Below are 230,686 nucleotides of genomic sequence, written 5' to 3'. Positions count from 1 at the left end.
TGAAAAGAACGTGCAAGTGCTTCAACAGAGCTGCGGAAATCGGGTCTGCCGTCAGCCGTCCACAAAAGCGCTGTCACAAATGTATGGCGATTCGGATCGTACAGCGGATCTCCTATAATGTTCTTGTACGTTCTTGCGTGAAACACAAATAGCGTCTCTTCGTCGTCCTCTGACACCGTGAAGGAATTATGACCGGGACCATACATTGAGATGCTCTCATCTGTCGAGAGAACCGCTGTTTGCGACTTGCGCCATGAGGTGGCATCGAGCAAATCAGCATCCGCATCGGCTTCAAGTAGGCCCATGCAATAATTGAAATCGGTGGCGCTAGCCGAGTAAGAGAGGAATACCCGATTACCCTTGCGAAGAAAAGCCGCGCCTTCGTTCACTTTATAACCAATGATTTCCCAGTCATATTCCGGCATCGAAATCATCGTTTGCGACCCAGTCAGCGTCCACGGATTGCTCATTTTAGATATATACAGATTAGAGTTACCTCCGATGTTCGGATCCTTTTGTGCCCATACATAATAACGGCTGCCATTATGCTCAAAGGTAGTGGCATCGAGGGCGAAGCTTTCCCATTCGGTACGAACCGGCCCTCTTTCCATCCAACTGCCTTCGAGCGGGTTGTCATTTTCATTCTCTAGCACGTACATCCGATGGTCGAACAAGCCTTCATTCGTTTCTGTCGTGTGTGCGGCAGCGAAATACACGTACCATTTGTCATCAATAAAATGCAGTTCGGGTGCCCAAATATTGGCACTAAGGATACCAGTCTCGCGCTTTCTCCAGATCACTAGAGGAGTTGATGTAACAAGCTCCTCAAGGTTCTGGGCTCTACGGATTTCAATCCGATCATACTCCGGAACGGATGCTACGAAGTAATAATAACCATCCGAATGTCTGTAAATAAAAGGATCAGCTCTCTGTTCAATTAATGGTTGAATGTCGTGTGACGCTCGTTGTTGGATTTCCATCGTATCACCTGTTTCATCATAATATAGATTACCCTTTAACAGCGCCTGCAGTCATACCGTCTATGAAATATTTCTGAAAAGCAATGAACAGTATGAAAATTGGAATGATGGAGAAGAAGGAGCCCACGATCAATAGGTCATAGTTATTGCCATAAGGAGTTAACAACGTTTTCAAACCGATTGGAAGTGTATATTTACTCTGATCTCCCAACACCATGAATGGCCACAATAGATTATTCCAGCTATTCATACCATTCAATATGGCCATTGCTGCAAACGATGGCTTCATAATCGGCATAATTAGTCTGAAATAAATCGCATACTCGTTTGCGCCATCAACCCGCCCAGATTGAATAATCTCTTTGGGTATGCTTCGTAGATATTGCCTGAAGAAAAATATTGTCGCGGCATTGGCTATACCGGGCAGAATGATTGCCGAATAGCTATTCACCATTCCCAAATCATTAATTAGGCTGTACAAAGGAACCAGCAGTATTTCGAAAGGCACCATCATAATGAGCAAAACACATATAAAGAGGAAGTTCTTACCTTTAAAAGGATATGTTGCAAAACCATATGCAACAAATGCGCTTACAAAAAGTGTTAAAACCACTTGAACGATTGTTAAAATCATACTGTTCCAAAACCACACAAAATAATCATGTTCTCCAGTAAACAGAAAGATGAAATTATCAAAACTCATGATTTCAAAATCCAAACTTAGGTTAAGACCATATCTAACTAATGATTCACCTGGTTTAAAGGATGATAGGGCCACTGCGTAGAATGGGATCATAATTATAACGAATAGTATAATGAATAAACAAATAATTACTATTCTAGAGCTGAAATCACTCCTCGTCTGACTTCTGCCCACTTTAATCCTCCTCCTTTTTGAACATTCCACTAAATTTCAACTGCGTTAAATTGATAACCATAGCAATGACTAACAGAACGATACCAACTGCAGCTGCGTAACCCAGCTTATTCTGCTCAATCCCTTGTCTATACAAATATCCAACAATGGTTAAGCCAATATTTTGGGGTGATTTGTTACCGTTGAACATCATCAGGCTCTCGGTAAACATTGCTAAACCTGCATAAACACTTATTGTCGTAACATATACCGTGGTCGGCTTCAATAATGGCATTGTGATCGTTCTAAACTTCTGCCAAGCAGATGCACCGTCAATTGAAGCAGCCTCATAATATTCATTGTCAATGCTTTTCAAACCCGATAGATAGTAAAGCATATTAACACCTGTCCATCTCCAACATGCGAGGATTAACAGTGCTGCCATACTCCAATTTCCGTCTTTCAAAAATTTAATAGGCTCTACACCAAATAGACCTAGGAAACTGTTCATTAATGAACCTTCCATCTCACCGAATGTAAGGCGGAAAATGGTACCCGCAACTGCGACAGATGTCAATGCAGGGAGAAAGAACGAAGATTTAAAAAACTCTCTTCCCATCATTAACTTACTGTTGATCATAACGGCGAATAACATGGGAAAAGGAATCAACAGCACTAAGGTTCCTAACATGTACACAATGCTATTTTTAATAGATGTCAAAAACACTTTATCAGTAAGTAATTTCGAATAATTTGCTTCACCAATCCATTTAGGATCTTGTCCCAACATCCTATCTTGAAAGCTCATTACGAATGAATTTACAAGCGGGAAAAACCAGAATATCAAAAATATGAGTATAAATGGCAATACAAAAACATAAGGTGCAACTTTTTGAGAGTATACAAATTTCTTTATCATATTCTCAATCTCCCTTGACTATGGTTAAACCTGCCGACCACTATACCTGCCGACAGGTTTAATCAAATCATTTACTTGTTATATTTATTTCAATTCTTGTTCAATTGCTGCTTGTGCTTCATTCAACGCTTCCTTCACGTCTTGGCCATCTTCAAAGATAGCATTCAAAGTAACCGTATTGAATATATTGCCGATGGTTGGTGAAGCTTTAACGGACTTAATCGCTCTAATTTCGTCCTTGATTTCATTCAAAGTATCAAATGCATTTGTTTTAAAGTATTGGACGTATTCATTTTCAGGGTTTTTCGTAACTGCATCATCTTTCCATACTTCCATGTTGATTGGGTCAAATCCAAGTGTATTCCAGATTTCAGTAGTAGCTTCTTTCGAAAGCTTAGCAAAGGCTACAAATTCTTTTGCCAACTGAACGTCTTTACCATTCTTAGTAACAACTGTGCCAGTACCGCCTAAGCCAACGGAACGAGGATTACCTTCTTCAAATACAGGCAATGGAGCTATTGCATACTTACCTTTAAGGTCCTTCATTTCGTTTACAAAGCGGGACATGTACCACTCAGGCATCAATGCACTTGCGTAGTTGCCTTTGTTATATTCGCCTTTTGCTTCTTCTGTGTCGGGTTGTCCGCCAGGGATCGTATGAATAACATTGTTCTTCTGCAGATCGACTAACATTTCATACGCTTTAATCATTTCAGGCGAGTTCACTTTTGGATTACCATTTTCATCTGTAAAATCAGCATTTTGCTGAGCTAGTAGCAGCGATGCTTGCCACGAAGCTGATGTATCAGCCGTACCTAAGTACTTGCCAGTCTTTTCGTAAACCTTGATACCTGCTTGTTTGTAATCTTCCCACGTTTTGATTGTCTTGTAGTCAACACCTGCTTGTTCGAGAATTTCAGTGTTGTAGAAAGCAAGCGTAGCACCTACGTGATAATCAAAGCCATAAACCTGATCCGCTTTGGAGTAAATCTCGACACGTGAAGGAACAACAACGTCTTTGTATGGTGCAAATACATCATTCAAAGATTCCAGGGGAACGTTGTCACCTTCCAAGAATTTAGGGAATTGACCAAGCTCAATATCCGCGATATCAGGAGCACCTTTTCCGCTTGTAACTGCCAATAAGAGCTTGTTGTGCATATCATCGTAAGGCATAACCGTTACATTCAACTTAATCTGTTTGTCTGGGTTCTGTTGGTTCCATAACCCCAGCATTTTATCCAAATGCTTGCCGTGCAAATCTGCGAATGTCCAAAATGATAATTCTGTTGCATTCTCACCGGCATTAGCGCCTAATTGCTGTGTTTCCGTTTTTGAACCAGAAGGATTACCACATGCAGTAAAAACAAGTGACATAATAAGGAGTGTAACGATGGAGATTAAAGCACTGCGTTTTTTCATTTGTTCGTCATCCTCTCTTTTTTGTTATGCATTTGAAAAGTCGGCTGACTAGTTAGTTCTGTTAATTTAAGCGGTTACAATCCATCTTGGTACCACCATCCTTAACATAATTCTAACCTTTCAAAGAAAAGACCCCTTCGCAACAATTTCTCAGATTCCATATTGTAAGCGCTTTACATGCCGTATTATAATATATATGAAATAAGCTTTATATAACCAATTGATTATAAAATCATAAAGTTTATGGGGAGATGCTACTCTTTGAAAAAGCTGGCGCTCTACAAACAAATTCGAGAAAATATTATACAGAAAATTAAATCAGGGCAGCTTCGGCCAACGGACCGCATTTCTTCTGAACAAGAACTAATGGACGAATTCAGAGTAAGTAAAATAACCGTCAGGAACGCCCTAACCCTACTAGCTGACGAAGGATTAATTATACGCGTACAAGGCAAAGGCTCATTCGTCTCTTCTAGTCTTGTTGTTTCTAGCATCAATTTCTCGCCATCCCCACGCAGCGCGTCCTTCATGCCGCTCATCGGCTTCATCATTCCGACGATGAGAACCCGTGTCATTCAGAAGCTCGTTGACTACACGGAACACTTCCTACAAGAAGCCGGCCTCAGCATGGTACTAAGCATCACGCGCGAGTCCTCCTCTATCGAATCAAACGTCATTCGTACACTAACGGAGCTCGGTGTGAAGGGGCTGATCGTTTTTCCAACAGAAGATGAGAAGTATAACGAATCATTACTGCGTTTGTCACTCGATAAATTCCCGTGTGTGTTCATCGACCGCTATCTGCGCAACATTGAGACGTATACCATTACATCCGACAATTACGGCGGTGCGTATAAAGCTGTATCCCATTTGTTATCCAAGAGTCATCAGCAGATTGCGCTCATCTCACCTGAAAATGCCAATACAGCCGTCGAGGATCGCACGCTCGGCTTCGAGCAGGCGTACACAGATCAAGGCATCTCGATTGACAAGAGCTTGTGGTGTCACATCCCTCTCGACATTCTACGCAGCGAGCAAGCATTGGACTATGTAAGCAACTTCTTGCAGAACCACAGTGGAATTTCGGCAGCCTTCTCCTTGACTGAAGAAACAGCACGCCTTACATCCGCCGCTATCAGTCTTCTGAACGTTCACTCAAATATCGATTTGCTATCTTTTGATAATCCACATCTTTCAGGCGTAGCTTATGTGCAGCAGGATGAACAGGAAATGGCACGAACAGCCGTAAAGCTGTTACGTGAACAAATGGATGATATCTATTCTCCTAAGAACGCCGTCATTCCCGTGCAACTCATCTTCCCTTGACACGACAAACGTTGCAGCCAGGCGATAGATGAACTGGGCTATTGTTTGGTTTTACCGGCGATGTTGTTCATACTAGTTGTTATATTTCAAAATCATTATTTAGTGGCTGAACGTTATCATAAACAAAAAAAGGCACCTCTGTGGAGAGGTACCTTTAGCTATATTATCCGCAAGACATGTTTCTGGCTGAGCAACGGATAAACATTGAATCATGCTGCAGATTTCAAACACCATAAATAAATTTAGTTGTCATTGTATACAGCCTCCCTTTTTCGCAGTACCACTACGATATCTGTCTGAGGTACAAATAAATTATAATTCGTTACATGCACTTGTCTCGTTTCGGTTACTGATTCAATCTTTAATTCAGGAGGAAGACAGCGCTCTATGTGAGTAACTAATGTTTCTTTGGTAAATCTCCAAATTACACCATCAATCGAAGAGTTCGCCATATAACCACCGTCCGTTACAGAACCTGAAAGAGACTTGAGAACAACCGGGTCCGCAATAATGATAGATCCACCGTCACGTAGCAGTCTGCAGCTCTCTATGAAGGCTTTTTTGTGATAGCGAATGTGATGAAAGCTTCTTGCAAACAAAATCATATCGCAGCTATGATCAGGTAAAGAAGTCGGCTTATCAATGAAAGCATGGATATAAGAATTAAATCTTCCCCACTTCTTTCCAAGTTTTAGAGCATTTATATTCGGATCCATGTTGAGAAAACGAACATCCTTCTGCTTGCGAAGATACTTGTTCAATAAACCTGTACCACAGCCCACCTGAAGAACATCGCCCTTTAAAGGGGGTAAAACTTTGTAGACATTACGAGGAATAGGGAAATTTTGAACGTACATGGCCAATTCGTAGAAAATCGGATAACGCTCTTGCAATCGAACCAATTTACTGGTGTAGAAAGGATTCCGCTTTTTGTGACGTTTAAAGTCCCATTTGTTCAAATAGTAGACAGGGGTTAACAGCAAGAACAGAATAATAAAGACACTTTGGACGCTATAAATTCCAAGTTTACTAAAACGATCATTGGAATTATGAGACATCATTTGTTTAGAAGTATTCAAAATGATCACTCCCCTCTCACAACGCTATAAATGGTGTAGAACCTGTTCTATCATAATAAACGAATCCAATATATGGTTGAATGCGCCGAAAAATACAGACATACTGTCCATAAGCAATGCTTCCTTCCAAATGACTTACGGAGCGGAGGGAATCTGATCATGCATCACCATGATTTTGTTGAAATCGCTTATGTATATGAAGGAGAAGGGCTTCATCAGATTGGGGACCAATGTATTTTGGTTTCCAAAGGCGACTTGTTTGTCATCCCCCCTGGTGTATCACATGTGTTTCAACCACTGAATTTGAAAGAACAGGCTCCGTTATATATTATGAACTGTCTGTATAAGCCGTTTTTGGAGAAAGCATTTTCGTGGAGGCCTCAATTGGACAATGTATGTCGAGCGGCGTAACGAATTTCGCAACGTATTCGAACAAATGTTACATCAACAGGAGGCTGATGCTACGCCTTATTTAGCTGCTGCTCAATGCCAGTTACTGAGTAAATTATTCTACATTCTCTACAATAGTAAACAGCAGAAGTTGTACAGAAAGACCGAGATCAAGGAATTTTCAATACACCAAGCCATTCAATATATGGGGACCCATTATAGGAATACACTTACATTGCAAAAAATAAGCCAGCTTGTTGCGATGAGTACAAGAAATTTTCAACGAATGTTTAAAAAAGAAACGGGTATCAGTTAAATTCAGATGTTACAACACATTCGTATTTTATACAGTTGTAAACTGCTCGAGTATTCAAACTGGAGTGTTCAAAATAGTCTCGTAGCCGGTATCATATCAATCATAGTCGTCTTGGTTTTGAATGGTACAATGTTTTTGTCCCGCTTCAGTCCTCCAATACTATGTCATTGAAGTTAACTTTATTGCATAAGAAAACATCTTCGTTAGACTCACTTCTACACTTAGATATTTATCTAATTGGAAATTGGAACATGTTCTTATCCCTCATCTGAGCATCGAAAAAGCCGCCCACAGGCGACCTTTTGAGCAAGAATACGATTTTCAACTTGAGGACGCTGGATCATATAGGTCTGCATCATGTTCGGAGATCCAATCAATTTGCCTGTATCCATGGCCAGCCATCGTTTGCTGCTGCACATCCAGAACCTCTAATACCGGTGCCTGCCAAGGCGCTTTTTTCGTTTCCATCGGTCGTCCCCTCCTTTCTACAAAAACTGGAACCAAGATGCGAGCCCCTTACATTACTTGCGCGATACAAACTTTTTAAGATACGGTATGTATCTTTATGAAAATTATAAGACACAATACGTATCTGAGTAAACAACTATTTCATCCCTTTCTCTGGGTTAAGTATTTCCCCGTAGCGCTACTGACCCAAGTTAAAGCCCGCTCGCCTCTATATAGCTTTTTTATTTAGACACATATCTAATCGGTAATCGGACTATGTTCTTGTCCATTCCGGCAATCGGTGCAAGTTCTTGTCATTGGCTCGGGACACGAACTTGTACCGATAAAATAAAAAAGCCGCTAATATAGCGACTTTAATGGGACCATGTTCTTGTCCCTCGACAATAATTCTCGCATGATTCGCCATACTTTCTTGTGATTGACATTCAGACCCGCCTCCCACAATGCCGTTGTCATGCGAGGATAAGCAGACTCCGGGTTTGTAAAACGAATAGCCATCATGTGTTCTTTGATCTCACAATCCTGGTCTTGTCTTGCGTCTCGCTATAGCTGCGTAGCTCGCCATTTGTAGTAACTCGATCGAGGTATTCTTGCAATGGTTAATAGGCGTGTAATGCCATGCAAGCAGCGCAGTTCATCTACGATTTCGTAGTTCTCGCGTTGGCTCAGCGCTTCTCCTTTACCAGATTGGGATACCGCTTTTTTAAATAATCCACCTGTGCTTTAAGATAGTCTCGCTCTTCCTCCAAGCTGCCAAAGGCTTTACGTGGGCGTCCCTTCACTGTTTCTTTTACTGATTGCTCAATTCTTCGGAATAATTCATTGAGGTCTTTTTCGTTTTTCAATAATTCTACACCCACCCCAACAAATGTTAAAGGGATTATGCAAGCATCTGCTCTGGATTGTCAACGTTAAATCAGACAACTTTTTTTAAGGGCTACTTGACGATACTAAACAGGTGTTATGTACCCCAGTGATCCGTGAATTCGATGCTTGTTAAACCAGTTGACGTAGTCGTATAATTCCAATTCCAGATGATGAAGGCTTTGGAATTCCATCTGGTAGATAAACTCCGTTTTCATTACCTCTTGTAGGTGGCTTCAGCCATGGTGTTATCGTAGGGACATCCTTTTTTGCTGAGAGATCAGCCAATATCAAAGGTTTTGAGGAGTTCGTCCATCGTTTGGTTGTTAAACTCACTGCCGCGATCCGTATGAAACCACTGGATCTGGCTGAGATCGCCCTCTACCGTAGCAAAGGCACGGGAAATCAGTGCAGCGTCCTTCGCTCGACCTGCACTATGGCCAATAATCTCTCGATTGAACAGATCAATGAGGACACAAACGTAGTGCCACCGGTGTTGAACCTTCACATATGTCAGATCGCTGACGACAAATCATTTGCTTTCCGTCTGTTTAAACTCACGATCCAATACATTCGCCATCGTCGACTCATTACAGGCCGTTTTGTGGGGCTTAAACTGGGCAATGGTATCCCCTGCCTTTCGGTTCTTGTGAAAGATCTCCACGATGACTTTCGTTAATTTATCTTTCTTTTGGTTGTTCCTTTGCTTCATAGTAGAACGTGCTTTTGGCGATTTCCAGGACGTCACACATTTCTGAACCCGAGCATTTATCACGGTTATTCTGGATGATAGCTACTTTCTTCCGATGATCAGCGCGGCTTGCTCTAAAATGTCGTTCTCCATCTGGAGACGCTGGTTCTCTTTTAGTAAAGCATTGTTCATGATAAGTATCGCAACTTTTTGTGGTGAATACGATATCATTGATTGAATTTCTCCTTTAGCACTTTCATGTTGATAAGGACATTCGCATTTAAGTATCGATTCATTTTTACTATGGGAGCTCGCTTGTTGTTGTCATTTGTACAATCTCCTTTTTATACCGGTCTCATTGAGTGCTCATTATATATATTTAAGACTGATATACCTAATGAAATGAAGCATCGGTTGTCAGTTTAAACTCTGTACTGTATAAAATGTAAATGTTAAGGGGATTTTAAGCTCGGGCGTGTATGAGTCTGTTTAATCACATCACAGGAGGTATATTATGAATGAATTGCGTTTAGTTCCACCTTCCCCTGCAGTACAATTTTACATTTTGAATGAGTACCGTACGAAATGGAAGAATCGTGGGTTTAGTTTTGAACAATTTTTATTTGCCCGAGGGTACCAAAATCCAGCCCATGATTTGCACGGAATGGACGACAATGTAACGAATATCATGCGGGATGGACGCAATGAATTTATTTCGATCCCCCACACCCCTGTAACAGGTACTCTGAGAGTTTTAGTCCTTTTGGTAGACTTCCCAGACGAACAAGGAATTTTACCAAAAAGTCACTATGATGAATTGCTGTTCTCTAAAAAAAATTCTCTTACTGGAAGTTTGTCAGACTATTACGAAGAGGTTAGTTCAGAGAAAGTCCATATTGAGGGAGAAGTTCACGGGTGGCTCAGAATGCCTCAAAACTATAGTTATTATACCAATGGGAGTTCGGGTATGTCTGAATCCTATCCTAATGCACAGGTACTTGCTGAAGATGCTGTGAAGACAGCTCTTTCAAAGGGGATCACCTTTGATCCTACGCTTGATAAATTAGGTAATCATGAGATAACTGCATTGTTCATCGTACATGCAGGTTTGGGTGCTGAAAAACTGAACCCCTCCTTACGAGGAAAGCATATATGGTCCCACAAGTGGGTAACGAGGAATCCGATTGAAGTTTCACCGAATCTGTATGCAAGCACATATTTAATGGTCCCGCAAGATGCAAAATTAGGTGTGTGTGCTCATGAACTGGGTCACCTTGCTTTTCAATGGCAGGATTTTTACGATCCTAACTATGATGAGGATGGTGATCACTGGGATGGAAGTGGCATGTGGGATCTAATGGCAAGTGGATCCTACGCTGGGAATGAAGTACGCCCTATCCATCCAGCGGGGCTCCATAAATCTCAACATGGTTGGGTTGAAGTGACGAAAATTTCACAATCAACGAATGAGGTTGTCTTACCTCCAGTTACAGGACCAAATGGAAAAGTACTTAAAATAAGTGGGCCTGGCTATACAGAAAAGCAATATTTGCTCTTAGAAAATAGAATAAAGAATAAATTTGACGGTGCTTTACCTGGAGAAGGACTATTAGTATGGAGGGTGGATGAAGACGCTAAACAGGAAGGAAGCCATCGACCAGGAATGTTATTAATTCAAGCTGACGGTAGAAATGATCTTAACGATCCCAACGATTTGAATGCTGGAGATGCTGGAGATCCTTTCCCAGGGTCGAAAAAAGTGAGCGAGCTTAACGACTCTGGTATAATATCCACATCCTTCTCAGACATCGCTTCCGGAGTCAGTCTTAGAAACATCTCATTTAACGAGGCAACCAAACAGATTCAACTTGACATCATAATGGAGGGTTAGAAGATTTTTGGAAAAGACGTTATTCCGATAGGGCAATTTCCAGTTTAATGACATAGAAAAATTAACATGAAGAACTTAGGCCGATATTCTATCGGCCTAAGTTCTTCATGTTTCAATTTACGCTGTTAACGGCTCAATCTTGAGGTTCGGGATCAGATTGAGGTCGAAATAAGAAACCGCATGTTTTTGGTAATGACTTGCGGCTAGAGTCCGAATAATGTGCTAATACAATGTAAAATCCGATTGTGGCGACAACAATGATCAATAAAAACTTCAAGACGCTGCCGATGTAGCCAACAATGTGAATGACTTCCATTATGCAATGCTCTAAATATTCCCCTCATAGGACAGGAGTAACGATAAAGGTGTCCGTCATCCAATGCACAGAAATACCGATTCGGTCAGCTACAGTTTTCTTATTAATTTCTACCGGCTTCTCAACTTCGATATTCTTCCCTTTGAAAGGTGTGCTCTTATCATTGTACTCGTCCTCTAACTTTACAAGGTCATCCGTAAACGGTTCGGCTTCTACGTCAGCTTCGATTAAAGAGTGATCCTTTGGCTATAGGAACTGATTCCCGTACATGCAAAACAGGATCACATCGTAAGCGTATTTCTACGGTATCCATTGCTTTACGAGTCTCATCGAAAAGCTTGGCGCTCTTTTCTAAAATATTATTTTCGGGTTCTGAGTTTATCAACTCATCTGAATCAATAATTAGTCCGGACGAGTGTTCCCTCTCCGGCTCTGCCGCGAGAGTGTCAGGTTCATCGGTTTGATGTTCGGGAGTATCGCTTTCTAATGTCGGTACAGCCTCACGGTCTTGGGCAGCTTCTACAGCTGTTTCGGCAAACTCAAATTCCTGGTTTGACGATGCAGGATCAGGTATCGACTGGTCAAAATTATGATTTGGATCGATACTTACCCCGATGCCAGCATTGATCTCGCTTTCGTCAGTGGAGAAGAACGAGCAGTGCAGGTCGTCATAGGTATCAGATTCTTGCCCAATGTCAGTGGAACATGAAATATATTCTTGAAAAAAAGAAAAATCAGCCTTAACAATCGAACTACCCGTTAGCTTAAATGAAAAAGACAGCCAATTAATTTCGCTGGCTGTCTAAATTAAAGGAGACTCCACTAGCTATACATAGAGGCTACATTTCTCAATCCTTATCAAAGGAACTGGGAGACACCGAATTTCATTTCTTGGTAAGCCGGCGAGCTATTTGTCAATAATAGATATCCAGTGAATTTACATCAAAATAAATATCAACCCCACCGAAACCTTGATCCCATTCCTTGTATACCTCAGCTCTAACCTTTCCTTTATTCGTACCCACAGATTCAATGGAGTCAGCTATGACTTTACTACCTTTAGGAAGATCAACCCACGTTCCCTGCCTATCAGCAGGTTTTGTACCTTTGCCATTATACACAGCTAATAAAGGACCTTCCTTGACTGCACCTTCGATATTATCTTCCCAGTAAGGATAGATTACAAAGTTATATACATTAATATAGTATTCATTCTTCGTTGAAATTTCTTGAACAAGTAAAGCACCCTCATAAGTGCCAAAACCTTTATGGGTCCCCTACTCACATAAAGAAAATGCAATTTCATTTTGGTCATGCCTTCTTTACCAGTAACAGCCAAACACTGCTGATATTCAATTCGTTATTGATATAAACGTTTACTGGATCAAAATATCACACAATAAATTAGTAGCATCACTTTATTCATTAGATTTGTGTATGTTTCTTAACAGCAGGCATAATGATTGTTGCTAGTAGTTCAATGTTCTTTTTAATCTGATCCATACTGACGCCACCTGCATCGATCTCGGCTAAGAATCGTTGTTGACCATACATCTCGTATTGATACAACATTTTTTCAATAATTTGCTGAGGAGAGCCCACCATGAGTGCATCTCGATAATCGGTAGCAGCCAAGAATTGTTGCTCAGGGTAACCACTGCCTCTTAATTGAACCGAAGCGTTATTAATATGTGGGTAGTATTCGCGTAAGGCTGTTTGGCTATCTTCAGCTACGTACATGAGACTCGTTGTGGAGATGGGTAATCCTGCAGGATCAAAGCCTGCACTTCGTGCAGCATCGCGGTAACGATCTACAGCAGTTTTAAATGCTGTGGACGGTCCACCAAGTGTCGTTAGCATCATGGGTACCCCTGCTAAACCTGCTTTAATCGCACTTGCTGGTGGTCCTCCTACTGCACGCCATATCGGCATTTTCCCATGTAATGGTTGGGGGATGATTTCGGCATGATGTAGTGGTGCCCGGAATTCCCCTTGCCATGTAACACGTTCTTCTTCGTTAATCTTCAGCAGTAAAGCCAATTTCTCTTCAAACAATTCTTCATAGTTACTCACATCAAAACCTAATAACTCATATGAACCTAGACGTGAACCACGTCCTGCAACAATCTCCGCACGTCCATTTGAAATCAGATCCAACGTTGCAAAATCTTCATATACCCGAACCGGATCGGATGTACTCAGGACTGTTGCTGAACTGGCGATTTTTATAGTTTTGGTTGCTTGAGCAACTGCTCCAAGGATCACGGTATGTGCCTGGGTTGCAAATAACGGCTGATGACTCTCCCCTACTGCGAATACATCAAGTCCTGCTTCTTCAGCCAGTTTGGCAGTTTCAATTAATTCATTAATCCGTTGCTGTGCAGAGATGCGGTGGCCTGTTAGTGGATTGCTTAAATGATCTCCAATGGAATAGAGACCGATCTCCATACCTTTTTCTTGGTGAATACGATATTGTTCCATCTTTGTCTGTCCTTCCATATGAGTTCCATGGAGGCCTAGAAACCAAAAGTTGATTTCATCTCAATTCATTCGTTGATCTTACTGGCACCTAGTCCGAGCTTCTTGAGAAGATCGGTTAACTGTATTTTTTCTTCATTGGTAATCGAAGACAGATTTTTGGATATCACCTCAACGTGTTGAGGAAAGATCTCTTTAAATACATTTTGGCCTTGATCCGTAATAACTACAATTGAAGATCGACGGTCTGTTGGACTTGGTTCTCGCTTTACTAATTCTTTCTTTTCAAGCTTATCAACTACATATGTGATGCTCCCGCTAGGGATAGAAAATTTCTCACTTATACTTTGGACCGTATGTGGTCCTTTATTGTAGAGGAGTTCCAGAACCATAAAATTCTCATTACTAATGCCGTATCGTTCTATATCTTTTACAACTTCATCAAAAACAGCTTTACTAGCCTTTACCCACACACGGAAAAGCCGTAAATCTATCTGACTTTGTTCATCTCCTTGAAACATGTACAGGACCTCCTATTAGATACCTTCAATTCGTAACAGTTATCTTGGTTTTCTGTATAAAGGATAATCAACTTCAGTCGGAACTTCAATAACCAAGATTCTAAGGTCTTGATCAACAGCTTGTAGGGCTACTCTCTCCTCTTGCTCTGATTGAACGATAATAAAATCCTTATGTGAGAAATGAGTTGCTTTAATGGTGTCTGACAAAAGAGTTCCATCTCCTCTAATGGCTAAACTAGCCAATGTACGACCCAAGGAAAGGCTATGAGTATATACTGTTCCCTTAGGAATAAGTACATCCCACATTTTAGCATCAGTCACGGTTTGCATAGGAGAATTGTTTCCTAAGAGTGTTTTAATTTTGACGTCATTTATATCTACTAACGAAAACTGATTAGAATCAAATTGCGAATAAGTAGGTGTACGTTTAACGGCTTGGCTTAGATGTGGTTCAAACCAAATTTGAAAGCCTTCAGTCGGCTCCATTAATGCCTCAGCATGTTGCACACCAGAGCCTGTTTGCATGAGCTGGGCTCCTCCTTCTTGTACAACACTTTCCGTACCCAGTGTATCCCGATGATATCCCTTACCATGGATCACATAAGTGATGATTTCGAAGCCTTGATGTGGATGGAATCCGATTTCTGCTGGTTCCTGAGAATGAGCCCAAGCCCAGTAAAACAGGGGTCCTAGTCGAGTAATGATGGAGCCTTCTCCGGAAAAACCGATTGGTTTTTGTTCTTTGATTTTACCACCATCGAACTGACCACTCGCTTGATCTTTGGGTTTAATAATTTGGATTCCCATTATACTCACTCCTTAGTTTAACGGACCATTCACACAAACAAAGATCCGTAATTGATTAGAAATACGACCAACCCCAGAATTAATAAAATGATCGGCATGAGCATTTGTTTCAATTGATCCTTTATTTTAATGTGGGTCAAGATCGCACCGATCATCGTTACCACGATGAGTAAACCTCCCCATGCAGCCAAACCATCAATCCATATACCTGCAATAACTAAACCTGCTGCAATGACTTCGATCAATCCTGTAAATACTCGGAATGCTCCAGGATATCCATAGTTCTTAAATCCTTCCACCATCTGCTTGGACCCAAACTTCATCAACCCAAACATAAGAAAACCTAACCCTAAAATCACTTGCAAAACAATGGATAGAACACTCATAATTTCAATCCCCTCTTTACCCTAGTATTATTCATCCTAATGTTAGGATTAATGTATCCTAACATTAGGCTATAAATGTGTCAACAAAATTCTTTCGAAACTAAAAACCTTCTCTCCGAAGGAAAGAAGGCTTTATGTTTAATTAAGATAAATTTATTAATTCAATCAGTATACTGTTGAAATATTCTTTGTTCAGCAGAGATTTTCTCCAAGTTTGAGTGAAACCACTGATCTCCTATCAAAAAAGCAGCCCCGTCAGGAGCTGCCTCATGCTATGCCTTATCTTGTAATCTTATCTGTTTCCGCTAACCCGCTAGCTTACTCGGCACCCGGATAAGGATTGATCTTCTGGATCGTTCCGTCTTCGTTGTATTTCAGCTCGGAATATTTAACGCAGCGCTTGTGGTTGACGCCTTCCGACAGGGAGCTGTCGTGATAGAACAGATACCACTTGTCTTCAACTTGCACAATGGAGTGGTGGGTTGTCCAGCCGATAACCGGAGAAAGAATCTCGCCCTTGAACGTGAATGGTCCCATCGGGTTCTTGCCGATCGCATATACGAGCTTATGCGTGGTTCCTGTAGAATAGGACAGGTAGTAATAGCCGTTATATTTATGCACCCATGGGCCTTCAAAATATCTCCGTTCCTCATCCCCGGCCAGAATCGGATTCCCGTCTTCATCGACAATCGATATCTCGGCAGGCTTGCCTTGGAAGGACAGCATGTCGTCGCTAAGCAGTGCAACTTGCGGTCCAAGCGCCGGCTGGTCAGGAGCCGGTCCTTCTGCATCTGGCACGAAGCTGCCGGTCTGCCATTTCTCTAGCTGGCCACCCCAGAGTCCTCCGAAATAGATGTATGACTGATTGTCGTCATCCAACAGTACGGCCGGATCGATACTGAAGCTGCCTTCCATATAATTCGGCTGCGGCATGAACGGGCCTGCCGGAGACTCTGATGTTGCCACACCCAGACGGAAGATCCCGTCATGGTCCCGTGCCGGGAAGAACAGGTAATAGGTATTGTTCTTATAAGCGGCATCCGGTGCCCAGAGCTGCTTGGAGGCCCACGGAATATCTCTCAGATGCAACGCTTCGCCGTGATCAACCACCGGGGAATCGAAGTTGTTCATCGAGAGGACATGATAGTCTTCCATTTTATACTGGTCGCCGTTATCGTTGCTCGGCTCGTCATGATCGAGGTCATGGGAAGGATAGATGTAGATTTTGCCCTCGTAGACATGGACGGACGGGTCCGCAGTGAAGATGTGGGTTACGAGCGGCTGGTGGGGCTTAGGTAGTTGTTGTTGATTCATAAGGCATCTCCTTTGGTATTGGAATAATAAAATCCTTCATAATAAGCAGGGCTGGCGTTCTCTGTACCGTTGCCCGAGGCGCGCAGCCCCAGGCAGACGCTGGTGAAGCCGCTGGCTGAGGCACGCGAACACGGGAGGCGCCTCATCGTCCAGCATGTAGGCATTCCCGTGCTCGGTCCAGGAATAGCGCTCAAATATCCGGCGATTACGGGATTACGGTAATTCATTGATTGCATCCTCTAAATTCAAAGCAAGCGTTTACAATCTCTATTGTATAAGCCCCGCTTGTTCTTTCCTATACACATACTAAAGATCTTCCCCCGAAAAAATGTATAATTCCCGCCCACCTCATTATACTGGAAATATAAACCGATTGTTCGCATTTTGTTTACCCGGGTGGACATTTTTTGGTTAGTTCTATTACAGGCCGCAAACTTTGTAACAGATCTTCCCCCTATACAAGCTGAAACGATAACGTCCTTTATAAGGACATTATCGTTTCAGCGAGAAATACAAGGATAAGTTATGATGTGAAACATATACATTCTTATATTTTAAATAAGACTACTTCAATGAAGTGATCTTTTTTGCGTTGTCTTGTCACACATGATTACTTCTTCTCCTCTGGATCGAAACCATTTTATGTCTTCACAAGTTTTTGAGCTGGTAAGCTTTTTTCTCGAAGTTCCACCGTCACACTTAAAATTTACCCGCAGAAGCAGTTCTGCTCTTTTCGGCATGTTTCTTTGCCGCCTCTATATTATGCAGATATTAGTGTGAATCTCTTCTATAACGGAGATTCGATAGAGTGCTTAAAAGTATAAAAGCTCTTGCCTGCATCATGCCAGGGAGCACGAATTGGGTAAAGTTAAAGTAGATCTGCGCATTCTTAAAACACGGAAAGCCATTAAAGAGGCTTTTCTCAGGTTAGTACAAACCAAAGGCTATGAACGAATTACTGTGCAGGACATTGCGAACGAAGCGATGATCAATCGCAACACATTTTATTTGCACTATGTAGATAAACCTGAATTCATGAGATGGATAAAGATAAGTTTGCTACCATGTTAAAAACGATTTTCGACGATATTGAAGCCAATATGATATTTTTTAAGACAATGCTCACTCAAAATATTTATCCAAACTTCTCGGTATACTTGAAAGAGGCTTTTAAAATGATCATTTTTTCGGGGATCGGTGATCATCGCCACAATGAGAAGATAAAAATTGGCATCGAATACATGATATCTGGATTGGTAGGAGTAATTTGTCTCTGGATTGTTGAACGGGAGAACTACAGGGTGGATAACTTTATCGAGCAACTGAGTGAAATTCACTATTCTAACATGGTTGACTTGCTGAAGGATACTTGATAATAAACCAAATTAAATTGTAAACGTATGTAAATCATATCTGTATATGATCTGAACAGAAAGGTAACTCCCCCGAATCTGATCTGGCTCGACTCCCTGCTTAGATCTCTCTGAACCAAGCAGGCATAGGATAATGTTTGCAGTCGAGAGACTGTCAATTCGACGCAAACTGTGCACTACCAAACCCTGTCGTCATTTCCAATTGGTTTCGAAATATGAATGATGCTGCTGACGCTTATCTTCTGGGCGAGTTTTACAGGATTTTTAGGAGCACTCGCAAAAGAGATTCTATATATAGAAGAACAAAAAAAGATCGGTTCATTAATAACCGATCTTTTGCTTTTTGACTCATGCTTAGCTAATTCCTGAAATGATGGCAATGCTAAAAATAATCATAATATCCATATTATAGTCCCCTATTAGATATTAGATACCTACCTGGGATGTTAACCTACACTTTATTGATCAACTCAGTCATTCGTTCAGAAATTCTTTCTTTCATATCAGCGTCTATGTTCCCCACGTTAAATAGTTCAGAGTACCACAACCCATCAAATCCTTCCTTCAGAAACAACTCGGGCATAACAATAACGACCCTGATCAAGTCTTATTGCGAAGACATCTCCTATCTTCACCTTACCCCTTTTCTCACTAATCTGATTTCGTTTATTTTGTAATGTTCCATCGTTTTTTTGCAAACCACCATATTGGTTGATTTTTTTCTGCTCAAGCACTTGAAGAGAATTATGTTCGTCTCAACTTCAGTTGGCTTGTGCCGAAGACTCCAGCATCAAACGTGACGACTTCCAGCTCCTGATCATTTGTAAACTCAGATTGGTGAAGTTCAAGCTTTAGAATTGATTCAACTGCACTTTTCGCTCCGACTCTAGCACGAGTGCCCGGAAGCTTACGGCAGCTTTCAACACGATAATCACCGGTCGTAGTCGATACACCGATCAGTGCGGTCATACTCAAGTAACTCCCTTGTTTTTCCATATGATCCAGAATGAATGAGTCAGCAATGACGCAAAGAGCATGATTTTTTGTACCACTACTGAACATCCAGTCTAATATTGTTATTGCATTAGCGAGAGAAAGGCTACCCGACTGCCCAACGGAAATGGGCATAACCTCACTTAGTCCTAGTTCTTGTCTCAATTTAGCACAGCCATGAACACCCGTTTCAAAGTCCGTCTGATGACAGTAACAGAGCAAGTCAATTCCTTCGGTCCAATGCCTATTCTTTTCGATTAAATCGGTTATCCGAACCCATGGCATTTCTACGCCTACAGCAGCCTCTGCGTGATGAATTGTCAAATACATAGCTCGTTTACCTCCTTGACATACCGATGAATAGCACAACCGTAATAGCCACCGAAGCCAACGGAAATCGTCATATAAAAGTAGTCAGGCTTTAATAAGCCTGTACGGATTGCGTGGTCAATATTATTTAGGATATCGGTGTTGTGAATATGACCGTCTTGGGCAAGGGTTAGATTGTAGAAGCGTTCCAAGGGTACCTTCAGCACTGTAGCCAACATACTCCATACGTGTGTCCCTAAATTAGTGCAAAAGACCAAGGCGATCTGAGCAATGTGCATACCTGACTCGTTTAATGTTGCCCTTACTGCCTGTCTAACCCCTAAATAAAACGTAGAGTAATATAATTGGATACGATTTGGAGCCAGATCGTATACGAGGCCGTCGACTCTCATCACCGAAGCAAGTGTCTGCTGTCCTTCGCGTTGCCCTCTCATATATAAAGCAGCACTCGCACCATCACCAAACAACATGAATGTATCGCTTCGTTCATAAGAATTCTTAGCTCTGTCGGCAGTGATGAACAATATCCCTTCACCTTGCTGACATGGGAGCATGAAGTAGTTCGAAGCCAGGCATAACGATAAATGCATGGTGGAACAAGCATATTCCTCCAAAGGGATAAATGGAACTGCCTCAAGGGCGAATTCATCTGCTAGGTTATCAAAAAGATTCCGTTCCTCGTTTTCATTATTCGTTACACTAGCAAATATAACCGCCGCGATCTGCACATTCATTTGCAACGCCCGGCGTAGAATTGGTCTACACACAGTGGCAATCATCTGTTCCAAATCAAGTTCCTCTTCTATGGGAACCAGCTCAAAGCCTTTGTTTAAGTATTCCGAATCGCTAGTTTGGAAATCTACGCCGTCAGCCTTCACCTGCTGAATCGCTTCCTTTACATGGATACGTGACTCTGGTAGATAGACGGAATAATCGACGATCGTTACGTTACACATTGTGATGAGCCTGCTTTCGGAAATGCATGATCTTGTACTGACGTTCCCCGCTTTTCATTTCATCGTACAGGGGCGTGCCTGGCACACCCATTGTGTGCCAAATCGCAGTGTTCATCTGATCTTCAGATCCAAAAGCGGCTATGCGATTCTTTTGAACCTGATCACTTGAAAGCAAAACTTCACCCGTGATATCGCGTGACATAAGCAGCTCGAAGCCCAGTTCATGCAAATATCGTTCACCGTCGTCAAACTTCCAGGTTGGTAAATCGTCGGCATAAACGAAAATTCCACCAGGCTTCAGCACCCGGAAAACCTCGTCATAGAATGACTTAATCGAGGGATATAGATCAGATGCTTCCATGTTCAGGACAATATCACAACACAACGAACCGATAGGAAGCCTCTCAGCGTCCCCAATACAAAAATAAGCATTGGGGAAACGGTTATTTAATTGGCAAAATGCGATATTGGCTTCGGTTAGATCTAAGCCAACGACGCTTTTCAGACCGTAGCTTCGACAAAGCTCTCTTACGCTTCCGCCCCTGCCACAGGCTACCTCCAAGACGTTCGCATCCTCGAGATTTAGACCATCCAAACATTCCTGCAGTAGCCGGATAGAGTTTCGATTGACACTAGCTGAAGTCTGACTGCTATTCGTAGCGAACCCCCAATTAATGAATGTCGAGAAACGGGACAAACCACTCTCGTCCAGAGATTGATTGTAGGCAGTAAACATATTTATGACATTCTTCTTTAAGGCAGCAGTATCCCTGCTGTCATGTCCCTGCAGTTCACCCAGCATGAATGGAACACCGCCATCCTCTATGGAGTAACTGACCGTACAGTCCAGGCACAGCAACTTCTGATCCGCTTCTTCCAGTTCTGACTTGCAAGAGGGACATACTAAAACGATGCCGGTTACCGGCCAACGAACCATATGCATGTCATTCCTCCTTAACTTAATTGAAGTTGTCAGCCTTTATCCGCTTGCACTGTTATAACTACGTATTGCCCGACTCCAAACGAAGCGAACGATTACAAGGAGCACGATTGGTACGATAGCGCCCCATACCGCCAAAGCAGGGGTCAACTGATTCATCACCATCATAGGGGCAAAATTTGTAATGACGAGAAAAGGCAATACATACACGCCGATTCGTTGGATAAAACGTGAATAGATCGGCATTGGCATATTGTTGGCATCCCAGATGGAATAGAATATCCCGGCCAGCCCTCCCGTATTAACAAGCCAGAAGGATAATAAGGCTGGGATAAACATGAGGCAGTAAGTAATGATCAACGCTGTCCCCAAGTAAAATGAAAATGAGAACAAATTCCATGCGGTTACCGGGATATTTAATGCATTCCAACTAATCACAACCATCGTTCCACCCGCGATGAAATTCGGAATGGGCATCCCAAGATCGATATAGCGCAGCGAAACCAAAAACTGTAGTGAAATTGGCTTAACCATAAGCAGATCCAACGTCCCGCTGCGTATATACTCGGATACCCGGACGAAATTAGGAAAAAACAAACCGGAATAGAGCCCTGTCATAATTGTGTATGTGCCAACAAACATCAAGATACCATCAGGCGTGATTGAACCGATATGTAAGTCCGTCTCATAGACTACGACGACGTAAAGCAGCTTCGAAAATAAGTAAGCAATCTCCACGGCAATCCCGAGTATGAAGTTCGTCCGGTATTCCATTTGAGCAATAAAGCAGTTCTTAATGAACAAAGAGTAAATCATCAGATAATTTCGAAACGTCCCCAGCCATCTTGTCACTGGTCAGCCCCCAATCCGAGATACTTCTTCATTCCAGCGCGCCATACGAGCCGTGAAAAGGCCACCAGCGCGATCATCCAGAAGAACTGCATCCCAATGCCTTGTACTGCCTCGTCCATGGACAATCTGCCGTTTATAACATTAGCAGGAAAATGGATCGTATATTTGAATGGCAAGTAATCTAGAATCGTATTTATGGTCTTACCAAACACCTCGATCGGAAAAACGCCTCCACTTAAAATGATGACAAATAAGCCGGTCATTTCAAAAAAATATGAGATTTCCGACAGCATAAAGGCAACAGCGGCGAGCGTATAGGAGATGAGAAAGTTTAACAACAAAGACATAACCATCGACACCATAAATAGTAGAATGTGTATCAATGGAATCTGTATATCATAAGTTCCGGTCAAGTAAAAAAGTGTAAACAGCAAGATACATAGCATGACTGAAAAAAAGAAAATCTTTTGCCCCAGCATCGTGAACAGCTTCAGAGCGAAAAAACTGACAGGTTGAACCAAATATTTATTCAATCCACCATCCTTGATCTCGGTGGCCACGTTTTGTCCTATATCCGTTGTCACAATTTTCGTTACGATGGCTGCTGTTATGGTGTATAAAATCATTTGGCCGTAGGTGTATCCGAAAAATTCCGACGAATCCGATCTTCCATAGACCGCCGACCAAATATAATATTGAATCAGAATTGGAAAGAATGCACTGATTAAGGAAAAGAGAAAGTCAAGTCGATATTCGAGCGAAGACTGAACGCCCAACTGGAACACACGCACGTATTTGGGAAAGGCACTCATCCGGATACCCTATGATCCCGCTGATACAAGGATACAACGACTTCCTCAATGGGAATATCTTCGATCGTAATATCTTCAACCGGGTAGTGTGCAAGCAAATCCCTGGAAGCCATGCTAATACGTTCTTTACTTATCTCTAGCGTGGCCTGAAATCCGTCCGCTTGGCGCACCTTCCCGTATACCTCAAGCTGTCCAGTCGATACGTGTTGCTTAAATTTCAAATGTATGATTTTCGTGTCGTTTAAGACATCGTCGATTCGCTTCAGATCCCCGTCAAAGACGAGCCTGCCATCATTGATGATAATTGTCCGCTTGCACAGATCCTCGATATCCTTCATGTAATGACTTGTCAAAATAATCGTTGTCCTATGCTGTTCATTGTAAAACTTCAAGAACTCCCGCACCTTTCTCTGAGTAACAATATCGAGCCCGATCGTCGGCTCATCCAGGAAAAGCAGCTTCGGTTTATGAATAAGCGCCGCAAGGAGCTCCATCTTCATCCGCTCTCCAAGCGATAAACGCCTTACTTGGACATTCATAATGTGCTTGACATCCAACAGTTCAATCAGTTCATTTAGTGTTTGTTTGTAGTGCTGATCGTCAACCTGATAGATATATTTGTTTAACAAAATGGATTCTGCTGCGGGCAAGTCAACCCATAGTTGACTCTTCTGCCCCATTACAATAGCGAACTGCTTCTTAAATTCCTTATTTCGCTCATAAGGCTTGTAGCCCAATACGGTAAGCTCGCCACTAGTTGGATGCAAAATGCCAGAGAGCATTTTCAGTGTCGTCGTTTTGCCTGCCCCGTTAGGTCCAAGGAAAGCAACCATCTCCCCCTCTTCAATCGAAAAGGAGATGTTCTTCACCGCTTCTTTAGTCAAACTTTTTCGATAAAAAAGGTTTTTAATGGAATGAAGCATTCCTACCTCTTTTGTGTAATAGGTGAAGTTTTTAGCTAACTGCACCACCTGGATCGCTGTCAATTGCGCTCCCCCTCAACATATAAAATGGACTTAGAAGGTGGCCGATTACGTTTAACGGCCATAATGATAAAGTAACCCGCATCGGGAACAAACCGGCATCAGTCCGCAGGCTAATACCTCTCGGTGTTTGGCGAAATTTTCTCCATGCCAAACCTCCTTCACATCCACATCACGGATGTTGCCGACTGCCATCTCGGGAAAGAACTTGCACGGAGTGACGCTTCCGCTTGGCAAAACATCCATTCGTGTAGAGATCGCCAAGCATTCCTTCCGCTTCATCCCGGTTCTCTGCACGCCAGTGACAAAATCTTCTATCTCGTCTTGCTCCAATGCGGGCATAAACCGAACTCTGCTTCCCCATGTGTGCTCAGAGACACGACGAACCTCCTCCTTAAGTGCACCCACCTTGTCGCCAGAAAGGCGATAAGTGAATGAATGCCAACTGCAGCTGCCCTGACGGATTGGATCCAACCAATCAAACTCTTTGATGAAGAAATTGTCCATCTCCTGAGCAGACTCGGGTGCGATATACCACGGATATACAAAGTAAACCGAATCCACGCCCATCTCCTCGAAAAACTTCATAAAATCAAACATTTTTGGAATCATCAGATCATTCATCGTCAAGCTGACGGACACTCTGCCCTTAAAAATGCCCTGCCGTTGCAACTCCAGGAGACGTTCTATGGCACGAACTACCTTTTTGTAGGTTCCTCTGCCCCGAATTGCGTCGTTCTCAGTCTCGAATCCCTCCAGACTTGCTAAAACGACGAGCCCATCGCCGATCTTGAGTAATGAATCTAACTTTTCCTCCAGAAGAATTGCGTTTGTACAAATCGTCGTCGTCCGCTGATCGTGTTCTAGCAGACTCGCAATTTGATCGAACTTGCTATGGTACAATGGCTCTCCGCCCCAAAGATAGACTTTCGACTTCTTCTCATGTGTAAAGGCAAGGAGCTTATCGACTAACGCGACATCGATTTCTTTACCTTGCTCCTCTTTAGACATGTCCCAGTGAAAACCATCCGTGTTCCACTCATAGCAATGCTTGCAGCGCAAGTTGCACCCGTTGTTTAGCTTGATCCCGATATCTTCTGGGATATCCATTGCATAGCGACTATCGGTAGCTCGAAGCCGACTGACCCTGGACATATTCATAATTGTACGCTTCAAATCGTTAAACACACGTTCATCGAATTTTCGAGTCGTTTTTGGCTGCATTATTTACACCTCCATAAGTTTTGCAATGCTCGCGGGCGTTTAGTAGATTACAATGAGCCCGTTCTAATATCTCGATGTCGAATCCCTGCGTCTTCCAATCCAGAAAGGACACGCCAAATCCTTGTTTAATCCAATAATCAGCATTGTCAGCTTCATGCCTTCCAAAGGGCTCAAGAAAAACCATAGGTGTTGCAGCAGCGAATGATTCCATTAAGGAATAGCCCCCCGGCTTACTAACAATGGCTTTGCATCGGCGAATTCGTTCGAATAGTGGGTGAACCATTTCGCTGTCTAAATAAATGGGCCTCTCTCCATCTTGAATCTGGGCAATTGGAGGAAAACCGAATCTCCCTCGTTCATTCCTCAGCCATGGACTCCACAAGGGGTCGTTTCGATAATAGCAAATGCGTGCATTAGGCTGGATATCTTCATCGAAATAAGCCAGAACATCCAACTTCATACCGTCTTCAAGCAGGTCTCGAACAGCCTGCGGGTAAGTCCCAATTCCCCAGCCGCCACCATGGGCCAGCACCCTCTCTTCTCGCTGGTGAAAAGGGATCGGTGCCTCGTCCGTTATCGGAATTTGTAACTCGAAGCTCTTCTTGGCCGGATCGTAAAACCAAATGTGGTTATACCGCTTGCTTCGAGATCCATAGACCAAATAAGATGGCGAAAGCGCAGTATCGAGATGGAGCATGTCGACCTCTAGCGGAGTTCCAACAAACCGCTCATATTGTTCCAAAATCGGAATCCAGAACCCAGTCAACGAAATGAACGACGTCCGGCGCTCACGGAACCAATCTTCCAGCAGTAGCTGTACCTTGATGGGATCCAGGCAATCCGTAATATCGCGAGCCAATTCCACACTCTTCCGGGCGATGGCGAAATTATCATGAAAGGCCTTACGATAAGTCGGCACCTTGTTCTTTACCTCGTCGATATATACATTTTCGAGCACACAGACTTCGTTCAAAATGCCAGAACGGTCCAAGTGAATGCCTAGCTGTACGGCAGGTATGTACACGCCTAGTGAGTTACCTGATCCGAGTATAGTGACACAAGGCTTCAAATGATTATCCATACCACTTTCCTCCATGGGCTTCAAAACGCTCCCTTAGCATGCTGATCAACCTTTCATGCTCCTGCACATCTCGCGCGATTACAAATAAATAAAGCCTACCCTTGATGAAACTCCCTTCGCTTAACGCCTTTGGGTAATCCGATTCTCCATAGCCAGCAAACAAGCAAGCCGGGGAAAGTGGGACGATGCCCTCGCCTGCATTATTAGGGTATAGAATGCCGTCATCATTCAGTTGACGCAACCACTGCCCGTAATCAAAGCGATGGCGACTGCCTACCGCTCGGAACGTAAATGTTCCGTATTTCCCATTTTCCAACCGTTGCCCGAGCCGATGACTGATCAGTCCCATAGATTGACGAGCGTTGATTTCTACAATCGGTACAAGAGTGCCGTCCCTAAGTATCATGGAGTCAACACAAACATGGCCGAAATACCCATCCTTGTTTAGGGACGAAGCAAGCTTCTCTATGACATCAAAATAACCTTTCAATATAAGCGTCTGGCTATTCGTTTCCTGCATCACTTGCGATCCCACATAAGCAAACTGCCGGTTGATGATTTGTTGCAAGCCGATGATCTGGTACGATCCGCTCTCATCAATCGAAAATTGGCAGGAAAAATCATATTCCACGTCAAGGAACGGCTCGACAAGAAATGCCGTTGAGGAACCGACTTGCTCTTGTTTGCGCAAGTAGCTGACTATACGCTCCAAGGATGTATTGGTTTTAAGCAGCATGTTGCCTTTACCAGCAACACCAAAGGGGTCTTTTATCAATATCCCATTCGATAACTCCATAAGCTCCCGCCCTACTGTAGCCAATTCATCTGCGCTCAACACAGGATGGCTGTAGGAACTACCGAGCAGTCTCTTGGCAAGATCGGCGGAATACAACTTAGAATTTACTCGTTTAACGTCTGAAAGCATAGGCAGCCTGCTCGTATAGTTGTACTTGTTGAGAAGTTCGTGAACGTAAGGTAGAACCGAAAAGGGAGTCATTTCGTTAAACAGCTTCAGCCGCCCGTCGGTCTCCGGAATTTCGCTCAGAGCCCGAAATAGATTTGGTTCATGTATCGGGACATTCGCGCTAAGTTGTGTAAAATGTAAGCCGATGTGCGACAAATATGCCTTGTGCGCCTCATCCATCTCAAAGCGGGTCAACAATGTATCTTCCGGACCGCATAAGGCAACCAACAATTCATCCATAGCCATTACTGTGCGAGACCTTGACGGATCAGGAATAAATGGCAACCTGCTACTTCCTTCTTCACGCCAATAGGTTTCCGAATCAAAGGTGCTAGCAAACAACATACTATACGACCTCTTGATTCATGCGATTCAAGAAAGCCATGAAGGCTTCGATTGAGCGCAGGTACTCCAAATCCAGGTCCTCATATACGATCTCTACCCCGAAAGCATCTTCAACGCCGAGAATAAATGTTATCATCTGAAGGGAATCTAATTCGACCTCGTTGATCAAGTCGCTTTCCAGTGTGAGAGTTTCACGAAGCGAGTCATCCTCAAGCACAGTTGCAATAATTTTTTTCAATGTTTCAAACATAAACGTCACCCTTTCAAATAGTAGTTTTATTATTTATTTTATATATATTTATTACATTAATTCAAATAAATAGTATAATAGTTAAATGTTTAATTTTATAAGGAGGGCTTAAAGCCTTGAATAACCATTATCTATTTATTTCTGCCCATCTGGACGATGCTATTATTTCTTGTGGAGATTATATCGATTCGCTTGTTCGTGCTGGTCAGAGGGTGACCGTAGCAACTGTCTTCACTGGTACTGGTACTGGTACAGATCTATCTCTACTTGCCCGCATCCTGCACAAAAAATTCGGGCTTAGCTCCAACGTAATGAAAGTGCGCCGGGAAGAGGACATTAATGCATGCGGCCTTCTGGGTGTGGACACGATTCATCTGGACCTGCAGGAATCTATTTATCGTAAAGACCACAGCGGTGCTCCCTCATATACAAAGCTGGATGACCTGTTCCGTGGAAACTACGAGACTGAGTTGGACGTCATTTCTGAGGTAGCAGAGGTGCTGTCGACACGCCTCAGTCTTACTGATTACGAGCGGATCTATATTCCTCTTGCAATCGGAAGACATGTGGATCATGGTATTGTGCGAATTGCATCCGAGCAGGCTATACGAAGTAATATTGAATTGGAAGTCACTGCCCGCTTGATCTACTACGAAGATCTGCCCTATTTAAACTATGGTCAGGATACGCAATGGGAAATCGAGCTAGCATGCCACCTTCACCCAGTCTATAATTCACTTCCAAGATGTTGTTTAAAGCAGAAGACTGCCGCCATTCTAGCGTACCGCTCCCAGATTGGTCTTCTATGGAATTCTCGGTGGGAGATGCTTAGACAAGTGATTCGGCATGCCCATTCGTGCCATCCGCCGGAACTTCAGCTCGATCCAAACACATATTGCTTCAGACTGCATGCGATGAGCGTACCGGAGCAAATACCGTTTGCTAGACTTGTTCCTGAGAATTTTTAATAAGATCAGCCAGGTCTCCGATTGTTAAATGACTGGCAGTCATGTTTCCCACCAGTTCGTCCGGAAGCTCGAGTCGGAATTCGGTTTCGAGCTCCACGACGAATGTAATCATCTGCATAGAATCCATTTGAATCCATACCTCTGCAAGTAATGTATTCGCGTTTGTTCGTTGTTTATCGTAGTCAGGTATCTTCTGATGGATAAGGTTTTGGATGCGTTCCAGACATGATTGTTTTTCCAACATCAGACATCACCTCCCGTTGGGGCCATATTTGACGCATGGCTCAAGTTGTGGATCATAAGTTCCATCGCCTCTTGTTCACAAGCCTGAATACGCCTAATTAGGGCTTCCACTTTATCGAGCGTATCTTTGTTTTTGGTTAGGGAATATTTAACGATCAAATTTCGCGCCATCAGGGCATCATCGGCAATGGACTGATAACGTACTTTAAGCTCCTTTCCTTGTTCTAGAAGACCAGCTTGATCCATGAAGTCAATTCGCTCCAGCATCAAGATTTTATGGTCATAGATCACTTGAAAAGGACGTCCATCTTCCGCATTTTGTCCAATTCGAATGCGCGTCATCTCCAAAATGAGCTGCTTATAAACACTAATCCCCCATACACATGGATTCGTTATATAGCCCAATTCCCTGTATTTGTCGGAGGGACTTTCTCCATTCAAAAAGTCCTCAAGTTGCTCGATAACATAGTTTAGATTAAAGTCATACGCTGCTCGGTCGTTGAGCTGTAACAGAGAAAGGCCTCCCTTCCCCGCATACAGCCAATCACCTTCGTCATCGATTCCTTCATAGGCGCGTCTCATTTGCTCAAATGGGATTTCCTCAAACGAGTATTTACCCTTGAATGTAAAGTCGGCAATATGAAATATGCCCCGCTCCTCGTCATACCCAAAAATAAATGAGTCATGCGAGAAAGAAAGTTCAATATCCAAAAACTGCGCTTGATCAAGTAGCAAATAAATATAATTATTCATGTCTATACATTCCATCAGAAAAGTACATATATCCTTGTTGAAGTGCCGAACCAACTGACGATTTAAATGTTGGCGAAGTAACCAAGGACAAAATTCAAAGGTAGGAGTACGATAGAAGTCCACGTAGGAACTTCCCTTATTCAATGTGAGCTGGAGCGGAATGAAATGTGTCATGATCCACGGCTTGGCTTGCGGGTAATTGGCTAGGATGGCAAACGTATTTGCCTGCCATTGCCACGAGGTGATGGCCGGATATTTCATTGGTAATATCTTGGCTCGCAATTAGGAACCCCCTTAGGTAGAGAATTTGACTTTAGTGTCAAACAGCGTTTCATCGAATCAAGCCATTGCTAAAATCTAAATACTCTCATTTCCCCAAATGCTTATGAGATCATTGATTTGAAGTGATATGACCTTTAGTTCTCCGCCAAGAGTATAGAGCTCTAGTCCGCTACTTTCCAAATGCGGGAAAATCATGTCTGAAATAATTGTTGTTCCATTGTTACCAAAGACCTCTACACTAGACCAATCAACATAGATACTCAACTGTATCCTTTCATGCTCTGGCTTCATAAGGGCCTTATGTTTTGCAGCAAAATCGGGATGGAAATCAACGGTGTTCGACTTCGTCCGGTCGACAAACAACTCCTCATTCAAGACAGTATATCCGATGACTGTCTCCTGATCGAAAGAGGAAGATTTTCGCACCTTGAACCCGAATTCTGTTGCAGTACCGATTTCAAATTCCGCAATAATTTCAATCTTTGCAGCAGAAACAGCAGACAAAACGTTCATATCTGGTTTAATCGTAATGTCTTGCAGAGACAGAATCGGTCTTCTAAGTTGATTTAACTCTGTTACGGGTGCTTGAGTTAAGCGAAGACCTTCCGAATACGTCCTAAGCTGAATCTCGCGTGGGATTGACATGTGGCCACGCCATTCCTTGGAAGGAAGAGTGGAAGCATAACGCCAATTGTTCATCCAGCCGACCCAAATTTTTCGCCCGTCCTCATTCGGGATATTATCCCAGGTCACGGCTGCGTAAAAGTCAGATCCGTAATCTATCCATCTGATTGTATCAATAGAGTCCAAGGTTTCATCTAGTTTAAAAAAATTCCCATCAAAGTCACCAATAAAATACATCATGCCAGAACCGCCTGCGGGTGGTTCTGAATCGTTTGGATTTACGCCATTTCTATCTCCGACACTTAGTATCAGAATCCACTTTGTGGTATTAGGGTCCTCATCCACTTGGATTTCAAATACCTCAGGACATTCGAATATTCCACGATGGATACCTGGAATATCGGAACCGAAATCACTTGCAAAGGACCAATCTTTAAGATTCGAAGATGTGTAAAATTCTACACGGTCTCTTACAGCAAGAACCATTACCCAGTTTGAAGATTCTTCATGCCAGAATACCTTTGGATCCCGAAAGTCTAGCGTTTCTTTGGGGAATAAAACAGGGTTACCTTCGTATTTTGACCAGGTTCGACCTTTATCTTTGCTGTATGCGATGCTTTGAACCTGTGGTTTACCGGGCTGAGCGCTGTTGCCATCATTCGTATAAATTGCAACCAATCCTGATCCCGCTTCCTTGAAGAATCCGCTTGTATTGTTCTTATCGACTACTGCACTTCCCGAAAAGATCGCTCCATCTTCCCCAGGCGGGATAGCTGGTGGAAGTTCGGCCCAATGTACTAAATCATTACTTACCGCATGACCCCAATGCATTCTGCCGAAGTCAGGCTGCGTATCATGAGGTGTATGTTGGTAGAAAAGGTGATATTCTCCTTCGTAATAAACCATTCCGTTAGGATCGTTCATCCAATTTTCCTTAGGTGAATAATGTATTTGCGGTCTGTATTCATTTTTATAAATATTGTTTTCTGGCCCTTTGCTGATACTATTTTCACCGGATAAATGTACTTTTTTAATTTTGTTCACTCTCCCTTGAGGCAATTTATAATCTGAAAAAAAGTAATATTTAAACATTTTTTCTTACGAATAGGATCACATGCCTTAATGTGTTTAAAATACATTCCTCACTAACAAAATAATCCATTTGTTTTCATTTGTCAAAGTATTTTTGATACATTGCACACATTTCAACATAGTAAACTCTACAAATTGTTTACATTTGCACATTTAATGGCGTTTTAATCGATAAAAACAACTTTTTTTAAGTTAATCTGAATGTCCTTCTTTATTTTTAAACCGCGTAATTTACAAATGTAAACTAAGATGGTTGTTGAAAAGTGTTAATTTAATCTATCCTGCCATTCCGGCGAGCCTGCATTAGCCACCATTCACAGTAATGAGAGGAGTATCAAGGATATTCCAAATAAAGAAAACCGTATTCTTGATGAGTATGACTCGTCAAAAATACGGTTTTCTTCATTTGGACGTTCTTTACCATTTCGTTTGTACTATTTTACATTGTACTGATAGTGCTGTATCACACTGATTCCCAAGTCACTCATAAAATAACAATTTAGACTACTTATGCCTTTGGAATTGCCCCTATTTGTTGGAGCAAGCCAAGCATATCGGGTTGACCATACTCTTCAATAATTTGTCCATTAGAGATCCGATAAAAATTCATTGCCTTTACTTCAATTTTTTTCCCCGTTGGTGGAAACCCGAGAAACACTCCGTCTTGTGTGCCCTTCATGACAAAATGAGCTGCTGTTAGATCCCCTTCTGCTACCAGCTCCTTAACAGTCCATTGTATATCGGAAAAACCAGATCTCATCATATGAATTATGGAGAGATAACCACTTGGACCAAGCATTGGTTCTTTTTGCATAGGTACATAAAAAACAGCATCTGGAGCAATCAATTCTTCAGCAAGTTCTTTACTTGCCGTATTAATGAAGTTCGTGAAACGATACATCAATTGTTTGTTTTCTGTAATCGTCATATTTAAACCCCTTTCTATTTTCGTGAGCATATACCCTCACTTAAATTTTATCTCTACTTTAGATAATTGGTAAGTAGGCACCTTAATGTTGCATAGGAACCTTTTTGTAACTATTATTTTATCATTAGGTTGCAGAGAAATTATCATTCGTCTCTAAAATGTCATTGGATATAACGATCTTACCGTTTGCAGTGTTGCTTTCCATTAAAAGATGTGCCTTTCCAATCTCCCCGAGTGTAAAGACTCGGGCAATAGGTGGGACTATACCGTGTTTTTGGATATGCTCAAATAAAGAGATCAGTGTACTTTCTTTGATAACTTCACTAATGAACGCTGTGAAATATACACCTGTGGGTATATCCACTAAAGGTTCAAAGGCATCAAGAGTCCATTCATTTCCTAATATTCCTGACATGCAACAAATCCCTCGTTCTGAGATGAATTGCAAGGACTCCTTTACAGTCGTTGTACCAACCAACTCTAGAACCTTGTTTACCCCATTTGGAGCAATAGCGTACACCTGTTCTCTCAAATGCTCATTATCGAGCAGTGCATAGTCTGCTCCAGCTTGTTGGAGAAGTACAAATTTCTCTTTGTCCCGAGTCGTTGATATAACTGTTGCTCCTACACTCTTAGCTAGTTGAAGTGCTGCTAAGCCTACGGAACTTGTCCCACCACGAATAAGTAGCATCTCTCCTGAAGTCAATTGAAGACATTCAAATAAGGATGCATACGCGGTATAATACATTTCCGGTATCGCTGCAAGTTCAGTCCATTTCATATCGCTAGGAATAGAATACACTTGGTCCGAAGGTATAAGTGCATATTCAGCATAACTTCCATCAAATGCACGGCCTAACCCTCCCATTAATGAAGCGACGGTCGTTCCCTTTATAAATGTGCTATCTGAAGGGTCTTCAATCTCCCCTACGCATTCGATCCCAATAATACGCGGGAATTGAACGGACGGTGAATGCCCCTGTCTAGTGAACATTTCGGAGCGATTTATTCCAAACGCCCTGATTTTTACAAGTACCCACCCAGGTTTGACTATAGGAATAGGTACATCTGTTATTTGTAGTTCTTGTGGGGTACAGACCCTTTCCAATATAACTGCCTTCATTATTTATCTCCCCGATCTCAAATGTATTTGTTTCTCAAACAGCATGAATATTGCGTTCGTCACAATGGCAAGTCCTGCTGACAATAAGCCCCCCCACAAAATTTTATCGATATTCATGGTCCGTAATCCATCGTTCAATATCGTACCTAGCCCTCCTGCATTAATGAAGGCAGCGATGGTTGCCATGCTAATGGTTGTTACCGAAGCAAGTCGAAGGCCTGTAAATAGAGGCTTGATTGCTAAGGGTACCTGGACTTGAAGTAAGATCTGAAATCGGCTCATACCGACCCCTGTAGCAGCTTCAATAACAGATGGTTCAACATGATTCAAAGCTGCAATGAACTGACGTAGAAGAATATATTGGTTATAGGCAATGAGCACGGTAATGGCTGTCGTTTTCCCCAATCCGGTCACAGGGATCATGATTGCAAACAATGCCAAGCTCGGAATGGAATACAAGATTGAAAACATGTAAATGAGTGTTCTAGATACCTTATCAGAGGCCAGAGCTAAGATGGTTAAAACGATTGCAATGATCACAGAGAGCAGCATGGTCAGAATGAGGATCTCCACATGCTCCAATAATGCTTGTACCAACTTATCCGGATGTTTAATGGCATAGTCGATCATGTTAAGTTCCCCCAGAAGCGTCCTTGCTCCTTCGAAGACTGAATAAGTGAGTACACAAAATCATCTGCAGGATGAGTTACAATTTCTCTCGGGGTATCGAACTGGCAAACCTTACCCTGATTCATAATCATAACCCTGGTTCCCATCTTGAATGCTTCATTAATATCATGAGTCACAAACAAAAAGGTTTTTTTCATTCCCCCATGAATCTTCAAGAGTTCATCCTGGAGATTTAAGCGCGTAATAGCGTCCAAGGCCCCAAAGGGTTCATCCAGCAGCATAATATTGGGATCGGTTGCTAATGCTCGTGCAAGACCGATTCTCTGTTGCTGGCCTCCGGACAATTGTGAAGGATAACGTCGTTTGAAGTTCTCTGAATCTAACCCAACCAAAGCTAACAATTCTTGTACCCGTTCTTCGATTTTCTTTTTGTCCCATTTCAAAAGACGAGGAACAGTAGCTATATTTTGTTCAATATTGATGTGGGGGAACAAGCCTACTTGCTGAATAACATAGCCAATTTTTCTTCTAAGTTTTACAGGATCAACTCCAGCGATATCCTCCCCAAATATTTTAATAATCCCGTGGGAAGGATCGTTAAGCCGATTCACCATCTTCAATAAAGTTGTTTTTCCTGATCCAGAGGAGCCGAGGATTGTAATAAACTCCCCTTCACTTATCGACAAGTTCACATGATCAACTGCAAATTCATTGGAATCTGAATATGTTTTGCTCACATCATGGAATTCGATTGCTGTTGGATTCATGTTAACGCCATCCTTATTTAATGGAATCATAAAATTCTTTTGCTACATCTTCATATTCTTCTTTGTCTACGTCCACTTTTGCGTTTAGTGCGGTTATGGTGTCTGTATCCAATACCGAACTAACCTTGTTGATCACTTCAGCGATGCCGGGATCCGTTGAGAGCACATTATCACGGATAACAGGCGCCAAGTTATAAGGTGGCCATACTTGTTTGTCATCTTCCAATAGGGTGAACTCGTCTTTGTTTACCAACTGACCTTCAGTGGTATATGCGGGCGCAACATCAGCCTCGTTGTTTCTAAGCACTGCATATTTCAAACTGTTATCATATACTTTGGATGATTTCCAATGGAGCTTGCCATACACTTTCTCTAATGCTGGAATACCGTCAGCGCGCTGGTCAACCTCTCCTTGGGAAGCAAATCGAATCTCACCGGCATGTTTTTGCAAGTCAGTAATGGTCTTGATCCCTAATTTTTGTGATACTTCCGTTCGAATAACGAGACCCGCTCCATCATTTGCTTTTGAATAATCGAGCCATGTGATATTGAATTGCTTTTTGTACTCTTCTTTGACTGTTGTATACACTTCATCCGGATCTGTTATCAAACCCATTTTTAAAACGGCCAACAAACCCGTACCTGTGTACTCTGGATACATATCGATATCGTTATTAACAATCGATGAATGAATGATGGAACCCGCAATATTAGGAACTCGCTCTACTTGGTACCCCGCGTTCTCCAAAGCCAAAGCATATAGCTCTCCAACAATTAAATTCTCAGTGAAGTCTTTTGAACCAATTCGTATTGTCGCTCCATTATTATTCGTTTTATTACCGCATGCGCTCAAAATGATGGACAAAACAAGTGTGATTGAAATGGTTAAAAGTATTTTTTTCTTTATGTTCTTTTTCATTTGTGTGGACCCTACCTTTGCAAGAATTTATATCTAAACAATACACGTTCAGACAGATCTAAAATGAAGCCTATCCCAATAGCCAGAATCGCTACTGAGATACCACCAATTAAAAGTAAATCCGTTCGATTGAGTCCTAAACCGGTAAAAATGATCTCTCCTAATCCACCAGCTCCAATTTTGGCAGCCAAAGTAGCGCTGGCGATAATTTCAATCGCAGCGGTTTTAATCCCTGTCAAAATTAATGGTCCAGCCACTGGAAATTGGATTTTCCATCTAATTTGTCGTTCAGACATTCCTACACCTTGTGCAGATTCAAGTAAAGACATGGACACACTTTGTAACCCGGATACTGTATTCATTAAGATAGGAGGGATTCCTAAAATAATGAGAGCGACAAGGGCCGGCCTAATTCCAGTACCCATGATAGGAAGCAACAGAAGTAAGATCGCTAGGCTGGGAACGATTCGTAATGTTTGAAATAACGAAAGGATCCATTTTTCGGAACGACCGTATTTAGTTGATAAGGTACCTAATGTAACTCCGATAAGTGTAGAACCCATCAATGCCAATAAACTGATCTCTAAATGCTCTTTCCAAGAATTCAAGAACGTTAACATATGATTCGAAAAATAGTCACTCAGTTGCATCCATAAACTTTCTTGCAAACTCCCTCCTCCTCTCATTCATTTTCATTTGATTTTTCATCGACAGAATTATAATATAAGCAATGTATTGGTTTTGAAAGTAGGCACCTTTTTGTTATATAGGAACCTAATAGTAACTATTGGAGGCGATAATGTAGTGATTTCAAAAAAAGAGTTGCCGTTGTGTCCCGTCGCAACGACTGTTGGCTTGATAGGTAACAAGTGGAAGTTATTGGTTATGAGGGATCTTTTGAAGGGAACTCAACGATTCGGAGAACTTCGTAAAAGTATCCCGGAGATCAGTCAAAAGGTTCTCACTGAAAATTTACGTTCAATGGAAGAGGATGGAATAGTCATTCGTACTGTTTTTGCAGAAGTCCCTCCGAGAGTCGAATACAGTTTAAGTGATTTAGGAAATTCACTGAAGCCAATTATATTCTCTATGGAAACATGGGGACTCGGGTACCAGAAACTCAATGAGTAACTTCCAAACGATATTCATCAAAGTGAATGATGTCAAATTGTTACTCCACGGTTATTTCAAAATAAAATAAGCTCCTCTATTATTTCCATGGAATCTTAAAGCAAGTATTTTCATCTTCAAGTTAAGTCAATGGAGGGCTCATGCGTCCTCCATTGATTCGTAAGAGAAAGTTGATCTTCTAACACCAGTTTCTGCAATATTTCTATTGCATGAAGAAAAACCGGGCAAGATCCTCATAAAATGAATGGCTATATAAAATCAAAATGGATATGCGTTGTTTTTGGATACATGAATGATTTCAGATGGAAACCTTGCCTTAAAATATTTTTCCACTTTCAGATGAATTCTTTTCTCATACCATTTGTCCCAGCCGTTCGCATCAAATAATTTTGGCATCCCTAAACGCTCGGATCTCATCCCCATTTGACCATCACCAATCAGTAACGTATCAATCCAAATTCGATCAGCTATGCCTTGTATCATGTTAGCGAAATTAGGTGAAAAAGGTAGCGCAGGGGAAATAGATACTTGTGTATGTATCCCTGCATCATGTATCTTTTTCAAGGCTTTAAATCTTAAATTTATTCCAGGAGCATAGGGTGAAAAAATTCGTTTCACGTCTTCGCGATCTGTCTCGATTGTCATGGAAACCAGAATTTGACATTTTTCCTTTAATTTCAGTAGTACATCAAGGTCTCTGGCAACCAGAGGGCTTCTAGTTTGAATTTGAAGTGAATCTGGTGGGTTTTTATCCATTTCTTCCAATAGGCTTCTTGTAATGTTTGCCCTCTGCTCTACAGGTTGATAAGGATCTGTGGCTGATGACATAAATATACTTATGGGTTTATTTTTGCGTCTTAGAAGAGAGACTTCCCTTAGATAGTTTTCTGCTGCATTTTTTTTGATATCTACCCACATTCCCCAAGGAATATCCTTAAACTTTTGAATAGGCATTTCTCTGACGTAACAGTATTCGCAAGCAAACGCACAACCCGTATAGGGATTTAGTGAATGAGTAAAACCAATATCTAGATAACCCTTTACTTCACTCAATATTTTCTTAGACACAATGTCTTTGATTTCAATCGGCATGATGTTACCATCCCCTCAATTACTTTCGTTTAATCTCCAACTTAATCGGTTTAACCACCTTTCTTTTTATCTTAAAATTTCTCATGCTACTTGAAAAGTAGGCACCTTTTTATTAGATAGGAACCAAAATGTAACTATTGGGTGTTAACAACTGAAAAAGGTTCCTTCCTATTTTTCAGAATTAGGTATTCTAATTAGTTGGTTTAACGGATTGGGCTCAATACTAGGCGTTAGCTTATCCACCCGGGTGTATCTCTTCTCGAGTCATTTGGTTCAAGAAATGTGAAACAGTCCTTTCAATGCTTCCTATTCAAGTTTTAACTCCATGTTCTTTTTTTGGATATACATATGGGCGGGAATAGGAACATGTACTTGTACCGATAACATAAAAAAGCCGCTATAATAGCGACTTCAATGGGACCATGTTCTTGTCCCTCGATTTTCCGGCTCGGCTGTGTATCATACGTCCGTCGACAAGAAACACAGCCCATTATTACACAAAAAAACCCCCGTTAATTTTCAAATAATGAAACTAACGAGGGTTAAAAAATTAATCTTTACAAATCGTATTCTTCATCAATGTTTACTTGTTTATTCCATCAAATCGGTTACTGCACCTTTTGAAGCAGAAGAAACTAATTTGGCATATTTAGCAAGTACACCGGATTTTACTTTCAGTGGCGGTTGTACCCACGCTTGTGCTCGAGCAGCTAACTCTTCTTCTGAAACCTCAACCTTCATCTCCTGAATGTCGCTATCAATGGTAATAATGTCCCCATTTCTAAGCAACGAGATCGGTCCGCCTACTTGTGCTTCAGGTGATACATGGCCGACTACAAATCCATGTGAACCACCCGAGAATCTACCATCTGTGATGAGAGCCACTTTCCCGCCGAGTCCTTTTCCTACAATGAGTGCTGTAACGGAAAGCATCTCAGGCATACCAGGTCCACCCTTCGGACCACAATAGCGTATGACCACGACGTCTCCTTCTTTAATTTCATCATTCATAATCGCTACTGTCGCTTCATCTTCGCTATCGTACACCTTTGTTGGACCGGAAAACTTCTGTATCTTCATGCCTGACATTTTGGCAACAGCGCCTTCAGGAGCCAGATTTCCTCGAAGTACAACTAAAGGTCCATTTGGCTTAAGTGGATTATTGAGTGGTCGTATAATCTCTTGATCATTTTCAAGTGGGGCAGATTCCGCTAAATTCTCTGCTAACGTTTTACCCGTTACCGTGAGGCAATCCCCATGAAGTAATCCCTCAGCAAGCAATAGCTTCATTACCCCGGAAACACCGCCAATATCATTCAAATCCTGCATCACATATTGACCACTTGGCTTCAGATCCGCCAAATGTGGAACACGCAAGCGAATTCGTTCAAAATCATCCAATGTTAGATCTACTTCAACCGAGTGCGCAATAGCTAGCAGATGGAGAAACGCGTTGGTTGAACCACCTAGAGCCATGACAACGGTGATCGCATTCTCAAATGCTTTTTTCGTCATAATGTCTCTTGGGTAGATTTCCTGTTCAAGAAGTGAGATGACCTGTTTACCGGCTGCTTCACATTCCAATGCTTTATCTGCTGAAATGGCTGATGTCGAAGAAGAACCAGGTAAACACATGCCCATTGCTTCTGCAGCTGCGGCCATCGTATTAGCGGTATACATCCCGCCACAAGCCCCTGGACCTGGACAAACACTGCACTCGACCTTATGCAACTGTTCATCTGTTATTTTTCCATCTTGATATTGACCAACTGCTTCAAAAGCTGAAACGATATCCACTTTTTTACCATCGAGATTACCCGGTTGAATGGTTCCTCCATATACATATACGGAAGGAATGTTCATCCGTCCAATAGCCATCAAACATGCAGGCGTATTCTTGTCACACCCACCGATTGCAACAACGCCGTCAAAACGCTCGGCTCCGGTCACAATTTCAATCGAATCAGCTATAGCTTCCCTACTCGGTAGAGAGAACAACATCCCTCCATGCCCCATCGAAATCCCATCTGAAACGGTAATCGTATTAAAAATTAGTGGAGCACCGCCGTTATTACGTGCGCCCTGCTTAGCTTGCACCGCTAAATCATTGATGTGCATATTACACGGTGTTACTTCACTCCACGTACTCGCTATTCCGATCATTGGCTTTTTAAAATCCTCATCTTGAAATCCAACTGCACGCAACATCGCTCTGTTCGGTACCCGGTTAGCACCTTCACTGATTACCTTGCTTCGAATACGAAGATCTTTTTTATTTTCCATGTTCTTATACCCCTCACTTCAAAGTATTTCGTTCAGCTCCTGCATCGGACGAATAAAATTTTGTTTCATTAGTACTTGAGCATCGTCACTATTCTTGCCTTCAAAAGCTTTAATGATCAAATCATGTTCTTCGACTGAAGCAAGTGTAGCCGTAATAGGTTGTTTTAAAAACACATATTTAAATCGCCTAATGTGAATCTGAAGAGATGTATTAAATGTGGCCACATAAGGATTATCTGAGAGCTCCACAATATAATTATGAAATAGCTCATCCACCTCCATGGCCTGATAAACTTGGCCATTCTTAATGGAACTTGCAAATTCCAAATTTATGGATCTTAGTTTCTCGATCTGTTCTGGAACAATAATCTTGGCGGTGATTTCAGCAGCCAAAGCCTGAAGAGCAGCCATGGTTGAATACATCTTAAAAATATCGTTTTTCTCAATATTCGTTACTTTTGTTTCTTTTCCTGGATGCATAGACACGAGGCCTTGAACTTCGAGTAACTGAAATGCCTCCCGAATCGGTGTCCGGCTGACTCCAAGCGATTCAGCCATTTCCGCATCAATAAGCTTTTCACCTGGTTGCAGTGTTCCATCAATAATCCATCGCTGAATCTGAGAAAATGCTCTTTCTTTGGCCGACATACGGACTGGTAAGGAAAAGTCTTTAGGAATTGGCATTGTATTCATCCTCATTACAATTATTATATGCAATATATCGCATACACGATTGAGAAGCAAATATTATTTCATTTTTTACTCGCTCAATTAAGTTTATCCAGATAACTACCTGTTTTTATTGAGAGTTTGAGACAAAAAAGAAAGACAATAATTTAAGAGTCTTTCTTTGAGAAATGTTACATAAGTAATATATTTTAATGTAATTCTGTTCTTATATATAATTATTTGGTACTAATGAGGGCTTATGTACTTTTTACTTACGTACACATCCTAATCGGCAATCGGACGATGTTCTTGTCCATTCCGGTAATCGGTATAAGTTCTTGTCCCTCGACAATATTCGACCGTCCCCGGTCGGTCGATATTCTGGGAACGGCCATTATCAATCCTGTTAGTATTTTTCAAGTTCTGTCTTTAAATCCTCAATTATTATATCGACTTCTAATACAGCTGAATCAGCATTATTTAAAAATATTGAAGGTTTAAAACCCTCTTTTTTAAAATTGGGCAGAAACACGTCTATGAACTCGTACATATCCATACTTTTACTTGAATAAATTTTCCAACCATCAGTTGCACAGTATTCAACCATTCTCATAAAAGCCCCACACTTCTTCTGAATCTACTACTTTTTTGATGAAGTATTCATAACGAATATTTGCAGGGAGATTGATGACAGATTCAAATTCTTTCTGATTCATATTTCCTCCTTATGATGTTTTATCTAATTTTTCCATTATTATCGTATCTATGTTGCGTCTTATGGTTTTTTGTAATATTTAAAACACTCATGATGATCCACTTAAACCAGACTAGTATTCCTCAGAAAGTATGTCATTACTTCGATAATAATATCATATGTGAGGTCCCACAATGGATCACAGAGTGTTGATCTTAAATATCCGATGATATGTGTAGAGTACATAATCCACCAATTTATGAATTAGCATTCACACATTTGGGCTGCTGACCATAACCTAACGAAGAATTGGAAGCAACTGTTGAAGAGAAGAATTTTATTGAGTTATTCCTATTTTTGCTATGAGATGATTGTGGGATTTTGGTGTTACTTTTAGAGGAATGTTTGGTTAATCGGTGGAGGCATTGCTGTACTCCCTGGCGGAGGTATGTCTAGTGATTCATTTTGTTTTAAAACGGATACCAGTGAAACAATCTGCGCTGCATAAGGATCCGGATTGGGGGGCCGAGGCGTACTTGGTGGATGAATCCCCTTGGTAATGATTCAGTTCAATGTTGATTTTAAACTAAAACATCTGAAATGAGGTATTAATATGCATTATTCTGCTTATTGTTATAACTGCTACTTAAATAGTTTAGCTTTGCATAATATGCACAGACAGCTTCCTATTCCAGGATTGTTTCCCACCGGTCAGCCACCGATGGTTCCGGGTCAGTTTCCCGGTTATTACCCGACGCCTGTGACACCAATGATCCCTGGTTCTCCTCCGGGACAAATGCCTGAGCAATCGGCTGGTCAAGGAGCTGCACCAACGATACAACCTCCATCATACATTCCTGTAAAGCCACCGCAAGCTTATGCAATTGATGCACCGAGTATGTTTGGTTGTATCTACAAGTGGACATATGTTTGGCTGAGTAATGGGAATCAAATGTGGTTCTATCCTACCTTTATTGGACCAACATCCGTTGCAGGATACGTTTGGCCATCAGGATCACCTTTTCCATCTTATTTTGGAATAGATGCAAAACAAATTGATGCGTTTCATTGTTAATGGTAATCTAATGTTTCATATAGATACCTAATCACACCATAATGGATGCCAAGGCCAAAAAAGACTTGAATGTACACGCTAATTTATCATATCGAGTCGCCAAACGACGAAAATTCTTTACTTTATTAAAGAAGCATTCCACCAAATGGCGCTCTTTGTAGGCATCTTGATCATATTTCGGGATCACTTGGCGGTTTTTTTCCAGGAATCACAGGGATCGCCTGTTGTTCCTTCAAAAAGGTCCGAATGGCATTCGTATCATACGTTCGGTCGGCTAGATCTTGCTTCCGGGTCAATTTCATGCTTTTAAGGACGTTGAAACCTTGGACGGAGTCAATCGTGGCGTCAACCACTCACGCTTTTCTCGTCAGGAGCTAGGGAAACATGCTTTAACACTTCATCCCCAATGCCCGCTTGCTGCCAGCGTCGAAAGCGGGTGTAGACGGAATTTCAATTGGGGAAGTGGTCTGGCAGATCACGCCAGGGGCGCCTGAACGAGTTACCCAAAGCATGGCGTTTAACATAATTCGATTGTCCACTGCGACGTCCTCCTTGTGGTTTTCGTTCAGTTGGAAACAAATCCTGGATTAGCCGCCATTGTCTCTCGTGAATTTCGTATCATGTATTCAAATTAATATATTTAACCCATGTTCTTGTTTGCTCACTCGTTCTCAGGTTTTCATTCATTGACCGATAGTCGAATAAAGCCGCCGATCCTGTTGATCGGCGGCCTCCTTTGGTTTTATGGAACTATTGTTACCCATTAACTTAATCACTGTTTCAGTATGTGATACACTTCTCCGCACTACAAGTAACGGCAATTTTAAAGTTATCTTTTTGCATGATGACCGTTTCTGTATACGTTATTATGGACAACTGAATAGCTTTATAAATTTGACGTAAATCGGATTGACCATGAGACCTGTCGGGCTTACGGAGTATCTTTTTTCCGTGTCCAAGTGGCGAATTTGTTCCATTTCCTCTGGGTTCAGCTCAAAGTCGAATAGATCACTGTTCTCTTTTATTCTTTGGGGATTTGACGATTTAGGGATCACAATAATACCGCGCTCCAGATGCCAGCGCAAAATGATTTGTGCAACCGACTTGCGATGACGAAGAGCAATTGCAACCAGCTCTGGATGCTCCAGCAGTGCTTTGTTCCCCTGTCCTAGCGGGCCCCAAGCCTCATGCAGAATCTGATTCTGAACCATATAATCATGCAATTCGCGTTGTTGAAATTCCGGGTGTGTTTCGATCTGATTCACCATCGGCAAAATCCGAGCATGTTTCTTGAGGTGCTCCAAATGCTCGATCTCGAAATTAGCTACACCTATGACTTTGATCCGGCCTTCGTCGTACAACTCTTCCATCGCTTTCCAAGCATCCACATAATGAGCACCGGCAAAATGAATCAAATACATATCGAGATACGTTACGTTCAGTCTTTGGCAAGTTTGCTCAAATGAGTTTCTCGTCGCATGATACCCGAGATCCGTCGTCCATGCTTTCGAGGTGATGAAGAACTTCTCTCGAGGAATGTCACTTTTTTGAATGACTCGGCCTAGCGCTGTCTCATTACCGTAAATTTTTGCTGTATCGAAATGGCGGTATCCGATTCGAATCGCCTCTTCAACCGTTTTTTCGAAAGATTCCCCTTTCTTAATCTTGTATAGGCCGAATCCGAGTTGCGGAATATCGACTCCGTTTGAAGCTTGGATTGTGTGTTTCATCAAAGATCGTCCCTTTCATTGGTTCCGGATTGTGGCTTCCGTTGCATGCTCCTCACAATGTTCAAAAAGCTTATCGATTTCGTTCACCAAGTTTTTCAACGACATCAGCTTACTCCCGGCGTCCAGACGATAAAAGTTACGGGTTCCTTCTTTGCGAACGCTGATAATCTGCGCGTCTTTCAATATTTTCAGATGATGCGATACAGCAGGCCGTGAGAGGTGCGTTTGCACTCTGATCTCACCCACACGCATGCCCGATTTCTGCGGCCCTTGAATCAAGGCCATCAAGATAGCCTGCCGTGTCTCGTCTCCGATTGCATTCAGCACCTTCAGGTTGTTATTAAATTCGATCGCGATCGTATTCGAAAATTCCTGTTCTACGGAAATCTCCCCTTTTCGTTGAACCGTTTAATTCTTTTGACGAATATAAGATACCACGAATTCAAACATAGTAGTACTTAGGGAAAGATAATCCAGAACCTATTTTTCCCAATTTCACGGAACTTCCCGAAAACTTGCCGTTACTTGTGGTGGTAGAGTTCAGCGTGATTGATTTTTAACTAACAGTATTTCGGGAAAAATTCGGTATGACGCCGCAGGATTAGCGGGTGCAATATCGTGTACCAGCTTCGATAATAAATGGTTAATATTTCTGAATGATTTAACATCCAGATAAGTGGATTATATTCCTTTTGGTTAGCGCTTACATATAAGAAATATCTAATAATGATAACAAAATGTTAATACGAAGAACCGTCGATCATTTTAGATCAACGGTTCTTCGTATTAACGAATAAGATTATCACACATGAAGTTTAAAGGTTAATATTTGGACAAAATATTCAGGAGAACATCCCCATCAATGTTGCCACCGCTTAACACAAGTGCGATATTCTGACCTCCAATTCGTTCTCTGTGTTCCTTAATTGCCGCAACCGCAGTAGCACCTCCTGCTTCAATAATGTATTTTTCCTCTTTGGCTAGAAAACTTACGGCTTGCCCAATTGAATGCTCTGATACCGCGATAAAATCATCAACATAATGCTTAGCCATCTCGTAACTCAGTTTTCCAACCCCACCAATAAGAGCGTCACAGAGCGAATCTTCGCTAGGATACTGTTCATACAAGGTATGATCTTCGTAAGATTTGATCATGGCTGGGCAGGCCTCGGTTTGCACTCCAATAATTCGGATAGACGGCTTGATCGATTTGGCAGCAACCGCAATACCTGTAATCAGACCCCCACCACCGACTGGAACGACGATCGTATCAATATCGTGGTTTTGTTCCAGAATTTCAATGGCTATCGTCCCTTGTCCACCATAAATTTCGGGATCACTGTAGTAAGCATCAATATAAGTCAGATCATGTTTATGAATGTACTTCATGCCGAGCATATGAGCCTCGTCAAAATCTTTACCTAGTTTCATGACCTCTGCCCCAAAATAGTTTATTTTATCGATCTTGCTTTGTGGCGTCGTTTCGGGCACGATAACTTTGACGTGATCTATTCCGAGAATGGATGCAGCATAGCTCACAGCACTTCCGTGGTTACCCGAAGAGATGGCGGCAACACCCCGGCTCTTTTCTTCATCGGTTAGCGTCATCATTTTGTTTAAAGCGCCTCGGATTTTAAAACTCTTTGCTCGTTGGAAGGACTCCAGTTTGAAAAAGTATTTTCTGTTCAGATCGCCTAGATAAAAGGACTCTTCAAGTGGTGTTTTCTGCAAATGATTCTTGATTCGATCATATGCTTGTAACACATGTTCATAGCTAAAAGTCATTTCATTTTCTCCCTTAGATGTCAATTTTAACGCCGAAATTTCTTTCCGCTGCAGTCTGTAACGCCATTTTCGCTGCATATATATCCAGAATCGCCATACCTGTAGCATCAAATATGGTGATTTGTTCGTTTGAGGTTCTTCCCTCAATTTTCCCTAAAATTAAATCGCCGATCTCACCGCATATATGGCTTTCTGTAATCTTGCCTTCTTTGAGCGGTATTTCAATCTCGCCCACTTGTATGCAGTGCTCTCGATCATCTACATATAGGCGGGCTTGTGACATCAAGTTGGAATCAATCTCCTGTTTCCCCGCCATATCTGCACCTATGCAAGAAAGGTGTGTTCCTTGTTTCACCCATTCTCTCCTAATGATTGGCGTTCTTGATGATGTTACGGTGATAATAATATCACTACTTTTCACGGCTTCTTCTAGCGATTTCACTGCTTCAAACTTGACGTTCTCTACGTTCATACCAAATTCAGATTGAAGTCTCTGTGGTATTGAGTTAACCAAAGATCTCAGCTTTTCTTGGTCCCTGGCGGCAACACAAACCGTTTTCAAGTTCGAAAGCGCAGATAAGGCACAGGCAATCTGGAAGATCGCCTGGTTTCCAGATCCTACGACAAGGAGAGTTTCAGAATCCTGTCTTGCTAGATATTTTGCTCCGATCGCTCCCGAAGCGCCTGTACGTATGCCTGTAATATAGGACGCCTCGGTGATTCCCATAGGTCTCCCTGTTTCAGCATCGAATACGGTTATGAGCCCCGTTAAAGTGGGTATTTGCTTCGCTTCATTCTCCGCAAACCACGTGATTGTTTTATGCCCAAATACCTTATCACGTTTCAGATACCCTGATTTAATGTCCATATCTGCCTTGCCTGGAACAAAATCATAAAAGATTGTTGGCCAAGTCTCTGCGTTATTCTCACTTTTTGCTTTATACACCGTTTCAACGAGATGTATTACTTTTGGAACATTCAACCCTTGTCTAACGTCGTTATCACTTAAAAATCGCATCGAATATACCTCCTCCATCATCAAAAAAAGCATTGAATCTCATCCCTCCTATATACATAGGCCCTAATGGGGATTGAGACTCAATGCTTTAATCGTTTTTACCCGGGGATAAAAACAAGCATGATATAAAATTTGTACTTTATTTTAGCTGAATTTGGTTGAAAATACAACGATAACTCTCCCTATTGGTCCATTGCACTCGCATGGTATACTTCATTGTGCAAGTCTTCAGGCGAGATTGTTTTGAAAAAGCGTAATGACGAACGATTGTTCATGATCGATACATGCGTTTATTCATTGCAAAGATTGTTTAGTTTGCTTTCTTTTAGATAGAGAGTTATCAAGCAATGTTGATACAATGCCAATCACAAGGGCAAGCGCACCGATCCACGGAATGTAGTTCAACAAGTTGTGGTTGACAGCAATACCCCCGATACCAGCTCCGGCAGCCATTCCAACTTGTCCAATCGCGCTATGCAAACTAAGTACAATGCCTGAAGCAGCGGGAGCGAGACTTATAAGCTGAAATTGGATCGGCGTACCTGAGGACCAGGCTGCTATTGCCCAAGAAATAAGTAATATATATAGAAGAAATATAGATTGACCTATAAACGGGAACAACATTAATGCAACCGCATGGAGTATCATTCCACCAGCTAGTGTACGGAATGTGCCCCATCTATCTGTACTGAGTCCGCCTATTTTGGAACCAATAGCACTAGCGATACCAAATATAAACAGGGCTACGGTTACACCTTGATTACTCATGCTAAATATATCAAGGAGATAAGGCGAAATGTACGTAAATAAAATGGAATATGAGCCTAACCACACGAACGTAATCAGTAACGCTGCTGCGATACGGGGTTGCATGATGAATTTAAACTGATCACGCAAAGGAACTGCTTCTTCAGCAACTACTTTGGGTATGATCAGCAGCGCTAGGAATAAGAGAATAAGTCCGGCTACTCCAAGACCAATAAAGATGATGTTCCAATCATAATGCGAAGCTACAACCCTGCCTATGGGTACACCAATAACTAATGCCGTACTATTTCCCATAATAACAGTAGCAATTGAACTGCCTTGTTTGCCTGGAGCAGCCAAAACCGCAGCAAGAGTAAGGAGCGTAACCTGAATAACACCGGCACTAAGTGCTGAAATAATTCTAGCTACGATAAGCATCTCATATCCTGTTATCGTTGCAATTAAAATGTTAATAACAGAGAATACAGTTAATGCATAAACCAAGAGTTTTTTTCGATCTAATTTAGATGTGAAAGCAATTAAAAAAGGAGTACCTACACCAAAAGCTATAGAGAACACGGTAATTAGCTGTCCAGCAGAAGAAACTGAAATGTTGCTAGATTCAGCAATTTTGTCCAAGATCCCGGCAATAACATATTCTGATGAGCCATTAAGAAAACTAATTACAGCTAATAAATATATTTTCCACATATTTTTCAACAATTGCACCTTCTCATTTCTGTATTTCTAGAAAAATAGATAAATTAAATATTCACCAGATCTATTCTACATTCAGTCATCTGGGACAAAACCAATTTCTATATATACCTTACTATTGAATCAGTAGCTAGAGACTTTCCCACAGAAAAACAGCCCCTAATCGAATGGTTAGACTCATTCGTGTTCCACCTTTCAGTGTTAAATCCATAAGAGATTCTCATTTGCACAACTTATGTTACTTTTATTATTCAAATAAATATATACCTTTCGGCCTTTTAGTTTGAATTAACATGAGATCACATTTGTTACTCAAATGTAACGCAGTGTTTTTTTATCTGCTTAATATTATGTAGAAGGAACAAGTTTTTTGGTTTTACTATGCAGCATCAAGACAAAAACGACAGCGTTTCCAAAGATGCTTTGGAACCACTGCCGCTATGGGTAATCACCAGATTAAACTTTGACTGTGTACATCCATTCTTTTTCATGAATTTTGGTACGACCAGCCGATTGCACATCGGTATATTGATCCATGTTCGTAATAATGACCGGCGTAATCATGTTGTAACCCGCTTTTTCGATCTCTTCACGGTCAAATTCCATCAATAGGTCGCCTACGGATACTTTTGCTCCAGCCTGTACCTTTGGCGAGAAAAATTGGCCTTTCAGCTTTACCGTATCAATTCCGATGTGAATCAGCATCTCTGCGCCAAGATCACTTACGAGACCAATAGCGTGACCACTCTTAGAAACAGAGAATACGGTGCCGTTAACTGGGGAAACTGCACGTCCTTCTGCAGGTTGAATGGCAAATCCTTTACCCATCATTTCTTCTGAAAAAGCAGGATCTGGAACCAGGCTAAGTGGCTTAACTTCCCCACTCATAGGGCTGAATATTTGTTCATCCTGTAATTTAGTGTCCTCAGCTACTACAGGTATAGTTGCAGACAATGCTGATGGTGCAGGTACCTCTTCCTGGAAGCCCAGAATATAAGTAATTACGCTAGCTACAACGAATGCAATTAAAGCAGCAATCAGTGCATAGAGCAGGTTGCTAATGTCTGGACCGACATATGAGGCAGCTCCCGGAAGACCTACAGTGCTGATGAAATAGGCTTTAACAGAAAAGGCTCCCAGAAACGCCCCAGCGACTGCGCCCCCAATGAGCGCTGCAATAAATGGTTTTTTGAATTTCATGTTAATTCCGTACATGGCAGGCTCCGTAATTCCCATAAGAGCGGTCAGTCCTGTAGAATATGAAAGTGATTTGGTTTGGGTGTTTTTAGACTTGAAGCCCACACCAAATGCAGCACCACCCTGGGCCATATTAGCTGCGAACATTAACGGAATGATAAAATCGTAACCAAGTGTTGCAATCGAACCAACTGCAAGCGGCAACAGTGCATAATGCATGCCTGTAATAATCAGTACAGACATTGTGCCACCAATTAAAATACTTGCAAAAATGGATGCGTTATCAAATAACCATCTGATACCCCCAGATAAACCGTTTCCAATAATGCCACCCAGTGGCCCGATCGCGATCAAGGTTAGTGGTACCATGATAAGTAACGTAACCGTTGGTACAACAATCAGTTTCAGTGAAGAATGAGTGATGCGGTCAATCGCTCTCTCCACGTAAGAAGCGATCCAGATTGCAATGACGATGGGAATAACCGATGATGCATAGGATGTGGCAATAACCGTAATGCCTGCAAACGAAGTATTCCCCTCTTGAAGCAACGCTGTAATGGTTGGATGCATGAGGCCGGCCGCTAGTGCAGCACCTACATAAACATTGCTCCCCATTTTCTTCGCAGCACTAATGGCCAGAATAATGGGCAGGAAGTAGAATGCGCCATCGCCAACGGCGGACAAAATGATATAGGTTGAACTTGTATTCGTCATCCAACCAAGAGCCACCAGAATGGACACGATCCCTTTGATCATACCTGCGCCAGCAATTGCTGGCAGGATTGGCGTGAACATGCCCGAGATGAAATCAAATAATGCGCTGATCGGATTCCTTTGTTTCTTTCCGCCTTCTGCGTTAGGCTTCATGCTCATGCTCATATTGTTCACTAGTGCTTTGTACACTTCGGAAACTTCATTGCCAATAATCACCTGAAACTGTCCACCGTTTTCCGTTACCCCCATAACGCCAGGTGTGTTTTTTAACGTTGTTCTGTCTGCTTTATTGTTATCGTTTAGATTGAATCTAAGTCGAGTCATACAGTGCGTAACTTGATCGATATTCTCTTCCCCACCAACCAGTTTGAGGATATCTTTGGACAATTGTTGTTTATCCATGTTGTAAGGCTCCTTCGACGTATATTAAGGTAGTAAAGCTAAAGAAAGCTCAACAAGCTTGAAACTGGAACTGGAACTGGTTAAGGGTAGTTTGGTCTATTCATTGCCACCTTCGTTCTCTGACCATGGACGCGTTAGCCAGTTATAATGGAAGTGCGAAACATATGTTATAACGTCATGTTACTCAGAACAGAGAAGAAAATATATATTGTTTAAGTGTTTAGTTTCCTTTGACACGAGATGATTTTTGTTACAAAAATGTAACACGTTGTTTTTTGAGTATAGGTAATGTATACTGCCTAAGCAGGTTATCTATTATTTTTATTATGGTCTAAGGGAGTGCATATCCATGTTCACCAGTGAGCAAATCTCATCCTATAACGAATTGGAACTATCTTTATATAACTATATTTCTCAGAACATGGAAAAAGTGGCGTACATGCGTATCAGAGAACTGGCCGATGAAACTCATGTATCTACAGCCAGCATTCTGCGATTTTGCAGAAAGAATCAATGTGAGGGATTTTCCGAATTTAAAGTAAAAATTAAGATGCTCGTTTCCCAACAAGATAAACTAACGAAGCAGGAGTTGAAAAGTCCACATCATGCAGTGTATGAGTTTTTTGAACGTTCTCAAGCTCCTGAATTGGAGGAGAAAATTCGGACGGCAGCAAAGTTAATTGCCAATGCCAGTAACGTTATTTTTATTGGTATCGGGAGCTCCGGAATAATGGGCGAGTATGGAGCCCGATTTTTTTCAAATCTAGGGATCTGTTCCGTGTACATAAAAGACCCTCATTATCCTGTTCATATCAAAATGCAAAAAGACAGCGTTACGATTGCATTATCTACGCGAGGTGAAAACCCGTATGTACTACCTTATCTCCAACGGATCAAGCAGGAGAAGAATAAAATTGTGGCGATAACGAACAATCGCCAATCCACCATGGCTAAAATATCAGATGTAAATATCCCTTATTATGTAAAAGAAGAGTATTACGAATCCACGAACATCACCACTCAGGTTCCTGTTACTTTCCTGTTGGAATGGCTGGGACGAGAGGTTTTCAAAGAAATGACGAATAGAGAATGAGAGTACAAGAGAGAACGGGTTCTTTTTAAAAATACGCACCATAAAGAGAGCCATCTGGACTCTCTTTTAAGTCGTTATGGCTCTCAACTGGATGACTACGTTAGACGCTTTCCGTTACTTTCTTTCCTCGTGTTGCTGCAATTTGCGTCATAATCATTAGGATGATGATCACAATCATTCCAATCATAGCAGGTGTGAAACTATTGGAAGCATCATGAATCCAGCCAAGCAATATTGGACCCAGCGCTCCAATAACATACCCAGCAGATTGCTGCATCGCTGACCAGGAAGTTGCATCGTTCACATTGGTTGTAGAATCAATCGGTAACATCAGGTTTAAAGTGAACAAGCCCCCTGCTCCAACTCCAAAGAGTACAACGGAAACCATCGGTATGAAATTCATCATCAATAAAATCAACCCAACCATCATGAACAGAGATTCACCAACCATCCATACTCTTCTTGAAGGAAAGTTCTTCAATAATACAGGGAGTACAAAGCTAATCGGGATCTGGATGACAACAAATATGGTCAGACAAAGCGTTGCATAGGATTTGCTATACCCCATTTCCTGAATCATTAACGGGAGCCACGCTGTAAAAGAATAAAACAACATAGCCATTAATCCAAATGAAAGCGTAAGCGTCCATGCACTTCTATTTCCCCAGGGAAGTTTAATTTGCGGGCGTTCTTTTCGTTCACTCACATGAGCAGATTCAGATCGCGGCTTCACCATGGTCCACCACACGATCGCTGCTACAAAGGCAATTACTGCCCACCCTCCTACCGCTGTCTGCCAAGAATTGAAGTATGCCTCTAAGGGAATGGATACCATTGAACTAACTGCAGCACCTACAGTGATCGCAATACTATAGAGTGCAATCATAGATGGAACATGATCGGGAAAATACTTTTTAATAAAACCTGAAGTTAACGGGCCAATCGAAGCGATCCCGATACCTACGATCAATGCAGATAAAAGTAAAACGAACGTAGACTGTGTAAATAGTCGAGTGGATATTCCGATCCCAACCACAATCAGGGAATATCCAATGATTCGTTCTATTCCCCATTTCCCACTTGCTTTGACGGCAAAAGGTGAAAATACCCCCATACATAGTACAGGTATTGAAGTTAGCAAACTGGCTAGTGCGGCGCTCATCCCCAGATCTTCCCGAATCGTATCTAGCAGCGGAGATATGGAATTAATAGCTGGGCGCAAATTCAATGTAGCAACAAATAATGCAATAATTAAAAACATTTTTTTTCTCATCTTCTGCTCCCTACTCTTTCTATCCATCATTAGAATAAGAAAGAGCCGCTAACTGGCGGCCCTTTCTTATTTTTATTCTGTAGGCCTGTACGCTGATCTGTAATAAAACGTTTTTCCAACATTAGCGCCTGTCGCTATTCACGAAACAAGCTGCTCCCGTTGCTCTGAATAACATCTTTATACCAGTGGAAGGACTTCTTACGATAGCGTTCCAATGTTCCTGAACCATCATCATGACGATCCACATAGATGAATCCGTATCGTTTTTTTAATTCTGAAGTTGTTGCACTAACCAAGTCAATACAACCCCATGTTGCATACCCCATCAATTCAACACCATCTTGAATGGCTTCAGCAACTTGAAGCAAGTGCTCTTTCAAATATTTGATGCGATAATCATCGATAACGGTTTTGTTGCCATGTTCGTCCGTGATGAGTTCATCTACGGCTCCTAATCCATTTTCAACGATGAATAATGGTTTCTGATAACGATCATAGATCGCATTCATGATGTACCTTAATCCTTGAGGGTCGATCTGCCAACCCCACTCACTCGCGACCAAGTGCGGATTTGGAATACCCCCAATCAAGTTTCCTTCTCCTTTAATTTGCTTGGCAGGATCAGCCGTTTCACAACAACTTTGATAATAGCTAAAGGAAATAAAGTCAACGGTGTTTTTCAATATTTCTTCGTCGCCAGGTTCAAAATGAATGGTAATCCCGTTATCTTTCAAATAACGTTTCATATAACCTGGGTAATAACCACGCGCGTGAACATCCATGAAACCTGTGTTCTTATGATCCGCTTCCATCACTTTGATCATATCATTTGGGTCAGGAGTCAGTGGGTAAATTGGCATAGCAATGACCATACAACCAATTTTGAAGTCTGGGTTAATTTCATGCCCGATTTTAACCGCCAGTGCACTTGCAACAAACTCGTGGTGAATCGCTTGGTACAGATCCTGTTTACTCAGTTGATCCTTATGTGTGTTGATCCCGCCACTTACAAACGGATGTTCCAGAATAGAATTAATCTCGTTAAATGTGAGCCAATACTTCACTTTGTCTTTATATCTGTCAAAAATGGTTCGCACATACCGTTCATAGAAACCGATCATTTTTCGATTCGCCCAGCCATCGTATTCCCTAACGAGATGTAGAGGAGTCTCATAATGAGAGATCGTAACTAGAGGTTCAATCCCGTATTTCCGGCACTCGTCAAAGAGGTTGTCGTAAAATTGGAGGCCTTTTTCGTTTGGCTCAAGTTCATCCCCTTTCGGGAAGATTCTGGACCAAGCTATAGACGTGCGAAAAACTTTGAAACCCATTTCGGCAAGGAGTTTAATATCTTCTTTGTATCGATGATAGAAGTCAATTGCGATTAACTTCATATTATCCTCTGTTGGTTCAATCGTCGGAGGTGTCTGAATGCCGTTTGGCATGATATCCTGAATGGAAAGTCCTTTTCCATCCTCTAGATATGCACCCTCAATTTGGTTTGCAGAGACGGAGCCTCCCCACAAAAAACCATTAGGAAATTGAAATGTTTGACTCATTTGGTAAGCCCACCTTTCTTTTAAACCTTCAGCGGATCTGGATATAAAACGAATCTCGCTTTATCGGTTTTTTATCATGTATTTGTTTTCACAACTTATGTTACATAGATTAATTCATAAAATACATGTTATTTCGTATTTAGTACAAGGTATCACAGATTCACATTTGTAACATAAAAGTAACACAGTGTTTCAAAATATTACTGTATGTAATTTTAGGGTAACTTTACTTCTACTACGCCATCATAATGGTCAACAAAATAAAAAAAGCCGCCAAAATGACGACTTCATGCTCTGTTAGCTCATCGCAGGCTGAAGTGTTTCCAGCAGTTTCTTGATCTCTTCATCATATTCCAGTTGAAATAATGGAATGATCTCATCTAATCTTTGCTGGAACAAATCAGGATCTTGGACACCAAGCGCAGCTCTTAATTCCATTTCCTCTTCTGAACCTTTGTCGTTCAGAATCATGTTCAGCACATCACCTTTAAAATATTCACTTGGAGGTAGGATCAAAGCATTCATCAGGAATTGCATAAAAAAGAGATGGTTTTCTTTTTCCTGATCCGCTTTTTTCATCGCTTGCTTCGTAAATAAGTTGATATATTTCTGAGCAAAATCCACTCCTTTTAGTTCATATGGCCCACCATGTGCTACCCCACTCCAACGCATGTCAGCCACGGAACTAAGCCACCAAGCCGGATCGATGGCCTGCTGCATTCGAAGCAATACGTTCCGTTCAAACTGCGGATCGGGATGCAAGCGCTGTGCTTCCAAACATTTTCCTATCGTTTCCGCTTCGATCGCAGCAACGGTGATACCTTGTCCATGAATGGGATCAAAGCTGCAAAATGCATCGCCAAGAACGAGTAATCCAGGGGGCCAATCTTCCATGAGTTCAAAATGCTGGCGAACAGACTCGGAAATACGGTACCCCCTAGGCCCTTGCAATGGCTCTAACTGCTCCATTAACTTTACAATTTTATCTGAAGCAAATAGAAGCTTGATTTGTTCTTGAAACTCTTCCGGCTGAGTGGACGGATACTCATCTCCTCCAGCATTGAAAAGAATGAGTCCAGCGATATTATCCTCAATGCGCGTAAATAGGCCTGCACGAATACCTTGCTCAGGATCTGAATCAGACATCACCAATTCCTTGGGAATGGAGGATTTTATGTTGTAATAGCGGGTGCTGTAACCAAGAGATACCTTCAGCACTTCCGGTTCAGGCACAGACAATCCAATCTTATTAAGCCATCTGATCAATTTGGAGGAACGACCTGAGGCATCAATAACCATATTCGCTGGAAGTTGTTCTTCCCTTTTTTCACCGCTTCTTTCTTTGGTGTAAATGCCTGTAATGGAGCGTTGATCTTCAGAGACCATTAGCCCGGTAACTTCCATGCTGGTTAAGAAGCTTATATGAGAAATGTCCTGAATTCGTTTGCGCAGCACCCATTCCAGCAAAGCTCTGCTGCACGATGCAATTTTAAATGAAGAAGGATCCTCCTTGTTAACTAATGTACCGTATCGATTAGTAACTACAAGCTTTTCATGGTGTGAAGAGATCGCCCCTAATTCTATCAATTCTTCATTGTATCCTGGGAAATAATGTTCCAAAATCAGCGCGCCGCGCGGTTGTACACGGTGTGGATGAAAAGATTGAGGTACACCCTGCCGGTTATTTGGCTCCGTAGGGAATTCATCTCTTTCGATAATACATACTTCTTCATAATAATCAGATAACATTCTGGCAGTAATCAACCCTGCTATCCCTGCCCCAATGACTACCGCTTTTTTCATGTCAGACATCGAAACTTCATCCTTTCTTCCAAATTATATTTATTCTAAACTTGTAGATCTATCAAAATATTACTTATAATACCAATATATAGTCAAAATATCTCTTCTGGTAAGAACCAATATAAAGACACTGTATAGTTAAACTACGATACGGAAGAGGTGTAGAAAAAATTATAGAGAAAAAGGTTGATTTGAGAGTTGCCCGGACTCATAAATTGTTAACTATGGCCTTTAAAGATCTGTTATCTGAGCAAGGCAAACTATTCAGCAATATCACGATTAATGAAATATGTGACAAAGCGATGGTTCACCGTACAACGTTTTACAAACATTTTGAGGATAAATTTGCGCTGTTATCCGCTACCCTCACGTGGGTTCTTCAGGATTATTTACAAATGAGTATAGAAGATCGGCTTCGGCAGCCTTTGCAAAGCCTATCTAGATTCATGTTGGAGAATTTACTGGAGCCGATTGTTCAAAACCAGAAGAATGACAAGGGATTTACTGATTTTTTCAAAAACTATATCGGGGATATATCCAGAAGAGATTTTCTGGAACTCAAAAGAAGAGGTAAACCATTTTCACCTCCCATAGAACTTTTAGCCGAATATCATTCAGGGGTCATTAGTTTACTTGTGACGTGGTGGATATATCATCTTGAAGAAGATATTACGGCAGAACAGATGGATGAGTACTACTATCAAATGGTTAACGAGAAAATCATATTAGATTAGCACGAAGCTCATTCTAAAATCCATATCTGATTTTAAGTTTGAGCTTTAAGGTTATAGATCACGTCTCATAAAGATGGCGATCAAAGCAAAAAAGCCGCTATAATAGCGACTTTAATGTTGGATACCAATATGAACACACACCTGTTGAATATGATTCTCCTTTACGATAATCTCAATAAAAAATGAAAGAACACCTCATTCAAATCCATGGATGAGGTGTCTTTTTTCGGTACTCATTGATTTCTTTTATTTTAATTCATTCATAAACTTCCTAAAGTTTTCGACCATTTCTTTGGATCGGGTGTGATGCAAATAATGTTCTCCCTCGAAAGTCATCACTTTTCCATGCACTGAATCTTTGACTTGCTCTTCATGCAAGGGTATCCATCCTTCCGTTTCGGTATCATTTGCCTGTAAGAAGAAAATCACAGGAAGATCTTTGGGGAAGGACAAGTTCTCAGCTGCTTTGAAATTAGGACCGAAATTTTCGCCTTCATTCAGGTTGTTCGGATTAAACGTATTTTTGAGTGAAAGTATTCTAATTTGCTCTCTGGTCTCGTCATCAACGTCAGGTGCAATCAGTTGATCAGGGGTCAGTTTCATTAACAAACGGTAGAATCCTGATTTTTTAAGCAGTTTGTACGTTTCGGTTGGAAATGGATCATCGTTACCTCCCTGCGTTGGGACACTACTCTCAATGCCGACAAAGGAACTTACTTCGTTGGGATATTTGTTCACATAATCCAGGCCGTATATCCCTGAAATGGAGTGAGCCATAAGCGTGTAACGATGAATACCAAGTTGCTGTAACGCTTCATGAATTTCACTAACCATATTTTCAGTGGTACGCTCTTTTTCAGTAATGTCACTTAATCCATAACCGAAAGGCTCAATGACAACGACTTTGTAGAATGGAGATAGCTCATCGATGAGCGGTTTGAAATCAAGGGCTGGGGCGGGTGTTCCATATCCAGGAAGCAATACTACCGTTTCTTTGCCTTTTCCTTGAATCAATACATTCATGTTTTTTCCGTCAACCGCTACAAACTGGCCATAAGGTTTTATTTTCCCTTCCTCCGATTTGTTGCTAAATACATTAACAATAAAGACAGTCGCAATAAATAATGCAAAAGCGATAACGATCGCACCGAATATTTTGAGCAAAATGATTAATATTTTCTTCATCATGATGGTTCTCTCCTGTTGAGTTCGTTTATTGTACAGACGGTTGAGACTCTATGCCTTTTACTTTTTTAATGAAATTTGAAATTGGGAACCAGCCTCTCCTGCAAATACAATACGGCCGTTCTCGGGTAAAACAACATCATTCTTACCGCTGACTACGCTGTGATTAATACAAATACCCGTCTGGTCATAGACGGCAAAGGCTCCCTTTGCAGGCAACTTCACTGTCATGACTTTTCCTTTCGCAGTCGCGGGTACCGAAAACCATTTGGCATATCCATCTGTTTGAATGGTTGTTGCGGATCGTTTACCCGAATAGATTGGTTTCACCATTTCCTCACTGGCGTATACATAACCTGAAAATGTAAGATACTCTCCTCCGTTCTTTTTGGAGAAATGAATGTCCATCGTATCACGTCCGGCAGAACCCGGAATCTGCAATTGATTGGCTGCTTCGTTGGCTCCAATAATCTTATTATTGGACATATACCCTGGATTCTCTTTATTCATATGAATAGGCAGGATCGATGTAGCACTAAGATAGAGCATGGATGTGTATTTCTCATTCACCAGATAATATTTTTTACCATCGCGCTTTGCCCATGCAGCATTAATTTCCTTGGGTAATGTATTGGCTTTAAGCTTCTCCGCATTATATTCTGAGAGAGCCACCTGTCCGAGTCCTGGAACGGAGATATAAGATCGAGACCACAGGTAGGTATTCCCATTTTTCTCCACAACGAATTTCAACTTTTCTGTACCATCATCACTCACAAAAGATCCCTCTGATGTATAGGTGTATTCTTGAACAGGATTACTTGGAGCTGTGAGAGAGGAGACCGTCATTCGTCCTGCCTTATTTATTTTGATCTTCGTAACTGAATTATTGCTACCATATATACCTGCAAACTTGGAGATTTCTTTAGGCATATCGGCCTTCACAGGTACGCCAAATGATTTTTCCGGTTTCCGTTCTGTAATAATGCCCTTATCTTCAAGTGCGCTGAGTAATAATTCACTCGCAATGAATTGATTGGTTATGCTTGCTCCGCCTGAAGAGATAACCGCTGCAGCCATGTTGTATTCCGGAAGTACCACGAGTGAAGAATGATAAGATAACGTATCTCCACCTTTCATAACAGCCTGAATGCCGTATTCGTTGAATGGGAATAAGTTCACACTATCCCACCCTAACCCGTAAGACATCAGCGTATCGCTATCCTTTGGCCACATGCCTCTTTTATATTCTTCTTGCGCCATGGCTTTTACAGACTTACTGGAAAGAATGTCGTTGATCTCTCCCGTGAAGATTTTTGAAAATTTGACCAGATCTTCAGCAGTGGAATACAGACCTCCAGTACCGAGGACATTATAATTCTCTTTAGGGAGTTGTCCCTCATAAAAAGGGGAATAGATTCCCGCCATTTCTGCCGGATTAACCACATCCTGTGGTGTTTTGGTATGATTCATATCCAAAGGCTCCGTGAAATACTGGTGTATAAATGCGGTATAACTGATGCCGCTCACTCTTTCAACCAGAATCTCGGCTAACGTAAAGCCATCGTTGCTGTAGACGGAGTATGCGCCGGGATTGGCCTTCAGGTTTTGATCCGCCAATTGATCGAGAAACGTATCATGTGAATACGTGTCATTATCTCCGTACAATGTGGCACTGCTGGTTGAGGTGCCCAGAAGACCAGAGGAATGATTCAGCAACATACGGGGTGTAATCTGTTTGTGTCGGTTATCTTTCATTGTAAAATCAGGCATATAGTTCATCACAGGCACATCCAAATCGATCTTGCCTTCGTCAACCAGCTTCATTACAGCGGCTGAAAGCATCATTTTACTGGTTGAACCAATGCCATAGATCGTGTTTGAAGTAAGAGGTGCCTTATCATTTATATCGTTCTTGCCCGTATGACCAGACACCACAATCTCTCCACCATCAATGAGCGCATATTGCAGACTCGTCGTACCGTAAGTCTCAGTCAGTAATTTGGATTTTTCGATTGCGGTATTCTTTGTTGTCTCATACGTAAGGTTAACGTTGTTATTCATGGCAGTCGGTGCGGCCATTGCAGACATTGGAGCAAGTATAGTCAGCATGAGAGTCACAGCAGCTATAGTATTTCTTTTTCTTGCTGTCCTCACACTCATCTTCATTTTTGTTACCTCTCTTGGTTTCACTTTTGCATCTACTCCTGTCTTCATCATTGTGTTAGGCCACCTTAACGTGGGCGCTAAAGACAGTGTAACCTACCAAGATGTCCACCTAATTAATACAGTATGAACGGAGGATGAACAGGCCCAAAAAGTTTGCATGATCACGTGCAAGGAGGGTTATACATGGTTGCATAGCCTAGAGAAGGCATGAACTCCAATCACCCTGCTCGTGGTGTGATTGGCAAGATGACTATGAAGGTCGTTCCTCGTCCGTATTCGCTCTCAACCATAATGTCCCCTTGATGAAGTGAGACAATCTGCTTTACAATAGCCAGTCCCATACCGCTGCCTTCATATATCTGGCTGTGGGAACGATCAGCTTTAAAGAATCGGTCAAATATACGCTTTTGGTCTTCCGGCAGGATACCAATACCCGAATCCGATATACGGATCGTCACGTTCTTGATATTCTGTTTGATCCTGACGTTAATGCGGGCACCATCTTTGGAAAATTTGATGGCATTGCCGAGGATATTGATCCACACCTGATTTAACTGGTCATGATCGGCAGTGATTTTGGTGGGCTGCAAATCTAGATCGAACTGAATGTTGCGGGCTGACCATTGGGGTTGAATAGCGACGATTACTCGTCTGATCTGTTCATCCAGACTGAGCGTGGCAAGTCGCATTTGCAATGACTGAGATTCGAGCAAACTCAGCTTTAGCAGACTATCACTTATTTTGGACATCCGTGCAGTTTCAGTGATGATAATGTCGAGATAAGAGCTTCGTTCTTCATCCGGGATGTCTACCTGCTTGAGCGCTATAGCAAAACCGGAAATGGAAGTGAGTGGAGACTGAACTTCATGAGACACGTTTGCTACGAATTCCCTGCGCATCTGCTCAAGCTGCTTTAGATCGTGCATCATTTCTTCGAAGCTGCGAGCCAAAGTACCTATCTCACCCTTTTGTTTAATATTAAGCTTGACGTTGAAATCTCCAGCAGCTATAAGCCGGGTCGCTTCTGTCAATTTTTTGATCGGTCTTACCAGAAAAATAGCCGCAATTAGTATCAATAGGCTTCCTGCTAACAACGAACAAATCAAAAAGGTTACAACAAACTTGATGAGAAATGAGGTGGAAGAGGAAGTGAGGGGCTCTACAAACATCGCTATGCTTCCCATTTCAGTTTTTATCGGCAATCCCAAGAAGATCGTATCGATTCCATTAACTTGGACTCTTCCTCCATCCAGCACTTTCTTCACTTGTTCTGTAGTCACTAGGAAAGGATGTTGTCCTTTAAGTTCTCCATAGGATTGAAACTGATCCGTTGCTTTATAGATTCGAATGTGGTAAGAGTTGAGTTGTTTCATTTCACTTATAAACATTTCTGCTTCGCGTAGCGGCAATGTCTCGTAGATACGGACGATATCCTGGCCAAAGTCAAGCAAGGAGCCTTGTAAGTTTTCGTTTAATTTATCTTGAAATATCCAGGTTGTAGCAAGAAAAGAAAGGATTGTGCCCCCGATCACGGAGACCAGAAATGTCAGGACTACACGTGTATATAGGGAGCCGGTCACTCCTGCACCTCTAGCCGGTAGCCAAGTCCCCGCACCGTTTCGATGCGAAAATCGGAGATATCAGCAAAACGTTCGCGTAGACGTTTAATATGTACGTCTATCGTTCGATCATCGCCAGTATAATTAATTCCCCAAACTTGATCGATTAATTGCTCGCGCGTATAGACTTGTCCCGGTAATCCAGCAAGTTTATACAATAATTCGAACTCTTTAAGCGGCAAGGTGAACGACTCTGTCCCCCTCAGGACCTTATAAGTCTGCCGGTTCAGAATAACGTTTCCTAACTGGATGGTCTGCGTTAAACCTATACGGTATCGTTTCAACAGTGCCTTGACGCGAGCCATCAACTCAAGCGGATCGAATGGCTTCGTCATATAGTCATCTGTCCCGAGCTGAAAAGCTTGTACTTTCTCCCAGGTTTCGTTTCTTGCCGTCAACATTAGTAACGGAAGATCCGGATTGGCTCTTCGAAGTTCCTCGCATAATGCCCAACCGTCCATGACTGGCATCATAATATCAAGAATGACCAAATCGACTGGCGTGGAGGTATAGATAGCTAGGGCTTCCTTTCCGTCTGCGGCGTTGATGGTTGTAAATCCGTCGTTACGTAAAAATAAACCAACGAGTTTGCGAATGTTCGCATCGTCGTCAGCAACCAATATCGTAGGCATCGTTTCCACTCTCCTAAAAAAGAATAATTCTTCGGTTGAGCAAGAGCAAAGAATTCTAAATTATGCTACCTCATTGGCTGAAATCATGCAATGGGGTTGATGCGAGAAATGATCCCAAAGTGTACCCTATGTAAAGGACATTTTGAAAAAAACTAGGCAACTTGTTGAAGCTGTCTGTATTTTACAGGCGGCAGCTTTTTTAAATTCCAAAAGTTGTGTATGGCAAAATTGTACAAGGAGAAAATACCTGCCCCTCCTCCCGGGCAGGTATTAAAGTTGAATCGTATGAATAGCTTACCAACATTGATCCCTAAATATTAGTCCAGAAGGCTGTAAATCTGAATGCTCTCCACCTTGGCATCCTTGATATGAAACGACATCACATCCACATAATTGGATGGCTCGTAACGGAAGTCATCCTCCTCATCTGGAGCTCCATCACCAAGCAGTTTCCCCTCAGGGTAGGCATCTTTGAGTGTATCCAGGCTATCTCCTGCTTTAATGTTTCGCACTGTTGCATACTTAGGATCTGTAATTTCGATATGAAAGATGGAGTCTTGTTTCCCCTCCGGTATACGGATTGTTTTAATCTCCAGACCAGGATACGTATAGACTTTTTCTGTAAAACCGATTAACGTATCCATGTTTGTTCCATCGTCGGCGCTGTACGTATGAGATTTCAGGTTATCCGGTTGGCCCAGCATCTGTTCCATCTGATCCTCATTCGCTGTATCCGAAATCGCAATGGTGTGCTCATTATAGACAAAAGCAAGCTCCTTCAGCACCACATTGCCTTCCTTCTCCATCGAACCTTCCTTAATAGCTTCAGCACTCTGTCCTTCCGAATTTTCTGAAGCAGGCGCTGTAGAATTTGATGCTCCTTCGCCTTTGGCCTGTTCGTTCGACGTGTTTTTTTCAGCCGAGTTCTGCGCCGCTTCTGGAGACTTGGCACCATTGGACTGACAGCCCGTCAGAGCCATCGTTAGTAAAGTACTCAGCAGGATAATAGCTGTAGCTTTGTTTATCAATTTCATCATGATCCCTCCATAAATGTGTGATTTCTTCTTATGAAGTGATTATATAAAACCTTTTCCCAGTTGACTTTCGATGTCGATATACCCATTAAACCGATCTACAATTTCTTTACAAATAGAAAGTCCAAGACCTGAACCGTTCGCTGTACTTGCATTTTTCGCCCGGTAAAAGCGTTCCTGCACTCTCTCCAGCTCATCGCCCGCGATGCCGATACCTTGGTCGCGTATCCATATAACCACCTCACTCGGTGTATGTTCCATCTCTAATTTGATCTGCGAGTGATTGGCTGAGTATTTGATAGCGTTGTGCACAAGATTGGCGATCGCATGTGACATCAACATTGGATTTACGTTGGCGTAAACTCTTGTCGTATCCTCATCATCCGGTTCTCCCTCCGCTTTACTGACTCTGATCTCGATCCCTTTATCCTTGGCCTTCGCTCGCATACATTCAACTGTAATCTCAAAATCTTTCGCTCTAATATTCTACGCTGATAAACAATCCCCTTTGTCTGACTTTCCAGCAGAAATTGTTCTTGAAGTTGACCTTTACGCAGATTTAAAATGCGATGTGCTTCCTCAAACTGTTTGATCTTTTCCTTCACTATACCCTCCTGTTTATCCAAAAACAGATAAATCTCCTCAGGTGGCATTTCAATAACCTGCTTAATTTAATCAAGCCGTGTTCCAATAAACTTTAAATACTTAATGATATCCAGATAAAAAATTTGTCTAACGCTATAGTAAAGGTAGTTATTATCTTTGTTTACATATTCTGGATTGAATAGATTCAGTTTATCGTAATGACGAAGCGTCTGAATGGTAACATTGTTTAATTTATCCATCTCTCCAATGGATAGGAAAGTTTTCATTATCTCACTCCCATGTAATGTTTTATATCATATAGCGCTTACATTCATAAAACCGCTCTTGACTGTATTGTAACAATAGACTTTATATTTGAAAGTGCTGAAGCTGCAGAAGCAGCATGGGTATCCGATATAGGGAAACGTCTTGATGACGATACTCTGCGAATGTTGGATGTATCGTCGATGATTACAATTCCTGTAGCAATCAGAACGGTGTTTAATCAAGCTAAATAATTGATTCAGAGGAGCGGAACGTTATGTCAAAAGAGAGTAGCAGCAAGAACTACGACCAGGCAGCAGCAGATATTGTCCGTTTGGTTGGCGGCGAGTCCAATATTGATAGCCTGGTGCACTGTGCGACACGCCTTAGATTCGTGTTAAACGATACCAGTCAAGCCGATAAACCATCATTAGAACAATTGAAAAAAGTTTTAACGGTGGTAGAGAGCGGTGGACAGTATCAAGTTGTTATTGGGAATCAAGTTCCAGAAGTATATAGCGCAATTATGAACCAGATTAATGTAGGTTCTTTGAATAAGGAACAGACCAGTACGAAGAAGAAGAGTATGACTTCCCGAATCTTCGAGATCATTTCTGGCGGTTTCTCTCCTCTTCTTCCTGCCCTGGTCGGTTCAGGTATGGTTAAGGCTTTGTTAAGCATTTTGACAACACTCGGATGGCTTTCTGCGGAGTCACATACGTACCTGATCCTTGCTGCTGCTGGTAATGCCGTTTTCTATTTCCTGCCGATCCTGCTGGGCATTACGCTAGCAAACAAGCTAGGCGCTACGCCATACGTATGCGGAGTCATCGGCGCAGCATTGATGGAACCCAATTTTACTGGCATCCTGGCTTCCGGTGTGGAACGCACAACGTTCCTCGGCATACCAGTTATCCTTGCTAACTATGCCTCTACTGTGTTTCCCGTCTTTATTGCGGTCTCAATCTTTGCTGTATTGGAAAGAAACTTGAAGAGAATCGTTCCTAAGAGTGTGCAGTTGTTCCTCGTTCCGATGCTGTCACTAGTTATCGTGGTACCATTAACCGTCATTGCGTTTGGCCCATTCGGTGTGTACGTGAGCCAAGGTATTGCTGGTGGCATTACATTCCTGGTCGAAAACAGCGGTATCGTTGCTGGTTTAGTCATTGGAGGACTTGTTCCTTTCCTGGTGGTTCTTGGCGTCCACTGGGGGTTGGTACCGATTATTCTGTTGAACCTGAGCGAACTTGGAGCCGATCCGATCATCGGCATGTGGCTGGCAGCAACATATGCGCAAACAGGTATAGCGCTAGGTGTCTTCCTAAAAACCAAGGATTCCGCATTAAAAGCAGCTGCCGGTTCCTCAACCATGACTGCATTACTTGCAGGGGTTACTGAACCAATTCTGTAGGGTATCGTTCTTCGTTACAAAAGGCTACTTCCTTTGATGATTGCGGCGGGAGCAATTGGAGGCGTATTTCTGGCTTTATTTAAAGTCAATGCGACATCCTTTGTTCTCCAGAGTGTCTTTGCGTTTGGAGCATTCACTCCAATAAGTTACGCAATACTCGGTTCATTATTATCCTTAGTCTTGGCAACGGTGCTCGTACTGATTTTCGGCATCGGCGAAGCCGAACCCTCCAACTCGCCTAACAAAGTAAAAACGGATTCAAAAAAGGTTGAAGTTCCCCAGACCCATATTGCAATCCAAGAAGTGATCAGCTCTCCGCTTAATGGACAGATCAAAGCTCTCAAGGATGTGGATGATGCTGCATTTGCGATTGAAGCCATGGGAAAAGGTATTGCCATCGTCCCGGTTGAAGGTAGGTGTGTGCTCCTTTTAACGGTAAAATTGTTACCACATTCCCGTCCAAGCATGCCATTGGATTGCGGTCTGAACAGGGAGCCGAGCTGCTTGTTCATGTAGGTATAAATACAGTAAAACTCAAAGGAAAGTACTTCTCGCTTCATATTAATGAAGGTGACGAGATCACTCAGGGACAGCTATTACTGGACTTCGATATTGCTAAAATTCAGGAAGCTGGCTTTGATATCACAACTCCAGTCGTTGTCACGAATACCGATGCTTATAAGTCGGTTACACCAACACAGGACACGAAAACGACCTATCCAAATGAAATCTTGACGCTTATACCTTGAAAATAACTACGATCAAATTAAATAGAGCATTGCTTATAGTCAATGCTCTATTATGGAAAGGAAGTTTATTATGAAAGAATTTCCTTCAACTTTCTATGTGGCGGCGCACTAGCCGCCAACCAAGTTGAAGGAGCCTATGCAGAGAACGTTATCGTGAAAAAGTATCCGACTGGCTAACATTTAATGAAATCAACATCGCCCTGCATGCCCCATTCATATCCGTTGGGATTCGTCACGATCAGGGGGAGATATCTAAACAGGTATTGTACCAGGCGATTCACCATCAGTTCCGTTGACTCCTCATCCCTCCGATATAATTAAGACTCTTGAACAGGAACGCGAGACACTTTTCTTTGCAGACGTTCAAGTTAGAGGTTACTATCCAAGTTACATCAAGCGGTATTTCAAGGAAAATGACATCCAGATCCATATGGAACAGGGTGATGAGGAAATGCTGCGTCATACAGTAGATTTCATTTCGTTTAGCTATTGTATGAGCGGATGCGCAACTGCAAACGAGGAACTAAATATTCAATCCAAGGCTAATATTTTGAGTACAGTCAAAAACCCTTATCTTGCAAGCTCAGAGTGGGGTTGGCAGATCGATCCAGAAGGTCTGCGTTACACGCTAAACACCTACTATGATCGTTATCAAAAAGAGATACGGATTTATCTACGTAGACCGTCATGATGATCTTAGTGGAAGTTTCAAGCGAATCAAAAAGAAAAGTTTCAACTGGTATAAACAGGTTATCGAGTCAAATGGAGCTGCTTTAGGTAAGAAAATCGATCAAAATTAATTACCGTTCAGGTTAGATAGAAGAAATTTTAACCCTTTTAAATCAATGCCTACGTTTGATGGCACTGCTTTAAAAGGGTTTTTATTTAAGTTCTGAAAAATCGTATCCTGATTTCATCCATTCTTTCAGTGGCTGAACTCTCATTTCATGTAGCGATATTCTAGTAGATCCTTCAAATTTGAGATTTTCTGCAGCAGCTTTTCCCCGACATTGGTTTCCCTCACCAGTTTCCGCTCCAGTTCTTTGTCCACCAATCTTTTTACAGATAACACGTCCGTTCCGTTACATAACACATCTTCTTTTGAATTAAATTTCTTATGGGCGACGAGTTGCATGCCAAAGGAATTGTACAGCAAGGTATATCCGGCAATGCCCGTTGTGGATTGATAGGCTTTGGAAAAACCGCCGTCAATCACGATCATTTTGCCGTTTGCTTTAACAGGGCTCTCTCCGCTAATTTCTTTGACTGGCGTGTGGCCGTTAATGACATGTCCATGATCCGGATTCAAATCAAACTCCTGCAAGATTTTTCGGCAGACCTCTTCATTTTCACGTAAATGGTAGTAAGGATTTTTTTTCTCCTTATGTGCTTCTTTATCTTGGATAAAATAACGTTCAAAAGTGGTCATTTCTCTCTTACCAAAGAGCGAGGAACATTCCCCTGTCCAGATGTACCATACCATATCCGTCGCCAGATCTTCTGTCTCTTCGGGATGTGCAAAGGCGTAACGTAAATAATCTTCAAAAACATCAAGCAATTGACGGCCCGCATATGTCTTGTCTTCAATCTGCATTTCTTCCATATTTCCTTCTTCATCCAAAGGAATACAGCCGTGGATTAACAAATTCCCATTGTATTTTAAATAAAGGCTACCCTTTTTCATGAGAAAATTCACATGTCTCGCCAGCTTTTCGGAATGCTGAACGGAGAACAGCAGCTTTTCCATCACCTGGCGTTCTTCCTCCAGCAATTGTTCAGGCTTCTGCGGATTTACGGTTGTAAAACAGGTGTTTTCCAGCAGGTACGTTTTTCCGCAGATGTTGATTTCATTTTTGTCGTAATCAATCTGCTCCAGCAAAAGTCTTTCAGACATATTAAAGTATGGGCGTCTTTTGATAATCGGGCTTTCAAGTTTAAATTGGATCATGGCAATGGCTTGGTGAATCTTGGTGATCTGCAGAATTTCCTGCTCCGATACATTATTGCCAGCCTGTAACTTAGGTCTGAAGGGCAGATTGTCTTCATAGTATTTTTCCGCCAAGTTTAGCAGTGGGCGCAGATTGATTCCGTATACATCTTCTATGATGTCCAGATTGTCGTATCTGGCGCAGATCCGGATAATATTCGCAAGGCAGACCAGAGAACCCGCGTAGGCACCGATCCAGAGGACATCATGGTTCCCCCACTGAATGTCTACAGAATGGTAGTTGATTAGCGTATCCATAATTTTATCGGGGTCCGGCCCCCGGTCATAGATATCTCCAACCACATGAAGATGGTCAACCACCAGGCGCTGGGTCGTGTAAGCAAGGCCAATAATGAGCTTGTCCGCTTGGCCCAAGGATATAATTTGCCGATAGATTTCCTCGTAATAAGGATCCTTATTGTTGTTCGAATCCGTCTTGTATAGAAGCTCCTCCACAATATATACATACTGCTCCGGCAGAGCTTTACGTAATTTCGAGCGCGTATACTTGGAAGAGGCATAAGAAATAAGCTTGAGCATGTGTTCAATCGTTAGTCTATACCACTGGTTCAAAGCCTGTCTATTGCTCAGTTCTCCTATAACCAGTTGTATTTTTTCTTCGGGATAATAAACCAACGCCGCAAATTCATTGATTTCTTGATCCGTCCATACCTCCCGGAATAATTCTTTAATTTTTTCTTTGACGGTACCCGAACCGTTTCGCAGTACATGCTGAAAAGCTTGGAACTCTCCATGCAAATCACTGACAAAATGCTCGGTTCCCTTTGGGAGATTGGAGATCGCTTCAAGGTTGATGATCTCTGTGATAATTTTTTCTTCTGTATCATATTTGTGGCCCAATAAATCTAGAAACTGCTCATCCAAAACAGATGTCCCCCTTCAAAGAAGTAATGCCATTTATACATGTGTTGATTATCAGCATTGCTCTCCCTCATCATACTCCAGTTCATCATATATGAACAAATTCATTGATTCTGGTTACGGTTTCCATGAGCTACCTTGATTGTGGTCTAACTCTTCCGGTAAGCAACCTTATGAAAAGCATTGATATAATGAAATAGTTCCTCACCCTCATCAGACACCGGAGTGCTTCCATCCATTGGTAACATCATTGCCTGATACGGTTCAGGTACCATTCTATATTGATGAACATAGGTGGTTAGGACAAACCCGTTGTGTTGCCAAAACTGAATGCGTTTCTGATGAGCCTCTGTTGTCCCGGACTCCGCCTCGATGATAATCCCTTTGATCCCGTGTTCCCTCAACGCCCAATCTCTGAGTTGCTTTAGCATCCATGTTCCTATACCCAACCCGCGCAGCTGCTGTTCAATCGCAAGGTAATCAATAATCAGGATGCGGTCTGCACCCTTACCCACCAGTCCAGTAACAGCCATCGCAACCACTTCTCCATGATGCACGCCCGTGTGTAAATAACCAATGCCCCGATCCAGCATACTGCGAAGAATCGCTTTTGTCTTGGCACCGCTTGGAAAAGCTTCATGATAGATCCGCTCCATCCGCGCCCACAATGCTTCATCCCATACCTCTATAGTCGTAAACTCTAATTCCAGCATTTTTTCACCCCCAGATTTTCTCTTCGAATTCAGTAAAATCCCCCCTCTTCTCAAAAGGGAGGATATACGCTAACCGTGTTAGATTAAGATCATTTTATTATTTTACTCTAAAATTGTGTTTGGAGCATATTTGCTTACAAGAGGTACAGCACTTAACAGATATGCTACAGTCAACACGATTAAGACAATAGTGAGTACCCACAGTGCAGGGCCTACAAACATCGCCATAACAAAGCCTAATGAAATCAGACTGTTCACGTGTACATTAGTTGTTCCAACCCTTTCAAAAACATTCTAATTTATGCGTGAACATATTAAAACCTGTCAAAATGTTGTTAGTAGTAAAACTATAGATATTCATGATAATCAAAATTGGTTGTAAAAATAGATATAGGCTTCAATTCGCCTTTGTGCCTCATCTCATTTTTGGTTAGCTCTATCTGCTCTAAAGAGTCGCGCTTCAAAGCGTAATTACAGCGATGCGCGCCGAATTCGTGAGCGGATTTAATAGCTAATCCTTGATCTCGACTACATCCCCATGGTCTTTATAGTAATAATATCCCCTTGCGACCCACTTTCATGGAAAAAAGTACAAATTCATATAAAAAACCGTCGATCATTTTGATTGACGGTTTCATACCTACTTTCAATAGAATAAGACCTGATAACTTCAACGTGAAACTACTTATTACAACGCCCGTTTTGTCAAGAATTTCCCGATCTCATCCATATAACCTTGCGTTGTTATGCTTCTTGGAGCAAATAGGAAACGAAGTCCCATCTTCCATTCCGACCCTGCAATAGATGTGGGCAACATGGAATGTTCCGTATGTTGGAATGTTTTTACATGGAGCAAGTAAGACGGATTGACCTCCTGACGGTAGGTACGTTCTGTATCTTTAATATCCACATTAACATCATCTTGTCCAAGCAGCAGCAGAACCGGACTTTTGAAATTGCGCAGACTTTCGGTAGCATCCGCATTATAATTTTTGCTGACAAAGTTCCAGCGTTCCCGGGACATCGGTTCTTCGCCTTTCCGTGTATGCTGGGTATATTCCTCATAAGTGCCATCACTCTTTAAAATATCTTTGGTCTGATTCTCGTACGTTACCTGTGCTTCAATCTCCTGTGACGAGTGGCCATCCTTTGCCATCTGACTCCGCGTATTGTATTCGCCTTGGTTCAGCCAATTAATAGCTGGTGATACAAGGATGCTGAATGCGAGATTTTCCTTGCCAGCAAGTTTGGGGATGACCCAGCCCGCCTGACTTGCTCCCCATACGCCAATCCGGGAACCGTCAATCATCGGCTGTTGTTTGGCCCAGGCGACGGCTTGCTGTGCCTCAACTACGCGATCATCGATGCTTTGATCCAGCCAGTTCCCCTCCGAACCTCCTATACCGCGTTTGTCCAGGGATAAGGATGCATAACCGATGGAGGCAAGGCGCTCCCATAGCGGTTTGTAGCCTTCACTATGCGTTGCGTCGATGGGACCGTCTCCGTGGATAAAGAGCACCAAGCCAAGCTTCGCTTTCTCGGTATCCTTTTTGGGGAGTGTAAGGATGCCTGTCAATGTCCCCTGGGCAGTATGAATTTCTACGGGGTGTTCCACCATGTTATAGTCCTGTTGTGCAACGATATATAGCCCTGTACCAGTGAATAATAAAATGAAAATGAGTAAGGAGATCCATATTTTTTTGCGTTTAAGCTTGTGCTGTTTCAACGTAGTTGTCTCCTTTGCGGGTCATGTAGTTCCATTGATGTTCACCGAGTAGCAATCCTGTTAGAATGCTGTTTGTACTGTTTTGTTTGAGAAAATGATACCGTTCGTACAGCTGCATCGCTTTCTGATTATGACTCGCGACATGCAGACTTAGATAAGACAGCTGTGCAGTTTGAAGCTTGTATTGTTGTGCCCAGGCCATAAGTTGTCTGCCAACGCCTCTGCCTTGATGATGCGGGTGTACAACGATATCTTCGATATAACATTCCCCCGCATCAGGCTCATGTTTTAGCAGCTGTATTCCCGCCATGATTCGAAGCAGTTTCCAATATCCGATGTGCCTGCGCATTCTCCACCATTTTGACGGGGTAGCATCAGCCTTCTTAATAACCTCACTGGCCTTCCATTTTAGAGCCATCGTTCCTAGGAGTACATCATTCTCCAACGCTGCAACGCGCAGACTGCCTGTCTGCTTGGGTTCATAAAGCAACAACTGCTCGAAGACGGAAGCCAGCTCGGATATAGACAATGAAGAAGACTTTTGGAATTTGTGCCCGAAACCATACGCCATCAGTTTTGCAGCATCCCTGTATTTCGCAGGTGTTATGGGTTCGATCCGGACGACTTGGGTTTGAATGAGATTTGTATTGATGAGATTCGTCTGAACAAGATTGCTCATAAGTTCACCACCTCAGGATTCGAGACATGCGAGAGTAGTTCATAATATAGCTGTTCAGGTGTGAAAAGGGATAAATAGGATTTTTCCACCATGATCAGCGGTCCTGAACAGATGTATCCCATCTCTTCAGCGTAAGCATAGAAATCCTGAATATTAGCAGTGAGTTGTTCTTCATTTTGTACCCATAGGGTACGGGATACATATGAACCTGCTGGCAGCATTAAATCACTCAGCACTTCTTCTTCCCGAGTGTACATGCCTACGATGCCAGAATCGCTGTACACATAATGAATATCTGCTTCAAACAGATTAGGAACGTTGCTACTGTTGTTGCTGTTCTGCACAAGCTCTTGGGCGCTCAGGCTGGCAGGTGCCTGCAACTCAAACCACAAGGACAGTGGAACCTCGTCACGCTGAACGAGCGCATATGCACCTTCCTCTGTTTGGGAAATGTACTCTTTTTCCTCAAGCAGCTTTTCAATAAAACGTTTGGTCTCCTGCAGCTTTCGGATCTCCGCCTCTGTATCTGTCAGGGCCTGACGAAAAAGCGGAGTAATCTGCTCCGCAGTCAGATGGGACAGGCACTCTTTGATCACTTGCACAGACAGACCCATCTTACGCAGCAATAGAATATGAGCAAGTCGATACACTTCGTCGATCCCGTACATTCGGTATTGATTATCACCTGTATATGCCGGCTGTAGTACCCCTTTTTCTTCAAAATAACGAATCTGATGTACGGACACTTGCATCAGATTGGCCAGCTCGCTAATTGTAATTTCATCCTTCATGGCACTCATGGTTATCTCCACCTTTGTTGTCCTATCTGTTAATAGCATAAACCTTAGGTCAGACCTAAGGTCAAGTATTATTTATTCTATGATGACCCCTTACATAGGTACTAAAACACCAAAAAGAGCAAGTCACATAAGTGACCAGCCCGTTTTTTCGATTACATATTCTTACTAGATCACTGCTGCAAAATGATCCTCAAGCTTCTCCGCAGTCATTGTCCCCCCACCAAGGTTATGAAGTTCATTTCCTTTTTGCAAGAAATTAGATATTCCTAACTTTCAGACGAAAATCAAGGGATCATCCTCAAGTTGGCCTGGGATTTCCAGTCCTTCAGGAGTCAGTATTGTGACCGGTGATTATACAGTACACTGTTTCTTGGGCTTGTTTCCAAACCTCTAATGACTGGATGCTGCAATAAATCATTTTCATGGGTACCTCCGTGATTTAAATTTCTCGCCAGTCTTCCCCATATTCACTTTCTAACTGATCTTTAAATTTGAAGTATAGATCAATTACCAAACCCGTTACTCGATCCCTATCCATGCCCATTATGTTAAAGTCTAAAAGACACTTTCCCGCCATTCACCTATTCGTTTAGATAAGTTGTGACCCGGTTTTGGATTAGCTTGGCCACTTCCTCTGCAGTTTTCTGTCCGCCAAAGAATGCAACGGACTCTTCTCCGGCAATCCTTAACACTTTAGCATCCAGATCTACATATTGATCGGCGGATTGAACAATTTGTTTAAATACGGTGAACTGTTCATCCGATACTTTTGCCATCTCCCCATTCGGAAGTTTGTAGTCGCCATTCTCAACTTTTTCATGAAGCTCATCAATTTTCTTTTCATTCACGGATTTTAGCATCGAGAATCCTTTTCGATCTTGCAGCATTTGCACTTCTTCCGACAATAAGAAGTTGATGAACTTCCAGGCTTCATCTGTTACGGGCGATTTGGCATGGATTGCGAACTGCGTCATAGTAGAAACTCGCGCGCCTTTGCGATCTCCAGATTCTCCCGCTTGTGGTGTTTGCAACAGCTCAGGTTGATCAAAAAGCATATAGGGACCTTCGATAAAATCAATTGGCGATGTAATCGACGTGGAATTGAACATTTGATTGCCCGGCTTTGCCTCTTCTGATGTCACAATCTTTTCCTCATACATTTGTTTAACTTGCTCGAACAGATTCACAAATTCGGGAGAATCGAATGTTGCCTTTTTGGCTGAAGGATCGACAAATGCAGCGTAGTTCTCAACAAGCATCTCCTGAAAGAGAAGTTCCGGCGGGTAGGATGCTAACGCATAAAGCTGATCGGTATCGCTTTTCTTTTGGATCACTTCCTTCGAAACCTTTTCGAACTCTTTCCAGTTCCAGGTCTTATCATCAAGCTTAACATTAGCGTTGCTCAGTATCTCCCCGTCTCCTACGAATAACCGTAACATGTACCCCAAAGGTATCGTATACATTCCATCATTCAGCTTCAAACCGTCCAAAATATTCATTTGCAAATCGTCATTATCCAATGTCTGATCTTTCTTGAGCAAGTCATTCATGTCGAGAAGAAAACCTTTGTTCACATAATCTTTGAGTGGCAGGTCATCGACTTCAATGATATCCATGCTTTTTCCCGATAACATGGCTGTATTCATTGAATTCCGATACTTCTCGTATTCCCCTGGTTCCCATTGTTCACCCGTTTTATATGCATTGATCTGCAGATCGATGTCCGGGTATTTCTCTTCGAATTTTTTTTCCACCGTTTGATAGAATGGACTCGACTCTGTCACAGACAGGGTAAGCACTGTTTTTCCATCTTTTGATGTCACTTTATCCGTTTTACCACTTCCTCCTGAACTGCATGCGGTTAAAACTACGATGATAGCCATCATAGAAAGGAGCAAAAGCCACTTTTTCATTGTATAATTCCTCCTGGTATTTTCTTTTTGTTACATCTCACTATTCCAGACGAATACGGTCGCCCTCCTGTAAAGGCTCGCTGCTGTTCAAAATAATCTTATCCTCTGCATAGATGCTGTCGGTTTGGATCATCGTTTCTTTGTCATTCTTCTCGCTGGACTGGATATCGACTTTACGGACAACAAATACATTACTGAGTGCACCCGGCCTCTCGTCGACTACAAAAACATAAGTGCCTTCACGGTTCTGATGAATAGCTTCATTGGAAACAAGCAGACCTTGATCGAGAGAACTTTTCTCGATTTTAATCCGAGCCTGCTCACCTCCTTTCAGTTTGGCATCAAGGAGCTTAATGCGAAGGATCTTTTGAGGCATGGTTACCACCCCGCTCCTTCATCAGATTCAGATGATCCCTCTATAAGTGGCTTCGCATTATTGATTTCTTCAATGATGCCATCCATGCTTCTGGCTTGTTGCTCTTGGTCTGTATCTACCTCTACCTTGATTCGTTCTCCAATGGATATCCCTAAGCTGGACAGACGCTTTGCATCTGCACTAACCTCGAACCTGTACCCGTGGCTGCTTTTCGAGACGATGATATCCGGCTCGCCTGCGGAAGCCAGTCCTTCTACCGCGTTCAGCTTCGTTATAATACCGTCGAACGGAGCGGTCAGCATCTGATTTTTGGACACATGTTCTCTTATTTCGTTGATCTTGCGCTCCTGTGCAGCGATATCAAGTTTACCTTTTTCAATATCACGTTGTGCGCTGCGCCGCTTGAGTTCATCTTCTTCGAAAGACGCCAGGATAAACTGGTCCTGAAAATTCTGCTGCTCGATCTTCTGCTTTTCCAGATTCGTTACTTCAACTTCAATATCTTGTTTTGCCGGTTTACTGTCATAGGTGATAAGCTTCTGTCCTTTCTTTACGCGATCGCCTTCTTTCACATGAATCTGCTGAGTCTTCCAGTTGGTTGAACCGGATAACTTTGCTTCAGCGATCGGCTGAAGGATTCCGATACCTTCGAGAACTAACGGAATGCCGCCCTTTTTCGGCTGCTCCGTCGTTACTTTCGGTAAGGTCAGCGATTGCAACGTGTTACTGAACAATGTAAAGATCAGCAGCAATAACATAAAACTGATGAACAGGACTAGAATGATTCGCTTTCGTCTTTGGTCAGCAGCCCCTTTACTTAACTCCATATCCTTTTTTTCTCCTCCCAAACTCGCGCACTGAAAAGTTAACCTTTCACTCCGGATAATTGAATACCTTCAATGAAATACGACTCCGCATACAGAAATACCATCACCATCGGGGCCATATAGAGCATGGACGCAGCAAAAGCAATCCCCTGCTCGCTTTGATTAATCGTAGATAAAAAGACGGACAGCGGTTGCTTGAACGGATCGTCCAAAAAAATAAGAGGCTGTTCCACCATGTTCCAATAATCAACGAAGAGCAAGATCACAAGTGCGGCTAACCCTGGCTTGATCATTGGAACAATCATCGTAACAAATATCCTTAAATGTCCTGCTCCGTCCATCTTGGCAGCTTCAATATAAGCGTAGGGAATATCCAGCATGAATTGTCTGAGCATAAACACGCCAAAAGCTGCGAAGATGCCAGGAACGATGATGGCACTCGTACTATTCAGCATTCCAAGCATATCGACCATAATATAATTGGGCACCAGCGTGACTTGGAATGGCATGAGCATCGTCATGACATATATCAAAAATAAAGAGTCTCGGCCGCGAAATTTCAGCTTGGAGAATGCATAGGCAGCCAGAGCCGCAACAAGAGTCTGACCTACAATGATGGGTACTACCATGAACACGGAATTCCAGAACATCATCAGATATTTCGGATTGTCGATAAATATCTTCCCATACTGTGCAAAGGACACTTTATCCGGAATCAGTTTCAGGTTGGCAAATGTACTATCTCTACCGACTGATGCGTCATTCATTTGCCCGATGAGGCCATAATTAATCCCAATTTCCTGTTCGGTCATCATAGAGTTTGTGAATATAATCACTAATGGTGATATTAGAATCAAGGCAATAACACTCAGGCTGAATGCTAATACACCATTTTTTAATATGTACACTATTCGCACAGACTTCGCTTCACCTCCTATTCCATGTACTGCCGATGCCGACGTTCCATCGCAAACAGCGCCAGAACGATCAGTAGTATACTGACAAACATCAAGGATGCCGCTGCGGTTAGTTTCTGAATGTCGAGTGATATGAACATGTTGTTCATATAGTGCTGAATCATGTAAATACTGTCATGCGGATATTCGCCTGCAATCAGATACGTTTCACGAAATACTTTGAATGAGTTGATAATCGACATAATCACTACGAAAAACATCGTCGAGGTGATGTAAACCAGTGTGACACTCCGGAATTGCCGTATACGACCAGCACCTTCAATTCGTGCCGTTTCGTAGTAATCCTTCGGAATTTGCTGCAATCCGGCAAGGAATAAAATGACGTTGTAACCTATGTTCTTCCATATATACACAATAATCACGACTATACGTGCTGATTCGGACTTCATCCAATCCACGCGTCCGTATCCGAAACTGTTCAGCCAGGCGTTCAGGGAGCCGTTCCAATCAAAAAGGATCTGCCAAATCATGATGATCGAGGCCGTGGGCACAACAAGCGGCATCACATAAGCTGTTCGAAGCCCTTTTTGGATATAGACATTTTTATGCAGAAGCATCGCGAGCCCCAATGACAGAATGATCATAAGTGGAACACTGATCGTACTGAAGTATAACGTATTGGAAGCTGCTTTGAGGAAAGACGCACTTCCGAGCAGCTCGCGATAATTATCGAGTCCCACATAATGACCGTCTACCGAATGGCTCATAAACGAATAATACACACCCATGGCAAACGGAATAAGGTAAAAAAGTGCAAATCCGATGCCGCTTGGTACAAGGAAGGACATGGCCGCCGAAGCATCCTTACGGAGCCATTTTTTCATGGTTTTCTAGATTCATCCTTTCACTGTTAAGTTTAGTCTCTCATTCTGGTTCCTTTTTCGCCTCCCTTTGAATTCATTGTAGAAAAGATTGTTTAAGAAAATAGTGGGAATATATTAAAAATCCCTAAAGTTTCTTACTGATTTTGCGGTTTCATAAACCTCCATGCTAAATACGATAGTCAATTCCCTCCGATTGACACACAGATCATGCAAAAAAGGATCTAGGGAAGGGAAAAACTTTGGCTATTATATGTACGATATTGATTAATCAAATCACGTCTTTGCCATTAAGTATTAAATAACGAAAACCCAAGCATATTGCTTGGGCTTTTTGATGAATTGTCAGCTTTTTCAAACCAAATATACTATGGTTGTTTTTTTTGATAAGCATGCATTGCAGTTTGAAATTGATCTAACGCTTCTTGATATTTCAGCCGATCCTTATCATTTGATGAGAGTTGCTTTCGCATGGTTAAATCATTCTGTAATCTTTTAACTAATTCTGTTATTTGATCATTCGGATTTGAATTTGCAGCTTTAGGCAAAGAATTTTTACCTGTCTGTACTGTGAGTTAACAATTGGGGTGCAGTTCATAGCGATTTTTTTTTGACAATATTTTGAACTGATCTCTGATATCGGGTGCCCAGTCGCTAATCAATTGGTGGAAACGATCCTGATTCCCAGCATACAGAGCTCTCAAGGCTTCTTCGTGCTGAGGGAAGTCTCCCGTCATTGCTGCCATGACGGAAAAACGCAAACGGGACAAAGCAGTATGAACCTCTGCTTTGTCCCGTTTGGACGTATCGGTGTTAATTCTCTTCACCGATGTGTGTAATTTTCGTTCAATATCATTCTCTCTTCTTACATTATATCGTAATTTATATGTTTTTTATAGACTGTTTTTTTTGTGATTCCTACACTATACTGCTAAATACAAATCTAAAAATAGAAGAGGTGCATCAGTATGGATGACCAAAAAAATGTTTTAGATAATGGCCCTTTTTTTCATGGTACTAAAGCAGAACTGAAGATTGGTGATTTATTAGAACCGCAATACTTATCCAATTATCAAGAGAAGAAATCTAGCCACATATACTTTACTGCAACTTTAAATGCTGCCAAGTGGGGTGCTGAATTAGCAAAAACGAATTTAAAAGAAAGAATCTACATTGTAGAACCATTAGGAGATTTTGAAAATGATCCTAACTTAACTGATAAAAAATTTCCTGGAAACCCAACACGCTCATATAGATCTAAATATCCTCTGAAAATAGTAGCTGAATTAGCTTCATGGGACAGACACTCCGATGAAGAGATAAATCATATGCTTACATCTTTAAAAAAATTAAGTGAAGAAGGAAAAAATGTGATCTACGATTAATTTCCCTATGAAGTTCATCTCTAGCCTAGTTCATCATAACGGACATAACGGCGAAACTTATATCTACATGCAGTAAAAAGACACTGATATTTTGTTTATCAGTGTCTGTTTTATTGATACTTTTCCAGCATCATCATGTTTCATCGTTGAAATCGGACTAATTCATTTTAGCCCTACCCTATTCGCTGTAACTAACTTCACTTTCTTGTAGTCATTTCAATCAAAAAGTTGTAATTTAAAGCAACTTAATTAGCTCTTCTAGCTCATCAACCAAACCTTTTGCAAGTTCAAAATTAGTATCTTTTAAGGCCAATTCTATTTTAATTTCAACTGACTTTTTCTTTTGTTCATTTTCTAAATAGTCTCTATTAAAATGACTAGCATAAATCATCTGTCTAAATTCTTCCATACTCATTTTACTTATCGTCTTATCGTCAATGATTAAAACATAATCCATACCATTTACAACAGAATAAAAATCATGAGAAATCATGAGAATCGCACCTTTATAGTCTTCAATGGCTTTTTCCAGTGCTAATTGTGTGTAGATGTCTAAATGGCTTGTCGGTTCATCAAGCAGTAATACGTTTGCTTTACTGGCAGAAACTTTAGCCAATTGAAGCATGTTTTTTTCTCCACCAGATAAAGATTCGATCTTTTGATCAAGGATTTCGCCTTCAAAGCCATAGTTCAAAAGATACGATCTGATCTCATCATAGGTTTTAAACCCGGCATCAATGAATTCATTTAGTATGGTATTGGAATCCTTTAGCGTTTCGCCTTGAAGCTGAGACAAATAAGCCACTTTAACATCAGCGTTTACTTCAATGGAATCATGACTATTTTTGAAGATTTCCCGAAGCAAAGTTGTTTTCCCAGTACCGTTTGGACCGATAATGGCGACTTTATCTGTAGATTTGATCTCAAAGTTAACATTTTCTAAAAGCAGCTCATCAAAGGAAACACTATAATCCTGGACATTTACCACAACGGTGTCTTCCATTTCATGATCGATACCAAACGTAATATCCGGCTGCTTAATATCAACAAAGGGCGCTTTGATTCTACGTGCTTCCAATCTTTCTTGAAACCTAACTCTGGCTTTTAACGCTCTACCTCTGGATGCTTCTGAATTATAAGTTGCGATTTCTCTAAGATTATCGATGATGTTATCGTATCTCACGATTTCTTCACCTTCGGCGACTGCAATTTCTTGTAACTCTATTTTAGTCTGAAGTAATGAGAAATTATAATCGATATAGCGCCCATCAAACTCTTGGAGCTCTGTGTTTTCCAGGTGTATAATTTTGTTGAAACAATGATTCAATAGATACCGGTTGTGCGTGACCACCAGCAGCATTCCCTTGTGGGAATTAATTAGTTTTTTAAGTGCATTTAGGTTTTCGAAGTCCAAAAATACATCCGGTTCGTCCATAATCATTAAGTCTGGACCGTTCAGCATTTCCTTCATGACTTGAATGAGCTTAAATTCCCCGCCGCTCAGCTCAGACACACTAACATCTTTTAGCTTCATGAGGTTGGCCAGATTTAGCTGCTTATTAATCTTGCTTTCAAAATTGTCCCCATCCATTGAATCGAATGCGTCTAAAGCGGATTGAACCTTTTCCAGCAACGAATCCATATCCAATGTGGTTTCCATTTCAGCATAAATCGATGTGATTTCATCTTGTATCTTGATAAAATCTTCTCCGATATATTCGAAAACGGTTGTTTCTTTTGGTTTCTCAACTTGTGAGAACTGACTTACATACCCCATTTTGCAATTTGGGTCTATCTCCAACTTGCCATCGAACAAATATCTTTCCGGGTCCATCAGTATATCTATCAGTGTACTTTTCCCACTACCACTTGTTCCGATAAAAGCGCAGTGTTGTCCCTCTTCAAGCGTAAATGAAATGTTTGTATATAATTCTTTTTGCGGAAATGAGAAGGATAAATTATCAACTTTTATCATAGTGTTACCTTTCTTTATAACTAAAATGGTGACTATTATTAAATGTACTGTCGAACATAGACTTTTAGAGTAACACTGTTTACCACCAAGTTCAATCCATTTTTAGCTCTTACCCTCACTTCGAAATTTGAATACTTTCTTTAGGATGGTGGCTTATTGGACGATTTCATGAATCGTGACAACGATCCACCCTCCCATGTCTTGATTCCATTTCTCCTCGGAGATACGGATTCTTAATTAAGGGTGTGTGTGTTCTTGAGGAGCTTGGCAAGCGCCTCTGTGTACCTCACCTTGAGACGGTTTTTTCCATAACCATGTGCTCGACTATTGCTTATTTAAAAAACGCTTGTTATAGTTGGTATATAACAGATAACAAAAGAAGGTGAACGCTTGATTATTCAACTGGATATGCAATCTGAACTGCCCATCTATTCGCAACTTGTTTCTCAGATTATTGAAGGCATTGCTAGTGGTGAGTTACAGCTTGGTGAGGCTCTACCCTCTGTTCGGAATTTGGCAGCAGATATTGGAATTAACCTTCATACGGTCAACAAGGCGTATACCCTACTCAAGCAAGATGGGTACATTCAAGTTCATAGACAAAAGGGAGTCGTAGTAAACCCTGATGGAATGCCTGATTTAACAGATGATTTTCTGAAAAAGCAACAGAGTGAATTAAGACCGATTATTGCCGAAGCGATCTGTCGAGGAATGACAAAGGAGGATCTATCAGCGGTATTAGCCCAAATGTATGATGATGTGAAGATGGGTCACAACAAAGAATAAAGAATCAAGGGAGTGTGTTATGTATGCAACTATTTAGTATATTGCCTATCATTTTAATCTTTGCTCCATTAGCCTTACTTCTATCCTTTGCACCCTATGTGACAAGGGAAACCATCAGCTTTGGAGTCACGGTAAGTGAATATAATTACCACACACCCATCTTACGTAAGCTACGGCGTACGTTTGCTACAGTAAGTCTGATTGGAAACGGGATTATTATACTTGTCTGTCTGTATGTACTCCGATCTGCTAATGAAGAGTCTACCGCAATGATCACCGGTGTGTGCACAGTGATATTTATTGTGTACTGGTCAGCACTACACATATTATTTCATTTCAAGATGAAAAGGATAAAAGGAACACTTACCACTGCAGATGCACCTCAAAAGGTTAAAATTGATACGAACTTCCGCCAAAATAAGCTCACCTACTCCAACTATTGGTTTCTCATTCATATTGCTATTATTGTAGCTATTGCGATCATTTCGATCTTGAATTATAACGCACTACCTAACGTCATTCCAATGAAATATGATCTTCAGGGCAATGTCACTTCCAGTGTGCCCAAAACCTACCTTTCGGTACTGGCTATTAACCTTGTACAGCTAGGATTCATTGCACTTATGATGTTGGTGAACTGGAGTATTAAAACAAGCAAACAACAACTTACTCCATCTAATCCTGCCAAATTTGCTGCTGAACATATCCGATTTCGCCGTAAGTGGTCCCTATTTACGATCATCACAGGGTTTCTTCTTACCATTTTATTTGCCTTCATTCAGATAAATATGTTCGTCCCTAATCAGGTCTTGTTAACAGCAATTAGTCTGATCACCCCGGTGGCGATCGTATTAGGCGCTATATTGCTGTCTCTCACAGGCAGACAAGGCGGTGGAAAGATTAGGAATCATCAGGAAGATCACGAACGGTCCAAGGAGCAGCCTGTGAATGACGATGATTATTGGAAACTTGGTTTTATTTACTTCAATGCCAATGATCCTTCTTTTACCGTAGAAAAACGTTATGGTATAGGCTGGACGATTAACTTCGCTCGTCCACTATCTTGGGTCCTGTTGTTATTCATCATTGCTATTGTTGTTTTAAGCAGAGTTCTGAGCCAATAAAAGCTCATAGACTATGCATATTATAAAAATGATTTGGAGGAATTATTACTATGAATCATTGGAAAAAGCTATTCCTTTCTCTAATTACCGCATGTCTCATCCTACCCGTGACATCCATTTCAGCTGCTACTGAAGAACCAACTGGTGGGAAAGCTCTGGTTCCTGTCCGTGAGATTGCCAAAAAGAATGGTGCAGAGGTATCTTGGCAACAAAAAACAGGACAAATCACGATAAGTAAAAATGATCTAACTATTGTAGTTAAGGTAGGAGAGAAACAGGCGATTGTGAATGGGCAAGTCGTACCTTTAGACAATCCTGTTCAGTTAACGAAAGGAGTTACCTATTTGGATGGGGCATTTCTTACAGAAGTATTAAAGGAAGCACCTGAGGATATATTCATTTCACTTGTACGTGCGGGCGATGGCAAGGAGGCTGCAGGGTATGTTCATCATTCTGTAAGCAAAGTTCTTTCACCCACATTACTAAGTCAGCTCTGGACATCACTTGAAGGTCAATTTGGTGAGATTACAAGCGAGCCCTTAGCTAAACAGATAAAAAATAATACGGTGCATCACAATGTAACCTATACTTTTAAGACAGAACGTACTAGTTTGAATATAACGGTTAGAATGAATCATAACGGGCTTGTGGATGATTTGTATATCGCCGCTGCTACACCAGATGTGTATCAAAAACCGGGATATGATGACCCATCCAGCTATACCGAACAAGATATCACTATTGGTCATGGTGAATTCGCTCTACCAGGTACATTAACTTTACCCAAGGGTGATGGACCTTTTCCAGTCGTAATTCTGGTGCATGGATCTGGACCCAACAATCAAGATGTTGCCATCGGTGGTGCAAAGCCATTTCGTGATCTCGCTGTGGGCTTGGCTTCACAAGGGGTTGCTGTATTAAGATACGATAAAGTCACATATGAGCATACCTATAAGGTCGCTTCCCAGCCTAAATTCACATTAAAGCAGGAAAGCGTAGATCATGTAACCGAGGCAGTACAACTCCTCAAAAAGAATACGCAGATTGATTCTACAGCGATTTATGTGGCTGGACATAGTCAAGGTGGGTTCGCATTACCGTTAATCATTGCCGAGGATCAACAACATGATATTGCAGGAAGTATTCTACTCGCTGCGCCGAGCAGTAGCTTTGTAGATGTACTTACCGAACAACAAGACGAATTGGTAGATCGGGTGAAGCAGCTTGGTCTGGACACTGAGGTTTTTAAAGCACAAGCTGATTTCTATAAAAATGTTGCTGCGATAGTTAAAGATCCAAAATATTCTGTAGATCATCTCCCTGACGCCTTCCCACTTCAACCCGCTTACTGGTGGTATGAGCAAAGGGATTATGTGCCTTCGGAACTCGCTAAAACACAACATATCCCTATGCTAATCATGCAAGGTGAAAATGATGTACAAGTGTCTATGAAGCAATTCCAAAGCTGGAAATCAGCTCTTCAAGGTCATTCCAATGTTACGTACAAAAGCTATCCAAAGGTAAATCATATTTTATCCAGCTATGATGGACTATCGATTGGCCAAGAGTACATGCAGCCGTCTAATGTCTCCAAAGCCATTATCGATGATATTGCTAAGTGGGTATTAAATTAAACTAGGGTACTAACAAAATAAGCGGATACAGGGTTTTAGCCAAACACCAAGTCGAGCGATCCGGTTTAAATAACCATTACAAGGTAAAGTGTTTGTTTACAAGAAGGATTTCATAACAACAAAGAACCGCCTTCTGGCGGTTCTTTGTTAATCTAGTTTGTATAAGTGCTTTCTGGTGTTGCAGGGGCATTTAAACCTTTAATAGTTGAGCTCCCGGATTTTTGATACATCTCTGACTTACACTTTATCGCTTAAACCAACGATTGTTTCGAACGGTCGCAACATCATTGGCAGCATGCCATTCTCATAGTTGGTAAGCCAGATCTCTGAGAAGTTGAGGCCAAGCTCATCTTCCCCAAGCTCCACGATTTGTTCAGTAAGATTGATTAATACGAGCACCTGTTGGTCTGCCAGTGTACGTGTATATGCAAATATACTCGGATGATCCGGCATAAGAAGCTCATAGATACCATAAGTCAACGTATCGTGTTCTTTTCGCAGCTGAATCATTTGTTTATAGAAGTGAAGGATGGAACGTGGTTCCTGGAGTTGTTTCTCTACATTAATATTGATGTAATTGTCATTCACCTTTAGCCATGGCGTACCAGTGGTAAACCCGGCCTGTTTGGCCGAAGACCACTGCATCGGCGTTCTGGAATTATCGCGACTCGAAGCCCAGATGATGTTCATGATTTCCTCATGCGACATCCCCTCTTCGCGTTTGATCTGATATATATTCCGATCGGCTATGTCGTTATAATCCTCTATGGAAGGATAAGCCACATTTGTCATGCCTATCTCTTGCCCCTGGTAAATGAAAGGAGTGCCTTGCATGAAAAAGTACATGGCTCCAAGCGCTGTGGCGCTTTCATACCAATACTCCGCATCATTTCCCCAAGACGAAACTTTGCGAGGCTGATCGTGATTTTCAATAAACAAAGCATTCCAGCCGATGCCTTCCAGTGATTTTTGCCACTTGGTCAAGACGTTTTTCAATTTGGGAACATCAAGTTGCCTGTCCGTGCTGTTTTTCCACAGGTCAAGGTGTTCGAATTGAAAGACCATATTAAATTTTCCTCTGACTTCACAGATCCAATCATAGAGATCTTCTTGGTCCTCTACCTTTACGCCATTCGCTTCCCCAACAGTCACGACGTCATATTTGGATAATGTTTCCTCTTTCATTTCTTGCAGATAACGCTGGATACCTTTGACATTCATATGCTTTTCAAAAGAAGAGATGTATTTGACGCCTTCTCTGATTGGCATGTCCAAGAGGCCCTCTTCTTTGTGAATATGGCTGATTGCATCGACACGGAAACCATCAATCCCTTTATCGAGCCACCAATTCATCATTTCATAAATGGATTTCCGAACTTCTTCATTTGCCCAATTCAAGTCCGGTTGTTTTTTGGAGAACAGATGGAGAAAATACTGTCCAGAGACTTCATCATATTCCCAAGCAGAACCGCCAAAGATGCTCTCCCAGTTATTTGGTTCGTCTCCATTCTTCCCGTCTCTCCAGATGTACCAATCTCGTTTGGGATTATCCAGCGAACCTCTGGATTCAATAAACCATGGGTGTTCGTCACTTGTATGATTGATCACCAAGTCCATGATGAGTTTCATGCCGCGGTGATGCACTTCATTCAGTAATTGATCAAAGTCCGCCATCGTACCGAATTCATCCATAATGGAACAGTAATCACTGATGTCATAACCATTATCATCATTGGGTGACTTATACATTGGGCAGATCCATATCAGATCAATACCGAGATCTTGAATATAATCCAGTTTTGAAATGATCCCCTTAATGTCACCAACCCCATCTCCGTTGGAATCCATAAAGCTTCTCGGATAGATTTGATAAGCTACTGCTTCTTTCCACCATACTCTTTTCATTGGATACAATCCTTCTTTCTTAAGGACTAAACTTTATTTAACGTATTATGCTTTAATCATGGATAAGGTACATTCTTGCTTCGTATGGACGCAATTCACTCTCCGTCATATCACCTGTATAATTGCATATCAACAGCTGATTCGTCTGTACCAATTGTTCCTGAAGCGGGAGTTCGGTCGTATATCCTTGGAAATTGCATACGACAAGAATTTTGGTACCATTCAACGTTCGGGTATATGCAAACACGTCTTGATTCTCTGGAAAGATCAGCTCATATTCACCATATACGATGACATCATGATCTTTCCTTAGTTGGATTAACTTCCGGTAATAATGGAATATGGATTCAGGGTTATTCAAACTTTGTTCGGCATGGATATGCTTATAATTCGGGTTCACCTTAATCCAAGGTTCCCCTTGTGTAAAACCTGCGTTATCGGAAGCGTCCCAATGCATTGGTGTTCGCGCGTTATCGCGTCCCTTGGCGTAGATCGACTCCATAACGCTTTGTTCAGGATAACCTTTCCCCATTCTTTCCTTATAAAAATGGAGCAATTCAATATCCCGATAATCCTCGATCGCATATTGAACATTCGTCATACCCAATTCTTCCCCCTGATAAATGTAAGGCGTACCTTGCATGCCATGAAGAAGGGTAGCCAACATTTTAGCCGATTCGATCCTGAATTCTCCGTCATTTCCCCAACGGGATACAATTCGAGGCAAATCGTGGTTGTTCCAGAACAAACTGTTCCAGGCATCGCCCTTGAGCTCCGTCTGCCACTTGGACAGCACTTTTTTTAATGCGATCACATCCAAAGGTTTAAGAGCCCACTTTCCTTTGCCTTCTTGTTCATCCAAGCTGATGTGTTCAAATTGGAAGACCATTGAAAACTCACTGCCGTCCGGATTGCTGTACAGTTTGGCGATCTCCGGAGTAGCGCCCCATGTTTCTCCAACCGTTAGCAGATCTTCCGCTTTTTGAAATGTTGCTTTGCTCAGTTCCCTGATATATTTATGCAGATTAGGTCCGTTTCCCGTAATCTTCAAATCCGGTTCTTTACCAATTAAGTCGATCACGTCAAGTCGAAAACCACCAACCCCCTTGTCGATCCACCAATTGATCATGTCGTATATCTCCTGCCGGACTTTGGGGTTTTCCCAGTTGAGATCTGGCTGTTTTACGGAAAATAGATGCAAATAATATTGCCCGATCTCAGGCACCCATTCCCAGGCTGAGCCACCGAATGTGGACCCCAAGTCGTTCGGTGGCGTTCCTTCAATGCCATCTCTCCAGACGTAGTAGTCATGGTACGGATTGTCTTTACCTTTTTTGGCTTCTTGAAACCAGGGGTGTTCATCCGACGTATGGTTCAACACCAAATCCATGATGATCCGAATATCTCGTTTCCCGGCTTCATGAATTAACGTTTCCATATCTTCCAATGACCCAAACATCGGATCGATATCCTGATAATCTGAAATATCATACCCAAAATCATCTTGAGGGGACTTGCAAACGGGTGATAACCAGATCGCACCGATGCCGAGTTCCTGCAAATAATCCAATCGGGACACAATGCCCTTCAAGTCGCCGATTCCATCTCCGTTACTATCTTGAAAACTTCGTGGATATATTTGATATACAACGGTTTCTTTCCACCATTTTTTATTTTCCATGCTCCATTCAACCTCTCTAATACACGAAAACGTGGTTTATTTTTATTTTCATCATCTCACAGCATCTTGTTATTCTTTGACCGAGCCTACGACAATGCCAGTCACAAAGTATTTTTGCAACAGCGGATAAATCAGCAATAGCGGAATAACAGCGACTACAATTTTGGCTGCGTTCAGGTTTTTGTTCGAAATTTCAGTCAGGTTGCTGAGCTCACTGGAATTCGTGCCGGCTTGAAGCAAATCGGCAATATTTACGTTAAGGGACTGAATATAGGTCATGAGTGGATAATTGCTGACTTTGGTCATATAGATCAAACCGCTGAAGAAGTCATTCCATGTACCCACGATACTGAATAAGGCGACTGTCGCCAGCGCAGGAATGGACACCGGAACATACACTTTGAACAAGACCTGGAGCGGATTCGCCCCATCGATGAATGCTGCTTCTTCAAGCGCTTTAGGTACAGCGGAGAAGAAGTTCATCACGAGGATGACACTGAATATCGGGACAGCGCCTGGTAGAACAAGTGCCCAAATCGTATTCAGCATATCCAGGTTTTTGATCAGCAGGTAACTCGGAATCATGCCTCCGCTGAACAGCATGGCAAAAATCATAATATTCATATAAATGTTTCTGCCTTTAAAATCCCGTTTTGATTTGGATAACGGATAAGCCATCAAAATAATCAGAATCATGTTAAGCACAAGGGTAAGCGCGACACGTAGAATGGATATGCCAAAGGAACGCCAGAACTGTGCATCATCAATAATCTTGGTATACGCTGCTGTTGTAAAATTGACCGGAACGAGACCTACTGCATTCGCTGATACTGCCTCGCTGCTGCTGAATGAGATGGCGACGATATTCCATAACGGAAGAAGGCAGACCAATGCCAGCATGATGACGATGGCATAGATGACAAACCGGCCAATTCGATCTTTTAAATTTGCAGAATAGGACACAGGTTTTGCCTCCTTAGAATATTTTTCGGTCCGTATATTTTTTAGCCAACTGGTTGGCAGACATGAGCAGAACAATGCCGATCACGGACTTGAACAAGCCAACAGCCGTACCGAAGCTATACTGTCGCCCAACGAGACCGATTCGATAGACATAGGTATCCAGAATATCGCCCGACTCATAGACAACCGGGTTATACAGATTATAGATTTGATCGAAACCGGCGCTCAAAATATTGGTCAGGCTCATTACACCCATGAGCAGAATAATAGGGAGCATGCCTGGCAACGTAATATGCCATACTTTTCTCCACCAACTGGCTCCATCCATTCCTGCCGCTTCATACAGACCGGGATCAATTGACGTAATAGCAGCCAAATAGACGATGGAACTGTAACCAAACTCCTTCCACACGTCTGTTCCGATAATCAGTGGCTGGAACCAGGTGTTGCTGCCAAGAAAATTAATATTTTCCAGGCCAAAGAACGCCAACATTTGATTCACAATTCCGTCCAAACTGAACATGTTGACAACGACGGATGCCAGTACAACCCAGGATAGAAAGTGAGGCAGATAAACAATCGTCTGCACGGATTTTTTGACGTATTTAATACGAATTTCATTTAACAAAATGGAAAAAATGATGGCCATCATCGTTCCGAGCAGAATTTTGCCAATCGCAATCACCAACGTATTGCTGACGACCTGCGCGATATCCGGCAGCTTGAACATATAAATAAAATGCTTCAGCCCTACAAATTCGGAGCCGAACATGCCCTTGGCCGGTATATAGTCCTGAAAAGCCGTAATGATGCCGACCATTGGAACATAGCTGAATACAAGCAAAAACAAAATGCCCGGCAGCATCATCATATGGTACATGGCACCTGCGCCAAGCCGGCCCCTTGCTTTCAAATTCCCCTGTTTCATGGATGAACCCCTTTTCTGAAGAAAGGCTGCATAACGCAGCCTTGCCACTATTCATGATGTTTATTGTTTTGATGCGACCTCGTCTTCAATTTCCTGAATGACTTGATCACCACCTTGTTTCTTCCAGTTACTGACGAATGTATCGAAGTAATCGAGCGGTTCTGAACCCGTGACAATTTTGATAAACGATTCCTGTTCCAACTTCGTCAGATTGGCCCACGTCTGTTTCATACTTGGTGTAGTTCCAGAGAACGCAGGTATCATCCAGACGAATTTGTTTTCCTGTGTCAGTTTGTCGATCAGTCCAACACCGTTGATCCGCGAATGATATTTCGACCAAGCAGTCGCGTCATCTGTATCCATGTCGCTCAAATAGGTTTTGATGCTTCCGATATTGTTCTTCGATTCGGTTGTGCGAACCTCATTCAGGCCAATCTCTCCTTTAATCCCGCGAACGACGTCAGAGTAATCATCCAGCAGCGATGTAGCCGAGTTGACTTCGATATTAAAAGGTCTCGTAGAACCGTCTACCCCGTTCTCCTGATACTTGGCAGCTTCCGGCATGGTTGTTGCAGCATCTTTATCATTTGCCAGTTTATCGTAGAACAGGTTTACAATCTTAACGGCCAGCTCAGGGTGTTCATATCCTTTTCTCACCACGATAAACTGATTGGATGGATTGGCATGCGCCACGTTAACATTGCCGTCTGCATCCTCCAACGTATATGCGGAGAATTTCGCATTTTTATCCATCTGCTTCACGCTGACCAGTCCCCAATCAGGGATATGCCAGGGTCCAAAAGCGATACCGCTTTGGCCATTGGCGTAGAGTGCGGTAATGTCATCAAATGTGCGGGTCCCAAATTGGGGGTCCATGATGCCATTCTTGAACCAATCCGCCATGATACCCAGCATCTGCTTGGTTTCTTCTGTCGTGGAACCATACACGATTTTGCCATCTTCACCATTCATCCAATATTGCGGGAACGCGCCCTTGGTTGAGGCAACACCCAGCATGGTATAAGCAGAGCCATTATAATCTGTTGTATTCAACGTGTTCACAAATGGAATACCTACCGGGTTCCCGGATTGGCCAGGGTCTCTTTTCAGGAATTCCAGCGCTGTTTTCTCCACTTCATCCAGCGAAATGGCGCCGTCTCCGTCTGCATCCAGTTGAATTCCCAGCAGATCCAGCCAATCTTGACGGACCCAAACCATCGTTGGTGCAGAATCCAGGGAAGTCGCCGGAAGACCCATCAAACGTCCATCAATCGTCGCATTGCCTAATGCACGTCCATCATAGGAATCGTACATCTGCTTGATGTTATTCGTAGCATATTGATCATAAATGGCTGTAAGATCCTCAATCAGATCATTATCCACCAGTTCTTTCAGTTCATCTTTGGAATCGACACGCATCATGTCAGGCAATTCCCCGGAGGCGATGGCGAGCGAAACTTGACGGCTATAATCTTCACCATTGGCTTCAAATTGATCTGTAATCTGAGCGTTAAACGTGTCTTTGACCAGCCGAGTATACGCGTTGTTCTCATAGGTATCTCCAGCCGGCAGTTTCGGGTTGGCTGTAGTCACCCGTCCCATGGTTACGGTGATCTCGTCTTTATAGGCACTGAACGGATCACCCGGTGTTACCTCATATTTGCCTGCTTCCTCTGCAGTAGGAGGATTGGAAGTGCCTCCACATGCCGCGAGGGTTGCAACCATCAAGGCAGACATGGACAGCACGGCGAGACGTTTCGTCAACCGGTTGCTTTTCATAGACCATTTTGTTCTCATCTAGTTCGATTCCCCTTTATTCTGATGTTCAATATTTGTTTACGCTTTCATTATAAAATGAAGTGAAGACCCATCGAGATAGGGATTACACGTCCGTTTGGATAGAGAAATGTGTACAGTTCTTAACCAGTGTCCTAAAGCATGGGTTAGCTTGTGAACATTTACCCTACCTACTGGCCTACATTCGTCTATCTATCCTTATTCTCAATCAATAACAAAGGCCGGCAACTCCTAGAACAGGAAGCTGTCGACCTTCATTTATCAAAAATCGATATAATGTCTCTTGTGCATTTATATGAGGGCCTACAACGATCATTATGAAATACGGTTACTTTTCCTTATGGAATGGACATTGGGAAGCTGTCCGCTATTTATTTCCTCTGCCTAGCTGCCGATACTCGCTTGGCAGAAGACCTGTCAGTTCACGAAAAATCCGGCTGAAATATTTTTCATCCGTATAACCCACTCGCTCCGCAATCCAGAAAATCGTGTTGTTCGTATTGAGCAAATACTCTTTGGACTTTTCTACCCGGATGAACCGGGAGTACTCATTAAAGGTTTTCCCCATCAGATCTTTGAAACATTGACTGAAATAACTTCGGCTGATATTGAGTTGTTGAGAGAGACCTAAAGCTGTATAAGCCTGCTCCAAATCATGCTGCACGATCATCACCGCTTTTTTCACGGCATCAATGATTTCCGGTGAATACGAAGTCTGTTCATCGGCCTTTCGAATGCCTGCAGCAGTCTCCTTGATCCATTCTTCAACCTCGTACCAGGACTCGAAAGAATGAATCATGGAGATTCTTCCAAGCGTAGTTTGGGCAAAAAGGTGGTTCCACTCCATAACGATCGAGTACAGCAATCCCATCAACTGACCTTTATGTAATCGTAATGATTTAAACTGGTCAATAAGTTGGTTGTAGTAATTGTCATGGTGGGTCCATGGTGTTTGGAACCAACTTTGCTTAATCCGGTCAATGTCCTCATCCTGCGGCTCTTTTGAAGATGCGTCTTCCTCATTCATCGAAACGGCAATGACTTGGTTATTGGGGTTGTACGCATAAAATAAAGATGTCTCTGTATAATTCATAATCCAGTTTTTGATTTGCGACCACGTACGCTCTTGTACATCAGACAAAACCAATAACGTACTTTGGGGATTTGATCCAGATATTCCTTCAAGTGATGGAATAGTTGATCATCTTCATACGGTGGTGCAGCCCACATGCAGCTATTTCGCTCTACCTCCCACCTTATCTCATCTTCATGCGCAGTTATCTCCATTGGCCACATATGCTCTGATTTGCGATCCTGTGAAACAAGGGCATACACATTTGGATAATGGACATTAATTTCATTCTGCGGCGGCATCTTTCTTATCGTGTTCGTCAACCCGCTAATTCGGGTATGTATTCGATGCAGAACATGTTCGAATTGCTCTTTCTCCAGCTGGACTTTGGCTATATAGTCGATGGCTCCCAGTCTGAGCGCTTCCTGGATATAATCGAAATCCTGATGCAGTGTTAACACAACGATATGAAGTTCCGGATAGAGCTGCCTCGCAGCTCGCATCAATTCAATCCCTGACATGACCGGCATCGCAAGATCCGTCAACATCAGATCGACCGGTTGGAATTTCAGGAAATCCAGTGCTTTCGCCCCGTTGCTTGCTTCTCCTACAACCTCCATGTTGAACTCGTTCCATGGCATCGCAGAGCTAATGCCTTTACGAACCAACTTATCATCATCTACAATCAATACCTTAATCATGCCGAGATATCTTCTCCTTTAATAGGCAATACAAGCAGTATGCTTGTCCCAGTTCCCAATTCACTCTCGATCACCAGTTGCGCTTGATCCCCGTACTGTGCCTTCAACATGCGGTGAACGTAATTGAGTCCAATGCCCATCCCTACTTTTTGTTGTTCAGCTTCACGATTGTTCAGCAGATTATGAATGGTTTCCTCGGTCATGCCTGCACCATTATCTTGTATCATAATGTTCAATGTTGCTGTGCATGTCACTTCAATTTGAATAAAACCTTCGTCACTCAATCCATGATATAGCGAATTTTCAACCAGAGGTTGCAGAATAAAGCGGGGCACAGGAATTTGAAGCACTTGTTCATCTGCCGTAATGCGGACGTCAAATTCAAAGTCATATCGAATTTGCTGCAAAATCAGATACTGCCTTAACGCATCAATCTCCTCTTCCATTGTGGATACTTGCCCTAACTTGCCCAAATTGTAATAGAGCAGCTTGTTCAATGACTGTACCAGCTTGTCGATCTCCCCTTGTCCGTTCATGACGGCCAGCCAGTGCACCGTATCCAGCGTATTCATGAGAAAGTGCGGGTTAATCTGATAGAGCAGTTTCTCCACTTCCAGGTCTGCACGAATCTTCTCTTTCTGCTGCACTTCCTTGAAGAGGTCACCGATTTGATGCTGCATATTCGAAAATTCACCCAACAGAAAATCAAATTCAGGAATTTGAGTACGAGCTCGGCTCCCTGTTGTTTGTGGGTTCTTGGACATCCCATTGATTTCCGAATGGAACAGGCCGAGTGGCTTGTAGACCATCTTCCACAGGAGCCAAGCAAGAAATACGGTAAAGCCGAGGAAGAATAAAGCGACCAGCAATATTTGAAGCAACCACTGGTTTTTCTCCTGTTGATATTGAGCCTGCGAAATGACCGATACGACACTCCATTTCTGTGAGGCATCCTCCTTGAACCAGTGATACCCGCGAGTTATTCCGTCCTTGGCAGAATCGGCCGTTAAGCTGGAGAAATTCTCCCCGACCTTCATGGCTTCCGGTATTTCGCTGTACACAATGTTGCCTGTACCATCCAGGATGAGGTGAGATAAGGCCCCGTTGTATTGATTGTAGCCCAAGATATCCTGTGTAAGGCGAAAGCCGGATTCTACGTAAATGTACACGTCGTTCCTTTCGGACAGTTGTACTTTTCGCATAGCAGACAGAACGAGTTGGTCATCAAATCGGTTCATACTATTGTGGGGACCATAGTACTTAATGCCATAGGTTTTGAAGAGCACAGGCAAAGACTCAGGAGATAAACGATCCTTGATTGGAAAGTTGCTGAACTGCGTCGTGCCTTCTTTCTGGAAGTAATATAAGGTCAATCCGATATTGGGATTGGTAAACGTGACAACACTTAACTCGCTCTTTAATTCGTCCCTGGCTTCAATCAATTCGAAGATATCGGAGGACGGATTCAAGAATTCATCCAGCTTTTTGCCTAAAGTACCCCTGTAAGACAATTGCTGCGTAACGTGATTCAGATTGGTAATTGAATTCTCCAATGAGGATGTCACCTGCTGTAAATTGCTACGGATGCCATCATCGATCTTATTTGCGAAAATGGAGTCAATGGTATAGTAAGAAATCGCAAAGATGCTGATAAAGGGGATAAACGCACTGAGAAAGAACAATAAAAAGATTCTTTTTTTAAGTGTCATTTTGACTTATTCTCCTTCTAGAAATGAAACAGCAAGCCTCCTGCTTATGGAAGCTTGCTGTGAATATACATCCAGCTATGCCGATGATTATTTTCTCCACAGGCCTCGGCCATTTTAAAGCTTGTTGGCAATTTCAATCCATTCAAGCGGACACGCTGTCTGTATCTTGTCCAAGTCCAATTTCCTTTAATCATTATAGATTGATATTCAAATATGTCAAACGCTTTCATGCTGAGCGTATATAAAAAGTGCTACTCCTCAAATGATGAGGAATAGCACTTTTTACACGCGTACTCTAATCCGGTTCTAATCATTACTTATTGTTAAAAGAATGCCTCAAACATTTCAGCTTACTCTCGAACCGTCACATTTAATTTGTATGATCTGGTTTCCCCTGAAGAATTACGAAGTACAGCTTCATACTCATAGATTCCAGGTACCCTTCCGGAGATTGCGGTAACCGCAGACTGTGCACCAGGCGAATGACCTTGCAGCGATTGTGTGTCGATCAAAACACCATTTTCGTAAAGTTCATATTCGGTTGCGTTCGCTCCCCACCACAGATTCATGGTGACATTAAAGTTGCCGTCACCGTCCCAGTTGTCATTTGACAGAACGGCTTGCCCCGGGGAAGCATCCGTGACGATGACTGTCAGCGGAACACTCCTGGTTGTACCCAGTGCATTGATCAATTCTCCAGTATAGATGTAGGTGCCATTTTTCTTTCCAGTAATATCAACTTGAACAGATTGGGCGGATGGGGATTGATCCACCAGAGAAATTTCCTTAATCAATTCACCATTCTCATACAGCTTGAACTGATTGCCGTTATTTCCCCACCACAGATTCATCGTGACGGTATAGTCCCCGTCTTTGAGCCCCGTGTCGTAACCGTTATTGTCAGATAACACCGGAGTTCCAGGGGCCCCGTTCGCTAGTGGAGTTGCCTGATGGAGCCATTCCTCCCATTTAAGCAGCACACTTGCCTGCTCATCCGTGAATACGGTTCCTCTAGCTGCTTGAACGTCATTACCGTAGGATGCAAGCAGTTGACGCGCTTTTGCTTCTTCACGATTGTTTGCGGCCTGTTTGGCCTGCTGTAACGTGTTCGCAAGATGACCAGCAAGAACGACGGCATTAGGATCGATCGATTCATCAGCAAAGACGTTGGTCAAATTGATCAGGCTGTCGAATGTAGCGATAACCCCGAAACTATATTCTACCGTCTGTTCCCAGCCAGCCAAATCGGAGACGGTTGCCGCAACGTGGTTCAGGCCAGGTTCCAGTGTATACGCCGGAGTGTCGAGGAGCACACCTTCCGGTTCAGCCACACCAGATACCGTATCAGAGGCTGTATAGCCAATTTCCACGTGCTGATCAATGGTGTACTCGTTTTGACCATGAATTTCAATGGTTGGAGGTACGAGATCAATAGATATGGACAAAGACTGTTCACTCTCTTTGTTACCGTCTACATCGACGCTCCAATAGGTGATGGTATGTGTACCTTCTTCAGTTAGGGTCAACTGTGTGCTACTCACCGTTTCGCCACCATTGATTTGATAATAGGTGCCTTCAATTTCGGAATCTTCATCGCTTGCTGTGAAGGTTACTTGGACTGGAGAAGTATACCAGTCGTTCTGCGATTCTCCTTCCACCGTTGCCGTGGTCTGCGGGGCTTCCTGCTCCGGTGATACCCCTTCCAGCGTGACAAAATCAGATAGCGGTATATTCAATTCCTTCACAAGGCGTGCCACGAGTTCAGATACCTTGATTGCACCGTTCATCTGCAAATGTGTATTGTCTTCGGTTGTACCTACCCACATGAATATCGATTTGGTTCCTTCTGTGCCAAGCTCCTGGAAATGCTCCCAACTGGCTTGGTTCAGATCAATGATGAGTGTTTCCGTTTCCTGCGCAACTTCTTTCATCGCCTGTACGTATGCCGGGAAGCTCTTGTTCAGCACCTCTCCGGTAAAATCACGACGGTTCACTGGCGTGACCAGAACCGGAATCGCACCTCTCTGCAGAGCACCGTCAATGTATTCTTTCAGGTACACCTTAAACTGCTCCGGCGTAAGATAACGCTCTGGTCGAGACGGTGTGGAATCGTTATGAGACCACTGCATGAACAGATAATCGCCTTCTTGAATGTCGAGTAAAATATCGTTGAGATATCCCCCAACCAGGAAGGTCTTGCTGCTCAAACCTCCAACTGCCCGGTTATCAATACTGACTTCATTTGGATCAAAATATCCACCCAACGTTTCTCCCCAGCCCGCTTGCGGTCGATAGTTCTCCGCGTAATTGGCCACAGTGGAATCGCTGGCCAAATAAATAACTGGTTTATCGCTTGCACTGTGACCTGGCAGTCGCTCCAGCTTCAACGCATTGATCTTTGGTGCATTTCCAGTGAAATTGAAGTTAAAGACCCCATCGATCAGGGCAATGTCATACGTGATTTCTTTGAATTCGCCCTTGGCAATGCTAGTAAGAGGCAGTTTTGTCATTTGCTCTACAACGACATTCGCGCTGGTCGATTCCTCCGCATCCCCGATGGTCATCGTTACCCGGTAATTAGCCGGCTCCATTTCCACCAGGAAGGAGGTGCCGTTTACCCGTGTGAAATCTTCCTTGAGCGAATCTCCAGTTTCCCGGTTCTCATCTTTGGTCAGCGCAGTATCGGCAAAGCCGTACCCGTTGTCTTCGATGTATGCTCTTTTGGCATCTACTTTGATGTATCCGTCGGCTGCGCCGCCAGAACCAAAGTCAAAATTATATTCGTTAATCTCTTCGCCTGGTACACTTGTCAATGAAACCTTCGCAACAGTTAACATGTTAAACGCATGGTCAACTTGAGCCTGGGTGGCTTCCGTATTGAATATAGCTTCCGCAGCTGCCAAAGCCCGGTTCACCACGGCCTTCGATGCATCTGTATATTCCGACAGATCAAGTGCTTTGATCTCATCGTATAAAGCGAGTAAGGCCGTCTGGTCGCCGCCCTCCGAAGCAAGTTCTGTGCCTTCAATCCGCACGTTGTCGATCTGGGTGGTCCAGTTCAACGTGCCTCCACCGCCTTTTCTCGTACCCAGGAACCGCACGGATCTGATATTGTCCGCATAGGCGGCGGAACTCATCTGGATACCTTCGATTGTCTGAGTAACTATCGGATCTGTCAGATTCGTTAAAGTCAGATCAAGTGTTTTCTCGGTAAAATTAACGGTTGTATCCACATTGACCCACTGATTCTTGGAAATATCTGTAGCTGTTCCCCCTTCAGGTATGGCCGTATCCCCTGTGCCGTAGTCCGGATTATACGCACCGATAAAATAATGGATTTTCGAGCTTCCGGTTTTCGTGTACAGCGTGAAAAGGGCGTTTTCGTTAGAATCCTGGATCGTGAGATGTCCCTCTGATGGATAGGCACTCACATTACCGGATTGCCAGTCAAAGTTCATCTTCACCTGATCGCCATTTACGGCATCGAACAGACGGAATACTTTGGCTCGATTGCCCGATCCGGAACCCGCGACGGATAGTACCTTATTTCCGGACTGTTCAACCACGGTTCCCGTCATGGTTCCTGCAATACCCGTGGCGTTGACCATCGCATACTGATAGTCGGCAGCATTGCCTTCAAAATCCTCTTCATATAACTGGATTTCCGGTTCGGGTTCGGGTTCGGAGATATCCGGGTCGATAACCAGCGATGAAATGCTTAGCTCCATGTCTTTGACCGCACCAGCAACGAGTCCGGCAATTCTCTGCGCACCATAGCTGCTGAAATGGGTATTATCGTTGATGCCATTCGGGTATTTTGGATATTCACCCGGATTAGCATACAGGAATACTTTTTCCGTAGCTGTATTACCAATTTTGTCGTAGTACGCAATACTTAACTTGCTCAGATCAATCAGCGGCACGTCAAGTTCCTCTGCCACTTCTTTGGCAGCCTGCACGTATGCCGGGAAGCTGACATTGAATTCCTGAGTCACTGTGTTGAAATCTCTGCGTCCAACTGGCGTGAGCAATACAGGTGTAGCACCGCGCTGTTTGGCACCGTTTATATAACGAGTTAAGTAGATCTTATAGTCCTCAGGGGATGCATACCGGTCCGGTATCCCTACACTGGCGTCGTTATGACCAAAGGAAATGAAGAAGAAGTCCCCCGGCTTAATTCGTTGCAGGATCGTATCCAGACGACCGTCTACCATAAAGGATTTGCTGCTTCGACCACCGATCGCATCGTTCACGACGACTGCCCCATTGGAGAAATAACGTCCGAACTGCTGGCCCCATCCTTCTTGAGGAGCCTGCAATTCACTGTACGATTGCATGGTTGAATCACCAGCCATATAGATCGTCGTTGCCGCACCCGCTGCTTTCTCCGGATATTTCTCGATGATGACATCCTGGATGTCTATGGCTGTACCGGTGAAGAGCAGATCGAGCTGTCCATCCACCAATGCAACATTATAGGAATACTCCAGCGGTGTTCCCGCTGTCACATTCGTTACGGCGAGCTTCTGAACGAATTCGGATTTAACTCCAACGTTCGAATCATTGGCATCATTGCCCAATCGTAGCGTCACCTTATAATTGGCATTTGGCAGGTCAACAGCAAATGTCGTGCCTGTCGCGACCGAAACCTCATTTTCACCTACGGTAACACCGCTTGTATCCTTGAACCCATATCCCATCTCTTGTGTGTATAACGTGTCTTGTATAGCCGTATTTCCTGACGCTGTCTCTGTACCAAAATCAAAACGGTAAACCTGCTCTGGCATTTCTGCTTCGCGCGTCAGCGCCAGATCGGCTTTCGGGAATGCGGTAGCTTCCGCTCCGAGATAAAAGCCGGTATGAGGCGGCTGGTTGTAGGCTACATTTTGCCAGGCTACGCCAAGTCGATATACAGGGTCCTGCATCAGCGTAGGGATGCGATAATCTGAAGGAATGGTCGTCGTGTAGAGACGATACTCCGAGCTATCTTCGCTCCGCAGCAGAATTTCCTCACGCCAGTCGCCCAGAATATCCGCCTGAAGCGCCGGATTTCCTTTAGTATGATTGTTCGTTAGCGTACCAGTTGCCCGGAAGATTTCATTCAGCTTTTTGTTTTCATAATCCCATTTGTAAATGAGTGGAATTCCTTTGGCGGTACTGTTATCCCACTGATGGTCAAACAGCTCTCGCTGAAGATCTCCATCCCACCAGATGGCGAAGTTGGCAGTTTTGGGTCCTTCGTCCACAGTGTAGATAACCTCTCCTGCAGCCGAATAGGTACTAGTTACAGGTACACTTTGCCCGTTGGTAACGGTCGTGGCCCATGATTCGTAGCCCGGATAGTTCGGATCAATGTCCGCTGACATCCCGCGACCGGTGTCAAAACCTGTTTTCTCACCCAAGAGAATTTCACCTGTTGCCGCATCGCGCATTTCCAGTCCGTACGCCGCATCTGAATGCTCATGCACGCTTACCACCTGGTAGCCATCCCGGTTCGGGTCAAGCTGGCCAGCATGCATGGCATCACCGTGTCCAAGTCCGGTGCTGTACAGCAAGCTGCCGTCATCGTCTATAGCTAATGCACCGAACATGATCTCGTCCTTGCCGTCATGATCGGCATCCAGAACACTTAAATTATGGTTGCCCTGTGCTTGGTATTGTGATCCTGCTTCGTTCGTGTCGAATGTCCAGCGTTTGACGAGTTCCCCACCAACATAATCATAAGCAACAAGCACAGTGCGGGTATAATAACCCCTGCTCATCACGACACTTGGCTTCGTGCCATCCAGATAAGCAATTGCGCCAAGGAACCGGTCTACACGGTTGCCGTAGCCGTCACCCCAATCGCTGACGTTGCCTCTTGGCGGATCATAGTCCACGGTGGATACAGCCGCTCCGGTCTCACCATCAAACAGCGTGAGAAATTCCGGCCCTGACAGTATGTATCCCCCTTCGTTGCGATAATCCTTTGCCCCGTCACCAATGACCGTGCCTTGGCCGTCCTTCGTGCCGTCCGCTGTCTTGACAACAACTTCGGCCTTTCCGTTGCCATCCAGGTCATATACCATTAACTGTGTATAATGCGCTCCCGCACGGATGTTAACACCCAGGTCAATCCTCCACAGCTTTGTGCCGTCCAGCTTGATGGCATCGATGTAGACATTGCCAGTGTAACCGGCCTGCGAATTGTCCTTGGAATTACTCGGACTCCACAGGAAAACGATCTCATATTCGCCATCGCCGTCCAAGTCTGCTACGGTAGCATCTCCTGCATAATAGGAGTAGGTTCCACCGTCCTTGGTCCGGCCGTCGGCCGGTTTATCGAGCGGAATCGGCAGATACTCGTTATGCCAGACCGATACAACCTCCGGTAGCATTTGCTCCTTGCCCGCAATGATGGTAGAGAGTTGATATTGCGAGCTGTCAAAACCAGTGGTGTCCACATAGTTTGTCACGTCGCTTATGGGCAATGAATTCACTTTGGTTCCATTTTTGTATATATTGAAAGCGATATCATCAGGATCATTGTTCAAATACCTCCAGCTCAGAAAAACACCGTTGTCTACAAGAACCGCAACCAAACCCCGGTTAAGATATTCCCCCTGACGGCCCGTCAGTATATCTGCTGACTCTGCACGTGCCGGTGCGGGAGGTACAGCCAATGAAATAATCATAAGGAATGCTAGAAAAGATACAAACATTGATTTCTGGATGGAAACAGTTCTTCGGTTCATCGGATTAGCTCCTCCTTTATCCAAAAATTCATTTTGGAATCATAAGTTCGATCTGCCCTGCTTGGTATCAAATGAACACAAACTACAGTCACCATCCTTTCTTATGTTACCGCTTACATTTATCTTACAGGTCTAAAAAAAGACAGACAATCTAAAAAATGTGACGTATTATATAATATAATTGACTTTTTTAGGCAGGAGATGAAAGTATGGTTCATACGGTCTCTTATGCTTTTCGTAATGACGATACATCAATCATGACACTGGACTCTATTGGATGGCAGATTGTTTCAAGCGAGGAATACCGTTGTCCTAGTGATAATAGACCGGACCCGGGGCATGTTGTTTTTCAATACACGCTTAATGGTCAGGGCTATCTGGATATTGAAGATCAAACGATTCCTTTGCCGAAGGGACATGCACTACTCGTTAAAATTTCCGGAGATCATTGCTATTACTATAAGCAAGAGAATAACGAACCGTGGGAATTTATATGGATTAACATTCGCGGGGATGAAGCGAACCGAATTTGGGATATGATCCATGATAATGAGGGCCATGTCATTCGACGAAACGCGGATTCTTCCTTGATTCAAGAGTTATGGCAAATTATTCATTTGATACATCAAGAGAAAGTTACGGACAAGTATCGCCTATCCTTGCAAGTTTATCGGTGGTTGCTTATCCTGGTGCAGACGAGTCGGGATGCGGAGAGGGATATCGGTGCCCTTTCCATCACTACGATTGAGAAATGTAAGAAGTTCATCCGAGAGAATTATGCAGCCCCGTTGACGCTGGATCTGCTAGCCAGCCACTGCGATATTAATAAACATTATTTATGCAGGTTATTTCAGAAATCAGAGAAGACCTCACCACTAGCCTATCTCAAAGACAGACGCATTGAAGTTGCAATCCGACTACTCCGCACGACGGAACTTCCGATTTCTCTTATTGGTCAACAATGCGGCTTTGACAGTCCCAGCTATTTCGGTAAAGTTTTTCGGCAATATATGTCCATGTCGCCCAAAGAATATCGCATGAATAAGTTAGAGTTTCCTTATGAGGCCATCTATTATGAATAACCAAACTCGCTATTTACCAGTTGTCATGGCTCAGGAACTGCTCTTGTGCCGTGAAAATGAAAAAAAAGCCGCTAGATTAGCGACTTTTAATGGGACTATGTTCTTTCTTGTGCTTCGACAATTGCTGCAATTATTGAGCGGTGTATCCTCCGTCTACGATCAGGCTATTTCCTGTCATGTATGAAGAATCGTCGCTTGCCAGGAACAGAACAGCTTTCGCCATTTCGTCTGCCTGACCCAGGCGTTTCATCGGTGTTGCTGCAGAGAGTGCTTGCTTGCTCTCTTCCGGGATAATTGGTGTGTCGATGAAGCCTGGGCAAAGGGAATTCACCCGAATATGCATGATCAGTTCTGGACCTATTTAATGCGTTCATCGTCTCTATAAACTTCCCTTGTTGTTTCTATAAAAGATAATATAATCGGTGATAGCCACTTGTCTTTATGCCACAACATCTGTGTGTATACATGCAAATCCGGAACTTGCCATGGCAGGACAACAAGTTCTCCCCGTTCAACTTCGGCTTCCGTGACAAAATCAGGAAGAAAGGCAATACCGATACCTGAAATTGCACATTGCTTAATGGCTTCAGCACTTTGAAACTCTAAATAGGTAATGCTGTCAATGCCCTCTCTCTCAAATGAACGGTCAAACATAGTTCGATAGGGGCAGCCCTTTTCATTTGTCAGGAACACTTCTCCGTGGAAATCTTCCAGCTGTAGTTCGGTCTCTTTGGCAAGTCGATGTTCTGGAGCAGCGAACAAACGGAAGTTCTCTTCCAACAATGTCTCCACGGAAAGTCCAGTTGAGCGAATGGGTTCATCCAGCATATAGACGATATCTGCAGTTCCCTCAAATAGTCTTTGCTTGAGCTCCTGATTTGGAACAGAACGGAAGATCAGACGAACTCCCGGGTGCTGCGAACGGAACCGTTGAAAGACAGTTGGAAGTCTATAGGCACACACCACCTCATTGGCACTTATCGTCAAGGTACCGGTTAGATTTTCATTGTCATGAACGTCGCTGCGAGCTTCGTCCAGCTTGTCCAGAACTTCCTGGACATAAGTTAAAAAACGTTTACCCGCAGATGTAAGCGCGAGATGTTTACCTAAACGATCAAAGAGACGAACATCAAGCTCATCTTCCAATGCTTTAATTTGCATCGTGACATTGGAGGGAACGTAATTCAGAACCTCCGCAGCACGAGTGAAATTCAATGTTGAAGCAACTGTACGAAACGTATTTAGTTGACGTAATTCCACCTTTGCTCCTCTTTTCACTTTCAATATTATTGATGACTAGTATGAATTCTGTTCACTTTTTTTAAAAGTACCACAGCTCTATACTAAGCACAAGAAGTCTCACACTTAACGTGGGTGATTTCATTTGAAGGGAGCGATTATACGATGGATTATGAAATTTTTAATTTAGGTGATGTAATTGCAATCGGAAGTTACCTTACCCAATGCTTTTCTTGCTTACAAGACTTATGGGAAATTAAATAAACAGAAAGACAATGTCATTGTCTATCCAACTGCGCTTGGTGACCAGCATGTTCAGAATGAGTGGTTGATCGGTGAGGGAATGGCACTGGATCCGGAAAAATATTTTATTATCATTCCCAATCTACTGGGCAATGGCTTATCTTCATCTCCCACAAACACACCTCCCCCGTTCCATCGTGCTCATTTTCCGCAGGTAACGATCTATGACAACGTTAGATTACAGCATCGACTGGTGACTGAGAAGTTCGGGATTCAAAAAATAGCTCTCGTAGTTGGTTGGTCCATGGGGGCATTCAGGCATTTCAATGGGGGCGAGTTATCCGGAGATGGTAGAACGAATTGCACCGTTTGCGGGAATTTCCAAGACTTGGCCTCACACATCTGTAGTTATGGACGGTGTCAAAGCTCCACTACTGTCTGTGGTTGGTAGCAAACTAGACCAACTGACTTCTGAAGATATGCGCGCTGTTGGCCGAGTCTATGCAGGTTGGGGACTATCGCACGCATTTTATAGAGGAGAGTTGTATCGTGAGATGGGATTTGAAACTTTGGAAGATTTTGTGGCTGGTGTATGGGAAAGTAGCTTTATGAATATGGACCCGCATAATGTCTTGGCAATGTTATGGACAGGTCAGCACGCAGATATTAGTGCCAATCCTTCCTATAACGGAGATTTTGATAAGGCGCTGAAGAGTATTAAAGCTCTCGCCTGCATCATGCCGGGGAGCACGGATCTCTTCTGTACAGCGGATGACAATGAATATGAAGCTAAGCTCATTCCTAATGCCATGTTTAAACCGATACAATCGATCTGGGGTCATTTTGCTGGTCGTGGAATTAATAGTGCCGATAATCATTGTATTGATCACAATCTAAAACACTTGTTGGGGCTTCATGCAACGCAAATGACAAATAAACCATAACCTTTGATTACAAACAAATTGTATAGAAGTCTGTGCATACTTGCCTAAACTTATCAACGTATGATCATATAAAAAAGAGTCTCTAATATAGCAATAGAGACTCTTTGAGCATTCATTTAACTTTTTTTGTTGCTTCCCTTGAATTGGTAACTACTTTAAAATCTTCGGTTGTATTCATTTCATTTTGAAACTCCTCATTAATGGTAATCGTGTTTTCACTATCAGTATCAGTCCCGTATTATACTTTCTTCAGTTTCCACTTTGTATAACGGAAATGTCACGTTTGGTATTGGAGCATTACCAATCACATTCCAGGTACCTGGAGTGTACAGTCTGTATTAAAGAAAATGATTGGTTTAGAAGTGATTTCACTTACTGTTGGGTGTTCCGTCGATACCATATCAAATACAATCAAACAATCTGATATTCTTCCTTTAGAAACAACTTGTCCATAACAATATCGATCCTGATTAAGTCTTATTGAAAAGACATCTCCTATCTTCACCGAAACTCTTTTTTTCATTATTATTATCCCTTACTATTTCTTATTATTTGATGCAGCCTTCTTAGTTAGTGTCCCAGGGTTGCAGGATACTTTTCAGTGCCTTTTTTATTAATCAAAGCAACTTCAAAATCAGATACCCATGTAAGTTATTAGCAGTCGAAGCGTAATCTTTTTTTTCTCCAAATCATTTTTTTTACTAAATTCATTCAAATTAAATTGGATTGGCACCGAACACACACCAGAATCGTTAACAATCCTTTTATCCGAAATGTTTTCAACACATTCTATTAGGACTTTCCAACAATCTTTCGTTTTGTATTTCCCAAATAGACGTTCATACATCGCTGTAATACAGCGAGTTTCCATACTAAAAGAGCGTCTTTTCCATCTACAATTTAACTCATAATCTAATTTCGTTGCTTCGTTGTACTCACATTTTTGCTTTTTCATTATAGATTCAATATTTTTATCATCTACAATATACGGTAAATCCAATTCAAATTCTTTTAGATACATCAGCTGATCCTCTCCATGGTTTATTATAGAAAAACTAAAAGACATTTAGCCAATCAAGGCCTCATCCTCATTCAGTGCACAATTAACTCCTATTCAAACCCGAAGCCCAATTTTTAAAGCAATCAAGTATCTCATCTAAATTTGTTGCTCCCCCTGCACCGTGAAACACTCCATCTCTCACGATACAGTAGTACCAATCTTTCTCATTTCTTTCTTCTTCAACCAAATCAAATGGCACATCTTCTAGATATGTATCCGTCAAGTCGATTTCGACAGACCAACCAGGATTATCCACAGTATCAATTCTCACACCGTATGAATGTTCCCAATCACCGTCACAGTTCTCATAATACCAGCTTTGAATCCATTTAAAGGTATCCATCGTAATGACCTCTTTTTTTGGTTTTTTCTACTATAGTAACTTATTACTTAAAGGAATCCTTATGCCATGTGTGTGCTGTTCTCCCATTATCCTATCCACAATATGTGGAGCTTCCCACACAGCTGCAATTTCTTATCCCTGGCATTCTTTGGGCTCAGGACGTTCAATCTCTCCCTTGTAATATATCGAATAATCTCCTGTCCGTTGATCAATTATACATGCAGGAGGTGGCCAAGCCTCATCTTACGTTTTGTATTTTTCCGGTTTTTCTAACTCCTTCGTCTTAACCAATACTTTTTCGTTTGGATTACCTATAGTAATAATTTGCTTTTTTAATGTAAGGTATACTTAAAAGCAAGGGAAAAACGTTATTTCAAATCATGGGAGGATGTTATGAAAGCAATAATGCTGTTTATCTTCAACAGTATGGTGATACTTCCTGGCTGTTCTAACAAGGTAGAAAAAGAACCTTATCCAGTTTACGAGGGTACTGTAGTATTTAAAACAGATGAAAATGAAAAGTACAAATTTCTTGTTCTTCAAAATATAAGTAAGGAAGATTTGGAGAATGGTAATCTTGAGGATTTTATAGAACTAGCACAAGACCAGGAAGCTTCTTTTTCTATTGCCAAACGACAAAAAGACCTTAACGTTTCAAGCGAACGTAAGGACTTTTTATCATTTTGGTTTCAAGAGTTCGGAGTTAAATCTCGTGCGGTTAAATCCGACCGACCTCTCCTCTCATTACCCTCCCGAAATTCATTCAAATAGATGCTAAGGCTGTTGAGACTTTTATATGGTGTCCAAAGCACCCGCTTCATGTTTTGTTTCGTTATATACAAAGTAATCAAAATCAGCCTGCTTCCGCGTCCCGCCTAGATCCTGCACACAAAGACCGATATAGGTTCCCGTAAACCGGACATATTCGGGAGATTCGTCTGACAGATGTGTAATATCAATCCATCCGCCTACCCGATACCAGGATTGATCATTAGATAACGCATAATAAAAGCAGGCACGATCATGATTGACCACAACCTTTAACCGAATTCTGTTCACTGATTTTAACGGGATATCCTCCAGCAGTTCGTCGTATATTCCGTACCTGGACTGAATAATTCCCAGGCACAGCCCTTTCTCTTCATGATGAGTTACCCGTAAATAGAGGTAGTCTTTGGTATCGTAGTACAGAATCAGTCCTGCCATTTGCTGCGGATGATCCGGCGCAAATTCCAGACAAGTTTCGGCTTCACATTCAAAAGCTTGCAGTCTCTGGGCAACCATACTTTGCCTGTGCGTTGAACTCATGGACTCCATTCCGCGCAAACGCAAGTAACCGGGACGTTCCGTTAGGCTGAGCCAAGTCGGATCGGGTGGTATCCGAAGTGTATTCCAATCATTCCGAAGCTCGAATTGATCAAAGTGATTCATTTCCGCTGCTGGTTGAAATGGATGTGCCGTGATCTTTGGTGCAGGCACCTGAACCTCGGGATACCGGTCACCGCTTGCTAGCCGCAGCCACCCGTCTTCGTTCCAAGTACATTGCTGAAGAGCGGTCTCACGCCCAAGTATGCAAAACTTTTGATTGACTGGTCGGCCGACCAGATGAGCCATGTACAACTCGCCGGTGTGCGTTTCGACGAGACTACCGTGACCGGCCTTTTGCAGACTTAAATCCGGCCTGCCGTATGAAGTGAGGATCGGATTGGCAGGATCGACCTCATAAGGACCTTGCAACGTACGGGAACGTGCTACCGTAACCGCATGCTCATAACCAGTTCCCCCTTCAGCCGTTATTAAGTAATAATAGTCCTTGTGCTTATACAGATGCGGCGCTTCCGTCAGTCCTAATGGGGTTCCCTTAAAAAGGTTAACAACAGGTCCAACCATCTTTTGTTCACGGACCGAATATTCCTGGAGAACGATGCCTGCAAACCGGTTTTTGTCCTTACGGTGATCCCATATCATATTGACCAGCCACTTACGTCCATCTTCATCATGAAATAAGGAAGGGTCAAAACCGCTGCTATTCAGATACACCGGATCGGACCAAGGGCCTTCAATATCCGTTGCTGTCACAAGGTAATTGTGGGTATCTTTAAAAGCGCCTACCCGGCTTTTAACATCGGTGTAGATGAGGTGAAACAAGCCGTTGTCGTAGCTGAGGCAGGGAGCCCATACGCCCCCGGAGTTAATGTTTCCTTCCATATTCAGCTGTGTGATGCGGGTCAGGGGCGAAGCTATCGCGCGCCAATGAACCAGATCTCGGGAATGGTGAATCCGTACACCCGGGAACCATTCAAAGGTGGAAGTAGTGATATAATAATCTTCCCCCGCCCTGCATATGGACGGATCGGGATGAAAACCGGGAAGAATGGGGTTTGTGATCATATTCATGTAAGAAACCTCCGGTATGAAAGTGATGATATGTACAAAAACATGTACAAAAAAGGTTGATTTCATTACCAGCCTAGCGCTTTTTTGCCGGCTTCCAGGGCAGTTATGATGCGCTCTACATCGTACACATTTCCTCTCCATGTTCCACCGCTAACCGATTGCAGCGCAGCCCACAGCTTGGTATCATCCGGTAGATCTTCATCAGGCCGCATATCTGGATGAAAGGACCTTTGTGCCAGGATAAGAGCTCCTTCTTCCGGGGAAACCTCCATCTCCCCTTCTCCGATAAAGTTAATGCTGCCCTCCAGCGTGTTACGATCCACGACGATGTCAATCCAGTCACCATTGCGGAGCTTGCCGATCGGCCCACCAGCCAGCGCTTCGGGGCCAACATGGCCAATACACGCTCCAGTAGAAACACCAGAGAACCGGGCATCCGTGATGAGCGAGACATACTTGCCAAAAGACAAATGCTTGAGCGCAGACGTAAGCTGATACGTTTCCTCCATTCCGGTCCCCGAGGGCCCACGTCCGAGAAGTACAACAACGTCGCCGGCCAGAATACCGCCTGTTTTAATCGCACGGATCGCCTCCCGCTCGGTTGTGAACACCTTTGCCTTCCCTCGATGACGATACACGCCATACTCATCGAGCACAGCGGGGTCGATGGATGTGGATTTGATTACGGAGCCTTCCGGAGCGATATTCCCGGTTGGAAATGTCACGGTCGAGGAAATCCCAAGACGCTGGGAATGCTCTACACTCATGATGACACTGTCCGGATCAATCCCGTCCTTCTCTTTCAATTGCTTCCGCATGAGATGACGGCGTTCCGACGATTCCCACCAATCAAGTACTTGGCCCAAGGACGCACCTGTTACTGTAGGCACAGACTCATCTAACAGGCCAAGCTGCCTAAGGTGCAGCATGACTTCGGGCACACCTCCGGCCTGAAAAACCCGAATGGTCGGATAGAAGATCGGTCCGTTCGGCAGGGCACTAACCAGTCTCGGAACATTCTTGTTGACCTGTATCCAGTCCTGTACTGTGGGTACAGTCAAACCAGCTGCATGGGCAATGGCCGGTATGTGAAGAAGCAGATTGGTAGATCCGCCGAACGCGGCATGAACCGTCATGGCATTGCGAATCGACGCATCTGTGACAATGTCCGCCATCTTCATTCCCTGGGACTCCATGTTAATCAGTGCGCGTGAGGATTGGCGCGCCATCTCGATCCAGATGGGCTGCCCGGAAGGTGCAAGGGCAGCATGCGGTACCGTCATGCCCATGGCCTCAGCTACGACCTGGGCTGTTGCCGCAGTACCCAGGAACTGGCAACCTCCTCCCGGTGTAGCGCAAGCCCGGCATCCTAACTCCGACGCCATTTCCAAAGAGAGTTCTCCGCTGACGTACCGTGCGCCGATGGTCTGAATTTTACCAGCGTCCTCTCCATCGATAGGTGGAAGTGTGACGCCACCCGGAACGATCACTCCCGGAAGTTGTGGCATGCCCGCAAGCGCGAGCATCATCGCCGGAAGACCTTTATCACACGTTGCGACGCCGATTACGCCTTTACGCGTCGGCAGTGAGCGAATCAGCCTGCGAAACACCAAAGCGGCATCGTTCCGGTACGGGAGCGAGTCGAACATGCCGGTTGTTCCCTGTGTTCTGCCATCACAAGGGTCGCTGACATATCCGGCAAACGGGATACCTCCGCGGCTTGATATTTCTTCTGCGGCAGCTTTCATCAGCAGGCCGACCTCCCAGTGGCCCGTATGGTAACCGAGAGCTGCTGGACTGCCGTCCTCATTGCGGATACCGCCCTGTGTACTTAATATCAGAAACTGTTTTCCGTTCAGTTCTCCGGGCTTCCAGCCCATTCCGACATTCTGGGACATGCCGAACAAGTCGCCGCTTGGAGCATTCCGCAGCAAATCATCGGTTAAGGGCAGACGTCCTGTTGCCCCTGGAGCGTGTGCTATGATATCGAAGCAGTCTGACTCCTGCTCTCCCATAATCGACTTAATCTGTTCGTACATGAGACCCTCCCGCAGTTTATGACTTCACAAAGACTGTTTTGATCGCCGTGAAAAACTCGATGGCCGCTTGCCCCTGTTCCCTGGAATGCGAGCTTGACATCTTCATTCCACCGAACGGAGCCTGCAACTCTACGCCGGCTGTTTCCGCGTTAATCCTAACCAATCCTGCATCCATATCCCGGATGAAAGACAGCATAGCCCCGACATTTTGTGTATAAATGGAAGCACTCAAGCCGTAATCGCTGTCATTGGCCACCTCTATAGCTTCTTCTAGAGAATCTACCGATATCAAGGCAAGCACGGGGCCGAAGATTTCTTCTCGGGCTATGGACATGTGCGGTTCGACACCTTCAAATACGGTTGGCTGGACATAGAATCCCTCTTCAAGCCCTGAGTCGTCCGCTCTTTTTCCGCCGGCTAGCAGAACGGCACCTTCATCCTGTCCTTTTTGAATATAACTCAGCACGGTCTTGAGCTGTCCTTCGTTCGCACATGGACCCATCCAGCTTTCGGAAGACATGCCGTCGCCTAGCCTGATCTCCTGGATTTGCGCCAGGAGTTTTTCTTTAAACGCATCATATATTTTCCGTTCAATAATGACCCGGCTGGTGGCTGTACATTTTTGGCCGGTAGATTTCAAGCCGCCGCTGATGGTAGCCTCAACAGCCAAATCCAAGTCAGCGTCTGCTGCGATGATGATTGGGTTTTTTCCGCCCATTTCAAGTTGATACTTGGCCCCCGTCCCAGTGCTGCTGCGCCGACCCGCTTTCCAACAGCATTGGAACCTGTGAACGTAATCCCATTGACATCCGGGTGCTCAGCAAGTGCAGATCCGATCACCGATCCTCTGCCGCATACCAGATTGAGAACACCTGCCGGAATGCCCGCCTCCTCAAAGCATTCCATTATTTTAGCCGCAGTGACCGCAGTTTCCTGTGCCGGCTTTAATACCACCGTATTGCCATAAATCAAAGCCGGGGCCGTCTTCCAAATGGGAATAGCTACAGGAAAGTTCCACGGAGCAATAACGCCCACAACGCCAAGCGGTACGCGGGTCGTAAACAACAGTGCTTCGCTGTCCGTCGAAGGAATAACATCGCCGGTTTTTCGCATTCCTTCACCAGCGTAATACCTCAGGATAGCGACTCCACGCATCGTCTCTCCTTTAGCTTCAGGGAGTGTTTTCCCCATTTCCCTTGTCATGGCCTCCGCAACCCCATCGGCCCGGCGTTCCAGCACGTTCGCTGCCTGAAATAGATAGTTACCGCGCTGCGCACCTGTTAACCTCCGCCAGTCCTTCGCTGCTGCCTTGGCCGCTGCGACAGCACGGTTAAGGTCCTCTACACCAGAGTCTGGTACATACCCCACGATCTCATTCCGATTCGCTGGATTTATGCTGGGTTCGGTACCTCCTGACGCAGCCTCCACCCATTCTCCGTTCATATAATTCCTGTATGTCTGCTCTACCTGAAATGCGTTCATTGCCTTCATCCTCCTTATAAACTAGTTTGAAATGACAGGATTAATAAGTGTACCGATATCGCTAATGGTTATTTCAATCCGATCCCCTGGTTCAAGCGTGAACTCATTCGGTGGCACAATGCTTGTGCCTGTCAGAAGTACCGTACCGTCAAACAAATCATTGTCCCTTGCCAGAAAAGAGACCAACTCATCCAGCTTTCGGTTTAATTCACCTGTACTCGCTTCACTCTTAACAACCATTTCTCCCTCGCGATAGATCTGGCAGACGATGCTGAACGCATAGGGATTCTGCACCGTTTCCGCTAGTCGAATAGCTGGGCCAATGGAGCAGGAGTTGCGCCATATTTTTGCTTGTGGCAGATACAGCGGGTTTTCCCCTTCGATATCGCGGCAGCTCATGTCATTACCGGCGATGTAACCTACAATGCTTCCATCAGCGGCAAGCACCAATCCAAGCTCAGGCTCCGGGATCTGCCAAGTGGAATCGCTGCGAAGCGTGACAGCCTCATTCGGTCCGACGGTCCGGGCTGCTGTGGATTTGAAAAAGATCTCTGGTCTCTCTGCATCATAAACCTTATCGTAAAAGGTCTTTGAATCCAGCTTTCCATCGGTGGCTTCATAATTTCTCGCTTCCCGGCTCCGCTGATACGTAACACCCGCCGCCCATACTTCCGGTGCTTCCACTGGAGTGACAAGATGTAACGAAGTCCAATCGTCGGTCAGCTCGTTTAATGGTTTAAAAGCGCTTTCAACGAGTTGGACAGGAGAAATGCCCTGCTCCCTCGCTTGATAGATCAAAGTCATAAAATCTGCCTGTGGCAAACGATAGGCTTTTTCATCATCCGTAACTGCTGCCAGCCACTTCTGTTGTCCATCCAGAAATCGAATAATTCTCATTCAAGCTTGCCCCCATTTTTCCCCAATCGGGTTGATCATTCTACCATATCATCAGCTGTGGTTCATGACGATGTTCTAATCACTCCGACGAATTACCCTTTTCACGCATTCTTTTTCTGTTAAGATGAATCTAGACGAATGGATTCTATTTCGGAATACAGAACATTACGAGGAGGTTGGGTTGCTGTGACCAAGCTTTCAGAAGCTCCGTATTTAGGCCGTCTGCCCAATGTTCGCATGTCTTTTCAATTATTGGGGCTGCACGCAAGAAAAGTAGATACCCACTGGACCTATCCGTCCCATGAGCATTCGATGTATGAAATCCACTGGATGATGGACGGTCAGATGAACATGGTGGTCAACGGACAGTCGTACAGTCAGTCCGTGGGGGACCTTCTGTTCATCCGCCCCGGTATGACCCATTCCTGCACCGGTGCCGGGCCGCAGGGCTTTACGTACTTTTCCGTACATTTCAGCATACACGATACCTCCTTTTGCAGAGAACTTAATCGTTGCAAGGATATTTATTATCCAGCAGATTCGAATTTGGCTCTGGGATTGTCCTCTTCACTGTCTACATTGTATGATCTGGCCACAGAGCACTTATCCATCCCGCTATCGTCCTCCAAACAGATGAAGGTTCATGCCGCTGTATTCGAATTGCTCGGCTCCCTGGTAGGCCAGTTATCTCAGAACGCATCCGTTACCTTATCTAGAAAAGAAGCTATTGCCCATCAGATTGCTGAGCACATTGAGGACTCCGTAAGGTATATCCATCTTCATGGTGCAATTAGGGAGAATGAGCGAACCTGGATTCAAGACATCGCCAAGTCGCTGAATATTAGCCCGTCGCAGGTCAATCGGATCTTTCAGCAGGTATACGGCACAGCGCCGCGCAAGTTTTTATCAGAAACCCTTCTGAACGAAGCCCAGCGGCTGTTAAAGCAAACAGACCTGAACATGGACCATATTGCGATGATGCTGGGTTATAAGACCAATGCGCATTTCAGCCGTCAGTTCAAGCGGTGGACAGGCATCGCGCCGAGTGAATTTCGCACCCATTCCCAGCAGGCTGCGGCAGCCGATCATTCGGATGATTGAAGTTAACATTATGAGCCCCCGAGAAAAGTTGTCATTCTAAGAACAAGCGAACATTTCCAGGAAATCACTATCATTTTTTGGGAAAAAGCGGCTTCTTCTAAAGCAGATGTCCATCCACATGAAATAAGCAGCCGCTGGATTACCAGCAGCTGCTTTGGCTTTACGCAGTTTGAATCTATTCAGTCGTTTATTCTAATGTAAATGAGGCCAAGCTCGCGCCTCCTGTTCCCTTGTAAGTGAAATACAAAGCCTGTCTGCCGTCCGGGATGGTAATCTCTGACGTGTAATTTCTCCATTCATTTGTAAAATGTACCGGAATTATTCCGAGAACGGGACTGTCCCATGCGGTTTTGATCTCGAAGACTCCATTACAATATCCGCGTACTTTGATTGTGACCTGGCGGATACCGTTACAAGCGAAATATTTAAAACCTGCCGTTGCAGATTCAACCATATTGGCAATATATCCGGTCTCTTCATCGCCGTCTCTTCCATCCTGGGTAATCTTCGGAAAGCGGCTGTCCAACCAAGCCCCCTCTCCGAAACCTCCTGTATACATTTGATCATCTTTAGTAAATAGATTGCATGCAAGGTATGCGGGATACTCCCCTTTTCCTTCAAGTGGCCCTCCATTCGGGCCGCAGGAGGTCATTTCCACCTGAAGAATGGTTCCGTCCTCCTCAAAATAGATCCGTTCGATGCAACCCTGACGATTGAATGCGTCCCCATTGGTATGACGGTGATAAAAGATATACCAGTCCCCGTTTATTTCGACCATGCTACCATGGTTATTGCCGCCATAATACATCGGCTTGTCAGCTGGTTTATAGGAGTCAATATGTAGATCGCAGTTGCTAATGATAACACCCTGATATTCAAAGCCTTTGTTTGGAAATAGACTTGTGGCATAACATAATTCATGCATAACGATAGAGGAATAAACCAAGTAGTACTTATTCCCTCTCTTCCGGATAGAAGGTGCCTCAAAAAATTCATGTCCTTCAAATCCGCTGCCATCGCTGTATGGTTGACTTGGCGCTACGAATATGGGCTCATCCACAATCGTTAGCATGTCCGCACCAAGTACCATCGCCATCGCGCCATGTCTCGATTTATCTCCGGGCGCACAGAAGCCGGTATACAGATATGTATGCTCTCCTTCGGTCAACACGCCAGGATCGAATTGTGGCTCGTCCCCATCTCGTTCTCCCAGTCGAGTTCCGTCAGCATATTTTACATAACCGTAAAATTCATATTTGCCAGCAGGTGTATTGCATACAGCCACAGAAACAACGGGTACTTTATCCAGTACATAATAAAGATAATACCGTCCGTCTGAACCTAACGTAACGTCAGGCGCATAAAGACACATACTACCATCGGGATTTAGCGGATCATCTGTTTTTCGGTAGATCACACCTTCATTCCGCCAATTCCCAAGGTCGTCTACTGGCGCCGACCAGCACACATAGTCGTTTAAACAAAAGACATGTCCATTAAACCGATCATGCGAGCCATACACATAAACTCGTCCATTAAATACATAAGGTTCACCATCAGGGACGTACTCCCAGGATGGAAGGTATGGATTTAACCCTTGTTTCTTCATTTAAGATACACTCCTCGTAGAACGTAATTAGGGAATATGAATTGTAAATAAATCCCGTATAATAGAAAACAACTAAAGCGAGATAAAGGTGAGGAATAATGACAAACATTTCTTATGTTGAGTATGACGCGGCACATAACAGCAATTTTGTTTTTGATATTCCAGAAGGGCATGATTGCTGGCTTTTGGTTATTACACAGACTCCCGCTCAGTTCTGGGTAGATGGAGAACTGAAGGAATATCCTCCCCATTGTGCTGTTCTCTTTAAGCCGCATCAAAAAGTGTATTATCGCGCTTGCACACAGCAATATATGAATGATTGGATTCGTTTTGAAAGCGATGAACCCTACGTGACCGAAACCTCCCTTCCATTTGGCAGACCTTTTCCTTTGGATGACCCCGAATATTGCCACAAGCTGTTTCAATTGCTTGTCGCAGAGAATTCATTCAATAAAGACTACAGGGAATCGTCCATAGATTGTCTACTCCGGATTCTGATCAACAAACTGCTTGAGTCTTACGTTCAAGAGGAAATTAGTCCTCAGCACTATAATCTTTTGAAACTACGGTCGGCCATCCACAATAATCCCAGCCATCCGTGGACCATTTCGGAAATGGCTAAACTCATTAGCATTAGCCCAGGGTACCTGCAGTTAATGTACAAGAAATGGTTTGGCCTCTCGTGTATGGATGATGTTATTCATAGTCGAATTCGTTTAGCCAAAGAATATCTCAGACATCATATTTACACGGTTGCGGAGATTGCAGATCGGTGCGGTTACCGTAATGTGGAGCATTTTTGCAGGCAGTTCAAACAATTGACCGGTTCGTCCCCAAAGAGATTCCACAAACGCATCGGTGGCTTCACTGTCGACACAGCAGATTCCGATGAGGTCAACCCTTGATTCCTGATTGAAACCTGAAAAAACGGAATGATACTGATCTATTCTTATTCAAAATTAAGGTTTCTGACTGTTTGATGCAATGACATATCCTAAAGCATTATTGATGAATAATCATATTCTGAATTCGATAGTCATCGCTGAAGTTCATTCAGAGAAAAGGCATCTCCTCCTCTTCTTTCTGTTATTCTTTTGTCTGTATAAAGTATTGATTTTTTATCCAAATATGAAAAATATATGATATATTTGATAGGTAACTTAAAACATATTCAGGAAAAGAGGATGTTGTATGAAAAAAGTCTTTTTGTCTTGTCTGGCCATGCTCATGTTTGTGATTTCATTTTCCCCTGTGACTTCTGCCGCCAGTGGAGATCGGCTGATTTATGACACGATGTATAATACCGCCGGTGGAGGGTTAGTGTCCAACAATATCAGGTTTTCATTTCAATTCAATAACTATGGTGAAGCTCAAATCTGGGACGTCAAGTCTAAAAAGATGATATGGAGCACCAAAATCAGAGACACGAGAATACATAAACTCCAGATTGATTATTTCAGCGGGAAGCTGGTCATCTCCGATCCGCAAAACACACCTTATTGGACGTCAGATAACCTGGCGTGGGCTAAAGCATGGTATGGAGCAGACCATGTGCCAGCCAATCTTAGAGGCAATGTGCTCATCATGCAAACGGACGGCAATCTGGTACTGTATAACAATGAAAATCCGGCCTTGGGCTGGTATCCTGTCTGGGCTTCCAATACAGGTGGGCAGTAGACACCATAATATTCACACTCTCACCCCACGCTCTCATCTGTCATGATTATGTAATGTGGATTTGAATTAAAAAGTTGTTGTACACCAAAAGAACTCTTCAATTGTGAAGAGTTCTTTTGGTATTTCATATATAACGGAGGTCTGTCATACAAAAATTCAAAGATTCGCCTGCCGGCAAGAGTCTCTGTGTTGCATTAGTCCTTAATATTGGTTGTAAATGCGGTAGAGGAATACTGCCGCTTCCGCTCGTGTCGTTTGCGCCTGTGGGTTAAGTTTATTTCCAGAGCCAGAGATAAGTCCTTCCTTCACCAGAGTTGCCAGATTCATCTTAGCATACACCGCTATGTCCTCTTCGTCACTGAACGAATCAAGAATGGTGAGATCTCCCGATGCTTTCATCTGCTTGGCGATCTCCAAAGCACGAGCCGTCAGCACCATCATATCCTGCCGTGAGATACGTTCCAGCGGATGGAATTCATTATTTCCAGATCCTGTCGCCAAGCCTAGCTTTTTGGAAACACCCAGCGCTTCATAATAATAATCACTCGGTTTCACATCTGTAAAATTCTGATCAACCCTTGCTGTCAAATTTAAAGTCTTCATGAGCAGGACCAGATAATCCGCACGAGTAATGTGAGCTGAAGGAGAATAGGTTCCTGCGACTGTTCCGTTAATTATACCTTTGGATGCTAACACTTCGATCGACTGCCTTGCCCATTCCACACTGTTCAGATCACTGAAGTTTTTCTTCACATAAGCTACAGCATAATCGCTAAAGTGTGTCGTGGAGAAGGTCACTGATCCGCTCTTGGCATCATAACGGCCACTTGGAATAGTTGTAATATTGCCAAGATCATCAATATACCAGATAACGATATGTTCCGGATTATTTGTTTCTTCAGCTGTTGGTACGTAAGGGATAGAAATATTCACGTTGGTATCGGGATTGTTCCACGGTGTCTGCACACCATCCAGAGCCAAGGATAGTTCCACGAACGGTCTATTGCCAATGGCAGCTTTTGTTTCAGCATTCAAGGCCGTTTGGTTACCGATTCCAATCGTAATACTAGCTACTTTATCCTTTAATCCCACCATATTTTTAAGCATATCCGATGGAATTTCAATACGACCTGCTTGGGTCGTCAAAATTATTTTTCCTGTTTCCTTTGTATTGGACAATGTCTCAGCTGGTAATTCCAGCGTATAACTACTCATATTGGGTATTAGAGGGAGATCGAGTTTTATCGTGTTTGAGCTGCTAAACCATTTTTCTGCCAATGAGCCAAGAGAAATTACTGCGCGACCAGACTTTTCATCTATTTTAACTGGAATGTTTAATTCTGTTCCAGCGATGCTGACCATGTAACTGGATGATGTACCAGTAGCTCCGGCTCCACTAGCTTCAATAGGAGTCACAGTACCAGATCCGCCAGCACTTCCAGAACCACCAGTGTTTCCACCGGAACCACCCGTAGCACTTGTGGAAACCAGCAATTTTACTGTGTACGTTTCTGTGGAATCCATATTTCCATCATTCGCAGTAAACACAAATGTCATCGAACCAGCCGCAGTAGCTGTATAGGAATAAGCCGAATTAGCCGCTACCGCTACTGCCCCGTCAATAGATACTTTGTAAGTCAACGTATCCCTGTCTGCGTCTTCAAATATCGTAGCTAAATTAAGTGTATAAGGTGTATTAACAGTCACTGTTGCACTTGTTGATGCGTCCACGTCAGACTTGCGAGCAGGTATAGTATTCACAGTCATATCAATTGTGTAGGTATCTGTCGAATCCATATTTCCATCATTCGCAGTAAACACAAACGTCATCGATCCGGCCGCTGTCGGTGTATAGGAGTAAGCCGAATTAGCCGCCACCGCTGGTGCTCCGTCAATGGATACTTTATAAGTCAACGTATCCCTGTCTGCGTCTTCAAATATCGCATCAAGGTCCAGTGTGTATGGAGTATTAAGTGTCACGGTTACTTTGGCCGACTCATTTACATTTGGATTACGAACAGGTACAGAATTCACTGTAAGATTCACTGTGTACGTATCCGTGGAATCTGTATTTGTGTCATTGGCTGTAAAAATAAGTGTAACTAATCCAGCTGTAGTCGCAGTATACGTGAAGTTCTCATCTGCAGGTATTGGATTTGCGCCATTTACGGATACTTTGTAATTCAATACATTACTATCCGCATCTTCAAATATGGTTGCAAGATCAAGCGTGTACGGCGTATTCACTGTAACTAACACCTCATCTGTTTCGTGCACACTTGCTTGGCGAACTGGGATGCTGTTTCCAGTCAAGTTCACCGTATATGTGTCGTCCGAATCACTTTCCCCGTCGCTTGCTGTAAAGACCAACGATACTAGACCTGCTGATGTCGGCGTATATGTATAGTTCTTGGCCGCCGATATGGCCTGTGCACCATTGATCGATACTTTATAGGTAAGTGGATCCTGGTCTGCATCTTCAAAGATTTTGGAGAGATCAAGCTCATACGTTGAATTAATCGTTACGGTCGCACTCGTTGTGCTAACTACATCTTTTTGGCGGACAGGCTTGTTGTTCGGTGCTTCTATAACGATTAAGTAAAAATCCTTCGTTAACATTTGTCCGCCCGGATGTGTGACCGCAGCTGTTAATATTACGGCATGATCATCATCGCTTGCTCGAGTTACTTTGCCTGAACTTGTATCAATTAGTCCAGTCTGTCCAGTCACAGTCCAATTAATCGTTGAACCTTTAGCCCCGGTAATGGGAAGAATAAGATCCCCTGTCACCTCATTTTCAGCCAGATTAGTACCTTTGATACTGTCCCACGTTAAGTCCCTATGGTCCATAAAAATAATCTCATCTGGTGAAAAAGGCTGCCATTGGAATGAGGGATACGTGTAACCCTCGACAACTCTCCATAATGTATTGAATTCCCATCCTGCGAAGGTCGCTTGCTTCTTCAGATCTGTAGCGCTTTTTCCGACTCCACCAAAGGAATTAGAATTTATGTCATTGTTATAATAGCTATCAGAAATAATTCCATTTCCTTGCTTGTACCCGATCAGTCCACCATTCGCATCGTTACCGCCACTTGCACTTCCTATGCTGTAGCTGTAGCTAACGTCACCTCCGTCATTCATGCCAATCAGACCCCCAACAAAGGTAGCGTTATAGCCGATTGCATTTCCCGAGCTATAGCTATTCGTAATATTCCCGTTAGACTTGTAACCAACCAGGCCTCCAGCCATACCTTGGACACCAACAGATGCGTTCCCCTTACTGTAGCTGCGGTTTATATTACCTGAATTCCGGCCGGCCAGACCACCAACAACTGATGATGCTTGGCTACTTGCCTGACCTGTACTATAACTGTCATTAACGGCGGCATCTGTTGCATTGAAACCAATTAAACCACCGACAGAAGACGTCTCACCCCCAGTTACCCGGCTGCTGCTAGAGCTCATGTTAATTGTGCCAGCATTTGTACCAACCAAGCCTCCAAGATAAGCTCGAGTACTATCAGGTGAGTTGATCGTGCCGCTGCTTATGCTGTCGCTTATCGTTGCGTTTGTTCCGTTCGTACCTACCAGGTTGCCAGCGCTAAAACTGTTAGAATTGCTGTCTATCGTACTTGTACTCGAGCTGTTAATAACACTTCCGCTATTATAGCCAGTCAGTCCCCCTACATTGTTAGAATCAGTTAAGGTAATACTACCGTTGCTACTGCTATTACGAACAGTTGCACCCGTATTAATCATGCCGACCAATCCGCCGACAAATGAATTTTTTCCTGTAAAATTAATGTTTAAATTTTCCAATCTTATATTTTCCAGTACAGCTCCGCTTGATAACGTGGAGAACAGCCCTATAGAAGAAGAATCTTCAGAAGAAACGATTGTAAGATCTTCAATTGTAAGGTTTCCTCCGTCATAGATACCTCCAAAGCTGCGAATAGGTACCCAATGACCTGTTATTTGAAAATTAGAGATTTGTTGAAAATACGTTCCTGGTGCAGGAATCGTTATATTCTTGAAATTAGCCTCTGACGCAATCTTGTAAGGATTAGCCAGGGTACCTTCCCCACCTGCAAAAAGAGTGGTATCCTCCTCTGCGGATACCGATTGTGGCATTCCCATCGATACAGACATGCTCGTTAAGAAACTAACCAAAATAAGCATAATAGTTAATTGATGTAATCTTTTTTTATACATAGCATTCTCTCCTCTAATAACCTGTTATCATACAATCAAATGGATTATAGCATGACTTAAAAAATAAAATAATAAAATTAAAGTAAAGAATATAAACATTTTTTTACATTTAAATAATCAACCCGCTTTATGAGTACCTTATTTTGAACTATAAAATATAGTAATCAGAACAAGTTCTCGTACCAAGCCCAAGACAAGACCTTATTCCGATAAATTAAAAAAAAGCCGCTAATATAGCGACTTTCAATGGCGAACAACCGCAAAACGAATTAAACTTCTCAACATATTGCGAAGTACACGATTAATTCTTCGATTACAGATGGTGTCTCAACCTTTTCGACAAACACTAATGATGGACGAGGATAAAGAACTGAACGGGGTTTTATCCCAGTCTGCATATTGGTTTTCGATATTAAATCCGTGATCTGTTAACAAACGGTTAAGTGCATCATGATCTGTGAAACGACATGCGATTCGTGACATTGTTTTCCTGGTTCCCCAATCACGGAAAGTGACCCAATGCATGATCTGTTTCTTGGAATCATAGGATTGCGTTCCAGATACCTTAACATTCACGCCAGCGCTATCGATAAATTCTCCCCAAGTACTTTCCTCTTGGTCTGATAAATCAGTTCCTAGAGGATTACGTGTTTCAAAAACAAAGATTCCATTTGGCTTTAAGTGCTTGTACACTGTTCCAAGTAAAGCGATTTGATCCTCATTACTCAAAAATGCCTGAAATGCATTGCCAGTCAGATAAATCATGGAAAAGCGCTTTTCCGATTCGAACATAAGTGCGTCCTCTTCTATAAAATCTGCAGGCAGCCCTTGAGCTTTAAATCGCGCATAGCCAAGCATCTCCGAAGCAATATCAACTCCAGTTATAGGAATTCCCGATTCCGCTAAATAAATGGTTGTTAAGCCTGTTCCACATGCAAGCTCTAAAACTTCCCCCGGATTCAATCTGGCGAATTCAAGATAGAAATTGTACTTTGTTGTTTCACCACCAAATTCAAGATCATAAACTATCCGTAGCTGAGCTTTTTCTGATGTATGTTACAATTTACTTTATGGTTTGAGGACATCCCTACTTTACTTGCATGAGGTGATCACCGTTTGATGAATTTATATGGCACAGAGCATCATATTCTCGTACATTCAAATACGATTGATGCAGATCTGCACAAGCATTCTTTTATACAAGTCACGATCGCTTTGGAAAGCCATTTTGAGATTGAAATGCAAGGACAAACGGTATGTACAGAGGGAATTGTGCTCAATTCCAATGTTACTCATCGTTTGCAGGGGTCAGGGCAACCCTTGGTACTGCTTCTGATCGACAGCACCTCGATCATGGCGGCAGCCTTTAAACGATATTTAGGTCAGCAAGCATACGTCGTTTTCCCACCAGCTAATATTGAAATAATTGCCCAATATATCAAAACTCAGCTTCCTTTCACCCAAAATACGGAAAGTTATCTTTTATTTTTGGAAGAACTCATGCGGCTTTTTAACTTAGACTATACTCAACCTGTGATGAAGGACGCTCGAATAAAGGAACTGATTCAATGGATTAAGGACTGTACCGATTCGTATCACTCTATTCGTTACTACGCGAAACAGCTCGGTTTATCTAACAGCAGGTTGTCACATCTCTTTAAAGAGAATACAGGCATATCTCTCAGCGGATATATATTGTTACATAAGCTTCAAAAGGCATCCTATCTGATTTTCAAGGGGAAAAGTATTACAGATGCGGCTATGGCGGCTGGTTTTGATACACCCTCTCATTTTGCAAATACAAGCAAGAGATTACTAGGAATGACAGCCAAGGACATTCGTAAAGATAGCGTGTTTTTGCAAGTTTCCTCTCTGCACTAACGGTACAATGTTCACAGGAGGTGCTGATATGGAAACTTATGTGGTACAAACAGAATTGCTAAATTATAATCATTCGACCATTCAGAAACTAATTCGCAATCGTAACTGGGCTGCACAATCGACTAGGGAGCAGATTCTTAACGTATATAACTATGTTCGGGACGAGATTGAATTTGGTTATAATCGCAGTGATTATATCAAGGCCTCAGAGGTCTTGCAGGATGGGTACGGTCAATGTAATACCAAAGGCATTTTATTCATGGCAATACTGAGAGCCTTAAAAATACCTTGTCGAATTCATGGTTTTACGATTCACAAGCAATTACAAAAAGGGGCAATGAGTGGTTGGTACTACCATTTATCCCCGCAAGAGATCATTCATAGCTGGGTTGAGGTATTATATAACGATAAGTGGTTAAATATAGAAGGTTTTATTATAGACCTACCCTATTTAACCAAACTACAGTCAAAATTTAAGCAATGTACAGGATCATTCTGTGGTTACGGGGTGGCTACCGATAATTTTCAAAATCCAGCGATTGAGTGGGATGAAAATGATACCTACGTGCAAAAAGAAGGTATTGTACAGGATTTTGGAATTTTCAACAACCCTGATGATTTCTTCTCTTTACATCAACAAAATTTAAGTGCTTTGAAAAAAATAATATTTAGCAAGGTTGTTCGACACCTCATGAACCGGAATGTTAGGAACATCAGGCAAGGATAACGATATCATATGAATTCAATACGGAGCTGATCAGGCTTCGTATTTTCATTTTCGCATAACGTTCGTTACATATGTTGCAAAAAAAAAAAAACGAAATGATGCAGGAATTAAATTCCGCTTCGTTCCGTCTCAATCGTATGATTATTCCGATTTACTTTGATGCCCATTGTACTCTTCATTCTATTTGATGTTATTGAATAGAGAAAACCTCTTTTTTCAATAAGGCTTCTGGCTTTTGACCGATCACATCACTGTGGAAATAATTGCGGATGACTCCATCTTGAAGATAGTTAGCGATTGAAACCATAATCATGCCTTGATCCAGTGCCAGATAAGCTTTGGCAATCTCTCCGGTTTCAACGTTAACGGAGTCATAGAATCCGTATTTGCCAGCCATGTTTAACTTCTTTAGCGCTCTTATATTTTTGCGAGCAGCTTCGGGTGCATATTCCAAAGCAAGGAATGTAGCATGAGCCGTTACCGTAGCTCCGTCTTTATAGCCCGAAGTTCCAAGCGGTGTGGCTGCAAATTCACTGTATCCTGTCGGTGTTGCAGAAGGTGAAAAGCCCCAGGCAGGATACCCTTTTTCTTTGGCGTATTTGATTTGTAAATCTACATGACGTTGGTTATTCAATCCCAAGGCTTGGGTACCGAGTTCTCTCTCCTTTATCACCATACCGGGCATAAGCGCTTCAAACATACTGCCTCCCCAGCTTGGCACAAACTTTTGATCCTCGTATACATAGCTTCCTTCAAAGACATTCACACCATCGTACTTGACGAATTGACCTTTGGGAATCTGGGATTGCCAATCCCATTCTGGAGGCATGGTGCGATATAGCTTCCACCAATGTTCCTGAGGAACGTCACCCTTCCCAATCGCAATATAGCTGCCTACACGCGGTTCGGTATAAAACATTCCGTAATGGTGATCAGTCAACGCGCCTTTCGCTACATCATAGCCACCACGGAATTGGCCGACTTCCGGGTCATATAATGGCGTGTAGTTCATATTTTTAACCAACGGCTGAGTTTGTGCATATAGTTCTTCATAGGCTTGACCAACAACGATCAAACTTGCGGATAACCAGCCATTATCGACCTGGGATATAAATTGCCCCCAATCTTTCTTTAGCGAGCCATCATTCGTGTTGTACCAGTTATAAAATAATCCATTCCACTTATCCATCTTCTCTAGCGATTTTAACGTCGTTTTCAAACGTGATACCGCTTCTTTCTTGGGAATCATACCCAACTGCTCCGCTGAAACCGTACTCATCATATACATGGCTATATTGGTAGGCGAGGTACGTTGAGCTTCTTCGATTCCCTTTTCCGTCATTCTGACTTCGTCATAAGTCAATCCGGTATGGGGATCGGTATAGTCTTCAAAATAATTGAAGGTTTGATAAGCAATCGCTTTCAATTCTGGTTTGAACCCAACAGGATTACTTGAATCATGTGCTGAAATCGCAGGCGTTAAAGCCACATTCGCGAACAGACAAAAAGTTAAAATAAGTCCTAATCTTCGTACCATTTTCATCTTCTTGCTCCCTTCAGATGGATGCGAAACGTTTCGCATTTCATAATATCATAAATTTCCCAGTCTGGTAAACCGGTTCGATCGGGATGATGTCCACAAGGTTGAAGTAGTTTGTACGAGGACACCAGGCTAACAAAAATAAGAATAGCCCTTGTGCAGTCAGGGGCATTGTGAGGTGTGCATCTGCCCGTCAGTAGGAAATACCCACACGAGCATTAATATACTGACGATCATGGAGCTGTTTGTACGTGAATTCGGAGGTATCCCGACTGATATTTCAGTGCCGCCTTCCGGCAGGACATCACGCTCTACACGGTATATGCCGAGACGTTCTCCATCCGGCAAGTACGTAGGACACACGATCGTCCAATCCAGCGTGGATGACTGGAGCAACGAAAAGGCACGATGATGTTCCTCCGCTGCACGTGTGGACTTACGCTTCGATTCACTGGATTGATACCTAAGTACATTCGGATCGGTTCTGCTTTGCAAAATGCCGGCTGTTCCAACCGTTATGATGCGTTGTATTCCTCTGCGGTACATGGCCTCAATTAGTATAGGTGTGCTTTCGGAGAGTGTTGTAGTTCCATCCGTGTTCAGTGCACTAATGACAACGTCTACACCTTGGGTTGCATGCAACACATCTTCTGGATGTAAGACATTACCTTGAAAGACCGTCAAATGGGGATGATGAGCCTGCACTTTCTCCGGGGTACGTACCAATGCAGTCACATCCTGTCCATCCCGAAGAGCATAATTAACGATTTGCCTTCCAACACGTCCGGTTGCCCCCAAAACTAAAATATGCATAAATAAACCTCCTAATTTTAATGCTGAATGATTTCTTGAGTATTTTAATTTACTGGCTTGAAATTATAGAATAACAAAAAAACCGTTAACCTGATACTTCGGTTAACGGTTCAAAGCTAAACTTCAATGGATGCTTCTCTCAAACCTTCTAACTTTCTCAGCGATTTCTTCTGGATGGGAACGATATAAATAATGATCTTTTTCAAGTAAGACGATTTCTCCTTGCACGGAATGCTCGATTTGTTTCTCGTGTTCAGGAACACAAGTTAAAAAAAGTGTGACCCAAGTAAAATAAGTGCAATGTTCACTTTTTCAAATTCTCCGCTGTGACTCTTAAAGTAAAAAACGTATACCTTCTAGTCAAGAACGTTTATATCCCATCCGCTCATTCTCCTTTACAATATCTTCAAGTACAACTTGCCTGACCTATTGATCCTAAGGGGGAACGAATGTGAACAAGAAAATCAAATGTTTAGTATTGTCTTTGAGTATGTCGACCATCTTAATCGCTGCCTGTAGCAGCGATACGGGAAAAAGCTCCACGAAGACGGACGCTGACAGCAACGAGGCGGGTACCGTAAACATCCACACGGTAACGTCCGAGTATAGTTCGGCGAAATATCCGAAAGGCGACGATATTACCAATAATGTGTGGATTAAGCGTTATCAAGAAAAATTTAATATCAATGTCCAAACAGACTGGGTTAGTGATGAATACGACACCAAATTGAATCTCGCGATCTCCTCAAACGACCTTCCCGACGTGTTTCGGGTTAACCCTTCGCAATTGCGGCAGCTGATGGAAGCGGATATGTTGATGGATCTTTCGGTAGCCTTTGATCAATATGCCTCAGAGCGGCTCAAAGGTTATATGACGTCAGATGTGGACAGTTACGAGTCTGGTAAGAAGGACGGTAAGCTGTACGGGATACCCCAAATGCACTGGGGACTCATTGAACAACCGGACTTCGTATGGATTCGGAATGACTGGAAAGAAGAACTGGGTCTGAAGGACCCCAAATCCGTGGAAGATATCAAGAATATCGCTCTGAAATTTATGGAAAAGCATGGCGGTTACGGTATAGCCGTGGATCAATCGCTCGATTATCTCAACTTGCTCGGCATAGCGTGGAACGCGCATCCCGATCTGTGGATTAAGGATCAGACCGGCCAATTGGCATATGGCTCCATCCAGCCCGAAATGAAGAATGCGCTCGCTGAATGGGCAGAGTGGTACAAGCAAGGTATCATTGATCCGGAATTCGCCATCAAGGATTTTAACGCAATGAACGCCGATATTGTCGCCGGCAAAGTCGGCATACAGCCTTATTATCAGTGGTGGGGCTATAACCCTGGCGTAGATACGGTAGCCAATCTGGGGAAAGACGCGATCTTTTATCCGTACCTCATTCCGACTGTCGATGGCAAAGAAGCCAAACAATCCATATTCTTCGCCAACAACAATTATATTGTCATGAAAAAGGATTTTGCTAACCCTCAGGCCGTGATTGAAATTCTGAACGACTATGCTTACGTTGTCGATGAAGGCAACGGCAAAGAATCTCCAGAAACGTTATCCGCCTTGCTGGATAATGACATTGCCCATGTGGTTGGAGCGTTCCGTGTACTCAATCCGAACTCAGATTATGAGCAGTTTGAAGCAGTATCCGCAGCCCTGGAGACCAAAGATACCAGCGGACTCACCACTTCGGGCATGTGGCAGAAATACAACAACAGCGTGGAATTCATGAAAAATGCGACCCCTGGAGCAGTAGGTGACTATCTGCAACAAGGCGCTCCCAAAAATGCATATGGTCTGGCCAAGAAAGTGCTCGACAGCGAAAACTTTACAAAAACGGCTCTATGGGGAGTCACGCCAGAGATACTCTCAAGCTACGGCACAACCCTGGATGACATTCTGACCGAGGGATTTACCAAGATCATTATGGGTACAGAGAGCATCGACAGCTTTGATGTTGTCGTGCAGAATTGGCGTGCAGCCGGAGGTGACGATGCCACCCAAGCGGTAAATGACGCATACGGAAACCAATAATATCGATGGTCATCAGGAGGGATGAGCATGTTCTCATCCCTTTATTTGATAGCGGTTACAATATACGCACCATGAACGGAGGAATACGAATGCTAAGAAAATGGAAGCAGCAGAGTCCTTATCATCTTATGCTGATCCCAAGCGTGATCTTGGTCTTCATTTTTAGCTATATCCCATTTTACGGGCTGATTATTGCATTTCAGAAGTACAATCCGGGCCTTGGGTTTAGCTCCCCTTGGGTTGGTTGGGACAATTTTTCGCATGTGTTTAATCAGCCCAACTTCGTAAGGACCATTTGGAATACGCTCTACATGTCCATCTTCAAGATGATCGGTGGCATTCTTGTGCCTGTTATTTTCGCCTTGCTACTTAATGAAGTACTGAACAGCGGGATCAAACGTACCTTCCAGACCCTTGTCTACATTCCGAATTTCCTGTCTTGGGTCATTATGGCCGGTATCATGCTTGATATTCTGAGTGCAGATGGCATCATCAACACATTTTTGGGTGTGTTCGGAATCAAGCCGATCTCCTTTCTCGGAACACCATCCATCTTTCCCTGGACCATGATTGTGAGTGATATATGGAAGGGATTTGGCTTCGGCACAGTCGTATATTTGGCAGCATTAACGAGCATTGACCCCGGACTTTACGAGGCAGCGGTGATCGACGGAGCCAAACGTTGGAAGCAGACGATCTATATTACTTTGCCTCTCCTTATGCCAACGGTTGTTTTGATGACCGTACTGTCGCTGGGGAACGTACTTAATGCAGGCTTTGATCAGATCTATAATCTCTACTCCCCTGTCGTCTATCAGACCGGTGATATTATAGATACCTATGTCTACCGGCTGGGGATACAACAGGCACAATATTCGATTGGTACCGCTGTTGGATTGTTCAAATCCATCATTTCCAGCATTCTGGTTGCCGTATCTTACTTCCTGGCATACAGGGTAGCTGGCTACCGGATCTTCTAAGGAGGAACGATCATTATGATATATGATAAAAGTCTGAGCAGACGATTGTTTGAAATCATCAACTACACGATATTGCTTATCATTTCTTTACTTTGTATTCTCCCGTTTATCAATATGCTAGCGGTTTCGTTCAGTAGCAGCTCGGCAGTCTCGGCGGGCAGTGTCACGTTCTGGCCCGTTGAATTTACGACCAAGGCCTATGAATTTGCACTGTCGGGAGGGGCATTTTATTCCTCTCTCTGGGTTGCCGTCCAACGAACTGTACTCGGAACATTAGTGAATCTGGTATTGATTGTACTTACGGCTTACCCACTCTCCAAATCAAAACAAAAAGTGATGGGTCGCAATATCTACATGGGATTTTTCATTGTGACGATGTTATTTAGTGGAGGATTAATTCCAACCTATCTGGTAGTGGTCAAAATGGGACTCATTGATTCCATCTGGTCTCTGATCCTGCCTGGTGCATTACCCGTGTTCAGTATGATTATTCTCATGAACTTTATTCGAGGGTTACCGGAAGAAATTGAAGAATCGGCAATTATCGATGGCGCGGGACCGTTACAGGTACTGCTCCGCATCTTACTTCCACTGCTCAAGCCTGCACTTGCAACAGTTGGCTTGTTTAGTATCGTTGGTCATTGGAACTCATGGTTTGATGGAATTATCTATATGAACAATCCGTCCAATTATCCATTGCAAAGCTACCTGCAGACGCTGCTTCAGAGCTTTGAGCAAATTATGCTGAAATCTGGATCGGATTATACCCAACTATTGTCCATGATGAACGCCAGAACGGGACGTGCTGCTCAAATGTTTCTCGGTGCCATTCCAATTTTACTCGTGTATCCATTCTTGCAGAAGTACTTTACCAAAGGTTTGGTACTCGGTAGCGTCAAAGGTTAGAGTCAGGAGCCAGAACATGGTCTCGACAGGGTTGCCTCACATCCCAAGGCGCTAACGAATCTGAAGCATCTTGTTAGACTTATAATCAAGTCCTTCCACGTTTAACGAACTTCAGTGACGTTATTACGTCATAAATCGGTGTTTCAACTCACGAATGAACTGATTTATACGTGATAACGTCTCTCTGACTCATTACAAGTTAAACATGCGCATAAAGAGGCAAATGGCGTGTGTACAGTTCGTTAGAAAATAAAGGACATCACCCAACATCACCCAACGTATCAGCGCAGGTTTAAAATGTTACTAACAACGCCTGCTCCCTAACTCCTCCAGATTCCCTCAATGGGTATCTGGTAAGTTAGCAATGGCAGGGAGCAGAATGGAAAAAATCGTACCTTCCCCTATCGTACTATCCACCTGTATCCCATAGGACTCGCCAAAATGAAGTTGAATGCGACGCTGTACATTGTGAAGCCCAATCCCTCTGCTGCCGTTTCCTGCTGCGTACGTTTCTTCCATAACGGTTTGGATCGTATGATCATCCATACCGACGCCATTATCGCAGACCTCGATCAACATATCACTGCCCTTCGGTTGAATGCGAATCGTAATGATCCCATCATCTTCGAGTTCGGCAAGACCGTGAAAAATCGCGTTTTCAACAATGGGCTGCAGAATCATTTTGGGCATGCGATAATCCATTCGTTGCTCCTCAATCTCATACTTCATCTGAATACAACCATAGTATCTGACATTCTGAATCGTTACGTAATTAACGATGTTATCTAACTCCTCACGAATCGTTACCAAGGTTCCATCGGATCTTGTCGCATAGCGGAGCATCGAGATTAGTGCATCCGTCATGTCCACGATTTTGTCAGCCTGTTGCATGGACGCGATCCATTTCACCGACCCAAGTGTATTATACAGAAAATGAGGATTGATCTGATCATGGAGTGCACGCATCTCGGTTTGTGCTTTCTCTATTTCTTCCTGCTGCATCCGCTCGACCATACGCTTCAATTCATGCGACATCCTATTGAATCGAATAGATAAATGTCCAATCTCGTCGCGAGAGCGAATATGTTGGACTTGTTCAAACTGCCCCTTCTCGACCAGTCCGATATTACGCAGCAGTTTCTTGATGGGGGTTGTGATCACATGAGATAGAAAGATTGAAATGACGGCAGCAAAAAGAAACATGACGATCGCCAGTGTCACCAGGTTACGACCCAATATTTTGCCATCGGCAGTCAGCTCATCCAATGGCATGTACAAGTAAGTGGTCCATTTTTGCTGACTTAGTGGACTGGTCACGACTACATTTACTGATTCGGGTGGACGAACGTTGTCCCGGAACAGTGTGCCGATCAATCGATCATTCACATTATATACAATCTTGTCATCCTCATCGACGATCATGAACCTGGAACGCAGCCCTTCCTGCAAGTTACGATTGACGATTTCAATGAATTTGATATCGATGCTGACGACGATTACGCCAAGCAGTTTCCCACTAGCCACATCATGAATTTTTCGAGCGTGCGAGACGGCCAGAATTTTATTCTGCAATTGCTCATCTATGCGGGTTGTCAGCGTGATGGTTCGATCATTGGCATGCATGAACTTCTTAAACCACAATTCGTTCGCCACTTTGAAGTTGGGGTCAATGGGCTGGTTAGGACTAACGAACAGATCTTGTCCTCCGTTCATGTTATACAGGTAGATGGAGAATACGCGGTCTTTCATCATAATATAGTTCATCAGAATATTGTATGCTGCAATCTCATGCTGCTCATCCCCGTCTCGCAGGAAATCCTGGATTGGAAAGCTTCCTTCATGAGTCGCGGATAGATTATTGCTCAGACCATTGCTCGCCAGTAGTGAGATTTTCTCAATTTCTTTTAGAAACTCATCGATGCGAATGTTTGTCTGTTTGGCCAGATCACTTAGCAGTTTGTTGTAATTCTGTGACAATAACCGCTCAGAAGAGTAATACGAATTAATCGTCATCACAAATACAGGAAGGATAATTACCGTTATACATATCACCATGATTTTGTTCTGGATTCGAAAGAACCAGGCATGCCTCATTTGATGCACCTCTATTCATGGATTACATGGATCTCTGCTGCAGATCTCGATATTCTTCAGGCGTATACCCTACCGTTTTTTTGAAAATCTTACTGAAATACGTGTAGTTATGGTACCCCACCTTATCTGCAATTTCATATACTCTTAATTTCCTGCTCAATAGGTAAGCCTTCGCCTGTTCGATCCGAACTCGTGTTAAGTATGTGACAAAATTCTCTCCTTTCTCCTGTTTAAACAACCGGCTGAGATAGGATGGATTGACATTAATTTGGTTAGCTACACTTTGCAACGAAATATCCTCTGCATAATACTTGTCGATGATCTCTATGGCGAGGTCTGCGTAGGTATGTTCCTGCATGATCTGAGAATCGATTTGGAAGTAATACGCGATATGAGCCAGCATATCTTGGTGAATATCCTCCCAATACTCTCCCTTTAACACGATTTCGTAAGGTGACTTTTCCGTAAAAGAAGGCTTGGCTCTTTCTGTAGTCCGTGACATATGGGAGTGTATTGTTTCCATCACCGTTATATATTGCTTTCGGATGCTGCTCTCATCCGCTCGTAATACCTCCAGATCAGATCGAATGCCTTCGAGGAAATCCTGCGCCCGCTGGTTGTCTTTGCTTACCCAAAATTTTAGAACATCTCGTTCTTGCTGCGGACTTAGCATTCCGTTCACTTCTTTTCGAGCAGGAGTTAGAACCACATCCCTGTAATGCAGTACCTGGTTGCTGCCTGTGTAGAAACCCTGTTTTAAGGCGAATTCAGCTGCTTGGCATGCCTTTCGAATGGAAAGAAAATCGGGAACGATTGTACTTACACCCGCGGAGAGCGACAGATTCATAAAATCCTTGATTGAGGATATAAGCTTGGTACATACTTTATTGAGCTCAACGTGTACAGTTCCACTCTCCAGAGGTACATTGACAATAACCCAATATTCAGACGAACTTTCGACGAAAATCTCTTTCTCCCATTTGCACGGAATGATCTCTTCCATCATATTAAGCAGAGAAAATCGGAGTAATTTCTCCCCCTTCTCTACATACTTCCTCTTTGCTTTCTCGTAATAGTTCACGAAAAACTTGATGACGACCAACTGATCCGATCTTATGCGTAAATACAGCTCTTCAGCTTTGGCGACAATTTCCCCTTCATCAATGAATCCGCTTACAACATCTTGGAAGAAGCTATCTTTGAGATGTCTCAGACTCTTGGAATATTGATGTGCCATCGTGTTGGTTGGGTTAACCTGTTCGCTATGTAACTTCTGTCCGATGGTAGTCAGGAGTTCAATAAGGGTGGTCTCGGTGATCTCACTTTTAATCAAATAGTCGGAAGCGCCGAGTTTTAGTGCCTCTTTGACGTAATGAAGTTCGTCGAAATTACTCAGTATGACATATTTACAGGTTTTGAGTGAGCTGGATGCCTCTTGAATCAGCTTTAGACCATCCATAACAGGCATCTTGATATCCGTAATAATTAGATCGGGAGAAATGTCCAGCGCGAGCTCCAGTGCTTCCCTTCCATTTCCCGCTTCACCAACCACATGAAAATTGAACTCTTCCCAGTTGAGCATCGAACGAATTCCAACCCGCATTAATAATTCGTCATCTACGATCATCAGTTTATACATGAGAATCCCCCACTGTTCATTATTCATGGATTAAACCATAATACTCTATAGATATGTGATAACGGTGAGCCAACCTAAACCATGTTTAGCCATTTTACCACTGCATACAGGACTAGCCTATCGAATGAGCACCAGGTTTAATAAAAAAGTGAAATAAAACTATAATGGCCTAATCAGCCAAGAAGATGGTTGTGATCTTTATTCTGGCACAGAAGCAGTCTATATAATGACAAAAAACTGCGGCGCCCAGTATGGCACCACAGTTTCATGTGTAACGATCAATCTATGGATGGATCTGCTTCATGTATGTTTTGAATTCCTCGGCGATTTCTTTGAACTTCGTATGATGCAGGTAATGTGAACCTTCCATCGGAATCATTTTGCCCTGAGCGGATTGCTTGGCTTGCTCTTCATGCAGCGGTAACCACTTTGGATTGTGCTCGTTATTGGATTGAACAAAAAGCAGCACTGGCAACTCAGGAGGATAGGAGGAGTTTTCTGCATTTTTGAAATTGGAACCCAGATGTTTGAGTTCATTCACCAACGTCGGATTAACCGAGACCTGATTCGAGATCAGATTCATCTGTTCTTTGGTGTGCTCATCGTATGCCAATGACTCATATGAATCTCCGCCCAATTTTTTGAACAATCTCATCATTCCTGATGTTTGAAGGAACCGCATCGATTTCAGAGGCAATTTGACATCCATGCCGGGTTGATTGGGAACACTGCTGTCGATTCCGACAAAAGCAGTAACTTCATCCGGATAATTGTTCACATAGGATACGCCGTAAAGTCCCGTGATGGAATGTCCCATCAGAATATAACGGTCAAGACCGAGCTGTTGTACAGCTTCATGAATTTCGCTCACGATATTCTCGGTAGTTCGTTCTTTGTCCGTTTTATCGCTAAGTCCATAGCCGAATGGCTCAATTGCCACGACTTTATATTCAGAAGTCAGCTCATCGATCAACAATTTGAAATCCAGTACAGGCGACGGGGTCCCTTGTCCAGGGAGTAGCACAATGGTCTGTTCTCCGCTGCCTTGAATGGAGACATTCATATTTTTCCCATCGACTTTAACATACTGTCCGTATGATTCAATGTTCTTCTTCTCAATTCCATTACTGATGGCATTCACGACAAACACGATGCCCATGAATAACACGAGTGCCCCAACAATACCTCCAATTATTTTCAACCATAGTTTCCGCTTCTTGCGGCTCTTGGTTTTCGTTACGTTTGTATCCACTGTTTCTTCCACATTCATCTTCTCCTGTCTGTATATCTGTAGTGCCACCTTCGCGACTTATTCAAAGTATAATCGTATAAAATGTCCTCAACGTGACGGCAATATGAACGGAATATGAACAGATTAAATAATCGGGTTTAATTCATGAGAGAGATATCTACATATAATACTATTTTGTCCGATATTTAACTAGTTGCGACGGATACCCATCCGTTTTTACTCATTTGCTCATTTAATTTCCTTTTTTAACACATCAAGAACTTGTAAAGATCAAAAAAGCCGCTAATTTAGCGACTTTTGAGCCAATATGAATAGGAATCCGGATGCCACTTATGTGGCTAACTTATTTCTGCAGTTTATAATGTCTCTCCGTGACTTGCAATGCATTCCTTGTACCAATAGAACGAATCTTTTCTTAACCGTCGCAACGTACCGTTTCCGTCATTGTCTTTATCGACATAGATTAGACCGTATCTCTTCTTCATCTCGCCCGTTCCTGCACTGACAAGATCTATACATCCCCATGGGGTGTAACCCATCACTTCCACTCCATCTTCAAGGATTGCCTTTTTCATTTCTTCTACATGCTGTCTAAGGTAATCGATTCGATAGGGGTCATGCACAGAGTCATCCGCATCGACTGTATCTACTGCACCCAGACCATTCTCCACGATAAAAAGTGGAATTTGGTACTTATCGTACAACCAGTTTAGCGTAATCCGAAGACCAACCGGATCAATCTGCCATCCCCATTCACTGGCCGGTAACAGGGGGTTTTTGTAACCACTGATCTCATTACCCTCACTCTTGTTCTGGTCACTTGGATTAGCCATGACAACAGAGCTGGAGTAATAACTGAATCCGATATAATCTACAGTGCCTTCGCTTAGCATCTGTTCATCCTCAGCCGCAGTCTGGATCTCCAATTGATGCTGCTCCAGAAAAGTATAATACGAACGAGGGTACTTGCCTCTTACATGAACATCCAGGAAAAGATAGGCTTGCTGAAGCTTCTTGACATGCGCCAACACATCATTCGGATCACAGGTTGCTGCATAAGACGTTGGATGAAGGAACATGCCGCCTATTACAAATTCGGGATTGATTTCTTTCCCAAGCTTGACCGCCCTGGCACTGGCTACCAGCATATAATGCGCCGCCTGATACATCGTCTGGAGCTTGTTTTCCCCTTCAGCCCACTGGATACCTCCAGGTTTCCATGGCTTCCGAGCAATCATATTGATTTCATTAAAGGTCATCCAGTACTTAACCTTCGTACGATATCTTGTATATACAGTTTCACAATAGGTGAGATAGAAGTCAATCAATTTCCGATTACGCCATCCCCCATATTCGGTCACCAGATGATAAGGCATTTCAAAGTGAGAAATAGTGACAACCGGCTGAATTCCGTAGGCCAAACAGGTGTCAAACAAGTCATCGTAGAATGCCAGCCCTTCCTCATTCGGCTCTGTTTCATCTCCGTTCGGGAATATCCGTGTCCAGGCGATACTGGTTCGAAAGCACTTGAATCCCATTTCATGAAATAGCTTGATGTCTTCTTTGAATCGGGAATAAAAGTCACTTGCTTCATGGGTTGGATAGTAAACGTTCTCTTCAATTCCCTGTGTGATTCTCCGCTCCACGCCATGCGTGGCAGATGTCATAACATCTGCGACACTAACACCCTTGCCTCGCTGGTTCCAGCCACCTTCAACCTGATTGGCCGCTACAGCACCTCCCCACAGGAAGTCTTCTGATAACTTACTCATTACTTTGACCTCCTCTAGGCATGAATGCGTAACAATACCTCATTGTTTGCCACTCGATTGGTAGCAACTTGCTCAACACTCTGATATTCAAATGAATTCGAAATAATAATCGGAACGACTGTATCAAATCCTGCCGCTCGAATAGCTTCATGATCATATTCAATCAGCAAGTCACCCTGTTTAATGATCTGATCTTGCTGCACATGTGCAGTAAAGTGCTTGCCTTTCAATTTGACCGTGTTAATACCTACATGCACCAGCATCTCGACACCATCATCGGACATCAGGCCGATCGCATGTTTGGTGGGGAATAAGGATATAACCTTACCATCGAATGGAGCGTATACTTTTCCATCCACAGACTCAACCGCTGCTCCACTGCCTAAAGCAAAGATTGGATCGTCGATTTCAGCTATATTTTTAATCATTCCATTAATAGGCGAGTCAATCGTCCGTGTTCCGGTCAGCGGAACCATCTCGCTCAATCCAGCGCTATTGGTTGAGGACGTATGCATCGCGGAAGTTGTGGCAATGGCACTGGCTGATGTAGCTGCCCCACGACCTGCCCCATTATCATTTGCTATTGCTGGAATTTCCTCTTCGATCCCCCAGATCAGCACTGCGACTAAAGCAAGAGTAATACTGATAACCACACCGATAATGATATGAATGTAACTGTCTGCAATATAGGTTGGCAGTGCCAAAATTCCCGGCAAAATCAGAGCCGTTGCTCCGCCACCCCAGAAATTGATATAGGCTGCTCCAATACCTCCAGCTAACATTGCGCAGATAAAAGGTCTTTTATATTTCAGATTGAATCCAAAGATCGCCGGTTCTGTAATACCAAACATAGCGGTTATACCGCTGGATAATGCGCTAGATTTGCTGGCTCTGTGTTTCAATAACAGGAATACGCCGAGACAAGCTCCCGCTTGAGCTAGATTTCCTGTCAAGTTGGCTGGGGAAATAACGGAGTAGCCGTATTCCGCAATCAACTGGCTATTAATGGGTGTAATGGCATAGTGCATGCCAAATATAATGAGCAACGGTCTGAATGTTCCGAATAAGAAAGCGCCAATAACGCCATTCACTGTATATAGATACGTAACAATTTGGGCTACACCACTGCCGAAGTATGTGCCAATCGGTCCGAACACAATCAATCCAAGCGGAACCATGATGAACAGTACGATCATTGGCACAAACAAAATTTTGAACATATCCGGGATGCGTTTATTCACAAACCGATATACATAACTCATTACCCAGACTGAAATGATAATTGGAATAATGGTTGATTTATAATTCACGAGCAGCAGCGGAAGTCCGAAAAAGCTCAGGCTGGTGACGCCGGTTTCAGCTGCCTGTGCTGCTCCATCCATTATGGTTGGATACATGTAGGCTCCCGCCAGGGCGATAGCAAGATACTCATTTGTTTTGAATTTCTTGGCTGCGCTGACTGCGAGAAAGAAGGGAAAGAAATAGAAAATGAGATCACTGATCAGATTAAACGTTTGATACGCACCGCTTGTCTTCTCAAGAAGGTTCATTGTAGTCAAAATAGCCAATACTGACTTGACCATACCGCAGCCGATCAATACAGGAATAACTGGGCCGAATATACCTGCAATCGTTTCCACGATTCTGGAAATTACATTCTTCTTCTGTTGTACTCCTTTGACTTCGATATCTTGATTTTCCAGATCAAGTGTTTCACTAACCGCGTCAAATACCGTTTTGACTTTAGCACCAATGATGATCTGCAGCTGACCACTATTAAACTGGGCCCTCAGAACACCTTCCAGTCGATCAAGCGCTTTCAAATTGACCAGAGATTCATCTTTTACATTGAATCTCAGTCTTGTCGCACAATGTGTAGCATACGTAATATTATCCTGACCGATATTAGCGATAATCTCCTTCGCCAAATCCTCTGTTTTCATACTTTCCCCCGCCTTCTTAGCTGTCTTTACTTGCCACCGGCAAAATGGTATAACATCTTCTCGCGTAGAGCTGATGTATCCTTACCGAAAATTTCTGCAATTTTGTATGCAAACGGATATGGGGTTGCTGGACCCTGGCTTGTAACAATGTTCTGATCTGCTACAACGACTTCATCTCTGAAGATCCCCCAATCAATTTTTCAGCGTAACCTACATATCCCGTAACCTGTTTGCCGTCAATCACCTTGGCATCAGATAAAACAACTGTCCCTGAACACATCGCAGCGATATACTTGTTATTTTCGTTAAAGTATTGCACCATCTTAATGACGTCCGGGTTCTCCTTCAGGTTTTGTCCACCTGGACGACCACCTGGCAAAACGACCATGCTATATTCTTTGACTTCATCCCCGAAAGGCTTATCTGCTTCAACATAGATTCCGTGCATGCCCTTAACCAGTTTATCGCCGAAATAAAACGTATCACAGGTCAACCCTGCTCTTCTCAGAATATCTACGATGGTCAATGTTTCGCCTTCTTCATAACCTTCTGCCATCAATACAGCTACTTTACTCATCATGTTGATTCCCTCCTATTCAGCATCAAATGCATTGAAATATACCATCCGGTTTTTGACAGCCATACTGTCCCCACCCAGCGCATCAACCAATGCGTAAGCAAATGCATACGTTGTTGCGGGTCCACGGCTTGTAATCAAGTTGCCATCAATGACAACAATGTCTTCCTTGAATGTACCGCTGGTTTCAATCTTCTGTTCATAACCTACATATGCAGTGTAATTCTTGCCTTCCAACAGACCTGCTTTGCCCAGAGCAAGAGGTGCTGCACAGATTGCCCCTACATATTTGCCAGCCTGATTCATTTCTTGAAGCAGCTTGATCACTCGATCATCATCACGCAGGTTTGCAGCTCCTGGCATGCCTCCCGGTAGCACGATCATATCGTAATGTTTAATTTCGTCATTGATTATGGCATCTGCCTTGACAACGATATTGTGACTGCCTCGAACTAGTTCCACTCCAGTACTAATCAGGTGACACTCCATATGAGCACGTCTCAAAATATCCACAATGGTCAGTGTTTCACTTTCTTCAAATCCTTCTGCCATCATCACTGCAATTTTACTCACGTTCACACCCTCCTATTTATTCAAAATTCAGTAGGCATTCAATGCCCCGATCACACAGACAACCATTCAGTTGCTGCGAATACATTCATAATTTAGCATAGATAAACGCAACCCTAAAGCACATTTACATTGCTTGTATGTAACTATTAGTTGCAGTGTAGTTCAACTATTACTATGATTACATCAGGGTAGAGAGGATATCATCTCAGGAGGTTATCATGTTAAATAACTATAAATATTTTCTGGTTCTGTCCGAGGAATTAAATATTTCCAATGCGGCTAAACGTCTATATATTTCCCATCAGTCGTTGAGCAAATACTTAAAAGGATTGGAAGAAAAGCATGGCGTTGCTTTTTTTGAAAGGAAACCCAAAATAGCTTTAACGACAGCAGGAAAAATTATGCAAAACACGCTACGTCAGATCGAGCTTCTGGATCAAAACATGGAGAATCAACTTACTGACCTTAAAGAGGATAAGTCAGGAACGATTCATTTTGGTATTACAGAAGGTCGCTACCCGATCATCGTTCCTAAGCTCTTAAAGGAGTTTCATACCCTTCATCCCAAGGTGGAGCTCATCATCTACCGTACAACGTCACCACAGATGCAGGAGATGGTGCTGAATAATTCGCTGGATCTGTTCCTGTCCGGTGTTGACAATATCGTGACTCATAACTTGAAATATGAAACCATTATCCATGAGCAGATGTATATTGTGATCTCTGACCATTTGCTGAAGCGGTATTTTTCAGAACAATATCCCGGTTGTATAGAGACGTTTGCACACGGTGCTGACTTGAGTCTGTTTCAACATGTACCTTTTGTTCTGAATAAGAAAAACTTCAATTCTCGTATTCTGCTTGACAAACATCTGTCTGAAAGAGGTATTTCGCTGAATTGTATCAATGAGTTGACTCAACCAGACATCCATCATCTTCTGTGCGCTGAAGACTATGCTGCCAGTTTTTGTCTGACCATGTACCTTACCGGAATCAATGCACTAAATAATTCTACAAATACAAACTCCCATCTCCACGTGTTTCCTATTTCTGATTTTTCATATCTCAATCCGTTGGCGTTGATATATCATAAAAATAAAATGTTTCCTACCTATACCGAGGATTTGAAAAAGATTATTAAACGATACTGCAGCCATGCATCACTACCCAATGAAGTCACTTGATTCACAGGCAGCGCGTCCATGTGCATACAAAGGTTGAGTTGGTGCAGTTAACTTCTGCTTGAGTTGAACATCATCATCACTTTATATTTTGTTATGTAAACTTCATGTGTATTACGGGGTGAAGTCAAAATAACGAGGTGAACTGTTGTGAAATATATGATTGTTGAGCTTGCGGATTATGTAACCCGTCTTCAATATGAAGATCTATCCGAAAGGGCAATTGAGGTAGGCAAACAGGCTATACTGGACTCTTACGGGAACATGGTGTTTGGTCGATACTCTGAAGCAAGTGAACGCATTATGGAATATGCACAATTGGCAGATACCGTTATCCAAAAAGAAGATTTGGTTTCGCTGATTGGTGAACAGGACATCCGGACCAGCTCGGATACAGCGGTGTTTGTACATACGATGATGGCTCGTTGTGCAGATCTGGATGATGGTTATCGTCATGCCATGGGGCACCCAGGTTCCGTTCTCGTTCCCCTGCTGCTCAGTGTCGCCCAGTTGCACCAAGCGGATGGCAAACAGATGATTACTGCGATTGTTGCAGCGTATGACGTGTACGCCCGATTGGGCGAGGCCATTAATCCGTTTATGTATCGGGAACGAGGTTTTGATGCAACGGGGGTATGTGGTGCAGTTGCAGCAGCTGCGTTAGTATCCAAGTTAACCAAAGCGAATGCAGCTCAAACCAAGGATGCTATGGGAATTGCTTCCCTGTTTACCGGAGGGTTAATTGAATACCAGAACGACGGAACTTCAGGTAAAATACTGTGCAGTGGATGGGCTGCTCTAACTGGTTTGAGAGCGGTAAGACTGGCTTCTTGTGGATTTACTGGCCCGGATGCCGCAATTGAAGGGAAATATGGATTCTTCCAAGCTTTTCAGGGTACGAGTGGTTATTGTGACTCAAGTCAGGTGCTAAAGAACCTGGGTCAGGATTTTAAAATTACCGACATCTATTTCAAACGTCATGCTTGTCAGAGGGGGCTTCATGCAACGCTTGATGCCGTGCTTGAACTGCGAGAAAGGTATGATTTAACACCTTCGAAGATTAAGTCGGTGGACGTGAGAACATCTTCATTTGTCTATCGTTTAGCCAATCCCAACCCCACAACGGCTATTGGTGCGCAGGCGAGCACTCAATTCACTTCTGCCGTAGCTCTCAAATATGGTCGTATGGATTCAGAGAATTTAATTTTTAGAAGCTTTGAAGATCCCGAGGTTCAAGAATTGGTGCAAAAAATTACAGTGACCAAGGATGAGGGAGTTCAACAGTATTTGGCTGAGAACCCGACACATTTTTGTGCAGCGCGTGTTGTTCTGAGAACGCATGAAGGGAATTCATATGAAAAATGGATGCCTCTTCCTCTTGGTGATATGGGGACACCTTTTGGTTGGGATATGCTTGAACAAAAATTCAATCATTTGATCGCAGATACACCGTGCGAGAGAACCAAACAGGCCAGATTTGACCTGATTAGAGAGCTTGAGAAGGTAAACAATATCCATATGCTCTTCCGCTTCTAAGTAAAAATTCTAAATGTGATTCAGCCCTACCTTTCTCAATCCAGTTCCATTTCACTTAACCAAAAAGAGAACTGCTTTGATACAAGCAGTTCTCTTTTTAGTAAACCGTTTCCTAGTGGTCGAGGAATACAAGCTGGATGAAGAACAATATCGCAAAAATGTAGAAAATCGGATGAACGTCCTTACCTTTGCCACGAAGCAGCTTGAGTACCGGATAGAAGATGAACCCTACGCCGATGCCTGTCGCAATACTGTGCGTCAGCGGAGTAAGTATGATGATCAGGAAGGCAGGAAATGCTTCTTCGAGATCTTTCCAATTGATTTTTCCGATTACATTAATCATAAAGAAACCAACGATAATCAATGCTGGAGAAGTGATCGCTGGAATGCCTGATATGACACTTACGATCGGTGTAAAGAATAACGTAAGCCCAAGCAGTACACTTACCGTTACCGCCGTCAGTCCCGTTCTTCCTCCTGCAGCTACCCCTGTGCTGGACTCAATATAAGCCGATGTTGGGCTTGTACCGAGCAAAGCACCCGAGGTAGTCCCTACAGCATCCGCCAACAATGCACCACGCGAGCGTGGAAATTTACCTTCCTTTAGCAGTCCTGCTTGTTCTGCAACACCGAGCATCGTGCCCGTTGTATCAAACAGCGTGATCAGCAGGAATGTGAATATGATCGTATATAAGCCATTAGAGAATACGCCTGCCAGATCTAGTTGTAATGCTGTTGATGCAAGGCCCTGCGGCATGGAAACAATGGACTCAGGCATTTGGAATAGGCCCATTATCCATGCTAATACGGCTGTAATCACCATTCCAATAAACAGATAACCCTTTACATTGTAAGCCATAAGAACAACAGTAATCACCAATCCGATAATGGTCAGATAAGTCATTGGCTGCGCCAAGTTCCCGAGTGTAATCAAATTGGATTCGGAAGCGGCGATGATACCCGCATTTTGCAGACCTACCGTGGTGATGAACAATCCGATCCCTGCCGTTATGGCATGCTTTAAGGTCGCAGGGATTGCATCAAGCAACATGTAGCGGAATGAGGTTAGTGATAAAACGATAAACAAAAGCCCTGCTATGAACACCGCTCCCAGTGCAACCTGCCAAGATACGCCGTAACCGGCAACTACACTATATGCAAAAAATGCATTTAAGCCCATTCCAGGCGCAATAACGATTGGATAATTGGACCATAACCCCATGATCAGAGTTCCCACAATACTTGCCAGTACCGTTGCTATGAATACTCCATTGAAGTCCATTCCTGTACTGCTGAGTATTCCTGGGTTTACGATAACTATGTATACCATTGTGAAGAATGTTGTAACCCCTGCGATGATTTCAGTGGGAATGCTCGTGCCTCTTTCTTTTAGTTTGAACCATTTGTCCATGATAAAGCCAGCCTCCAACCTTCAAATTATACTCCTAAGCTAAAAACAAAAAATCCTAAGCTTCATATAGGATTGTAATATTAACGCTCCTATATTCGTTGTTAGGATTAAAGATTTAACAGCTATGCTCTAAACGAAACATAAAGATACTCATATCTGTTTTAACCTGAAGTCCATTTCGTATTTTAATTAAAATAACAAGCGATGTCAACGATTTAACGATTTGTTCACAGTTATTTACGAACTATATATACCTTATAACTCGTGTTCATTCGTTTTCAGAACATAGTATGTACTTATTGCTCAATGTCCCTAGCATATGAAGAAAGACTGCCAGCAATGTTCACTGACAGTCTTTTGCTTAATTCGTAGTAGGTTTCTCTTCATATTCGCTGGATAATTCTTTTAGCGATTTGATTTTACCATGGGGATGCTGTTCTTGCTTTCGTGACTTCCAGGCAGCTTCTTTTCGTTTCTTCTGGTCAGCCATAAAAGATATCCTCCTCTGGAAACTGAGATATATACTACCTCTTTATGATGTCACTCTAAGGTAACTTTATTCCATGTTTTTTAGGTGCTAAGAGGATTAGGCAAGCATGTAAGATGAATTAGATATCTGTTTCTGAATCAGGAATGGCATAATATAGACAAGCTATAACTTTGAGGGATAATACATGAAAAAAGTAATTTTAAATAATCGTGTTGAGATGCCGATTCTCGGCTTTGGCGTTTTTCAGATTGCAGATGCAAACGAGTGTGAATAAAGTGTTATAGATGCCATATCGGCAGGTTACCGACTCATTGACACAGCCGCTTCTTACCTAAACGAGGAAGCCGTTGGTAGAGCAATCAAACGTAGTCGTGTGGTCAGAGAAGAATTATTTGTTACGACGAAACTTTGGGTTCAGGATACGGGTTATGAACGTACAAAATTAGCATTTGAAAAATCCTTGGAAAGATTACAGTTGGACTATTTGGATTTGTATTTAATTCATCAGCCTTTTGGAGATGTACATGGCTCTTGGCGCGCAATGGAAGAGTTATATCGAGAAGGAAAAGTACGTGCAATCGGAACTTCCAGCCGGATCGTCTGATGGATTTGATTCTGCAAAACGAAGTAACTCCTGCTGTAAACCAGGTCGAAACGCACCCCTTCAACCAGCAGATCTTAACTGAACAATTCATGAAAGAAAACAATGTTCAGATCGAATCATGGGCACCTTCGTGGTCATTCCAAAATCAGTTCGTAAAGAAAGAATTATGGAAAACATCAATATCTTTGATTTCGAATTAAGCCAAGAAGATATCAAGTCGATTACTGCGCTAGATACCAAACAGAGCCTCTTCTTCTCCCATAACGATCCTGAAATGGTGAAATGGATTAGTAATCGTAAACTGGATATCTAAATATGTATCCAAGCAAATCGATAAAGTTCAAGTTCTGATCTTGCTCTTGCTTGGGATGTGGGCTTGGTTCTTTATACTACTAAAAGCCGCTATTATAGCGGCTTTTGTGTGTGGTACGATGTGCTGGTCGGGTTCTATTTCGCACCAGCCCGTACCAAAATTCCTTCAATTTCCTTAAAGCCTTTATTCTTCGCATGGCTGAGCGGTGACACCCCATCACGATCGGGTATGTTGACGTCTGATCCGTGGTCAATGAGCAATTGAATTGTCTCCTGCTGCTGTGCATTGCCATCATTAAGAATGATCGCTTCCAGCAGTGCTGTCCATCCCAATAGATTCACTTGGTCCACATTCACTGAAGTTTGGATCAGAAGTTCTCGTACTACTTCCACATATCCATGCTCCGAAGCTGGAATAAGTGCAGTCCCTCCATATCGATTCGTTATCGCCGGGTCCGCTTCCGCCTCAATCGTTAACTTCAAGATATCCAAGTATCCTTCAGCGCCAGCATACAGGAACGGATTATTCTTCATATTGTCCTGTATATTCACATCTGCACCCGCTTTAATTAACACGTTAGCTGATGTTAGATCATTATTGTAGGTTGCAATCATGGCAGCCGTTCGTCCACTCTGATCTTGAGCATTGATATTGGCGCCTGCTTGAATCCATTGTTCGATACGTTCAGTGTCACTGTCCTCCACTGCCTTGAACAGCTCTTCATCTGCTGAAGTCATGGTCTTTTCCTCCGCATTTGAGTCGTTTTTCACTTCAGGGACACAGCCTTGGACGATAAACATACTGCTTATTAGGATAATGATAATCAGTGACTTACTCATTCTACCCTCCTTACTGCAGTGTCACGGTAACCGAAGAAGCGACACTCCAATCCCCAACTGGATGTATTGTATACGTAGTACCTGGAGTCAACTTCCCATCATTCGTGATGTCGAAGATACCCGTCGCACCTTTTCGACTTGAATATTTATAAGTAGCCGTCACAACATCCCCGCTAGGTGGAGTTAACGTTACACTTCGACCAGAGAACAGTTCATCCTCAGGATCTTGGACAAGCGTAACTTCAATGGCGGTTTCACTCAGTGCTTGGACACTTGCAATCTCCAATGCATCAAACGATTTCGCTGTAAATGAAGCATTTTCGAGGTTCGCCCAATCCGAAGAAACGGTATATGTGACACCTGATTTCAGCGTTTGTCCTTCAGGTAAACGGAACTTTGGTTCTTGTTTACCGTCTGTGGATTGCGTGAACGGAACATATCTGGCAACAATTGGCTCGCCATCTTGTGGCGTAATTACAACTTGTCTTGCCTGCATGGAAGAGATGATTTGAAGCGTTTTGCCTCCTGCTTGCTCCTGATCATTCAGCACGAATGCATTAGCTCCTCTACCACCACTGTAAGCCGATATAATATAACCGTAATCCACTACACCGTTTTCTTGCAGGGCTTCAATCTCGAATGTATCATTCGTTACTTGACTAGCCGTTTTCATGTTTATTTTCGTGCCATTGCCTTCAAAGGAACCAGTATCTTGGCCTTTGTAAGTCAGGCTGTACACTTTATCAGCATCTTGTACGGAAGTTGGGACGATGTAAGTCGCAATCGACCCTGTTTTCAAGCGGGGCATATTGGTCAAAGTTAGCCCACCACTGAACGCAAAGTCCGTTTGTGCCTTGGTAAAAGCCTCATCTGCTGCTGTCAGCGGCTTGTCGAATGTGACGATTAACGTAATGGCATTAAGCGATCTAACGCTCTCAATTTGAGCTTGCTCCGAAGGAATAGCTTGGTGTGCGGTTTGCAACAACACTGCTGCTTCGCCGCGCGTTGCTGGACCGTTCTCGGCGTAAAATTCACTCATCCAATGGTGAACGGACTTTACATCACGCTGCATCGCTTTGGATACGACCTGTTCGAGTTCAGCATCCGATACATGAGTTTGTGGATTGAATTGTCCATCATTCGTCTGCATGATGCCGAGTTCAACAAGCTTTGACGCATATGGCGCATACCATGCATTAGGACTAACATCTGTTAATTGTACGGTGTCTCCCGTCTTGCTCTCCAAATTAAACGTTTTGAAAACCAATGTGGCTAACTCCGCCCGGGTAATTGCTCGATGTTCACCCATAGATTCATCTGCATACCCGTTCATGATCCCCAAGCTATTCAGTTCCTTGATAGCAGTTTCAATCTGCTGTGGGGTGAGTTGTGCAGTTGTTGCCGCAATGTTAGTAACGTATGTAGCTGCATGTACTTGATTCGCAGTTAGTGGGAACACTGCTGTACCTAATGCAGTTATGGTTAGAAATGTAGCGATTTTGCGTGTTGTAGAATTCATGGTTGAATTCCTCCTCTATAGGTTGTAGGTGCCTGTATCTATAGAATAGAGGACAAAAAGAAACTCCCAAGGACAAAATGATTAACAAATTATAAACTGGATCTAAAATTTTACGAAACTTATGCAGTAAATCGGTAGCCCGCGCCCCAGACGGTTTCAATGTACTCTGGTTTTTTGGGGTCTGTCTCCAACTTCCCTCGCAATTTGCGAATATGGACGGTAACTGTGGCAATGTCTCCGGTGGAATCCATGCCCCAGATGCGCTCGAATAGATCAGATTTGCTGTATACACGATTGGGATGACTCGCAAGAAATACAAGTAGCTCGAACTCCTTCGTTGTAATGGCCACCTCTTCACCATTAACGAAAACACGGCGTGAGCCTTTGTCGATGTGAAGCCCACGGATATGTATTTCATCCTGCTGGGCTGGCTTGTTTTTGCCAAGTAGTCTCTCGTATCGGGTCAAATGGGCCTTGGCTCGTGCTACCAATTCACTTGGGCTAAATGGTTTTGTAATAAAATCATCCACTCCCAGATTGAACGTCCGAATCTTATCGATTTCTTCCTTTTTCGCAGAAACGACAAGGATGGGTACCTCCTTCACCTCGCGAATGCGCCTGCAACATTCGAACCCGTCGAGTCCAGGGAGCATCAGATCAATAATGATCAGGTCGTAGTTTCCCTCCAGTGCTTGCTTCAGTCCTTTATCACCGGTATGGCAGAGATCCACGGTAAATCCGTTGAGTTCAAAGTAATCCCGTTCCAGTTCAGCAATCGTTATCTCGTCTTCAATGATCAAAATGTTCGCCATTACTCATTAGTCCCTCTCTTCATTCAGCCGTTTCAGTTTGATATATATGCTCGCGCCATTATTGGGCTGGCTTTCAGCCCAGATAATCCCCCCATGTCCATCAATGATTTGGCGGGCAATTGCTAGTCCGAGCCCACTTCCGCCCGTTGAGGAATTGCGGGATTGTTCTGCACGATAGAATCGTTCAAATATATAAGGTAGTGCCTCTTCAGGTATTCCCCTGCCATTATCTTTGAACGCCATCGTGATCCATTTCTCATCAGCTTGAAGTGTAATCTCGAATCGTTTGTGTTCATTCTCCAAGTATTTGAGTGCATTATCCACCACATTGACAACGGTACGTTTCAACTTTTCCGGGTCCACAGCAGCCATAGCGGGGCCAGACACCTGATTATTCCACTCCAAGGCAACACCTTTGTCTTCCAGATCGTATCTCAACTCTTCAATACTATCTTCAAGGAAATCAACAAGATCAACTGCCTTGAACAAGAAAGGCTCTTGGTTCAAGTCGAGCTTTGAATACAAAAACAGTTCATCCACCAGCTTATCCATACTAACTGCTTTGGAGTGAATGATATTAACGTAACTCTCCATTTTCTCGGGAGTATTAGCCACCCCATCACGAATACCCTCAATATAACCTTTGATATTGGTGATCGGCGTACGGAGATCATGCGAAATGTTGGAAATAAGCTCTTTGCGGTTCGCTTCGTCTTGCTGACGTAACGCATAAGAGCGCTGCAATTGATTCCGCATGCTCTCAAACGCTTCGCTAAGTTGTCCAACTTCGTCATTGGAGTTTAACTGAAGCTCAAAGGATAGGTTACCCTCCTTAATATGTTCGGCTGAACTTCGTAGTTGATTCAGTGGCTTAATGAAGCTGCGAGTGATCCAACGGAACAAGAGCAGATTGGTGATAATGAGGACACCGATAAGCAGGAGTGACATTACAGGTAGCAGTTTGCGAGTAAGCTCCGCAAAGGGACTCTTCTCACGAATGACGAAGATACTCCCCCGTTCCCGGTCTGAATATTGAAAATCAAATTTCGCATACGCGTAGAACCGCTCACCAATATTGAATGTGCTCCGAATCTGATAATTGTTAAGATCATAGGCAGGCAGTGCTTGCTTCAGTTGCGGCTGGTTGAAGGTCAGCGATTCGAAGATCTGACTATTCTCCCGTCTGACGTAGAGCCCTGACTTCTCAGCTCTTAGCTTCATGTCATATTCACGCAACAAAACCTTGTTCTGCAGGTCGTCCGGGTCATTTTTAGCCAGAAACTTCATCTCTTGAAAGATCGATTCTCCCTGTTCAGTCAGTGGGTTGATCTGATAATGTACTTTGTATATATCGCGAAAACTCTGCAGATCACCTGTGGCCGCAATCGTATACAGACTTGCTGTAAGCAGGATGAACAGCAGACTTATAACGAGCATGCCCGTGAAGGACAGCAACATTTTTATTCGAATGGACATGGGTTCCCCTTCTCAAGCAAGCATTTGGTTTAGTTAGTGCACATGTTAACACAAGATGGATTCTATTGCCCATATGTAAAAATGAGGTTTCGTATTCTCATAATTGTTGAAGAGTGGTTATTTTGTATATTAACAATGATAATCGTTATCAATAGTGTAAAATAAGACGATAACGATTGATTGTAGATCAGTGGCAAACACTATTGAAATGAGGTACGAAATGTGAAAGTAGACGTTAATCAGTTAGCAGCGCATTTTGCACACATTCCTTTTCAAGTAGAAGGAGTATATCGATATGCTAGAAATCCAGGCGTGCCCCACGCTGACTATACCGATGCTTTTCCTGGATTTGTATTTCCTCTGACAGGAAAGATTCAATTCCAATTTGATGGTTCACCCTATATTTTCTCACCAGGAAAAGTTGTACATGGCGGTGCAAAAATGAAACTGGATCAAACCGTGTCTAATAACTCGGAGTGGGAATATATCCTGGTTTTATACCGAATATGTAGTTCCGGCCTTGAAGAATCAAGCTTTTCACATCAGCATTTTGAATTATCAACGGGCCAATCCCCTCGTCTGATCGAATTAATTATGCGTCTTTGGCATGTGTACAACCAGGGTGGAGGTATTTCAAGGTTTCAGACCGAGATGCTGTTTCGCGATGTACTGAATGAAACCTTATTATGTGTTGATCATAGGCAAAATAGTTGTGAATCAGATGCTTTGTTTGAACGGGTTTCTAGCTATATCCAAGAATACTATGATCAAAATCTGACCATTGCATCGCTTGCAGAACAAAACAACGTTAATCGAAATCGACTTTCCTACGTGTTTAGAAGACATGCGGGTATGGGTCCAGCAGAATATATATTGAAATATCGTATAAACATGGCACAACAGATGCTACTGGCAAGTGATGCATCTGTCCAACACATTGCTGACACCGTTGGCATTGCCGACCCCTTTTATTTTAGTAGAGTGTTCAAGAAACAAATGGGCATGTCTCCTACTGAGTATCGTCAGAAGTTCATCAATAATCCATCCTGATTTCAACAAGCATCCATTTCAAACTAAAATCTAATTCCGTATACTGAACATAAAGGATTAATACACAGGAGGAGTTACGATGCACTATCAAGCTATTCAATTGAATGAGGAATTTTCGAAATTAAACGATCTTTGGTCTCCCAAACTCATTGGAGAGATGAATGACCATCAATTTAAGATCGTTAAGATTGCTGGAGATTTTGAGTGGCATGTTCATGAGGAGACCGATAAGTTGTTTTTTGTGCTCGAAGGGGAAATGATTATTGATTTTCGTGATGGACAAGTGAATATCTCTAAAGGCGAGATGTATATTGTTCCCAAGGGAGTCGAGATCAAACCTTCCGCCGAAAAGGAATGTCATATCATGTTGATGGAGCCTGGAAGCGAAGTAAACATTGGCGGGACTAAGGCCGAATAAGCATCAGTTAATGGAACCAGGATGTCAATGTGTAATCTCAAATAGAATTCAATGCCTGAAATATGAGAGAGCCGATAACCGCGTAATAGGGTTATCGGCTCTGTGTCTGTACGGATAGCTTTTTGACATGCGTTTATCAGCAACCTCTCGGTTATGTCACTTGCTGCTGGTCTTCTTGATCAAATCCACGCCATCGTATGCCAGACTTTCCACACTTGCAGCCTTCTGCAGTATGTACTGATCAAAAAAGTTCTTCGTATAGTCTGTAACCAGATTTCGCATCTCCATAGCATCCCGTTCCCCTCGGAGTTCCTCATTAACGCTGGTAAACACGATGTCGCAGTAATCTAAATGTGCCACACGATCCACCGAGAAATAATAGGTTTCCATGCTATTGTTAGCGCCAATGATCGCATTCATATTATAGTTAGGTTCGCAATACAGCAGCAAGAAGGGTTTCTTTAGGTCGCTGTCCAGAAGGCCGAACGCACCGCTATCCAAGCCAATCCCGCAGGCAAACCGATCGTCGTCCCGGCAAACCATCGCGGTCGTAGGCCCTCCATAAGAGTGTCCAACTATGCCCATGCCGATGTCAAGCAACAATCTGCCCTTAAAGATGGAATTCAGCTCTCCAGAGTCCAGTTTGTAAAGATAATCGGCTACATACCTTACATCTTCTGCCTGTAATTTACTATACTCTGTTAACTTGGCAAGTATCGGCAGTGCAAGCACGTTGTGAGACATCTCAATGGCAGTTTCATCGTCAGGCCGCATCTCCATCTTACCAGCCAACGCGACCATCCCCGGATCTTCACCAAACGCTGTAATGACATCCGAAAAATCCTTTGCTACATTAAACAAACGCCCATCTTTTCGCTTATACATCGTGCTATTCTGATGGCCGATGCTCACCACAACATATCCGATGCTTGCCAAGTCTGTACAGATCACTGTGCCCCATTCTGGAGAACCGCCTCCGCCGCAAACATAAAATAACACCGGATAGCGCCTTTCCTTCCCGGAGAGAGCAAGGTCGTCGTAACACTGAGTCTTGATATCTATAGAGAAAAAATCCTGCCCTTCAAGATACGCAGTGACAAGTGGCTGCTCATTTAACATCTCATAGACTTCAGGAAACATGTACGTTGATGTACTCTTACCTTCGCTACTGTCGGAAGGATAGTACACAAACGCCGTCAGTTCTCTTTTGGAGTGATCTGATGCCGTGTATTCAAAATCCATCTGGGTTCGACCGACAGTATAGCCGCCAATGGGTTCTGGAAATGCGTCATACGTTTTCATTTTCTTGTTCCTTGGCTCTCTTGAGATCGCTAACCACTTCAGAATATTTATGATCTTCAAGCAGCCCATGACCCATAAAGCCAGTAAAGTACTTGCTAATCTTATGTTGCAGATTAGCGTCCTTAATATCGAATTCCCTAAAAAACATGACTAAATTAAACTGCATGGACTCAAACATAAAAGAAATCAGGTCATCATCAATATCAGGTCGGAGATATCCATCAACCCTCATTCGGCGTAACATATCCTTGATTAAGGGGGAAGACTCACCCTTTAGCACATTCAGATAAATTTTGAGCAAAATGTTCTCAGGAATGTATAAAAGTGTTTTGGTGAGTTTGACTTCCAACTCATTCAGTGGCTCGGTCACCATGCCATTCACATTACCAAATAAGCCAGTAATGAAAAACTTGAAAAGGGAATCTTCATTACTGTTATTAAAATACGCAGCTCTCTTCTGGGTCACCTCACGTATTAAGAGACAATAAAGGTCATCTTTGTCTTCAAAATACCGATAAAATGTCCCGGGGTGCATAGACAAACGATCCAAAACCATCTTCATCGTTATATCCTCGTAAAGATTATCAACAAAAAGATGCATAGCGCTAGTAGATATTTCCTCGCGCCTTGCTTCATCTAAACGAAAGAACGTATTTTTTGGCATAATTTACTCCTTTATGTGAAGTGTGAACTGATTCACACTATATCAATAATTCATTCATATGTAAAGTCGTATTGAAAAATCATGAGACAGAAAATGGGTTCCTGATAACAAAAAAAGCCGCTAAAATAGCGACTTTCATTGGTACTTACAACCCTAGATCATCAGCGAGTCCTTCAACACCTGTGAAGATGGAATCTCCATATCCCCAGAAGTTGTTGAAATCAATAATGTAGATTTTCTTATTTTTAACTGCGTTAATGTTTTGTACCTGCTTGTTAGCTAGCAACTTTTTAATCGTTTCTTCAGGATCAATACCACCAGCATACTTAGAAATAATCATGGCATCCGGATTAATCTCGATCAGCTTTTCCAGACTGAGTGTTCCGGTTTCATTAATCAGCATATTATGCATGTTTATTAATGACATTGCACTTTCAATAAACGTATCACCGTTTCCGTTGTAGATCCCTATGGTTCCATCACCATTATCCGAAAAGGATGCGTAGTTGATTGTTTCAGCACTAGCCCGGGCCGACAATGCATTCTCGCGTACTTTGAGCTGTTCAATATATGCCGCTGCATTAGCTTGTACGTTGAAAATCTCACCTAATTCAGTAATATCCTGATACAGACTATCTAACGATGCATCAGGAACACTGGTGCTTTGTACGTACGTTTTAATTCCCATATCATTCAAGCTGCTTACTGTACCAACACCCCAATCCGCATCCTCAAACAATCCACCACGCCCCACAACCAGGTCAGGCGAAGCGCCTATGGTCACTTCCTTACCTACATAGCCTTCAGCCAGCACAGGAATTTGTTTGAACTCATCAGCAATATCATCAGGCACATTGCCGAACAGCGCTGCTACTCCAACAATCTTGTCAGTTAAACCAAGACGAATCAATAACTCAGCCGCACCTTGTGTATTCGCAACAACCCGTTCAGGTACCTTATCGAAGGTTTGTTCTTTAGCCACCCATGTCCCATTTTCAGTTGTATAGTTTGAAACGCTTATTGGATACGTGGTTTGAGCTGCACCTGAAGCGTCTGCATCCGAATTCTTCTCATCTGTTGCAACATTCTTCGCTGCTTGCTGTGAGCTATTGTTTGCATCATCGCTTCCACCAGTACTATTGGAGCAGGCTGCAAGTACAAGAACAAGTGCAGCAATAAAACAAAATAACATTCCTTTTTTAAACCGTGTAGACATTTGATTCTCTCCCTTTTGAATTCATAATTTTCTATTTATGCATTATGTAAAATAGTTATTGTCAGTATACAGCAAATGTCGAATCTCGTAAATGAGAATTATAATCATTCTCAATTGATAAACAAACGGGACATTCTCCTCCCCGTCTTTGCTTTTGCATTCGTCAAGAATCACAAAAAAGCCGATCAATTTGTATCCACTGATCGGCTTTGCTTGATACTATTCACACTCTAGTTGTTCTAACGACTCTTACCAACCACGGTTGGACATGCGATCTTCTGGAGCTAATTTAGAAATTTCGATCCCTTTCATAGGGGCGCCCAAGTTTTTGGATACTTCGGCAATCAGTTTGTAATCCGTATAATGTGTTGTAGCTTCAACGATTGCACGAGCGAATTTCTCCGGGCTATCTGATTTGAAAATACCTGATCCTACAAACACTCCGTCTGCTCCCAGATGCATCATCAGTGCTGCGTCAGCCGGCGTAGCTACACCACCTGCTGCAAAGTTAACGACAGGAAGTTTTCCATTTTCATGAACTTCGCGCAGCAGCTCATAAGCTACACCCAGATTTTTTGCTTCTGCGTACAGCTCGTCCTTGGACATGTTTTGCACTTTGCGAACCTGGCTGTTAATGAGGCGCATATGACGAACTGCCTCTACAATGTTGCCCGTTCCAGGCTCGCCCTTTGTACGAATCATCGATGCACCTTCGCCAATACGGCGAAGCGCCTCTCCCAAATCTTTGGCTCCACATACAAATGGTATAGTGAACTCATGTTTATCGATATGATACACTTCGTCTGCAGGTGTAAGAACTTCACTTTCATCGAGATAGTCCACACCCAGGGATTCAAGCACTTTGGCTTCTATGTAATGACCGATACGTGCTTTGGCCATAACTGGGATAGATACAACCTTCATAACTTCTTCAACGATGGTTGGATCTGCCATGCGAGCTACACCACCGGCTGCACGAATATCGGAGGGTACCCGCTCAAGAGCCATAACAGCTGTTGCCCCTGCCGCCTCAGCGATTTTGGCTTGCTCTGCATTCATAACGTCCATAATGACGCCACCTTTTTGCATCTCAGCCATTCCTCTTTTTACACGATCTGTACCTGTTTGCATGATTGTATTCCTCCTATTAACTTTGGGTGGTTTTCAGTAAAGGCATCGCTCTAATCTATGCTTTAGTATAAAATGAGAATGGTCAACTAAAAAGATCCAATAATTTCAGTTTTTATTGTACCACTTCAAATCTAACTTCTGGAGGGCATATGCAATTTCATGTAGCTTACAGTTCATATTTGAACCGAAAATATACCAAAATGAAGGCTCTCTATCATGCCATTCGTGATGCTGTTCATGAAGGTAATCTTATACATGGCGAGAAGTTACCCTCGACTAGAGAGTTAGCTGCGACGTATCACATTTCCAGAGGAACCGTGAATCAGGTCTATGATACGTTGACTGCTCAAGGTTACATTCAGTCAGAGCATGGAAGAGGAACCTTTGTTGCTTATCAGGCGGATTTAAGTAATGATGCGTCCACCGTGAAAACTTGTACGCATCACTTATCATCCTGGGGGAATCGCATTCAGCAGTTTGAACAACAGACGATTCAAAGAAATACACCAGCGAATGCAGATACACATGATTCCAGTCTAGAGAGCGACGAAGTTATCGACTTTAGCAAATACCAACCTGATTTATCCAAATTCCCTTACGATGAATGGAACAATCGATTGTATGCAGAGATAAGGCAGCGTGAGCATCACCTGGAAACGCCTTCTGCGATGGTTAGTTCAACAGGGGAACCGAGATTACGAGAAGCCATTGCCGCCTACCTTCGAAGAATGCGGGGAATTCAAGTCGATCCGGATCATATTGCAGTGACTGCAGGCTCCATGCAAGCTATAGCTCTACTCACGCAATTACTTGCAGATCCTGGGGATCATGTCGTGACGGAAAGCCCTTGTTATGTCGGGATTTCTAAAGCCATTTTGGCTGCGGGTGCAACGTTGATTGAAGCCAATCTCGATGGTCAGGGCGTTGTGCCCCAAGACTGGGAAGCGCGTATGTTGTTTGTCACGCCTTCACGACAGTTTCCTACTGGCGAAATGCTCAGCCTTGAACGCAGACAAACCTTGCTGGATTGGGCACATCGTCATGATGCGATGATTGTCGAAGATGATTATGATAGTGAATTCCGATATCGCGGAATGCATGTTGAACCTCTGAAAACACTTGATAAAGCAGGACGCGTAATCTACCTGGGCAGCTTTACGAAAACACTACCCTTTGAAGTACGACTTGGTTTTGTGGTTCTCCCTCCCACCTTGGCAGACACCTTTAGAAAGGCACAGGCTTTATACGAGCCAAGACCTGTCAACCTGATTGAACAACGGGCATTAGCGGCATTTATGACAAGCGGTCAATATGAGCGTCATCTGCGCAGGATGAATCGTCTATACAGTCGCAAATTCCATCTGTTACTCAAACTTTTGAACAAGCAACTCTCTTCATGGTTTGATTGGGTGGAGAATGAAGCGGGTCTACACGTGTTTGGCTGGTGGCGAGGTAATGCATCCACGTATGAGGTCTTTCGAGCATCGGCTAGGTCTGAAGGTGTGGTATACTCAGAAGTCAGCAGTTCAACATCTGACGGTACGAAGTATGGGTTATATTTATCCTTTGCACATTTGTCTGATGTTCAATTACAGGAAGGTGTATCCAGATTGAAAAATGCTGTTACAGCTTCATTGTGAAGTACATCGTCTCCTGAAATTAGTACAAGAAGATCATTATTCGGAAGAGGGGCGATCGTTATGAATTGGTTAAATGAACTCTATAAAATAAATAAACGGGAACCGAAAAAGGAAATCGAACGTTCTTTGGTTAACGCCATCTTCCGAATATATGACCGGTTCCCCCGAATCGGCCTTAGAGAGCGGATCGGACAGCAAGAAATGTCTCTCGATATAGCCGATGCTTATATCCATGGACGTAACGCCATGATCGAAGCTGGTGTCGGAATCGGTAAGTCTTTTGCATACCTGATCCCAAGCCTGCTCACGAATCAAATGTCTCAGAAACCAGTCATTATAGCGACATCCTCCATTCAGCTTTCGGAACAGATACATAAAGATTTAAGGATCATTGGTAGCCGGCTGGGATTCTCAACGGTTCGCTCCGTCGTGGGGAAAGGTATGGGTCAGTATGCCTGCCGAAGTAGAGCAGCGGAATGGATCAGTCCTGAGGATGCGAACTCCTCCGTGCCTACCCTTGCCCAGCGCATATTAGATTATGAAATTGATGAAAGAGCGGATATTAAAGCTGGAATTAGTGATGCCGAATGGTCCCACGTTTCGGTGAATGATTGCAAATTTGAACGTTGTCATCATAAAAATGCATGTTTGTTTTACAATATGAGAGCAAAATTGAATGCAAAAGCTCATGAAATTGATTTTATTATCGTGAACCAGGACCTGCTCATACGGGATTTGATGAAGAAAAAAGAAGGAACGAGAAGCATCATCTCGGAACAGCCGGCTCTGATCGTCATTGATGAAGCGCATAATCTGGAAGCAAAAGTTCGAGATGCGAGAACGCTTGAGTTCACTTATCGGGGAATCTGCCGCATTCTGGATACCACTGTGCAGCTTCTCACGAAGCAGTCCGGGGATAAGGAGCTCTTTTCACAGTCCAATTTTATCAAAAAGTGTGCCCAGCGTATATTCCAACAGATCAATGCGGATCTGCTCCAACATGCCAAGCAGGATAACGACCGAATCAAAGTGTCGGAGATCAAAGGAATACCTTTGAGCCAAGTTTCGAATGATTTGAAAGATTTCAGTCTACGCCTTTCCATTATGACCTCCCGTCACGAGCGAGAAATAGATGATGCATTTGAAGGCATCAACGGGCTTATTACCCTCATCGATGTCTTGGCTAGTATAAAGGACAACTATCTCCTATGGGCGAGCAGTCCCCAGCGAGTAGCCACGATTAGCATCTGTCCCAAAGACATAAGCAAATTTCTGAAATACACTTTATTTAATGGCAAGGTACCTGTAATTCTCACATCAGCAACGCTGTGCCAAGGCGGGGATACGCTGGAGGAACAATACTCTTATTTGACGCACTCCCTCGGTTATAAGGGTGATTTTGTGGAGCGCAAATCTTCCCCTTTTGACTACACCAACCATGCCATGATGTACATTTCGCACAACGTTCCCTATTACCACCACGACCAGCGCGAAAACTATCTTGAAGCAGCTTACCAAGAGATGGTTCGACTCTGTAATCTAACTCAGGGAAGAACAATTGTCCTTTTTTCAGCAAAGGAGGACATGAAGTACATTCATAAGAAGTTGAGTTCAAGGGCTAATGAATATACATGGGCAGTCCATGTTCAAAAAGAGGGATCTTCCCAGGACAGTGTTATCGCCGAATTCAGGAAAAGCAAAGGTGTACTCCTCGGTACTGGTGTATTCTGGGAAGGCGTAAATATCGAGGGTTCTGACCTGTCACAGGTCATTATTTTCCGTCTGCCCTTCCCTGTTCCTTCGGATCCTGTATATGAATATAAGGCATCTGTAACGGAGAATTCGTTCATGGAAGTGTTTGTACCGGATATGCTTCTGCGGTTACGGCAAGGAAGTGGACGCTTGATCCGCAGTGAAACGGACCTTGGCTTACTCAGCATCCTCGACTCCCGTCTCAGTGCAGCGGCAAAAAAGAGTTACCGGGAACAGGTGCTTGAAACGTTGCCGTTCAAAAAAGTGACGGAGGATTTTGCGGTGTTGGAGAAATTTGTGCAAACTAAAAGGATACGACGTACGGATTAGAAGTGGTACAACCAAACGATATAAACTGTTCAAATTACATGAAACGGCCCTTCCACCCATCAAGCGGAAGGACCAATTTCAATGCTGGAAGTAAGATATATGCTACAATATATTCCAGATCAACGAATCCCAAAGGAGGCATTTACATGGTTGAAAGACCAACTACAGATGAATATGCAGCTTTTTGTGAAGGTTATATCCGGCTTGTTCCTGATGGAAACATCATTGAAAAGTTGGAGCAGCAGGCCAACATCGTACAAAATTTGCTTTCTTCATTGACTGTGAACCAAGCAAATTATCGCTACGCCGAAGGCAAATGGAGTGTGAAGGAGGTCATCGGCCACCTTTTGGATAACGAACGCATCATGAGCAGTCGATTGCTTCGCATCGCCAGAGGCGACAAAGCGAAGCATCCAGGCTACGATCAGGACGTGCTTATGCAGAGCCATCCCTTCAATGCGTATACCGTGGCTGATTTGAACGAAGAATATGCCGTCACACGCCGCTCAACCATTCTTATGCTCCGTCGCCTCACGCCGGAAGCTTGGCTCTGTAGAGGGATCGTCAGTGATAATCCTGCTTCAGCTCGATCGATCGCATTTGTTATGGCTGGACATGAGTTCCACCATTTATCAGTACTTCGCGATCGCTATTCGCTGGATGTGAAATTATAAAATTCATTCGACTGCCGTTTTGAATTGCCTTCCCGTTTAGCTAGCAGAAAGACTTTGAACCTTCATTCTCTGTGGGATCAAAGTCTTTTCTCATATAGGTACTCCTCCTCTGATCGGTTCAGCACAAATGCTGGCTGCGTACGATACGTCGTTTCATCACCAAAATCGCTGAGCATCCCCATTTAAGATATCCAGCAAGCTGGTCATTGGCCAGCGGCGCATAATCTCACCTTTGAACCGGATTAAATTAACTGGCTCTGCTTGAGCAGTGATAAAGGAATCTGCATCCAGCGGCTGATTTAAAGCTTTGTAATTTTCCTCCCGACGTTCCTCGAAGTTTGCCGGCAAATCCTCATCTGGTATATTTTAGACAATAAGATTCTCAAATAGCTCAAAGTTCCGCGGATACAGATGTGTTTTGTACGCATTTTCAATAAGAACATATGTTTGTTTTTTTTCCTTTTCTTTTGAGCAACTATTTTGTATGATAAAAGAGACATGAATGATAGAGGAGGAGTTTGGATGTATCGACAAGTGGATGATTTTTTAAAGGAATGGTAGGCTGGCATTTAGTAGAAACAACAGGTTATTTTAGTCATTTAGCAGGTTTAACTGTACCAATGATTGGTCAAGATGAACCAGTTCCAGCGACAGCAAGAGAAATTGTAGCAGCTTACGAAAAAGCAGCAGAGGCGGTCAAGGAAGAGGTAGCCAAGCTATCAAATGAGGACTTGCTAACAGAAACAGGCTTAGAAAGCCTTGCAACAAAAGGTTCATTATTACGTTTCTTAATTGACCACCAAACACATCACCGCGGCCAAATGATGGTGCTATTACGTCAAGCAGGCTTACCAGTACCGCCTGTGATGGGTCCAACAAAAGAAATGCATTAACGAATAGATGTCTTCCTTGGTAGTGGCTCCTCAAAATTAGAGTTTTTAATATGCAACTGATTAGTTGGTTTGAGTTCGGTATTACATTGGACTCAGCCAGCCAATAAAAAGTACAAGAAACAAGAAACACCCTCAGCGAGTACGTGCAGAAATTCCCCTTCACGCCTTCGTTTTTATTTCCCCCTCCATCTTCCACAATACTAAACTAGAGGTAGGTGCAAACATGATCCAATTAACAAACCGCCAGGCACGGCAATTTCTGTTGTTGAAGCATGGACTTTTGGGCGAATATAAATTTAGTGAGAAACAGGGCGTATTGGACTTTGCTCGGCAGGTCAGCTGCATTCAATACGACCCCATCGATGTTTGCGGAAAAAACGCCGAATTGGTGCTACAGTCGCGAATCAAAGGATTTACCAAGGAAATGCTCGCCGAATTGCTCTATGAGGATAGAAGCCTTGTCGATTATCCTGACAAGAACCTGGCCATTATCTCTGTCGAGGACTGGTCGTATTTTGAGCGATACAGGCAAGCAGCCCGACAACATGCCGAACGTTATCCCCAGATGGAAGTGTTGACAGAGCAAGTACGGGCGCATATCCAAAATCACGGTGCACTAAGTTCGAATGATTTAAAATTGGATGGAGATTTCTCTTGGCAATCTGCCATACACTGGAGTGGTGGAAACAATACATCTCGATCGGTGCTGGAACAGATGTATTCGACGGGTGAGTTGATTATCCATCATAAAAAAGGAACGCGTAAATATTATGATATAGCCAAAAAGTACATACAGCCCGATCTGCTGAATGCATCAGAACCGCTGGAGGATGAGCTTGAGCATCATAAGTGGCGGGTACTGCGTCGAATCGGCTCTGTTGGTCTCTTATGGAATCGAGCGTCAGATGCATGGCTGAATATATGGGGGTTGAAAGCAGCACAGCGCAATGAGGTTTTTCGCCAGCTATTACACGAAGCTCGCATTGTTGCTGTTGCCGTGGAACAAATGAAGGATACGCTTTACTGCCTCGCGGAGGATTTGCTGCTTATTGAAGCCGTTCTACAAAATCAGGAGCCGAAGTTGCGTTGCGAGCTTATTGCCCCTCTAGATAATTTCATGTGGGACAGAAAACTTATCAACGAATTGTTTGGCTTCGATTACACCTGGGAGATTTACACGCCTGCAATCAAACGAAAATTCGGCTATTATGTGCTGCCTCTATTATATGGAGAAAGCTTCATTGGACGAGCCGAGATCATCGTGGAGCGAAAAACTGGAACGCTCGTTCTTAAAAACATCTGGTACGAGAACGGTGTGAAGCAGACAACGCAATTGCGAACAGCCTTGAACAGTTGTTTCCAAAAGTTTGCGATATTCAACGGATGTGAGACGATTTCGGCAGAGTCTATGAACTGAAATTCTTTTATTTGTATAGGGTTAATAAAGTTGTTTACTTGTGATGTAGTCTTTAACATTCCCTGTGTATAATTCAGCCCATTTCATAAAGTACTCTGAAGCCAGACCGTTAGCTACTGTTTTTTGCGCTTAAAACACATCTTACCAAAAATAAGTCCGGTACCAGATGAACATATCAGATATCCGAAGAATAGGAAAAGTAAATAAACACCATGAAGATCTTCAGGAATATGATGTACACCTTCAAACCAAGCAGAACGAAATGGATACAATAGTGCCACCCAAACGATCAGCAAGAATAGAAGATAGTTAATAATTTGTCTCACAATAACGATCCTTTCAACTGTACGCACTATATTTAGTTAGCTTATGTATTAAACCTGATTTGTTGAAACTATAAAATAATTATAAAGGATAACTCGCTAGGATACGAACATTCTAAGTTGAAATTAGTTTAATAAGACATTATTTAGTTATTGATCCAATCGAATCGGATTAAGAATTGTAACAATAAAAAAAGTCGCTAATGTTAGCGACTTTCTATGGGAATATGTTTTTGTCACTACTTAAAAAAAACCTCTTGAACACATTAAAGAGTGGTAATAATAGGACCCTTTTTCGTAAGGATAATGGTATGTTCAATTTGCGCTACAAAACTATTTTTCGTAGCAAACGTCCAGCCATCATTTTTTTGGTACACTTCTTCTTCATGAGTTGAGATAAACGGTTCGAATGCGATAACCATCCCATCCTTCAACAATTCATCATCCGATGTATCGTTATAATTATAGATATGGTCGGGTGCCTCGTGGATCGCACGTCCAACACCATGTCCAGTGAGGTTTCGGATCACCGTTAATCCATGCTGCTTGGCTGTTAAGAATACCGCTTTACCGATACCACTTTTCTTAGAGCCTGGATTGGCTTTTTTAAGGCCTGCTTCAAATGCTTGTTTGGCTACGTCGCATATTTGGGTCAGCACTTCTTCTCCCTGACCTACGACAAACGAGAGACCTGTATCTGCAAAATAACCATCCTTTGAACCGGAAACATCGATATTAACGATATCTCCTTCCTGGATCACCCGATCTCCCGGAATACCATGTGCCACTTCTTCATTGACACTAATACACGTAAAGCCGGGAAAGTTATATTCGCTTTTTGGAGCTGAAACGGCCCCTTCTTTCTCGAAAATCGCTCCAGCCATATCATCAAGTTCTTTGGTCGTAATGCCTGGAATCGTTCGTTGTACCAATTCATCTCTGATCAAGGCAACAATTTTGCCGATTTCCTTCAATCCTTGAAAGTCTTCTTCAGTTTTAGCAATCATTTCTCTACCTCACTATCCTATATCATTCATTATCATTAACAATGTTTAACTTCATTCCAACATAAATCTCTGAAGTTTGCAACATTTTAGGGTGTATCACGCACAGGTAACAACCGGATTGAACCAGTACACGCCACCAGTCCTTTGTAACACATCCAATGGATCTCGGGATTTATCCGATCACAAGCTGGTTTATGATGTATTTCATCTTGGGGACATGGGTAACCCTATTGGGCATATGTGCATATCCTAATTCATATTCGTTTTGGAGGGATTCAAATGTACACAGCTTATCCTTATTATTACCGGAATAACTTTGCCCCCATATGGGCAACATCGACAGCTGAAGCATTGGGATTAATTCAATCGGCTGTGCAAGGAGAACGAAATGATGAATTGTTCTATGATGCACTCATTCAGATGTCGCCTGAAAATGATCAGACTTCCATTATTACAGGAATTCGAAACGATGAACGCGGACACAATCAGATGTTCAGACAAATATACAAGGATCTTACAGGCCAAGAGGTTACAGGCGTTAATAGTGAAGCGGAGGAAACGGTCTCTTCATATCTTGGTGGACTACAAAAAGCATTTCAAGGGGAACTTGCGGCAGTTGAGAAATATAGAAAAATATGGTTTGGTCTCCCCTATGGTATTTACAAAGATACGGTGTGGGGTATTATTCTGGATGAACAGAAACACGCTGACAAATACAATAATCTGATCATGTATAATTTGCCAAGATAATCTCTGCACAGCGCCCAGCCGAATAGCTTCTTATGAGGATCATATTCCAGCTTCTTCCTTGCCGAATGATGGTCATATCTACACTGCGACTGTTCAACTTTTCCATTCCAAACATATCCTGAAATAACCCATTGAAAGGAGACGAATCAATGTATTTGATCTGGGTATTAATTGTTGGTGGGATCATTGGCTGGTTAAGTGGCAATCTCATAGGACGGGATGTTCCGGGAGGTGTGTTAGGCAATGTCATTGCTGGTTTTATCGGATCGTGGCTAGGCTCAGAACTGCTGGGACCTAGGGGACCGGTGGTTGGAGGGTGGTTTCATATCATTCCGGCCATTGTTGGATCAATCATTGCATTGTTGATATTCTTTGCACTGGCACGCGGTGGGGCCTTTCGAAGACGTTAGTATCCCGCGTGCTCTGACGATCAGAACACTTTGAAAGTAGATTGAATTCATTAAGTATACATGAGAATTTATTTTAAATCATGAACACCCGTTGCAAGCGGGTGTTTGTTTTTCTTTCTGGTAAAGCGTTTTGAATATCATAACTTTCATCTCTTTACAATAACTTACATAAAAATACGGAGTATGGCGATACTACAAACAAATTCTCCAGTTTGGAGTGAAGCCAATGAAACAATCCTCATCCAAGATTAATACTTCCGAGGTTATTGTTGTGGTTATCAATTCGATACTTGGAGCTGGGATTCTAACACTCCCTCGGACAATCAGTAAAGCAGTAGGAACTCCAGATGTGTGGATATCCGTCCTCATGTCAGGGGTGCTCGTAACAGGAATCAGCCTCCTGCTTGTAACCTTGTCGCGTAGATTCCCCGGTAAAACGGTGTTTGAATTTGTACCCGAAATAACAGGTAAATGGATCTCTTATCTATTGGGACTTTTAATTATCGTATATTTTGTTGTTCTTTGTTCATTTGAAGTCAGAGTCATGGCTGAGATTACTAGTATGTACATTCTGGAACGTACTCCTACTTGGGTCACCATCATGGTCAGCTTGTGGATTGGTATATACATGATATCTGGTGGTTTGAAGGTCATCATCCGGGTCTTTGAAATTGTATTGCCCGTTACACTATTGTTGCTCGCCCTGGTTTTTCTTCTAAGTAGCAAGATGTTTGAACTTGATAATCTCAGACCGGTTCTAGGAGATGGTTTTATGCCGGTGTTGAAAGGGATTAAGCCTTCGGCTCTTTCCTATTCGGGATATGAGGTATTGCTCATCATTACAGCATACATGGCGGACAACAAAGGTAGCAACAAAGCCGCTATATACAGCATACTTAGTTGCACGATTATATATTTAGTCACGATTGTATTAGTGGTGGGAAATTTATCTTTGCCAGGAATTCAAACACGGATGTGGCCAACGTTAGACATGGTTCGAAGTTTTGAAATTGAAGGGTTTCTTTTTGAGCGCTATGAATCGCTGTTTATGGTGTTTTGGCTGATGCAAATTTTCGCAACATATGCTTTTAAGCACTACTTTGCTTCCGTTGGCATTCGAGATTTGTTTCGTCTCAAAAATGTTACAGGCATACAATTCGCGATGTTACCTGTCTTGTATGTGATTGCTTATTTGCCTAAAAACCTGGAGGAAACACTAGCTTTGGGGGATTTTCTCGGAAATATATCCATTTTTTTATTCGGCCTGTTACCACTACTGCTGCTACTCATTAGCTTTGTTCGTAAAAAAGGTGGGAAGCAAGATACTGATGGAACTCTGGAGGTGAATTCCGTTCAAAGTCAATAAACATGATGAGCCAGACTTGTTCTTCCAGCTTGAAGAAATATCTTCTATGTTCATCCCCCAAGTAGAAGGACTCCTTGAGGGGTGTTCTTTTCTGTATTATCCGCAAACCATGTGATCGTTTTATGGCCAAACACCTTCTCTTTCTTGAGATAGCCTGCTTTGATGTCCATATCTGCCTTGCCTGACACAAAATCATAAAAAATGACATCGAATCCCCCCTCCTATCACATAGGCCCTAACGGGAATGAGACTCAATGCCATTTTAGTTTTTACCCGAGGATAAAAACAAGCATGATATTATTTTGTAGCCGTATCATATCTGATTATGAGTATGGTTACAATATATTTTCGAAAGCTTTGATATTCATGTGAAAATCAGGCACAGTCTGACTATCTTCAGCGGATTGAACCAGTTGTACAACTATACCGTCTTTGACCATTTGAATTAGGTACGCGCCTTAGCGTTGCTATATAAACAGATTGTGATTGGCCTGATCTGCCTGTCCGAGGTAGTATCCGACACCACCAATGGTAACCTCGTCTATTAATTCTTCATGCTGAATGCCCATTAGATCCATGGACATCTGGCAAGCAACAATTTCAACACCTTGCGCAATGGCAATTTGCATCAATTCTTCCAGAGAAGCAACGTTATTTTTCTGCATAAGACCTCGGATCATCTTGGGACCTGCGCCGAGCATGTTCATTCTGGACATGCCGAGCTTGTGACTGCCACGCGGAAGCATGATATCAAACATACGACCGATCATTGTTTTGGAGACAGGCTGTGCTTGGTGTTTACGGATAATATTCAATCCCCAGAATGTGAAGAACATCGTTACTTTACGTCCGCTTGCTGCTGCTCCATTCGCAATAATGAAGGATGCAATCGCTTTGTCCAGATCACCGCTAAAGACAACCATCGTGCTGGCAGGTTCACCTCTAGGAGACTCCAACGTTGAGTTTATGGTTTTTGCTGTATTTTTGGCAAGGATTGCCTCGATCATGCCTCCTTTTTTGCGTTCCAGGTGCAGGAGCGATGAACCCGACATACCCGCCCACGCTTTCACATCTTCATAGAATCCAGGATCAGAAGCTTTCACACGCAAGGCCTGTCCGTCCGAAAGTTGATCCATCTTCTGCTTGACTTGAATTAGTGGACCGGGGCAGCTTAAACCGCATACATCCAATTCTTTATGGATACGTAGTGGTTGTGCAGATGTTTGGCTGGTCGTTTCCAGTGAAGTTTCCTTTACAGCAAGCATGGGTTGGTTATGACCCTGTCCACCCGTATTCTCCCCGTTTCGGGTAGGATATGGAGCTGGTTTAAATTGTGCCTGACGATATGTTTTGTAGCCACCACTCAGATTTTTCACGTTAAAGCCATGCTGACGCAAAATCTGTGAAGCGGTATAGCCACGCAAACCGACTTGGCAATATACCCAGATTTCTTTGGCTGTGTCCAATTCATCTAACCGCTGACGAAGCTCATCTACTGGAATGTTTAGTGAACCCGGAATATTTCCGTTGGAGTGCTCTAGTACACTACGTACATCCAGCAGTATGGATTGCTCTGGCTGACGTTCAGACAGCTGATCATAGGTGAACGTATGAACACGCCCTGCCATGATATTCTCCGCCGCATAACCCGCCATATTAACCGGATCTTTCGCTGAAGAATAGGGCGGTGCATAACTTAACTCAAGTTCGGTCAGATCACGGATATGACCACCAAAATGAATCGCTACGGCAATGTCGTCAATCCGCTTGTCGACACCCTCATAACCAACGGCTTGTGCCCCCAAGATTTTCCCTTCGGGTGTAAACAGCAGTTTGAGAGTAATTGCACTTGAACCTGGATAATACGATGCATGAGAACTTGGATGTACAATTACAGACCGATAAGCTTTACCCAGACGTTTTAGTGTTTTTTCATTGCTGCCTGTCGTTGCTCCGGTCATGCCGAACACTTTAATAATGGATGTTCCTTGTGTTCCTTTGTAGGTTGATTGGAGTCCAGCGATGCGATCAGCTGCGATGCGTCCTTGCTTGTTGGCAGGTCCTGCAAGTGGAATGGCGGTCTTGGTTCCATGAATGTAATCTGTTACTTCAATGGCATCTCCAACAGCATATATATGAGGCTCACTGCTTTCCATTGCTTCATTGACAATGATATGCCCACGTGTACCAAGGGAGACGCCGCTATTTTGTAGGAATGAAGTATCTGGAGTCACCCCGATCGCGAGAATAACCAGATCCGTGGAAAGGATGCGACCATCGGCAAGCTCAACACCAATGCCCTGTTCAAGCGTATGGAAGCCCTGTACACGCTGGGAGAATAACAGCTTTACACCATGTTGCTCCATTTCCTGCGATAATGCAGCAGCTAATTCAACATCAAACGGCATGAGAACCTGCTCATTGCCTTCAATAAGTGTGACATCCAATCCGGCTTCCCTCAGATTTTCGGCCATTTCAACACCAATGAATCCACCGCCAATTACGATTGAAGATGCGTTGTTAGACGAACTTACGTGTTTCTTGATCCGATCAATGTCTGGAATGCTGCGGACTGTATAGATTAGCGGATGATCCTTGCCAGGCACATCGGGAACGACCGGACGCGCACCAGGTGACAATATCAACTCGTCATAGCTCTCTTCATATGAACCACGTTCACGACTGTGTACCTTAACTGTACGATTGTGAGAATCAACGGAAACGATCTCACTCTCTGTGCGAACATCGATCCGGAAGCGATCCGCCATACCCTTGGGTGTCTGCACGAGCAGACGCTCGCGGTCCTCGATCGTACCTCCGATATAATAAGGTAGTCCACAGTTCGCAAATGAAATATAAGGACCTCTCTCAAATATAATAATTTCGGCATGTTCATCCAGACGCCGCAGGCGTGCGGCAGCAGATGCACCACCTGCTACACCGCCCACAATAAGTATCTTTTTACTCATGATTCAACATCTTCCTCTCCAAATAAAATCGTTACGATCTGTTCAATACGTTGGTCGGCAAGTACATAATTCACTTCAAGGCCATTACGCTCGGTGGCGACAATGCCTGCACTGCGTAGCTTCTGTAAGTGCTGGGACACTGTTGATTGCGGGAGATCCAGACATTCCTGCATATATGAAACATTACATTTCTTTTTTCGCATTAGCCCACGTACAATGCACAGACGAATGGGGTGAGATAGAGCTTTAAGCAGATTGGCAGGTTCATCGAACTGCTTCAGATTCGTACTGTCAAAAGCGGGAATATTCATACTTGCGCCTCCTAAAACGTTATATTGCAATATTACGATATAGCGATTTAAATGTCAAACCACTTTTTCATCATGAACCTCCCCCTCCCTCCAAGTTTTCATAAAAAAGGCTTAAACAAGGCGGGTATATTTAATATACCACCACCCCATTTAAGCTTTGTCTGCCGAACAGCACCTCGCTAAATGGAATCATTCCGAATCTACACCTATTCAATACTTTAGTGCTTCCCTAGCTTGCGTTGGATTACGATTACGGCTGCTCTTTATATACACGTACATAATCCACTTGCATCGTGGCAGGGATATCAGCCGCACTCGGCACACGGCCGCCGTCAAAATTGCCGCCGATCGCCAGATTCATGATCAGATAGAACGGTTCGTCAAAAGGAGCGTTCGGGTTGTTCGGTGCACCAGCCGAGGACCACTGCTGGTTGGTCACTTTGTAGAAAAATTTGCCGTCCACATACCACTTGATGTTGTCCTCTTCCCAGACTACTGAATATACATGATAATCGTTTGCAAAGGTTTGCCCAGCAGGAAAATGATATTCGCCCCCCGCATATTGGTTGGCAGGCCACTGTCCGCCATAGTGAATCGTTCCACTCGTTATGCCAGGCAGACGCCCTCTCGCTTCCATTACGTCAATCTCGCCTGATGCAGCCCATGTACCATATACAGAATCTTGCGGGAGCATCCAAAGTGCAGGCCAGACGCCATCACCTGTAGGCAACTTGGCACGGAAATCTACTCGTCCATACTTCAAGGTCAATTTATCTTGGGTATTTACCTTGCCGGAGGCGTATTTTGCATAACGGTTAGGGTCTTGCGGGAATGACTTGTTATCGTTCAATGCCCGGATATTCAACTTTCCATCCTGAACAAAAATATTTTGCGGACTGTTCGTATAATGCTGTAGTTCGGCATTGCCCCAGCCCCAGGTTCCAGGATCGTCATTGAGATAATAGCCTGTTTCCATATTCCATTTGCTCGTATCTAACGTTGTTCCGTTGAATTCGTCCTGCCAGATGAGATTCATCCCCTCGATAACCGGATTGGTCAGTGTACCCAAGGAAATATCGTCTTGATCCGACACATCCGGACGCGGAGCGTTAGGATTACCAATTAATGTATAGTTCACAAAGTTGTTGCCCACATTCCCGCCCGTTTGTCCATTGAGCGGATAGCCAATCCGCATCTGCATGTTCTCCTGAATAGGCTGGAACCACAGACCATAGATGTGATCAGCCCAATAGCCCCACTGGTTAGCATCGGACATTTTGTTGTAGCCATTGCTGGAGTAAGTAAATTTGCTTTGACTGGTGTTGCTCAGATCCACCCATTGGCCGTTGATGTTAATTTGATATATGAAATGATCCAGTTCCTTGGCAATGGGTGCACTGCCATCAATTTTGGGAAGAGGTATGCCGATGGAACCACTATCATTTGCTGTGAATGTTGTCCCTTCATACGGAGTAATCAGGAATGAATTTCGTACAGGTTCATTAAACGTGATGGTGTAAACAAGATTCACGGAGGATGTTTTTGACTGCAATTTCACATGAATCGACTCGGTGACGTTAAACCAATATCCCCCTCCACCCTCTGTGAACTGGCCGAAATTCTGATCGTATATCCAGCCGCTGGCCGCATGATTATCAATATCAATCCAGTTGTTGCTGTTTACCGGTTTGACATACACCTTCAGGTCATCCGCTACGGCTTCATAGCTAACTGCAGAATTATTGTTGAAGGTTGGATAGGTGAAGCCTGACCCGCCTGTGAAACTGGCTGTAATATGGGGTCCTTGTGTGGTATTCATCGCTGTGATCGTTGTTTTGTTGATGTTCTGGAAAACAAACTGATACTCAAGCTTTACTCCATTAGCCTTGGAATATAACTGAATCTCAGTCGTAGCAGAGACCGTAAACCAATATCCATTGAATCCGCCATCGCTCCAATGTCCCCAGTTTTGGTTGTAGACATAACCTTCCGCTTGATCAATATCTACCCAGTTGTTGCCTACTTTCACATTGACGCCCACATCACTATGCACATCGTTCCATGTCGCAGAACCGGCATTGAATCGGGGCATGACGAATCCGTAACTGGCTTTGCCAACCCCTGACTTCGATATCACAGGTCCGTCTGCCGCTGAAAAGTAATCCATTGAGGTAACTGTTGTTCCTGCTGCCCGAACCATCGAGGCAGGCCATATACCGATACTGGCCAGCATAATCAAGATGAGCAACAGAACAATGCCTTTCCGCACCAACCATGTCTCCCTGAGATGAGATGGTCTCATTTATTGTCCTCCTTCAGTCCTCGGTTTTTCCAATCTATGAGCATTTAGGTAAACGCTTACATATTGGATATCTTTATTCTATCGTAAAGAATGATTGGCTGAAAGGTGTATCGTTAGATAAAATGATACAACATTACTCAAACACAAAGAGGCCACCGGTCTATATCGGCTGCCTCATGCACATGTGTAATAAATATTTCTCTCCATCATCTCTCATTAAACAGGATGCGGGGCATCATAGTAATAACGAATCAGAATATCCTGATCGTAATTGCCGAACCCCTTCCCGAATAGTGTAAGCCCGCCTCGCCCCTGCATCCCTTCTTCAGGGCTTATTCCGAAGGTCCAGTAAGTGGCTGCTTGGAGATCCAGATCAGAAATGCGAACATCCGAGATGCGTTGACCGTCAATACATGTGCCTTCCGCATTGATACGAAGTACTTTCAGCATACCATACTGGTTGACGTCAGATTTCCACCATTGGGGGGTAAGCTTTCCTTGCCGATCTCCGAAGTCGCCGGGGCTTGTCCAGGTTCCGAGGTAATTTCCGTTAAGCGTAAAGCGGATGTCAGAGGGCCAGTTTTCATTGACTTTGGGTGCTTCTGAGCTGAGTTCAAGTGAAATTTCAATTTCCCTGAGTTGCTGATCTGTATACAAGTAGTTAGGGATTTTATATTCAAGAAAACCTCGTGCTAACCAGAGAATACTTGCATTTACCCGATCCGGGTCCATAAAGCACGCTGGCGTGTCGTATTGTCCGATCATCTGGGTCGTTGTCGCTATACCGCATGTCGGCCACGCTTCGTAATCTGTATACTGCCCTACCGGAATGGACACTTCGTGGTATGGTGCATCAATCGGTTCAGGAGACAGGCTAATCGTCATGAACTCTTGCAGAATAAAACAATATTTATAGGTTCCACCGTTCTCACGCTTCATTCGGCTGCCTACTATTCCGGCCTTTTGCAGCTTGCTCACATGGGTACTAACGATTGCTTTGCTAAGATAAAGCTCTTTGGCGAGCGCATTAATGTGCATTTCTTTGTTTTGCAGCAATAGACGAACGATATTTAATCGTGCTTCACTTGCGAGCGCCTCATAAATGATGAGTGAAGATGCATCCGTACCAAGCATCATGAGCTTCACTTCCTTATCGATTTGATTTTCATTATGCCGTGATTTAGAATTCGTTATTTTGCGAATCCTACAAAATAAACTTGCTCGTATAATGGCATTATGATACATATTAAGTACGAAATCAATATATTGAGTTTTCTGAATAGCGAATTCAACTCGATTTGAAGTCATGTTGACACCACTACTTAATCCAATGGAGGTTTTCATTTTGCTTACATCCAAGATGCTTATTGATAAAGACTTTAAAGTGGCTGAAGTTGATCCACGTGTATATGGTTCCTTTGTAGAACATTTGGGACGGGCTGTGTATGGCGGTATTTACGATCCGGGTCACCCCACGGCAAACGAACAAGGATTCCGTCAGGACGCTATTGATGCGATCAAAGCACTGAACGTGCCGGTCGTCCGTTATCCAGGTGGAAATTTCGTATCCGGTTACAATTGGGAAGATGGCGTGGGCCCGGTAGCGGAACGCAAACGCAGACTTGAACTTGCTTGGTGGACCATTGAGACCAATGCGGTGGGTACCAATGAATTCGCAGATTGGGCCAAGCTGGTTGGAACTGAAGTGATGATGGCTGTTAATCTAGGTACCCGTGGCATTGATGCTGCAAGAAATCTGGTGGAATATTGTAACCATCCTTCGGGCACGTATTGGAGTGATCTGCGGATCTCCCATGGTTACAAGGACCCTCACCAATTCAAAACCTGGTGTCTTGGCAACGAAATGGATGGTCCTTGGCAGATTGGCGCCATGACTGCGCACGAATACGGCCGGATTGCGAATGAGACAGCGAAAGCCATGAAATGGGTCGATCCAAATATTGAACTCGTGGCATGCGGAAGTTCCAGCCGTGGCATGAGTACATTCGCAGATTGGGAAGCCACTGTTCTCGATCTCTCTTACGAAAATGTGGACTACCTGTCCCTGCACGCTTATTACAACAATAACAAAGACAACACATATGATTTCCTGGCTACATCGCTAGATCTGGATCAATTCATCGACAGCGTTGCCTCGATCTGTGATTTTGTGCAAGCCAAGAAACGCAGCAAAAAGAAATTGATGCTCTCGCTCGACGAATGGAATGTCTGGAACTCTATCGGCACAAGCCGTATGGAAGAACGTTGGCAGATTGCACCTCCAGAATTCGAAGATGTGTATACCCATGAGGATGCACTGGCGGTGGGCTGTTACCTGATTACCATTCTCAAACATGCGGACCGTGTAAAGATGGCTTGTCTTGCACAGCTGATTAATGTCATTGCACCAATCATGACCGAGAACAACGGAGCGATCTGGTTCCAGACGACCTATTTCCCGTTCATGCATGCATCCAATTTCGGACGCGGTACGGTGCTTCGTTCCGTCGTATCTTCACCGAAATATGATTCCAAAGACTTTACCGATGTGCCTTACCTCGAAGCGATCAGTGTGCATGATGAAGAAAGCGGCATGATCACGATCTTTGCGGTAAATAGACATCTGGATGAAAAGATGGAGCTTAATGTGGATCTTCGTTCCTTCGGGGAGACTACATTTGTGGAACATCTCGTACTGGAGAACAACGATCTGAAAGCGATCAATACCAAAGAGAACCCGCGTAACGTTGTTCCTCACAACGGCGGACACACAACGATTGACCAAGGCAAAGTACAAGCAGTTCTGAACAAAGCGTCATGGAATGTGATTCGTTTGAAAACGAAACAGGCTTAAATTTTAACAGATCAGATAAGCTGTCTTTTTGGAGTTGGAAACTTGGCTAAAACACAGCGGTTTCCAATGCATACCAAAAGACCTTCAGCCTTCTTACGGGGCTGGAGGTCTTTTTGGTATATGTTCTAATGCACTTTCAGACGCAAATAATCACGGTTATGCATACTTTTGGCGACTATACGTGTCGGTACCAGATATCTGGAATCATCTCACGCTCTAATTCCAGCAATTCGTTGATGATCTTGTCCGCATCACTGATGGAATTCACGAGTGGATCGGTGAGCATCGCCCTTCTCAATTTTTCGTAACTTTGCTCGATGACAGCTTCGACCGTAAGCTCATGCGTATCCAGCACAAGTTCTTGCATGCCTCTTATCCCCCGTGGCATCTCGCCTACAGGGATCGGTTTCACTCCGTTCATGTCTACTTCGCACAGCAGTTCGAGGAACGAATCTTCATTCATATTCGTTACCGCGCCGCGATTGAGCGTATTGATGAAGAATGTTTTACCCAAATTCCCCACCATATTTTCAATGATATCTGTCGCATGATCCGGGCCAAAGGTGCTCATGTAGTCGGCAATCGGGAGATTCCCTGCAAGGAAATCATCGACCTGATGCCACATTTCATCATGTCGTTCGTACCTGTCCTCCGTCTCCCAGATCGACAATGGCGGGATCGCGTCGGCAGTATTGCCGAGCCCTTGCCAGTACCGAACGTATTCCTTCGTATGCGCCGTGCAAGTAGGGATTATCCCAAAGATATCGTACAGTTCATAGGTTATTGCGTCGTTAAAAATGGCTTTTGCACCGCGATCGCCGCCGTTGTTCTCATCACCTGCCATCTTGCGCATAGCTTCCGCAATCGTGGGCATGACATTTTTTTCTTCATATTCGGCTTTGAGAAGCCAAGTGAAATGATTGACACCGGCTATGCGGAAATCGAAATTCCGATCGATCTCGTTGGTGAACTCGCTCTTATCTCCAATAATACCGGCTCGTACTGCGTAATAGGCTTTCTTATGTGGCATATGATGACTATCGCACAGCGCAAACGTTTTGAGCTTGGGTGCATAATGGTGTAGTGCGATACCATGAACGGTAGACGGATTAATATAGTTGATTACCCATGCGTCAGGGCACAGCTCTTCAATGTCTTTGGCACATTCCATAATCACCGGCAGTTCCCGCATCGCCCGAAAGATCCCGCCCGGTCCAATGGTATCGCCTGAGCACATACGAATGCCGTACTTTAAAGAGACTTGACAGTCGATACCCCTGTATTTGACGGATTGCTCCGCAAAGCTGAGTACAACGAAGTCCGCTCCCGGCAGCACCTGCCTTCGGTCGACCGAACCCTCCACTTTTAAGGATACATGGTTCTCCCGAGCGACCATCTCCGCCAGTGCTACCATTTTCGTGAGTCTTTCCTCGTCCGTATCCACCAGTGCAAGCGTTCCTTGATTCAAGTATGGCGAGTGGACCATCTGCCAAATGGACTGACGACCGAAAAACAGGCTGCCTGCTCCGATGACAACTACCTTAGGGTGCTGCATATTCGAACCCTTCATCAATAAACCCTCCTCATAGCGATATAAGTCCATTATAGGCGAGTGGCCAGAAAGCGGAATGTGTGAGGGTTTTTAAAACATGTCATATCGTACGATACTTAACAACGCTTTAATCCTTTGCTATATTAGTTGAAAAGTACTGGATGTCATAAAGTAGATACGAATGGAGTGAATCAGATGCATAGAGGGACTGTAAATATGAGTGTTATTGACGAACTTTCGGAGCATATCACTCTTCGAATGAGTTCCTATCTGGAACAAACTCACGATCGGACGTGGACGGAGCACAAGTCACATTCGGATTACGATCTGTGGTTCATTACAACAGGCTCCGTCAAAGTTACCATCGGTGGAATCGAACATACGGCAGTCCCCGGAGACGTGGTGTTTTTCTATCCGGATATGCCCTATATTGCCTCTACGACCAGAGAGTTGTGCCGATTCATATATATGCACTTTGATTTCGGCATCGCCGAGCAAAAGCGAATTCTGGGGGAGTTTCAGCTACCGGGCATCGTGCAGGGCAACCTCATTCGGGAGGAGGCGACGTTGTTTATCTCATCCTATCGACGGTTCAAGCAGGGCAACGGCGGTGGTAGTCCACTCTACTTAAAAGCTTCTCTGCTGCTCGTCATCGCGAAGATCCTTGAACTTCACAGGCAGGACCTGTATAGCGGTGATTTCCTGAAAAATCGGAAACCCAGGAAACCGGAAGGAAGTCTGGACATTCTGCAGCACGTATTTCGATACGTGGATGATAATCTGCATCGTGCCATCCGGGTTAACGAGCTTGCGGCTATTGCCGGTGTCTCCGAGAAATACTTTATCTCTTTGTTCAAGAAAATATTGGGGATCACGCCAGGGCAGTACATGAATCAAATTAAAATGAACCGGGCCAGGGACTATCTCTACGAGAAAAAATATACGATTCAGCAAATTGCCGGATTCTTGGGCTATCCCGACCCGTTCACCTTCTCCAAAGCCTTCAAAAAAGTGTACAACGTGCCTCCTTCTAAATTCGAATAACCCGCTTGGATAGCTCTTTTTGGCGCACAAAGGCAAGCAAATAAGCTGCCTCCGATAATGTACGGAAAGCAGCTTGCAGCTTCGTTTCTTTGCGCTGAACGGATTATTAGCTCTCTCCCGTTTCAGCTTCAGCTTGGGCAGCTTGACCTTGGGCCGACGGAGCCATCAGACCTTGCACAGCACCCATAAATGGCTGAATCTGCTTAATCATGCCGTAGCCCATTTTCACAACGGGTACGAATTGCTGGATCATGCCGAACAGACGCATTCCGCCGCCCAGCATACCTCCAAGTGAACCTCCCCCACCAAGCCCTCCTAAGAGCGAGCCCATCATGGGCATAAAGGATGACACCTGGGCGGGAGCTTGACGAGACGTTGCGCGAGAGGTTACTCGGGTCCGCTTCGATGACTTGTTTATGCCGTTTACCCGTTTACGATTCACAGAAGATGCAGATTTGCTGGCTGGAGCAGCCTTCGCTCTCGATTTCGTACGTCGTGTACTGCCTCCGGATGTTGATCCATTCGACAGTTTATCTACCCCGGTCAGCACCACATCCCCACTGCTCACTCCGGAGATGTAACCGATGTACGTCTCCCCATTATGGAGAGTCACGCATACCGGGCGACCTCTGTACCGTATTGCCTTTGCACGTATTTCATTGGTTTTAGCCATGGAATTCACCTCACTCCACTGGGTTTACTTCAGTGTACGCGATGGGTGGACTGGTTGCCTGTGCGAATAGGACATCCGTGTGTCGAAAACTGAAGTGTCATCTGTATAGGACCTCTCGTATTCTTTGATAAGCACATAACGCTGGACACCTTTGACAGCATCGATCGCTTCATGAGCATGTACGATTGCAATTTCACGATTACCCGCTTTCAGTTCGATGCCCGCGAGAAGTATGGATCTCATCCACGGTTTCTTAATCGTTTGCAGCAGCTCTCTTGCTTTTTCACTCCAACCATTCTCTACAAGCAAAATCGTTTCGTAATATGTACGATAATCCGATTTGGGCATATTATTGACCGCATTCCTTAGCGTTAGCATGTCGTTGCGATAATACCCATAAGCTGCATTATATACCGCTTGTGTCTTTTTCTTCGGATACTTGCTTAGGAGCTGCTCCATCGTGATTTCAACTTCTTCATCCAGTCTGTTGGCAATCACATAATAAATGTAGATATAAGGCGTATGCTGATTTTTTCGCAAAAAAGTTTCCATGCGATCCATCCGTGTTTCCCAAGCCATGGGATGAATGACGCGAATGGTAAACGCGATAAGTGTGGTGATAAGTACAGTGCCTAATATCAGAACAATCGATTGCTCGTACAACAACATCACCAACACAAATACAAATACAGCAGAATAAGAAACAACTTCCCACCTATTCATTCTCATCTTTCATTCCTTTCAGCATTCATATCATGAAGATTCTATTATATCAGAATAAAATCCTTCGTTTGTATAAATTTAGGATATGTGATTCTTTTTTGGAGCACATCCACGCAAAAAAACGAGCAAGCCACATCTGTGACCTGCTCCCTCTCTTAGATATTTCATAATGTTACCATCGTATAGCCCTCATTCAGGAATGCTAAAACTTCCTGCCCGTTCGAATAGACGCGATCAACTCTTTAACGAGAGGTGCTGCGAATGCTTGAGACTTGCCTGTCCTATTATCGTTTACATGTACTAATATTACTTTCGTGAATTATAACCCTCGGGGAAATTGTAATAACGCATGGATAAATGTGCTAATTATATTTCTATCATTTTCCTGTCTTTTATATGTTCAATATACATCTCGTTCAAAACATGCTGCATACGATATGTGTTCTCCGCTAATTCAGATTTAACATATGACTCGATATCACTCTTCTCGATGTTGTACATCACCTCAATTTCTTTGGAGAACAGAAGCTGACCCTCCTTGATTTTTTCAGACAATGTAGTCATCCCTCTTGGTTTCAGTTCTTCGCCCGTCACTTGCTGAAGTGCTTGAACATACGTATCAAGGGAACGTGCACCGACCACTTTCACGCCTTGGTTATCTTCATTGACGATGACAATGGACGGGAAGCCTCGAACCCCCAGACGAGCAACCATCTCGAAATCTTCCTCTAATGAATCTTGTGCGGATTGCTGGGCAGCTTCTTCAACGATTTGTTTTCCATTCAAACCCAGTTCATCGACGATGTCCATAAGTACGTCATCTTCTCCAATATTTCGGTTAAATGCAAATACGGATTCACGTGCTCGTCTCAAGAATTCATGTTCCTTTCCAGGCTGTTTGCCCTGAATCACTTTGAAAACGCGAGATGGAGGATATGAAGAAAGAATCGGATTGTCGTGCCACAATGAGCCGTCGATCGGCATCCGTGAGTGCTCTCCTACTTCTCTCCAATGGCCGGCAACATCAGAAGGTTTCTGAATTCCGTTAGCACCATCTGAGAATCCATCCCAACCCGCAAGCAAACCACCCATTTTTATTTCAACATTAAAATAATGACCGTACTCTTCCATAAACCGATTCAGCACAGGCTCAAGTGCCCAGCAGTGGGAGCAAATCGGATCAGTTGCATAATAAAGGGTTACCTTCTTCTCGACTTGGTTAAGGTTGACTGCTTGCATGACCTCTTCATCACTGACACCACATACCCCTGTTTCCAGATCACACATCATGGATTCGTTACTCATATCTATCCCGCCTTTATTTATCTTATGAATGGATTACTTGTGTTAGTATGATTATAATGTCTACAATCTTTAGAACAAGTACGATTCTTTTTCTGACTTAGTATCAAAAAGTATACTATTGGGGGTTATCAAGTGAAATACGACTTTAATTTCGATCAATTATGTCCGGCGACTTATGCATTTCAGGTGATTGGGGGCAAGTGGAATCTGCCTATATTGGCAATCCTCAGTGAGAATGAGAGCATACGTTACAATGAATTAAAACGAAGACTTCCCGGCATTACCGGAACGATGTTGACCAACTGTTTGAAAGATCTGATACAGTACGGCATCGTTCATCGGGAGCAGTACAACGAAGTCCCACCAAGAGTAGAATATTCACTTACGTCATCTGGGAAAGAACTGGTTCCCTTGATTGAATCCATTGTGGTATGGGGTAAGAAGAATATGAACGCAGGAATAAAGGATGCAGGCTCGGTGTAAAAATGAATATACACCACAAAGCGAACAAGGCATATGCATGCCCTGCTCGCTTTGTGGTGTATAAGTTTTATCGTTTAATGTTCATTATTGCTTCAGTACCTTTACTCGCCCAGACTGTTCCAGAACGTCTGGAAAGCACCCTGCTCGACTTCAAGAAATGCCGGTACGTTGCCGTAACGTACTAAACCTTCACCGAACAGGACCAATGGGACTTGGGTCTTGTCTTCCAGCGTCAGGTAGATGATCTTGCGATCTTCTTTACTGTAGAGATTCTCTTCCAGTTGAGGGCTTGTTGCGATCGGTTTGGCGGCATACAACGCTGAGATGAAGGTATCCAACGATTTGTCCGTTGTCAGCGGTTGCATTTGCTGCAATCCGTTGTTCCAGCTATCAAAGGTTTCCCACTGAGCTGAAGTAATTCGTCCTTCAAGATGAAGTTTACCGATCAGATCAGCACCGCTACTGATGGTCATGTCATGCATCTTATCAAACAACTGGGCATACACCTGACCATCCATTTCGGTGTAGGACATGATGCGGAACTCTTTATCGTAACCGCTCACCGCGTAGATGTCAGCTTCCCCAATGTTGGAAGCCAGCTCTTTGTACTCATCCTGGCTGCTCAGTTCATTGATGCCGCCCGTCGTCGTGCCTAGCTTCTCTCCGCGCAACGCCAGCGCATTTGCACCTTCCAGCGAAGTTGCAGACTGCGTATAGACATTCCCCTGATAGATTACCAGTTGCAGCATATCCGCCATCGCACCTTTGCCTTCTGACTTAGGCAATTCTGTTTTTGGAATAACCACCGGATCATACGCTGTATTCGGCGTATTGGAAGTAGTTGTCCGCAAAATATCATTCGACGCCACTTCTGTCACCGGTGCGCTCGTTCCACTCCACTGCTGCCATACACTCGGTGCAGCAAGCCCGATGCTTGCTGCTACAACAACACTTGCTGCTATGTAGAGAGGTTTGCGTGAACGTTTTGGTTGCTGACGCTGTGTGTTTAAGGATTGCTCAACCCGTTTTTTCATTTGATCGTCTGTTTTCATATGATCCACCGCTTTCTTATAGTTTCGTTTGAATTGTTCCTCGTTCATTGGTGTTCTTCCCCTTCCAGCTCCAGTTTTAACAGCTGTCTTCCCCGCTTTAATCGCATCTTCACCGCTGACTCGCTGATCTGCAGAATGTCGCTAATCTCCCGGACGGGATAATCTTCGTAATAAAACAGATGAACTACTGATCTATACTTGACGGGCAGTGACCGTACGAGTTCAATCAGCGCCTGGTCTTCTGGACTATCCGTCGTAAGGGGATCTGTTTCCTCCAGTTTGACTTCCCGTTTGCGCCAGCCTCTGCCTACTAAGGATTTGCAATGATTGGTGATGACCCGGATCAACCATGCTTTTTGATGCTCTGCATCGTTGAATGTGGGGGCCTTTTCAATAAATTTGATGAAGGTATCCTGAGTGGCTTCCTCCGCGTCCTCTCGTCTGCCGAGGTGTACCATGGCAATCCGGAACAGCGTATCCGCGTATGCCTCATAGATGTTCATCACATGATCGCCCGGCTCGGGCAGTGATCGCTGCATGGTTGTTTTGCCCTCCTTTATACCGTAAACACTCTTAAAGACGACATTCGGTCACATTTTGTTTTATAAAAAAGTAAAAAAGCTATTCCGCAGGACTGTGAATGTCCATCGAAATAGCCTTCTCTTCATATGTTTCCCTATTGTTGAAGATGAATGATACGAATAAGGTCACCGGGTTCAGGAACCTCTTGGCACATATTTGGCATACATCTCCAAGTCATTCAATTGACCAGTCTGTATGTGTGTAATGGTTTCACCTTTATTTAGCGACCGGGAACCAATAAGTTTTAAAGCAACACATTCTTCTGCTCTGCTTCTCCGATCACCTGCTCAATCCCCAACAAAATCAGCTTCAAGCCGAGGGATAGGACTCTTCTACTTATTAGAACTGATTAAATAGACAAGGCTGCCGAGTGATTGTTGCTTACGGCTGCTCTTGTCTATTTCACAGACTAATTGTCGGGCAGTTGCAAGCCTTGCCAGTCGTTTACATCACACTGTCCATAATCATTATCACCCACAGCCACCACTGTGCCATCTGATTGGAGGCCGATCGTATGCGCGCAACCCGCTGCGATCGCCACAATATTGCCCCAGCTACTTACATTGCATTGATCATACTTATTCCAACCCGTTGCGGTCACCGTTCCGTCTGACTTCAGGCCGATCGTATGACTGGTACCCGTAGCTATGGCTACAATATCGTGCCAACCACCTACATCGCATTGATCGTACTTATTCCAACCTACCGCCACCGCCGTGCCGTCCAGTTTAAGCCCAACGTTATGAAGATAACCCGCTGCTACCGCTACGATGTCACGCCAATCGCTTACATTGTATAGACCATATCGATTATTACCGACAACCGTCACCGTACCGTCCGATTTAAGTCCGACCGTGTGCCAATCACCCGCTGCTACCGCCACCATATCACGCCAGTCGCTGACATTACACTGGCCTTCATTATTTCGACCTGTAGCGACCACCGTGCCCTCCGATTTCAGGCCAACGGTACGACGCCATCCTGCAACTATGGCTACAATATCACGCCATTCGTTTACATCGCATTGGTTATGCTTATTCCAACCCACAGCCTTCACCGTGCCGTTAGAAGTTAGGCCGATGGTATGAGCATTCCCTGTATTAGTCGCCATATGGACATTACCAGCTGCAACGGCAACGATGTCGCGCCAGTGGCTTACATCACATTGACCCCATTTATTATCACCCACAGCGCTCACTGTGCCGTCCGATTTAAGACCAACGGTATGACGACGCCCTGCCGCTATGGTTACTTTAGCCCGTGGTTTCACCAGTAAGGCCGCTTCAAGCGGTGAAGTATCATTCATGCTTTTACCTCCTTAGAACAAGAATAAGAGATCCGTCCGAAGCATCTGACAAAATTCACTTCTGGGCAACGATCTGCCCAACAAAAAAGTTCTGCTACTATAGCAGAACTCCCATTCAACAAGACCGGTTTACGTAAGTTTGTTATGTAAATACAAATATACATATGTTCACGAAGTCAGTGCGCGGTATATGGCTATATCTACTCCATGCTCCGTCGAACGTCCTTTCCCAACAAGGATATCGGTATTCAAGAAAGACAACGCTTTGCTATTTGTAATAATCTTGGGGGAAGTACGAAATAAGTCCGTTTTCACATTGCTCATGAAAGACCCGTTATTTTCGATGTACATTTCGCAGGATTGCCCTGTGTGATCTCTCCCCTGAAGCATATACCTGGCGGATAGACTATGCCGATCACCAAACTTCCCGATAATCTGCGTATCCACCCCTCCGTCCAACACAATTCCTTCGAAATACGTTCCGGTAGCGTTACCTGTAAACGCCATCATGACTACGGAGTCATTATCGATATTGCGTAATTCATAGGTCTTCTCTATACGTACATGCACCGTGAATACTTCTTCAAACTCCACCTGTCTTCCCCCTATTCCCGGTTATGTTGAAACGGCGGCTTATCTTGCTGTGGTCGATTTAAGTGAGTAGATAGAAATCTTGCTGTGATATCTAGCACCTGCGGATTCCATACCCCTGTTCCATGCTCTGCACCCAATATTTTATAAAAGACAACGTTCTGTCCATGCTTCTTCAAAGCCTTGTACATCTCAATACTCTGGTTGATGTGCACAATGCTGTCACTGTCCCCATGTACAATGAGAAATGGTGGTAGCTTTTGATCCAAATTCTGATGAAGAGGACTTGCTTGCTTCGCTAATTCGATATGATCCCTCACTTTACCACCAAGAAGCAATCCCTCTGGAGAATCAGCTGCATCATGATCGAGAATATGATTGTATTTGCCCAATGACAGCAGGTCGGAGACCCCATAATAATCAATCACTGCGCTGACTTCGTCTGATTGTTCACGATAAAGACCGTTGTCATATTCACCAATGGTAAGTCCCGTCATCAAAGACAAGTGTCCGCCGGAAGAATCTCCCCATACGGCAACACGATTCGAATCTACACCATACTTCTCTGCATTGCTGCGCATGAATCTTATGGCACATTTAACATCCTCGACAGGAGCCGGAAAACGCGCGATATCCGTGTCCCTGATCTCTACACTTGCGATGATGTATCCTTTCGCAGCAATATGAGAGAGATTCGGAATGTTGGCATATATTTGTTGTGTTCTCCAAGCGGAGCCTTGAACAAAGACCACTAACGGGAATGAATGTCCACTGCGTTGTGGCCTAATAATTTGCAGTCTTCTTTCTACATCTCCGTACTTTGCATACACAACATCAGGAAGATAATTGCAAGAATAGTATGACCCTCCTTCCGCAAACTCTCCATAGATGATCTGAGTTCCTTCAGGTGTTTCGTTGGCTGCAATATCCGCTTCTTTCTTGTCCACGATCAACAACCTCCTGTATCTATAACGTACTTAGCCTAAGAAAAGCGTTAACATCCATATTCTATCATATTCAAGCCTCATTCAGTCATCCGGGATAAGCGGAAATGTCGGATGTCGTAGCCATCCATAAGTGAATAGCCCTGTCCTTTACTTCGTTGTAATTCAAGTGTAATGGCAAGCTGTCGCTCCGTTTTGTTCATCGTACTCTCCCCCATATCCAAAATCCCTTTTTGCATTATACCCTGCGTGAATATAAAATACGATGTCCTTGCCAGACTCTCTGGACTGAATTAACGGTACCCGGATTCCATGATAATAAAAGAAAAGCAGGACAATTATGAATAAATGTAGAATTATGTAATAACTTGCGTGGAAAATTCAATTAGAAAGAATTAAACAGAGGTGTAAAATGAAAAAAATAGTTTGCTTAATCTTATTTAGTATGTTCTTAATCCTGTCATTTCCTCATCAATCAAACGCATCAGCTCCACAAACCAAAATCATATTAGATGGTCAGGAACTTTTACTGCCTTCTGAAGTTGAAGTAGTCAACATTAACAAGAATGTCATGATTCCTATCCGTGTAGTTGCCGAGAATTTGAAATTTAAAGTCGACTGGAATCAGAAGACTCAGCATGTGAACATTGCACAAAATTCAAAGATGATCTCTCTTGGCGTGGGCAAAAAAGAAGCCATGGTGCAAAATGAAGTCGTCTCGCTTAACACCGCCCCGCAAATGATAAAAAACACAGTTGTCGTGCCTCTTCGCTTCGTAAGTGAAGAAATGGGTCTCCAAGTAAGCTGGAACAATAAGGACAAGATTGTTGGTTTAACGAGTGCTGTATCACCAGCTCCTTCCGTGCCCTCCCCTTCTACGCCAGATCGCGGGAATGAGAGCACATGGAATAAAGTGAATGAGATTAACTTATCGAATCATCAGCTCGTTGTATCTGTAGATACAGAGATCACTCCTAAGATCACCAGATTGAAGAATCCGGATCGAATTGTTGTGGACTTGCCAAACACCACTTTTGGAGACACGGGACCTACGATACAGCAGGGTAATATGGGTAAACTCGATGTCAGTGGAATTGCAAACATTACAGAGGTTCGATATTCGCTTTTCAAAAACGACCCTGCCGAGGTTAGAGTTGTAATCGAGCTTCACAACCTCAGCGATGTTCAAGTGAATCATCAATATATTGCTGGCAAGTTAATCGTTGATCTAAGTGTAACAGGTATTGTGGGAATTCCTGTTATACCGGCAGGCACTGACTCTGGCAAGAAAATAGTTGTGATTGATCCGGGTCATGGTGGGGCTGATCCTGGAACCACGAGTATCTCGAACAAACATGAGAAAGATTACACACTGGCAGTGGGTCTCAAAGTTCAAGCACTCCTGCTTCAAGAGCCCGGCATTGAACTTGTCATGACACGCGAAACAGATGTATATCCCACGCGCCCGGAACGTGTGCAGCTGGCGAACAAATTAAATGCAGATGTATTTGTATCCATACATGGGAACAGTGTAACTGCTTCCCCTCAAGCGACGGGGACCGAGACATTTTATTATCAGCGCAGCAGCAGTAAAGAATTAGCCGATATTATTCATAGACATTTGGTTGAAGCGATGGGATTGAAAGATCGTGGAGTCAAAAATGGCAGTTTGCAAGTGATTAGAGAAACGACCATGCCTGCTGTACTTTTGGAAGTTGGATTCCTGAGTAACATGACGGATGAGAAAGTGATGCTGTCAGAGAGTGGTCAGAACAAAGCGGCTCAAGCCATTGTGGATGGTATTAAAGAATTTCTGAATCTATAAGAGAAACGATGAGGAGGTGCAACTATGAACAAAATGAAGAAATATACGAGCTTTATGGTCATGTTCGGACTATGTGCAATCATCATTGCTGGATGCGGAGACAAACCGGTTACGAATTCGGGCACGACTGCCAATCCCAAAGATACCGTTAACTCCTCTTCTCCGAACGAACAAGATCAAGTAATTGAACAATCCGAAGAGATTGAAGTAGCGTATGTCGATGCTCAAGTAACCACCGTTGTGAAAAGTAAAGCCGAGATAAAGTTCTCTGACAGCAAGGACAAATACACTAAAGTGTTTGAAGCGTTACAAAGCGCGGATGACCCTAATCATGTTTCGTTATGGAATAACATTGAACTCAAATCGTTGGAATTCCTGGATGGTACATTGACGTTGGATGTGCATATTCCAGATGAAGCAAGACTTGGGTCAGGAGGAGAACTCCTTGCGTTGGACGTTCTAAAGGAAACGATGTTCCAATTCCAAGAGGTGAATAGCCTGGAACTTCTTGTAGATGGCGCAGCTTCAGAAAGCTTAATGGGACATTCGGAATTGGAACATCCGATGGTTCGTGTCACCGAGTAAATCAACCAAAGCTAACCCACACCGAAAACCCCGTTCGAATTTGAATGGGGTTTGTTCTTGCATACGTAACGTCACACTTCACTTCCGTTTCTTTATGTTTATAAGATGTAATTCAGTCAACAATAGAAGAAATCAGAAATCATCCACGGAGGAAGTGATTCAATGGTGTTGAATGTTATATTGGGTTTTGTGATCCCTATGGTTGTAGGGTGCTGGATTTTAAGAAAAAATCTGGACTTACTCCTCATTTTTTTCCCGTTCGGTGTTGCAACCTCCACTGTTTTCAATAACATTGGTTTCAATTACTACTGGTACCTGGTTCCCGAATACACGAATCGTTCCTTTTCAGCTCTGCCTTTCGATATAGGTCTCTTCCCAATGGCTGGATGTCTTATGATATATTATATATACAAACATCGTGCACATCCATGGTTAGCAGCCATTATATCCGCTTTCGTACTGACTAGTATCGAGTGGATCGCCAAAGAAAACGGAAAAGTATCGTATTTTAATGGATGGAACATCCTCTGGTCTTACATCTCGTATCTGATCCCTATGATTATGGCGTATGTATATTATCTGATTTTCTTCAAGGTGTTCCAAGCGCGCAAGTCTCATTAAGTAATCTCAGCCAGCGAAACAACAACTTTGAATAAAAAGAGGTTCTTACGATTGCTTCTTTCAAACTGTTACTTCTGTAATAATGAATGAACTCTAAACCCAAAAAGCCGCCAATTGGCGGCTTTTCATGTATATGCTTATCTTGTTTCCATAATTACAGGGACTCACCATTGCTCTCAATGACTTGTTTATACCAGGCAAACGAATCTTTACGGTGTCTTTGCAGCGTTCCATTTCCGGCATTATCTTGATCTACATAAATGAAACCATATCGTTTCTCCATTTCGGATGTGGAGCAGCTAATAATATCGATGGGTCCCCAGCTGGTGAAGCCCATCAAATCCACGCCATCGGCTATCGCTTCCTTCATTTGCTCGATATGCTGACTCAGATAGTCGATTCGATACGTGTCATGAATGGAGCCATCCGCCTCAAGCTTATCGGTAGCACCCAGACCGTTCTCAACGATGAATAACGGCATCCGGTAGCGGTCGTATAAATTGTTCAGCGCAACTCGAAGCCCAATCGGATCAATAGGCCAACCCCATTCAGTAACTTTCAAGTGAGGATTTTTCACTTGGCTAACCAGCATACCGGAATTGCTGTTGTCATTCGGATTGTATTCACCGATATAGCTCATGTAATAGCTGAATGCAATGAAATCGACTGTGTTGTCTTTAATAATTGCATCATCCTCAGGTTCCTTCACTAATTCGATCCCATTCTCCTTGAAATATCTCTGCATGTAAGATGGATATTCGCCCCGAGCTTGAACTTCTGGATAGAATAGGTTCATCTGATCTTCCTTCAGTGTTTGCAGCACATCCTCCGGCTTACTTGAAGCGGCATAGGTCTCCAGGCGGCAAATCATGCAACCGATTTGAGCGTTTGGCATCTTCTCTTTACCATTTTTCACAGCCAATGCACTCGCTACAAACTGGTGATGAGTCGCTTGGTAGGCAACTTGTTCCTTGCTGCCCTTGATTTGATCCTCAAGGATACCGCCTCCTGTATACAGGCTTGTAAGAATCATGTTCATTTCATTAAACGTAATCCAGTATTTCACTTTATCTTTATACCGGTCAAAGAGTGTATTGGCGAATTTCAGATATAGTTCAATCAATTTGCGGTTTTCCCAGCCATTATATTTTTGAGTCAGCTGAACGGGCATTTCATAATGGGAAATCGTCACGAGCGGCTCAATGTTGTGTTTCAAAAGTTCATCCAGCACATCGTCATAGAATGCCAGACCTGCTTCATTCGGAACTGCCTCTTCTCCTGTAGGGAAAATGCGCGTCCAGGCGATGGAGATTCGAAGCACTTTGAATCCCATCTCGGCAAACAAAGCAATGTCTTCTTTATACCGATGGTAGAAATCTACGCCGTTGCGTTTCGGGAAATAAACATCCGTGTTGCCTCCCAGGAATTCCTCAAGTTCAACAGAATCCACATCAAAGGTGAAATCTTTACCGTTGCGTAGTTCCTTGGGTACGAATGGGGCCATATCCGAGGTGGATAGTCCTTTGCCGTCGGTATCAAAAGCGCCCTCCAATTGATTGGCTGCTGTTGCTCCTCCCCACAGAAAGTCTGCCGGGAATACTTGTTTGTTTTCTTGTTTTGTCATGATGGTTGTGCTCCTTTTATATGGTAGTTTGTGTTGAAAGTTAAGATCACTCATATGATAAATGTGATAAAACATTTAGCGAACAGTGAGAAGAAGCAATTCATTCATTGAAATCACCCCCTTCACATGTACGGGTACAACATCCAGATAATCCGGCGTATTCGTCACAATGATGGGTGAAACGATGTCCAGTCCCGCAGCTTTGATGCTCTCCAGATCGAATTCAACAAGTGGATCGCCCAAGCGGACTTCTTGTCCCGTTTCTACTTTGACATCAAAGAACTCTCCTTTGAGCGAGACGGTATTTAGTCCGACGTGGATGAGGATGTCAATGCCATCCGTGGAGTGAAGCATTATGGCATGTTTACTTTTGGCCACCATCGTGACTGTTCCGTCAAAAGGCGCAGTCACTTTGCCTTCTGTCGGTCGGATGGCAATGCCTTTGCCTGTCAACTCATCCGCGAATGTTTTGTCTGGTAGCTCCGCTAGTAGTACAAGTTCTCCTGTAAGCGGACTCTTCACTTCGCCTTTCTTCTCTTCAATGGAATGAACCGTAGTGGGCAATTCGTTCTCCACAGACAAGGATTCAGGCTCCAATTCCATTGGCGGAGAACCCGGTTTGGCAGATGGCTGTGGCTCCGAATCATCCCATTTCAGCATCAAGGTTAAGACTAACGAAACGGTAAAACTGATGGAGATCCCGATCAACGCATACCAGAAGTTCGACATCCCTCCATTCGGGTCAATATATAAGGGCAGTGACAGTATGCCAGGTACAGCAAAGCCGAAACTTTTCAGACCGACAGCTGTAATGAATCCCCCACCTGCGGCCCCTCCAACAAGTGATGCGTAGAATGGTTTTTTCAACTTTAGACTTACCCCGTACAATGCAGGTTCCGTAATGCCCAGGAAAGCGGAAATTCCACTCGACAGAGCAAGCGACTTCATTTTTGGGTTTTTCGTTTTGAGGAATACAGCCAGCACAGCACCTACCTGGCCCATGTTCGTGACCAAATTAATAGGTAATAAAAGAACGTCATATCCAAGTTTGCTCAAATTTTGCAGCGTTCCCGGGAAGAAAGCATAGTGCATACCCGTCATAACGATGATTGGCATCAGGCCACCAAGGATAATGCCGGTCAGAGGCCCGGAATGGGCAAAGAGCCATGAGGTACCCATTTCCAAGTAAATCCCGATGTAAGTGCCGAGCGGTCCGATGGCAATCAGCAGAATCGGAACCGTAATCACAAGCACGATCATCGATGTGAAAATAACTTTAACCGGGCCTGGAATAACCTTATCCACCCAGCGATATACGTAGCTCAGTAACCACACACCCAGAATAATCGGAATGACAGACTGTGTGTAATTCACAATCGAAACCGGAAGCGATAGGAAACGAATCGGTTCAAGATGTTGGGCATTGTATGCATCCAGGATCGTTGGATATAACATCGTGCCTGCAAGCGTCAGAGCAATATACTCATTCACCTTGAATTTGCGAGCGGACGATACGGCTAACAGGAAAGGCAAGAAATAAAAAGCAGCGTTTCCGATGGAGGACAAAATCTGATATTCGCCACTGGTTTCGTGCAACAGCCCCAAGGTCACTAGCAGTGCCAGAATCCCTTTGAGCATACCCGTGCCCACAATAGCGGGCAGAATCGGTGTAAATATGCCCGAGATGGTATCCAAAACGGCGTTGATGCCTCTGGAGCGTGGAGCCTGTTTGTCTTGTTCGGTAGCGTCGCCCTGCTTCAGTTGTCCCTCCAATTCCTCATATACCGCAGCGACATGATTCCCGATCACAACCTGGAATTGATCGTTCTGAAACTGGGCACCCAGAACGCCATTTAAGTTTTTAATTTGTTCCAGTTGAACCTTTTTCTCATCATTAACATTGAAGCGAAGCCTTGTGATACAGTGCCACGCCTGGCTGATGTTCTCTTCTCCACCCGTCAATTGAATGATTTCCTTGGACAACTCTCTGTGGTTCATGCTGAGTTCCTCCTCCATTTTTGGCGAAAAAAAACCAAATGTTATACCTTTCTGCCGCAGGTGCAGAATCGGTAACATTTGGTGGTGCCTGATCGAATCAGTAACACTCCATATTCAAATCTTATTCAAACGTGATGTTCAGTCCGCATCAGGATGCGTCGTCACTCTCTCGATGTGAATCATTAGGTAAACCATCTCGTCAGGAGTAATGATGAACTTATACTGGTGTTCCATAAATTCCTTTATTTTTTGAGCACATTGGCAGCTGGAAGGATAGCGTTCCGACAACACGTCGTACAAGAAATGCTGATCCTTGAACGAGAGCACTTCCCGGTTCAGTTGACGCACGATGAAGTAGCGTAAATGCGTGACGAATCTGGAATAGTTCACCGATTCCTGATCTGGCGCAATCTCGAAATGATGAGACATGATCTCCAGAATATCATTAATCATTTTAGTGATTTTGATCGTTTGGTTCATGCTACCTGAATCGAACTGTGCATTCACGAAGTGAAGTGCGATGGAACTTGCTTCACTATGGGACAAGCTCACATGGAAAGCCTCGTTGATCAGATTCACCGCTTGTTCGCCAGCACCATACTCCACCGGATACAAATGACGAATGTCCCAATGAAGAGGATTCTGGATATCCATACCCGTTTTCAGGCGTTCCAGTGCAAAATGAATATGATCTGCCAAGGTCAACAAGATTGAATCATGAAGCTTTTTCCCAATCCTTTTTTGACCTGTCTCAATAATCTGATCCGTTATATCTATGACTTGCAGCGGAATATCGTTGAAAAATTGCTCCATCCGCTGATACTTATCATTTGCACCAATTCTAAACGTTTTTTGGATATGTTCTCGATCAATGGTTTGTCCCTTGACCTTTTTGAAACCTACTCCCGTACCAATAACAATGACTTCACATCCATCTGTATCTTCCGCAAGGGCAATGTTGTTATTGAGCGATTTTTTGAATTTCATGTTCTCTCACCCCCTATAGACAGAAAGCACCACCAAGTCTACAAACGCAAGTAATGAACTTGCGAATTCCAGACTGTGGTGGTGCCTGATCGAATCAGTGACACTCCTTATTTAGCTGTATTGTATACCACAATGTAATCGGTGTCAAATAGAATCTGTAAAAGATTTTTTCAGATAATGTGAACAAAGACTATTGAGCAGGACCCATATTAATCAGGCTGACATCGGACAATGAGACGGTTGTATTGCCGTCTTCTACACCGTCAATGTTACCCAGATCGAATGAAATTCGAGTATTGGGATAGCTTCCTTCTGTTGCATCAAATGTGAAGGTGAACTCTTGTTCTTCGCTGGTCAGACCCACCCTCTGTCCGAAGAAACCATGCCATTCATAATTGGATTCTGCATCGACCCATCCAATACCCAACCCCAATTTTCTAGGCTTCTCAGCTTTGGCTTTAAACGTCAGCTTGTATTTGAAACCCTGTTGGATGCCGAATCCTTCATTGATCACTTGACGATCCCATGGATTCTGACCTACATTTCCAATCTTGGCTTGAAGCTGTTGATGACTGACATGAATCTCAAGGTCTGCCGCATTACCATCCGCGTGAGTAAACCAACTCTCATTACCTTTGGAGAAGTCCCCATTAGGAATAAGATTAACATGAGCCGGTTGCCCTCCTTGATCTGCATTGGGATTAACTTCATATAACTGCACGTTATTGATGGAAATCGCATGTTCACCTGTGGCTAACGGATAACCTAATCCAAATGCAAGCATGGCCGCCGAATCCGTAGTATCTCCCATAGTGAATGTATAAGCATACGATTTAGTAGCCGCAGTTAAGTCCACTTTTTCTTCCAAATACTTCACAAAGTCCCCTTCATTCTTTGAAAGAACAGCTTGCATAGATTTGGGAATGGATGCCGATGCTTCAAAGGTAAGTCGGTACGTTGTATTTGCGCCGAGTTCGATCTGACCTTGTTGCATCAGCGCATCCCACCAATGTTCACTCGTACCGGGCAGGGTAATCGTTAGACCTTTGTCCTCACCATGTGAAGCTGCCAGATGATTAGGACTCAGCTCCCAATGATTCAGATCAGCTGTAAGTTCACCATTTTGAACTTTGCTTTGTGAAATATCCATCCAGCGCGTATTATAGTTCTCTCCTTCAAAATTCACAAAATATGATTTGCCTGCTGTCAGAGTAACTGCTGGGAAATAGACCGTTTTGTATACCTGCCATCCACCCGTGTCTCCGAGACTCAGGTCAGATTGTGCAACGGTTGTACCTTGTTCGTCTTTGATGCTGAAACGAACGCTCGAATCGCTTTTTCCACTGGCCATCCGGGCAGACAGAACATATCTCCCGTCGTGAGCCACATCGATTTTATATTGCAGCAGATCTCCCTGATCCATGTAACTGACATGTTTACCTCCTTCTTCAGAGTTCTCCAACTGCAATCCTTGCATCATCCAGGCTTCGGTTGCTGGCACATGAGCATAACCATTCACCGATAGAGGTTTTCCTCGTTTGGTCAGACGAACATTGTCCACATATACCTTACCGTTGGAGCTGCCGAATAACAGTCTAAGCTCGGAATTGGCAATGGATGCCCCATCACCCACGTTGATCTCGCCAGTATACGTTTTCATTTCTTGGCCCAAGGGAAGGTTCTGCCCTTGATGAACCTGTACGGAATGTCCGTCATTGCTGACAAGATCAATATCCATGTTTCGCGGTGTATCTGCCTTGGCTTCAAAGGAGAAGCCATACGTTGTATTCGCTTCCAGCTTCAAACCCGGTTGGTTCACTGAAACCTGCTCAGGCTCACCATTGGTTTGTGTAACATCAACGACCAGTTGACGCTCCATAATCGGGAACTTCGAAAAGTTATTCACGCTGATCTTGGCTCCAGCATTCTCGTGAACGCTACTGGACCAGAAACCAAGGCGATCCTTGCCTTGATCAAATGTACCATTGTAGATGAAATTGCCATCAGGCAGCGTGTTTCGTTCTACAGTCACCGCGTCAGCCTCACCCATCTCGATCAGGCGGACATTGGCAAACCAAACGGTTGTATCATCCAGCCCCAGATTAAATTCGAATCTGGCATTATTATCGGAGCCATCCCGCATATTGAAGGTATATTCATAGGATTTCCAATCTGTCGTGAGTGCAAAGGATTGCTCACCAGAGTAATTGGTCCAGCTTTTTTCGAATTGGTTCACTTTGGATAGGATTGTACGGTCAGCAGATGCCTTCGCATCAAACTGTATTTTGTACTTTTTGTTTTTCTTGATGTACATGGGCATCTGAGTGAGTTGAACCGAATAGTTTTCAGTCCCCGATGCATCAATGGTAACTTGTGCTGCTTTCCCTTTCTGATCATCCTCTATAACTTTGACACTGCCCGCTCCGTCTGCATTCGTAATGAATTTCCACTGAAGAGGAACCCCATTGTCTCCAGAACCTTCCGAAAAATCATCATTGTAGAGTTGATTACCATCGGCTTGTGGTTCGCGCTGCTGTACTGGCTCTATCGGATTCGTTGTCACATCAGGCCATGTGCTTAGATTCTTATACGAATACACACGCACAAAATCAACGTTCATCTTTTCGGAAGTGAACTCGCTCTCAGGTGAACCCGGCCAATCTCCGCCAACTGCCAAATTCAGAATGAGATAGAATGGACGATCGAATGGTGCAGGGAATGTGTAATACTCCGGTTGGCCCGTAGCCTTCGTTTGCCAGTTAGTCACTTCATGATGCAACTTTCCATCCACATAGAAGCGAATCATGCCAGGCAGCCACTCCACTTGGAAATCATGATAATCGTCAGCAAACGTTTCTCCTTTCGGGAGAATGAGACTTCCCTGGTCATGTCCATGGGAACCGTCAGGCTTCACACTGTCATAATGCAATGTACTATATACCTTGTTGTTGCTTTGTTTGCCACCGATGAGCTCCATAATATCGATCTCTCCAGAGGCCGGCCATCCTCCATAATGCGCTTCATCTGTCGGCATCATCCATATGGCTGGCCACATGCCTTTTTCTACTGGAAGCTTCGCACGTACAACCATCTTACCGTAGGTCCAGTCGCCTTTCCCCATGGAGATCAATTTGCCTGAGCTGTAATCCTTACCATTTTTCGGACCTTTTTTGGCTTCAATCTGCAACACACTTCGATTCTGATCTTTCGTAATACGAGTGTTATCCGGGCTGTAATACTGCATTTCATTATTATAAACCAGCCCCGTATCCTGCACGGTCCATTTGGAAGAATCAATCGCAGGTCCATTAAACTCATCATTCCAGACAAGCTCCCATTGATCATGCGGAATCGTTGTTGCTGGAATCGGTTTTTCACCCGCAGGATTGCTTGGTGTCGATGGTGTAGAAGGCGATTGCCCGTCTGGAGAAGATGGCGTTGGTGTGCTTGCCACATTCGTTGAATCGCCAGGCTGTGATGTAGCGGGTTGTTGAGCTTCACCCACCATGGATGTACGCAGACCTTGTTTTACTTTCTCTCCATTGATCACGACATCATTGGCATCCACACTCAACTTTGTAATCTTACCTTTGGTATCCAATCGGGTTTGATTCGCCTCCGCGAGAATGGTCATCGAATCAACCAGGCTATTCGAAGAGATCTCCAAGATGGATTTCTGCATAACAATCACTTCTTGAATGCTGCTTCCTTCCGTAATGGCAACTCTGACGGGTTCACCACGTTTGTCAACGACCACCCGATTCAGCTTGGAGTTGCTAATGTGGATGGAATGACTGCCCCCGCCTTTAATAATGACACTGCCTGTAACGGTTACCCCCTGCAGCACGACAGAACCCTCGTCAATGCCTTCAGCCAGCAGCAGGTTTCCATTGACGACCGTATTTTTTAACGTGATATCCGTTGATTTAAGGATCAAGTTGCCATCAACCCGGGACTCATATGTACCCGGAACGCTTTTCACATCTGCAATCATCGCTGACAATAACCCTGCCGTCTCCGCTCGTGTAATCGGGGCTTTGGGATTTAATTGGCCTTGGTATCCTTTTACTATATTTTCGTTCACCAGATAGGTAAGCGCTTTCTTTGCATAACTGGAAATATCAGCTGCATCTCGAAACTTCAATCGTTCGCTATCTGCGTTCGTACCCGCTGAAAGTTGAAATGCTCGATCCACCATAACAGCTGCATCTTGCCGGGTAATAGGTTTTTTCGGTGACAGATGCTCACGATCTGTTCCTTCGATAATGCCAGAACCATTCGCACGTACCATCACATCATAGTACCAATCCGCTGAGGTCATATCCGCATATGAACCAGGAGCCGCATCGCCTGTGAAGCCAAAGGCCCGATCCAAAATCATGACAAATTCAGCTCGGCTAATCACCTGACTTGGCTTGAATGTACCATCCGTATAACCTTGCAATAAATTCAAGTCTTGCATACGTGTAACTGCGGATTGTGACCAATGCCCGTTCAGGTCTTTATAGGGAACAGAGGAGTGCAGGCTATTCGCCTGCACATTCCCCACCTCCGCTTGACCCTTTGCACTTTCTGCTCCAGCAGTTGCTGGATATACGAGTGAAGCCATTAAACTCCATGCAACCATACATGCCAGTCCTCTTCTCATCTTACTTCCTCCCTCAGCTCAGTTATCCTTGCATTGCCTAGCCTTGCCTATTCCTTGACTGCTCCAATAACGATTCCTTTAACGAAGAAACGTTGTAAAAACGGGTATACCATTAGGATCGGAAGCGCACCAATAAAAATTTGTGCTGCGCGTACAGTTCGCTGCGAGATATTCTCCAACATGGAAGGGTCCACGTTGATCTTGCTGAGATCTTGCTGAACGATAATGGTCTGTAGCAGAGAAGCAAGCGGATAATTTTTAATATCAGACATATAGATCATGCCGTCGAACCAGGAGTTCCACTGATACACCATCGTAAATAAAGACAAGGTTGCGATGGCCGGAAGCGACAGTGGAACGTAGACCAGAATCAATGTTTTGATATGACCTGCTCCATCCAAATAGGCTGCTTCTTCAAGTTCTTTCGGCAGACCGCGGAAGAAGTTCATCATGAGAATGACGTTCCATACCGACAAGGCTCCAGGCAGAATAAGCGCCCAGATCGTATTCATCAGACCAAGCTTCTGTATCAGAATGTAACTTGGAATCAAGCCGCCGCTGAACAGAATGGTGAATACAAAAAACCACGTATACAACGAGCGGCCTTTGAAACTGATATCTTCCTTCGACAACGGAAATGCGGTTATCAGCATGATGACCATACCGATGATCGTCGCAATTACAGTCCGTTTAAGAGATACGATCAAGGAGTTGATGAAGTTTGAATTTCCGAATGTTTTCACATATGCATCGGTTGTGAACCCGATGGGCCATAAGGTAACCAGATTTGATGATGCTGGCGCCATACTGCTGAATGAAACGGCTAATATATGAATAATTGGTAAAATGCAGAGTATTGATAAAATGCCAAGAAAAGTATAGTTGGCAATGCTGAATATGCGGTATCCTCTAGTTTTATAATACAAGCCCTTTTCTCCTCTCTAGAAAACTCGATAATTGGCCAGTTTGTAAGCCATTCTGTACGATACAACAATCAAAATGGTGGCAACCACTGATTTGAACAATCCTACTGCTGTGGCAAAACTCATCTTCCCGTTCAAAATCCCCAGTCGATATACAAAGGTGTCAATGATGTCGCCTTTGTCGTACACAAGTGGGTTGTACAGGTTGAACACCTGATCAAAACCGGCGTTCAGAATGTTGCCGATGGAGAGCGTCATCAGTACGATCGTAATCGGCAACAATGCTGGAATCGTAATGTGCAGCGTTTGTTTAAACCGGTTGGCCCCATCCACTTCGGCTGCCTCGTAAAGCGCAGGATTGATTCCTGAGAGAGAAGCCAGAAATACGATCGTACCAAAACCAAATTCTTTCCATACGTCACTGACGATCAGCGTTATACGGAACCATGTACCATCTCCAAGGAAGAAGATCGGTTCTCCTCCGAAGGCTACAACAAGTTGGTTCACCATGCCTCCTTGCGGGGACAGAATATCAAGCAGAATCCCGCCGAGGATAACCCATGATAGGAAATGCGGCAGATACACGAGCGTCTGACTCACTCTCTTGAATGCCGTCAAGCGCACTTCATTGAGCAAAATGGCAAACAAGAATGGAGCGAACAGTCCCGCGATGATTTTGAAAAATGCAATGACTAGCGTATTCCAGATGACCTGGCCTACGTCCGGATATAAAAACAAGTATCGAAAATTGTCCCAACCTACCCATTTAGACTCTGAAAATCCCAGGTATGGCTTGAAATCCTGAAAAGCAATCACAATGCCGCCCATCGGTATGTACTGAAACACCAGTGCCAGCAATACGGCTGGAATGAGCATCATATGCAAGGTCCAGTTCCGTTGCATATTCCAGCGCTGTTTAACCCTGGTGGAGCGCCGTTTATGCGGCGTTTCTAACGTATGTTCCTTCACTCCTACATCCCCCATGTTCTAAATTTTGTATTTTACAAGTCATCGTGAACTTGTATATTAAAATTATAGCAATGGAAATTTGCAATCTATATCCTAATATTGCAACAACGATATCAATATTTTAATGAGATTAAGGAGGTTGGACTTTGTTCACACGCATGAATGTTTTTACCAAAATTACATTGTTGTTTGTGATGCTGCTTATTCTGGTATTGTTTCTCTACACATACTCGAACCGGGAAAGCGTGCGTGTCATCGAACGCGAGATTCAGAACAATACGATGAATCATCTATCAACATTTGCCGATTCAGTAGAATCCAATATTTACCAACTGTCATTATATGGGATGTCCATTGGACAAGATTCCAGCATTCAGGAATATCAACGCCCTGACTACAAAGATATTCCTTATGAACGCGTGAAAGTTGGAAGCGCCATTCTGGAGAAGATGAATCTGTACAACGCAGCAAGCAAATGGCATTCGACCATTACGTTGTATTTCCCCCGGATGAAAAAAGTGATATCAACGGATTATTATGCTTACATCCCGTACACGGATAATGAATTTAAGGAGCCGCTCTCTCAGTCCTGGACCTATGCCGATCATCGGTTTATCTGGTACACCACCGATCCAACGACAGCAATGGCGAAACCCGGCAAAGCCAGATTAATTACCAAAATCAGTTTTCCAGTTCATCACTTAACTGCGCTCCTTAATCAAAACAAATTAAACAATAAGGGCGACCCATTTATGTTCCATCCCGATTATGGTTTAATCAGCAATAGCTCCGGAAAGGATACCTTGAATGCCATCCTGCCTACTCTGAGAGAAGCACCGTTGCAAGCCAGCGGCGGGTTCAGTACAACATTAAACAAAACGGAATATTACGTCTCCTACATTCAATCTAAGAGCCTCGGCTGGTATTATGTTGACTATGTTCCCATGCAGCAAATATTAAAGCCGGTTACGAGCAGTCGAAATCTGTTTTACGCTTCAATTGCCGTCCTGATCGTGATGAGCGTCGTTGTGTTGTATACACTCTATCGCAGTGTGCAGCTTCCGCTCCTACAGTTGGTGAAAGGAACGAATCGCTTATCCACCGGGGATTTTTCCGTTCGTCTGCACCATCCGGCGCGTAATGAATTCAGTCTGTTATTTGCACGTTTCAACATCATGGCTCAACGAATTCAAGAGTTAATCGAGAATGTATATGAGGAGAAATTAAGAAGCCGCGAAGCCACGCTCAAGCAGCTGCAATCGCAGATCAATCCCCATTTTCTCTATAACTGTCTCTTCTATATCAAGAACATGGCCCGAATGAAAAATGAAAAGGCCGTGGTCGCCATGGCACTGAATCTGGGAGAGTATTACCGATACATAACCAGGTCCGAAAAGGATCAAGCCACGCTTCGTGAAGAACTGACAATGGTCAAAAATTATTTGGAAATTCAGTCACTTCGTCTGGAGCGGATGCATTTTACAATCGACGTGCCCCATGATATTTTAGATAAAACAGTTCCCAGACTGACCCTCCAGCCTATTATTGAGAACGCTATTATTCATGGTCTGGAGCCCAAATCGGTGGATGGCGAGATTAAAATCTATGCAGACTGCGAGGATGACGTGTACACAATTACAGTGGAGGACAGCGGGCTTGGTATGTCTGAGGAACAGCTTGTTCATCTGAGGGACAATCTTCTCAAACCGCTGGATGAGAACATGGGATGTGGTACATGGAATGTGCATCAGCGTTTGTCTTTTCAGTACGGCGAAGGGTCTGGACTTACTTATGATCATTCTTCATCGGGTGGGATTAAAGTTAACATCACATGGCACGATAATACAGACAAGTAGGTGAACGACCCATGCTGCAAATATTACTAGTAGACGATGAACGTTCAGTCGTGGAAACGCTGGCCGAGACTATTCCGTGGGAAAGCTGCGGGATCGGTACGGTTCATGAAGCCTTATCCGGTGCCGTAGCGCTGGAAATCATGGACAATCACGACATTGACATTGTTATTACGGATATACGTATGCCTGAAATGTCAGGCATTGCACTTATTACCGCGATTCACGAAAAGTGGCCCCATGTGCAGACGATTCTGTTATCTGGTCACGCTGATTTTGAATATGCCAAACAGGCCATTGCGCAGGAAAGCTTCGATTACCTGCTGAAACCTGTTAGTGATGAAGATCTGATCGAATCCGTGCAACGTCTCGTTCATCGAATCAAAGAAAAATGGGAAACAGCTGCATCCCATCAACGGGCCTTACACGCCTTTCAGGATCATCTGCCATTGCTTCAATCCACGATGCTGCATGAGTTGCTGACTGGAAAAGTCTATGATCCGAAGACGTTGGTAGACAAGCTTGAACTGCTGGAGCTTCCCTACTCCGTAGGAGAGGATCTCGGCATGCTGATTATTCGTATGGAGAAGCATTTATCCGATATGGCACACGGCGACCTCGCCCTGATGGAATATGCGATATGTAATATCATTAGTGAAGTGATGCATACTCATTTTCATATCTGGCATACAAGAGACGTGCACGATTACATTGTTGTTCTCGTCAGTATGAAGCATTCAGCAACGATGAGTTATAACAGGGGCGAGACGCCCCAGACCCTGCTTGAGCAGTATGCTGCCCAGATTCAAACCAATGTTCAGTTATACTTGAAGGGTGCAATCTCGATTTCCGTATCCAATTGGGGTAAGTTCCCGTACGAAATTGGAGAAATCTATGAGCGAACGGTCATGTCCATGCGTAAACGGATGGGTCAGGTTCAAGGTTTGTTTGTCACAGCTTCCGATGAAACGGACGCCAATCCTCTGCATACGATCAGGTCGCTTTATCAGCCGCCAACGTTGATTAGCCTGCTTGAAGCTGGTCGTTTTGAGGATGTGGAACAGAAAATCGAGCACATTTTTGAGGAACTGCTGCATTCGAATGAACATCATGATATTGCGGAGTCAACTTTTGAGGTGTATTTTGCTATTGCAGGTGCGTTTGCGTACATCATTCATAAAAATGGCAAACAAATATCTTCTTTGATTCCAACAGAGTCTTATCGCTACTTTCAAGCTCCCAGTTACTCCACAGCACATCAATTGCAGGACTGGTCCATACGTACACTTCATTACATACGAGATGATGCCGAACAAGAGCTTAGAGACAATCACAGCACCATTGTACGCAGCGTCAAAAGCTTCGTAGACCTTCATCTGGCTGGAGATGTATCTCTGCCTGCGATTGCCGACCATGTGCATCTGCATCCGGTGTACTTGTCCAAGGTGTACAAGGCTGAGACTGGTGAAGCACTTACAGCCTACGTATATCGATTGAGAATGGAGAAAGCAGTATATCATTTGCGAACGTCATCCGCCAAGGTGTTTGAAATCGCCGAACTTGTCGGTTACAACAATACCGCTTATTTCATTCGAGTATTCAAGAAATTTTATGATCTTACACCGCAAGAATATCGGGAAAATCTACCGGTTTGACGGACATCTCAAATCTGACATCCTGGCGGGTTTCTTCCTCGTTATCCTCCATGTCGCATACGAAAAGGCATTGCCGGAGATCTTCTCCTGCAATGCCTTTTGGGTGCATATGTGGCCGCGATGAATCAATTCAGGCAGCCCTGCTCTTATTATTTTCCGCTTTTCACGGAATCATACCACTCGTTAACTTCTTTCGTAATCTGATCTCCGCCTGAAGACTTCCATTTCTCAACAAAGGAGTCGAACGTATCCGGAGAGGTTTTGCCATATACAATCTGAGAGAAGGTATCCTTCTCCATCTTCGTCAAAATATCATTATTCATCTGCATGGTTGTCGAAGGCGCACCGGTAAACATTTGATTGAAAACGATGTCCTTTTGATCCAGAACAATTTTGGCTGCATCAAGCATAGGTGTAGGTACGCCTGATTTGATTTTTTTCTCAAATGGCGTAGTTGCTTCTTCACCGCTTGCCAGCTTCGCAAGTGTTGTCATGCTCAGATTCGGAATACGCGCTCCATCAAACGTTAAGGTGTACTTCTCGGGAGCATAACCACCTGTAAGGCTTGAATCGGTTGATGGTTTCCCATCTACCATAACCCAATCGTATCCTTCGGCAAATCCATGCTCGAACTCATCACCCTCTTTGGGATTCGCATAGTGATCAAAGAGATAGTTCTGATAGGTGAAAAAGGCTTCCGGATTCTTCATGTCTTTGTTAATCAGAACTACGCCATTTCCATTCGACGTACCATGTCTTCCTGCTTGGCCGTTTGGACCGGAAGGAATTGGATACGCCTTGTATTCAGCCTCAGGATTGTTCTTCTTCACATCCTCCAGCGGCCAGGATGGCATCCAGTGAGGACCTACCACAATACCTGCTTTTCCAGCGGTAAATTCTTCAGCAGCCTTCGTCTCGTCATACACGCCGGCTTCTTCCGGGATATAGCCTTTGCTCATCCAGCTTTGTAATTTGGCTAAAGCCTGCTTCGCACCGGGTGTCACGGAACCGTATTCAAGTTTTCCGTCTGCCGTCAGATTCCATTGGTTCGGCATTGTACCATAAGCACCAAAGACCCATCCAGCTTCTGACATCCATGTGTTCAGCCAGTTCTTGAAGCCAATGGTCAGTCCGTACGTATCCTGCTTGCCGTTACCATCCGGATCTTGATTCGTAAACGTTTCCATAATCACTTCAAGATCATCTATGGTTTTAGGTGCTTCCAGATTGAATTTCTTCATCCAGTCTTCACGTATCCACATGACAGGATCACCATTATAGGAATAGTCCAGAATCGGAATGCCGATTTTCTTGCCATCTTGCATGTATGGATACCATACGGAAGGATCTTCGTTTACGGCTGCTTTCCATGTGTCGCTGGCATATTTGTCAAACAACTGGCCCGCATCGACAAATTTTCCGGACTCAATCAATTCACGCACCAGATTGAATTCACCGCGATACGAAATAATGTCTGGCATGTCCGCATTGGAAGCAAGCGATAGACGCAGCTTCGTCTCGAATGCATTATTGGTGGAAGGAGATATCCACTGGTTTTTCAGTTCGATTCCAAGCTTCTCCTTCGCCCATTTCGTATGGACGTTGTTGTCCTGATCTTCGCCTGGCTTAAACTTCACATCTGGACCCCATGGCCGCAAATACGTAATAGACACGGGCGGATCATACTTCCCATTTTTGAGCTCCAACGTTGTCGCTGGTGTACTCGATTCTGCTTGCTTGTCGCTCCCGCTGCTGCTGCATCCACTCAAGGCTGCTGACAGGGCCAATACACCGATCATGACCAAGCTGCCTACTCGTCTCTTTTTACTTGTGTCCAACTTTGTTCCCCCAGTCTATGTAATGTTGCTTACAGGTTAATCATAATGAATGATTGATAATTATGCCCATACTAATATTGCAACATTTATTGCATTTATTTAGGATATTGGATATTGAATACATATATTTAATAAATACAACGCCTGGATATAGAAAAAAGCAGCCGTTAGCGGCTGCTTCTGTCTGCTTAATTACTCGTGTATTTAACCCAGTCATACTCTGCATAGAGCGGATTGGCACCATTATAAGGACCGAGCCAGCCATCAACACCTGTTCCGTTCCAGATGTTCATCATAATTTTACCTGGTATTTTGGGGATATTGTTGGTTGCGGTATGCTTCAACACGCCATCCACATACCATTTGATATGTCCCGGCTGCCAATCGAATGCATACGTATGGAAACCTTGCGATGCATCAAAGCCTAGATTGATAACCTTCTCATGATTGCCAACCCTATTAGTATAATAATTAAACTGTACTTTAGTTGTGTCTTTTCCTAAAAATTCAATATCAATTTCATCCCACTGTGTACCATGAGCCGGTCCTGTGTACGTAAAAAAGGAGGAAACTATACCTGTGTTTTTGGCAGGTTTCATACTGACTTCATACAAGCCGTAGCTATACGTATTCGTGGAACGGTACTCTCCGCAATCAAACTTGTTCTGTGCAGAACTGGTTAAACCCAGTTTAAGCTTACCGTCACTTGTGAAATTGACATTGTTAGCCCTCCATGTACAATTGAACATAGATCCATTGGAATAACCGTCCGCCTTTTGCCACGTGTTTGCGTTGAAGTAGCTTAGAGGTTCCCAGAAAACATAACCCGCGAAAGCGCTTACTGAAAAAAACAGAGAAATGATGCCTGTTACCGCCAGAGTATACCAAGACTTCCTCTTCATCATACACCTCCATCCATGATTCCAACCATGCAAGGATCGAGGCAAGTCATCCACCGGAGAACCGGCAAACATCTTTGCTACAACGAATATAAAACGCTTACATGGTTGGTATTTCCATTTTATACTGATAAGGAGCACTACACTATAGCAAACTTCAAAGCAGAGATATCCATTTTTTAAGATTTTCGTGTGACTAGCACATGGTATGGTCCAGAATTGACACAAATCAAGCACCTATCCTTCAACATAGGAAGGAATCAGGCGCTTGATTTGATTGTCAGCAATCATTATATGCGTTTCTCATGTTTATTGTATAGACAAATAAAGTCGCTTTGGAAGCAACTTCAAGAAATTCACATGTATCATGTTTTTCGTTCGAACGCTGTTGAACGCGCCACTACTCTCTCACCGTGTATGATCTTTCTCTGCATCAAAAATAGCATATCCGTTCTTGCCATTTTTCTTAATTCGGTACATGGCCAGATCGGCATATTTCAGAAGCATAGATGATTCCTGTCCATGCTCAGGATACAAGCTAACCCCAATGCTGACGGAAAGGTAGATGTGATTGTCAGCAATTTCGAAAGGCATCTCGAATGCAGCTGCCAGTTTTTTGGCGACATTCTCAGCATGCTGACTATCCTTCAACTCACTTAATATGATACTGAATTCGTCCCCACCGTGCCGTGCCACAATGTCCGTGCTGCGGATGTTTTCCTTCAATCGTTTTGCTGTCTCCAATAAGACTTGATCACCCACATCATGCCCATATCCATCATTAATTTGCTTAAAACCATCCGTATCCACATACATCACGGCCAGCTTGCCTTCACTTCGTTGAGCATGGTTCATAGCTAAGACAAGGCGATCATTAAACGCCATACGATTAGGCAGACCGGTAAGCGTATCATGCAACGACAGATGTTTGCTGATCTGTTCAGATATTTTAATTTTGTTGTACTCGACATCAAGTTCCTTGATCAGGTTCTTCAGTTTGTATACGCGGGTATTGGTACTCGTCATGTCACTAATCTGAATGAGTGCATAACTGCGTTTATCTTCATAAAGCGGGTCAACATGCATGTTCTGTTTGAAAAAATGTTGATCCTCTCCCTCTCCAGGAAGAATAAACGCCTTATGTAAAGCGCTGGAGCAGAATCTGCTCTGGCCATTATATAACGCATTTTGCAGTATGTTCAGGTACATGTTTAACTTGAATCTTGGGCATACCTCAAGCAGATTCTGTCCGACAACCTCTTCTGAGCCTTTGCCAGTAAAGCGTTCCAACCAACCATTCCAAAGAACCACTTTTAATTGCTTGTCAACGATAATCATGCCCATATTGGCTTTGTTCAACGCTTGTGATAAGAGATTATCCATGATAAGCCCCCAATAAAGCATCAATTTTGTCCAGTAGGCTTGAAATGGAACTCATGCTCAGCGCAATAATAATAATACCTTTCACATCCGTATCGGCAAGTGAAAACGAAGTATGCAGAACGAGCACATAGACCTCATTTTGAAGTAATATCTGTGAATCGGAGTGGGTACCATGGATCAATTCAATATCCGGGAGTACATATTCAAGTTTTAACTCCAGGAAATTACCGAATTCCCCAATGATCGCGTTGAGCAGGACATTGCTGACTTCTTTCAACACGTCCAGATCCGTATCCATTAAGCGAAAATCTTCAGGTACAACGGTCTCCGTAAGTTCTCCGAGACACATATTGGCCAACACCTTTGCTTGCTCCGCAGGAAACATCAGAAATGCTTTTCCCTGAAATTCATAGCCGAACTGTAAAGAGGATCTGAATAGATGTCCTTCATTGAAAAAGATGTTGTATCTCCGGTCTTTCGGATTAACGTCAGAGAAGGAGATCAGTTCCACTTCTGGAATGCTCAACACAATATGCTTGTCAACAATCTCTGATAGCATATTAGCGGCTTGTCCAACGTATACGTTCACAAGTTCAGTGAGCAGATCCTTCTGCATATCATTCAGCATGGGCAGCCACCTGAATCAGTTGAATCAATGTGTTTGCTTTATCTACGGTTAAGGGTTTATTTATAAAACCTGAAATTTCCAGTTTTTCTACTTCTTCTCGAGTCGCCTTCTGGATATCTGCGGATAAAATAATAATCTGGACTTCCCGATCGATTTCCCGAATCATGCGAAGCATTTCTTGTCCGTTCAATCCAGGCATCAGCAGATCAGTCGTTATAAGATCAGGTTTGAACTCCTGGTATAGGCTATATCCTAGCTCTCCATTATTTGCAACCTGAATCTCGCACTCTGGAAAGTGATCCATGATCAGCTTTTGAAGCAACTTCTGTACAAAGATGGAATCTTCCACAATTAATACTTTCATTTTTCTTCAGTCTCCTCAATTAAATGGTAAGGGTATGGGCTTGTCAGGCGCTGTGGACAGTTCTTGATAAGGAGATTCGCGCGCAAGGCACCCTTGAAAAGAGACTGACGGATGGATTAAGCAAAACACTATAAATTATAGTAACTTTCATTCAATTGTCAACCCTATTATTGAATAAATGATATGGGTGTCAATCAAGGTGGACGAATGAATATAAAATTTTCATTTGGATTAGCCTTGTTACCTCTTGTCTTTTTAGCACGATGCATGAGAATACGACAAAAACGGCCACCAGGGTGACCGTTCTCAACCGTTTTTCTGGAACTCCATTCAAGTTTACTCTTTTACCCCTCCGAGCTGCAACCCATGAACGAAATACTTTTGCAAAAATGGGTATACAACTAGGATTGGTAAAGCCGCTACAATGGTAATGGCTGCCCGAATCGATACGGGGGTAACCATATTGCGCGCAGCACCGATATCTGCGCCATTGGCAACCGATGCGCTACTATTGGAATTCATAGAGGATGATAACAGCTTCATCAACTCGTATTGCAGCGTACTCAGGTTCTGCTTGGAGGAGGCATACAAGAACGTATCGAACCAAGAGTTCCATTGACCGACTGCAATGAACAGTGCAACTGTGGCGAGAACAGGCTGACACAGCGGCAGAATAATCGATATAAATGTTCTGAAATCTCCAGCACCATCAATTTTGGCCGATTCGATCAGTCCTTCTGGCAGTGTCTGGATATAGGTTCGAATAACAATCATGTTAAACGCACTGATCAGTCCAGGAATAATGTATACCAGAAAGTTGTTTAACAAATGCAGGTCTTTCATCAGGAAGTACGTTGGAATAAGTCCTGCACTGAAGTACATCGTAAGTACAACGGTAATCGTGATTGGCTTCCGTAATATATAATCTTTTCGGCTTAGCGTGTAAGCCAGCATGGAGGTCAGGAACAGACTCAAGACTGTTCCCAGAACCGTTCTCGCTACAGAGATGCCAAAGGCGCTGAAGATCGTCCCTCCTGCAAATACAGCCCTGTAGTTTTGATCCGTCCATACCCGAGGCCACAGGTAAATCCCACCCCGGATGGTGTCATTACCGGCATTGAACGATACGGCGAGTGTATTCACAAACGGATACAGGGTAACAATCGCGATCGCGATCATCAGCACACCATTTAACGTATGGAAGACAATCGGCTCAAGCCGAGATTTATTAATTCCCATCTCTAGTCCCCCTTATATTAATCGGTCTTCCCCGAGCCGTTTGGAAATGGAATTCGCCGCAAAGATCAGCGTAATACTAACTACCGTCTTGAAGATACCTGCTGCGGTAGCCAAAGAGTAATTCCCGATCTGTAGTCCATATTTCAGGACAAATATATCTATCGTCTGTGACCAGTCCACAACCACACCATTCCCCAACAGATACTGAACTTCGAATCCAGCTTCCAGAATCCAGCCCATATTCATGATCAGCAAAATGATAACAATGGATTTGATTCCGGGTAAAGTCACATACAGCATTTTCTTATATCGGTTCGCACCATCGATCTCTGCCGCTTCATAGAGCGAGGGATCGATAGACGTTATGGCCGCCAAATAGATAATGGCATTCCATCCTACTTCTTTCCACACATGAGATGCGCCTACAATGCCCCAGAAGTATTCGGGAACGCTAAGCCACATGATAGGTTCTTGAATGATATGCAGCTTCATGAGTACTACATTGACAATCCCGCCGTCTACTGACAGTGAACTTGCCACGATGCCTGTCACGATGATCCATGAGAGAAAGTGAGGCAAATACGATATGGTTTGAATGGTTCGTTTATAGAACTTATTTTTGATTTCATTAAGTAAAATGGCAAATATAATAGCTGTTGCAAATCCTAGCACCATATTAATTACACTCATCGCAATGGTGTTACGAAGCACGTTTAGAAATGCATCGTCCGTCAGCAAAAACTTGAAGTGTTTCAGCCCAACCCATTCCTGCTGTGAGAAATTCTTGGCTGGACTGTAATTCTGAAAAGCCATGACCCAGCCCCAAATGGGATAATACGAGAATACGAGAATGTAAGCAACGATGGGTAATGACATGAACATCAGTTGCCTTTGTCCCTGCAACCGTTTTAATAATGGTGCTTTGGCAACGACAGTTCGGGCAGTTTGCTCCGGTATGGCTCCAGGCGTGTTCGCCATCTTTCACTCCTCCTATTAACTTGCAGCGACATTATGCATGACAATCTCGGAAGGCACTTGCCTGAGAAATGCTCGGGTTGGTACCTTCCGAGGGGATCATTGCCGCATTTTTTTATTTAGCAGACCAGTTCTCAATTCTCCATTTCAGTTGTTCATTAATCCGGTCTTCATAGGATTTGACATTAATTTTCTTGTAAGCTTCTTCATACTCAGTCCAAACGGAATCAAATTCATCCGCTTTCGACATGATCGCCTTAGGCAAGAATTTTAATGAAGTGTCTGTCATTTGCTTGTTGGCTACCGCAGCATCCGAACCTTCTTTCAGATCGACCTGCCATGCCGGATAGTACACAGGATTCTCTGGTGCAGGAGAGAAGAAGTCACTCCATGTTTTGAAGCCGTATGCATCCAGAAGTTCTTTGTCTTCCGGTTTGAGATTGTCATAGAATTCCTCTGCTTGGTTGATCGCTCCAATGGCATTGCCATCTTCAAATGTTCCTTCGAGCTTAGGTGCTGCACCGTAGAAACCTTCTGCTTTGTTAATCAATCTCCACGCCGGATCTTCCTGCTCTTTCCGTTGCTCTGGCGTCCGATAGAACCTTCCCTCTTCATTCACCTGATAATCTACACCCTCTTCACCCCATGACAGGAGCTTCTGGTACTTCTCGTCCATAAGCTTATCAAGGAATTTGATGAGTGCAACAGGGTCCTCAGCGTCTTTACTGATACCAAAACCATTGTTCAAGTTGATGACCGGACGATCCAGATAATGGTCTTTGATACTTGTATCATAGACCAACGGGAAACCTACGTAGGTTTGGCCGATCTTGCCCTGAGCTACGAGTGGGTCTTCACCGGTTTGGAAATTCCAGTGTTGATCGAACATGCCCAGTACACGTCCTGACGAGATTTTGGCTAGATACTGATCGTAGTTCTGAACAAAGGCTTCTTTGTCAAGCAATCCATCGTTATACAATTTGTTCAGTTCCTTATAATACCGTTTGGAGATGTCTTTGTCGGCAAAAACACTTGCAACTCCGTTCTCATCTACAACAACACCGCCATCATTGGGATGACCCGTAAGATGCTCTGGTGGATTAAGCAATGGGAACGTCCGCCAGTCAGAAGCGAGTGTAGTAAATCCAATGGTCGGCTGACCATCAATCGTTGGATTCTTGGCAGCGTAGTCACGAATCAACTGTGTGAATTCATCCAACGTTTTTGGAGTCGGGTACCCGGCATCCTTCAGTATAGACTTTTGAATCCAGAAGGCAGGGCCGGAATAATAGTTACTAATGAACTCGCCTGTGTACACGCCATAGTTAGGCAGCCAGTAAATATGCCCGTCACTGGAGTCTTTCATCCGATTCCAGTCTTTACCGAAATGCTTCTTCAGATTGGGTGCGTGCTCCTCGATCAGATCTTCCAGCGGAATGACCGCGCCGGCTGAAACCAGCTTGGTGTCTGCTGTGATCAAGTCAGGGAAATCACCACCGGCGATCATAACGCCCAACTTCTGTTGCAGATCACCTACCAGAAACTCCATGTTCAGATTGACGCCCAGTTCTTCCTGGATCTGTTTGTAGATTCGGTTATCCTTCGATGGCGCCTGATTCGGCGTTCCGATAAAGGCCGAAATGTTCAGCACTTCTTTTCCATCCGGTGTAGTCGTTTTTGCATTGTCTCCGCTACATCCTGCAAGTGCCAAACTTAAAGCCATAACAAGTGATACGGAACCCCAAAGCTTCTTTTTCTTCAGTCCCCCCATGTACTTGCCCTCCTTGGAAGTGGTATGTCTTACTGTTTTTAGTATGAAGAAATGTATGCGGTTACATAATACATAAATTTAAGATCCACCCCCCTGTAATTGCAGGTTTTGAAGAGGGGATTTCTCCTCTTTCACGGATTAAATCGTGGATTTTTGTCTATATTCTAATGGTTTCATAGTCGTTCTTTTCTCAAAATGTTTTAGAAAATGTTGGTAACTTCGGTATCCGACCTGTTCTGCAATGGCACTTGACGTTTGGTTCGTTTCCTGGAGCAGACGCTTCGCTTCTTCCATTCGCAAATCATGTACTACCTCTAGTACGCCCTTACCGTACTTGCGCAAGAATGACTGTCCCAGATGTACCGGGTTCATAAAGAACCGTTCCGAGAGCTCCTGAATCGTAAATGTCTCCTTGTAATGACTCTGCACATATTCTGCGACCATGGCCTGTATGCCTCCCACCTGCCTCTCACGGAGAATTGCAAGAGCCGACTTGCAATCCAAACAGAAGTTCTCCAGGCAGTGCGCGACCTCTTCGATCTTTCGATGGCTCCCCTTCAGGATCCGACTGGCCGATTTATGCATCAGGGCATGAGGCTCTCCGCCCAACTCTTTACATAAGGACAATCCACGAAACATAATATGCGTGGAGAAAATATGTATAAGCTCTGGCGCAGCCTTCATCTTTTTGAAGATATCAAAGGCATTCCTGACAGCATACGAGAGTTCATCTGCAGACCCATTCTCAAGCAAATCGTTAATACGTTCTACATCTGACAAGGTCTCCGGATCAAAAGGTAATATTTCAGGCTCCATATCTTCTGCAAACAGCAAACGTTCTTGATTAAAAAACAAATAACGTTCAACCTCCTTCACGGAGCGGAAGGAATCAGATAGATTCGCCAGAGTGCTGACCGTTAATCCGACGGCGATACTTATATTAATGCAGTCGTTATCTTGCATATTGCTCATTAAGAGATGGGCAAAAGCTTTTATTCTTTCAGATGGCCCGATTTCACTTGGAGCTTCATCCCCCCATACGAGTCCCATTATGCCTTTGGATCTTTCGATCACATAACAACAGGTTGTTTCACTTGCCATATGTTCGGCGACTGAACAGGCCTGCTGAGTATCACCCTGAAAAGCAATACGAAGATATGTCCAATGAGACTTGTTTAAACGAGATACGATGTCTGAGTTCTCCTGTTCACTACTGTCCTTTTGACCCATAATCTGTGCCGACAAGAAGGCTTTGATCCTTTGTTGATTCGTATATTCACGAATTTGCTCTTGTTTTTCGCGTTCTTGCAATTCCAAGCGCAAGCGCTCCAACATATCCTCGGCTTCCGTGCTGTCAACCGGTTTGGTTAGATAGTTGGAAACGCCTAAACGAATAGCTTGCCTCGCATAATTGAAATCACTGTATCCACTCGTGATCGCAAATAGTACAGATTCATGCTCCAAGCGACGTGCTTCCTCGATTAATTCAAGTCCATTCATGACCGGCATACGAATGTCTGTAACGACGAGATCTGGCCGATCTTGTTGCATCATCCGAATGGCTTCCTCGCCGTTGGAACATACACCTCTGATTTCAAAACCATGTTTTTCCCAGTTAATCATAAGCTGTAAACCTTCAATGGCTAACGGTTCATCATCTACCAACAGCACTTTATACATGAGAGTTTACCCCCTATTTCCTCGGTTTTAGCCGGGATAACGGTATACGGTATCCCGCCATGGTCTCATTTCCAGGCACGCTGCTTAGATTAAAGATCGCATCCCCTTCATAAAAGAGCTCTAACCTGCGGTATACATTACGTAGTCCTACATGTTCTCCGTTCCTTGGTCTTTCCGAACGAACATCTCTCAGAAGTTCGGTTAGTCTGCCTGCGTCCATGCCGATCCCGTTATCGATAACCTGGATATCCAACTCAGAAGCGATTCTTTTCGCGGTCACCTTAATCTGTCTTCCATCTTTTCGTGCCTGTAACCCGTGTTTGCATGCATTCTCGACGAGAGGTTGAATACTCATTCGAGGAATGAGCAGCGACGCTACATCAGGATCGACATCGAATGTATAATCAAATAGTTCTCCAAAGCGAAACTTCTCAATTTGAAGATAAAGATTCGTGAATTGAAGCTCTTCATGCAAGGGAATCAAATTGTCGGAATGACTGAGCAACTGTCTCATCAGTACGGACAGACTTTTAATAATCTCAATGACTTCCGTATATCCATTCTTCGTACTAACCACCAGCAATGCATTCAATGTGTTAAACAAAAAATGAGGATTCATCTGACTCTGGAGCATGGACAATTCGGTCCTCACTTGATCGAGCTCCAGATCTTTTTGTCTTATTTCCAGTTTATATACGTCATTGATAAGTGTATGGATTTTACCAATCATCATGTTAAATGTGCGAATTAGACCGCCAATCTCGTCGCTGCCCTCCTGAATTTCGATCAGGTCAAATCGTTCATTGCGAACCTTTTCCATATGTCTGGAGAGTTTACGGATTCGGTAATGGTAGGAACGTAAAATAATATAGATCAACAAAGACGGCACCACAGTGCATATTGCGAGTAGCCCCAAAATGGAATTACGTGCTTCGTTGAGTAATCGATCAAGATGTCGGGTATCCGCGACTCCAATCAATTTCCAACCCTGCAGGTAGGCTAGATTACCCAACGATTTTTCAAGCGTGTAAGCAGAATCCTCACTTTCCCTGGATATCAAATTTTCACTAGTTTGGGATAGGTCACCCTCGGTCCTCTCACCACTCGAAACGACAATTCGATTGTTGCTGTCCACCAGACGCAGCTGAAGGCTGTCTGTTTCACGGTTTAAAATGCTATACACCCGATTCACATCCAAATCAATCTTGGAATATTTCGCGTAAGTGGCATAGGAGGAATAGATATCCATCTTGCCAATCACACTGATGCGTCTCCCCGGGTTGAACACGGAGGGTTCACTGTAGTCAACAACGAGAATACCGCCGATGGTAGACTCCAACTGCTTCAAACCAGGAAGCGGGGCCGTCTTGTCATTCATGACAATATAATTACTGCCCGTCTGGATGGTATCGTTATCGGTGTAGATCCGTACCTCCAGAATATTCGCTGACATATAACGCGTTAGTTTGTCTCGCAAAAATGCATGATACTCGTTGTAGTAATCCACAGGTGAGGGATAGCTTCGATCCAGTACCTCATAGAGTGAATCGTCTGCTGCAATAATTCGACTCAGAGCCACACTTTCGTCAATCATGCCCAGCAGTTCCCCCGCAGCACGTTCTATGGATTTGCGCAGATTTTCCTGTTCTCGTATCTTGATATCTGCTGAAGTTCGTTGATAAAAGAATAGATTAATGGTTATTACCGGAAGGAGAATACTAAGTATATAAATCAGCAGAAATTTGGATCGGAGGGGAATGTCATTAACTTTACGGAACATCCAGAATTTATGGCGCATATGATCACCCTTGGTTTTTGTTTTTATAGACAGATGGAAGCTCCCCTGTATGCGCTCTGAATTTTTGGGTGAAATATTCAGCATCATGATATCCCAAATTAAATGCAATATCAGTGATCTTCATGTTGGTACGTCGTAGAAGCTTGCGGGCCTCTTCAACTCGAAGCTGATGAACATAATCATTGAAACTGACTCCCATTTCCCGTTTGAACTGTTGGCCCAAATAGGCCGAATTCACGTGAATACGATTAGCCACTTCTTGCAGTTTAATTTTGCTGCGGTAGTGTTGCTTCAATTCATGGACTGCTTCCGCCACCAGCCCTCCCTTGCCGATTTTCTTTCGATCCGTTGGAGAGAGTTGTTCAGCGATGCGTACACATAGCTCTTGTAATATGCCGGAAGACCAGCGTGCGGTCTCATGCCATTCCGGCTCACATAATATTTCCCTGCAAATATCTGTCTTGCCATACTTGCGTAGTAGTTCTCCATGGATATATCTGATGACATGGTGTACCCACTCCAAGGATACCTCCTCTTTTTCAACCATTTGCAGCAAGTTGCTCACAGCAGGATCGATGGAATCAGCATCGCCAGCCTCAATTAACGTCAAGATATCTTTGGAGAGGTTCAACATTCTTTCCAGATCATATTCTTCCGTCTCTGATTGTGCATGTAGAAGGTCTGCTTGTATGTCATCCATTAACATGACGTCATCATACTGTTTTTGCTCATCTCTGCGTTTGTCCAGAGGTTCAATCATTTCCATAAGTAATTGATGAATTTCTTCGGTAACAAGGGGTTTGAGCACATATTCATCAACCTGATACCGAATAGCTTGCTTGGCATAAGTGAAATCTGAATAGCCTGTAACGATGACAATCTTTGAAGTATAGGCTAGTTTCTCTCGTAACGTTTGAATCAGAAGAAGCCCGTCCATGACAGGCATCTGTATATCCGTGATGACAAGATCAGGTCCAACAGAGTGGAATAGAGCCAGTGCCTCTTCCCCATCCGTTGCTGTTCCGCAGAGTTCGTATCCACAGGCCTGCCAGTCAATCATGGTTCTCCATCCTTCCAGCATAAAAGGCTCATCATCCGCGACAATGACCTTGTACATTTGCTCACCTGCCTTTCCTTCAATGATCTGCTGTATGAAACTTTCCTAACCTGCTTGTAGATTCCAGTCGTTCTGGGAACACGCTAAACAGCAGAACAACAGCCAGATCGTTGTCTGCTCGCAGAGCTTGGAGCATAAGACTCCTATACCATTTCCATTCGTCTCATCGACAGCATCCTTAACACCGAATTCGGCCCATTATATATCTTGCGAGACTATGCTTTCTTCAAGCAAGTTCCGGTTGTAGCTAAGACGCGCTGTTCACAATCCAAGTGTAACGCTTACAAATAAACACAACAACCTGACAAATTATAGGTTTCCCCCGACAAAGTATAGGTTGAGCTCTAAGTTGGTCTCTTTTCAGGACTATTCTTTTCTAATCTCCACGTACAATACGGAACCCTTGATCGGCTCCCAAACCATTCGGATCAAATTTGCCTCGGAATGAGATCTCATTATTGTTTTCACCACCAACCCAACCGCCACCTTTCACAACTCGCCAGGTTTGATTCGTACCTCCTGAGTCGCTGTACCATTCCCAGCACCATTCTCTCACATTCCCGGACATATCATAGAGCCCTAACTCATTGGCTTTCTGGATTCCAACTTTTTTGGTTTGATTCCGATTGTTCTCAATAACGGGCCAGCTCCAGTCACCAGTCAAGATGGTTTCACCTGCGTTTCTCCAGTACCAAGCCACTTCATCGAGATTATTACTTCCACTGTATGTGTAATTTAAGCTCTTTTGGCCTCCGCTTGCAGCATATTCCCATTCTGCTTCTGTAGGTAGTCGATACCCGTTCGCGTCCTTATTGATCGTTACGATCCATTTCATATTATCGTGTTCATTGTGATTATTCGAGTCCTGATTATCTTTATCTATATTGTAATAAGGTTTCAGATTCTCCTTCATACTTTTTTGGTTACAGTACTCTACTGCATCATACCAGGTTACCATTTCAACGGGCAGGTCATCTCCCTTGAAACCAGATGGGTTATCCCCATGACCTCAACCCATTCCTTTTGGGTCACTTCGGTTTTGCCGATGTAAAAGGAAGAAATCGTTTCATTTCTTACTATATTGCCGGACTTACTGCTCTTAAAGGTTCCTCCTTCTACGAACTCCAAATGATCGTCTGCTCCAGGGTTACTCGCGGAACAAGCACTCAAAGTGACTACTATCGCAATTAAAGTTAACAACACCAGCTTTCTCATTCGTTTATCTCCTTTAGGCTGATACATATTATAATTCATGAGGATCTCCTGCCAAGCTTGAAGCCGGTAATGTTGAGGCCCGTTAGTCTAGTGAATAGCGGTCCTCAACATTTCCGGAAAAGAATTCAGCAGTTATTCACATCATTTTACCAAACCGTTACGTTGGCATTTCCGCTACTTTGATATCCCTCAGTTGCCATCACCTGATAGGACCAGCTGTTGCCCAGATGCATCCCTTTACTTGCCCACGCATTCACATGATTACTGAACGTAATGGTAGAATTGACTCCGATTGGTTTCTTGGATTGTCTAACACTCCAGTACTGAGGGAAAGTTTGGGTACCGTCTATGGAAGGAGCATTGTATCTCATGGTTGTATAAATGTCATATGTTCCACCATCACTAGTCATCGAGCCCTTATACGTTCCAGTAGGACGATATGATCCCCAGCTATCCACCACGTAATATTCAATCAAAGCGTTTCTGGTCCAACCGTAGAAGGTCAGGTATCCATTACCAGAAGGAGAAAATGCACCCGCATTGTAATTAACAACCCGGTTAGGCGTACCATTATTCCACCCTTTTCCGACAACAAAGTTCCCTACATTTTGCCAATTAACGCTATAATTACCACCTGATCCATTCACAGCGTTAACGGTTCCTCCGCCATCCGTCCAATTCTGCCAATAATCTGTTGCCGCACTGGAAGTAGCTGCGAAGACACCAAAACTCATGGAAGCTGCAAGAACAACGGTCATTAATTTTTTACCGAATTTAAACATGTTAGAAAACCTCCTGATATTTTAATAGATTTGGTTGATACGTTTATCCGATACGAACTTTCCCCGGCGAGTTTTTACTTGAAAAGGCGTTGTGAAAACAGATACAGATCGTTCTTCCACACGGGCCAGTCATGTCCGCCACATTCCTCATGCCAAATGTGAGGTACTCCGTGATGCGTCAAATATTGGTGAACCCCGAGACTGATGTTTATGAGATTGTCCTGCTCACCGCAAGAAAGCCATAGCAACGAGAGTCGTAACGATGTTTCCGATGGGTCAGGGACAAGCAACTCGGGACTTCTGGTATTAGGCGCTGCGGAAAAAGCACCGATCCAGGCGAAATGGTCGAGATGGCTCAATCCGATATTCAAGGACTGACCTCCGCCCATGGACAAACCGGCAATCGCCCGCTTATCCCTGCTTGTGTACGCAGGGTAGTTAGACTCCATGTAAGGTATCAAATCGTGAAGCAGATCCGATTCAAAGCGTTCAAATGCTCTGATTTTCTCAGGTTCAAACAGATCACCCTCGGCCCGGTCGTTGGACATGGCGCGGCCATTGGGGAAAACAATAATCATTGGTTCAAGCAGGTTATCGCTGTACAGATTATCCAGAATAATCTGCGGAGAGGCATGATTATGCCATTCGACTTCGTCTCCACCGATACCATGCAACAGATACAGAACAGGATATTCATTGGTCGAAGAAAATCCTGGCGGGGTATATACCATCGCTTTACGCGAATGACCAACCGTTGTGGAAGGGTAGTCTACTAATTCAATAACTCCGCGTAGTATATTCTCACGATATTGGTCATATCCCGTTCGTGCTGGTGAGATCAATGCAATTCTCCTTTCCCTCTGTACATGCTACTACGGGTGAAAATCCCACTTCAGTTAATCTACATAGCCAAAACCCAGAATCGTGAAGTGCTTATGTTCGTGCCCATCTGCCATTTCGATCTCAACGAAGTGCTCCGCAACGTGCTCTTCGTTAATCAGAAGTATGGCATGGCAATGCGTCCAGTTCACCTGACGTGGGTCGGCCTTTTTGACAAATTCTCCATCCACCCTGATATGAGCGGTTCCGAATTCGTCTTTACCAGAATCCTTAAAGACCAGAATAAGGCGTTTGCACCGCAAATGTAGTTTAAAGCCGCTCCGGACCTCTTCTCCCCACCGGAATACATCCAGTTGTTAGGGAACTGGGGTGTGCCGAAGCTGTGAAGATCCATCTCAGCCATCTGCAGATCCGTGTCCGTTTTCGTAAATGGACCTGCATCAATTCGGGCGATATCGCTACCGTTTTTCCGATCTAGCAACTTTACATCCACGAAGTCATTTCCAATGAGCGGTGCTTTTTCAATATCATGATCCCTCTGGTCTGGCTCGGAACGATCCGTTACGTCGAACAGGAATTCCAAACAGTCGGCCATGATGCGATGCCCCAAGTTAGTCGGATGATAGATATCATGGAAAAATTGCGCTTTGGAGATTACGTTGCCTTCATCTTTCGTCTTGTGGAACTGATCTACGACCGCATCCTTCACACTTACCATTGGCAGATCATAATGCCATCCAACTGGAGCGAGACGATCCTGGAGATTCCAGTCATTCTCAAAGACACTGAACAACAAGATGACCGCTGGCTTGTTATCGGCAGCAAGTGCTTTGAGAACCAGACTCTCGTAGCAATTGCCCTGCGTTTCATCGTCTGCGTCATTGACTGCGAATTCTACAATGACAATATCCGGCTGAATAGTGCCTTCTCCGAGTACATCACGATCATAGCGTACAATTCCCAGTTCAGAAGGTGTACCACCTACACCTGCTTTAGTCAGGTGTATCGGACTGTCTTTTGAAAGCGCAAACATAAACTTGAACAACTCGTACGACCGATAAACATAACTGCGGAGATGAATGGGTGCTGCACCAGCCCCTTGAGTAATGGAGCCTCCAATGTAAGCCATAACGACAGGTTCGCCGTTTTTTGCCTTCTCAATGGCTTGTTTTAAACGGATGTTATTTCCTTTGTTCAGAAGAGATCGGGCAATCATGTCGCGATATACTTGTGATTCAAACTCAATATCCGGCTCGTATGCCGACTCCACCACTCCCACGGGATCGCGCGGTGCCGTCACTTCCTTGTTTCCACCGGCATCTCCTGAATCGTGGAGCATAATACACCATCACACCCTTTCTGTTAGATTTTGATCATATTTAACAACATTTGAAGGAATGAATTCTCCCGCTATTATTACACCGGGTGTGATCCTTCTCCCAAAGTGTAGCGCTTACATAATTTTACAACAACCTGACAAAGTATAGGACTTGATTCACTATATCATTTCAAACCGGGCACGATCATGCACATCATCGAATACCTATAATTTTTCATGTAAACGCTTTATTCTGTATACTCTTGCCATGTTATAATTTTAGTAAACGGATTAACAAAGGAGAAAATCAATGACTATCACAGGTCAGGGCGCGTACGATACGGGTACATATGCGAATCTATTTCTGGAGCTAGGCTATGATGAGAACGAGATTAGAACAAGATTGGACGAGACATGGAACGAGCTGTTCTATGGCGATGAGAATACGCGAATATATTACCCCATGGGTGAGGACAAAGGATATTTGCTGGATACGGGTAATCTGGATGTTCGCTCCGAGGGTATGTCTTATGGCATGATGATGGCTGTGCAGATGGATAAAAAAGAAGAGTTTGATCGACTCTGGAATTTTTCGAATACATTCATGCAGCATACGGATGGCCGATACAAGGATTATTTTTCATGGCATTGCAAACCGGACGGAACGCGCTTGTCGCCAGGACCTGCGCCGGACGGTGAGGAGTTTTTTGCTATGTCCCTGATCTTTGCCTCCAATCGCTGGGGTGATGGAGCAGCGCCATATAATTATGCTGCACAAGCGAGAAGAATCCTTCATGCTTGCGTACATCAAGGAGAACATGGCGAGGGTGATCCGATGTGGGACCCGGAGACAAAACTGATCAAATTCATACCGGAAACCCCGTTTAGCGACCCTTCCTATCATCTGCCTCATTTCTATGAGCTGTTCGCGAAATATGCGGATGAGGACGATCGGAGCTTCTGGACAGAGGCTGCAGCTGCAAGCCGGGCTTATCTGCACACAGCCTGTCATCCGGTAACCGGACTCTCACCCGAATATGCCAATTTTGACGGTACACCTGCACCCCTTCAGCCTGATGGCGATTTCAGACATTTCTATAGTGATGCCTACCGTGTTGCGGCAAATATTGCTCTGGACTGGGAGTGGTTCCGCAAGGATCGCTGGCAAGTAGAACAGTCCAATCGAATTCAGGCTTTTTTCAGTGATATTGAAATATCAGATTATCGACGTTATACCATTGAGGGCGAAGCTTTGGACGAGCCGTCTCTGCATCCTGTTGGTCTTCTCGCTACCAATGCGATGGCTTCCCTCGCTGCGGACGGTCCTTATGCCAGCCAGTATGTCCGCCAGTTCTGGAACACGCCTTTGCGACAAGGCGAACGCCGCTACTATGATAACTGTCTGTATTTCTTCAGTCTGCTCGCGCTGAGTGGACAATATCGTATGTATTAATATCCATTATCAATATACGAAAAGACGGACCCGGCTCGCAGGATATGCGAAACGGGTCCATTTTCTTAGGAACAGGCTTAACCGATTTTCTTTGATCTCAGACGGTTCAGCTCCTCCCCACTTATTTGGAGATTGACGAGGAGTCATAGGAGGCCTGCATAATTTCCAGATATCGATTGATATTCAAGCCCTCCAGTCCTTTCACATAATCATCCCAATCCTTGTCAAGACTCTTCGCTCCTGTAATGAATTGCAGAGCGTTCTGATCAATATAATCCTTGAGATTTGTCTGCATCATACTTGTTTCATCCGCACTTGAAGGATCAACCCACAGTGCCCAGTGAGGAAATACTTCTTTCGGTTCTTTGCCTTCCATTAATAAAGTCGCCTCATACAGACGGCGTTCGTAGCCATCATTTGCATAGATGTCTGTGCCTTGCACTTCCGCATCGCGGTATGCCCGGTGGTGGTTATACTGGCTTAGTGCAGCCCAGCTGTCATTGCGCGGTTCTTCTCCAGCAGGAAGCGGAATTGCTTTGTATAATGGTTGCACCTGATCGTTCAGAGCCACTTCACCTTCCTGTGGTTTACGCCAGCTTGAGTCTTCTTCACCCAGATAAGAAGCCATGGCTCCTTCTTGTGAGTAGAAATAATCCAGTAACTTGATAGCCGCAATCTGCGTTTCCTCACTTGCCTTGTTCGTTAGTACAAAAGATGCTCCCGGATCAATTGGATAATTGTAGGTTGCATACTCAGCATTCGGCCCCTTCAGTGGAGAAATCGGATTGTAGTCATTTCCATACGGAGAACCTTCGGAAGTAGTTACAAATAAGGACGGATGCATGGCTGCACCTGCGCCAAGAAGCTGTGCATCGGCATTATCTCCGATCTTCTTGAACGCCCCTACATTTTGCGTAAAGGCCCCGGGATCGATTAGCCCTTCATCATAGAGTGATTTGATATAGGTAAGTCCCTCCTTCCACTCCGGTTTATTCGCCACCGTTTCGACTCGGCCATCCTTCATAATGAGATAGTTTCTGTCATCATCATAGATGAAACCGTTCATCAAATACGGAATGATGTGCACGCCGAAATTTTCAACGGAACCACTGAGTGGAACTTCATCAGCTTTGCCGTTGCCATTCGGATCTTTGGTTTTGAATGCCTCCAGCAACGCTTTGAATTCCTCAGTCGTTGAGGGCTCGGTCACCCCAAGCTGTTCCATCCATTTGGTGTTGACCCACATTTTGTTCGGGTAGGAACAGTGGAAGCACTCATTAAGACCTGTCAGACCATAGATATTGCCATCTGGAGCCGTGTTCATCGCTTTATAATAATCACTGCTATCCAGCACTTTTTTGATATTTGGAGCATATTGGTCAATCAGATCATTGAGCGGGATGATTACTCCCTGCTGGCCGAACTTCAACAAGTCGGTCTGTGAGAACCGGTCAACCCACGGAATGAGCAGATAGAGGTCTGGATAATCCCCTGAGGCCAAAGAGATTTGTCTCTTTTCAGCCGCACCGTCAAAAGGCACCGTTGTCCAGTTGAACTTGATATTAAACTTCTCTTCCATCTTCTTCGTAAACTTGTTCGTTTCCAGATTGGTGTCGGAGCCTTGATGCGCGAATACATTAATGGACACGTTATCTCCGGACGAACCCCCTTCGCCCTTTTCCCCCTTACCGGTGTCAGAAGACGAACAAGCAGTAAGCACGATGGAAAAAAGCAGCAGATACGCGATTAATCTTGATCCTGTTTTTCTCAAAAAGACCCTCTCCCTTATGAATCATAATATTGGAATTATCCTTTGACCGAACCGATGAGCATGCCCTGTACGAAATATCGCTGAACAAAAGGATAGATGACAAGCACGGGCAAACTCGCCATGACAATCAATGAGTATTTCATGAGTTCAGCCATTTGTTGCTGTTTAATCATCTCAGACGCATCCATATTTCCAGTGCTGCTATTCAGTATCAGAATACTGCGCAGAATGAGCTGTAGCGGGTAGAGCGATTGCGATTTCAAATAGATCAGAGCATCGAAATACGCATTCCACTGACCGACGGCATACATAAGCGCCAGAACGGCAACGATGGGTTTGGCGAGAGGCAGAATCACACTGAAGATAAACCGGATGTCGCTGCAACCGTCAATATCTGCGGCTTCGGACAGTTCTTCTGGAATCGAGTTCTGAAAAAAGGTTCGTGCGATAATGACTTGCCATACCCAAACGGCATTTGGAATCAGAAGTGCCCAGCGGGTGTCGATGAGTCCCATGAATTTGACCACCAGATAGGTCGGAATCAGTCCGCCGGAGAAGAGCATGGTGAACACGATGAACATCATAAGTGGACTGCGCCCCACAAAAGTCTTTTTGGAAAGGGGATACGCGATCATAATCGTCAGAGCTACACTGATTAACGTGCCACTTGCTGTATAGAACAGCGAATTGGCATAACCTGTTATTACCTGAGCATTACGTAACACTGACTTGTAACCATCCAGTGTTAAGTCAACGGGCCATAACCACACTTTCCCCGAGGAAACGGCTGCAGGGCTGCTCAGAGAAGAGCTTACAATATAAATCAGTGGATATAGTACCGCTATTAGAACTACAGTCAGAACAAGATAGATTATGGTCATAAATATACGGTCCCCGGACGATTCTCTGATCGTGCTCCTTCCGTTAACCGGTGATCGGTTGGCATGGGATTGTAACTTGCTCATTGCATGGACTCCCTCCCTCTTGCAGCCTTACCACAAGCTTGTATTGGACAGCCGTTTCGCGGCCGCATTAACAGTTAACAACAGGACCAGATTGATCAGAGAATTAAAGAGGCCAACAGCCGTAGCAAAGCTGTAATTGGCATTCAGCAATCCCATCTTGTACACATACGTGGAGATGATTTCCGAAGCCGAGAGATTCAGCGGGTTTTGCAGCAGATATATTTTCTCGAACCCGACTGCCATGATGTTACCTACGCTAAGAATCAAGATGATAACGGCTGCCGGTAACAGGCCGGGCAGATCGACGTTCACTATTTTCTGAAACCGGTTGGCTCCATCAACCTTGGCTGCCTCGTATAATGAAGGATCAATGCCAGCCAGAGCTGCCAAGTAGATCACAGCTGAATATCCCATGCTCTGCCAAACATCGGAAAATACATAGATCGATCGGAATAACCCTGGCTCTCCAAGGTAATTCACGGCTTCAAAACCCAGTGCGCCTGTAATGGTGTTAACGATTCCGAGCCGCGGAGATAGAAACAACATGATGATGGATACCATGACAACGGTCGATATGAAATAAGGTGCATAGGTGACCATTTGGACGGTTTTCTTGAATTTGGCGTTCTTGATTTCGTTCAGTGCCAGAGCCAGTAATATAGGAACGGGAAACCCAACAATTAAACTGTAGAACGAAATATACAGTGTGTTTTTGATCAGTGTGAAAAATGCAGGGTTTTGGAAAAGTAATTCAAAATACTTGGTACCTGCCCACGGACTTCCCCAGATTCCCTTGATCACGTTGTAATCTTTAAAGGCCAAAACTGCATTAACCATCGGCACATACTTGAAGATGATGAAATATGCGACGGGAGGAATGATCAGCAGATAAAGTTGCCAGTGCCTTCGCCAACTTCTGGATAGCACCTGCTTCATCGCTGATCGCCTGCGTTGCTTCACAACCGTTTTACCATTGGACATCGTCGTTCTCAGATTCATCCCCCCATTAGGCAGCAAGTGAATGATTACCACCTTTTTTTGATAGCGCTTTCTTGCTCGTAATCATAAGATTGCGCTCCCGGTTGCGTAAAGGTACACTTCGACAATTGAGGTACGATTCCGGTAAAACCAAGATGGAATCCTTGGTACGCCTTTGAATTTTGGATGTGTCCAGCTGATCGATATGGCGGGTGCGGGTATTATTTGTTGGTATGATCCATCTGCCTGAATGCACTTGGGGATATCCCACGAACCCTTTTGAATGCTCTGCGAAACGAATGCGAACTATTATATCCGGTTGTTAGCGCGATGTCGTCAATCGTCTTCTGGCTCTCGCGCAACAGGTCAGTCGCCATGTCAATTCGTACCCGTTCTACATAATCTGAAAGATTCTCTCCGGTATGCTCCTTGAATAATTGGGAGATAAACTTCTCGGACTTGCCCATCTGTTCCGCAATCCGGTATAACGTCAGGCTTGCGTCACTATAAGATGCCCCGATATAATCAATGATTTCATTCACGGTATCCGCATGCATCGTAGATTTCTTCCTCTGCACGTCTCCACAGATATCTTCTGTCAATTGACTGAACTTGTCTCGCAGTACGGCAATACTCTCTGTAGCCTGAATTGCAGCGACTCTACTTTTGAAATCTTCGACGAGTGATTCTTCTATCTTGATAGTCAGTTCATCCAATTTCAGAAACGTTCCCTTCAGCTCCATGATGAACTGCTGCGTCATGTCGTAGGACAGCTCTCGCTCCTCAACATTTCGCATGAACAATTGATCCAGAATACGGTTGGATTCTGCAAGTTCTCCCGCCTTGAGCGTATTAAGCAGACGCTGCTCAGACTCTATCGGATAATAGTACAACTCTGTTTCCTTCAAGGTATCCTCGTATCTCACGTGACAATCTGCTCCAATATGAATTGCATATTCCAGTGCTTGTCTTGCTTCATCAAACGAACGCCCCACATCATTCCAAACATCATAAGGAGAACCGGTACCGAGTGAAGTGGATACCCGGTAGTCCCGGTATATGGTATCCGTTAAACGGCCTAGCTCTATTTCACAAGTACATTGCGATATATCCGAAATTGCTTCACTAAAGGGACATACGAATGCAATCTGATCTGTCCCCCAGTCCGTGACCAGAACATCAGGATTCCATTCCGTCAGCACCTGTCTTACAATCAGTCTCGTCACACTCAGCTCCTGAATAATCTCCCCACTATCGGGGCTGCCATAGCCGTTCACCTTCAGTAAACCGACCATGCCCTGACTACTGCGGAGCGAAACTCCAGTCTGAGAAGAGATGGCTTCCAGTTCGGGGGGGTATAGAACTCGCCAGTCAACAGACGTTTGATGAAACCATCCCGCAACAGCGGAATCTGTTCGTTCAATACATTTTGGAGAAGATGATTGTTCGTAATCAAATTGTTGATATTGCTGGCTAGAAAATCATATTCATTGCGTGGCTTACCAATAGATTCGTTATCTTGCTCTCGAAACACAGACAGCAGTCGATGAATGGGTGCGCTGTTTCGGTAGGCCATCATAAGCCCGAGGAACAGCCCAAAACCGAGTGTAGCCAATGTAAAGGCAAATGTAACCTGTTTAATGTGGTCAGCATTCTTGAGCAATGCTTCTTCGGGAATGCCAGCCATATAGTTCCATCCGCTCTGCTCGGAGCGAGTGGATATCAGTAAGCGTCCGTCCCTCGTAGGCCGCACTTCCTCATCAACAGCTTCAGAATAAT

Annotated in this window: 198 protein-coding genes and 10 pseudogenes (1 of these 208 cut by a window edge); 52 read left to right on the top strand and 156 right to left on the bottom strand. The window is 43.6% G+C overall.

All coding sequences use genetic code 11. The annotated features are described in order from the left end of the window. The 4 genes from C0Q44_RS18325 to C0Q44_RS18310 all read right to left on the bottom strand — a co-directional run. On the bottom strand, positions 1 to 980 hold the 5' portion of the coding sequence (locus tag C0Q44_RS18325) for a glycoside hydrolase family 43 protein (RefSeq protein WP_105408709.1). The gene continues 4 nt to the left of window position 1, outside the view; only the first 980 of its 984 coding nucleotides appear in the window; it begins with the start codon at positions 978 to 980; the stop codon falls past the left edge of the window. Positions 981 to 1,008: 28 nt separating this feature from the next. Further along, entirely contained in the window at positions 1,009 to 1,818 is an 810-nt protein-coding gene (locus C0Q44_RS18320) for a carbohydrate ABC transporter permease (RefSeq protein WP_374955128.1), read from the bottom strand. A 40-nt stretch (positions 1,819 to 1,858) separates the two neighbouring features. Further along, positions 1,859 to 2,755 (bottom strand): carbohydrate ABC transporter permease, encoded by an 897-nt coding sequence (locus C0Q44_RS18315; protein ID WP_105408707.1) that lies wholly within the window; start codon positions 2,753 to 2,755, stop codon positions 1,859 to 1,861. A gap of 84 nt (positions 2,756 to 2,839) precedes the next feature. Next, positions 2,840 to 4,177: an ABC transporter substrate-binding protein gene (locus C0Q44_RS18310; RefSeq protein WP_105408706.1), complete on the bottom strand. Its 1,338-nt coding sequence runs from the start codon at positions 4,175 to 4,177 to the stop codon at positions 2,840 to 2,842. 261 nt (positions 4,178 to 4,438) lie between these two features. Between C0Q44_RS18310 and C0Q44_RS18305 the strand changes: the two genes are divergently transcribed. Beyond that, positions 4,439 to 5,503, top strand: a complete 1,065-nt coding sequence (locus C0Q44_RS18305; RefSeq protein WP_105408705.1) for a GntR family transcriptional regulator — start codon at positions 4,439 to 4,441, stop codon at positions 5,501 to 5,503. Positions 5,504 to 5,745: 242 nt separating this feature from the next. On the opposite strand, the gene C0Q44_RS18300 is transcribed toward C0Q44_RS18305, so the two are convergent. After that, positions 5,746 to 6,582, bottom strand: a complete 837-nt coding sequence (locus C0Q44_RS18300; RefSeq protein ID WP_105408704.1) for a class I SAM-dependent methyltransferase — start codon at positions 6,580 to 6,582, stop codon at positions 5,746 to 5,748. A 72-nt stretch (positions 6,583 to 6,654) separates the two neighbouring features. Here C0Q44_RS18300 and C0Q44_RS18295 point away from each other — a divergent pair, with 72 nt between their 5' ends. Then, on the top strand, positions 6,655 to 6,993 hold the full coding sequence (locus C0Q44_RS18295; RefSeq protein ID WP_105408703.1) for a cupin domain-containing protein: 339 nt from the start codon (positions 6,655 to 6,657) through the stop codon (positions 6,991 to 6,993). 616 nt (positions 6,994 to 7,609) lie between these two features. Here C0Q44_RS18295 and C0Q44_RS18285 read toward each other — a convergent pair. The 7 genes from C0Q44_RS18285 to C0Q44_RS18260 form a co-directional block, all read right to left on the bottom strand. Next, positions 7,610 to 7,756: a paeninodin family lasso peptide gene (locus tag C0Q44_RS18285; protein WP_105408701.1), complete on the bottom strand. Its 147-nt coding sequence runs from the start codon at positions 7,754 to 7,756 to the stop codon at positions 7,610 to 7,612. 253 nt (positions 7,757 to 8,009) lie between these two features. Then, positions 8,010 to 8,162 (bottom strand): hypothetical protein, encoded by a 153-nt coding sequence (locus C0Q44_RS30275; protein ID WP_181151122.1) that lies wholly within the window; start codon positions 8,160 to 8,162, stop codon positions 8,010 to 8,012. Next, positions 8,096 to 8,254 carry an IS3 family transposase gene (locus C0Q44_RS31870; protein ID WP_181151066.1) on the bottom strand — a complete coding sequence of 53 codons (159 nt, stop codon included), beginning with the start codon at positions 8,252 to 8,254 and terminating at the stop codon, positions 8,096 to 8,098. The genes C0Q44_RS30275 and C0Q44_RS31870 overlap by 67 nt, the downstream gene beginning before the upstream one ends. 167 nt (positions 8,255 to 8,421) lie before the next feature. Then, positions 8,422 to 8,616, bottom strand: a complete 195-nt coding sequence (locus C0Q44_RS18275) for a hypothetical protein (RefSeq protein ID WP_181151121.1) — start codon at positions 8,614 to 8,616, stop codon at positions 8,422 to 8,424. A gap of 90 nt (positions 8,617 to 8,706) precedes the next feature. Further along, positions 8,707 to 8,838 carry an IS3 family transposase gene (locus C0Q44_RS31865; RefSeq protein ID WP_105408698.1) on the bottom strand — a complete coding sequence of 44 codons (132 nt, stop codon included), beginning with the start codon at positions 8,836 to 8,838 and terminating at the stop codon, positions 8,707 to 8,709. Between the two features lie 62 nt (positions 8,839 to 8,900). Continuing rightward, on the bottom strand, positions 8,901 to 9,137 hold the full coding sequence (locus C0Q44_RS18265; RefSeq protein WP_105408697.1) for a DDE-type integrase/transposase/recombinase: 237 nt from the start codon (positions 9,135 to 9,137) through the stop codon (positions 8,901 to 8,903). A gap of 15 nt (positions 9,138 to 9,152) precedes the next feature. Next, positions 9,153 to 9,332, bottom strand: a complete 180-nt coding sequence (locus C0Q44_RS18260; protein ID WP_105408696.1) for a hypothetical protein — start codon at positions 9,330 to 9,332, stop codon at positions 9,153 to 9,155. A 493-nt stretch (positions 9,333 to 9,825) separates the two neighbouring features. On the opposite strand from C0Q44_RS18260, the gene C0Q44_RS18255 reads away from it, so the two are divergent. After that, on the top strand, positions 9,826 to 11,202 hold the full coding sequence (locus tag C0Q44_RS18255; protein WP_105408695.1) for a M6 family metalloprotease domain-containing protein: 1,377 nt from the start codon (positions 9,826 to 9,828) through the stop codon (positions 11,200 to 11,202). A gap of 1,230 nt (positions 11,203 to 12,432) precedes the next feature. Here C0Q44_RS18255 and C0Q44_RS18250 read toward each other — a convergent pair. From C0Q44_RS18250 to C0Q44_RS18225, 6 genes are all read right to left on the bottom strand, one after another. Then, on the bottom strand, positions 12,433 to 12,639 hold the full coding sequence (locus C0Q44_RS18250; RefSeq protein WP_105408694.1) for a hypothetical protein: 207 nt from the start codon (positions 12,637 to 12,639) through the stop codon (positions 12,433 to 12,435). Positions 12,640 to 12,943: 304 nt separating this feature from the next. Further along, positions 12,944 to 13,999 (bottom strand): LLM class flavin-dependent oxidoreductase, encoded by a 1,056-nt coding sequence (locus C0Q44_RS18245; RefSeq protein ID WP_105408693.1) that lies wholly within the window; start codon positions 13,997 to 13,999, stop codon positions 12,944 to 12,946. A 65-nt stretch (positions 14,000 to 14,064) separates the two neighbouring features. After that, the gene (locus C0Q44_RS18240; RefSeq protein WP_105408692.1) at positions 14,065 to 14,517 is read right to left on the bottom strand and encodes a MarR family winged helix-turn-helix transcriptional regulator; all 453 of its coding nucleotides are present in this window, start codon (positions 14,515 to 14,517) and stop codon (positions 14,065 to 14,067) included. A gap of 39 nt (positions 14,518 to 14,556) precedes the next feature. After that, positions 14,557 to 15,324, bottom strand: a complete 768-nt coding sequence (locus C0Q44_RS18235; RefSeq protein ID WP_105408691.1) for a pirin family protein — start codon at positions 15,322 to 15,324, stop codon at positions 14,557 to 14,559. Between the two features lie 29 nt (positions 15,325 to 15,353). Next, positions 15,354 to 15,710: a DoxX family protein gene (locus C0Q44_RS18230; RefSeq protein WP_105408690.1), complete on the bottom strand. Its 357-nt coding sequence runs from the start codon at positions 15,708 to 15,710 to the stop codon at positions 15,354 to 15,356. A gap of 318 nt (positions 15,711 to 16,028) precedes the next feature. Next, complete coding sequence (locus C0Q44_RS18225) at positions 16,029 to 17,024, bottom strand: glycoside hydrolase family 43 protein (RefSeq protein ID WP_105408689.1); 996 nt, start codon at positions 17,022 to 17,024, stop codon at positions 16,029 to 16,031. A 960-nt stretch (positions 17,025 to 17,984) separates the two neighbouring features. On the opposite strand from C0Q44_RS18225, the gene C0Q44_RS31860 reads away from it, so the two are divergent. Both C0Q44_RS31860 and C0Q44_RS31110 read left to right on the top strand, forming a co-directional pair. Beyond that, positions 17,985 to 18,095 carry a hypothetical protein gene (locus C0Q44_RS31860; protein WP_374955127.1) on the top strand — a complete coding sequence of 37 codons (111 nt, stop codon included), beginning with the start codon at positions 17,985 to 17,987 and terminating at the stop codon, positions 18,093 to 18,095. Next, positions 18,089 to 18,397, top strand: coding sequence for a TetR-like C-terminal domain-containing protein (locus C0Q44_RS31110; RefSeq protein WP_258166425.1), 309 nt, complete (start codon positions 18,089 to 18,091; stop codon positions 18,395 to 18,397). The genes C0Q44_RS31860 and C0Q44_RS31110 overlap by 7 nt, the downstream gene beginning before the upstream one ends. Before the next feature lie 551 nt (positions 18,398 to 18,948). Here C0Q44_RS31110 and C0Q44_RS31855 read toward each other — a convergent pair. The 11 genes from C0Q44_RS31855 to C0Q44_RS18165 form a co-directional block, all read right to left on the bottom strand. Next, a complete protein-coding gene (locus C0Q44_RS31855) occupies positions 18,949 to 19,032 on the bottom strand; it encodes an Imm26 family immunity protein (protein WP_374955126.1) in 84 nt (27 codons plus the stop codon). A 109-nt stretch (positions 19,033 to 19,141) separates the two neighbouring features. Then, entirely contained in the window at positions 19,142 to 19,714 is a 573-nt protein-coding gene (locus C0Q44_RS18210; protein ID WP_146113474.1) for a hypothetical protein, read from the bottom strand. Next, positions 19,711 to 20,676 (bottom strand): 3-oxoacyl-[acyl-carrier-protein] synthase III C-terminal domain-containing protein, encoded by a 966-nt coding sequence (locus C0Q44_RS18205; protein ID WP_105408686.1) that lies wholly within the window; start codon positions 20,674 to 20,676, stop codon positions 19,711 to 19,713. Before C0Q44_RS18205 ends, C0Q44_RS18210 begins: the two co-directional genes overlap by 4 nt. Next, on the bottom strand, positions 20,669 to 21,619 hold the full coding sequence (locus C0Q44_RS18200; protein ID WP_105408685.1) for a class I SAM-dependent methyltransferase: 951 nt from the start codon (positions 21,617 to 21,619) through the stop codon (positions 20,669 to 20,671). The genes C0Q44_RS18205 and C0Q44_RS18200 overlap by 8 nt, the downstream gene beginning before the upstream one ends. A gap of 36 nt (positions 21,620 to 21,655) precedes the next feature. After that, complete coding sequence (locus C0Q44_RS18195; protein ID WP_258166424.1) at positions 21,656 to 22,468, bottom strand: ABC transporter permease; 813 nt, start codon at positions 22,466 to 22,468, stop codon at positions 21,656 to 21,658. Then, positions 22,465 to 23,280, bottom strand: coding sequence for an ABC transporter permease (locus tag C0Q44_RS18190; RefSeq protein WP_105408684.1), 816 nt, complete (start codon positions 23,278 to 23,280; stop codon positions 22,465 to 22,467). Before C0Q44_RS18190 ends, C0Q44_RS18195 begins: the two co-directional genes overlap by 4 nt. Then, entirely contained in the window at positions 23,277 to 24,266 is a 990-nt protein-coding gene (locus tag C0Q44_RS18185; RefSeq protein ID WP_105408683.1) for an ABC transporter ATP-binding protein, read from the bottom strand. The genes C0Q44_RS18190 and C0Q44_RS18185 overlap by 4 nt, the downstream gene beginning before the upstream one ends. A 51-nt stretch (positions 24,267 to 24,317) precedes the next feature. Next, entirely contained in the window at positions 24,318 to 25,487 is a 1,170-nt protein-coding gene (locus C0Q44_RS18180; RefSeq protein ID WP_105408682.1) for a radical SAM protein, read from the bottom strand. Then, positions 25,456 to 26,568 carry a hypothetical protein gene (locus C0Q44_RS18175; protein ID WP_105408681.1) on the bottom strand — a complete coding sequence of 371 codons (1,113 nt, stop codon included), beginning with the start codon at positions 26,566 to 26,568 and terminating at the stop codon, positions 25,456 to 25,458. The genes C0Q44_RS18180 and C0Q44_RS18175 overlap by 32 nt, the downstream gene beginning before the upstream one ends. Continuing rightward, on the bottom strand, positions 26,561 to 27,877 hold the full coding sequence (locus C0Q44_RS18170) for a hypothetical protein (RefSeq protein WP_105408680.1): 1,317 nt from the start codon (positions 27,875 to 27,877) through the stop codon (positions 26,561 to 26,563). The genes C0Q44_RS18175 and C0Q44_RS18170 overlap by 8 nt, the downstream gene beginning before the upstream one ends. Position 27,878: 1 nt before the next feature. Then, positions 27,879 to 28,127 carry an acyl carrier protein gene (locus C0Q44_RS18165; protein WP_105408679.1) on the bottom strand — a complete coding sequence of 83 codons (249 nt, stop codon included), beginning with the start codon at positions 28,125 to 28,127 and terminating at the stop codon, positions 27,879 to 27,881. A 116-nt stretch (positions 28,128 to 28,243) separates the two neighbouring features. On the opposite strand from C0Q44_RS18165, the gene C0Q44_RS18160 reads away from it, so the two are divergent. After that, positions 28,244 to 29,095: a PIG-L deacetylase family protein gene (locus C0Q44_RS18160; RefSeq protein WP_105408678.1), complete on the top strand. Its 852-nt coding sequence runs from the start codon at positions 28,244 to 28,246 to the stop codon at positions 29,093 to 29,095. Here C0Q44_RS18160 and C0Q44_RS18155 read toward each other — a convergent pair. The 9 genes from C0Q44_RS18155 to C0Q44_RS18115 all read right to left on the bottom strand — a co-directional run bounded on the left by C0Q44_RS18155 (position 29,070) and on the right by C0Q44_RS18115 (position 37,124). Further along, positions 29,070 to 29,339: a phosphopantetheine-binding protein gene (locus C0Q44_RS18155; protein WP_105408677.1), complete on the bottom strand. Its 270-nt coding sequence runs from the start codon at positions 29,337 to 29,339 to the stop codon at positions 29,070 to 29,072. The two genes, C0Q44_RS18160 and C0Q44_RS18155, sit on opposite strands and share 26 nt — an antisense overlap. After that, positions 29,339 to 30,373 carry a hypothetical protein gene (locus C0Q44_RS18150; protein ID WP_105408676.1) on the bottom strand — a complete coding sequence of 345 codons (1,035 nt, stop codon included), beginning with the start codon at positions 30,371 to 30,373 and terminating at the stop codon, positions 29,339 to 29,341. Before C0Q44_RS18150 ends, C0Q44_RS18155 begins: the two co-directional genes overlap by 1 nt. 75 nt (positions 30,374 to 30,448) lie before the next feature. Next, the gene (locus C0Q44_RS18145) at positions 30,449 to 32,041 is read right to left on the bottom strand and encodes a glycoside hydrolase family 32 protein (RefSeq protein WP_181151064.1); all 1,593 of its coding nucleotides are present in this window, start codon (positions 32,039 to 32,041) and stop codon (positions 30,449 to 30,451) included. 556 nt (positions 32,042 to 32,597) lie between these two features. Next, positions 32,598 to 33,017, bottom strand: coding sequence for an ester cyclase (locus tag C0Q44_RS18140; protein WP_105408674.1), 420 nt, complete (start codon positions 33,015 to 33,017; stop codon positions 32,598 to 32,600). Positions 33,018 to 33,141: 124 nt separating this feature from the next. Then, positions 33,142 to 34,140: a zinc-binding alcohol dehydrogenase family protein gene (locus C0Q44_RS18135; RefSeq protein ID WP_105408673.1), complete on the bottom strand. Its 999-nt coding sequence runs from the start codon at positions 34,138 to 34,140 to the stop codon at positions 33,142 to 33,144. A gap of 3 nt (positions 34,141 to 34,143) precedes the next feature. Beyond that, the gene (locus C0Q44_RS18130; protein WP_105408672.1) at positions 34,144 to 34,770 is read right to left on the bottom strand and encodes an ABC transporter permease; all 627 of its coding nucleotides are present in this window, start codon (positions 34,768 to 34,770) and stop codon (positions 34,144 to 34,146) included. Continuing rightward, on the bottom strand, positions 34,767 to 35,537 hold the full coding sequence (locus C0Q44_RS18125; RefSeq protein ID WP_105408671.1) for an ABC transporter ATP-binding protein: 771 nt from the start codon (positions 35,535 to 35,537) through the stop codon (positions 34,767 to 34,769). Before C0Q44_RS18125 ends, C0Q44_RS18130 begins: the two co-directional genes overlap by 4 nt. 13 nt (positions 35,538 to 35,550) lie before the next feature. Beyond that, entirely contained in the window at positions 35,551 to 36,456 is a 906-nt protein-coding gene (locus C0Q44_RS18120; protein WP_105408670.1) for a glycine betaine ABC transporter substrate-binding protein, read from the bottom strand. 11 nt (positions 36,457 to 36,467) lie between these two features. Next, positions 36,468 to 37,124 (bottom strand): ABC transporter permease, encoded by a 657-nt coding sequence (locus C0Q44_RS18115; RefSeq protein WP_105408669.1) that lies wholly within the window; start codon positions 37,122 to 37,124, stop codon positions 36,468 to 36,470. Between the two features lie 136 nt (positions 37,125 to 37,260). Between C0Q44_RS18115 and C0Q44_RS18110 the strand changes: the two genes are divergently transcribed. After that, positions 37,261 to 37,587, top strand: coding sequence for a winged helix-turn-helix transcriptional regulator (locus C0Q44_RS18110; protein ID WP_105408668.1), 327 nt, complete (start codon positions 37,261 to 37,263; stop codon positions 37,585 to 37,587). A gap of 258 nt (positions 37,588 to 37,845) precedes the next feature. On the opposite strand, the gene C0Q44_RS18105 is transcribed toward C0Q44_RS18110, so the two are convergent. The 5 genes from C0Q44_RS18105 to C0Q44_RS31105 all read right to left on the bottom strand — a co-directional run bounded on the left by C0Q44_RS18105 (position 37,846) and on the right by C0Q44_RS31105 (position 42,347). Continuing rightward, entirely contained in the window at positions 37,846 to 38,679 is an 834-nt protein-coding gene (locus C0Q44_RS18105) for an SPL family radical SAM protein (RefSeq protein WP_105408667.1), read from the bottom strand. Between the two features lie 591 nt (positions 38,680 to 39,270). Then, complete coding sequence (gene ilvD, locus C0Q44_RS18100) at positions 39,271 to 40,962, bottom strand: dihydroxy-acid dehydratase (RefSeq protein ID WP_105408666.1); 1,692 nt, start codon at positions 40,960 to 40,962, stop codon at positions 39,271 to 39,273. 18 nt (positions 40,963 to 40,980) lie between these two features. Further along, positions 40,981 to 41,646, bottom strand: coding sequence for a GntR family transcriptional regulator (locus C0Q44_RS18095; RefSeq protein WP_105408665.1), 666 nt, complete (start codon positions 41,644 to 41,646; stop codon positions 40,981 to 40,983). Positions 41,647 to 42,037: 391 nt separating this feature from the next. Next, complete coding sequence (locus tag C0Q44_RS18090; RefSeq protein ID WP_258166423.1) at positions 42,038 to 42,244, bottom strand: DUF2750 domain-containing protein; 207 nt, start codon at positions 42,242 to 42,244, stop codon at positions 42,038 to 42,040. Then, entirely contained in the window at positions 42,231 to 42,347 is a 117-nt protein-coding gene (locus tag C0Q44_RS31105) for a DUF2750 domain-containing protein (protein WP_258166422.1), read from the bottom strand. Before C0Q44_RS31105 ends, C0Q44_RS18090 begins: the two co-directional genes overlap by 14 nt. 591 nt (positions 42,348 to 42,938) lie before the next feature. Here C0Q44_RS31105 and C0Q44_RS18085 point away from each other — a divergent pair. Further along, positions 42,939 to 43,400 carry a hypothetical protein gene (locus tag C0Q44_RS18085; RefSeq protein WP_258166421.1) on the top strand — a complete coding sequence of 154 codons (462 nt, stop codon included), beginning with the start codon at positions 42,939 to 42,941 and terminating at the stop codon, positions 43,398 to 43,400. A 170-nt stretch (positions 43,401 to 43,570) separates the two neighbouring features. On the opposite strand, the gene C0Q44_RS18075 is transcribed toward C0Q44_RS18085, so the two are convergent. After that, positions 43,571 to 43,753, bottom strand: coding sequence for a hypothetical protein (locus C0Q44_RS18075; RefSeq protein WP_105408663.1), 183 nt, complete (start codon positions 43,751 to 43,753; stop codon positions 43,571 to 43,573). Positions 43,754 to 43,814: 61 nt separating this feature from the next. Between C0Q44_RS18075 and C0Q44_RS30270 the strand changes: the two genes are divergently transcribed. Further along, positions 43,815 to 43,991, top strand: coding sequence for a hypothetical protein (locus C0Q44_RS30270; RefSeq protein ID WP_181151061.1), 177 nt, complete (start codon positions 43,815 to 43,817; stop codon positions 43,989 to 43,991). 275 nt (positions 43,992 to 44,266) lie between these two features. Here C0Q44_RS30270 and C0Q44_RS18070 read toward each other — a convergent pair whose 3' ends face one another. From C0Q44_RS18070 to C0Q44_RS18045, 6 genes are all read right to left on the bottom strand, one after another. Further along, positions 44,267 to 45,130, bottom strand: coding sequence for an aldo/keto reductase (locus C0Q44_RS18070; RefSeq protein WP_105408662.1), 864 nt, complete (start codon positions 45,128 to 45,130; stop codon positions 44,267 to 44,269). Between the two features lie 15 nt (positions 45,131 to 45,145). Then, positions 45,146 to 45,517 carry an ArsR/SmtB family transcription factor gene (locus C0Q44_RS18065; protein ID WP_105408661.1) on the bottom strand — a complete coding sequence of 124 codons (372 nt, stop codon included), beginning with the start codon at positions 45,515 to 45,517 and terminating at the stop codon, positions 45,146 to 45,148. A gap of 435 nt (positions 45,518 to 45,952) precedes the next feature. Further along, positions 45,953 to 46,915, bottom strand: coding sequence for a threonine ammonia-lyase (locus C0Q44_RS18060; protein WP_105408660.1), 963 nt, complete (start codon positions 46,913 to 46,915; stop codon positions 45,953 to 45,955). 13 nt (positions 46,916 to 46,928) lie between these two features. Beyond that, positions 46,929 to 47,933 (bottom strand): ornithine cyclodeaminase family protein, encoded by a 1,005-nt coding sequence (locus C0Q44_RS18055; RefSeq protein WP_105409294.1) that lies wholly within the window; start codon positions 47,931 to 47,933, stop codon positions 46,929 to 46,931. Between the two features lie 294 nt (positions 47,934 to 48,227). After that, complete coding sequence (locus C0Q44_RS18050) at positions 48,228 to 49,391, bottom strand: MFS transporter (RefSeq protein ID WP_258166475.1); 1,164 nt, start codon at positions 49,389 to 49,391, stop codon at positions 48,228 to 48,230. A gap of 462 nt (positions 49,392 to 49,853) precedes the next feature. Continuing rightward, on the bottom strand, positions 49,854 to 51,710 hold the full coding sequence (locus tag C0Q44_RS18045) for a beta-glucoside-specific PTS transporter subunit IIABC (RefSeq protein ID WP_105408658.1): 1,857 nt from the start codon (positions 51,708 to 51,710) through the stop codon (positions 49,854 to 49,856). A 349-nt stretch (positions 51,711 to 52,059) separates the two neighbouring features. On the opposite strand from C0Q44_RS18045, the gene C0Q44_RS18040 reads away from it, so the two are divergent. Next, positions 52,060 to 52,803: a MurR/RpiR family transcriptional regulator gene (locus C0Q44_RS18040; RefSeq protein ID WP_105408657.1), complete on the top strand. Its 744-nt coding sequence runs from the start codon at positions 52,060 to 52,062 to the stop codon at positions 52,801 to 52,803. Positions 52,804 to 52,903: 100 nt separating this feature from the next. Here the strand turns inward: C0Q44_RS18040 and C0Q44_RS18035 are convergent, their stop codons facing one another. From C0Q44_RS18035 to C0Q44_RS18025, 3 genes are all read right to left on the bottom strand, one after another. Next, positions 52,904 to 54,076: an MFS transporter gene (locus tag C0Q44_RS18035; protein ID WP_105408656.1), complete on the bottom strand. Its 1,173-nt coding sequence runs from the start codon at positions 54,074 to 54,076 to the stop codon at positions 52,904 to 52,906. 134 nt (positions 54,077 to 54,210) lie between these two features. Next, positions 54,211 to 55,635 (bottom strand): glycoside hydrolase family 1 protein, encoded by a 1,425-nt coding sequence (locus tag C0Q44_RS18030; protein ID WP_105408655.1) that lies wholly within the window; start codon positions 55,633 to 55,635, stop codon positions 54,211 to 54,213. 297 nt (positions 55,636 to 55,932) lie between these two features. Further along, complete coding sequence (locus tag C0Q44_RS18025) at positions 55,933 to 57,447, bottom strand: FAD-dependent oxidoreductase (protein ID WP_105408654.1); 1,515 nt, start codon at positions 57,445 to 57,447, stop codon at positions 55,933 to 55,935. 206 nt (positions 57,448 to 57,653) lie between these two features. Here C0Q44_RS18025 and C0Q44_RS18020 point away from each other — a divergent pair, with 206 nt between their 5' ends. Beyond that, positions 57,654 to 58,172 (top strand): TetR/AcrR family transcriptional regulator, encoded by a 519-nt coding sequence (locus C0Q44_RS18020; RefSeq protein ID WP_181151060.1) that lies wholly within the window; start codon positions 57,654 to 57,656, stop codon positions 58,170 to 58,172. 246 nt (positions 58,173 to 58,418) lie between these two features. Here the strand turns inward: C0Q44_RS18020 and C0Q44_RS18015 are convergent, their stop codons facing one another. The 7 genes from C0Q44_RS18015 to C0Q44_RS31850 form a co-directional block, all read right to left on the bottom strand. Continuing rightward, the gene (locus C0Q44_RS18015) at positions 58,419 to 59,360 is read right to left on the bottom strand and encodes an alpha/beta hydrolase (RefSeq protein WP_105408652.1); all 942 of its coding nucleotides are present in this window, start codon (positions 59,358 to 59,360) and stop codon (positions 58,419 to 58,421) included. A 57-nt stretch (positions 59,361 to 59,417) separates the two neighbouring features. Then, the gene (locus tag C0Q44_RS18010; RefSeq protein WP_374955125.1) at positions 59,418 to 61,517 is read right to left on the bottom strand and encodes a serine hydrolase domain-containing protein; all 2,100 of its coding nucleotides are present in this window, start codon (positions 61,515 to 61,517) and stop codon (positions 59,418 to 59,420) included. A gap of 224 nt (positions 61,518 to 61,741) precedes the next feature. Continuing rightward, positions 61,742 to 63,103, bottom strand: coding sequence for a sensor histidine kinase (locus C0Q44_RS18005; protein WP_105408651.1), 1,362 nt, complete (start codon positions 63,101 to 63,103; stop codon positions 61,742 to 61,744). Beyond that, the gene (locus C0Q44_RS18000; RefSeq protein ID WP_105408650.1) at positions 63,100 to 63,774 is read right to left on the bottom strand and encodes a response regulator transcription factor; all 675 of its coding nucleotides are present in this window, start codon (positions 63,772 to 63,774) and stop codon (positions 63,100 to 63,102) included. Before C0Q44_RS18000 ends, C0Q44_RS18005 begins: the two co-directional genes overlap by 4 nt. A 317-nt stretch (positions 63,775 to 64,091) precedes the next feature. Continuing rightward, on the bottom strand, positions 64,092 to 64,808 hold the full coding sequence (locus C0Q44_RS17995; protein ID WP_105408649.1) for a hypothetical protein: 717 nt from the start codon (positions 64,806 to 64,808) through the stop codon (positions 64,092 to 64,094). Between the two features lie 42 nt (positions 64,809 to 64,850). Next, complete coding sequence (locus C0Q44_RS17990) at positions 64,851 to 65,255, bottom strand: sensor histidine kinase (RefSeq protein ID WP_258166420.1); 405 nt, start codon at positions 65,253 to 65,255, stop codon at positions 64,851 to 64,853. A gap of 224 nt (positions 65,256 to 65,479) precedes the next feature. Beyond that, positions 65,480 to 65,653, bottom strand: coding sequence for a MerR family transcriptional regulator (locus tag C0Q44_RS31850; RefSeq protein ID WP_374955124.1), 174 nt, complete (start codon positions 65,651 to 65,653; stop codon positions 65,480 to 65,482). Positions 65,654 to 65,934: 281 nt separating this feature from the next. On the opposite strand from C0Q44_RS31850, the gene C0Q44_RS32030 reads away from it, so the two are divergent. The 3 genes and pseudogenes from C0Q44_RS32030 to C0Q44_RS17975 all read left to right on the top strand — a co-directional run. Further along, positions 65,935 to 67,068 carry a PTS transporter subunit EIIC gene (locus C0Q44_RS32030; RefSeq protein WP_258166419.1) on the top strand — a complete coding sequence of 378 codons (1,134 nt, stop codon included), beginning with the start codon at positions 65,935 to 65,937 and terminating at the stop codon, positions 67,066 to 67,068. Positions 67,069 to 67,104: 36 nt separating this feature from the next. Then, a pseudogene (locus C0Q44_RS32025) lies at positions 67,105 to 67,817 on the top strand (PTS sugar transporter subunit IIA). 143 nt (positions 67,818 to 67,960) lie between these two features. Beyond that, positions 67,961 to 68,617: pseudogene (locus C0Q44_RS17975) on the top strand (family 1 glycosylhydrolase); the annotation flags it as partial. Positions 68,618 to 68,757: 140 nt separating this feature from the next. Here the strand turns inward: C0Q44_RS17975 and C0Q44_RS17970 are convergent. From C0Q44_RS17970 to C0Q44_RS17920, 12 genes are all read right to left on the bottom strand, one after another. Further along, complete coding sequence (locus tag C0Q44_RS17970; protein ID WP_105408647.1) at positions 68,758 to 70,689, bottom strand: fructose-1,6-bisphosphatase; 1,932 nt, start codon at positions 70,687 to 70,689, stop codon at positions 68,758 to 68,760. 146 nt (positions 70,690 to 70,835) lie between these two features. Further along, positions 70,836 to 71,399: a GNAT family N-acetyltransferase gene (locus C0Q44_RS17965; protein WP_105408646.1), complete on the bottom strand. Its 564-nt coding sequence runs from the start codon at positions 71,397 to 71,399 to the stop codon at positions 70,836 to 70,838. Positions 71,400 to 72,087: 688 nt separating this feature from the next. After that, positions 72,088 to 73,125: an alpha/beta hydrolase family protein gene (locus C0Q44_RS17960; protein WP_258166418.1), complete on the bottom strand. Its 1,038-nt coding sequence runs from the start codon at positions 73,123 to 73,125 to the stop codon at positions 72,088 to 72,090. Then, the gene (locus C0Q44_RS17955; RefSeq protein WP_105408645.1) at positions 73,106 to 73,804 is read right to left on the bottom strand and encodes a GNAT family N-acetyltransferase; all 699 of its coding nucleotides are present in this window, start codon (positions 73,802 to 73,804) and stop codon (positions 73,106 to 73,108) included. Before C0Q44_RS17955 ends, C0Q44_RS17960 begins: the two co-directional genes overlap by 20 nt. Next, positions 73,801 to 74,604, bottom strand: coding sequence for a helix-turn-helix domain-containing protein (locus tag C0Q44_RS17950; protein WP_258166417.1), 804 nt, complete (start codon positions 74,602 to 74,604; stop codon positions 73,801 to 73,803). Before C0Q44_RS17950 ends, C0Q44_RS17955 begins: the two co-directional genes overlap by 4 nt. 581 nt (positions 74,605 to 75,185) lie before the next feature. After that, a complete protein-coding gene (locus tag C0Q44_RS17945; RefSeq protein WP_105408644.1) occupies positions 75,186 to 76,517 on the bottom strand; it encodes an ABC transporter substrate-binding protein in 1,332 nt (443 codons plus the stop codon). Positions 76,518 to 76,557: 40 nt separating this feature from the next. Further along, complete coding sequence (locus C0Q44_RS31090; protein ID WP_258166416.1) at positions 76,558 to 76,893, bottom strand: efflux RND transporter periplasmic adaptor subunit; 336 nt, start codon at positions 76,891 to 76,893, stop codon at positions 76,558 to 76,560. Positions 76,894 to 76,895: 2 nt separating this feature from the next. Continuing rightward, positions 76,896 to 77,720, bottom strand: a complete 825-nt coding sequence (locus C0Q44_RS17940) for an efflux RND transporter periplasmic adaptor subunit (protein WP_258166415.1) — start codon at positions 77,718 to 77,720, stop codon at positions 76,896 to 76,898. A gap of 38 nt (positions 77,721 to 77,758) precedes the next feature. Next, positions 77,759 to 78,637 carry a carbohydrate ABC transporter permease gene (locus C0Q44_RS17935; protein ID WP_105408643.1) on the bottom strand — a complete coding sequence of 293 codons (879 nt, stop codon included), beginning with the start codon at positions 78,635 to 78,637 and terminating at the stop codon, positions 77,759 to 77,761. 17 nt (positions 78,638 to 78,654) lie between these two features. Continuing rightward, complete coding sequence (locus C0Q44_RS17930; protein WP_105408642.1) at positions 78,655 to 79,521, bottom strand: carbohydrate ABC transporter permease; 867 nt, start codon at positions 79,519 to 79,521, stop codon at positions 78,655 to 78,657. A 365-nt stretch (positions 79,522 to 79,886) separates the two neighbouring features. Continuing rightward, positions 79,887 to 80,066, bottom strand: a complete 180-nt coding sequence (locus C0Q44_RS17925; RefSeq protein ID WP_181151059.1) for a hypothetical protein — start codon at positions 80,064 to 80,066, stop codon at positions 79,887 to 79,889. Between the two features lie 27 nt (positions 80,067 to 80,093). After that, entirely contained in the window at positions 80,094 to 80,345 is a 252-nt protein-coding gene (locus C0Q44_RS17920; protein ID WP_258166414.1) for a DUF2239 family protein, read from the bottom strand. 141 nt (positions 80,346 to 80,486) lie between these two features. Here C0Q44_RS17920 and arr point away from each other — a divergent pair, with 141 nt between their 5' ends. Continuing rightward, the gene (gene arr / locus C0Q44_RS17915; protein ID WP_105408641.1) at positions 80,487 to 80,903 is read left to right on the top strand and encodes an NAD(+)--rifampin ADP-ribosyltransferase; all 417 of its coding nucleotides are present in this window, start codon (positions 80,487 to 80,489) and stop codon (positions 80,901 to 80,903) included. Between the two features lie 235 nt (positions 80,904 to 81,138). Here arr and C0Q44_RS17910 read toward each other — a convergent pair whose 3' ends face one another. Beyond that, the gene (locus C0Q44_RS17910; protein WP_105408640.1) at positions 81,139 to 82,878 is read right to left on the bottom strand and encodes an ABC-F family ATP-binding cassette domain-containing protein; all 1,740 of its coding nucleotides are present in this window, start codon (positions 82,876 to 82,878) and stop codon (positions 81,139 to 81,141) included. 390 nt (positions 82,879 to 83,268) lie between these two features. Between C0Q44_RS17910 and C0Q44_RS17905 the strand changes: the two genes are divergently transcribed. The 3 genes from C0Q44_RS17905 to C0Q44_RS17895 are packed head-to-tail and all read left to right on the top strand — an operon-like array spanning position 83,269 to position 86,422. Further along, positions 83,269 to 83,664, top strand: coding sequence for a GntR family transcriptional regulator (locus tag C0Q44_RS17905; RefSeq protein WP_105408639.1), 396 nt, complete (start codon positions 83,269 to 83,271; stop codon positions 83,662 to 83,664). A 23-nt stretch (positions 83,665 to 83,687) separates the two neighbouring features. Then, on the top strand, positions 83,688 to 84,788 hold the full coding sequence (locus tag C0Q44_RS17900; RefSeq protein ID WP_105408638.1) for a DUF1648 domain-containing protein: 1,101 nt from the start codon (positions 83,688 to 83,690) through the stop codon (positions 84,786 to 84,788). 50 nt (positions 84,789 to 84,838) lie between these two features. Beyond that, positions 84,839 to 86,422: an alpha/beta hydrolase family protein gene (locus tag C0Q44_RS17895; RefSeq protein ID WP_105408637.1), complete on the top strand. Its 1,584-nt coding sequence runs from the start codon at positions 84,839 to 84,841 to the stop codon at positions 86,420 to 86,422. Positions 86,423 to 86,659: 237 nt separating this feature from the next. Here C0Q44_RS17895 and C0Q44_RS17890 read toward each other — a convergent pair whose 3' ends face one another. The 8 genes and pseudogenes from C0Q44_RS17890 to C0Q44_RS17855 all read right to left on the bottom strand — a co-directional run bounded on the left by C0Q44_RS17890 (position 86,660) and on the right by C0Q44_RS17855 (position 103,912). Then, positions 86,660 to 88,327: a glycoside hydrolase family 13 protein gene (locus C0Q44_RS17890; RefSeq protein WP_105408636.1), complete on the bottom strand. Its 1,668-nt coding sequence runs from the start codon at positions 88,325 to 88,327 to the stop codon at positions 86,660 to 86,662. 52 nt (positions 88,328 to 88,379) lie between these two features. Continuing rightward, positions 88,380 to 90,008, bottom strand: a complete 1,629-nt coding sequence (locus C0Q44_RS17885; RefSeq protein ID WP_105408635.1) for a glycoside hydrolase family 13 protein — start codon at positions 90,006 to 90,008, stop codon at positions 88,380 to 88,382. Between the two features lie 69 nt (positions 90,009 to 90,077). After that, a complete protein-coding gene (locus C0Q44_RS17880) occupies positions 90,078 to 90,971 on the bottom strand; it encodes a carbohydrate ABC transporter permease (protein WP_105408634.1) in 894 nt (297 codons plus the stop codon). Positions 90,972 to 90,984: 13 nt separating this feature from the next. Further along, positions 90,985 to 91,899: an ABC transporter permease gene (locus tag C0Q44_RS17875; RefSeq protein ID WP_105408633.1), complete on the bottom strand. Its 915-nt coding sequence runs from the start codon at positions 91,897 to 91,899 to the stop codon at positions 90,985 to 90,987. Positions 91,900 to 91,959: 60 nt separating this feature from the next. Further along, on the bottom strand, positions 91,960 to 93,696 hold the full coding sequence (locus C0Q44_RS17870; protein WP_105408632.1) for a type 2 periplasmic-binding domain-containing protein: 1,737 nt from the start codon (positions 93,694 to 93,696) through the stop codon (positions 91,960 to 91,962). Positions 93,697 to 94,063: 367 nt separating this feature from the next. Further along, positions 94,064 to 95,469, bottom strand: a pseudogene (locus tag C0Q44_RS32020) (response regulator transcription factor). Then, positions 95,466 to 97,178 (bottom strand): sensor histidine kinase, encoded by a 1,713-nt coding sequence (locus C0Q44_RS17860; protein WP_105408631.1) that lies wholly within the window; start codon positions 97,176 to 97,178, stop codon positions 95,466 to 95,468. The pseudogene C0Q44_RS32020 and the gene C0Q44_RS17860 overlap by 4 nt, the downstream one beginning before the upstream one ends. 350 nt (positions 97,179 to 97,528) lie before the next feature. Next, positions 97,529 to 103,912 (bottom strand): rhamnogalacturonan lyase family protein, encoded by a 6,384-nt coding sequence (locus C0Q44_RS17855; protein ID WP_105408630.1) that lies wholly within the window; start codon positions 103,910 to 103,912, stop codon positions 97,529 to 97,531. A 209-nt stretch (positions 103,913 to 104,121) separates the two neighbouring features. Between C0Q44_RS17855 and C0Q44_RS17850 the strand changes: the two genes are divergently transcribed. Next, positions 104,122 to 104,994 carry a helix-turn-helix transcriptional regulator gene (locus tag C0Q44_RS17850; protein WP_105408629.1) on the top strand — a complete coding sequence of 291 codons (873 nt, stop codon included), beginning with the start codon at positions 104,122 to 104,124 and terminating at the stop codon, positions 104,992 to 104,994. A 130-nt stretch (positions 104,995 to 105,124) separates the two neighbouring features. On the opposite strand, the pseudogene C0Q44_RS17845 reads toward C0Q44_RS17850, so the two are convergent. Both C0Q44_RS17845 and C0Q44_RS17840 read right to left on the bottom strand, forming a co-directional pair. Beyond that, positions 105,125 to 105,334: pseudogene (locus C0Q44_RS17845) on the bottom strand (SDR family NAD(P)-dependent oxidoreductase); the annotation flags it as partial. A gap of 17 nt (positions 105,335 to 105,351) precedes the next feature. Continuing rightward, entirely contained in the window at positions 105,352 to 106,254 is a 903-nt protein-coding gene (locus C0Q44_RS17840) for a LysR family transcriptional regulator (RefSeq protein WP_105408628.1), read from the bottom strand. A gap of 322 nt (positions 106,255 to 106,576) precedes the next feature. On the opposite strand from C0Q44_RS17840, the pseudogene C0Q44_RS31830 reads away from it, so the two are divergent. Together C0Q44_RS31830 and C0Q44_RS31825 are read left to right on the top strand one after the other, a co-directional pair. Then, positions 106,577 to 106,732, top strand: a pseudogene (locus C0Q44_RS31830) (hypothetical protein); the annotation flags it as partial. Between the two features lie 70 nt (positions 106,733 to 106,802). Further along, on the top strand, positions 106,803 to 107,420 hold the full coding sequence (locus tag C0Q44_RS31825; protein WP_374955135.1) for an alpha/beta hydrolase family protein: 618 nt from the start codon (positions 106,803 to 106,805) through the stop codon (positions 107,418 to 107,420). A 304-nt stretch (positions 107,421 to 107,724) separates the two neighbouring features. Here C0Q44_RS31825 and C0Q44_RS31820 read toward each other — a convergent pair whose 3' ends face one another. From C0Q44_RS31820 to C0Q44_RS17820, 3 genes are all read right to left on the bottom strand, one after another. After that, complete coding sequence (locus C0Q44_RS31820; RefSeq protein WP_105408627.1) at positions 107,725 to 107,943, bottom strand: Imm26 family immunity protein; 219 nt, start codon at positions 107,941 to 107,943, stop codon at positions 107,725 to 107,727. Positions 107,944 to 108,054: 111 nt separating this feature from the next. After that, positions 108,055 to 108,441, bottom strand: a complete 387-nt coding sequence (locus C0Q44_RS17825) for a hypothetical protein (RefSeq protein WP_105408626.1) — start codon at positions 108,439 to 108,441, stop codon at positions 108,055 to 108,057. 82 nt (positions 108,442 to 108,523) lie between these two features. Further along, on the bottom strand, positions 108,524 to 108,823 hold the full coding sequence (locus C0Q44_RS17820; RefSeq protein ID WP_105408625.1) for an immunity 53 family protein: 300 nt from the start codon (positions 108,821 to 108,823) through the stop codon (positions 108,524 to 108,526). A 393-nt stretch (positions 108,824 to 109,216) separates the two neighbouring features. On the opposite strand from C0Q44_RS17820, the gene C0Q44_RS17815 reads away from it, so the two are divergent. Further along, positions 109,217 to 109,594 carry a hypothetical protein gene (locus tag C0Q44_RS17815; RefSeq protein WP_105408624.1) on the top strand — a complete coding sequence of 126 codons (378 nt, stop codon included), beginning with the start codon at positions 109,217 to 109,219 and terminating at the stop codon, positions 109,592 to 109,594. Positions 109,595 to 109,615: 21 nt separating this feature from the next. Here the strand turns inward: C0Q44_RS17815 and C0Q44_RS17810 are convergent, their stop codons facing one another. The 4 genes and pseudogenes from C0Q44_RS17810 to C0Q44_RS17795 all read right to left on the bottom strand — a co-directional run bounded on the left by C0Q44_RS17810 (position 109,616) and on the right by C0Q44_RS17795 (position 115,638). Next, positions 109,616 to 111,220, bottom strand: a complete 1,605-nt coding sequence (locus C0Q44_RS17810) for a glycoside hydrolase family 43 protein (protein WP_105408623.1) — start codon at positions 111,218 to 111,220, stop codon at positions 109,616 to 109,618. A 65-nt stretch (positions 111,221 to 111,285) separates the two neighbouring features. Then, positions 111,286 to 113,259, bottom strand: coding sequence for a YjhG/YagF family D-xylonate dehydratase (locus C0Q44_RS17805; RefSeq protein WP_105408622.1), 1,974 nt, complete (start codon positions 113,257 to 113,259; stop codon positions 111,286 to 111,288). Positions 113,260 to 113,275: 16 nt separating this feature from the next. Further along, positions 113,276 to 114,741: pseudogene (gene gucD, locus C0Q44_RS17800) on the bottom strand (alpha-ketoglutaric semialdehyde dehydrogenase GucD). 21 nt (positions 114,742 to 114,762) lie between these two features. Next, positions 114,763 to 115,638, bottom strand: coding sequence for a fumarylacetoacetate hydrolase family protein (locus tag C0Q44_RS17795; RefSeq protein WP_105408621.1), 876 nt, complete (start codon positions 115,636 to 115,638; stop codon positions 114,763 to 114,765). Between the two features lie 186 nt (positions 115,639 to 115,824). On the opposite strand from C0Q44_RS17795, the gene C0Q44_RS17790 reads away from it, so the two are divergent. After that, a complete protein-coding gene (locus tag C0Q44_RS17790; RefSeq protein ID WP_105408620.1) occupies positions 115,825 to 116,739 on the top strand; it encodes a helix-turn-helix domain-containing protein in 915 nt (304 codons plus the stop codon). 187 nt (positions 116,740 to 116,926) lie between these two features. Here C0Q44_RS17790 and C0Q44_RS17785 read toward each other — a convergent pair whose 3' ends face one another. Beyond that, complete coding sequence (locus C0Q44_RS17785; RefSeq protein WP_105408619.1) at positions 116,927 to 118,348, bottom strand: family 43 glycosylhydrolase; 1,422 nt, start codon at positions 118,346 to 118,348, stop codon at positions 116,927 to 116,929. Positions 118,349 to 118,446: 98 nt separating this feature from the next. Between C0Q44_RS17785 and C0Q44_RS17780 the strand changes: the two genes are divergently transcribed. Together C0Q44_RS17780 and C0Q44_RS17775 are read left to right on the top strand one after the other, a co-directional pair. Continuing rightward, complete coding sequence (locus C0Q44_RS17780) at positions 118,447 to 119,253, top strand: helix-turn-helix transcriptional regulator (RefSeq protein ID WP_105408618.1); 807 nt, start codon at positions 118,447 to 118,449, stop codon at positions 119,251 to 119,253. A gap of 286 nt (positions 119,254 to 119,539) precedes the next feature. Beyond that, on the top strand, positions 119,540 to 120,025 hold the full coding sequence (locus C0Q44_RS17775; protein WP_105408617.1) for a hypothetical protein: 486 nt from the start codon (positions 119,540 to 119,542) through the stop codon (positions 120,023 to 120,025). Between the two features lie 201 nt (positions 120,026 to 120,226). Here the strand turns inward: C0Q44_RS17775 and C0Q44_RS17770 are convergent, their stop codons facing one another. Together C0Q44_RS17770 and C0Q44_RS17765 are read right to left on the bottom strand one after the other, a co-directional pair. Further along, the gene (locus C0Q44_RS17770; RefSeq protein WP_105408616.1) at positions 120,227 to 124,240 is read right to left on the bottom strand and encodes an S-layer homology domain-containing protein; all 4,014 of its coding nucleotides are present in this window, start codon (positions 124,238 to 124,240) and stop codon (positions 120,227 to 120,229) included. Between the two features lie 327 nt (positions 124,241 to 124,567). Then, a complete protein-coding gene (locus C0Q44_RS17765) occupies positions 124,568 to 125,203 on the bottom strand; it encodes a class I SAM-dependent methyltransferase (RefSeq protein WP_258166413.1) in 636 nt (211 codons plus the stop codon). A gap of 156 nt (positions 125,204 to 125,359) precedes the next feature. On the opposite strand from C0Q44_RS17765, the gene C0Q44_RS17760 reads away from it, so the two are divergent. Both C0Q44_RS17760 and C0Q44_RS17755 read left to right on the top strand, forming a co-directional pair. Then, positions 125,360 to 126,121 carry a helix-turn-helix domain-containing protein gene (locus C0Q44_RS17760; RefSeq protein WP_105408614.1) on the top strand — a complete coding sequence of 254 codons (762 nt, stop codon included), beginning with the start codon at positions 125,360 to 125,362 and terminating at the stop codon, positions 126,119 to 126,121. A 28-nt stretch (positions 126,122 to 126,149) separates the two neighbouring features. Further along, on the top strand, positions 126,150 to 126,848 hold the full coding sequence (locus C0Q44_RS17755) for a transglutaminase-like domain-containing protein (protein WP_105408613.1): 699 nt from the start codon (positions 126,150 to 126,152) through the stop codon (positions 126,846 to 126,848). Positions 126,849 to 127,038: 190 nt separating this feature from the next. Here C0Q44_RS17755 and C0Q44_RS17750 read toward each other — a convergent pair whose 3' ends face one another. Next, complete coding sequence (locus tag C0Q44_RS17750) at positions 127,039 to 128,391, bottom strand: glucoamylase family protein (RefSeq protein WP_105408612.1); 1,353 nt, start codon at positions 128,389 to 128,391, stop codon at positions 127,039 to 127,041. A gap of 190 nt (positions 128,392 to 128,581) precedes the next feature. Then, positions 128,582 to 129,201 (bottom strand): annotated as a pseudogene (locus C0Q44_RS17745) (NAD(P)-dependent oxidoreductase). Positions 129,202 to 129,691: 490 nt separating this feature from the next. Between C0Q44_RS17745 and C0Q44_RS17740 the strand changes: the two are divergent. The 3 genes from C0Q44_RS17740 to C0Q44_RS17730 all read left to right on the top strand — a co-directional run bounded on the left by C0Q44_RS17740 (position 129,692) and on the right by C0Q44_RS17730 (position 133,140). Beyond that, on the top strand, positions 129,692 to 131,254 hold the full coding sequence (locus C0Q44_RS17740; protein WP_181151058.1) for a type 2 periplasmic-binding domain-containing protein: 1,563 nt from the start codon (positions 129,692 to 129,694) through the stop codon (positions 131,252 to 131,254). An 89-nt stretch (positions 131,255 to 131,343) separates the two neighbouring features. After that, on the top strand, positions 131,344 to 132,234 hold the full coding sequence (locus C0Q44_RS17735; protein WP_105408610.1) for an ABC transporter permease: 891 nt from the start codon (positions 131,344 to 131,346) through the stop codon (positions 132,232 to 132,234). 15 nt (positions 132,235 to 132,249) lie between these two features. Continuing rightward, positions 132,250 to 133,140, top strand: a complete 891-nt coding sequence (locus C0Q44_RS17730; protein ID WP_105408609.1) for a carbohydrate ABC transporter permease — start codon at positions 132,250 to 132,252, stop codon at positions 133,138 to 133,140. Positions 133,141 to 133,479: 339 nt separating this feature from the next. Here the strand turns inward: C0Q44_RS17730 and C0Q44_RS17725 are convergent, their stop codons facing one another. The 7 genes from C0Q44_RS17725 to C0Q44_RS17695 all read right to left on the bottom strand — a co-directional run bounded on the left by C0Q44_RS17725 (position 133,480) and on the right by C0Q44_RS17695 (position 142,990). Beyond that, positions 133,480 to 135,153, bottom strand: coding sequence for a cache domain-containing sensor histidine kinase (locus C0Q44_RS17725; RefSeq protein ID WP_258166412.1), 1,674 nt, complete (start codon positions 135,151 to 135,153; stop codon positions 133,480 to 133,482). A gap of 103 nt (positions 135,154 to 135,256) precedes the next feature. Then, on the bottom strand, positions 135,257 to 136,873 hold the full coding sequence (locus tag C0Q44_RS17720) for a response regulator transcription factor (RefSeq protein ID WP_181151057.1): 1,617 nt from the start codon (positions 136,871 to 136,873) through the stop codon (positions 135,257 to 135,259). Between the two features lie 283 nt (positions 136,874 to 137,156). Continuing rightward, positions 137,157 to 138,143, bottom strand: a complete 987-nt coding sequence (locus tag C0Q44_RS17715) for an alpha/beta hydrolase (RefSeq protein ID WP_105408606.1) — start codon at positions 138,141 to 138,143, stop codon at positions 137,157 to 137,159. A gap of 338 nt (positions 138,144 to 138,481) precedes the next feature. After that, a complete protein-coding gene (locus tag C0Q44_RS17710) occupies positions 138,482 to 139,897 on the bottom strand; it encodes a 6-phospho-beta-glucosidase (RefSeq protein WP_105408605.1) in 1,416 nt (471 codons plus the stop codon). Positions 139,898 to 139,911: 14 nt separating this feature from the next. After that, positions 139,912 to 141,840, bottom strand: coding sequence for a beta-glucoside-specific PTS transporter subunit IIABC (locus tag C0Q44_RS17705; protein ID WP_105408604.1), 1,929 nt, complete (start codon positions 141,838 to 141,840; stop codon positions 139,912 to 139,914). Between the two features lie 160 nt (positions 141,841 to 142,000). Further along, positions 142,001 to 142,420 (bottom strand): DJ-1/PfpI family protein, encoded by a 420-nt coding sequence (locus tag C0Q44_RS17700; RefSeq protein ID WP_219845188.1) that lies wholly within the window; start codon positions 142,418 to 142,420, stop codon positions 142,001 to 142,003. A 12-nt stretch (positions 142,421 to 142,432) separates the two neighbouring features. After that, entirely contained in the window at positions 142,433 to 142,990 is a 558-nt protein-coding gene (locus C0Q44_RS17695) for a DJ-1 family glyoxalase III (RefSeq protein WP_105408603.1), read from the bottom strand. Positions 142,991 to 143,208: 218 nt separating this feature from the next. Here C0Q44_RS17695 and C0Q44_RS17690 point away from each other — a divergent pair, with 218 nt between their 5' ends. Next, complete coding sequence (locus tag C0Q44_RS17690; protein ID WP_105408602.1) at positions 143,209 to 144,174, top strand: LysR family transcriptional regulator; 966 nt, start codon at positions 143,209 to 143,211, stop codon at positions 144,172 to 144,174. 156 nt (positions 144,175 to 144,330) lie between these two features. Beyond that, positions 144,331 to 145,707, top strand: coding sequence for an MmgE/PrpD family protein (locus C0Q44_RS17685; RefSeq protein ID WP_258166473.1), 1,377 nt, complete (start codon positions 144,331 to 144,333; stop codon positions 145,705 to 145,707). A 112-nt stretch (positions 145,708 to 145,819) separates the two neighbouring features. Here the strand turns inward: C0Q44_RS17685 and C0Q44_RS17680 are convergent, their stop codons facing one another. Further along, positions 145,820 to 147,118 carry an NCS2 family permease gene (locus C0Q44_RS17680; RefSeq protein ID WP_105408600.1) on the bottom strand — a complete coding sequence of 433 codons (1,299 nt, stop codon included), beginning with the start codon at positions 147,116 to 147,118 and terminating at the stop codon, positions 145,820 to 145,822. Between the two features lie 361 nt (positions 147,119 to 147,479). Beyond that, a complete protein-coding gene (locus tag C0Q44_RS30505; RefSeq protein WP_219845137.1) occupies positions 147,480 to 147,608 on the bottom strand; it encodes a DUF6254 family protein in 129 nt (42 codons plus the stop codon). 184 nt (positions 147,609 to 147,792) lie between these two features. Between C0Q44_RS30505 and C0Q44_RS17675 the strand changes: the two are divergent. After that, positions 147,793 to 148,525: pseudogene (locus C0Q44_RS17675) on the top strand (aldo/keto reductase). A gap of 134 nt (positions 148,526 to 148,659) precedes the next feature. On the opposite strand, the gene C0Q44_RS17670 reads toward C0Q44_RS17675, so the two are convergent. The 4 genes from C0Q44_RS17670 to C0Q44_RS17655 form a co-directional block, all read right to left on the bottom strand. Beyond that, the gene (locus tag C0Q44_RS17670; protein ID WP_105408599.1) at positions 148,660 to 149,364 is read right to left on the bottom strand and encodes an ankyrin repeat domain-containing protein; all 705 of its coding nucleotides are present in this window, start codon (positions 149,362 to 149,364) and stop codon (positions 148,660 to 148,662) included. A gap of 10 nt (positions 149,365 to 149,374) precedes the next feature. Next, a complete protein-coding gene (locus tag C0Q44_RS17665) occupies positions 149,375 to 150,883 on the bottom strand; it encodes an S-layer homology domain-containing protein (RefSeq protein WP_105408598.1) in 1,509 nt (502 codons plus the stop codon). A gap of 119 nt (positions 150,884 to 151,002) precedes the next feature. Then, the gene (locus tag C0Q44_RS17660) at positions 151,003 to 151,695 is read right to left on the bottom strand and encodes a response regulator transcription factor (protein WP_105408597.1); all 693 of its coding nucleotides are present in this window, start codon (positions 151,693 to 151,695) and stop codon (positions 151,003 to 151,005) included. Between the two features lie 6 nt (positions 151,696 to 151,701). Beyond that, positions 151,702 to 153,171 carry a sensor histidine kinase gene (locus tag C0Q44_RS17655; RefSeq protein WP_105408596.1) on the bottom strand — a complete coding sequence of 490 codons (1,470 nt, stop codon included), beginning with the start codon at positions 153,169 to 153,171 and terminating at the stop codon, positions 151,702 to 151,704. Between the two features lie 222 nt (positions 153,172 to 153,393). On the opposite strand from C0Q44_RS17655, the gene C0Q44_RS17650 reads away from it, so the two are divergent. Both C0Q44_RS17650 and C0Q44_RS17645 read left to right on the top strand, forming a co-directional pair. After that, a complete protein-coding gene (locus tag C0Q44_RS17650) occupies positions 153,394 to 154,221 on the top strand; it encodes a helix-turn-helix transcriptional regulator (protein ID WP_105408595.1) in 828 nt (275 codons plus the stop codon). Positions 154,222 to 154,300: 79 nt separating this feature from the next. Next, positions 154,301 to 154,639, top strand: a complete 339-nt coding sequence (locus tag C0Q44_RS17645; RefSeq protein WP_105408594.1) for a cupin domain-containing protein — start codon at positions 154,301 to 154,303, stop codon at positions 154,637 to 154,639. Positions 154,640 to 154,795: 156 nt separating this feature from the next. On the opposite strand, the gene C0Q44_RS17640 is transcribed toward C0Q44_RS17645, so the two are convergent. The 4 genes from C0Q44_RS17640 to pdxS form a co-directional block, all read right to left on the bottom strand. Beyond that, positions 154,796 to 155,941 (bottom strand): alpha/beta hydrolase, encoded by a 1,146-nt coding sequence (locus tag C0Q44_RS17640; RefSeq protein ID WP_105408593.1) that lies wholly within the window; start codon positions 155,939 to 155,941, stop codon positions 154,796 to 154,798. Then, positions 155,928 to 156,605: a TetR/AcrR family transcriptional regulator gene (locus C0Q44_RS17635; protein WP_105408592.1), complete on the bottom strand. Its 678-nt coding sequence runs from the start codon at positions 156,603 to 156,605 to the stop codon at positions 155,928 to 155,930. Before C0Q44_RS17635 ends, C0Q44_RS17640 begins: the two co-directional genes overlap by 14 nt. 145 nt (positions 156,606 to 156,750) lie before the next feature. Beyond that, positions 156,751 to 157,821 (bottom strand): ABC transporter substrate-binding protein, encoded by a 1,071-nt coding sequence (locus C0Q44_RS17630; protein ID WP_105408591.1) that lies wholly within the window; start codon positions 157,819 to 157,821, stop codon positions 156,751 to 156,753. Positions 157,822 to 158,070: 249 nt separating this feature from the next. Beyond that, positions 158,071 to 158,955 (bottom strand): pyridoxal 5'-phosphate synthase lyase subunit PdxS, encoded by an 885-nt coding sequence (gene pdxS / locus C0Q44_RS17625; protein WP_219845192.1) that lies wholly within the window; start codon positions 158,953 to 158,955, stop codon positions 158,071 to 158,073. Between the two features lie 146 nt (positions 158,956 to 159,101). Between pdxS and pdxR the strand changes: the two genes are divergently transcribed. The 3 genes from pdxR (at position 159,102) to C0Q44_RS17610 (ending at position 163,348) form a co-directional block, all read left to right on the top strand. Beyond that, on the top strand, positions 159,102 to 160,592 hold the full coding sequence (pdxR, locus tag C0Q44_RS17620) for a MocR-like pyridoxine biosynthesis transcription factor PdxR (RefSeq protein ID WP_105408589.1): 1,491 nt from the start codon (positions 159,102 to 159,104) through the stop codon (positions 160,590 to 160,592). Between the two features lie 60 nt (positions 160,593 to 160,652). After that, entirely contained in the window at positions 160,653 to 162,674 is a 2,022-nt protein-coding gene (locus tag C0Q44_RS17615; protein ID WP_105408588.1) for an ATP-dependent DNA helicase, read from the top strand. Positions 162,675 to 162,820: 146 nt separating this feature from the next. Further along, the gene (locus C0Q44_RS17610) at positions 162,821 to 163,348 is read left to right on the top strand and encodes a DinB family protein (protein ID WP_105408587.1); all 528 of its coding nucleotides are present in this window, start codon (positions 162,821 to 162,823) and stop codon (positions 163,346 to 163,348) included. A 156-nt stretch (positions 163,349 to 163,504) separates the two neighbouring features. Here the strand turns inward: C0Q44_RS17610 and C0Q44_RS17605 are convergent, their stop codons facing one another. Next, positions 163,505 to 163,696, bottom strand: coding sequence for a hypothetical protein (locus C0Q44_RS17605; protein WP_105408586.1), 192 nt, complete (start codon positions 163,694 to 163,696; stop codon positions 163,505 to 163,507). 206 nt (positions 163,697 to 163,902) lie between these two features. Here C0Q44_RS17605 and C0Q44_RS17600 point away from each other — a divergent pair, with 206 nt between their 5' ends. After that, on the top strand, positions 163,903 to 164,241 hold the full coding sequence (locus C0Q44_RS17600) for a DinB family protein (protein ID WP_374955113.1): 339 nt from the start codon (positions 163,903 to 163,905) through the stop codon (positions 164,239 to 164,241). Positions 164,242 to 164,464: 223 nt separating this feature from the next. Further along, positions 164,465 to 165,658, top strand: a complete 1,194-nt coding sequence (locus C0Q44_RS17595) for a winged helix-turn-helix domain-containing protein (RefSeq protein ID WP_105408585.1) — start codon at positions 164,465 to 164,467, stop codon at positions 165,656 to 165,658. A 589-nt stretch (positions 165,659 to 166,247) separates the two neighbouring features. Here the strand turns inward: C0Q44_RS17595 and map are convergent. Continuing rightward, positions 166,248 to 166,988: a type I methionyl aminopeptidase gene (gene map / locus C0Q44_RS17590; RefSeq protein WP_105408584.1), complete on the bottom strand. Its 741-nt coding sequence runs from the start codon at positions 166,986 to 166,988 to the stop codon at positions 166,248 to 166,250. A gap of 279 nt (positions 166,989 to 167,267) precedes the next feature. On the opposite strand from map, the gene C0Q44_RS17585 reads away from it, so the two are divergent. From C0Q44_RS17585 to C0Q44_RS17575, 3 genes are all read left to right on the top strand, one after another. After that, on the top strand, positions 167,268 to 167,738 hold the full coding sequence (locus C0Q44_RS17585) for a ferritin-like domain-containing protein (protein ID WP_105408583.1): 471 nt from the start codon (positions 167,268 to 167,270) through the stop codon (positions 167,736 to 167,738). A gap of 149 nt (positions 167,739 to 167,887) precedes the next feature. Then, complete coding sequence (locus C0Q44_RS17580) at positions 167,888 to 168,148, top strand: GlsB/YeaQ/YmgE family stress response membrane protein (RefSeq protein ID WP_105408582.1); 261 nt, start codon at positions 167,888 to 167,890, stop codon at positions 168,146 to 168,148. 226 nt (positions 168,149 to 168,374) lie between these two features. After that, the gene (locus C0Q44_RS17575) at positions 168,375 to 169,514 is read left to right on the top strand and encodes a GerAB/ArcD/ProY family transporter (RefSeq protein WP_105408581.1); all 1,140 of its coding nucleotides are present in this window, start codon (positions 168,375 to 168,377) and stop codon (positions 169,512 to 169,514) included. A gap of 50 nt (positions 169,515 to 169,564) precedes the next feature. Here C0Q44_RS17575 and C0Q44_RS17570 read toward each other — a convergent pair whose 3' ends face one another. The 5 genes from C0Q44_RS17570 to C0Q44_RS17550 form a co-directional block, all read right to left on the bottom strand. Further along, positions 169,565 to 169,702 carry a hypothetical protein gene (locus tag C0Q44_RS17570; protein WP_181151056.1) on the bottom strand — a complete coding sequence of 46 codons (138 nt, stop codon included), beginning with the start codon at positions 169,700 to 169,702 and terminating at the stop codon, positions 169,565 to 169,567. 279 nt (positions 169,703 to 169,981) lie between these two features. Continuing rightward, entirely contained in the window at positions 169,982 to 172,483 is a 2,502-nt protein-coding gene (locus C0Q44_RS17565) for a DsrE/DsrF/DrsH-like family protein (protein WP_105408580.1), read from the bottom strand. Further along, positions 172,480 to 172,794: an ArsR/SmtB family transcription factor gene (locus C0Q44_RS17560; RefSeq protein ID WP_105408579.1), complete on the bottom strand. Its 315-nt coding sequence runs from the start codon at positions 172,792 to 172,794 to the stop codon at positions 172,480 to 172,482. Before C0Q44_RS17560 ends, C0Q44_RS17565 begins: the two co-directional genes overlap by 4 nt. Before the next feature lie 250 nt (positions 172,795 to 173,044). Beyond that, the gene (locus C0Q44_RS17555; protein ID WP_258166410.1) at positions 173,045 to 175,096 is read right to left on the bottom strand and encodes a glycoside hydrolase family 16 protein; all 2,052 of its coding nucleotides are present in this window, start codon (positions 175,094 to 175,096) and stop codon (positions 173,045 to 173,047) included. A gap of 216 nt (positions 175,097 to 175,312) precedes the next feature. After that, positions 175,313 to 176,233: an ArsR/SmtB family transcription factor gene (locus tag C0Q44_RS17550; protein ID WP_105408578.1), complete on the bottom strand. Its 921-nt coding sequence runs from the start codon at positions 176,231 to 176,233 to the stop codon at positions 175,313 to 175,315. Between the two features lie 223 nt (positions 176,234 to 176,456). Between C0Q44_RS17550 and arfA the strand changes: the two genes are divergently transcribed. Next, positions 176,457 to 177,950 (top strand): arabinosylfuranosidase ArfA, encoded by a 1,494-nt coding sequence (gene arfA / locus C0Q44_RS17545; protein ID WP_374955123.1) that lies wholly within the window; start codon positions 176,457 to 176,459, stop codon positions 177,948 to 177,950. 175 nt (positions 177,951 to 178,125) lie between these two features. Here the strand turns inward: arfA and C0Q44_RS17540 are convergent, their stop codons facing one another. Then, on the bottom strand, positions 178,126 to 179,520 hold the full coding sequence (locus C0Q44_RS17540) for a family 4 glycosyl hydrolase (protein ID WP_105408577.1): 1,395 nt from the start codon (positions 179,518 to 179,520) through the stop codon (positions 178,126 to 178,128). Positions 179,521 to 179,718: 198 nt separating this feature from the next. Between C0Q44_RS17540 and C0Q44_RS17535 the strand changes: the two genes are divergently transcribed. Next, positions 179,719 to 180,546 (top strand): AraC family transcriptional regulator, encoded by an 828-nt coding sequence (locus tag C0Q44_RS17535; protein ID WP_258166409.1) that lies wholly within the window; start codon positions 179,719 to 179,721, stop codon positions 180,544 to 180,546. 106 nt (positions 180,547 to 180,652) lie between these two features. On the opposite strand, the gene C0Q44_RS17530 is transcribed toward C0Q44_RS17535, so the two are convergent. From C0Q44_RS17530 to C0Q44_RS17520, 3 genes are all read right to left on the bottom strand, one after another. Next, on the bottom strand, positions 180,653 to 181,219 hold the full coding sequence (locus tag C0Q44_RS17530; RefSeq protein WP_105408575.1) for a hypothetical protein: 567 nt from the start codon (positions 181,217 to 181,219) through the stop codon (positions 180,653 to 180,655). 24 nt (positions 181,220 to 181,243) lie between these two features. Continuing rightward, on the bottom strand, positions 181,244 to 181,942 hold the full coding sequence (locus C0Q44_RS17525; protein ID WP_105408574.1) for a hypothetical protein: 699 nt from the start codon (positions 181,940 to 181,942) through the stop codon (positions 181,244 to 181,246). Positions 181,943 to 182,308: 366 nt separating this feature from the next. Then, positions 182,309 to 183,247, bottom strand: coding sequence for a DsbA family oxidoreductase (locus C0Q44_RS17520; protein WP_105408573.1), 939 nt, complete (start codon positions 183,245 to 183,247; stop codon positions 182,309 to 182,311). A gap of 132 nt (positions 183,248 to 183,379) precedes the next feature. Here C0Q44_RS17520 and C0Q44_RS17515 point away from each other — a divergent pair, with 132 nt between their 5' ends. Next, positions 183,380 to 183,730: a winged helix-turn-helix transcriptional regulator gene (locus C0Q44_RS17515; protein ID WP_105408572.1), complete on the top strand. Its 351-nt coding sequence runs from the start codon at positions 183,380 to 183,382 to the stop codon at positions 183,728 to 183,730. A gap of 101 nt (positions 183,731 to 183,831) precedes the next feature. On the opposite strand, the gene C0Q44_RS17510 is transcribed toward C0Q44_RS17515, so the two are convergent. The 6 genes from C0Q44_RS17510 to C0Q44_RS30265 form a co-directional block, all read right to left on the bottom strand. Further along, the gene (locus C0Q44_RS17510; protein ID WP_105408571.1) at positions 183,832 to 184,830 is read right to left on the bottom strand and encodes a hypothetical protein; all 999 of its coding nucleotides are present in this window, start codon (positions 184,828 to 184,830) and stop codon (positions 183,832 to 183,834) included. Continuing rightward, a complete protein-coding gene (locus tag C0Q44_RS17505) occupies positions 184,827 to 185,321 on the bottom strand; it encodes an RNA polymerase sigma factor (protein ID WP_105408570.1) in 495 nt (164 codons plus the stop codon). The genes C0Q44_RS17510 and C0Q44_RS17505 overlap by 4 nt, the downstream gene beginning before the upstream one ends. 452 nt (positions 185,322 to 185,773) lie before the next feature. Continuing rightward, positions 185,774 to 186,670 carry an RCC1 domain-containing protein gene (locus C0Q44_RS17500; RefSeq protein WP_105408569.1) on the bottom strand — a complete coding sequence of 299 codons (897 nt, stop codon included), beginning with the start codon at positions 186,668 to 186,670 and terminating at the stop codon, positions 185,774 to 185,776. Between the two features lie 168 nt (positions 186,671 to 186,838). Further along, complete coding sequence (locus tag C0Q44_RS17495; protein ID WP_105408568.1) at positions 186,839 to 187,264, bottom strand: DUF3237 family protein; 426 nt, start codon at positions 187,262 to 187,264, stop codon at positions 186,839 to 186,841. An 11-nt stretch (positions 187,265 to 187,275) separates the two neighbouring features. After that, on the bottom strand, positions 187,276 to 188,208 hold the full coding sequence (locus C0Q44_RS17490; RefSeq protein ID WP_105408567.1) for an alpha/beta hydrolase: 933 nt from the start codon (positions 188,206 to 188,208) through the stop codon (positions 187,276 to 187,278). Between the two features lie 77 nt (positions 188,209 to 188,285). Further along, the gene (locus C0Q44_RS30265) at positions 188,286 to 188,444 is read right to left on the bottom strand and encodes a hypothetical protein (RefSeq protein ID WP_181151055.1); all 159 of its coding nucleotides are present in this window, start codon (positions 188,442 to 188,444) and stop codon (positions 188,286 to 188,288) included. 173 nt (positions 188,445 to 188,617) lie between these two features. On the opposite strand from C0Q44_RS30265, the gene C0Q44_RS17485 reads away from it, so the two are divergent. The 3 genes from C0Q44_RS17485 (at position 188,618) to C0Q44_RS31550 (ending at position 191,236) form a co-directional block, all read left to right on the top strand. After that, positions 188,618 to 190,030 carry an N-acetylmuramoyl-L-alanine amidase family protein gene (locus C0Q44_RS17485; RefSeq protein WP_105408566.1) on the top strand — a complete coding sequence of 471 codons (1,413 nt, stop codon included), beginning with the start codon at positions 188,618 to 188,620 and terminating at the stop codon, positions 190,028 to 190,030. A gap of 24 nt (positions 190,031 to 190,054) precedes the next feature. After that, positions 190,055 to 190,615: a GerMN domain-containing protein gene (locus C0Q44_RS17480; protein WP_105408565.1), complete on the top strand. Its 561-nt coding sequence runs from the start codon at positions 190,055 to 190,057 to the stop codon at positions 190,613 to 190,615. A 162-nt stretch (positions 190,616 to 190,777) separates the two neighbouring features. Then, positions 190,778 to 191,236, top strand: a complete 459-nt coding sequence (locus tag C0Q44_RS31550; RefSeq protein WP_105408564.1) for a CBO0543 family protein — start codon at positions 190,778 to 190,780, stop codon at positions 191,234 to 191,236. A gap of 154 nt (positions 191,237 to 191,390) precedes the next feature. Here C0Q44_RS31550 and C0Q44_RS17470 read toward each other — a convergent pair whose 3' ends face one another. The 6 genes from C0Q44_RS17470 to C0Q44_RS17445 form a co-directional block, all read right to left on the bottom strand. Next, a complete protein-coding gene (locus C0Q44_RS17470) occupies positions 191,391 to 192,860 on the bottom strand; it encodes a glycoside hydrolase family 1 protein (protein ID WP_105408563.1) in 1,470 nt (489 codons plus the stop codon). 75 nt (positions 192,861 to 192,935) lie between these two features. Further along, positions 192,936 to 194,858, bottom strand: a complete 1,923-nt coding sequence (locus C0Q44_RS17465) for a beta-glucoside-specific PTS transporter subunit IIABC (protein WP_105408562.1) — start codon at positions 194,856 to 194,858, stop codon at positions 192,936 to 192,938. Between the two features lie 138 nt (positions 194,859 to 194,996). Beyond that, positions 194,997 to 195,845: a BglG family transcription antiterminator LicT gene (gene licT / locus C0Q44_RS17460; protein WP_105408561.1), complete on the bottom strand. Its 849-nt coding sequence runs from the start codon at positions 195,843 to 195,845 to the stop codon at positions 194,997 to 194,999. A 190-nt stretch (positions 195,846 to 196,035) separates the two neighbouring features. Next, positions 196,036 to 200,493, bottom strand: a complete 4,458-nt coding sequence (locus C0Q44_RS17455) for a carbohydrate binding domain-containing protein (protein WP_105408560.1) — start codon at positions 200,491 to 200,493, stop codon at positions 196,036 to 196,038. Between the two features lie 47 nt (positions 200,494 to 200,540). Continuing rightward, on the bottom strand, positions 200,541 to 201,419 hold the full coding sequence (locus tag C0Q44_RS17450; protein WP_105408559.1) for a carbohydrate ABC transporter permease: 879 nt from the start codon (positions 201,417 to 201,419) through the stop codon (positions 200,541 to 200,543). 15 nt (positions 201,420 to 201,434) lie between these two features. Further along, on the bottom strand, positions 201,435 to 202,385 hold the full coding sequence (locus tag C0Q44_RS17445; RefSeq protein ID WP_105408558.1) for an ABC transporter permease: 951 nt from the start codon (positions 202,383 to 202,385) through the stop codon (positions 201,435 to 201,437). Positions 202,386 to 202,531: 146 nt separating this feature from the next. Between C0Q44_RS17445 and C0Q44_RS17440 the strand changes: the two genes are divergently transcribed. Beyond that, the gene (locus tag C0Q44_RS17440; protein ID WP_105408557.1) at positions 202,532 to 204,241 is read left to right on the top strand and encodes a cache domain-containing sensor histidine kinase; all 1,710 of its coding nucleotides are present in this window, start codon (positions 202,532 to 202,534) and stop codon (positions 204,239 to 204,241) included. 11 nt (positions 204,242 to 204,252) lie between these two features. Further along, positions 204,253 to 205,893, top strand: a complete 1,641-nt coding sequence (locus C0Q44_RS17435; RefSeq protein WP_105408556.1) for a response regulator — start codon at positions 204,253 to 204,255, stop codon at positions 205,891 to 205,893. Positions 205,894 to 206,042: 149 nt separating this feature from the next. Here the strand turns inward: C0Q44_RS17435 and C0Q44_RS17430 are convergent, their stop codons facing one another. The 16 genes and pseudogenes from C0Q44_RS17430 to C0Q44_RS17360 all read right to left on the bottom strand — a co-directional run bounded on the left by C0Q44_RS17430 (position 206,043) and on the right by C0Q44_RS17360 (position 223,761). Further along, positions 206,043 to 207,731, bottom strand: a complete 1,689-nt coding sequence (locus tag C0Q44_RS17430) for an extracellular solute-binding protein (protein ID WP_105408555.1) — start codon at positions 207,729 to 207,731, stop codon at positions 206,043 to 206,045. 188 nt (positions 207,732 to 207,919) lie between these two features. Then, positions 207,920 to 208,633 (bottom strand): beta-glucanase, encoded by a 714-nt coding sequence (gene bglS / locus C0Q44_RS17425; RefSeq protein WP_105408554.1) that lies wholly within the window; start codon positions 208,631 to 208,633, stop codon positions 207,920 to 207,922. A 405-nt stretch (positions 208,634 to 209,038) separates the two neighbouring features. Then, positions 209,039 to 210,013: a sensor domain-containing diguanylate cyclase gene (locus tag C0Q44_RS17420; RefSeq protein ID WP_105408553.1), complete on the bottom strand. Its 975-nt coding sequence runs from the start codon at positions 210,011 to 210,013 to the stop codon at positions 209,039 to 209,041. Further along, the gene (locus C0Q44_RS17415) at positions 210,006 to 210,641 is read right to left on the bottom strand and encodes a chemotaxis protein CheC (RefSeq protein ID WP_105408552.1); all 636 of its coding nucleotides are present in this window, start codon (positions 210,639 to 210,641) and stop codon (positions 210,006 to 210,008) included. Before C0Q44_RS17415 ends, C0Q44_RS17420 begins: the two co-directional genes overlap by 8 nt. Then, complete coding sequence (locus C0Q44_RS17410) at positions 210,631 to 211,005, bottom strand: response regulator transcription factor (protein WP_105408551.1); 375 nt, start codon at positions 211,003 to 211,005, stop codon at positions 210,631 to 210,633. The genes C0Q44_RS17415 and C0Q44_RS17410 overlap by 11 nt, the downstream gene beginning before the upstream one ends. 336 nt (positions 211,006 to 211,341) lie before the next feature. Further along, positions 211,342 to 212,244 (bottom strand): carbohydrate ABC transporter permease, encoded by a 903-nt coding sequence (locus C0Q44_RS17405; protein ID WP_105408550.1) that lies wholly within the window; start codon positions 212,242 to 212,244, stop codon positions 211,342 to 211,344. A 12-nt stretch (positions 212,245 to 212,256) separates the two neighbouring features. Next, positions 212,257 to 213,222: an ABC transporter permease gene (locus C0Q44_RS17400; RefSeq protein WP_105408549.1), complete on the bottom strand. Its 966-nt coding sequence runs from the start codon at positions 213,220 to 213,222 to the stop codon at positions 212,257 to 212,259. Positions 213,223 to 213,334: 112 nt separating this feature from the next. Further along, positions 213,335 to 214,990 carry an ABC transporter substrate-binding protein gene (locus tag C0Q44_RS17395; RefSeq protein WP_105408548.1) on the bottom strand — a complete coding sequence of 552 codons (1,656 nt, stop codon included), beginning with the start codon at positions 214,988 to 214,990 and terminating at the stop codon, positions 213,335 to 213,337. A gap of 138 nt (positions 214,991 to 215,128) precedes the next feature. Beyond that, positions 215,129 to 216,670, bottom strand: a complete 1,542-nt coding sequence (locus C0Q44_RS17390; RefSeq protein ID WP_105408547.1) for a response regulator transcription factor — start codon at positions 216,668 to 216,670, stop codon at positions 215,129 to 215,131. Between the two features lie 13 nt (positions 216,671 to 216,683). Further along, entirely contained in the window at positions 216,684 to 218,468 is a 1,785-nt protein-coding gene (locus tag C0Q44_RS17385) for a sensor histidine kinase (RefSeq protein WP_105408546.1), read from the bottom strand. A 4-nt stretch (positions 218,469 to 218,472) separates the two neighbouring features. Then, positions 218,473 to 219,585, bottom strand: coding sequence for a response regulator (locus tag C0Q44_RS17380; RefSeq protein WP_105408545.1), 1,113 nt, complete (start codon positions 219,583 to 219,585; stop codon positions 218,473 to 218,475). A gap of 376 nt (positions 219,586 to 219,961) precedes the next feature. Beyond that, positions 219,962 to 220,800: pseudogene (locus C0Q44_RS17375) on the bottom strand (formylglycine-generating enzyme family protein). A 146-nt stretch (positions 220,801 to 220,946) separates the two neighbouring features. Continuing rightward, on the bottom strand, positions 220,947 to 221,582 hold the full coding sequence (locus tag C0Q44_RS17370) for a glycoside hydrolase family 11 protein (RefSeq protein ID WP_105408544.1): 636 nt from the start codon (positions 221,580 to 221,582) through the stop codon (positions 220,947 to 220,949). Between the two features lie 74 nt (positions 221,583 to 221,656). Then, positions 221,657 to 222,424: an alpha/beta hydrolase gene (locus C0Q44_RS17365; protein WP_258166407.1), complete on the bottom strand. Its 768-nt coding sequence runs from the start codon at positions 222,422 to 222,424 to the stop codon at positions 221,657 to 221,659. Positions 222,425 to 222,478: 54 nt separating this feature from the next. Continuing rightward, entirely contained in the window at positions 222,479 to 222,613 is a 135-nt protein-coding gene (locus C0Q44_RS31085) for a hypothetical protein (RefSeq protein ID WP_258166406.1), read from the bottom strand. Then, a complete protein-coding gene (locus C0Q44_RS17360) occupies positions 222,610 to 223,761 on the bottom strand; it encodes an SGNH/GDSL hydrolase family protein (RefSeq protein ID WP_258166405.1) in 1,152 nt (383 codons plus the stop codon). Before C0Q44_RS17360 ends, C0Q44_RS31085 begins: the two co-directional genes overlap by 4 nt. A 289-nt stretch (positions 223,762 to 224,050) precedes the next feature. On the opposite strand from C0Q44_RS17360, the gene C0Q44_RS17355 reads away from it, so the two are divergent. After that, complete coding sequence (locus C0Q44_RS17355; protein ID WP_105408542.1) at positions 224,051 to 225,193, top strand: family 8 glycosyl hydrolase; 1,143 nt, start codon at positions 224,051 to 224,053, stop codon at positions 225,191 to 225,193. Positions 225,194 to 225,314: 121 nt separating this feature from the next. Here the strand turns inward: C0Q44_RS17355 and C0Q44_RS17350 are convergent, their stop codons facing one another. The 5 genes and pseudogenes from C0Q44_RS17350 to C0Q44_RS31080 form a co-directional block, all read right to left on the bottom strand. Beyond that, positions 225,315 to 226,964, bottom strand: coding sequence for an ABC transporter substrate-binding protein (locus tag C0Q44_RS17350; protein WP_105408541.1), 1,650 nt, complete (start codon positions 226,962 to 226,964; stop codon positions 225,315 to 225,317). 35 nt (positions 226,965 to 226,999) lie between these two features. Next, the gene (locus tag C0Q44_RS17345; RefSeq protein ID WP_105408540.1) at positions 227,000 to 227,929 is read right to left on the bottom strand and encodes a carbohydrate ABC transporter permease; all 930 of its coding nucleotides are present in this window, start codon (positions 227,927 to 227,929) and stop codon (positions 227,000 to 227,002) included. A 27-nt stretch (positions 227,930 to 227,956) separates the two neighbouring features. Further along, on the bottom strand, positions 227,957 to 228,811 hold the full coding sequence (locus tag C0Q44_RS17340; protein WP_105409289.1) for an ABC transporter permease: 855 nt from the start codon (positions 228,809 to 228,811) through the stop codon (positions 227,957 to 227,959). Between the two features lie 317 nt (positions 228,812 to 229,128). Further along, on the bottom strand, positions 229,129 to 230,202 hold the full coding sequence (locus tag C0Q44_RS17335) for a helix-turn-helix domain-containing protein (protein ID WP_258166403.1): 1,074 nt from the start codon (positions 230,200 to 230,202) through the stop codon (positions 229,129 to 229,131). Beyond that, positions 230,187 to 230,686: pseudogene (locus C0Q44_RS31080) on the bottom strand (hypothetical protein); the annotation flags it as partial. The pseudogene C0Q44_RS31080 and the gene C0Q44_RS17335, both read right to left, overlap by 16 nt.

Source organism: Paenibacillus sp. PCH8 (assembly GCF_002968835.1).
Classification (GTDB): Bacteria; Bacillota; Bacilli; order Paenibacillales; family Paenibacillaceae; genus Paenibacillus.
The sequence above is the reverse complement of the archived record's forward strand: the minus strand, read 5'-3'. Positions and strand labels throughout refer to the sequence as shown.

What these genes read in the sequence shown, in the direction of transcription:
- C0Q44_RS18315 (WP_105408707.1), bottom strand. Translation starts at nt 2,755, where the DNA reads ATGATAAAGAAATTTGTATACTCTCAAAAAGTTGCACCTTATGTTTTT.
- C0Q44_RS18310 (WP_105408706.1), bottom strand. Translation starts at nt 4,177, where the DNA reads ATGAAAAAACGCAGTGCTTTAATCTCCATCGTTACACTCCTTATTATG.
- C0Q44_RS18295 (WP_105408703.1), top strand. Translation starts at nt 6,655, where the DNA reads ATGGTTGAATGCGCCGAAAAATACAGACATACTGTCCATAAGCAATGC.
- C0Q44_RS18285 (WP_105408701.1), bottom strand. Translation starts at nt 7,756, where the DNA reads ATGGAAACGAAAAAAGCGCCTTGGCAGGCACCGGTATTAGAGGTTCTG.
- C0Q44_RS30275 (WP_181151122.1), bottom strand. Translation starts at nt 8,162, where the DNA reads ATGGCGAATCATGCGAGAATTATTGTCGAGGGACAAGAACATGGTCCC.
- C0Q44_RS31870 (WP_181151066.1), bottom strand. Translation starts at nt 8,254, where the DNA reads ATGGCTATTCGTTTTACAAACCCGGAGTCTGCTTATCCTCGCATGACA.
- C0Q44_RS31865 (WP_105408698.1), bottom strand. Translation starts at nt 8,838, where the DNA reads ATGAAAACGGAGTTTATCTACCAGATGGAATTCCAAAGCCTTCATCAT.
- C0Q44_RS18260 (WP_105408696.1), bottom strand. Translation starts at nt 9,332, where the DNA reads ATGAAGCAAAGGAACAACCAAAAGAAAGATAAATTAACGAAAGTCATC.
- C0Q44_RS18255 (WP_105408695.1), top strand. Translation starts at nt 9,826, where the DNA reads ATGAATGAATTGCGTTTAGTTCCACCTTCCCCTGCAGTACAATTTTAC.
- C0Q44_RS18245 (WP_105408693.1), bottom strand. Translation starts at nt 13,999, where the DNA reads ATGGAACAATATCGTATTCACCAAGAAAAAGGTATGGAGATCGGTCTC.
- C0Q44_RS18240 (WP_105408692.1), bottom strand. Translation starts at nt 14,517, where the DNA reads ATGTTTCAAGGAGATGAACAAAGTCAGATAGATTTACGGCTTTTCCGT.
- C0Q44_RS18235 (WP_105408691.1), bottom strand. Translation starts at nt 15,324, where the DNA reads ATGGGAATCCAAATTATTAAACCCAAAGATCAAGCGAGTGGTCAGTTC.
- C0Q44_RS18230 (WP_105408690.1), bottom strand. Translation starts at nt 15,710, where the DNA reads ATGAGTGTTCTATCCATTGTTTTGCAAGTGATTTTAGGGTTAGGTTTT.
- C0Q44_RS18225 (WP_105408689.1), bottom strand. Translation starts at nt 17,024, where the DNA reads ATGAATCAACAACAACTACCTAAGCCCCACCAGCCGCTCGTAACCCAC.
- C0Q44_RS31110 (WP_258166425.1), top strand. Translation starts at nt 18,089, where the DNA reads ATGTTAAAAACGATTTTCGACGATATTGAAGCCAATATGATATTTTTT.
- C0Q44_RS18205 (WP_105408686.1), bottom strand. Translation starts at nt 20,676, where the DNA reads ATGTGTAACGTAACGATCGTCGATTATTCCGTCTATCTACCAGAGTCA.
- C0Q44_RS18200 (WP_105408685.1), bottom strand. Translation starts at nt 21,619, where the DNA reads ATGCATATGGTTCGTTGGCCGGTAACCGGCATCGTTTTAGTATGTCCC.
- C0Q44_RS18190 (WP_105408684.1), bottom strand. Translation starts at nt 23,280, where the DNA reads ATGAGTGCCTTTCCCAAATACGTGCGTGTGTTCCAGTTGGGCGTTCAG.
- C0Q44_RS18180 (WP_105408682.1), bottom strand. Translation starts at nt 25,487, where the DNA reads ATGCAGCCAAAAACGACTCGAAAATTCGATGAACGTGTGTTTAACGAT.
- C0Q44_RS18175 (WP_105408681.1), bottom strand. Translation starts at nt 26,568, where the DNA reads ATGGATAATCATTTGAAGCCTTGTGTCACTATACTCGGATCAGGTAAC.
- C0Q44_RS18170 (WP_105408680.1), bottom strand. Translation starts at nt 27,877, where the DNA reads ATGTTGTTTGCTAGCACCTTTGATTCGGAAACCTATTGGCGTGAAGAA.
- C0Q44_RS18165 (WP_105408679.1), bottom strand. Translation starts at nt 28,127, where the DNA reads ATGTTTGAAACATTGAAAAAAATTATTGCAACTGTGCTTGAGGATGAC.
- C0Q44_RS18155 (WP_105408677.1), bottom strand. Translation starts at nt 29,339, where the DNA reads ATGTTGGAAAAACAATCATGTCTGGAACGCATCCAAAACCTTATCCAT.
- C0Q44_RS18140 (WP_105408674.1), bottom strand. Translation starts at nt 33,017, where the DNA reads ATGACGATTACAGAAAACAAACAATTGATGTATCGTTTCACGAACTTC.
- C0Q44_RS18135 (WP_105408673.1), bottom strand. Translation starts at nt 34,140, where the DNA reads ATGAAGGCAGTTATATTGGAAAGGGTCTGTACCCCACAAGAACTACAA.
- C0Q44_RS18130 (WP_105408672.1), bottom strand. Translation starts at nt 34,770, where the DNA reads ATGATCGACTATGCCATTAAACATCCGGATAAGTTGGTACAAGCATTA.
- C0Q44_RS18125 (WP_105408671.1), bottom strand. Translation starts at nt 35,537, where the DNA reads ATGAATCCAACAGCAATCGAATTCCATGATGTGAGCAAAACATATTCA.
- C0Q44_RS18120 (WP_105408670.1), bottom strand. Translation starts at nt 36,456, where the DNA reads ATGAAAAAGAACATAAAGAAAAAAATACTTTTAACCATTTCAATCACA.
- C0Q44_RS18105 (WP_105408667.1), bottom strand. Translation starts at nt 38,679, where the DNA reads ATGCCGATTGAAATCAAAGACATTGTGTCTAAGAAAATATTGAGTGAA.
- ilvD (WP_105408666.1), bottom strand. Translation starts at nt 40,962, where the DNA reads ATGGAAAATAAAAAAGATCTTCGTATTCGAAGCAAGGTAATCAGTGAA.
- C0Q44_RS18095 (WP_105408665.1), bottom strand. Translation starts at nt 41,646, where the DNA reads ATGCCAATTCCTAAAGACTTTTCCTTACCAGTCCGTATGTCGGCCAAA.
- C0Q44_RS18090 (WP_258166423.1), bottom strand. Translation starts at nt 42,244, where the DNA reads ATGAGAATGGTTGAATACTGTGCAACTGATGGTTGGAAAATTTATTCA.
- C0Q44_RS31105 (WP_258166422.1), bottom strand. Translation starts at nt 42,347, where the DNA reads ATGAATCAGAAAGAATTTGAATCTGTCATCAATCTCCCTGCAAATATT.
- C0Q44_RS18085 (WP_258166421.1), top strand. Translation starts at nt 42,939, where the DNA reads ATGCATTATTCTGCTTATTGTTATAACTGCTACTTAAATAGTTTAGCT.
- C0Q44_RS18070 (WP_105408662.1), bottom strand. Translation starts at nt 45,130, where the DNA reads ATGAAACACACAATCCAAGCTTCAAACGGAGTCGATATTCCGCAACTC.
- C0Q44_RS18060 (WP_105408660.1), bottom strand. Translation starts at nt 46,915, where the DNA reads ATGACTTTTAGCTATGAACATGTGTTACAAGCATATGATCGAATCAAG.
- C0Q44_RS18055 (WP_105409294.1), bottom strand. Translation starts at nt 47,933, where the DNA reads ATGCGATTTTTAAGTGATAACGACGTTAGACAAGGGTTGAATGTTCCA.
- C0Q44_RS18050 (WP_258166475.1), bottom strand. Translation starts at nt 49,391, where the DNA reads ATGTGGAAAATATATTTATTAGCTGTAATTAGTTTTCTTAATGGCTCA.
- C0Q44_RS18045 (WP_105408658.1), bottom strand. Translation starts at nt 51,710, where the DNA reads ATGGATAAACAACAATTGTCCAAAGATATCCTCAAACTGGTTGGTGGG.
- C0Q44_RS18040 (WP_105408657.1), top strand. Translation starts at nt 52,060, where the DNA reads ATGTTCACCAGTGAGCAAATCTCATCCTATAACGAATTGGAACTATCT.
- C0Q44_RS18035 (WP_105408656.1), bottom strand. Translation starts at nt 54,076, where the DNA reads ATGAGAAAAAAAATGTTTTTAATTATTGCATTATTTGTTGCTACATTG.
- C0Q44_RS18030 (WP_105408655.1), bottom strand. Translation starts at nt 55,635, where the DNA reads ATGAGTCAAACATTTCAATTTCCTAATGGTTTTTTGTGGGGAGGCTCC.
- C0Q44_RS18025 (WP_105408654.1), bottom strand. Translation starts at nt 57,447, where the DNA reads ATGTCTGACATGAAAAAAGCGGTAGTCATTGGGGCAGGGATAGCAGGG.
- C0Q44_RS18015 (WP_105408652.1), bottom strand. Translation starts at nt 59,360, where the DNA reads ATGATGAAGAAAATATTAATCATTTTGCTCAAAATATTCGGTGCGATC.
- C0Q44_RS18010 (WP_374955125.1), bottom strand. Translation starts at nt 61,517, where the DNA reads ATGAGTGTGAGGACAGCAAGAAAAAGAAATACTATAGCTGCTGTGACT.
- C0Q44_RS18000 (WP_105408650.1), bottom strand. Translation starts at nt 63,774, where the DNA reads ATGCCTACGATATTGGTTGCTGACGACGATGCGAACATTCGCAAACTC.
- C0Q44_RS17995 (WP_105408649.1), bottom strand. Translation starts at nt 64,808, where the DNA reads ATGAAATTGATAAACAAAGCTACAGCTATTATCCTGCTGAGTACTTTA.
- C0Q44_RS17990 (WP_258166420.1), bottom strand. Translation starts at nt 65,255, where the DNA reads ATGCGAGCGAAGGCCAAGGATAAAGGGATCGAGATCAGAGTCAGTAAA.
- C0Q44_RS31850 (WP_374955124.1), bottom strand. Translation starts at nt 65,653, where the DNA reads ATGGATAAATTAAACAATGTTACCATTCAGACGCTTCGTCATTACGAT.
- C0Q44_RS32030 (WP_258166419.1), top strand. Translation starts at nt 65,935, where the DNA reads ATGTCAAAAGAGAGTAGCAGCAAGAACTACGACCAGGCAGCAGCAGAT.
- C0Q44_RS17965 (WP_105408646.1), bottom strand. Translation starts at nt 71,399, where the DNA reads ATGCTGGAATTAGAGTTTACGACTATAGAGGTATGGGATGAAGCATTG.
- C0Q44_RS17955 (WP_105408645.1), bottom strand. Translation starts at nt 73,804, where the DNA reads ATGAGCAATCTTGTTCAGACGAATCTCATCAATACAAATCTCATTCAA.
- C0Q44_RS17950 (WP_258166417.1), bottom strand. Translation starts at nt 74,604, where the DNA reads ATGAGTGCCATGAAGGATGAAATTACAATTAGCGAGCTGGCCAATCTG.
- C0Q44_RS17945 (WP_105408644.1), bottom strand. Translation starts at nt 76,517, where the DNA reads ATGAAAAAGTGGCTTTTGCTCCTTTCTATGATGGCTATCATCGTAGTT.
- C0Q44_RS31090 (WP_258166416.1), bottom strand. Translation starts at nt 76,893, where the DNA reads ATGCCTCAAAAGATCCTTCGCATTAAGCTCCTTGATGCCAAACTGAAA.
- C0Q44_RS17940 (WP_258166415.1), bottom strand. Translation starts at nt 77,720, where the DNA reads ATGGAGTTAAGTAAAGGGGCTGCTGACCAAAGACGAAAGCGAATCATT.
- C0Q44_RS17930 (WP_105408642.1), bottom strand. Translation starts at nt 79,521, where the DNA reads ATGAAAAAATGGCTCCGTAAGGATGCTTCGGCGGCCATGTCCTTCCTT.
- arr (WP_105408641.1), top strand. Translation starts at nt 80,487, where the DNA reads ATGGATGACCAAAAAAATGTTTTAGATAATGGCCCTTTTTTTCATGGT.
- C0Q44_RS17910 (WP_105408640.1), bottom strand. Translation starts at nt 82,878, where the DNA reads ATGATAAAAGTTGATAATTTATCCTTCTCATTTCCGCAAAAAGAATTA.
- C0Q44_RS17900 (WP_105408638.1), top strand. Translation starts at nt 83,688, where the DNA reads ATGCAACTATTTAGTATATTGCCTATCATTTTAATCTTTGCTCCATTA.
- C0Q44_RS17895 (WP_105408637.1), top strand. Translation starts at nt 84,839, where the DNA reads ATGAATCATTGGAAAAAGCTATTCCTTTCTCTAATTACCGCATGTCTC.
- C0Q44_RS17890 (WP_105408636.1), bottom strand. Translation starts at nt 88,327, where the DNA reads ATGAAAAGAGTATGGTGGAAAGAAGCAGTAGCTTATCAAATCTATCCG.
- C0Q44_RS17885 (WP_105408635.1), bottom strand. Translation starts at nt 90,008, where the DNA reads ATGGAAAATAAAAAATGGTGGAAAGAAACCGTTGTATATCAAATATAT.
- C0Q44_RS17875 (WP_105408633.1), bottom strand. Translation starts at nt 91,899, where the DNA reads ATGAAACAGGGGAATTTGAAAGCAAGGGGCCGGCTTGGCGCAGGTGCC.
- C0Q44_RS17870 (WP_105408632.1), bottom strand. Translation starts at nt 93,696, where the DNA reads ATGAGAACAAAATGGTCTATGAAAAGCAACCGGTTGACGAAACGTCTC.
- C0Q44_RS17860 (WP_105408631.1), bottom strand. Translation starts at nt 97,178, where the DNA reads ATGACACTTAAAAAAAGAATCTTTTTATTGTTCTTTCTCAGTGCGTTT.
- C0Q44_RS17855 (WP_105408630.1), bottom strand. Translation starts at nt 103,912, where the DNA reads ATGAACCGAAGAACTGTTTCCATCCAGAAATCAATGTTTGTATCTTTT.
- C0Q44_RS17850 (WP_105408629.1), top strand. Translation starts at nt 104,122, where the DNA reads ATGGTTCATACGGTCTCTTATGCTTTTCGTAATGACGATACATCAATC.
- C0Q44_RS31825 (WP_374955135.1), top strand. Translation starts at nt 106,803, where the DNA reads ATGGGGGCGAGTTATCCGGAGATGGTAGAACGAATTGCACCGTTTGCG.
- C0Q44_RS31820 (WP_105408627.1), bottom strand. Translation starts at nt 107,943, where the DNA reads ATGAAAAAAAGAGTTTCGGTGAAGATAGGAGATGTCTTTTCAATAAGA.
- C0Q44_RS17825 (WP_105408626.1), bottom strand. Translation starts at nt 108,441, where the DNA reads ATGTATCTAAAAGAATTTGAATTGGATTTACCGTATATTGTAGATGAT.
- C0Q44_RS17820 (WP_105408625.1), bottom strand. Translation starts at nt 108,823, where the DNA reads ATGGATACCTTTAAATGGATTCAAAGCTGGTATTATGAGAACTGTGAC.
- C0Q44_RS17815 (WP_105408624.1), top strand. Translation starts at nt 109,217, where the DNA reads ATGAAAGCAATAATGCTGTTTATCTTCAACAGTATGGTGATACTTCCT.
- C0Q44_RS17810 (WP_105408623.1), bottom strand. Translation starts at nt 111,220, where the DNA reads ATGAATATGATCACAAACCCCATTCTTCCCGGTTTTCATCCCGATCCG.
- C0Q44_RS17805 (WP_105408622.1), bottom strand. Translation starts at nt 113,259, where the DNA reads ATGTACGAACAGATTAAGTCGATTATGGGAGAGCAGGAGTCAGACTGC.
- C0Q44_RS17795 (WP_105408621.1), bottom strand. Translation starts at nt 115,638, where the DNA reads ATGAGAATTATTCGATTTCTGGATGGACAACAGAAGTGGCTGGCAGCA.
- C0Q44_RS17785 (WP_105408619.1), bottom strand. Translation starts at nt 118,348, where the DNA reads ATGAAGAAACAAGGGTTAAATCCATACCTTCCATCCTGGGAGTACGTC.
- C0Q44_RS17780 (WP_105408618.1), top strand. Translation starts at nt 118,447, where the DNA reads ATGACAAACATTTCTTATGTTGAGTATGACGCGGCACATAACAGCAAT.
- C0Q44_RS17775 (WP_105408617.1), top strand. Translation starts at nt 119,540, where the DNA reads ATGAAAAAAGTCTTTTTGTCTTGTCTGGCCATGCTCATGTTTGTGATT.
- C0Q44_RS17770 (WP_105408616.1), bottom strand. Translation starts at nt 124,240, where the DNA reads ATGTATAAAAAAAGATTACATCAATTAACTATTATGCTTATTTTGGTT.
- C0Q44_RS17760 (WP_105408614.1), top strand. Translation starts at nt 125,360, where the DNA reads ATGAATTTATATGGCACAGAGCATCATATTCTCGTACATTCAAATACG.
- C0Q44_RS17755 (WP_105408613.1), top strand. Translation starts at nt 126,150, where the DNA reads ATGGAAACTTATGTGGTACAAACAGAATTGCTAAATTATAATCATTCG.
- C0Q44_RS17750 (WP_105408612.1), bottom strand. Translation starts at nt 128,391, where the DNA reads ATGAAAATGGTACGAAGATTAGGACTTATTTTAACTTTTTGTCTGTTC.
- C0Q44_RS17740 (WP_181151058.1), top strand. Translation starts at nt 129,692, where the DNA reads ATGTCGACCATCTTAATCGCTGCCTGTAGCAGCGATACGGGAAAAAGC.
- C0Q44_RS17735 (WP_105408610.1), top strand. Translation starts at nt 131,344, where the DNA reads ATGCTAAGAAAATGGAAGCAGCAGAGTCCTTATCATCTTATGCTGATC.
- C0Q44_RS17730 (WP_105408609.1), top strand. Translation starts at nt 132,250, where the DNA reads ATGATATATGATAAAAGTCTGAGCAGACGATTGTTTGAAATCATCAAC.
- C0Q44_RS17725 (WP_258166412.1), bottom strand. Translation starts at nt 135,153, where the DNA reads ATGACGATTAATTCGTATTACTCTTCTGAGCGGTTATTGTCACAGAAT.
- C0Q44_RS17720 (WP_181151057.1), bottom strand. Translation starts at nt 136,873, where the DNA reads ATGTATAAACTGATGATCGTAGATGACGAATTATTAATGCGGGTTGGA.
- C0Q44_RS17715 (WP_105408606.1), bottom strand. Translation starts at nt 138,143, where the DNA reads ATGAATGTGGAAGAAACAGTGGATACAAACGTAACGAAAACCAAGAGC.
- C0Q44_RS17710 (WP_105408605.1), bottom strand. Translation starts at nt 139,897, where the DNA reads ATGAGTAAGTTATCAGAAGACTTCCTGTGGGGAGGTGCTGTAGCGGCC.
- C0Q44_RS17705 (WP_105408604.1), bottom strand. Translation starts at nt 141,840, where the DNA reads ATGAAAACAGAGGATTTGGCGAAGGAGATTATCGCTAATATCGGTCAG.
- C0Q44_RS17700 (WP_219845188.1), bottom strand. Translation starts at nt 142,420, where the DNA reads ATGATGAGTAAAGTAGCTGTATTGATGGCAGAAGGTTATGAAGAAGGC.
- C0Q44_RS17690 (WP_105408602.1), top strand. Translation starts at nt 143,209, where the DNA reads ATGTTAAATAACTATAAATATTTTCTGGTTCTGTCCGAGGAATTAAAT.
- C0Q44_RS17685 (WP_258166473.1), top strand. Translation starts at nt 144,331, where the DNA reads ATGATTGTTGAGCTTGCGGATTATGTAACCCGTCTTCAATATGAAGAT.
- C0Q44_RS17680 (WP_105408600.1), bottom strand. Translation starts at nt 147,118, where the DNA reads ATGGACAAATGGTTCAAACTAAAAGAAAGAGGCACGAGCATTCCCACT.
- C0Q44_RS30505 (WP_219845137.1), bottom strand. Translation starts at nt 147,608, where the DNA reads ATGGCTGACCAGAAGAAACGAAAAGAAGCTGCCTGGAAGTCACGAAAG.
- C0Q44_RS17670 (WP_105408599.1), bottom strand. Translation starts at nt 149,364, where the DNA reads ATGAGTAAGTCACTGATTATCATTATCCTAATAAGCAGTATGTTTATC.
- C0Q44_RS17665 (WP_105408598.1), bottom strand. Translation starts at nt 150,883, where the DNA reads ATGAATTCTACAACACGCAAAATCGCTACATTTCTAACCATAACTGCA.
- C0Q44_RS17660 (WP_105408597.1), bottom strand. Translation starts at nt 151,695, where the DNA reads ATGGCGAACATTTTGATCATTGAAGACGAGATAACGATTGCTGAACTG.
- C0Q44_RS17655 (WP_105408596.1), bottom strand. Translation starts at nt 153,171, where the DNA reads ATGTCCATTCGAATAAAAATGTTGCTGTCCTTCACGGGCATGCTCGTT.
- C0Q44_RS17645 (WP_105408594.1), top strand. Translation starts at nt 154,301, where the DNA reads ATGCACTATCAAGCTATTCAATTGAATGAGGAATTTTCGAAATTAAAC.
- C0Q44_RS17640 (WP_105408593.1), bottom strand. Translation starts at nt 155,941, where the DNA reads ATGAAAACGTATGACGCATTTCCAGAACCCATTGGCGGCTATACTGTC.
- C0Q44_RS17635 (WP_105408592.1), bottom strand. Translation starts at nt 156,605, where the DNA reads ATGCCAAAAAATACGTTCTTTCGTTTAGATGAAGCAAGGCGCGAGGAA.
- C0Q44_RS17630 (WP_105408591.1), bottom strand. Translation starts at nt 157,821, where the DNA reads ATGTCTACACGGTTTAAAAAAGGAATGTTATTTTGTTTTATTGCTGCA.
- pdxR (WP_105408589.1), top strand. Translation starts at nt 159,102, where the DNA reads ATGCAATTTCATGTAGCTTACAGTTCATATTTGAACCGAAAATATACC.
- C0Q44_RS17615 (WP_105408588.1), top strand. Translation starts at nt 160,653, where the DNA reads ATGAATTGGTTAAATGAACTCTATAAAATAAATAAACGGGAACCGAAA.
- C0Q44_RS17610 (WP_105408587.1), top strand. Translation starts at nt 162,821, where the DNA reads ATGGTTGAAAGACCAACTACAGATGAATATGCAGCTTTTTGTGAAGGT.
- C0Q44_RS17600 (WP_374955113.1), top strand. Translation starts at nt 163,903, where the DNA reads ATGGTAGGCTGGCATTTAGTAGAAACAACAGGTTATTTTAGTCATTTA.
- C0Q44_RS17595 (WP_105408585.1), top strand. Translation starts at nt 164,465, where the DNA reads ATGATCCAATTAACAAACCGCCAGGCACGGCAATTTCTGTTGTTGAAG.
- map (WP_105408584.1), bottom strand. Translation starts at nt 166,988, where the DNA reads ATGATTGCTAAAACTGAAGAAGACTTTCAAGGATTGAAGGAAATCGGC.
- C0Q44_RS17585 (WP_105408583.1), top strand. Translation starts at nt 167,268, where the DNA reads ATGTACACAGCTTATCCTTATTATTACCGGAATAACTTTGCCCCCATA.
- C0Q44_RS17580 (WP_105408582.1), top strand. Translation starts at nt 167,888, where the DNA reads ATGTATTTGATCTGGGTATTAATTGTTGGTGGGATCATTGGCTGGTTA.
- C0Q44_RS17575 (WP_105408581.1), top strand. Translation starts at nt 168,375, where the DNA reads ATGAAACAATCCTCATCCAAGATTAATACTTCCGAGGTTATTGTTGTG.
- C0Q44_RS17565 (WP_105408580.1), bottom strand. Translation starts at nt 172,483, where the DNA reads ATGAGTAAAAAGATACTTATTGTGGGCGGTGTAGCAGGTGGTGCATCT.
- C0Q44_RS17560 (WP_105408579.1), bottom strand. Translation starts at nt 172,794, where the DNA reads ATGAATATTCCCGCTTTTGACAGTACGAATCTGAAGCAGTTCGATGAA.
- C0Q44_RS17555 (WP_258166410.1), bottom strand. Translation starts at nt 175,096, where the DNA reads ATGAGACCATCTCATCTCAGGGAGACATGGTTGGTGCGGAAAGGCATT.
- C0Q44_RS17550 (WP_105408578.1), bottom strand. Translation starts at nt 176,233, where the DNA reads ATGATGCTTGGTACGGATGCATCTTCACTCATCATTTATGAGGCGCTC.
- arfA (WP_374955123.1), top strand. Translation starts at nt 176,457, where the DNA reads ATGCTTATTGATAAAGACTTTAAAGTGGCTGAAGTTGATCCACGTGTA.
- C0Q44_RS17540 (WP_105408577.1), bottom strand. Translation starts at nt 179,520, where the DNA reads ATGAAGGGTTCGAATATGCAGCACCCTAAGGTAGTTGTCATCGGAGCA.
- C0Q44_RS17535 (WP_258166409.1), top strand. Translation starts at nt 179,719, where the DNA reads ATGAGTGTTATTGACGAACTTTCGGAGCATATCACTCTTCGAATGAGT.
- C0Q44_RS17530 (WP_105408575.1), bottom strand. Translation starts at nt 181,219, where the DNA reads ATGGCTAAAACCAATGAAATACGTGCAAAGGCAATACGGTACAGAGGT.
- C0Q44_RS17525 (WP_105408574.1), bottom strand. Translation starts at nt 181,942, where the DNA reads ATGAATAGGTGGGAAGTTGTTTCTTATTCTGCTGTATTTGTATTTGTG.
- C0Q44_RS17520 (WP_105408573.1), bottom strand. Translation starts at nt 183,247, where the DNA reads ATGAGTAACGAATCCATGATGTGTGATCTGGAAACAGGGGTATGTGGT.
- C0Q44_RS17510 (WP_105408571.1), bottom strand. Translation starts at nt 184,830, where the DNA reads ATGAACGAGGAACAATTCAAACGAAACTATAAGAAAGCGGTGGATCAT.
- C0Q44_RS17505 (WP_105408570.1), bottom strand. Translation starts at nt 185,321, where the DNA reads ATGCAGCGATCACTGCCCGAGCCGGGCGATCATGTGATGAACATCTAT.
- C0Q44_RS17500 (WP_105408569.1), bottom strand. Translation starts at nt 186,670, where the DNA reads ATGAATGATACTTCACCGCTTGAAGCGGCCTTACTGGTGAAACCACGG.
- C0Q44_RS30265 (WP_181151055.1), bottom strand. Translation starts at nt 188,444, where the DNA reads ATGCAAAAAGGGATTTTGGATATGGGGGAGAGTACGATGAACAAAACG.
- C0Q44_RS17485 (WP_105408566.1), top strand. Translation starts at nt 188,618, where the DNA reads ATGAAAAAAATAGTTTGCTTAATCTTATTTAGTATGTTCTTAATCCTG.
- C0Q44_RS17480 (WP_105408565.1), top strand. Translation starts at nt 190,055, where the DNA reads ATGAACAAAATGAAGAAATATACGAGCTTTATGGTCATGTTCGGACTA.
- C0Q44_RS31550 (WP_105408564.1), top strand. Translation starts at nt 190,778, where the DNA reads ATGGTGTTGAATGTTATATTGGGTTTTGTGATCCCTATGGTTGTAGGG.
- C0Q44_RS17470 (WP_105408563.1), bottom strand. Translation starts at nt 192,860, where the DNA reads ATGACAAAACAAGAAAACAAACAAGTATTCCCGGCAGACTTTCTGTGG.
- C0Q44_RS17465 (WP_105408562.1), bottom strand. Translation starts at nt 194,858, where the DNA reads ATGAACCACAGAGAGTTGTCCAAGGAAATCATTCAATTGACGGGTGGA.
- licT (WP_105408561.1), bottom strand. Translation starts at nt 195,845, where the DNA reads ATGAAATTCAAAAAATCGCTCAATAACAACATTGCCCTTGCGGAAGAT.
- C0Q44_RS17455 (WP_105408560.1), bottom strand. Translation starts at nt 200,493, where the DNA reads ATGAGAAGAGGACTGGCATGTATGGTTGCATGGAGTTTAATGGCTTCA.
- C0Q44_RS17435 (WP_105408556.1), top strand. Translation starts at nt 204,253, where the DNA reads ATGCTGCAAATATTACTAGTAGACGATGAACGTTCAGTCGTGGAAACG.
- bglS (WP_105408554.1), bottom strand. Translation starts at nt 208,633, where the DNA reads ATGAAGAGGAAGTCTTGGTATACTCTGGCGGTAACAGGCATCATTTCT.
- C0Q44_RS17420 (WP_105408553.1), bottom strand. Translation starts at nt 210,013, where the DNA reads ATGGATAATCTCTTATCACAAGCGTTGAACAAAGCCAATATGGGCATG.
- C0Q44_RS17415 (WP_105408552.1), bottom strand. Translation starts at nt 210,641, where the DNA reads ATGCTGAATGATATGCAGAAGGATCTGCTCACTGAACTTGTGAACGTA.
- C0Q44_RS17410 (WP_105408551.1), bottom strand. Translation starts at nt 211,005, where the DNA reads ATGAAAGTATTAATTGTGGAAGATTCCATCTTTGTACAGAAGTTGCTT.
- C0Q44_RS17405 (WP_105408550.1), bottom strand. Translation starts at nt 212,244, where the DNA reads ATGGGAATTAATAAATCTCGGCTTGAGCCGATTGTCTTCCATACGTTA.
- C0Q44_RS17400 (WP_105408549.1), bottom strand. Translation starts at nt 213,222, where the DNA reads ATGGCGAACACGCCTGGAGCCATACCGGAGCAAACTGCCCGAACTGTC.
- C0Q44_RS17395 (WP_105408548.1), bottom strand. Translation starts at nt 214,990, where the DNA reads ATGGGGGGACTGAAGAAAAAGAAGCTTTGGGGTTCCGTATCACTTGTT.
- C0Q44_RS17390 (WP_105408547.1), bottom strand. Translation starts at nt 216,670, where the DNA reads ATGTATAAAGTGCTGTTGGTAGATGATGAACCGTTAGCCATTGAAGGT.
- C0Q44_RS17385 (WP_105408546.1), bottom strand. Translation starts at nt 218,468, where the DNA reads ATGCGCCATAAATTCTGGATGTTCCGTAAAGTTAATGACATTCCCCTC.
- C0Q44_RS17380 (WP_105408545.1), bottom strand. Translation starts at nt 219,585, where the DNA reads ATGTACAAGGTCATTGTCGCGGATGATGAGCCTTTTATGCTGGAAGGA.
- C0Q44_RS17370 (WP_105408544.1), bottom strand. Translation starts at nt 221,582, where the DNA reads ATGTTTAAATTCGGTAAAAAATTAATGACCGTTGTTCTTGCAGCTTCC.
- C0Q44_RS17360 (WP_258166405.1), bottom strand. Translation starts at nt 223,761, where the DNA reads ATGCTCCACGATTCAGGAGATGCCGGTGGAAACAAGGAAGTGACGGCA.
- C0Q44_RS17355 (WP_105408542.1), top strand. Translation starts at nt 224,051, where the DNA reads ATGACTATCACAGGTCAGGGCGCGTACGATACGGGTACATATGCGAAT.
- C0Q44_RS17345 (WP_105408540.1), bottom strand. Translation starts at nt 227,929, where the DNA reads ATGAGCAAGTTACAATCCCATGCCAACCGATCACCGGTTAACGGAAGG.
- C0Q44_RS17335 (WP_258166403.1), bottom strand. Translation starts at nt 230,202, where the DNA reads ATGGTCGGTTTACTGAAGGTGAACGGCTATGGCAGCCCCGATAGTGGG.